The organism is Syntrophotaleaceae bacterium, from assembly GCA_041390365.1.
GTDB lineage: Bacteria > Desulfobacterota > Desulfuromonadia > Desulfuromonadales > Syntrophotaleaceae > JAWKQB01.
Genome location: JAWKQB010000002.1, coordinates 1 through 230686, shown reverse-complemented (window position 1 = coordinate 230686; position 230686 = coordinate 1). Strand labels below are relative to the sequence as shown.

Below are 230686 nucleotides of genomic sequence, written 5' to 3'. Positions count from 1 at the left end.
TGGGATTGAAGGTGCCTCCCAGAATGCCGGTCTTCATGGCCGCTCCGTGCCGTCGTCGCTACTGCCGGATCTGGCCGTCGCCAAGGACGACGAACTTGCGGGTGGTCAGATCCTCCAGCCCCATGGGACCGAAGGAGTGCAGTTTGGTGGTGGAGATGCCGATCTCCGCGCCCAGGCCGAACTGCTGCCCGTCGGAAAAGCGGGAGGAGGCGTTGACCATGACCACGCTGGAATTGACCTCGCGCAGAAAGCGCTGCGAATTGGGGTAGTCCTGGGTGATGATGACCTCGGTGTGCAGCGAGCCGTAGCGGCGGATGTGCTCGATCGCCTGGTCCAGATCGTCCACCACCCGCACCGCCAGGATCAGATCGAGATATTCGGCCTCCCAGTCCTCGTCGGTAGCCGGTTTGACTTCCGGAGCGAATTCGCGGGTCACCGAGCAGCCGCGCAGCTCGACCCCCTTCGCCTTGAGGGAGGCGGCGATGAACGGCACGAAGGTCTCGGCGATATCCTTGTGGATGAGCAGCGTTTCCATGGCGTTGCAGACCCCCGGGCGCTGCACCTTGGCGTTGATGCAGATTCTTTCGGCCATTTCGTAGTCGGCGCTGGCGTCGACGAAGGTGTGACAGACCCCCTTGTAATGCTTGATCACCGGGATGCGTGAGTTTTCGCTGACAAAGCGGATCAGCCCTTCGCCGCCGCGGGGGATGATCAGATCGATGTAATCTTCGAGCTTGAGCAGTTCGGTGATCGCTTCCCGGTCGGTGGTCGGCACCACCTGCAGGGAGCCGGAGGGCAGGCCGAGGGCCAGCAGCTCCTTTTTCAGAACGGCGCCGATGGCAAGATTGGAGTTGATCGCTTCGGAACCGCCACGCAGGATGACCGCATTGCCGCTTTTCAGGCAGAGGGCGGCGGCATCGGCGGTGACGTTGGGGCGCGATTCGTAGACGATACCGATCACTCCCAGGGGAATGCGCATGCGCCCGACCTGAATGCCGCTGGGCCGCCGCCACATGCCGGTGATTTCGCCAACCGGATCAGGCAGTTCCGCCACCTCCCGCAGCCCGCCAGCCATGGCCCTAATGCGCTCCTCGTTCAGCACCAGCCGGTCGATCATCGCCACAGACAGCCCTTTTTCCCGGGCGCGCTGCAGGTCCTTTTCGTTGGCCTCGATCAGGGCGGGCACTGCCGTCTCCAGACCGGCGGCCATGCGCCGCAGCATGTCGTTCTTCACGTTTGAAGAAAGGTTGGCCAGAATCCGGGTGGCGTCCTTGGCTTCCCGGGCCAGAGTCACGACCTGATCGCGAATGCTCATCGTCTTCTCCTTGCAACTTGATCGCCGGTCAGGGATCGGTCCGGCGTTATTGCGTCAGCACCAGGTTGTCCCGGTGCACGACTTCGTCTCCATATTTATAGCCCAGGACCTGTTCGATTTCAGAGGACTTGCGCCCGATGATCAGTGCCAGTTCCTGCCGCGAATAGCCGATGACCCCCCTGGCCAGCTCATGTCCCTCGAGATCGCAGATGCGCACTGCATCCCCCCGGTCGAAGGGCCCCTCGATCCTGGCCACCCCCCTCGGCAGCAGGCTCTTCCCCTTTTCTAGCAGAGCCCGCCGCGCCCCGTCGTCGACATACAGCACCCCGCGGGTCTTTTTGGTGAAGGCGATCCAGTGCTTGCGAGCCTTAAGCCGGTCGGGAACGGCGCGGAACCAGGTGCCGACCTCCTCCCCAGCCAATATCCTGGGCAGCACGCCGGGAAGCCGGCCGTTGACGATCACCGTGCCGACGCCATAGAGGGTCGCTCTCTTGGCAGCCTCGATCTTGGTGGACATGCCTCCGGTCCCGACATCTGACCCGGCTCCTCCGGCCATCGCTTCGATTTCGGAGGTGATCTGCTCGACCAGCGGAATCAGCCGGGCTGCGGAATTCTTTTTGGGATTGCTGTCAAACAGGCCGTCGACATCGGACAGGATGACCAGCAGGTCGGCTTCGGCCAGGCTGGTGACCAGCGCCGAGAGATTGTCGTTGTCGCCGAAACGGATCTCGTCCACCACAACGGTATCATTTTCGTTGATGATGGGGGTAACGCCGTATTCGAGCAGGGTCATCAGGGTATTGCGGGCGTTCAGGAACCGGCGCCGGTTGGCCAGATCGTCGCGGGTCAGCAGAATCTGAGCGACCACGCGGTTGTGCTCCCGAAAAGCGTCCTTGTAATAGCGCATCAGCCTGCTTTGCCCTATGGCCGCAGCCGCCTGCTTGAGGGGAATTGTCGGCGGCCGACCCACAATGCCAAGATCCCCCTTGCCGGTGGCAACGGCCCCGCTGGTGACCAGCAGCACTTCGTAGCCCTGCCTGACCAGCTCGCAGATATCGGTGGAGATACCTTTGATAACGGACTCGTCGACGCCGTTACCGCCGAAAATAACCCCGCTGCCGACCTTGACCACCACCCGCCTGATTTGAGAGACAAGCTCTTTGCGCATGACCCGGATCCGAACTTGGGAATAACTATCTGTAATTTCAAAAAAAAACCGGCCAGATTGTACCTTTGGCCCCAACAGCTGTCAAGCAGGACCGGCGACCGAGACCGATCAGTCGGGTCAGTCCGGTCGCCGCCAGAGTTTTTTCATTTTACCGGGATATTTACATCCACGCCGGGCTCGTCCTTGCGCCGCAACCGTTCCAGCTCCCCCCCGACGGTGGCGACCAGATCGCCGATCCCTTCACCTGTCACCGCGGAAATTGCCAGGGTGCGGTAGCCCCGCTGTTCGAAGATCCTGCGAACCTCCGGAATGCCGTCCCGCACCTCGGTGATGTCGGCCTTGCTCAGCACCACCAGTTGGGGTTTTTCCAGCAGCCGGGGATTGAACTTCTCCAGCTCCTGGTTGATGGCGTCGAACTGCTCCACCGCGGCCAGCGGCTGCAGATCGGACAGATCCACCAGATGCAGGAACAGATCGGTCCGTTCGACGTGGCGCAGGAAGCGGGTGCCGAGGCCGTGACCTTCGCTGGCCCCTTCAATCAGCCCGGGGATGTCGGCCATGACGAAACTCTGGAAACTGCCGTAGCGCACCACCCCCAGGTTCGGAACCAGGGTGGTGAAGGGATAGTCGGCGATTTTGGGACGGGCCGCGGACACTGCCGCGATCAGCGTCGACTTGCCGGCGTTGGGCATGCCGACCAGGCCGACGTCGGCCAGCAGCTTCAGCTCCAGGCGCAGCCAGCGTTCGTCGCCGGGCAGACCGGGCTGCACATGCCGGGGAGCACGATTGGTGCTTGTGGCGAAGCGGGCGTTGCCCCGCCCCCCCAGGCCGCCTTTGGCCGCGACGAACCGCTCGTCACGTTCCTTCAGATCAGCCAGCAGCTCTCCGCTCTCTCCGTCATAGACCAGCACCCCGGGCGGAACCCGGATCTCCAGGTCCTGGCCGTTTTTCCCGTGGCGGTTCTTGCCCATGCCGTGAACACCGCGCTCGGCCTTGTAATGAACCTTGTAGCGCAGGTCGAGGAGCGTCCCCAGGCCTTCGTCCACACGGAAAACGACATCTCCACCATTGCCGCCGTCGCCGCCGTCCGGGCCGCCTTTGGGAATGAATTTTTCCCTGCGGAAAGACAGGCATCCGCGGCCGCCATCTCCGGCCTTGACGTGAATTTTGACTTCGTCGATGAATTGCATGACTGCTTTTCCATAGGCCCCATGAGACCCATGGGTCCCATAGAACTTATAACCAACAATCCCACGAAAAAAGCCCGACGTTCCTCACCGGACCTCGGGCTTTTTCCTTAACCGATACAGGGCTGCATCAGGCGGCGAAGACGCTGACCTTTTTCTTGTCCTTGCCCTTGCGTTCGAATTTCACCACCCCGTCGATCAAAGCATACAGCGTGTAGTCCTTGCCGCAGCCGACGTTGGAGCCGGGGTGGATGGTGGTGCCGCGCTGGCGGACCAGGATCGATCCTGCCGTCACCTGCTGGCCGCCGAAGCGCTTGACGCCGAGGCGTTTACCCGCGCTGTCGCGGCCGTTCTTTGAACTGCCACCGGCTTTCTTGTGAGCCATGAGAAAACCTCCTTTTTAACCAGTTTCCGATTCGGGAAGGAATCCTTCCGGACAGAAAGCCTTTTAGGCCTCGATGCCTGTAATCTTCAGGCGAGTGATGGGCTGACGGTGTCCGTAAGTCTTGCGATAGCCTTTGCGCCGCTTGGCGTGGAACACCAGAACCTTTTTGTCCTTGGTCTGCTGTTCGATCCGCGCCGTGACTTTCGCTCCAGGCAATAGAGGTGTTCCGATTTTTACCTCTTCTCCGCCGACCATGAGGACTTCGTTCAGCTCAACAGTGTCGCCCACTGCGCCTTCGATTTTCTCGACCTTCAACAGGTCGCCTTCGGAAACTTTGTATTGTTTCCCTCCGGTCTTGATCACCGCGTACATCCGCATTCACCTCACTCTCGAAAAAATTCTTTTTGACGAACGGGCACTATAGTCCTGCCCCCGGCCCCTGTCAAGGGAAAAGTACCGGCTTGAAGCTTCTTGTAATCGTAATCAAAATACCGTCAATGCCGATTACGATTACGACAACGATTACCGTTCCGCTGCCGCTTCACTGACAACGAGTGAGGCCGGTTCAGCTCCCCACGATATCGAACTGCTCGATATGATAGTCGAACCGGGCGGTGATGGCGATCTGCTTGTCGAAGCGGGTCTCCAGGTCGTCGATTTCACACCGCTCCTCGTCGCAGATGGTGGAAGCGATGTCGGGATGCACCAGCAGCGTCACCTGTTTGCCGGCCAGGACAGCGATTTCCCGGCGAAGCTGCCGGAAAATTTCGTAAACCATTGTGGCACGGCTTTTCACATACCCCTTGCCCTCACAGTAGGGACACGGTTCGCAGAGGGTACGGGTCAGGTTTTCACGTACCCGCTTCCGGGTCATCTCGACAAGGCCGAGTTCGGAAATCTTGAGGATGTTGGTCTTGGCCCGGTCATTCTTCAGGGCCTCCTCGAAGGCCGAGTGCACCTTCTCCCGATGAGCCTCTTTTTCCATATCGATGAAATCGATGATGATCAGCCCGCCGAGATTGCGCAGCCGGAGCTGAAAGGCAACCTCCTTGACCGCCTCGAGATTGGTTTTGAGGATGGTATCCTCCAGGTTGTGCTTGCCGACAAAGCGCCCGGTATTGACGTCGATGGCCGTAAGAGCTTCGGTCTGCTCGATAATAATGTAGCCCCCGCTCTTCAGCCAGACCTTGCGTCCGAGAGCCCTGGCGATCTCCACCTCCAGGCCGAAAGCGTCGAATACCGGCTCCGGATCCTGGTACAGCTCCAGGGTAAAATTGAGATTCGGCATGAAGGTTTCGATGAACCGGAGAATTTTGTCGTGCTCCCGCTTGCTGTCCACCACGATACGGCGCACATCCTCGGTCAGAATGTCGCGCAGCACCTTGCTGATCACGTCGAGATCGGAATAGATCAGGCAAGGAGCCGGATTCCGGCGCTTCAAAGCGCAGATCTCCTGCCATAGGCCGGAAAGAAATTCCATATCGGCCTGCAGGTCATCCTCGCTCTTCCCCTCGGCGGCGGTGCGTACGATGAAGCCCGATCCGTCGGGCTTGATCTTTTCGATCAGGGCCCGCAACCGTTCCTTTTCCCCTTCGTTTTCGATCCGCCGGGAGATGCCCACATGGTCGACGGTCGGCATGTAGACCAGATGCCGGCCCGGCAGGGAGATATGGGAGGTAATGCGGGCCCCTTTGGTGCCGATCGGCTCCTTGGCCACCTGCACCAGAATTTCCTGCCCTTCCTGCAGCAGGTCCTCGATGGGCGGCAGGGCGGGAGGTCCCGACTCCTCACCCTCGCCGAGATTCTCGCTTTCCCCCTCGTCGATATAGCGGGCCAGGGCCTTCATCTCGTCGAGTACATCGGCCACATATAAAAATGTCGCCTTTTCCAGTCCGATATCGACAAAAGCCGCCTGCATCCCGGGCAGGACGCGGATCACCCGACCCTTGTAGATATTGCCGACGACACCTCTTTCCCGCACCCGCTCGATGTAGAGTTCGGCGATATGACCGTTCTCCAGCAAGGCGACCCGGGTTTCATGCGAGGTCGTATTGATGACCAGTTCCTTGGACATAGGATCTCCATGGAAAATGTAATTATATATCCAATATATGTAGTCGATTATCGGGGTCGAGGTCGGCATCGGGGTCGGAGTCGGTATCGAAAAAGCTTTTATCGATCCCGATACCGCTACCGATAGCGATCCCGAATAAATTTAGGAGCCAAGCGGATAACCAGATAATAATGGATAATCTCAAAAGCGCCAGAGGAGAGAATTCTCTGTCGGCTCCTTATCAGGCCTCTTCTGACTCGCCCAGCCGCACATCCACCTTGGACAACTTCAGCTCTGTCGAAAGACCCTGCCCGGGGGGAAGGCCGAGCAGGTGAGCCGCCAACAGAACCGGATTGCCTCCCGTGACGACCATTTCCAACACCTTGTCGGTCAGCCGCAGATCCGATACCCCCGCCCGCAGGTCCACAGTCTCTTCACGGCCTTTTTTATGTCTTGCAACCGGTACCCGATCCGCTTTGAGGAAGCCCTCGATACGCTCCTTAAGATCGGCGGGAAAATTTTTCTCCAGGTTCAGTCGATACACCGTTTCCCGGATACAAACGGAGGGCGATGGTGTTTTCCACGGAATCTGCTCGGCAGCCAGGACAGCAAAACCTTCCGGCAGTTCCGCATTGAGCGAGGTCGCCAGGGCCTCGACCGATACGTCATGAGACAGCTTGAGATCGATGATCTCCGCCTCGCTCTCCATGCCCGTGGGAAGAGCATCCGGAAAACTGATCTGCGGGGCCGGATGGAAGCCGGCTGAAAACCGGACAGGAATTTTGGCCCGCCGGACCGCCCGATGAAACAGGGTCATGAATTCCAGATGTCCGACGAAGCGGGCCCTCCCGGCTTTTCTCACCCTCAGGCGCACCTTGCAGGGCGTCTCCTCGTCGCTTTTCCTGCCGTCCCTGCCCGGCATATGCTCGACGGAGGTACCCTCCACGGCGAGACGGATCCGCACCTGATCGAAATCACAGGCGCCGCAGCTGCAGCAGGATCCGTCGCGACAATCCGCAGTATATTCGCCACTGCGGGCGCGATGTCGTTCGCCCAGCAGAAATTCGCGGGACAATCTGGCATCGACAGGGTCCCAGGGCAGAATTTCGTCTTCCCTGCGTTCCCGCAGATACCAGGCGGGATCGAGGCCGCAATCGGCAAAAGCCTGCTGCCAGAGATCGAAACGGAAATGGTCGCGCCAGCCGTCGAAACGGCAGCCGAGCTCCACCGCCCGCTCCAGCACCCGGCCCAGCCGCCGGTCGCCGCGGGCGAAGACCCCTTCCATGAAGGACAGTTGGGCCTCATGCCACTTCAGGCGCAGCTTGCGCGTGCGGAGACCCCGGCGAAGAAAATCCTGGCGGGCGAGAGTTTCCTCTATGCCGATCTGCCGCTCCCACTGAAAGGGCGTGTGCGGCTTGGGCACCAGGGTCGAAACTGCGACATTCACGTCGGCACCGCCCGCTGTCCCCTTGCCGACCCGCTTCACCCGGGCGGCCAGATCGACGATGGCTTCCAGATCGGCGTCCGTCTCCGTCGGCAGTCCGATCATGAAATAGAGCTTGATAAGACGCCAGCCGAGCGCAAAGGCGTGCCGCGCCGACTCCAGCAGATCCTCCTCGGCGATGCCCTTGTTGATCAGCAGGCGGAGACGCTCGCTGCCCGCTTCCGGAGCGAGGGTGAAACCGGTCTTGCGGACTTTTCTGATCTCCTCCATCAGTGCGGGAGTGAGGGAGCCGACCCGGAGGCTGGGCAGGGAAACCGCCACCCGGTCCTCCTGATAGCGCTCCATCAGTTTCTGCAGGAGCGGCTGAATGCAGCTGTAATCTCCGGTGGACAGGGAGAGCAGGGACACCTCTTCATAGCCGGATCGGGCCAGAGATTCCTCGATGATCCCGGCAATCCTGTCCGGATTCCGTTCCCTCAGCGGGCGGCAGATGAAACCGGCCTGACAGAATCGGCATCCCCGGGTGCAGCCCCGGGCGATCTCCACCGCCACCCGGTTGTGCACCGTATTCATAAAAGGGACGATGGGACTGGTCGGACTGGCGGCGGCATCCAGGTCGGGCACCACCCTCCGGACCACCCGGCCGGAACCCTCGCCTCGAAAGCGGATAGCGGCAATTGTGCCGTCGGCGTTCCAGCAAAACTCGTAAAGGGACGGAACGTAGATCCCCTCAATGGCTGCAAGACGTTTCAGCAGAACCGTTTTCGGTTCACCGGCTTCCCTGGAGGCACGCACCGCTGCGCAGAGTTCAACGATGACTTCCTCCCCATCTCCTATCACCGCGCAATCCATGAAATCGGCCAAAGGCTCGGGATTGAAGGCGCAAGGGCCGCCTACCACGATCAGAGGAGCCCTGTCGTCGCGGTCCTCCCGCCGCAGGGGGATGCCGGCCAGAGTCAGCATGCCGAGTATATTGCTGTAAGAAAGCTCATACTGCAGGGTGAAACCGACAATGTCGAACTCCCCAAGGGGGCGTTCCGACTCCAGGGAGGCCAGGGGCAGACTCCGGTTTTTCAACTGCTCGGCCATGTCCGGCCAGGGCGCATAAACCCGTTCCGCCGCCACCCAGTCGAGTCGATTGAGGATCTGGTAAAGCACGGGAAGGCCGATATGACTCATGCCCACTTCATAAACATCGGGGAAAGCGAGGGCACAGGTGACGGCAACGGCGGTGAGATCTTTATGAATGCTGCCGAGCTCGCCCCCAAGATAGCGGGAAGGCCGGCTGACTGAACCAAGCAGGTTGTCGCGACTCATCTTGTTTATTAATCAACTTTCGCAGTTCGCAGCTTTTCGCTTTGACTGTCAAGGGCGCCCGGTGCGGCAGCGCAACTTTGTAGCCATAAAATTCCAAAAACAGAGATTTTAGCACATCTATCTGGCATCCAACAATCTTTTACAGGTTGTTCCACCCAACCCGCTCTCTACGGCTGACACCTGGAGAGCCTTTATGGTAGCATGGTTTGCCTCCAAATACGATGACCCGGCTTTTTTCTCTGGAAAGGATTTCAGGAAATGTCCCAACCGAGTAGCCCCGAAGCGGACCTCCATATCCATACCATCGCTTCAGGACATGCCTACAGCACCATCAACGAAATTGCCCAGGAAGCCGCCCGGCGCCGGCTGCGACTGGTCGGCATCACCGATCACGGTCCGGCCCTGCCGGGCGGTCCGCATCTCTATCACTTTCAGGCGCTGCGCTTTGTCCCCCCTACCATCGGCGGTGTGCGGATTCTTTGCGGAGTCGAAGCCAACATTCTCGACGGCGGCCGCCTCGACCTCGAGGACGGTCAGCTTGCGATGCTCGACCTGGTGCTGGCCGGATTTCATCCTGGCTGCGGATACAGCGGAAACGGTGCCGCCGAAAACACCCGGACCCTGCTATCCGTGATGGAAAAACCCCAGGTGCATATCATCTGTCACCCCGGCAATCCTTCCTATCCCGTTGATTACCGGGCCGTCGCGCGCCATGCTGCCGCCACCGGCACCGCCCTCGAAATCAACAACTCGAGTTTCGCCGTCAGCCGGGCAGGCAGCTTTGAGAACTGCAGGATTCTGGCCCGCCACTGCGCGGAATTCGGCACATTGGTCGCCTTGGGCAGCGACGCGCATATAGCCCAGGGGGTCGGCGAACTGGACCAGGCGCTGGCCGAATCACGCCGGGCCGGAATCCAGGATGGGCAGATCGTCAACCTGAGCCTGGAATCGACCCTGGCCTTTCTCGGCCTGCAATCCTGACCGCCGATGCTGAACAGGAGCTTTTGATGGAAAATGCGACCCTTCCACCCGACAGCCGGGAAAGCAATTGGGCAACCCTGTGCCACATCAGCGGCCTGGCCGGGTACTTCATCCCTTTCGGCAATGTTCTTGCCCCATTGGCGATCTGGCTGTTTCTTAAAGAGCGCTATCCCCTGGTAGATCGCCATGGCAAGGAATCATTGAATTTTCAGATCAGCATCAGTATCTATGCCCTGGCCGCATCCGCCCTCATTTTCATTATCGTCGGCCTTCCGATCCTGCTCCTGCTGGCGGTCTTCAATTTCGTCATGATTCTGATCGGCGCAGTCAAATGCAGAAACGGGGAGGACTACCGCTATCCCCTCAATCTGCGACTGCTGAAATAAACCGGCCCTGATCTGAATTTCGAATTCGGCAGGCCCCCCATACCGGAGATTGATGACGGCCCCGAAAAAAACCGTCTGGCAAGGCTCCTATCGGGTTTTACCCCGTTAATCCCCTTGCCTGACCGTGTTTCGTTATGCTAAACATTTGGAAATATTTGGCGACGCCGGGAAGCGGTCCGACTCGCAATGACTTCGAGCAGTCAGCCTTCCAAGTTCCAGGATCGGAGAAACCTCATGGAAATCCGCATAGAACCCCTAACCCAGAGCCAACAGCCCTCCCAAGACGAATCCCAGCTGGTTTTCGGCCATCACTTTACCGATCGCATGTTCCTGATGGAGTACGACGCCGGGACAGGCTGGCACTCGGCACGCATCAAGCCTTACGGACCGTTTGTATTAGACCCGGCTGCCCTGGTTTTCCATTACGCCCAGGAGATTTTCGAGGGCTTGAAAGCCTTCCGCCGCCAGGACGGGTCGATAGCCCTGTTCCGTCCCCGGGACAATGTCGCGCGCTTCAACCGCAGCGCCCGTCGCCTGTGCATGCCGGAAGTGGACGAAGTATTCTTTCTGCAGGCCATCAAGCAGCTGATTCGCCTCGAGGCTGACTGGGTTCCCCACAGCCCCGGAACCAGCCTCTACATCCGCCCCACCATGATTGCCACTCAGCCGGTCCTGGGGGTGAAACCGAGCGATCAGTACTATTGCTACATCATTCTTTCGCCGGTGGGTCCCTACTACAAGGGCGGGTTCAAACCGGTGCGCATCCTGATCAGTGATGAATATGTCCGTTCGGCTCCCGGCGGAACCGGTGAAGCCAAGACCGGGGGAAACTACGCTGCCAGCCTTCTGGCGGCCAGGGAGGCGGCCGCGAAAGGCTTCGACCAGGTTCTCTGGCTCGATGCCGTAAACCGCAAGTATGTGGAAGAAGTCGGCAGTATGAACATCTGCTTCGTCTATGATGGAAAATTAGTCACATCCCCATTAAAAGGCACCATTCTCGACGGCATTACCCGTCGCTCCATCCTGGTACTTGCCCGGGAAATGGGCGTCGAGGTCGAAGAACGGGCACTGAGTGTCGAGGAAATTCTCGACGGGGTGGAAAACGGACGGCTCAGTGAAGCCTTCGGCACCGGCACCGCAGCAGTAGTCAGCCCGGTGGGACAATTCAGCTACCGCAATCGCACCGTCATCCTGAACGACGGCCAACCGGGACCGCTGACACTGCGGCTTTACGACGTTCTCACCGGAATCCAGTACGGCAGACTTCCCGATACCCACGGCTGGATCGATCCGATCTAAAGCTGGTTTCCGGCTCAATAAAGGACAGCGCCCCCGTCAGAAACGGGGGTGCTGTTCGCCGCAAGACTCCCCGGCCGCCTATTTCAAAGGCAGCTGTGCTTCCGAATTAGGCATATTCCTTCGCCTGAAAAATCCAACCTGCTGAAAATTCGACGTTTTTATTCTGGCACAGGGCTTGCTTTGCCTATTTTTTCTATACTGCTGTCCTTCGCACCGGCAGCCAAACAACCCATCCCCACGGAGGTAGAGAAAAATGAACCGCAAGTCCTTACTGTCCCCCGCGCCCGCTTTACTCGGGCTGCTCCTGGCCCCGTCCCTGGGCCTGGCTGCCGAAGGGGCCAATCCGGGCGATACCGCCTGGCTGCTCATTTCATCGGCCCTGGTCCTCGTCATGCTCCCCGGATTGGCTCTTTTCTATGCCGGCATGGTCCGCGCCAAAAATGTGCTGTCCACCACGATGCATACTTTTGCGGCCATGGCGATTATCGGCGTGCAGTGGGTGGTTGTCGGCTACACCATGGCTTTTGGAGGCGCCGGCCCCTTCATCGGCAGCCTGAAACACCTGCTTCTCAATGGCATCACCCCCGATTCCCTGACCGGAACGATTCCAACATATGTCTTCATCATGTTCCAGGGCATGTTTGCCATCATCACTCCGGCATTGATTTCCGGCGCCGTGGCGGCCCGTATGAAATTCAGTACCTACTGCGTCTTCATCCTGCTCTGGGGCCTTCTGGTCTACAACCCTCTGGCGCACTGGGTCTGGGGGGAAGGCGGATGGTTGCTGGAGATGGGAGCTCTGGATTTTGCCGGCGGCACGGTCGTTCATCTCTCCTCCGGGGTATCCGCCCTGGTACTGGCGATTTTTCTGGGGAAACGTATCGGCTTTCCGCATGAGAGAATGGCTCCCCACAATCTGCCCATGACTCTGCTCGGAGCCGGCCTGCTCTGGTTCGGCTGGTTCGGTTTCAACGCGGGCAGCGCTCTTTCCGCCGGAGGCAGTGCCGCCCTGGCCTTCACCACCACTCAGACCGCTGCCGCTGCGGCAGCCCTCTCCTGGATGCTTCTGGAATGGCGGCTTGCCGGAAAGCCGAGTGCCCTCGGCGTCGCCTCCGGCATCGTTGCCGGCCTGGTCACAATCACCCCCGCGGCCGGCTTCGTCACTCCCGCCTGGGCCCTGGTCATGGGACTGATGGGCGGTGCGGTCTGCTACGGAGGCGTCATGCTCAAGCACAAGTTCGGTTATGACGACTCTCTGGACGTGTTCGGCATCCATGGCCTCGGCGGAGCCTTTGGCGCCGTGGCCATCGGCGTATTTGCGTCTGTAGGAGTCAGCGGACTGATTGCCGGCAATCCCGGTCAGGTCTGGATTCAATTGGTAGGCATCGGAGCCGCCGGTGCTTATGCCGTGGTTGTTACGGTTATTCTGGTTCTGATCCTTAAGGCGACCATGGGCCTGCGGGTGTCCCGTGAAGAAGAGGTCACCGGCCTCGATCAAACGGCTCATTCGGAAACCGGTTACAACTTCTGACCCTCCCCCCTCGGCCCGGCGTCTTCAGGGCGCCGGGCCTCCTCAGTGTAAGTTCTCTACACGAACTAGAGCTAAAAATTCTTTTTTTCCTCCATTGCAAGCCTCCCTTGAAACCTTATAAAAGGCTTATACACAACCAGATCATTCGGCAAACTATTGTTTTTACTAGGAAGTTTTATTAGCAGTCGGTGCTTCAAATCAAATTCATAAATCTGGCACTTTCTTTGCTAAAGAGTATTGCTCAAAATCGTTTCAAGCAGAAGCAACTCTGCACAATCTGTATCTCGGAGGTAATCGCTCATGTGTCGCATTGGCGCCATAAAAAGTCTGAATTATGTGCACCCGAGCAAAGCCCTGCAGCTGATGAATTCTCAGCAGAAGGGGCACGACAACTCGGGCTTCGCCATGGTCATGCAGGATCTCGGCGGAATCTTCGCCGGGTACAAGGATAAGCCGACCATCTCCCTGGCCTGCACCGATGAGGGTCTCGCCATTACCGAGGCCATTCTTGAAGAAATCGGCTTCAAGCAGGTTTTCGAGTGGGTTCCGGCCACCACCTGGAAACCGGGCATGGACATCCAGAAGATGCCCAACTATGTATTTCGAACCTTCGATTACCCCGACTTCTGCAAGGATCTCGCGAAACGGGAGAAAGAAGACTTGCTCACCAATACCCGGCTCAGACTGCGGGCGGCCATGGAGCAGGACCAGACCGGCTTCGTCTACTCTTTCTGGCCCGACGTCCTTACCCTCAAGGAAATCGGCGATCCCCGGGATATCGGCACCTTTTTCGGACTTTGGGAGCCTGATGAGGACTTTACCGCCAAAAACATCACCGCCCAATGCCGTCAGAACACCAACTACGCCATTGTCCGCTATGCGGCCCATCCCTTCTTCCTGCAGGGCTACGTGACTCTGACCAACGGCGAGAACACCTTCTACCAGAAGAACAAGGAGTTCCAGGCCAGCCTGCACCCCGGCTACATCGGCTTTGAATCAGACTCCCAATGCTTCCTCTACACCATGCACTACATGCACCGCCAGCTGGGATGGCCGCTTTCCTACTACAAGCACATCATTACGCCGCTCCCCTTCGAAGACGTGGTCAAGCGCGAGGACAAGGACGTGCTGCTCTCCATCCGCCAGTCCCTGGCACACCTGGAGATCAACGGTCCCAACACCATTATCGGCACCCTGCCCGACTTCACCATGTGGGTCGTGTGCGATGCTAAGAAGCTGCGCCCGGTCGTGGTGGGCCATACTCAGGATACCGTGGTCTTTTCTTCCGAAGTGTGCGGTATCAATGAGATTCTGCCGGAGCGGAACTGGGAAAACGACATTTATCCCAACGAGCGCGAAATTGTCGTTGTAGACAACAATCTGGAGGTCCAGAGATGGAAACAATAAAAATAAACGACCTCGCCTGTAACGATCTGCCCTGGAAGATCGAGTACCATCCGGAGCGCTGCACCCTGTGCGGCTCCTGCATCGCGGCCTGCACCTTCGAAGCCATCGGCCCGAAAATGGAGCGCCGGCGGATCACATACACGGAAAGCGAGACCCCGGAACCGAAAACCCGCTTTTCGGCCCAGCCGGTCATCGCCCAGCGGCCGGTGATCAAGAATTTCTGCCGCGGCTGCGGCGTCTGTGAACGGGTCTGTCCCAACAGCGCCATCAGCGCTCACCGCAATCCCGACTCCCGGTTCAACGTGGTATATCAGGCTGCCACCGCTTCCGGGCCGAAGCGCGGCGGACGCAACAACCTGGAAGTCCAGGCCCGGACTCTCGACACCATTCGCGTCGGCCGTATTTCCCAGATGACTGACCCGAGCCTCGATGCCCAGCGTCACACCTTCGACTGCCTGGCCCCCCTGGGACGCATTCTGCCGGCTACGGCCCTGCCTCTGCAACAGACCGCGGAGGGCAAGCTGGTACAGGCTGGCCAGACCCCGCCGGTCCGCTGGATCTACCCGGTCATCATCGGCGATATGTCGATCGGGGCCCTCTCCTGGCGGATGTGGGAAGCGGTCTCCATGGCGGTTGCCTACTTGAATGAGGAATGCGGCCTGCCGGTGCGTATGTGCTCCGGCGAGGGCGGCATGCCGGTGCGGCTGCTGAAGAGCAAATATCTCAAGTACATGATCCTGCAGATCGCTTCCGGCCACTTCGGCTGGAACCGTATCATCAAGGCGATGCCGCACATGGTCGAAGACCCCGCCGGCGTTCTGATCAAGATCGGCCAGGGCGCCAAGCCCGGCGACGGCGGTCTGCTGATGGCGGCCAAGGTGGCTTCGCACATCCAGGCGATCCGCGGCGTGCCCCGCACCGACCTGCTGTCGCCGCCCAACCATCAGGGTCTCTACTCCATCGAGGAGAGCGTGCAGAAGATGTTCCTCTCCTTCAACGCGGCCTTCAAGTTCCGCGTACCGGTGGCCATCAAGGTTGCCGCCAGCGCCACCAGCGTTTCGGTGTTCAACAACCTGGTGCGCGACCCCTACAACATTGTCGGCGGCTTCTTCGTCGACGGCATCGACGGCGGTACCGGCGCGGCCCACGACATCTCCCTCGACCACACCGGCCATCCGGTGGTCAGCAAGCTGCGCGACTGCTACCTGGCCGCGGTGGCCCAGGGGCGCCAGGGCCAGATCCCCCTGTGGGCGGCCGGCGGTCTCGGCAAGACCGGCAACCTGGCGGCCGATGCCTTCAAGATGTTCTGCCTCGGCGCCAACGGCGTCTTCACAGGCAAGCTGATCCTGCAGCTTGCCGGCTGCCTCGGCAACGATCACGGTCGTTGCAACGCCTGCAATACCGGGCTCTGTCCGGCCGGCATCACTACTCAGGAGCCGGTGCTGGTCAAGCGGCTCAATCCCGAGCGGGTGGCGGAGAACATCGTCAACTACTTCCTGGCCATGGATCAGGAACTGCGCAAGCTCATGGCCCCCATCGGTAACTCCTCCCTGCCCATCGGCCGTTCCGACTGTCTGGTCTCCACCAACAAGTCCGTGGCCGATCGTCTGCAGGTTCAGTACGTCTGTTAAGGAGGTTTCAGGTAATGGCAGCCTATATCAAAGGTTTTGACGATAACAACAAGCGTATCTCCACTCAGCAGCTGCTGCAGAAGATCTACGCCGCCCTGGATGCGGGGGAAACCGAGTTTGAGGTGCTAGCCTCCGGGCATCATGACATCGGCGGACCGCTCTGGACCGCGGACGGAAAACCCTTGAAGTTCAGGGTCAAGAACCCGGGCCAGCGGGTCGGCTCCTTCGGCCTGGAAGGGACCGAGATCATCATCGAAGGTTCCGCTCCCGCTGACGTCGGCTGGCTCAACGCCGGCGCGACCCTGATTCTCCATGGGGACGGCGGCGACACCACCGCTCACTGCGCTGCCAGCGGCAAGATCTATGTCGCCGGCCGGGGCGGCACCCGCACCGGCTCACTGATGAAGCACGACCCTTCCTATGAACCGCCGGAACTGTGGATCCTGAAAAGCACCGGTTCCTTCTCCTTCGAGTTCATGGGGGGCGGCATCGGCGTGGTTTGCGGCGTGGACAGCGAGCACCTGGAATCTGTACTCGGCGATCGCGGCTGCGTCGGCATGGTCGGCGGTTTGATCTATGTTCGCGGCCCGGTGACGGGGCTGTCAAGCGATGTGTGGATGCTCGAATTGGATGAAGGGGACCGGGAGTTCCTGTACGCCAACATCCCGGTATTTCTCGACAGGATCGAAAAACCGCACCTGCTTGAGCAACTGACCGATTTTTCCCAATGGAAGAAGATCACCGCCAAGACCTATCAGGAACGCCAGGCTGTGGAGCGGATCACCCTGCGCGAATTTCGTCTTGGCAAATGGGTGGAAGGGGGCATCTTCGGGGATGTGGTCACCGACGACTACGACCAGGTATGCGGCTTTGTCAACACAGGCGACGGCCGCTTGAAAATCCCGCACTGGCTGAACAAGGCCTATGCGGCGCCCTGTCAGGCATCCTGCCCGACAGGCATTCCGACCCAGGATCGCATCCGCCTGATGCGTGAGGGGAAAATCCAGGAGTCTCTGGAACTGGTCCTGAACTTTTCGCCCTTTCCTGCCAGCGTCTGCGGTCAGGTCTGTCCCAACCTCTGCATGGACGCCTGCAGCCGTCGTTACCTGGATCATCCGGTGGCCATGAAGGAACTCGGCCGACTCTCCCAGGATGCCGCAGCCCCTGCCCTGCAGCCGGCCACCGGCAAGAAGGTTGCCGTCATTGGCGGCGGCCCTGCCGGCCTTTCCGCCGCCTGGCAATTGGCTTTGCAGGGGCATAGCGTAACCATTTACGAAGCGGATGATGAGGTAGGCGGCAAGTTGCGTCAGGTCATTCCGATGGACCGACTGCCGCGGGAAGTGCTGAATGCTGAAATCGACCGCATCAAAAAAGTGGGAGTGAACATCCTCACAGGACGCAAGATCGACCGCGAGGCCTTCGATGCCGTCCGCGCCGACAACGATGCCGTAATCATCGCCAGCGGCGCCCACAACCCGGTGGTCATCCCCTTCCCCGGCCACGAACGATTGGTGAGGGGACTGGACTTCCTCAAGGAGATCAACGCCGGCAGGCAGCCCAAGGTCGGACGGCGGGTAGTGGTCATCGGCGCCGGCAATGCCGGCATGGACGTGGCCCTGGGTGCCTATGCCATGGGTGCCCGCCAGGTAACAGCCATCGACGTGCAGCGTCCGGCCGCCTACAAGAAGGAGATCGATCACTTCGAAAGCCTCGGCGGCCGGATTGAATGGCCGGTCTTCACCGAGCGCATTTCCGAAGAGGGACTGCACACCAAGGACGGTCGGCTGATCGAGGCCGACATGGTCATCATCTCCATCGGTGAACGTCCCGACCTCTCCTACGTACCGCGGGAACTGCTCTCCGAGCGGGGCATGATGGACGTCGACGACTGCTGGCAGGCGAAAAAGGCGCCGGGCGTCTTTGCCCTGGGCGATACCATCAAGCCAGGTCTTCTGACCCACGCCATCGGCAGCGGCCGGGAGGTGGCCGAGTACATCAACGACTATCTTAACGGCCTGGAACTGGTGGCCAGGAAGAAACCGGAGATGATCCCCCAGTGGAAACTCCACAAAGAGTCCTTCCAGGCCCGCAACCGGGGCAAGTTCAAGGTGACCAACGCCTGCGAGGAGGCTGGGCGCTGCATCAGCTGCGGCACCTGCCGCGACTGTTCCCTCTGCCTGGAAACCTGCCCGGAAGGGGCCATCATCCGCAAAGAAAAACTGGATGGCTCCTACGAGTATGTTTCCGACGAGCAGTACTGCATCGGCTGCGGGCTTTGCGCCGGCATCTGCCCCTGCGGGGTCTGGGCGATGGAGAAGGTTATCGTCTGAAAAAAGACGGGTGGTTATGGTTATGCAAGAGGCGGAACCTCCCTGGTTCCGCCTCTTTTTTTAGTTCCATAATCCCTACGAGAAGAGATCGCCTACTCCTCCTCGGCAACATCCAGGTCCCCCTGGCTAACATACTGCATGACCATAAGGAGGCCCCCCCAGGGGAGGGTGAAAAGTCCGCCGAGGACCAACACGAGAAAACCGGCGTTGGCAATCAACCCTCCGACCAGCAATACAGCCACCCAACCCCCAAGGTCCCCCTTGAAGGCGGCAACATTCCATTTGGCCGCCGTAATCGGGGAAACATTGCGATCGGCTATTGCAAAGAACCCTGGCGTGGCGAAAAACAGCAGCGCCAGTCCCGCAACCCAACCGAGGACGGGAAGCATCCCGAGAATAATTTCGGCCACGAAAACACCTATGCCGTAGACAAGGGCTGAACCAAAACAGTCCCAGGCCGAAAAAATATCCGCGATAGCCGGCCTTTCCCGGCGCACCACCTTGCGCAGTGCCCGAAAATAACCGGCGAAAAACCCTGCATTCACCACCGGAATCCAGGCCACCAGCACAAAAACCAGCGTGACCAGGACCAGATCTGCCAAATTGACCTTCCAAAGGTCGGTCGTGTCCTTGAATAACTGGTCGAAGCCTTTTCTGTTCGCATCAAACCGAAAATCCTCGAGGGTGTTGCCGTGAGCCCCCGCCTGGTTACCCATCTGCTCTTCCATTGCGTTCCTCCCTGCTGCAAAGAAAGTATGTTGCCTCCTATGCCTGTCTCATGGCCGAAAGACGTTTCCCGGTTCACTTACCCGGCAAAATAACTCTCACCTTTTTCTCCTGACCGGCCCATCTCAAACCTGCCCCTGCCCGTTCTCTCGGAATCAGCGTAGCGGGAACGACATTAATAGAATATTGCACATTAGGGATAACTCAAGCGAAGATTCGCTCTTTTATCTTCAATGCTTTGCCAAAGTTTTCCTGCCCGAAAAAATTTTTAAAAAAAAGACTTGCATTTTGTATTCGCACCTGCTAACGTTCGACGTGACTAAGCAAGTTGTGCGGGTTTCTTGTTGCCGGTAATTGACAGGGCGTCAATCAGTAACGAAACACACAATCTTCTTTGGCTGTGTGTTTTTCCTTTTTTGAGCACGAGAATTTGCACAACAACAGAAAAAGTTCCCGCTGGGAACCATGGAGAAGAAAATGGCAGAAGGTACAGTAAAGTGGTTTAACGACGCAAAAGGTTTTGGTTTTATTGAGCAGGATAACGGCCCGGACGTTTTCGTGCACTTTTCGGCAATCCAGGGCGACGGCTTCAAATCTCTCGCCGAAGGGGACCGTGTCTCCTTTGAGGTGACCCAGGGTCAGAAGGGTCCTCAGTCGGCTAACGTGCGCAAGATCTGATTTGGTCTGGCAGCACCCATATCGACAAAAAAACCCTGCGGTTCGCCCGCAGGGTTTTTTTTACTGGAGCTTTCCCCGAAACCTTTTCAACAGACGGTCATAAGCCCGGGATGATCTCCCGTCAGGCAGCGCCCGCCCTCGGCCGTGACGACAAAAGTATTTTCTGTCCCAACCATACCGACTCCCGCAATCCCTTTCTTCGGCTCTACAGCAAACACCATCCCCTCCTGCAAAGGCTCATCGAAACCCTTGGCTATAACCGGCTGCTCATCGACCTGCAATCCGATCCCATGCCCGAGAAAGCGGGATTGCCGACTGCCGAAGCCCATGAAATTTTGAAGAAATTCCGGGCTGAGACGGTCCATGACGGTCTGGTAAACCTGGGCGGGAACAGCCCCAGGAACCAGCATTTCGGCAACCCGATTTTGAATGGCCACGCACTGTTCATGAACAGCCTTCATATCTGCTCCCGGTGCTGCGCCGAAAACGTAAGTCATCGTTTTATCGGTGTGATAGCCCTCCACCCCACAGGCGAAATCGACAAAAACCAGATCGCCTTTGGTTAATTTCCGCCGGTGGCTCCCGATCGTCGGAACCGCCGGGTACATGCCGTACCCGCCACCGGGACCGTCGAAACTGGTTGGGTAGAGGGAGCTTTCTCCGAAACAGAAGAGACCCATCCCCATATCACTCTGAAACATGCTGAAGCGGGCCACCCCCTGATGGCCTTCGGCCACCAGAACCGGATAGACCTTACTGGCCAGATCCGCTTCACTCATCCCCTCCCTCAGAAGCTCCGGGACCAGGTTTTCCAATACATGGCGGTGAATCTGCCCCGCCTGTTCAATCCGCGCCAGCTCATAAGAGCTTTTAACCGCACGAACCGCGGCAACATGGGGATCGGCGGGCATGATTTCACTGGCGGGAAAGTATTTCCTGAAACGCTGCAGGTGAGCGAGCGGCACGATTTCGGTTTCGATGTGGATTTTTTGGGGGGGGCACCCCAGTCTTTCGGCGACATCGCGAAAACTGCTCATCGGTTCGATTCCCGGCAGCAGGGACTCGTCGCGAGCTCTTTCCATATCGCGACGGACAAAGTAGACACTCTCCCTGTCCCGTGGAATCAACAGCACCCCATCCTGCATGGTGCCTGAAAAATAGTACTGGTTTATCCGGCCGAACAGGACTGTCACCTCCCATTCGGGAGCAGCACGGTCCATCCGCTGTCGAAATCGGGACATGCGCGAGGTCAGTTCTGACAGAGGTACCCGTTGGACCATAATCTTCTCCTTGACTCCATAGCGGCAGAAAAAAATTGCACAAGTTTAAACGATCCGGCTTCGGTATCCAAGAAATAATTTTTATCGATTTTGAAAATTTTCCTTTTAATCAAAAAAAAATTCTTGTATATTCCGTCTGTTTTTGGTTGGAGGGTTTTCAAACTGTTTCAACACATCAATTGGGAGGAAAAAATGAGGAAGGTTTTGCTCGTAGTCGGTTTGTTAGCAGTACTTATTGGGGCGATCGCCTGTTCCAAGCAGGAAGAACCCGTCGCTCCGGCCAGCGAATCCGCGGCTACCGAAGCTGAATCGACCATGCAGGACGCAGGCGAGGCGATGACCGACGCCGGCCAGGCTATGGTGGAAGAAGGCCAGGCCATGGTGGAAGAAGGCCAAGCCGTGGTCGAGGAAGCCGCCGCAGAAGGTGCAGCAGTGGTTGAGGAAACCGCCGAAGCCGTGGAAAGCACTGAAGTCGCCAAGTAATTTTTCTTGGAAAATCTGTATCCCCAAAAGCCTGCAGCATGATGCTGCAGGCTTTTTTTGTTGGCGCTCCTTCCCATAGCCGATGAAAGTCAAAAACAAGGTCCTGGGGGCCTGATGCCTGCAGGACCTTGTTTTTTTCGTGAATCGAGCCCTTACAACGATCCATCCAGAGAATCCTGTTGTCACCGCATGGCGCTGATCATCTGCTCATTCATACGGTGCATCATGTTGATCTCCCTGATCAGCCTGACACTGGCGACCGTCGCCTCGACAATCGTCAGATTCTGTATGGTTTTCTGGTTCATGTTGTTCTGAATCAGGGTGCTGAATCCTTCATTCAGGACCAGCATGCCCTTTGCTCCGGAAAGGGCGTCTGCACCGAGCTCTCTGGAAACAACCAGTTGGTCTGCCGAGGGTCCCGCCACCTGCTCCATTCCCGGTGCCGTGGCTTCCTCATAAGAGCTGTAGCTGAAGACGCCGTTTTCGCTGGTGCCATTCCGCAGGGTCTTTGTCAGGCGCGCAACATCCGGGATCTGCAGGGAATTGGTGACTTTCAGAATCCCGTCTATGTTGATCACCTTGGTAATGCCCAGAGAAATGAGACCATGATCGCGCGTTACAAATCCCCCCCGCATGCTATCGAGATGATCTCGATCGACTACCGGCGCGTCCTGGAATTCAATCATTGCCGCGAATGAGGGATTCGTGGTCAGGAAGAGGGTGGCCAAAACCAGGGTCAATCTGGCCAAGGTTTTTTTTGCCGGTAAGCTCATTTTTCCTGTTCCTCCCGGGGAAAAACGATCTGCCCGGTGACGCCCCCATTGACGTCACCAGGCAGTGTGGCTTTCTGAATTACGGATTGATCAGATTGGCCTGAACACTGATGGACTGCTGAGTTTGGGACATCAGACCGGTATTCTGGCTGTTGGCGAAAATTCCGCTGGCGGTGAATCCGCATCCGTAAGCGAAGCTGTTGTCTCCCGTTGTGATTTCAATTTTGCTTTCTCCCCCGGGAGGGCCATTGGGGGGAACCGAGCTTACACTGTCATTCACGGGGACTGCATTGAAAAACTCCTCGAGCGCGATGGTATTTCCGCTCACTTCCCCGTTGAGCACGCTGGCGGCTACCTTGACGTCGATATCGCCGATGGTGATGCTGGCGTCGGTATTGGCCACGTTTTCGATATCGTCGATAACCAGGGAGCCGTCATTGGCCGCCTGCTTGCCCAGCTGAATGTCGTTACCGATCGGACCGTTGAGATTGTCCTCGATTACAGCAGACTGGTTGGCAGCCACGTTGTTGCCGTTGGCGGTATCATCCACGGCAATGGACTGGTCATTGGCGGCCTGTTTGGCCAACTGGGTGTCGTTGCCGATCGGACCGTTGAGATTGTCCTCGATGATAGCGGAATTGTCCACCGCAACATCATTGCTGTTCAGGTTATCCTGCAGAGCGGCGGAATTGTTGTCGACCAGGTTGGAGTCTTCAATCGTTTCGGACCAACCTTTTTGGGCGACGCCGGCAGTCAAAAGGGCGATAGCGAGCGGTAAAGCCAATAAGGTCCATCTTTTCATTGTTTGCCTCCTGGATTGTTAGAGCATTGGGTTGAATGAACTTACTTTGACTAAATTGCCCGGGCCCCGGACTCAGGGTCCTGCGTATCCCGCACCCGGCATCAGATAGGTGACGTTAGCCAGTTCATTGGGCCGCACGGCAACTCCCATGGGTATCTTTCCTCTGACTTTCCATTCATCGATACGGTTGAATTTTCCTCCCGCAACAACCGTGTCGTTGCGGATGATGAACACCAGACCGTTCCACATCTTTTCAAATTCATCCCGTGGCATTACCTTGATTCCCGAAGCAGGATCTCCGACCAGCACCCGTTTGTCGGTGACACCCTTGACCACCACAAAATGCCGGTATCCCTGAAGGTTGATCAGCACGATGGCAGGAACCCCGGCGGCGGCCAGTTTGTCGAGACCGACATAGTACCCGTCCGCCCGAAATTTTCTTGCCTCCAGGTAGTTCTTCATATCGAGAAGAGAAAAGCCTTCCCGACGGATTTTTTCCTGGTCGCCTTTTTCATACATCCAGGAAAATACGTCCTGCTCGGAAACTTCGGTTCCATAGTGGTAGGTCAGCAGGGTCGCCAATGCCGCGGAACCGCAACTGTAATCGTATTGCTGACGAACGGTGGTTTCGAACAGGGCTTCCTTGCGGCTGGTGACCTGGACATTGATTCCGCCACCCGAAAGGCCCGGAATCACCACCAAGCCCGCTGCCGCCTTGCCGGCAGGGAAAACCTGCAGGATCAGGACAAACAGCGCCATCAAGGAAACTTTTGAAATCCCATTCATAAGGTCACCTTCGATCCACGACTCAGTGCATATCTACGTTCACGATCAGATCGCTCTGGATGATCACCTGGTTGCCCGAATTCTGGATGACAGTGGCAAAGCCGTTCATGTTGGAAAAGGCATCACTGCCAATCAGGTTCATGCCGGTGGAATTGCTTTCCAGAGCATTGCCATCCATGTTCGCATTCATGCCTACTTCATTGAGCTGCATATAGATTTTGTCGATCTCCATTGCCTGGCCGCCCGATTCCAGAACCAGCTCATCCTCCGAAGCCGCCTGGCCCAACTCGAGAAATGCCGTAATGAACTGCGGCGAATCATCCTGAGCCAGACCGTTGGGCGGCACCAGCAGGAAACCGAACATTGCCGCAGCCAGTAGAGATATCTTGGTGTGTCTCATGTTCCTGCCTCCTCATGTGAGGTTGCATTGGACGTCAGCCTGTACGCCGGGAAAGGCCGGCGACGGCACTGCACCGCCGCCGGGAAACATCTTTTTTACTGAGCAGCCTGGTTAATCAGGTTCGCCTGCACACTGATGGATTGCTGGGTCTGGGACATCAGCCCCGTATTCTGGGAATTGGTGAAAATTCCGTTGGCACTGAAGTTGTCCCCATGAGCGAAGCAGTTGTCTCCGGTTTTGACTTCCACTTTGCCGCCATACAGACCGTAGCCGGTCCCGATGTAATTGAAGGCCACGCTTCCGCTGAGCACGCTGGCGGCAACCTTGACGTCGATATCGCCGATGGTGAGACTGCTGTCGAAGTTGCCGACGTCGGTAATATCGTCCACTACAACGGAATTATCGTTTGCAGCCTGCTTGGCCACCTGGATATCGTTGCCGATGGGGCCGTTGAGGTTGTCTTCGATAATCGCTGAGTTGCCGAATGCGACATTATTGTCGTTGAGGCTGTCGTCAACGGCAACAGATTGGTCGTTGGCCGCCTGCTTGGCGACCTGGGTGTCGTTGCCGATGGGGCCGTTGAGGTTGTCCTCGATGATGGCCGAGTTCACTGCGGCAACGTCGTTGTAATTGAGATTGTCCTGGACGGCCAAAGACATGTTGTCGGCCACGTTGGAGTCCTCGATTGCCGAACCTTGGGCGGGGATGCCCAAAGCCAGCAGCGCGATAGCCAATGGTAATCCTAAAACTCTCCATCTCTTCATGTACTGCCTCCTTTGTCTTGGTGACGAGTTCAATTGCCAATCGTTGTGATAGCTGGAAAGACACCCGGCATACGGACTTCTCTAAGGGCAAGGAGCGTACCATTCGATGCACTATGACCGTAAATTATTGTTTCCAAACAATAATTTAGCAAAAAGAGGCACTTCCGGGGAAAGCTGGAAAGGGGCCGGATTGTAAAGTAAATGAAACAGGTCTCATACCGGAGGCCGGCGAAGTAGAGAGCGGGACAGCCTGTTTAACAGGGCATGCCCACCACTCCCAGCCAGGCCGGCACCTGTAACGGATATGTTACATCCCGCCAAGATATTCACGCTGCAATGGGTCGATTCGCCTGCCTAAAAATGGAGTGCCAGGGTTGACATCGAATATTTTCATTATAGGATATACATCATGACAAAATCTTAATTGCTGCAATCATTTTGGTTTGATCAGATGGACGGCCAGGAGATTCCTCTTTTCGACATCATGTCCCTCTGCCAGTTCTCCTGCCAGACAATCACTGTGCTGACCAGTACTCCTGTGACAGCCTCGACAGCGAGAGCCCCTGCTGTCCGGGATCACTCATATTGGGGAAATGCCTGAGATTGGATTATCAACTGAGGGAGACAGACAATGTTGACCCGAAAGCTGCTTGTCCTGCAACTCGATGCGGACTCGCTTGCCCCGTTGTCAGGAGTTATTGAAGAGGGCTGGGAAATCGTTCAGGCAAGGGGTATCGATCAGGCAAGAGAATTGAAATCCGCCAACGAGGATTGCGTAGTAGGCATTCTGGCCATCAACCGTTTCAGTGATGATCTACTGGAAGATATTGAAAAGATTTTTTCGGCATGCCGAAACATGGAATGGATTGCCCTCCTGCCCGCCGATTGCATGTCCCGGTTTCTGTTGTGCAAATTTGTCGCTCATAATTTCTACGATTATCATACCCTTCCACCGGATCTGCCCCGTCTGCTGGTCACCCTCGGACGCGCTTACGGCAAGGGCAGATTGAAGGACAAGCTTCGAAACAACCCTCCATCCGGCTTCGATTACCAGATGATCGGCAACAGCCCGGTCATGCGTGAGCTTTTTTCCGATCTTGCAAAAATCCGGCACGCAGAAAGCCCTGTTCTGATCCGAGGGGAAAGCGGTACGGGCAAGGAATTGGCGGCGAGGGCGATACATCGTCATTCCGCACGTCACAAGGGCCCCTTCATCGCCGTGAATTGCGGCGCCCTGCCTATCCATCTCATCCAATCCGAACTATTCGGGCATGAAAAAGGCGCTTTCACCGGCGCCAATCAACGCAAGATCGGGCATTTTGAGGCGGCCGGCGGCGGCACAATCCTTCTCGACGAAATCGGCGATCTGCCGCTCAATCTGCAAGTGAACCTGTTGCGCTTTCTTCAGGAGAAAACCATCGAAAGGATCGGTTCGACCCGGAGCATTCCCTTGGATGTCCGCGTTATTGCCGCTACCCATGTGAATCTTGAAAAGGCTGTGAAAGAGGGGACCTTTCGCGAGGACCTCTATTACCGTCTGAATGTGCTGCACCTGAAAATGCCCCCCCTTCGGGAACGCGAGGGGGATATCGAATTACTGGCCATTACCTTTTTCGAGAAGTTTTCCCGCGAGCAGATCTCCAAAGCCAAAGGTTTCAGCAAACAGGCCATGCTGACCATGCGAACCCACGACTGGCAGGGTAATGTGAGGGAGTTGATCAACAGGGTACAACGGGCGGTCATAATGACCGAAAACACCCTTATCACCCCTGCCGACCTTGGGCTGGAGAAGAGGACTGCCACAAGAAGCAGGATTTCTTTGGACGACGCGCGGGACAAAGCCGAAATGGAAACCATCCAGCGCTGTCTGAAAATGAACGGAAACAACGTGTCCCAAACTGCGCGGCATCTCGGAGTGTCGCGAGTCACTCTTTATCGCCTGATGAACAAATTCAATATCGTATGAAGATCCTTCTCTTTCGAACTGGAACTCCGGGCCGGAAGGGGCAAGCCCCCGGTTCCCGGAATCCCCTTTCCAACAGGCTGCTTTTGACTGCTAAAGGAGGGTTATATGCGGACTTTGGCCCTGATCTTTTCTCTTGCACTGCTTCTGCTTTACCCGAACCTCTGTCTGAGTCTTGAGGAACCGTCGTCAAAAGATGTGCCCGCCAGGAAACTGCTGTCCCTGATGGTAGGCGAAGGCCGAGCGCTTCTGGAGACAGACGGAAAAATTGAGGGTTTTCGTTACTTCGAACTGACCGGGCCGGCCCGCCTTGTCCTCGATATTCAGAAGGTGGTCCCGGAGCTGGAAAAAGCGTCCTATCCTGCAACGGACGGATTCAAAATTTTGCGGGTGGGACACGATCATGGGACAACCAGAGTCGTGCTCGAAGCCGAGCACTCCAACCTGCCTTCCTATTCCATAAAACAGAGGGATCGCACCATAGAAGTCACATGGCAAAAACAGCTTCCCGCTCCGATTTCCGAAAAAACCTCTTCCACCATCAGTGGCCGGGGCCCCGGGGAGTCCGAATTGTCAGGGCAGACGCCTACCCCGGAAGAGATGACCCGAATGCGGCAATTCCTGGAGGCGGAAAGGGAGCAACTCGCACGGCTGCAGCAGCAGTTTGCGGAGGAGCAGTCCAGATACATGGCCTATCGGGACAAGTTGGAAAAGACCATGAATGAACAACAGCAGCGGATCGAAGCCATGCAGGTGAAACTGGGAATGGCAAAACCATCGACACAGCCCGCCCAACCCGTCACGCCCGCCACCACGACCCGGGTCGCAAGCACTGCGGGCCCTGCAACGCCGGCCCAGCCCGTCGGCCGCCCGCCGGAAAAGCAACCGGAGGAGGAAAAATATCAGGAGATCGAGGCCATATTCGAACGCCAGGGCGTGCTGACCCCGAAGGGGAAATGGGTTCTGGAGCCCTCCCTGCAATACTCCTACTCCTCTTCCACTCGGGTGGCCCTGCTTGGATATACGATCATTCCCGCCATCACCATCGGCCTGATCGACGTCAGAAGCGTCAACCGGAACGCCTTCGTCGGCGCCCTGACCACGCGCTACGGCCTGACCAACCGGATGGAACTGGAGCTGAAAATCCCCTATGTGTACCGCGATGAGTCCAGTTCGAGAGACTCCCAGAACACGGATGATACTCCCGAGTCCTTCGATTCGGACGGCAACGACCTCGGCGATATCGAATTCGGCCTGCGTTACCAGTTCAACATGCCACAGGGGAACGGCCCGATTTTCATCGGCGGCATCCGCGTCAAATCGGATAGCGGCACGGATCCTTTCGAGGTGGATATCGACCCCGACTCCAACCTGCCTTCCGAACTGCCCACCGGTTCAGGCTTCTGGGGCATTCAGCCGAGTCTGACGGCGATTTTCCCATCCGATCCTGCCGTCTTTTTCGGCTCAGTCAGCTACATGTACTATTTCGATCGAAACGATATCGATAGCGACAAATGGGGCTTCAGCGATGTGGAACCGGGCGACACCATCGGCTTCAACTTTGGGGTAGGATACGGAATTAACGAAAAAGCCTCTTTCAGCCTCGGCTATGAACACAACATCATCCTGAAATCCAAGTTTGACGATGATGAACCGCCTGGGGCGATTACCACCCACGTCGGCAGCCTGCTTCTGGGGGGATCCTACCGCTTGAGCAACAACAGCAACCTGAACCTCTCGCTTTCCGGAGGTTTGACCGAAGAGGCGCCTGATGTGCAATTGACCCTGCGGGTGCCGATGACCTTCTGACGGCATTTTAACGGAAACCGGGTTGCGCCCCAACGACTGGTTCAGTATACTGAAATTGTAGATTCCGTCGTTCCCCGTTGCCGGCAAACCACCGGCCCGGAGGTGTTAGCGGCGGAATCGGCACCCCCGCAACCACATTCCTGGGACCCGTTGTTCGGTACCGGGAATGTGCGAAACCGATGGAGAAAGTCGTTCCGGAGGTATCGGGGGAAAAGAGCCTGGTCCGTGCTTGATCTTCCGTTTAATGCGGGAGATATTAGCAAGGGGATCGGGCTCTTTTGCTTTTCCAGTCAAACAATCCGTTCTGTGTTCGTTTCGCTGGCACAACCCGGCCTCCCCAATAAGAAAACCCTGCCGGCAACAGGGGCTTCTTTCTTCTCCTTCATTGAAAAAAAGTTGACCAGCCCTCAATGAAGTTAAATCAGGTGCCGATATGAATGAGGGAAACATGTTACATTTTAATGCAGGGCTGGGACTCGACATGACGTTGAAAGGTTTGTAATGACCCAGGTTTTGATACTCGCCGACAATTCCAAAACGCGCCTTGCCCTTGAAAGCGCATTGAAAACCATTGGCATGCGGTTCGAAACGGTAAATTCCGTTCTGGAGATGCGGCGGAGGCTGCAGATCAAGGCGTTCAGCGGAACGATTCTGGATGTCCTGAAAGCCGTAAGAGCCACCCCTTCAGAAAAGGCAATCCTTCAGGAAATTTCCGATTTCTATCCGACCTTGAGACTTCGCTGGGATTCCTCGGGACAATGTTTTCGGGGCCTGCTGCTCGGCCATTCCCTGGATCGGGAAGACCCCTTGGGTCATTTTTTGGAACAATTTTGCCTCCCCAATCCGGGAAGGACTTTTCGGGAAAGCAAACGGATCACAGCACATTTTTGCGCCCTGTTAAGTCCTGACGAAAATTTTTTCGATGATCGGACAGAAAAAACCGTGACCCGCGACATCTCCCTGGGAGGCTGTTTTTTGTTTTCGGTTGGAAACTGGAATATGACCGAAAGAGCCTGGGTTCGGTTTATCCATTTTTCGGAACCTTCCCCCTACCAGGTTCAAATTCAGAACGTCATACCCTGGGGCAGCCGGGACTCCTTTCCCGGCATAGGGGTCAAGTTCATCGACCTCAACTCCTCCCAATTGAATGAACTTTGCAGAAAACTAAATCTCCCTTAGATGTTTCTCTGCCTTGACAATCGCATGTCGGCGGCTGGCGACACAAGCAAGTTGAGCGGTTAGCAGCCTATCATCAAAGCGAACCGAAAAAAACCCTGTCTCCTGTCGTCGGCAGGAGACGAAAAAAGAGCGCATTCCGGATCTTCTTTCAATAACGCCTTCCAATTATCCGTTTTTTCACGGTTTTCCAGCTTGGCACAAAGGTTGCCATCCTATCTTTAGCGACAGCCATTTGGGCAAATCATAAACCCTTACCAGAACGGAGGAAAACCATGAAAAGGATCCTGACCAACCTTTGTCTGCTGGCCGCTGTATTGTTTTCCGTCACCGCCTTTGCCGGTGAAGAAAGTGCCCCTTCGACTTTCCAAACCCTTGATGTCGATCAGGATGGATACATTTCCGGTCAGGAAGCGGCAAGCTCAGAATCCCTTAACCAGGAATTCAAGAAAGTCGACGCCAACCAGGACGGCAAACTGGACGAAGCCGAATTTGCCGCCTTCGAACCGACAGAAAAACAGAACTGAAATCTCCAGGCCCCCGGTGACCATCCGGGGGTTTTTCTCTCTTCAGAGACCCTCGCTTCATGCCATGCCCCACCTGAATATCCCCGATCACGTCCTCGATTCACTCATCAATTCAATAATTTTGGTGCGCTCTTCTCGATAATGAGAATGCATCTGGAGAAAACCCGGGCCGACAATTGAAAGATTGCTTCTATGAGCTATGCTTAACACGCAAGTCATAAGGACAAATTAATCCTAAGCCTCGTCTTGTATTGTCGGAAGGAGACATCTCAATCATGATTCGAAGCATCTTGTCGACCGTGGCCGGTCAGCCTTGGCTTCGCAAAGCGATTGTGAGCACACCGGGAATACGTGACATTGCATGGCAATTTGTTGCGGGGGAAGACCTGGATGCGGGGGTCGCGGCGGTCAAGCAGCTTAATGCCAATGCCATGAAGGGAACGTTGAATTTTATAGGAACCCATATTCGGGAGAAAGCCGAAGCGATCTCAGCAGCAGAGGCCAATATCGCTGCCCTGGAGCGCATGGGACAGGAGGGCCTGGACTGCAACCTTTCGGTCAAGCTCACCCAGATCGGTCTTGACATTGACGAATCCATGTGCCGCCATCTGCTGCGACGGATTCTCGACAGCGCCGAGAAGTTGGGAAATTTTGTCTGCATCGACATGGAGGAATCCCCCTATGTCGAAAAAACCCTCGCTATTTTCGAGGACATGCTGCAACTCTATGGCCCGGCAACGGTCGGCATTGTTCTCCAGTCCTATCTGCGCCAACGCCGAGGAGATCTCCGCCGCCTGCTCGATGCCGGTGCCAGCATCAGACTTGTGAAAGGCGGATATTGGGAAACCTCCGAGATCGTATATCGCCGGAAATCTCAAGTTGAACAAGTCTTTCGGGAGGATCTGGAGCTGCTTTTGACCCGCGGATGGCGACCGGCCATTGCCACCCACGATGCCGGTTTTCTCTTTTACTCGCAAAAGCTTTCCGCCGAAGCGGGAATTGCCCCGGATTCCTTTGAATTGCAGCTGCTCTATGGTGTTCGGACTGATCTGCAGAAACGCCTGATTCAGGAGGGATTCAATGTCCGCTGTTACGTGCCGTATGGCGGCAATTGGTATGCTTACACCCTGGGCTGCATTCGCAGGATACCGGAAGGAATTTTGCGCCGGATAAATGAATCCTGTCGCCGGGTGCCGTTTTAAAACCGCTGCGGACGGAGGACATGACGATGATCCAGGATGACCTGTTGATGACATCTGACGCGGATCGATGGCGGCAAGTTCTGCCGCCGGAGTGCTGCGTCATGGGAAGCCTTGAATATGTCCGGGTTATTGAACAACAAAGCGGTTTCCCCGCCCGACTGTTCGTCTGGAAAAGCGAGCATTCAACCATCGCCTACCCTTTTTTCCTTAGGCCGGTCAACACCCTGCCTTTCGCCGCAGGAGCCAATGAGCCTCGTTGGGATATCTTCACGCCCGAGTATACCGGACCCCTGATTGTTAAAAAGGGAGGCTTGAGTGAATCGGACCGGAAGAGCTTTGTCGAGCGGTTCGAACGGTATTGCGGCCGCAACAACATTGTGGCCGAATTCGCCCACATGACCCCCTGGCATGGCAACGAAGACCTGCTCGATCCGGCGTATACGGTACTGAATCGGGAAATCGTTTATATCGACCTGACCATGGGTGAAAGCGCTCTCTGGTCGAAATCGCTGACTTCTGATACGCGACGCATGACCCGGCAGGCGGAAAAGGCAGGGGTTCGGGTGCGCCGTGCAGAATCCATCGAGGATGTAAAAGCCTTTCAAAAACTTCATGCCTCTACAATGGACCGCCGAAAAGCCCTGGAGTGCTATAGGTTGCCGCTAAAATATTTCACCACGATATTTGAATCCATGCCGAACAACGCTTTTCTGGTCCTGGCGGAATTCGAAAACCATCTTGTGGCCGGCGGCCTTTTCTTTCATGGCGGCGACGACGTCTATTGGCACCTTTCGGCAGCGGATATGGATTATTCACGGGTTCGTCCTGTCAATCAATACCTGTGGTCTACCATCCTGTGGGCGGCCAGGACCGGGAAGCGTCGAATGCTTCTTGGCGGCGGCTACAAGGAGGATGACGGCATTTTCCGCTTCAAAGCCGGATTTTCCCCGCTGCGGGTCATGTTTTCCGTCCACAAAAGGATTCATGACGAGACGGCCTACAAAAAACTTGCTACTGCCTGGTCGCTGTACTACGGCGTGCCCCTGGGCAAGGCACAGTTCTTTCCTGCCTACCGCTCACCGGTTGAAAAAAATGAAACGGCCAACTACTCGGCAGCTAGCGGCTAGCCGCGAACTACGATCAGGAAAACTTCGCGTTGCCCCAGGTAGTGCCCCGGCAGGGCGACTTTCGGATATCTGTCGATTTGCACCGTCCTCTCAGCAATTTCTGTCACCCTCCCCTGTGTGATGGCGCATAAAGGGTGCTGTCCTATTGTCCAATCGCCTGAAATTCCTGGGCAAATGACCAAACAGTTTCATATTGGCAAGCGAATCGTCGATTTTTCCGGCCGGACGGGGGCACCTCGCTTCCAAAGTAAGAACTGGCGCCCAAACCGGCATTCCTTATGCAAAAGCAGAACAGGTCTGGCATCCTGGTTACTGACAACTCTTTATCTGGTTTATCAGGGAGGAGATTTGCAGGTAAAAGGCCTCCGGAAAAACCTCCCACGAATCTGGGCCTTTGCCAGCGGCAAAGGCGGGGTGGGCAAGTCCGTGATTACGGCGAATCTGGCCGTCGCTTTGGCCGAGCTGGGAGAAAAGTGCGTCATCCTGGATGCCGACCTGGGGGGTGCCAACCAGCATACCCTCTTCGGCATGCCTAACCCCAAGGTTTCCCTGGCCGACCTCTTTTCCCGTAAAGTCCCTTCCCTTGAGAAACTTCTCCTTCCCACCCCCGTCCCCAACCTGTGGCTGATCAGCGGCGGGCAGGCCCAACTCGATATGGCCAACCCCAAGCATGCCCTGAAAGAGAAAATTATCCGCCAACTCGGAACCCTGAAAACCCACCATGTTCTGATGGACCTCGGAGCCGGTTCGGCATTCAATGTTCTCGATTTTTTTCTCGCCGCAGAAAAACCCGTTCTGGTCGTCATGCCGGTTTTTACTGCCGTTGAAAATGCCTACCATTTTTTCAAGGCTGCTTATTTTCGAGGATTGAAAAACGCCATTAAAAGGGCCGGTGCCGCCAGGATAGTGGATCAGGCCATGGAAGAGAAGATCGTGCGAGGCATCCGCTCTCCCAGGGATCTGCTGACACGGGTCAGCGAACTGGATCCTGCGGCAGGCGCGGCCATCGAGCGGGACATCAAATCGCTTGCACCGGGGTTGATCGTCAATCAGGTTCAACGCAAGGAAGATTTGGAACTGGGGACGAAAATGTCTCTTGCCTACCGCCACTTTTTCGGTCTCCAGGCGGCCTTTCTCGGCGACATCCAGTACGACGACCGGGTTCGGGACGCCATTCGCTTGAAACGCCCGGTGATCGAAGCGTTTCCCGAGAGCGCCTTTTCCAGATCCATCAGGAAAATCGCCAGGGCCCAAATCGAAAAAAGGGAGGTCGACGATGCTGAACGCTGAAAATCATGGGAGGGACTGCGCTCTGTTGGGAATCGAAGCCGGTTTGAGCCTGCGGGAGGTCGAGCTGGCCTGGCAGAATATCCAGCAATTGTATGCGGAAGATTCTCTTGCGACTTACGGATTGCTCGACAGTGCCATGCGGCAGGAAAGGCTGGGAGAACTGAAAACGGCTTACGATAGAATTATCCAGCGACTGGCACGGTCGACACCGGGACCCCCCGTTACGGCTGGCGACAAACAGGAAGTCCGTCTGCCGCCACTCACCGAGCTGTCCCGGTCGGATTCGATTGGGCAGTCGCTGCGCCAGCTTCGGGAAAGATCAGGGCTCACCCTGAGGGACATTGCAGAGCGGACCAAAATCAGTTCCATGCGACTGGATCAGATCGAACAGGACATGTACGAACGCCTGCCGGAAGCAGTCTACCTGCGGGGGTTCGTGCTCGAATACGCCAAAATTCTGGGCTTTTGCCAGCCGCAGGAAGTGGCTCATATCTATCTGTCCCGCTGTATGAAAAAAGCAGAACCCCCACTCTGACCCGGCAAATCCCTCAGGCACTTTTTTCCTTGGCCTGCTCTGCGTTTGTGATCCCTTCGAAACTGGAAAAGTCGGGGTTTTCGCTGCGCCGGATAACACTGAAGGACCCGTCGGTTTCCATGACCACCGCCTCTACCTCGGCCAGGGAGGCAAATCCTGCGGAGCGGACTGCCGCCCGAATTTCATCCCTGGTGACCCGCGCATTCCGCATGGACTTGATCAGATATTCCCCGGCGAAAAAGAGCAGGGAGGGCTCACCGGTCACCAGCCTCCGAAACCAGCCGATCCGCACACTCGACCAGGTAATGACATACTGCAGACCCACCAGCAGGGCAAGGGCCAGCGCTCCCTGGGCCAGTGCCACGTCCTTGCTGAGCAGGATGGTGGCAAGGGTCGAACCGAAGGCGACGGTGACCACGAAATCGAAGGCGTTCATTTTCGATAGTGTTCGCTTGCCGGTCACGCGCAGAAAAAAAATCAGACTTGCATAAGCAAGGACTCCGATCGCCATTGTCCGCAGCAGTACCGACCAGCTGTCGAAAAACAGGTGTTCCATGATCCTCCCCGATCCCCCTCTTCGGGCATTTTTCGCATGAAAGTAAAAAGCGGTTGTGTCTACCTCTTCTGATCAGGTTAACTTCTTTACAGACAGATGCAGCTGCGAAGGGGAAAACAGAAAAAGAAACCGTGCCCGCCGACAATCGGGTTCCTCAACCCGGCCCGGCAATTCCAGTCTGCAATTGTGTTCAGAGTTGACAATTTAATGAGGCTGAACGAGTATACTAAAGTCTTTCATGCAATTTACCGGAGGGAACGATATGCATCGATTCGTTGGACTGCTGCTCCTGGCAAGCTTGTGCCTTGCCGGAACATCCTTTGCTCAGGAAAAAGTACGCTTTGCTCCATTGCCCATGGAAAATCGCGAGACCGTGGTCAAACAGTTCCGGCCTCTGACCGATTTTCTGCAGGAGCGCCTCGGCATCACCATCGAATACGTTTATGCCGACAGTTACAACGATCTCCTGAAAAAATTCCGCAACGGCGAAATCGATCTGGCCTACCAGGGGCCCCTGCCCTATGTCCGGCTCCGGGCCAACTATCCCCAGGCGGAACCCCTGGTCCATTTCAAGGAAGCTTCCGGCCAGGCCACCTATACCTGCTCCCTGGTAGCCTTCGCCGATTCCCGGCCCGACTTGAAGGGACTGGCGGGAGAAAGGGTCGCACTGACCCAGTCCCTTTCCACCTGCGGCTACCTGTCGACCAACGGTCTGCTCCGTCGCTACGGCAGCAGCCTGGAACAGAACCGCTACCGATACCTGGGAACACACGACGCTGTTGCCTTGGGAGTGGTCCGGGGCGAGTTCGACCTGGGAGGCCTGAAAACGGCCATTGCACGAAAGTACGCCCACATGGGGCTGTCGATGCTGACCGAAACGGCCCCTTTGCCGGGATTCGCCCTGGTAGCCAACAAGGCCACTCTCAAACCCGAGCTTCAAACCCGCATCCGGCAAGCTATCGTCGAACTGGCGCCTCAGGGGGATGATAAAAAAATGCTGGAAAGCTGGGGCGACAACATCCGCTACGGCGCCGTTCCGGCAGAGGATTCCCACTACGATGCGGTCCGCCAACTACTGGGAGGGGTGGAAATCCCCGACAAAGGCAATTTCTAGATGGGAGCTTTGCTCAAACGGCTGCTCGCCCGCTACGGGCTGGTTGCCTGCATGCTGGGGCTCACCCTCGGCGGCGGCCTGTTTCTGCACAGAACCTTGCTGCAGAAACTGGGCAGCCACTTCTCCGAGCACCAGAACACCCTGGATACGGCCTACCGCGCCAGTCTGCAGATGTACGCGCTGGCGATCGAAAATTTCTTTGTCAGCACCATCGATCAACCTGATGTTCTGCAGCTCCTCGATGCTGCCTCCTCCGACCGTCAGGAGCAGGACCTGACCCGGGGACGTCTCTATCGACGGCTTTTCCAGGCTCATCAGGCCATCAGGGAAGGGATCCCGCTTCAGCTGCAGTTCTATCTGCCGGACGGTACCAGTCTACTCCGTTTTCAGAAACCGGACCGCTATGGAGATCGGCAACTCTATTTTCAGCGCCTGGTTCTCAAAGCTGCCGAGGAAAAACACCTGGTGCAGGGCTTTGAAACGGGCAAGGTCCGCTCCGGTTTCCGCTACGTTTATCCGCTGTTTTATGAGGAACGCCTGGTCGGCTGCGTCGGCGCCAGTGTGACGGCCAAGGGAATTCGGGACGCCCTGGCCGAACTCGATTCCTCCCGCGAATACGCCTTCCTGCTCAATCGCAACCTGATAGCCCCCAACGTCTTTCCCGAACAGCAATGGCTTTACAGCCCAACCGACCTCCATCCTGACTACCTGCTCGAGGACGCCAACAGCATCCTGCCGGACAGTCCGCCGCGGCTTTCGGGGGAGGCTGCGTCCATCAACCGGCTGTTGCGGCAGGACCGGGAGGTACAGGCCGCCATGAGCCAGGGGCTGGCTCTGACCACCCATGCCAGTAGTGACGGCGCCCCCTACATTGTCTCTCTCCTGCCGATTCTCGACACCCGCGGCATTCCGGCCGGTTACCTGGCCTCCTACGCCCCCGATCCGATTTACGGCACCATCGTTCAGGAATTCCATATCTACCTGGCCAGCATGGTGCTGGTGGCGGCGGTCATCACCCTGCTCATGCTCGGATTGAAGAACCGGGCCGTTGCCCTGTCGCTGCAGCAGCGCAACCTGCGGGCCATGAACGATGCCCTGGCCGAAGGGGTATACGTCACCGATGGCAACGGAACCATCGAGCACGTCAATCCGGCAGCCTGCAAAACGCTCGGCTATGCGGAACAGGCACTGCTCGGGCAATCGGCCCACGACCTTTTCCACTCCCACAGCGACAACAGATTCCTGCCCAAGGAGGAATGTCCTTTCTATCTCGCGGCCAAAGAGGGCCGTAACTACGACGGCGAAGAGAGCTTCCTCCACCAATCCGGTTCCATACTGACGGTCAAGGTCGCCAGCCGCCCCCTCTGGAGCGAGGGGGAACTTCACGGCGCGGTCACCGCCTTCCACGACATCAGCGAGCGCAAACGGATGGAGGACGCTCTGCGGGAAAACGAGCAGATCCAGCGCACTCTCATCGAAAGCCTGCCCGTGCCTCTGGTCATCATCGACGCTCAGACCCGCGCGATCGAGGGGGCCAATCCCGCCGCCGTACAACTGATCGGCAGCACACAGGACCAAATCATCGGCCACCGCTGTCATCGCTTTCTTTGCCCCTCCGAGGAGAGCTGCTGCCCGATCCTCGATCTTCACCAAAACGTGGACAACTCGGAAAAGCTTTTGCTCCGGTTTGACGGCACCCAAATCCCTATTTTGAAGACCGTCAAACAGATCGTCATTCAGGGACGGGTCAAACTTCTGGAATGCATGATGGATATCCGCAGTCGACTGGAAGCGGAAGAGGCTCTGCGGGAAGCCAACCGCCAGCTGCAGGCGGCCACGGCCAAAGCCGAGCAACTGGCCGAGGAGGCGGAAACGGCCAATCGGGCCAAAAGCACCTTTCTGGCCAACATGAGCCACGAGATCCGCACCCCCCTGAACGCCATTCTCGGCTATTCCCAATTGCTGCAGCAGGACAAGATGCTGCATCCCGGCCACCGGGAACAGATTCAGACCATCAATCGTAGCGGCGATCACCTGCTGGAACTGATCAACGATATTCTGGAGATGTCCCGAATCGAAGCGGGACACGTGAGCTTGCAGACCGCACCCCTTGATCTTCGGCAGCTGCTCGCCGACATCGCTTCCATGTTCAAGCTTTCCTGTCAAAAGAAGGCTTTGCAGTTTGAACTGAAAATGGACGAGAGTCTGCCCAGATGCCTCGCCGCCGATCGGGCCAAACTCCGCCAGGTCCTGATCAATCTGCTTTCCAATGCCGTCAAGTTCACGACGGAAGGCGGTATCGATCTGCAGGTTGGCGGTTCGAGAACGGACAACGTCAGCTGGCACATTGTCATCGACATCAGGGATACCGGCCATGGCATCGATCCTTCCGAGCTGAACCGACTGTTCGGCGCTTTCGAGCAGACCAGGAGCGGCCGGGCTTCCGGCGAGGGGACGGGACTGGGCCTGTCGATCAGCCGTGCCTATGCGGAAAGGATGGGGGGCGAACTGCGGCTGATGGAAAGCGGCACCGGCAGAGGCAGTTGGTTTCAATTTACCTTTCAAGCGGACGAGTGCGCCGGAGAGGAACTGCAGCGGGCACCGAATGCCGGACTCGGCCGGGTGATGGCCATTGCCCCCGAACACCGGCCGGTACGGACCCTGGTTGTCGAAGACGATCCTGTCAGCCGCGTTATGCTTGAGCAGAGCCTGGCGGTAGTCGGCTTCGAGGTAAAATCGGTTTCCAGCGGAGAGGAAGCCCTGGGAATTTTTCCTGACCTGCAACCGGACGCCGTGCTGCTGGACATTCACCTGCCCGGCCTGGACGGATATGAGACCGCCCGCCGTTTGCGGGCCCTGCGGGGGGGCGACAAGACAAGCCTCCTCATGCTCACCGCCGGCGGCCTGGCCTACAAGGATCCGGCCGGAATAGCGATAGAGGCAGGAGCGGATGCCTTTTTGGCCAAACCTTTCAAACTCCAGGACCTTTACGGCTTGCTGAAGGACTTGTGCGGTCTAGGCTACATCTACGCCTCAGACGATTGCTCCCCGAAGACCAGCGTCGACCCGGAACTTTCGCGGCTGCAGGATTTGCCGGTCCCTCTCCGGGAGGCGCTTAAACAGGCTGTGGAAGAGGGGGACATGCTTCACTTCGCGGAGCTGATCAGGGATGTGGGGGAGCAGAACCATTCCCTGCAGATACACCTGGCTCAACTGGCCGATCGCTACGAATACGAAAAGCTGCTCGACCTGCTGGGCTAGGAGCCTGCCGGAAGCAGGATGTTCTCCGGCCCGATAAAATGCGAGGATAGACATGCAATCTCCCCATATCATGATCGTGGACGACACCCCGGAGAACCTGCATCTGCTGACCAATCTGCTGCGCAAAGCTGAATTTCGGGTCAGCGCCTTCCCCCAGGGGGCGATGGCCCTGAGAGCCGCCGGCCAGCGGCCACCCGACCTGATCCTGATGGACATCTGTATGCCGGGTATGGACGGCTATGAGCTCTGCTCCCGCTTCAAGGCCGACACAAGCCTGCGCGAAATCCCCATCATCTTCATCAGCGCCCTCGACGACAGCATCGACAAGACCCGGGCGTTTCAGGCCGGCGGAGTCGATTACATCACCAAACCGTTTCAGATCGAGGAGGTTCAGGCCCGGGTCAACACTCACCTGCTTCTGCGCCGGGCCCAGCAGCGGTTGAAGGATGCCAATCTGTCCCTCGAACAGCAGGTCGCCGACCAGTTGCAGGAGATCAACCGCTCCCAGCTGGCCATGATCTTCGCCCTTGCCAAGCTGTCCCACATGCGCGACGACGACACCGGGCTGCATCTGGAACGGGTCCAGGGATTGTGCCGGCTGCTGGCCCGGGCGCTGGCAAAGCGGCCGGGGTTCGAGGACATCATTTCCGACGACTTCATCACCATCATCTACCACGCCAGCCCGCTGCACGATGTAGGAAAAGTCGGGATCGCCGACAGCATCCTGCTCAAACAGGACAGGTTGACCGCCGAGGAATTTGCAATCATGAAGACCCATACAGTCCTCGGGGCAGCAACTCTGGAAACGGTCTTTGCCGAATATCCCGGCAACGCCTTTCTTAGAGTGGGCATCGACATCGCCAAATATCATCATGAACGCTGGGACGGCAGCGGCTATCCCTGCGGGCTCAAGGGGGAGGACATTCCCCTGAGCGCCCGCATCATGGCCCTGGTGGATGTCTACGAAGCACTGCGGGCCAGACGCCCCTACAAGGAACCCCTTCCCCATACCGAAGCGAAACGGATCATCCTCGAAAGCTGCGGAACCAGCTTCGATCCGGAAGTGGTTGAGGCTTTCTGCACCGTCGACCAGGAGTTTGAAAACCTTTATCTGAACACCTGACCAGAAGAAAAAGATCACCCGCCGCGTCATTCCTCGCGCCGCCACACTCACAACTGCCCGCCATTGCATTCTCACGCCTGTTTGCCCTAATCTAGAAGATTGAATCAGCGGCCGATTCGGCCCTTTATCCCCTGTCTCCCCGTTTTCAGAATGGCCCTTTAAGATGGACAAGAAAGAAAACATCCTCATCCGCGGCGCCCGGCAGAACAACCTGAAAAACCTCGACCTCGATCTGCCCCTGGGCGAGTTGATCGTCGTCACCGGGGTCAGCGGCTCCGGCAAATCCTCCCTGGCCTTCGACACCATCTATGCTGAAGGGCAGCGCCGCTACGTGGAAACCTTTTCCCCTTACGCGCGGCAGTTTCTCGACCGCATGGACAAACCCCAGGTTGACCGCATCGAGGGGATCCCTCCCGCCATTGCCATCGACCAGACCAACCCGGTACGCACCTCGCGCTCTACCGTGGGGACGATGACGGAGCTCAACGACCACCTCAAGCTCCTCTTCGCCCGGGCGGCCCGGCTCTACTGCGGGGGGTGCGGCCGGGAGGTCAGGCGCGACACCCCTGACGGCATCTTCGGACAGCTTCTGAGCCGGGCGGTCGGCGAACCCCGGGCGCTGATCACCTTTCCCGTCGCCGTGCCGCATAACTTCTCGGTTCAGGAGGTAAAGGACCTGCTGGCCGGCCAAGGCTACACCCGCATCCATGCGGAGCACCGATCAAATCTCGAAGTGATCCAAGATCGCGTCCGTCTCGCCGCCGACAAGCGGGACCGCATCGTCGAGAGCCTGGAAGCGGGACTTAAGGCGGGGCACGGGCGGGTCGATGTGCGTGCGGTCGCGGAGGACGGCACGGTTGGCGAGCCGTGGCGCTTCTCCGCCGACCTGCACTGCCCCGACTGCGACCTCCACTATGCCGATCCGGTACCGAACCTCTTCTCCTTCAACTCCCCTATCGGCGCCTGCGAAACCTGCCGCGGCTTCGGCCAGGTCATCGGCGTCGATTACGGCCTGGTGATACCGGACGAAGGGAAAACCCTGGCGGAAGGGGCGATCAAACCGTGGCAGACCGAAAGTTATCGCGAGTGCCAGGACGACCTGCTGCGCTTCGCGAAAAAACGGGGTGTTCCGGTGGACGTCCCCTGGCGAAAGCTGACCCAGGAACAGCGCCGCTGGGTGATCGAGGGGGAAGGGAGCTGGGAGGACGGACTCTGGTACGGCGCACAGCGCTTCTTCGGCTGGCTGGAGACGAAGAGCTACAAAATGCACATCCGCGTCCTCCTCTCCCGCTACCGGGCCTACAACCCCTGCCCGGCTTGCGAAGGAGCGCGCCTCAAACCAGAAGCCCTCCTCTGGCGGATCGGGACAGGCTCCGAGGGGACTGGCTCCGAAAGGTGCCCCTCCCCTGGCTTGCTCACCATCCACGACGTCATGCTGCTCCCCATCGACCGCTGCCTGGAGTTCTTCGATCGCCTGCAGCTGCCGAAACCGCTGGACGAGGCCACCGACCTGCTGCTCGGCGAGATCCGCTCCCGCCTGCGCTACCTGACGGAGGTCGGTCTCGGCTATCTCACCCTGGACCGCCAGTCCCGCACTCTGTCCGGCGGCGAGGTGCAGCGGATCAATCTGACCACCGCCCTCGGCACCAGCCTGGTCGGCACCCTCTTCGTCCTCGACGAGCCGAGCATTGGCCTGCATCCGCGGGACATGGAACGGGTGGCCGGAGTTTTACAGAGGCTGCGGGATGCGGGCAATTCGCTGCTGGTGGTCGAACACGACCCCCAGATCATGCTCGCCGCCGACCGCATCCTCGACATCGGTCCCGGACCGGGGACACGGGGAGGTGAAATTGTCTTTTTCGGCACTCCCGCCGAGCTGCGCCAATCCCGGACCTCCGAAACCGCGCACTACCTGACCGGCCGCAAAAGGGTCCTTGCCCGGCCCCTCTCCGCGGCGCCGGAACCGGCCGCTCCCCACCTGGAGATACGCGGCGCGGCCGCCCACAACCTGAAGGGGATCGACGTCCGCCTGCCCCTCAACCGGCTGGTGGTCCTCACCGGCGTCAGCGGCTCGGGCAAATCGACCCTGGTGAAACAGGTCCTCTATCCCGGCCTGTGCAAAATCAAGGGGAAACCGGTGGAAACACCCGGCACATTCAGGGAGATTCTCGGCCATGAGCATTTCGCCGATGTCGTTCTGGTGGATCAGACCCCCATCGGCCGCACCACCCGGTCCAATCCCGCCAGTTACGTCGGGGCCTTCGACGCCATCCGCAAGCTGTTTGCCGCCGAACCCCTGGCGAAGGACCGGGGCTATACCCTCGGCACCTTCAGCTTCAACTCGGGAACCGGGCGCTGCCCCTCCTGCGGCGGCAACGGCTTCGAGCACGTGGAGATGCAGTTTCTCTCCGACGTCTACCTGCGCTGTGCGGAGTGCGACGGCCGGCGCTACCGGTCGGAGATCCTCGAGGTGAAACGCCATCCGCCCGGCGGCGGTCCCGCCCGCTCCATCGCCGAGGTGCTGGAGCTGACCGTGGCCGAGGCCGCGGCTTTCTTCGCCCATGCCCCGGAAGTCCTGCGCGGGCTCGAGCCGCTGATGGCGGTGGGTCTGGACTATCTCAAGCTCGGCCAGCCGGTCCCTACCCTGTCCGGTGGCGAGGCCCAGCGGCTCAAGCTGGCCGGGCATTTGGCCAAAAAACCGCTCCCGGGTGCGGAAAGGCGGTCTCGAGGCCGGAAAGACGGTCCAGGGTCCCGGAAAGCGGTCCCGGGTCCCGGGTCCCGAGTCCAAGGTCATAAAAATCCCACAACCTTGTTCCTGTTCGATGAGCCGACGACGGGGCTGCATTTCTCCGACATCGCCCGGCTCCTCGAAGCTTTCCGCATGCTGCTGGCCGACGGACATTCGCTGCTGGTGATCGAGCACAACCTGGACGTGATCGGGGCGGCCGACTGGATCGTCGACCTGGGTCCGGAAGGGGGGGAGGCAGGCGGGGAAGTGGTCTGCACCGGCACTCCCGCCGAGATCGTGGAGAATCCGCACAGCCATACTGGCACGGCCCTGAAGATTTACCGTCAGGCTCTGCAAAACGAATCGGCAGCCTTGGTTCCCGTTCCCAATCCCGCGCCGCCCGACGCGATTCCCGCGCCAGAAGCGATCCGCATCGTCCATGCCCGCGAGCACAACCTGCGCAATATCGATCTCGCCATCCCCCGCGGGCGGTTCACCGTCATTACCGGGATCAGCGGCAGCGGCAAAAGTACGGTAGCCTTCGACATCCTCTTCGCCGAAGGGCAGCGCCGCTACCTGGAATCGCTTAACGCCTACGCCCGCCAGTTCGTGCAGCCCGCCTCCCGCCCCGACGTGGATGCGGTTTACGGCATCCCGCCCACCGTGGCCATCGAACAGCGTACCAGCCGTGGCGGCCGCAAGAGCACCGTGGCGACCATGACCGAAATCTACCATTTCCTGCGCCTGCTCTTCGTCAAGCTCGGCACCCCGTACTGCCCCGAATGCGACATCCCCATCGAGCCGCAGACCCCGGAGATGATCCTGGCCCGGACTTTTCAGGAATTTCAGGGAACGCCGATCGTCATCCTCGCCCCCCTGGTCACCGCCCGCAAGGGATACTACACCGACCTCGCCAAATGGGCGGCCGGCAAGGGATTTCCCCATCTGCTGGTGGACGGTCAGTTCCTCCCCACCGACGACTGGCCCCGTCTCGACCGCTTTCGGGAACATGACATCGCGCTGCCTGTAGGGGAATTGACCGTGACGCCCGAGGCCGAAACCGAACTGCGGGAATTGCTGTCCCGCGCCCTGGACTACGGCAAGGGAATGGTACAGATTCTCCCTGCCGCCACGGAAGCCGATGCGCCGGTGAAAAAAAGTTTCCGACGCCCTACGAAAGGTGCCTTCAAGGAAAAGGCTTTGGGCCGGTCCGCGGCGATCTTCTCCACCCGGCGCTCCTGTCCGGGCTGCGGCCGCAGCTTCGAAGAGCCCGATCCGCGCCTCTTCTCCTTCAATTCCCGTCACGGCTGGTGCGACCACTGCTACGGCACGGGACTGGTTCTGCCCGGTTTCGATGAGGCGCAATCCGGAGAAGAGATCTGGTGGAACGAATGGTGGGAGGGCGCCGAGCAGACCTGCCCGAGTTGTAGCGGTCAGAGGTTGCGGCCGGAAGCTCTGGCCGTCCGTTTCCAGGGGCGTTCCATCGCCGATCTCACCGCCTGGCCGGTGTCGGTCGCCGAGGAGTTCTTCCAGCAGCTTCCGCTCGAGGGCCGCGGTGCCGAAATCGCCCGCGACATCCTCGCCGAACTGCGGGGCCGGCTCGAGTTTCTGCGTGAGGTCGGCCTCTCCTACCTGACTCTCGACCGGGCGGCGCCGACTCTTTCCGGGGGAGAGGCCCAGCGGATCCGCCTCGCCTCCCAGCTCGGCTCCAATCTGCGCGGCGTCTGCTACATCCTCGACGAACCGACCATCGGACTCCATCCGCGGGACAACCGGATGCTGCTCGATACCCTGAAGAAGCTGGAGGGAAAGGGGAATACTGTCGTGGTGGTCGAACACGACGAGGAGACGATCCGCCGCGCCGAGCACGTGGTGGATCTGGGCCCCGGCGCCGGGGTCAACGGCGGCCGGGTGGTGGCGGCCGGCTCCGTCGAGGACATCATGAACCATCCGGAATCGCTGACCGGCCGTTATCTCGCCCGCCCCCTGCAACATCCCCTGGAAGGGAGCCGGCCTAAGCCGCCCGGCCCGGATGCCCCCCGCCTGGCAATCATCGGCGCCAGCCTGCACAACCTCAAGGATCTGAGCGTCTCGATCCCTGTCGAGCGGCTGGTCTGCGTCACCGGCGTCTCCGGCAGCGGCAAGAGCACTCTCGTCCGCTCGGTGCTTCACGAAAATCTGCGGTTGCTTCTTGCATCCGCCCGAACGAAAGGAGGGGAGGACAACCCGCCCCTGCGCGGCTGTTCCGCTATTCAGGGTTGGGAGCGGATCGGCCGGGTCCTGGAAGTCGATCAGACCCCGATCGGCAAAACCCCCCGCTCCTGCCCCGCCACTTATGTCGGTTTCTGGGATGACATCCGGCGCCTCTTTGCCGGTACCGCCGAAGCACGGATGCGCGGCTACGGGCCGAGCCGGTTTTCCTTCAACGTGAAGGAAGGGCGCTGCCCCGAGTGCGAGGGGCAGGGGCTGAAAAAGATCGAGATGAGTTTTCTTCCCGACGTCAAGGTCGTCTGCGAGACCTGCGGCGGTGCCCGCTTCACCCCCGAAACCCTGACAGTGCATTACAAAGGGAAAAACGTCGGCGAGGTGCTTTCCCTCAGTGTGGACGAGGCCGTAAATCACTTTGCCGCCCATCCGAAGATTCACCACGCCCTGCAACTGCTGCAGGACGTCGGGCTCGGCTATCTGACCCTGGGGCAACCGAGCCCCACCCTGTCCGGCGGGGAGGCCCAGCGGATCAAACTCGTCACCGAACTGGCAAAAACCGGCAAGGCATCGAAGGCCGCACCGGGGCGCTCTGTCCGAGGGCCCCAATCGACCCTCTATCTGCTCGACGAGCCCACCATCGGTCTGCACATGGCCGACGTGGAAAAGCTCATCCGCGTTCTGCACCGTCTGCGCAATGCCGGAAATACGGTGGTGGTCATCGAGCACAACCTCGACATCATCGCAGAAGCCGACTGGGTGATCGATCTGGGACCGGAGGGGGGGGATGGCGGCGGCCAGGTGGTGGCCCAGGGGACCCCCGAAGACCTGGCCCGGCAGGGGGAGTTATCCCACACCGCCCGCATTCTCCGGGAGTTTCTGGCGGAGACAGGGAGAGGAAGCTGAAGACTGACAACCAGACTTCTAATTTTGTGAACTGTTGAAATTCATTTTCCGCCGTTTAAAATCCTGTGAGAAACATCTCACCTTGAGCAAGCTCCCGAAATACACCCGATCTCAGAAAAGGACCAGGCCATGGAACTTCCTGAGGGTTGGACAGGGCGGAAAAGGTTTTTCATTGGGACAGGAAGCTTCGGTCTGCTGGCTTTTCTCATGATGTTTCTGGCCCTGGCCTGTGAAGTTGCCCACGCGGCGGATGACAGGTATGCATGGGAACGGGGCGCAATCCGTCTGGGTGGCGTTTACGCGGGCTTTGAGAGTGATCTCGGATTGCGGATAGGGAACCGCAAGGGGGTAAAACTCAACGGCGAAGATCTGCTCGGCCTGGAGGAAAGCCAGTTCGATTTTCAAGCCGACGCTTATCTTCGCCTGGGTCGGCAACTGCGCCATCGGCTGGATTTTACCTATGTGCGGCATCATCGGGAATCCGATGAACGCCTGAACCGGGAGATCTCGGTCGGTGGATTTGTCATCCTCCCGGAAAACCGGGTGAAAACCGAGTTGGACCTCGAGCTTTATCGCCTCCTTTACAGCTACTCCCTGATCCAGGACGATAGGGTCAGTCTGGGAACCGGCCTGGGAACCTATGTGGTGCCGGTTCGATATGGATTTGAAATTGGCAGTAGATCGGGGAACGGACCGGAAATTGACGACGTCATCGTACCCTTTCCTGCCCTCTTTGTGCGAACCGAATTTCAAATCACTCCAAAATTCAACTTTTTTTCGAATATTGCCGCCATGTATCTGGAATTCTCCGGTTATGAGGGGACCCTGATCGATTTCCGGATAGGATTGGAATACGATCTCTTTAAGAATCTGGGTATCGGCCTCGCCTATGAAAGCCTCAACGTCTCGGTGGATACGGATGAAGAAGGAGAATTCCTGGAAATCGATTTTCCCGGCGACCTCGATTTCAACCGCCAGGGGATCCTGCTCTTCGCAAAGGTGTCTTTCTGACTACGGTCCCTGTTTTCGATTAACCCCTTTTTACGCTCCGGCAGTCACTGATCTCCGACGTTCAACTCGATCAGCCGAGGCGTGAGCTTTCCGTCCTGCACCTGAATCAAAGCCACGCTGACCGGCAGCTTGAATCTTCGGGGGCCGGCACTGCCGGGATTGAGCAGCAGAACACCATCTCTCCAACTGATGTCTGGACGGTGGGAATGCCCGCTGATGACTGAGGCGAAACCCCCGGCGGCAGGATCAAGATCCAGATCGTTGAGGTCGTGAAGGACGTAGATCGAGGTTTTTGCACATTCAAAGGCTTCAAACCATGGGAGATTCCGGGCCCATTCCCCGTGATCGGTGTTCCCCCGCACGGCCACCACCGGCGCGAGGCTTCGCAGACATTCCAGAACCTGGGGTTTGCCGACATCCCCGGCATGCACGATCAGATCGGCCTCTTTCAAGGATTCCAGAGCTTCCGGACGAAGCAGGCCGTGAGTATCCGATATGACGCCGATGATAAATTTATCCATGTCTCCTGCTCCAAGGGGGTTACCGGGTATTCAATCGATTTTTCGACCGCAATTCCAGCACTCGGCGAAATGTCCTTCGACTTCCACCCCGCAGTGCGGGCAGATAACGATCTCGTGAGACTCCGGATGATCCTTTTCAGCTTCTTCAATAATCCTTATTGCCGGTTGAAAGTCCTCATCCGCCACCCATAACTGCGGCCAGGCTTCAATGGGAGGAATCTCGCCGACAGCGGCACTCAGATACTGATTGGTAATTCTGGATTCGATGCCGTGAATCCTCAGTATATTCTTCATGTTTTCAACCAGGGCGAGAATCTGGCTGCTGAAAACTCTTTGCATGAAATCACCCCCTTGCTTGGCATTGCTTACTGATCGGCTGTTGATTTTCCTTTGCTGTGGAATATTCTTAACCATACATTTCTTTATTCGGCAATGGCAAGGAGGGGGTTTATGAAAGGGAAGCAATTGTTTTTTTTCCTATCGGTCCTGCTGCTTTTCGTGGTGCAGCACAGGGCTTTTGCAGGGGACGGCCGATCGGTAGGCCTTTTTGGGGGACGGGCCTGTTATGACACTCTCAGGGAAACCCTGTCGCCCAGCGAGTATGCCGATTCCTATGTTTCCGCCCTGATTGTAAACAAGGAGATCAAAGACATTGGACGTCATTTACGTCTCGAGGGCGAAGGGCAGGTGGTGAAACATTGGGGACTGCAGGATCATTTCGAATTCAATGCTTTGATTGGCCTGCGTTGGCTGACCTTTCCCTGGGACCGTTATCTGGATACCAGTTTTGCCATTGGCGAGGGCCTCTCCTATGCCACTGACGATCCGGAAATCGAGGTGGAAAAACATGATCGTACCTCACGTCTGCTCAACTACCTGATGTTCGAACTGGCATTGCAGGTGCCGCAGCAGACCGAGTGGACGCTGTTTGCCCGAATTCATCACCGCTCGGGCGTATTCGGGCTCTTCGATGGTATGTCCGGCGGCTCCAATGTGGTCGGTGCAGGGGTTAGGTATACCTTTTGAGCATCCATGAATGCCTTTGAATCCAAATAGAGGGAGACTCTTCGGGGGAATTTTGCCATGCAGAATTTCCCTTTTTCCTATCATGATGGTATTTTCCGGTAGAAGCCAGCCGGACCTGGGGATCCCAGATTCATGCCCATGTCGGACAGTCTTCTGGAATCTCACTTTCCGAAAGGTTTTCTTTCTTGGCAACTTTATCGGCCATCGACCTGATTGCCTCCCTCAGCCCCCGCTCCCGGCGCTGGGTTTTTTTATCCACCCTGTTCGGAGGCATAGCCGGATTCTGTATCATCCTGCAGGCCTGGCTCGTGGCTTCCGTTATCCATCAGGCCGTTATCCGGGGGATCCAGCGGGAAGCCATGCTTCCGTTTTTTGCGGCCTTGCTGTGCGTCATCATCCTTCGCTCCGTGCTGGTGTGGGGACGGGAGCTGTGCAGCCAGCGGGCTTCGACCCTGATGAGACAGACGGTCCGTCAGCATCTTTTACAACAGCTGAACCAGCTGGGACCAACCGCCGTCCGCAAAAAACAGGTGGCACCGCTGGTCTGTACCCTTCTGGAAAGGGTTGAGGCCCTGCACGGCTATGTTGCCCATTATCAGCCTCAAATCAAACTGGCTCTGCTGGTTCCGCTGATGATCGTTCTGGTCGTTTTTTCCATCAGCTGGATGGTGGGCCTGACCTTCGCCCTGACCGCACCCCTCATCCCCCTGTTCATGGTCATGATCGGGCGGGGTGCCGACAAACTCAGTCAAAAAAATTTCCAGCAGCTTTCCCGGATGAGCGCCCATTTCCTCGATACCCTGCAGGGATTGCCCACCCTGAAACTGTTCGGGAGATCCGCCGGGGAGGCCGATCGAATCGGCTCAACGTCCGAAAATTACCGCAAGGGCACCATGGCGGTCCTGCGGGTCGCCTTTCTTTCATCGGCAGCACTGGAATTCTTCACGTCCATGGCGATTGCCCTGACGGCGGTTTTTTTGGGCATGACTTTTCTGCAGCATCTCGATTTCGGTTTTTACGGGCGAGGTCTGACCCTGCAGACCGGACTGTTTGTACTGCTGCTGGCACCGGAGTTCTATCAGCCTCTGCGGGAACTGGGCGTTCATTACCATGCCCGTGCTGAAGCCTTGGGTGCCGCCGAGGAGATTCGTCATATCCTGGCCCAGGCAAAACCCCTTGACGAAAAGGGAAGACAGGCCGACCTCCGTCCGGGCTCCATCGACCTCGAACTCCAACAGGTATCCTTCACCTACGAGCAGGGACGGCCCGCGCTGAACAATCTCTGCCTGTCCGTGAAACCGGGCGAATGGATTGCCGTGGTGGGTGCCAGCGGGTCCGGGAAAAGCACCCTGCTCCAGCTGCTGCTGCAATTCCTGCCCCTGCAGGAGGGGCAGATCCTGATCAACGGCAAGGAACTGAGCGACTGGTCACCTTCCGGCTGGAGGGAGCTGGTCGCCTGGGTGCCTCAACGGCCAACCCTGTTTTTCGGCAGCATAAGAGAGAATATCTCTATGGGGAACCCGCACCTGGATGAGCATCAGATCGAGAATGCGGCAAAGGCGGCCCGAGTCATCGACTTTTCCGCCGATTTTCCTCTCGGCCTCGATACTCCCGTCGGAGAGCAGGGAAAACTTCTTTCCGGGGGACAGGCACGGCGGTTGGCCCTGGCCCGCGCCTTTGCCAAAAAAGCGCCCCTCCTGCTGCTGGATGAACCGACCGCAGGCCTGGACGTCCGCAATGAGCGGCTGGTGATGGAGAGCCTGCGGGAACTGGCAGAGGGCAGAACCGTTATCATGCTGACCCATCGCCTGGACACGGCCCGCGCTGCCGACCGGATTGTGGTCATGGCCGAGGGAGCCATCGTCGAAGACGGTGACCATGGCTCCTTGCTGGCCCGTGACGGCATCTACGCGGGGTTGGTCCACAGCGGCATCGGGGTGCTGCCATGAAGGTTCTGTTGCCCTTCCTCCAGCTGTTGCGGCCACATCGCCAGTGGGCCCTCCTGGCACTTGTTTCCGGTGTTCTGACCCTGTTGGCCAGTGTCGGCCTGCTTGCCGTTTCCGGCTGGTTTCTCAGCGGTGCCGCAATTGCAGGGGCGGGTCTCATAGCGGCGCAGAGTTTCAATATGCTGCTCCCCAGCGCCGGCATTCGCAGCTGTGCCGTGATTCGCACCGCCGGCCGCTATGCCGAGCGGATCATCGCCCATGAAACCACCTTGCGACTGCTCTCCTCCCTGCGGGTCTGGTTGTACCGACGAATCGAGCCCCAGGCGCCGGCCAGTCTCTTCCGATTCCGTAGCGGCGACCTGCTGGGCCGAATTGTCGCCGATATCGATGCCCTTGACGGGCTCTTCATCCGGGTGCTCGCCCCGTCCCTTGTCGCAGGCTGTACCGTCGTTCTGGTCTGCGCATTGCTGTGGTGGATCGCCCCGCAAGCGGCCATTCTGTTCCTGGTGTCCATGCTCGCCGGCGGCGTGGCGGTTCCCCTGCTGGCCCAACGCCTGGGGCATCTGGTGGGTTGCCGGATTCAGCGGCAGGCCGCCCTGTTTCGGGCCAATCTGCTTGAAGATCTGCAGGGGATTGCCGATCTGCTCATCTACGGGGCTCACAACCGCCATGTTCTGCTGCGTTTGGATGAAAGCTCCAAGCTGCTCAAGCTGCAGGAAAAAATGGCGGTAATCAGCGGTTTCGGCAGTGCCATGCTGACACTGCTGGCCGGTATCGCCACAGTCGGAGCACTCTATGTCGCCATCCCGCTTGCCCAGGGGGGACATTTTAGCGGCCCCCTCCTGGCAGCGATCACCTTTGGAGTTCTGGCCGCCTTCGAGGCCGTGATGCCTCTGCCGTCAGCCTGGCAGACCTTTGGCAAAATCCGTTCGGCAGCAGGGCGCGTTCTCGCGGTCACCGCAGTGCCCACCGACATTACCTTTATCGAAAACGGCGCCCCCGACCCCTGCAACACGGATATCGAATTCCACGATGTCAGCTTCCGTTATCCGTTGGACAACCGGGAAAACGCCGTCGATCGGATCGAGCTGCGCTTGCCGCAGCAGGCCACCCTGGCTCTGGTCGGCCCCTCTGGCTGTGGCAAAACCACATTGGCACACCTGCTGACCCGTTTCTGGGATCCCAGGCAAGGAATTATCACCATCGGGGGTACCGATCTGCGCCGGTTCAGTGAACCGCAGCTGCGCGGCCTGATCACCCTTATTTCACAGGAAACCCACATTTTCAATACAACTTTACGTGAGAATATGCTGGTCGCGGCTCCGGGGGCAACCGACAGCCGGTTGATGCAGGCACTGGAACAGGCCCGGCTGGCTGACTTCGTCAGCAGTCTGCCCCAGGGTCTGGATACCTGGGCCGGGGAAGGAGGATCGCAGCTGTCCGGCGGGGAGGCGAGGCGACTGGCCCTGGCCCGTGCCCTGCTCAAGGATGCCCCGATCTGGATTCTTGACGAACCGACCGAAGGGCTCGACAACGAAACCCGCCTGCAGTTCAATACCACCCTTTTCGCCAGTCTCAGGGGCAAAACCGTCCTGCTGATCACCCACCATGAGGAGATACTGGATCAGATGGATCAGGTCTGCTACATGGAAAAAGGCCGCATTGTCGCCACCGGTCGCCACCCCGTACTGCTTGCCACCTGCGAGCCGTACCGGCATCTTGTTGGCAAACCCTTCAGAAAATAAGGTCTCAGGCTGCCGCTTCTCTCTGAAATCAGGCTTTTTCGGGGGGGGGGATTACGGGCCTGGGCGGGTCAAGGGCGGACTTGACCCCTTTCGGCAGGACGGCAGGAATATATCGAGTAGTACTGATACCAGTATTTCCCTTTACAACATTGCCTTTCGAAGCGGAAGTTGTTCGCCTTCAACATTGTTTCCCAGTTTTCTTTTGATGGGATGGAGTTCAACCCCTGAAAAAAGTACCGCCGTATAATCTGATATTCGGAGAGTTGAAAAAAACCGGCTTGAAAATCGGCTTCAATTGCAGCGAAAACCTTTTTGTTATCCAGAATCGAGGTTTCCCGATCGTAGGCCATATCTGCATAGCCGTGCAGGCGCATACTCAGACCGAACCCTGCCTCATCCAGATCCTTATTCCGATATCTTTTGAGCAGCCATTGCCGGTGCTGCCCATTTTCCGGAATCCCCTCCAGCATGAGACACTGGCGGGTGACAAAACAGCCTCGGGGGGACAGTGCCGAGCTTATCAGGCCGAGCAGACTGGAATAGTCGGCGAAGGGGACAACGTTGCCGAAAATTCCGTCACCAAGAATAAAATCGGCAGGTTCGGGGAGGACGTTCTTCAGGTCGTTCCAGTCCCCTTGAATTATATGCTCCCTGGCGGCCAGGGAAGGTGACAGCCAGTCCCGGTAAGTGGATATGGCCGAGCCGCTATGGTCTATGCAAATCAGCTGGATGCAATGTCTTGCCGCTAAATTTCTCAGTTCCGGAGTCATCCCCAGGACGACGCCGATACGGCTGTTCTCTGGCAGACATCGCGAATATGCCTCGACTTCTTCAAGGTCCGGAGAGCCGGCAGCATAGCGTTTCCTGCCGGCCGCATCGCAGATTCGCGAGTTGACAATTTCGGTGCTCCACTCGCTGCTTGTCATCCTGTTTTTACCTCGGTGCCCCGCATTCCCTTGAATACGTCGACACTTTCAACGGGCTGTTTTCATTGGGAAGATGCTGCGCATATCATGCCTGCGAATGGAAAACCGGTCAAGGATACGAATTCCCAACAGACTCGAACGCGCCATGGCCGGCCTTTCAAGCTCGATCGATTCGAGTGGCTTCCCTGCAGAAAGCCGCCAGGAGCTTCCAGGTGTAATCGAAGTCGCTGAGGCGGCAGGTGCTGAATGGCGAGTGGATGTAGCGGCAGGGTACGGAGACGATGCCGGTGAATATGCCGGCTCGTGACTGGTGAATGACCCCGGCATCGGTGCTGCCATAGCAGGGGGTTTTGATCTGGTACGGAATGCTCTCGCGCACGGCTGTATCTTCCAGCGCCTTCACTAGCCGCCTCGGGGCGATGAAGCTGTTGTCGGCGACAGTGATGACCGGTCCCTTCCCCTGCCCGGAGGGTTGCCGCTGCGGCGGGACTCCGGGGATATCGGCTGCGGTTGTCCCCTCCACAACGATCGCCAGATCCGGTTCGGCCTGGTAAGCGGCCGTACGAGCTCCCATCATACCCCGCTCCTCTGCCACCACGAAGGCAGCGACGACGGTCGCCTCGATTTCCGCTCCCTGCAGGGCCTGTAGCGTCCTGATGATCGCTGCGCAGCCCGCCCGATCGTCGAGTGCCTTGCCCGCCACCGTCTCCCGGCCGATTCGGCGGAAAGGATAATGCGCGAGGATCGGATCGCCTATGGACACCCCTGCCGCAACGACCTCCTGCCGCGTCGTTGCGCCGATGTCGAGAAACATCTCCTCCATAGGGATAACCTTGTCCATATCGAACGGCCTCAGAATGTGCGGCGGCTGCGTGCCAACCACCCCCTCGATACGCCGTCCGTCGGCGGTTACAATCGTCAGCAGATGACTTGGAAGCAACCGCTGATCCCAGCTGCCTACGGGAACGATGCGGATGAAGCCCTGCTCGTCAATGTGCTGCACCAGAAAACCGATCTCATCCATGTGCGCATCCAGCATCAGTCTGAAACCGGAAAGACCTCGTCGTATGGCAATCAGATTTCCCAGAGTGTCAACCCGAAGCTCGTCGACCATAGGCTCGACGATCTTGGCAATTGTTTCGCGCACCGCCTCTTCGAAACCGGTCACCCCGGGCAGGTTGCAGAGCTTCTCCAGCAACTCATACGAATTCATGGCTTTTCCTGGCAGAGGGCAGGGATCGCCCTGGTTACTGCAACAATTTGCCAACGGCAGCGAGATAGATGACGAACGCCTCCTCCGGATCCAGGCCCAGAAGACTGTTCAGTTCCTCGTCGTTAAAAGCCGCCACGGCACACACCCCGGCACCGATGGCTTCCGCCGCAAGATAGAGGTTCTGGCAGACATGACCGGCATCGAGGTGCAGGTAGCGGTAGCCCCGTTCAGAATAGCGCCATGTCATCCGGTAAGGCACGGCCACCCACAAAAAGGTTACCCCACAATCGGCAATGAATCGCTGATCATAACAGGCAGCGGTAAAGCGTTCGGCAAAATCGGGCAGAGTGGAGACGAGCTCCAGTCGATGCCCGATCGCCAGATAGCGATACACCCCCGGCTCGAGGTCCTCCACCCGGTTGACCAGCAGAACCGTTTCAAAGGCATGGCGGGCGCCGGCGGAAGGCACGGTTCGCAAGGTCATGTAATCGGCATAGACTTTCTTGACCCCCTGTGTGCACCACAGCAGATAGGACAGCTCCAGCAGTGACAGTGGCACATCCGCGTAATCCCGATGGCTGACCCTCCGGGTGATCACCTCCAGCATGTCAACCGGCTTCACGACCAGTCCGGCCGGGGCAGGAAGATCGATATTAGCACGATCTTCCTGCCCCGGCCAGGTCAGGGGTGGCTGCGGCAAATTCCTTTGCTGATCGCTCGGACTCATATACTTGTGTTTGGTCTGCTCCATAAATTCCCTGCCGCTTTTTCTGCTCAAGAGCACCTCCTGGAAATGTCCCGGACCTGTAGAAAGTCACCCAGCCGGCTTGGCATTCATCTTAATTATAAATTCTGCAGGGTTAAAAGCAAAAAACGGGGGGTTACTGGCCGTTAGCCGGGCGGTGGTTTCGCAGCGCGGCCACGGCTCTGATGACATTGGAATCTTTTACAGACTTGACGGGATCTCAAGGGCAGGGCTAGATTGGCGCCATCGCCACCGCCCAACGCGGGCAGAAAGGGAGGAATGATTTTTGGAAGAATGGTCGCCGCAAAAAAAATGGAACCCTTTCAACAGCTATAAGCTCCTGGCGCAGGTCTATCGCTGGCGCCATATCGCCCGTGGGATGCCTGTACCCCAACCAGCCCTGGTCACTATCGACCCTGTCAATCGTTGCAACCTCAGGTGCAGTTGGTGCAACGCCGGGTATGTGCTGGAGGAGAACAACAAAATGATGAGCAGGGATACCCTGATGGCATTAGCTGATTTCCTGCCGTCATGGCACGGCTCTCCAGCGTGGGCTGCAGGGGTAGAGGCCATCTGTATTGCCGGTGGAGGGGAGCCTCTGTTGCATCCCGATATCGGCACCTTCATCGATCGTGTGGTGGCCGGTGGCATCGAAGTGGGGGTTGTAACCAACGGCACCAGCATGGAGTGCCTGCTGGAGCCTTTATCCAAATGCACCTGGGTCGGCGTGTCGGTAGACGCCGGGACCGCCGCCACCTACCAGAGACTCAAAAAGGTCGACTGCTTCGAGAAGGTAGTGCGCAACATAGAGCAATTGGCCTCTTTTGCTGCGGCTCACAGCTGCCGCCTGGCAAAGGTTGGCGGCCGGGCGGAGATTTCCTACAAATACCTTCTGACCCCCGAGAATATCGATGAAATAGTCCCTGCAGCCCGGCTTGCCAAGGAGTTGGGATGTGCGAATTTCCATTTGCGCCCGGTGGGGATTGCCTGGGACAAGTTATCCTCATCTTCGCCACCCCTTTTTCGTCACGAGGACATCCGTCGTCTGGAAGCAGCCATGGATCGCATCCGTTCCCTGGAAGACGAAACCTTCGGCGTCTATGGCATTTTCCACAAATTCGGCAGCGACCTCAATCCCTGTAACAGTTTCAACCTTTGTCATGCGATTTTTATGACCTGCGTTATCATGCCGCCGCGAGATGACATGAGAGAACAGTTTCGATTAGGCCTCTGCTGTGACCGGCGCGGAGATTGACGGCTGGAGGCCCCCGGCGTGGGAGTGTCGGTGAGGGAAATCGCAGATTTCTGGGGAAGTGATCGCCACTGGAAAATTCACGAGGCTATCGACCTGAACGACTGTCCTCGGTGTACCTGCCAGCCGCACAACCAGATTATGGAAAACGTGATTTTGAAAGACAGCATGACTTACAGGTTCATCTGACAAGGCATTTACATGAGACTCATCCTCATTGCCGCCGGACTGATCGACATGAGCGGCCATCACTACATGGAAGCCCGCGCGTTTAAGGAAACGGCCACCCAAAATGGCCAGGAGTGCACAATCCTGGCTCATCGGGAGATCAAGGACACGATTCGCGATGAACTGGGAGCCCTTCCTCTCTTCCAGCTCACACCCTACCAGCGACTTTTTCACAAATGGTGGCTGGGACAGTTTCTGGATTTCAGAGTCTATGGGCAAATGATGTGCAGAGAGTTGTTGAACCTGAATCCTGGGATGGTTTCTGCTTCCGACGTCCTGGTTTCCACCCTCACCAAGGCACGCGACATGCAGGGTCTGGCGTTATGGCTGTCTCGGATCCCTCGAGAAAAACGTCCTTTTGTGGCCATTAACTTCATGATCGACGACATTTCAAAACCTGGAAGCAAAACAGGCGAGTGGCGATTCAGGTTAAAACCGGCGCTGCTGTACCGCGTCGCCTTTTCCCGCCTTCGCCAGGAACTGGGCAACAACCGGCTCCTGTTGTCTGCCGGCAGCACCACCTTCGCCCAGGCCATGACCCGCATCCTTGGCCACCCGGTTCTCTCTTTTCCCATCCCCGTTCAACACGATCTTCCCACCCGCCGAATAGACAACACCTCCGCCGGCAAACCGCCCTTGATCGTTTTTTTGGGGCATATGCGGAAGGAAAAAGGAGCCGATCTGATAGGCTCGGTGATCGCCAGGGTTCTGGAACAATCTCCCGATTGTCGATTTTTGTTACAGGCCAACCCGGAAGGTTGGGAACATCGCTGGCGCCAGGAAATCGGGCCGATCGGCGCGGCGCGTGTGGACATCCATAGGGGTGAAATGACCCAGGATGAATACCAGGATGCCATGAACAGAGCGGATCTCGTGCTGCTCCCCTACAATCCAGCCGGGTACGCCTTGCAGACATCCGGGATATTCTCCGAAGCAATGGCCATGGAAAGGATAAGTGTTATCCCGGAAGGAACCTGGATGGCCGATATGTCGCGTAAATATGGAGGTGGCGCGGTCATCTTCCCGAGGTTTGAAGAGACCGCGATGGCCGCGGCCGTTTGCAGGGCGCTGCAGGGCCTGCCGGATCTGACCAGGGATATGGGAACCATCAGCAGCAGGTGGCGGGAGAGCATGGGGATGAAAACTTTTCTGCAGCGTATTCTCGATGCAGCCCGCCCATCGGATGCCGCATCCAAGGCTGCTTTGCAGATCAATTCTTGAGTGCTATAAAGCAAACGGATTGATCGATTTGTCAGTGTTATTTGACGACTTCAATTTTTACGTTGATTATACCCGATAATTTATTGTCAATACTACTGAATGCTGATTTTGAAAGATCAATAATTCGATCTTCATTGAAAGGACCACGGTCATTTATTTTCACAATCACACTTTTACCGTTATTTAAGTTCGTTACCTTAACATTTGAACCAAATGGTAACTTTTTATGAGCTGCAGTTTTTAAACTGTGCTTATAAAGTTCTCCACTGGCAGTTTTTTTATGGTGGATTTTGTCAGAGTAGAAAGAAGCCTTGCCGGATTCTGTGTATCCGATATAGCTTTCACGGCCATCAGTTAAAAATGGACTACCAATAGATAAAGCAAAGAAAAATAGAAACGCTGATAACTTTCTCAATGTGAGTCCCATTTTGCTGTTGTCTCCCCCCATCTTCCCCAGGGGTGTTGAATCAAGCCGAGGATGTGAGTCTTCGCAATGGAGTGAAGATATCAGCCAGCAGGAATTAATGCAATACTCCCAATACAACCAGGCAAAACGTCCTTGAAAAGTTCCCTCTTTTTACCAGCCCTGTTTACACCTAAACAGATCGCAACCGCATGCGGTATCAAAAAAAAGGGCTGCGGAACCTACCGCAGCCCAAGTCTCGCATCTACCACTGTTTAGAGGCCGCGCAGGGCGACCTCGTCCACATATTGTCGCGCGGTTTCGGCCAGGAGGCCGAGTTCCTCGGCGCTGCAGGGAGGGATCTCCCTTGCCGATTGGGCCAGGGAGTGCTGGGGGACGAATTGCTGAAGGACCCAGCGGTGGGCGCCGCGAATCATTTCGCCGAGGTCCCGGATTTCCGGTTGGCCCACCAGCGTAGGCACGCAGGTAGTACGGAATTCGTAGTCCACCGGGCTGTCGAGGAGCAGGCGCACGCTCTTGGCCAGCCTGGCGATGTCCACCTTTCCCGGATGAAGTTCTTGGTAACGGGCCGGCGAGGTTTTCAGGTCTATGGCCACGAAATCGACCAGCCCCTCCCAGATCGCTTCCTTCAGGACCTTCGGCTCCAGGCCATTGGTGTCGAGCTTGACCAGCAGGCCCAGGGCTTTAATCTGGCTGAGCAAAGGAAGCAGGCCCTTGTCGATGGTCGGCTCGCCTCCGGACACCACCACTCCGTCGATGAAGGTTCTCCGTCGCGCCAGATCCTCCACCAGCGCCGGAACTGGATAATCATCCAGTTCGTCCGGCGTCAATACAAGGGAAGGATTGTGGCAGTAAGGGCAGGTCAGATTGCAGCCGCCGTAGAAAACCAGGGAGGCGATCCGGCCGGGGAAATCGAGCAGGCTGGTTCCCTGGAATCCCTTGATACCCATGGAAAATCAGTCCTTGAGTCCACGCTGGTTGATGTTGAATTCGCAGCGCTCCTTGAACTCCTCCTTCTTACCCTTGTTCCACTGCTGCACCGGACGGAAAAAGCCGCATACACGGGAATAGACTTCAGTCTTGCCATTGCATTTGGTCGCCATGAACAGTCTCCTTGTTTAGGCCGCGTTTTCGTCCTGATGATGAGGGCAGGAAAAATGCTCCCCGGCGATGTAGCCATGCACCGGACAGATGGTAAACGTCGGGCTGATGGTAAAGTACGGCAGATGGAAATTTTCGGCGATGCGCTGCACCAGCAGCCGCGCGCTGCGCCAGTCGTCGAGCCGCTCGCCGAGGAAGCCGTGGAAAACGGTGCCGCCGGTATAAAGGGTCTGCAGGGCATCCTGATGGCTGAGGGCCTCGAAGATGTCGTCGGTGGAGCCGACGGGCAACTGGGTCGAGTTGGTGTAAAAGGCGTTTTCCGTGCCGCTGGTGATAATCTCGGGATACCTCTTACGGTCGCGGTCGGCGAGGCGGAAGCTGGTCCCTTCGGCCGGGGTGGCCTCCAGGTTGTAGAGGTGGCCCGTCTCCTCCTGGAAGGCTTCGAGCTGCAGCCGCATGAAATTGAGGGTTTCCACCGCCAGGGACTTGCCCTCCTCGGTGTCGATACCGACTCCGATCAGGTTCTGGCAGGCTTCGTTCATGCCGATCAGACCGATGGTGGAAAAATGGTTGGCCCAGAACTCGCCCATGCGCTCGCGAATGCCGGCGAGGTAAAAACGGCTGTAGGGGTAAAGCCCCTCCTCGGTGAGCCGCTCGAGCTGCTTGCGCTTGATCTCCAAGGATTCGTAGGCCATGCGCATCAATTCGGAAATGCGATTGAAGAAGCCGGTCCTGTCCTCGGCCAGATGGGCCGCCCGGGGCAGATTGAGGGTCACCACGCCGATGGAACCGGTCAGGGGATTGGAGCCGAACAGCCCGCCGCCGCGCCGGCGCAGTTCCCGGTTGTCGAGCCGCAGGCGGCAGCACATGGAGCGGGCATCCTCGGGGTCCATGTCCGAATTGATGAAATTGCTGAAGTAGGGGATGCCGTATTTGGCGGTCATTTCCCAGATCGGCTGGAAGCGCAGGCTGTCCCAGTCGAAGCCGTGGGTAATGTTGTAGGTCGGTATCGGGAAGGAGAAGATCCGCCCTGAATGGTCGCCGGCCATCATCACTTCGCAGAAGGCGCGGTTGAAGAGGTCCATCTCCGGCTGGAAATCGCCGTAGCACTCCTCCTTCAATTCGCCGCCGACGATCACCGCCTCGTCGGCCATGTTGCGGGGTGGCATCATGTCGAGGGTGATGTTGGTGAAGGGGGTCTGGAAACCGACCCTCGTCGGCACGTTCATGTTGAAGATGAATTCCTGCACCGACTGTTTGACCTCCCTGTAGGTCAGCTTGTCGTAGCGGATAAAAGGCGCCAGCAGGGTATCGAAGTTGGCGAAGGCCTGAGCCCCGGCTGCCTCCCCCTGCAATGTGTAGAAAAAGTTCACCACCTGGCCGAGGGCGGTGCGGAAATGCCGCGGAGGACCGCTTTCGATCTTGCCGTAGGCGCCGGTGAAACCTTTGAGGAGCAAATCCTTGAGGTCCCAGCCACAGCAGTAGACGGCCAGGGTGCCGAGATCATGGATATGAAAATCTCCGTCCCGATGAGCATCGGCGATGGGGGAAGGATAGATCTTGTTGAGCCAGTAATTGCTGGTGATGTTGGCGGCGATGTGGTTGTTGAGACCCTGGAGGGAGTACCCCATATTGGCGTTTTCATTGACCCGCCAGTCCTCCTGGGTCAGATAGGAATCGATCGCCTCGATGGACTGATGGATAAACTCCTTGGTCTGGCGGAGGGCCTGATGCTGCTGCCGGTAAAGGATGTAGGCCTTGGCGGTTTTGGCGTGACCCTTTTCAATCAGGATCTTTTCGACCAGGTCCTGGACGTTTTCCACAGTCGGCACGCGGCCGTCCTTGTAGATAACCTCCAGAATTCCGACCACCTCCCGGGCAATCAGGACCGCCTTCTCCATGTCGGTGCCCTGGACTGCGCGCACTGCCTTCTTGATGGCGCTGGCGATCTTGGCCTCTTCGAAGGGGACCAGTCGGCCATCCCGCTTGCGGATGAACTGCAGCATCTGCTTCCTCCCAAAATAAAATAGTCCCGTTCAGGAGCCTGTCGACTTGGTGAATGACCGGATCTCGAGAAACGGCTTGGTTCAAATGATTACAGAGAAGGACGACCGGCGACTCCAGCGGGGGAACGCATCGCCGGCGACTTACGCACTGTAACACAGCTCCAATCAGAGTCAAGGCAAAATCCACTACATATAGACAAAAAATATGATCACCTACACAACATCTTGTGCACAGAAACTGAACAGCCTGTGAGTTGACAGTGGACGAAGCCCTCAAAGGCACGAGAATGGTTAGGAACCTGCCGTATGCAGGGGATCGATCTTGGCTTCTCGCCGGGGGACAGAAGAGAGGAACAGGGAAGGATTAAGTGGAAATCAGGCTTTCATCAGAAGGATGGACGCCACGGTGAGCCCGATTCCGGCCAGGCGCAGGAAGGAGGTCCGCTCCCGGTAGATGATGAGTGAAAGAAGGATGGCAATGACAAAGTGCATGCTGGTCAAGGGCGCGATGATCGCCAGAGGGCCCACGGCCAGAGCTTCGAGCAGGGCATAGTAGCCGATGAAATTCGTAATACCCATGGCCAGTCCGATCCAGAGGGCGGGCCCGGTCCGCTCTCCCGGCTTGTCCGGCAGCAGCTGTTTGCGGGCAAGGATGGAGAACAGGGCGCCGAAGGAGTAGGAAACCGCCATGAAGCCGAATTTGTCCACATACATCGCGGCGAACTTGCTGGAGATGGAAGCGGCTGCTCCGGCCAATATCGCCAGGATGGCCAGGAAAAAACCTCGTCGGTAGTTCCCTGCCCTCTCGCCGCCATCCTCCCACTTGCCGGCGAAGAGCAGAAGCACTGCCAGGGCGAGGATCACGCCGATGCTTTGGGTGGTGCTCAGCCGCTCCCCGAAATAGAGGAGAGAAAAGATCACGACCAGCACCGTACTGAGCCGGGTCAGGGTATAGGCGACACTGGCAGGCAATTCCTTCAACGCCTCGATCGAGGCGAGGGAACTGCCGAGAAAACCGACGCTGTTGACGAGACCCACGATCAACAGGGGACCCGGCTGAAGAAACACGGCTCCCTCTGCGAAATAGGCGATCCAGCTGAAAAGAGCCACCGATCCCATGAAGGACAGGGTCGTCATCGCCGCGTTGCAGCCGGCTTCGGCGGCAACTTTGTAGAGAAACCGCTGTCCGCCGAGCAGAACCAGGGAAGCGAGAGTCAGCAGATACCAGGAAGACATGAGGTCGCTATCGATGTGCAGGATGGAAGGCAGTGCTCGCGCAGCGCTGCGGAAAGCAAAAGGCCATTTAAAGCATTCGCCGCAGAGCACACAGAGGACACAGAGAAATTCTTTGAATACCAAGACGTTTCTCTGTAATCTCTGTGTGCTCTAGTGAGCGCAGCGAACGTGTGGTGAAAAGCTTGTGAATAAGGCCTGGCTTTTACGCTTTTGGCTTCTACTTGAAAAATCCCGCCAGGGCCTTGAGGGCGCTGTCCGGCAGCAGACCGGGCTGGCGGCGGTTGAGCTGGGCCAGGGCGGCGACCACGAAATAGCCGTGGCTGGCGTAGAGCTTGTGCAGACTGCGTTCGGTGATCGGCAGCCAATGAACAGCCAGGGCATCGCTGCCGGCTTCGAGCTCCAGCTTGCCGGCGGTCTCCTTGTCCAGATGGAGGTGCTTGGCCGTCGTCTCGATCCAGGCATGATCGGTGGTGCGGGGATCATCGACAAAACCCTGGTAGACCAGCTGCGCCTGGGACAGGTCGAGGGTGACTCCGGTTTCCTCGGCCAATTCCCTTGCCAAGGTCCGGGATACGTCCTCCCCCTTGTCCACCATGCCGCCGGGGATGGCCCACTGCCCGTTGTCCCGACGCTGGACGGCGAGCATTTCAAGGTCGCCGAATTTGGGGTGAAGCCGGGTAATGATCGGGTCGGCGGCAAAGTTCGGCCCCCACTTGCCGAGCAGACCCCTGCCGGCCATTCCGCATCTGCCGCGGGGATTGAGGGGACGCCCCTGTCCATCAAATTGCAGGGTCCCTTCGAAGGACTCGGCCGGAAAGCTTTCAACCTTGGACACGTCCTCCGGATCGGCCCAGCCGCCCGGTTTTTGGGTGCAGTCGTTGTCGAGCACCGTCCGTGCGACATAGTAAGGGGGATTGTAGTCGGAATAGGGGACCGACCAAGGTAAAAGTTCGTCGGCCACCTGGGCCCTGCGCGGATAACCATCGGGCCACTCGTAACGGGCACGATAGGCATCGATGCGAATCTCCAGATCACCCTGGAGCCATTCCTTGTCCAGCTTGGTGGGAGCCGTCGTAAAAAGGCTCCAACCCTTGTTGCCGTCGGTTTTTTCCATCAATAAAATCTCCCTGGGATGAGTCGCGGCTTCTTGGGGTCAACTCAGCCGATGGCTTTTCTGATTCTGTCCCGATCCTCTTCCGAGGGGGACCAGACAAACTCGTTCTGATAACCTTCTTCGGTGATTTTGTCGCTGTAGCGGATGGATTCGATCAGCTTGACTTCGTCGACAAAACCCTTTTCGTCAAAATAAACGAATTGCCCGAAGGCATCCTGCACCTCTCCTCCATCGACCAGCGCACCAGCCACCTTGAGGCATTGCCCGGAAAATTCCGGCATGGCGGCCTGGCGATCGACGGCCTGGTCAAAACGCCCCTTGTCCAGGGGAAGAAGTTGACCGTCTTCGGCAAAAATGAACAGACGAACTTCCAGTTCCATGTTTCTTTCTCCAGTTTCCCGTATTGCAATCGATCCGTTTTCCCGGTCAGGGGAGTACATGCTTGGCCTTGCAGGACGGGCAGCGCACCGCTTTCCCAGAAAGTCTTGCAGGGTAGGCGAGCTTGAAATTGCAGGACAGACAGCGGCCGAAGTTGACGCCGGGCCTTGCAGGATCCGCTGGCAGAGCAAGAATACCGGGCTCTTCTTCCTTGGGCTCATCAGTAGCGGAAGGGGCTTGCGACGGCTCTTCATCCTGCCCCGCCGGTTCTTGTTCCATGGGTGTTTCGCTGGCCAACGGACCGGCGAAAGACTCTGCCGGTGTTCTTTCCGCTATGGGCTCCTCCCGGGGGGAGTCTTCGACCACGGCCTCTCCCGGAAAGGTCTCTTCCCCGAAAGGCTCTTCCTCTTCATATGTATCTCCAGCCGCTTCTTCCAGCGCGGGTTCTTCTGCAGCAGGCTCTCCAAAGGTGAAGTCATCGGGATCCGAATTTTCCTCGGCGAAGGGCTGGCGGGCAGGCTCCTCAGATTCGGGCGTGGCTCCGTACGGTTCCTCCTCGGCAAATTCGGTTTCGCTGCTTTCCAGGTCATCCGTATCGGAGGGGGATCCTGCCATTGAAACAGTACCCCATTCCGTCTGCTCAGGCCCCTTTCCAAAAGGGTCCCGGGAATCCTCTTCTTCCGCAGAGGCTTGGCTCTCTATTTCATCAGCCTCTTCCTCATCCTCAAAGGTAAAGGAATCCTCCGCGAAGGCGTCGAAGGGGGATTCTTCGCCTTCATCGGCCGTCTCCAGATGTTCGAAACTGTCCGCCGAAAACGAAAAACTCTCCTCTGACTCAACGGGACCGCCTTCCATTTCGGCTGCTGCCGGTTCCGCGGCTAAGGCGGCGACTGCCGGGACAATCGATTCGACCAGCGGTTTTTTCATGCCCCGGACATCCTCGCGGGTCCGGTCGAGGCGATCGTTCAGCCGTGCGACTTCCTTGTTGAGTCGGGATATCCTCGCAAAGACCCGCCAGAAGAGCAGCAGGATCAGCAGGAGGACGCCTGCCTGGATCAGACGGAAGTCGACATTCTGTATTATTTGCATAATTTCCTGTACGTTCATCTCCCCCTCCTTGCTGAAGGCTTACCGGTTCCCTGAACCGCCTCCCAACTGGTGACTGTTCGAAAAGACCGAGACTGCTATTTCTGCAAAACGGAATGTTTACTCTTTTTCGGCGACGATAATATACACCGGATCATACGCTTCGAACATCTTATAATCGGTAAACGGCCTGGTGCGGGCGATATTGACACTGGTGACTTCCACCTGGTAGCCGGAGTTTTCGAAAAACTCCGTGGCGGATGTCAGGGTGTCGAGGGTGATGGCATTGATAACCACTCGCCCACCCGCAGGCAGACGTCCGTCCACCGCCTCGAGAATGCTCCACAGATGACCTCCGGAACCGCCCACGAAAACCCGGTCGGGATCAGGGAGATCCTGCAGACAGGCCGGGGCCTCCCCTGTTACCAGGCCGACGTTACGCGCATTGAACTTGCGGAAGTTCCGCTTGATGAAATCGAGACACTGGGGGTTGCGCTCAACGGCGAAAATCCGCCCGTTGGGCAGTAGCCGGTCGGCCTCAATGCTGACCGACCCGGACCCGGCACCAATATCCCAGAGAACCATGTCGTGCCGCAGACGCAGTTTGGCCAGGGTTATCACCCGGACTTCCTCCCGGGTGATCAGTTTTTTCACGGCGGAAAATTCCTCATCGGGGATGCCGAGGGTGGGAATATACTCTTCCCCGGCGGCATCGTATTCCTTGATGAACACCAGCACGTTCAGCGGCGCGGCGGTGATGCCCGTCAATCCGCGCACATCCGTGGAAACGATGCGCTCCTTGTCGGTGCCGAGATTTTCACACAGGTAGGCGGCATAGCCCTCCCGCCCCCGTCGAACAAGTTCTCCCGCGATGGCCGCCGGGGTATTGACCGCATCGGTCAGAATCGCGGTCTTGTCGTTGGCCACGATCTGGTCAACGGCACCGGCCACCCCCCGTCCTTCCGCGGAAACGAACACAGCATTGTCCCAGGGCTCCTTGAGCCGGGCAAAGGCATACTGCACGGAACTGACGTTCGGCACGAATTCGAGTTCATCCGAAGAAAAGTTGCGCAGCAGCAGGCGGCCGATGCCGAAAAACAGGGGATCCCCGGAAGCCAGAACTACCGCCTGCCGATGGGTGTTTTTCAGACGATCGACAACCTCGGCGAGGTTGTTGCCGATCGTCACCTTTTCTCCGGCAAAATCGGGGAACAACTCCAAATGCCGCGGGCTGCCGAACAGAACTTCGCTCGAACGCACCACCTCCAGGGCCCGGCGGCTGAAACCCTCCTCCCCCTGCACCCCGGCTCCAACGACGAAAACCTTTTTCATTGCTCGCCCTTACCTCTTCTTTCGCACACCCAGAGTCGCCGGAAGTCCTCGGACTCAGACCTGAATCTAGCCGTTCACCAATTGAACCGTTGCCCCTCCATCCTGCCGATAGTCGACGATGTTGAGACAGCCGAAATTCTGTTCCAACCGAAACAGGGCGGACAGGGGAGCCGCCAGGGCCTCGAGCAGCACGATCCGATTGATGCCGCCGTGGCCGACCACGACAACTTCCTCCCCCCGGTGGCGCTCCACCAGTTCCTGCAAGGCCGGAGCGACCCTGCCGCGCACGTCGATCAGATTCTCCCCGCCCGGCACCCGATAATGAACGATATCCTTCAGCCGCGCCTGCCATTCTTCCGGGTAGCGCCGCTTCAGTTCGTCCCAGGCCTTGCCCTGCCAATGCCCGATGTCCAGCTCGCGCAAAGCCCGCAGAGCAACCGGAACCAGACCGTGAGGTTTAGAGATGATACGGGCCCCATCCAGACAGCGGGAGAGATCGCTGCTGTAGACGGCGGCAATCGGCTTGTCTTCGAGACGCTTTTGCAGGGCCCCGAACTGAGCCAGCCCCAGGGAGGTCAGCCGCACGTCGGATTGGCCGTTGTAGCGTTTCTCCTCCGACCCTTCGACCTGTCCGTGCCTCACCAGGTAGATGCGGGTCGTCTCTCTGGAAAAAGAAGTCATGAATCGTCCGGAAAGCTTAGCGGAATATGGGCCTGAGCGGCAGAACCATCATTTGACAATGGGGTGAAAGCCGGGAAAACTCCTCCCCCTAACCCTCCTGGAAACTCTCCAGCTCCACGTCCCCCAACGCCATCTGAATCCGCTGCCAGATCTCCTCCCGCCCTTCCCTGGAGACGGCGGAGAAGAGGGTAAAGGCGTCCCCAGACAGCCCCGTCGCCTCCAGAATCGGACGGATCTGTCTGGCTCGCTGGGTACGGGGGACTTTGTCTATTTTGGTGATGACCGGAATTGTCGGAACCTGAAACTCTTCCAGCCAATCGAGCAGCTGAAGCTCCTCCTGACGGGGTTCCCTGCGGATATCGAACAAAAGTACCAGGGCCTTGAGCGTTTTACGGCCCTGGAGATAGGTTCGAACCATGGGCCCCCACTCTTTTTTCAAGGCCAAAGGAACTTTTGCAAATCCGAAACCCGGCAGGTCGACCAGAAACAGCCGGTCATTGATGACAAAGAAATTGAGCAGTTGGGTCCGGCCTGGGGTGGAGGATGTTCTCACCAGACCCCGTCGATTGACAAGGACATTGATCAGCGAACTCTTTCCCACATTGCTTCTGCCGGCAAAGGCGACTTCAGGCAAGCCCTCTTCAGGGTAATTGCCGGGCTTGGTGGCGCTTTTGACAAAGGCTGCCTGCTTGATGATCAAAAAAAATCTCCTCCGGGGCCATTCCATCCCCGATCCAGGATGAATACTATCTCGACAGCCGTCCCGCTTGCGGCGTCTGATACGATATATCAGACCGGGACCAAATGCAACGAATTCAAGCCGTTGTAACCCCATAGAGATTCATGAAAACCCTGTCAGGCGCGATGCCGGGGATGACAGCGATCCTCGCAGGTTTTATCGACCCGGGGCAGGAACCGCCGCATGCGGGCAAAACCGCGGTAGCCGATCCTGGAGATCTGACGAACTCCCGGCAAGCCAAGCAGGCAGGCAAGATCACCGTAAATACTCACCGGCAATCCCGACCACAGTGCGCGAAACGCATCCACTCCCCGGTAGATTTCCCCGGAAGCATCCATGGCGTGCATTTCCTTCATGAACTCCTCCAGGGTAAGGCCGTAGTCCTCGGGAGCGAAATCGGGATCGTCTATATCGATGAAATTCAGCTTGTCTTCCGCGCCCATTTGTCGATAATGCTCGATTTCCCGGGAACAAACGGGGCAGCCGCCGTCGTAGAACACCTTCAGGGGAAAAACGACTTTTTTCCTCATGATTTCGACCCTCTCTTTTCCGTTTGGTTTCTTTTTATTCTACTTCATCCGACCTTCCCTGCCTGCAAAATCCTCGAAATCTCTCCGGTAATGTTCGGCGGAGTGGCCCGGAGAAACCGGAATCTGGTATTCTTTTTACAGAATCATGGCAAAGGCAGTCCGAAAGGAGGTTGCGCATGTTTGAACGAATCGATGTACAGGATGCGATAAAACGCTCGATCCAGACGGAGAAAAACGCGATGAATTTCTATCGTCTGGCTGCCCGGCACATGAACAGTGAAAATTCCCGCCGCCTGTTCGAGCTGCTGGCCGAAGAGGAAAAGGAACATGCGCGGCAGTTCTACGACCTCTACAAAGGGGGGGACCTGCCGGATTTTGAAACCTATATCAACACTACCAGCAAAATAGAAGAGGAGTGGCTGTCCTTCCAGAAAAATACCCTGCTCGCCGACCTTCGGGTGCAGAAAGCCATGGAGATGGCCATGGCCAGAGAACAGAAACTGGAAAAACAGCTGCACGACCTGGCTCAGAACATCAAAGACCCCGAGGTGAGAAAAGTTTTTGAAATGAACGCCAGATCGACCAATCACCATTACCAGCTGATCGAGTCGGAATACGCCCATATAATGGGCATGGTCCATGAGACCGACATCGACATCTACGTGCGGGAGTAGTCGCCTTGGGCATGAAAAATCATGAGAGAAAATCCGAGGGTAAGCTTCAGAAAGTGGTAAAATTGGATCAAGGGCAGCGAAAACGAAACCATGAAATGCCGGCATGACGCGGTCTAATGCCAGAAGCCTTGTCTTCCCATCCGCGGTTGCCGATCGGAGGACGTGACCAAATTCAGGTCTGTAAAGGAGCTGATGGCGGAAGCGCCGGAAGAGAGGCCACCGACCGGATTGGCAAAAAGCTGATCGTGGTCATGCCGGCATCTTTATTGCGACCGTCCGTGTTGTTGACCCTCCTTTTTCTCCATGCGGTAATAGCGATGGACCGGCTCGACCTCCCCCGCCCGGATGGCCTGACGCAGTCTTTCCACCAGCCTTTCAAGTTCCTCCACCTGTTGTTCCGACAAAGCCAGCTTCGGCATGCTGGAGCCGGGTTGCACGTAGTCGGGATCCCGAACATAGGCAAGAAAATAGTCCGTGCGCAGTTTCTCCGCGGTCAGCAGCAGATCGGGAGCCAGGGGAAAAGCCTGCACCGCTTTCACGGCCGGACCGGCATCGCCGAAGGTATGGCAGGCCGTACAGGATTTCAGGGTCGGACTGGAGGTCAGTTCGTCCCGCCAGGACTGAGGAACGGGGGTGGGAACATAGGCCAGGGGGTCCTGCCGGTAAACCCGCGCGTGGCATTCGTAGCAGTTGTAGGACTGCCAGGGTTCGAGACGGAAGCGTCCGGCGGGAGACTTCAGCCAGGAGAGCTGCTGCAGGTAGTCCGCGATCACCTTGACCTCTTCCGGCTGCAGATGGGGAACCGCATTGGGGGAGGTGTAATCCAGCATCATCAGGTTTTTCATGGCGGGCCTCATCCGGTAAGGCGCCGACAGATAATTGCCGAGCCAGTCGGGTTCATATTTCGCCCGCCTCCAGGTGAGGCTGGGAGCGTGATCGGCACCGAAGCCTTCGATCGCATGACAGCTCCGGCAGCGGGCCGCCTTGACCAGTTGCCGGCCGGCCATCAGTCGATCCTCGACGGCCGTGAGGGAGGTGCCTCCTTGTCCCGCAGCTTTTCCTTCCACGCCCGTTCGGGCCGGCGCTTCCTCTCCAGGCCCTTCCGCCGCGCGCTTTTGCCGTTTTTCGACACAGCTCCGGTAATCCTCACAAGCCGCGACAGCGGTCACATCGGCGTCTCCGGCAAAGCCGGCCTCCACCACCAGGCTGCGCAGCTGAAAATCGACCAGCATCCAGCTCTTTTCCGGAATGTCTGCAAAGAGCTGCCGCCCCCCCAGGACATCGATAAAGTTCTGGCAGTCACGACCCGTGGCGGGATCGCTGTAAGCCAGGGTCACCCAGGCCACCTGATCCCCCTCCATGATCTTTTTCTCCAGAAAAAGAACCTGATTCGTGTATCGGATTCCTGGTCGTTCCTCAGCAACGAGCGCCCAAACGGACAGGGGCACGATAAGCAGCAGCAGTAAATTGGCCAGGCGTTTCATGGCTCCTCCGGTTTAGGCGATGCCGCGAGCGGTGTTTTCGGCCAGGAAATGGGCCGAAGTTAATACCTTATAAAGGTAGCATAACCCGCACTGATCACAATCGGACGACCCTTACCAGGTCAGGCTTGTCGTTAATTTTCGATTGCCCCGCACCCTGCCTTCCACTATATTCGCAACAAATCTCGAACAGCCAAAGGAAATGTCCATGTCGACTCCTGCCTCCCCGGCCATTGTCTCCATCTCTGCCAAAAGCGGTACCGGAAAAACCACCCTGCTGGTCAAGCTGATCGGCGAATTAAAAAAAAGGGGCTACCGCGTGGGGGCGATCAAGCACGATGCTCACCAGTTCAGCATCGACAGGGAAGGCAAGGATTCCTGGCGTTTCACCCAGGCCGGTGCCGACACCATGCTGGTTACCTCCAAGGAAAAAATGGCCATGGTCAAGATCAATCCCGGAGGCGAGGAGCCGCCGGTGATGGACTCGATCAGACATTATTTCGGGGATGTGGACATCGTTCTGACGGAGGGATTCAAGAAAAACGATCTGCCGAAAATCGAGGTCCACCGCAAGGCTCGCGGCGAACGGCTGCTCTACCGGGACGAAATCTATGATCCGAACCTGATCGCGGTTGCCTCGGACGAGCCTCTGGATATCGACGTTCCGGTCTTTAATATCAACGATGCCCAGGGGATCTGCGATTTCATCGTGGCCCGGTTTCTGGGGTGATTCACCCCCCCAGGCTTTCAGCCCTGACGATGAGGGCGTCGGCAATGGCGGCGGGATCGGCCGGGGTGGGGTCCAGGTCGATGATGGTGGCCGGATCCCGCTTGGAGATGCCATACAGGTAGGTTTTGTCGTAATACTCAAGGATGGTCTGGGCGGCCTGACGGTAATCCCCCTCCTCGATGGCTTGCAGCACCCGCGCCGCATTTTCGCCGCCGAGTCTCTTGCCGATGTTGCCTACCGCCGCAGCGAGGCGGGCCCTGGGCTCCCGGCCGTATTCCCGGCACAGTCTTTCGACCCGGATTTCCCTGGGGACATGAATCCTTATCACGGTGGCGCCTCGCATCTGCCGGAACAGCAGCTCGTTGACCAGAACCCGCCCGATGCGTCTGCTTTCGTCCTCCACCCAGATTGTCCGGCTGGGATCGAAGGTTCTCAGGACCGCGAAAACCTCGTTTTCGACCTGTTCCGACGAAGGCTGCTCTCCGTTACCGACCGCCCCGAACGCCGAGCCGCGGTGCTGGGCCAGTCCCTCCAGATCGAGCACCTGTTCCCCCCTATCCCCGAGCCGCTTCAGGATTTCCGTTTTACCACTGCCGGTCATGCCACCCACAACCAGCAGCCGCAACGGTTGGGCGAAAGTTGCTATGACCAGCCGGCGGAAGGCCTTGTATCCGCCTTTGAGCACGCCCACCCGGAAGCCGGCCTTATCCAGCAACCAGGCCAGCGATTCGCTGCGCATGCCGCCGCGCCAGCAATGCAGGAGAATATTCTCGTTGGAAGCAACGGCCCGGGCAAGAAGAACGTACTCGGCAAGGCGCGGCCCGACGATCTCCAGCCCACGCAAGATGGCCGCCTGCCGGCCGCTTTCCTTGTAAAGAATGCCGATCTCGTGCCGCTCTTCGTTGGAAAACAGGGGCAGGTTGCAGGCTCCGGGAATGTGTGCCTGGCAGAACTCACCCGGTGTGCGGACGTCGAAAACGGGACTTTCCGCGGCCTGCTGCAGGAATTCTTCGGGATTCAAAAACCTGGGAAACATCGATACAGATACCATTCGGCAGGATGGGCAATATTTCGGACAGGGGAAAAGAGTTACACCTTTTCCGGGTTTTCTTCAATAAGAATACCGGATATGGATTGAATCTTTCAGATTTCCTCCGGCTCGGCGAAACCGAGCACCCCGTGGGCCTTGAGGAGATGCCCCACTTGCCGCCAGCCGATGCCGAGCAGGGCAGCGGCGGCCGCATCGACGGCCACCGGGTCGAACCCGGCCACCAGCTTGTCCACCGGAGGATCGCAGGTGGGGCCCCCCAGATGATATTCGGCCAGGCCGACGCTGGCGTCGATAAAGGCCAGATCGGGCTTGCGATAGCAATTCAGTTCAAAAACCGAGGTCTGCATCTGATGGTGAAAGGCGGATTTTTTCCAATGTCCCCCCTTCTGGTAATAGGCAGGAGGAGCGACCCCGATCATGTTTTTCATGCTGCCGGTGATCACCGCCAGGCTGTGGGCCTTGAGGACCGCGGCGGACAGGACGAAACTTTCCATGACCAGGCGGGGCATTTGGAAAACGGGAAAAACCGAGCAGCCGGGATCTTCCAGCTCGATCAGGTCCGCTTCGTTCAGATCGACGAGTTTGACCCCCTCTTTCTCGGCGAGGCGATCGTATCGGTGTAGACGGAACATTTCGCTGGTGGTGAGATGCCGGGCGCCGGTCCCTTCGGCAATGACGATCTCTGCACTGCTCCAGGTGCGGCAAGCCTTGACCAGGGCAGCGCAGGCCTCAACCGGCAGGGTCACGGGAGGAGGATCCCCGTTAACCAGGTTGGGTTTGATCAGGATGCGCGATTGGCGCGCCAGGACAGCGGGTGCACCGATCGATTCGAGCAGTTTGGGGACGGTCTTTTCAAAGGAGCGATAGTTTTCGATCCCGCAGGGCTTTGGCAACGTAAATGACCTCCTTCAGACAAACGCCTTCTATCGAATAGGGGAAAACGCTTCCCATGTCAATCTCCCAAAGAGACGGAATGGGCCCGCGGGGATACAAAAAAGGCACCCCGATGGATGCCTTTTCGATCGCAGGATGCCGTCTTTGTCAAGACGAGAGCCGGACCTCGTCCCCATCATTCAGCAGTGTATTCATCCGGGCGCTTTGGTGATTGACGGAAATCTCCCTGACATCATCGGGATCGATCCCCAGGATTTCACTGACCTCTTTGGGGGTCGCTCCCTCCGGAACATCCCAGGGCTGTTTCCCTTTTTGATATCTTTCAAACTTGCCGTTGCATTCGACGTTGATTCTCATGACCAGCCTCCTTTCAGTCCTTCAATTTTACCACCGGGAGGCTTTTCCGCGACAGGGTGGCTATTGGAACAGCGGCAGAAATTTGCCGTAGCCTTCCCGCTCCAGGTCGTGTTTCGGCACGAACCGCAGCGCTGCCGAGTTCATGCAGTACCGGAGCCCGGTGGGGGGCGGGCCGTCCTCGAAGACATGTCCGAGATGGGAATCGGCATGCTTGCTGCGAACCTCGGTCCGCACGCTGAACCAGCTCCGGTCCTCCCGCTCGACGATATTCCCGGGGACGAGCGGCCGGGTGAAGCTCGGCCATCCGGTTCCCGATTCGAACTTGTCGATGGAGCTGAACAAGGGTTCCCCGGAAACGATATCCACATAGATTCCCGGCTCATGGTTGTTCCAATAGGCATTGTCGAAGGGTTTTTCGGTGCCGTCCTCCTGCGTGACTTTATATTGCAGAGGTGTCAACCTGCGGCGCAATTCGGCATCGTCGGGAATCGCGTAACGGACATCCTTCACATCCTCTCGGCTCATCTGCTTTTCCTTTCTTTCAATCGGCTGATCATCCTGCCGACCGCCCCAGGTTCTGTCCAGAAACTGATCCCGGCCGGATCGATAACGGTAGAATTTGTAGCGGATGGCGTTTTTTTTGTAGTAATCCTGGTGATAGTCCTCGGCCAAATAGAAGGCGCCCAGCGGCAGAATGTCGGTGACGATCGGCTTATCGAAACGCCGGGATTCCTCCAGCCGCTGTTTGGACGCTTCGGCCTGACGCCTCTGCTCTTCGCCGGCGTAAAAGATCACGCTTCGATACTGTTCTCCCCGATCGACGAACTGACCTCCACTGTCGGTGGGATCCACATGCCGCCAGAACCAGTCCAGAAGTTGACCGTAGGTGATGGTGTCCGGATCATAGGTCACCCGGACCGCCTCGACATGCCCGGTGCCCCCGGCCGAAACCTGCTCATAGGTGGGATCGTCCAATCCACCGCCCGTATAGCCGGAAATTACATCGATCACGCCGGGGAGTTTTTCGAAATCGGCCTCCGTGCACCAGAAGCAGCCTCCGGCAAAAACCGCCGTTTTCGTCTCGTCCGTATTCTGCGGCTTCGCCTCCTCGCTGCTGCTTTGACTGCAGCCGAACAGAACAGATGAAACAAGGAAAATGGCAAACAGTATGCTTTTCATGCAGACCTCCACTGTTTCTATTTCCTCCTATCATACCCTTTGACATGGAAATCATGAAAGCCCCGGCATGAAGATTCATCGACGGATGCTATAATGAACGGCAGTCGAATTTCTCAGGAAAGGTTCTACGAAGATGCCACTCACCTCACCGAAACTGGACGTGGTTTACCGTTTCTTCAGCGGTACCGGTTTTTCCTATGACCGGGTGGTCAATATCTGGACCTGCGGGGCAGACCTCTACTGGAAATCCCGCATCCTCGCCCTGATTCCGGCCCATGCCCGGCGGATTGCGGACCAGGCCAGCGGAACGGGAATTCTGACCCTGAAAATAGCCCGCGCCTTTCCCGAGGCTCAGGTCACCGGTGTGGAATTGCGTGAGGAGTACCTGGACTTTGCCCGGCAAAAGGTTCAAAAGGAGGGGATCGAAAACGTGGAATTTCGGCTCGGGCGGGCTGAAGATGTGGTTTTGGAGGAGCCGCTGGACTGCATGACCTCCTCCTACCTGGCCAAGTATGCCGACCTCGAAAACCTGCTGGTCAATGCCTTGCAAATGCTGAAGCCGGGCGGCATCGTTCTGCTGCACGACTTCACCTATCCGACGAACCCTCTATTCATCAAACTCTGGAAAACCTGGTTTCGTCTGATGCAGGCCCTGGGCGGCCGACTTTTTCCCGAATGGCGCACGGTTTTCCACGAACTTCCCGACTTCCTGCAGCAGACCCGCTGGGTCGAGGATACGCGGATCCTGCTGCTGAAATTGGGGTTTAACGACATCGCCGTCCGGCCCCTGACCTTCGGCACCGCGGCGATCATCTCGGCGCGAAAACCGTCGACGGATCCTTCCTGATCCGGATTATCCTCTGCACTGCCCTGCCATGGAGATCGACCGGTCGAACATGCCGATCAGGTCGAGGGGCGCCCGACGCACCAGATCCATCAGTTGCGGTTCGCCGCGCACATCGTCCAGTTCGGCCGCCGCGGCCCGCAACCGCCGCTCCCGCTCCCTTTTCATCAAGCCGATAGCCTGAGACAGGAAGGGCCGAATCTCGAGGATGGACAGGGGTTTTTCCCGCCGAAGGGCCTGTTCGATCACCTGCCCGCTGTCCGGAACGAAATACAGCAGCGCGGGAGCCAGATCGGTCAACGCCTCCATCGACACATCCCGCCGGTCGAAGGATCGCTCCATCTCATGCAGATCGTCCGCCAACTGGTAGGCTTCGCCGACTTTCATGCCGTAGCCCCGCCACGGCCCCAGGGAGGAGGCATCGACCCCTGCGGCAACCGCACCCAGCTCAGAGGCCGCCGCGAACAGAACCCCCGTTTTCAGAGATATGATGAGCTCATAATCCGCCTGCCGGCTGTTGATGGCCGACAGCAGGGCTCGCTTGTCAAGCGGCTCCTGCCAGGCTCCGAGGGCAAGCCGGGCGATGGTCCGGGAGCCGATCCCGCAGTCGAGGCTGCCCATCCCGCTCAGCAGAAAGATCGCTGAAGAAAAAAGCACATCTCCCAGTAGAACCGCCCGGCGTGGTCCGTCCAGAGTCCAGAGGGCGGGGAGGCTTCGTCGGGTGCGATGACCATCGATGTAATCGTCATGGATGAGAGTGGCGGTCTGAATCAGCTCCACGGCCACCGCCCGGGGCAGGGCTTTTTCGAGCGAGGCGCCGAGGGTCCTGGCGACCAGACAGAGAAGAAGGCCGCGAATCTTCTTTCCGCCGTTCAATCCCTGCAGCCAGTCGTGAGGACCGGGAACACCGGTATCCAGAAGTTGCACCAGTTCCCGGGAGAAGGCCTTGTCGAGGGCAGGTCTTACATTTTTGGCGAAATCATGGAATGAGTCGAACATCGGACGGCTCCTGTCCCGGGGATCTGAAGAAAATTGCGGTCGAAGGTCCCGCAGGGCCGGTCATTGCATGAGCCTTTCCAGCAGCAGACCCGCTCCCAGCAGTATCACACCGATACTGATGCATTTCAGCAGAACTTCGAAACGCTGCATCAGGGATTGATCCTTTTCGTCCCGTTCGGGCTGCCGTTTCAGAACCTTGTAGGGACGGGAAACCTTGATTTCGATCAGGCTGAAAAGAGCCATGGCAGCCGCCAGCAGAATGGCGGACAGGGATATCCGGTTGGTCTGCATGACGAATCCGGCCAGCACCGGCAAGGCTCCCCAGGAGAAGGCGAACCAGCCATCGGTATGGAAACGGCCCTTGAACAGTTCGAGGTTATAGGCGAAAACGAAGAAACCTTCCAGCAGGGCGATGCTCCATAACAGGGGGACGTGGCGCACCATATAGTAGCCGGCGATACCGTAGGCTGCCGCCAGGGAGATCAGGGCCATGGACCAGAGCTGGCTGCGGGTAAACACGGTGCCCCAGGGTTTGATTCCCCGGCTGCCCAAAGCATCCAGGGCATGGGCCGCGATTCCCAGGCCGAACAGGTAGACCAGCACGATGGCCAGCAGCCGACCGTAGTGCAGATCGGCGGCCAGCAAGGAACCGATGACCGCAAAGGACAGCACCATGCCGGTATAGGGCAGGAAGAGCAATCCGACGAATGTGCGGAACCTGAGCGGCCCCCACTGGGGTACGAACCATTCAGCCCCTCGGGAAGGGCCGCCCCCGGTACTTGAACTGTCCATAGAACCCGTCTCCCTGTCGCCGCCTTCAGTTTCGTGCCACCGCGGTGATGCTCCCCTGCATGCCGTTCGACTCCTGGAGCGGTTTTTCCCCATAAAATCTCCAGACGCCCTCATCGGTCAGCAGAAGAGGTATCTGCACGGTCTCCCCCGCGGGCAGGACGACGCTTCGAATAAAATCACCGCGGGGATTTTTTACGGTCAGATAATGGGTCTTGCTCTCCGTATTGTAAACCTGGAGCAGAAGGCGGTCTCCATGCAGTGCCTGGATCATCGAGGGAGTAAAGCGGGCATCGTCAAGTTGGACCCGGATCACCCGCTCCTCCCCCAAGGGCAGGGTGTAGGCCACTTCTTTTTCCGAGCAGGCCGGCAACAACAGCAAAAGCGACAGCAATGCAAATTTTACCATGTCCCCATTTCCTTGCCGGGCAAACTGTTTGTTCAAATGTAACCGGTTGGAAATTCATTTCAACTCATGGCATCCTGAATGGAAGGCAGGCCATTGACTGTCCGATTAATTCTGGAAAACTTTAACCGGACCTCGAGAATTGAAAAAGCCGGCGGGAAGTTTTCACCTTTCCGATGGTATGATCACCGATGACTCTCCTTCTGAGAGAAACCTGGAGGACTCCATATGAATTTACAGCCAACGGTCAAAAGTCTGCGTAGACCCGGAACGCTCGGAAGCCGTCTCCTCCTCATGGGCTGGATGATGCTTGCGTCGGCCTGCGCTTCTGTGCCCGTCACCGAGCGGCAACAGCTCAACCTGGTGCCGGAAAGCACAATGGTCAGCGCCAGCCAGGATCAGTACCAGGAATTTCTCCAAAACCACGAGGTAATCCGCAATACCCCCGAAAGTGAAATGGTCAAACGGGTCGGACAGAACATCAGGCAGGCGGTGGAGGAATTCATGGCCCGCAGGGGCGAATCGGGAGAACTGGCCGGCTACAATTGGGAATTCAATCTGATCGCCAGCGAGGAGGTCAATGCCTTCGCCATGCCGGGGGGGAAAGTGGCCATCTTCAGCGGAATTTTGCCGATCGCCCAAAACGAGGCGGGGTTGGCGACCATCATGGGCCACGAGGTTGCCCATGTCATCGCCCGCCACGGCAGCGAGCGGATGAGCCAGCAGCTGATAACCCAGATGGGGGGCCAGGCCCTCTCCGCTCTGCTGGCCACCCAGCCCCAGACGGCCCAGACCTTGTGGATGCAGGTCTTCGGGGTGGGCGCCCAGGTGGGGGTCATGCTGCCCTACAGTCGATTGCAGGAAAGCGAAGCGGATTATCTCGGCCTGATTTTCATGGCCATGGCCGGCTACGATCCTCGTGCCGCTGTCGATGTCTGGCAGCGCATGGCGCAACTGGGCGGTGCCGGGGTTCCCGAATTTCTCAGCACTCACCCCGCCGATCAGACCCGGATCCGGGAGATTCAGGAAAAACTGCCCGAGGCGCTGCAGTATTATCAGCCCTGACCCTAGAGGCCGCTCCACCAAAACCCTGATATTTATTTGGCATTACGGTCCTTTAGCGATTCATCGCCCCTGCCGAAACCGAGCCTGATGCCTTGTCACCATTTAAAAAGAGGGGGAACCTGCATGCCTGAACTCCTTTGGAAAATAGACGACCCCTTTGCCAGGCTTTCGGAACTGATCAGCTTTACCGGCGAACTCTGGGAGCGGCCCCTGCGCCGGGATGTGCGCTCCCTGGGTCTGCTGCTCGGCGTCGTGCTCCGTGAACAGGCCGGAGAAGCCCTTTATGATCTGGAGGAGGACCTGCGCCTGAATTCCATCGCTCACCGGCGGGAGCTGGAGGGGCGTGAGACGGAAATCCGGGACCTGCAGGACGATCCCCTGCAGCGCAAGGCGATGGAACTGGTCCGCGGCCTCTCCCTGCCCGAATCCCGCCAGATCGTCAAGGCCTTTTCAACCTTCTTCGATCTGGTCAACCTCGCCGAAACCCAGCACCGCAAACGCCGCCTGAGGGCGGTCCGGATGACAGCCGGAGCGGAGGACAAGCCGGGATCCCTGAGAGGCACCCTGAGGCGTATGCGGGAGGCGGGATGCGGACTCGAAGAAGCATTGTCCCGGCTGCAGAAAGTCGAGGTCATCCCGGTTTTCACGGCCCATCCCACCGAAGTGGCCCGCCGGGTCACCCGCACCAAGCGGCAGCGTATCGCCGCCTCGCTCGAGGAGCTGAACCGCTGCCTTTTGACGGAGGCTGAGGGGATGGCCCAGCAAGAGTCGATATTGACGGAAATTACCGCCCTGTGGCAGACGGAAGAGGTTCGGCGGCAGAGCCCCACCGTGGAGAATGAGATCGAGCAGGGGCTGGACCATTACTCCCCCTTTCTTATTCCGGCCCTCACCGGATTTTATCTGGATCTTGCCGCGGCTTTTGCCGAAATCTTCGGCTGCGACCTTCCGGCCGGCCGGCTGCCCACGGTGATCCGCTTCGGTTCCTGGATCGGCGGCGACCGTGACGGCAACCCTGCCGTTACCACTTTTTCGACCCGCACCGCGCTGACCCAGGCCCGGGAAATCATTCTCGACAGCTATCTTGAAGATGTAAAGCTGCTCAAGGAGCTCCTCACCCCGTCCGGCTGCCGATTCAATCCCTCTGCGAATTTTCTCCGTGCCCTGCATCGGTATCTGGAGGACATGCCGGAAGCGGCCTCACGGGCTGTTCTGGCACCGGAGTGCGAGTTCTACCGGCAGTTTCTGGTGATGGTCCGCCATCGGCTGGAGTTGAGCCGGTCCGATTCCCGCCACCCGCAGGCCTACCCCGATGCCGATGCCTTTATTGCCGACCTGAGTCTGATCCGCGACAGTCTCCTGCAACACAAGGGGGAGCGACTGGCGAAGAGATACCTGGACTCCATCCTGCGCAAGGCCGCGACCTTCGGTTTTCACCTGCATGTCCTGGATATCCGTCAGCACGCCATGATTCATCGCCGGGCCCTGACCGAACCTGATCAAAGGGCCCAAGTGTTGGGCACATTGCAGGGGATCGCCGAACTGAAACGGGAATTTCCGCCGGAATCGATCACCCGTTATGTGATCAGCGGCAGCGGATCCGTCGAAAATCTCCGAGACTGGCTGCAATTGACCCGGGAGGCCGGCCTGCAACCCGCAGCCAGACCGGCATCCGGGGACCCCGGCCTGATGCCGGTGCCCCTGTTCGAGTCGATCGAGGACCTCCGCCATGCCCCGACCGTCTGCCGGGACCTCTGGAGCAGCGACTGGTACCGTCCGCTGCTCGATTCCTGGAATCGACATCAGGAAGTGATGCTCGGCTACTCCGATTCCAACAAGGACGGAGGCATGTTGACCAGTACCTGGGAAATCTACAAGTGCCAGCGCTCGCTCTACCGGACAGCCGAAGAACTCGGGGTCACCCTACGGCTGTTTCACGGTCGCGGCGGTACCGTCGGCCGCGGAGGAGGCCCGACCCATCGGGCGATTCTGAGTCAGCCGCCGGGAGCTTTTTCGGGAAGTCTCAAAATTACCGAACAAGGGGAGGTCATCAACTGGAAATATGCCGACCCTTCCCTGGCTCAGCGGAATCTGGAGCTGATGGTGGCGGCCGCTTTGGAAAGCCTGGATGGTTCGGACTCTGGAACATCCGCCTTCGATCCGGACTGGGAAGCGGCCCTGGAAGAGATGTCCGCCGCCGCTTTCGATTTTTATCGGCATCACATTGCCGAAAACCCTGATCTGGTGACCTATTTCGAACAGGCCACGCCGGTCCTGGAATTCGAACTGGCCAAGATCGGATCGCGGCCGGCCCGGAGAAAATCCTCGGGAACACTGAATGACCTTCGGGCGATCCCCTGGGTTTTCGGCTGGATGCAGAGCCGTCATGTCCTGCCCGGCTGGTTCGGTGTCGGCCATGCTCTGGAGGCTTTCTCCCGACGGGGTCCCGCATCCCGCAGGATTCTGACGGAAATGATGCAAGGCTGCCCCTTTTTCACCGACATGATCTACAATGTGGAACTTGCCCTGACCAAGGTCGACCTGCCCCTGGCCAGTCGTTATGCCGAGCTGGTGGAAAACGCGCAGATCCGGGAACGGATTTTCAAGCTCGTGGTCGTCGAGCACCGGCGCACGGTTCAGGCGGTTTTGGCCGCCACCGGCCAGACCCGGCTGATGCAACATGCGCCGAGCCTGGCCCGTTCCCTGCGACTGCGGACCCCTTACGTCGACCCGCTGAGCCTCATCCAGATCGAGCTGCTGCGCCGAAAACGGGCCGGAGAAGAAAGCGAGGAGCTCGATTACGTCCTGGCCGCCACCATTCACGGCATCTCCGCTGGTCTGCGCAATACGGGCTAGTGCGGCCTTGTGTTGACCTTTTCTCCCGCAATCGGTAAAGTCGCGGCAGACCCCCTTTTTCCGAAAGAGGACGCCGCCATGCCGATTCCACCTTTGCCCCTTCTCCTGGCAAACCTCTGTCCAGCTCCCGGCCCGGCTTCTGCAAAGGCAGACCGTCCGATCCGCATTCTCGCCTTCGGCGACAGCCTGGTGGCCGGCTTCGCCGTTCCGAGCAAGGCGGCTTTTCCGGTACGCCTTGAAAAGGCGTTGCGGGCGATGAATTTTCCTGTGGAGCTTGTCAATGCCGGGGTTCCCGGCGACACGACCCTGGGAGCCCGCGGCCGGTTGTCACAGGCGCTCGCGTGCCGGCCGGACCTGGTCATCGTCGAACTGGGGGCCAACGACAACCTGCAGGGATTCGACCCGGCCCTGACCGAAAGCAACCTGGACTGGATCATCAGCGAGATCATCCGGCAGGGCAGAGGGGTTCTGCTAGCCGGCATCCGGCCGCTGCGTGACCTGGGACCCAAGGACTCTATCGCTTTTGAAGGGCTCTTCAGAAGCCTGGCTGTAAAACACCGGATTCCCCTCTATCCCGATTTTCTGGAGGGTGTTGCCGGCTCTCCAGCACTCAACAAGGCCGACGGCATTCACCCCAATCCCAAGGGGATTGACGAAATAGTCCGACGTATCGCACCCCTCGTTGCCGAGACCCTGCGCCAGCTGCCGGAGCCCCTTGACAGAAGCTAACATCGCGATATCCTTAAACTATCGGAACACCGATTCCTATTGCTGTAACATGGAGGTCGCAAGATGAAAAAGCTGATTGTCTTTTTGAGTCTGTTCACCCTGGTTCTGGCCGGCTGTGCTCCCCAGATGGGGCGCAAGGAAACGGGCGGCGCCCTGCTCGGCGCCGGAACCGGAGCCCTGATAGGATCTCAGATCGGAGGCGGCCGTGGCACCCTGGTTGCGGTGGCTGTCGGCACCCTGGCCGGGGCCCTGATCGGTCAGGAAGTCGGCCGATCCCTCGATCGTGCGGATCGTCTGGCCATGCAGCAGAACGCCCAGTACGCCCTGGAATATACCCGGACCAACCAGTCCACCAGCTGGCGAAACCCGGACACGGGAAATTATGGTGCCATAACGCCGATCGAGACCTACCAGACAGGCGCCGGACAGTACTGCCGGGAGTACTACCAGACCGTAATCATCGGCGGGGCTGAACAGCAAGCCTTCGGAACGGCTTGTCGACAGCCGGACGGCTCTTGGAAGATCATTCGCTGACAACTTCGACATCCTGTCGTACTGCCGGTCGATTTTCTGTTTGTTGGCCAAACAAAACGGAGCCATACCCTTGCCTGAATCAAACCGGCCGCAGAAGATCGATCTTCAGGTCATGCGGAATGATGGCGAACTTGTCCTGACCCTTGGCGGACGGCTCGATATAGAAGGGACAGCCATCCTTTGGCCGGAAGCCGTCTCTCTGCTGACCCGGGAAAAACCGACCAAAGTCACCCTGGACCTCTCCCGGGTCAGCTACTGCGACGGCGCGGGAATCAGCCTGCTGCTGGAAATAAAGCGGCACATGCTGCCGCGCAAGGGGGAAGTCTGCGTCCAGGGACTGCAGCCTGAATTCCGGCGTTTGCTGGATCAGTTCGTCCCGGCTAATTTTCAGGAAATCGTCAGCGAGAGACCGCGCCCCGGAAGCCTGGCCACGGAGACCGGGCGGGCAGCAGTGCGCACCTGGACAGCCCTGGGCAATCTGATCGCTTTTGTCGGCGAACTGACCGTCGCGCTGCTCAAGACCGCACGCCGACCCGGCCAGGTTCGCTGGCGGGATGTCTGGTTGATTTTTGAAAAGGCCGGCGTGGATGCCCTTCCCATCGTCGCCCTGATCAGCTTCCTGGTGGGCCTCATCATGGCTTTTCAGGCAGCGATCCCGATGAAGCAGTTCGGCACCGAAATCTATGTGGCCAATATCATCGGACTGGCGATCCTGCGGGAACTGGGGCCGCTGATGACCTCCCTGCTTCTGGCCGGCCGCTCCGGCTCGGCCTTCGCCGCCGAACTGGGCACCATGAAGATCAACGAGGAGATCGATGCCCTGACCACCCTGGGCCTTGATCCCGTGCCTTTTCTGGTGATTCCCCGGGTGCTCGCGGCCCTTTTCGTCACCCCCCTGCTGACGCTCTTCGCCAACCTCCTGGGCCTGTTCGGGGGCTCCGTCGTGCTGCTTTCCCTGGGCTACCCCATGACGGCCTATATCCGCCAGCTGCAGACGGCAGTCGGCTGGACCGACTTGAACAGCGGGCTGTTCAAGTCCCTGGTATTCGGACTGATTGTCGCCACCATAGGCTGCCTCAACGGTCTGCGCACCGAATTCGGCCCCAGCGCCGTCGGCAATGCAGCCACCCGTGCCGTGGTCAGCGCCATCATTCTGATCGTCGTGACCGACGGAATCTTTTCGGTCCTATTTTATTACCTGGGGATCTGAACCCATGTCCTCCACTACCGACATTATCGAGGTCAGCGGGCTTACGGCAGGCTACGGCGCGGAACCCGTTCTGCAGGATGTGAACTTCAGCGTCCGCCGGGGGGAGATTTTCATCATTCTCGGGGGATCGGGATGCGGCAAAAGCACGCTGCTCAAACATATGATCGGCCTCTATACGCCCATTTCCGGCCGAGTCCGGATCGACGGGGACGACATTGTTGCCGCCGCGGGGCCGAGGCGCCTGGCGATCCTTCGTAAAATCGGCGTGATGTACCAGAATGGTGCCCTGTTCGGCTCCATGACGGTCATGGAAAACCTCTGCCTGCCGCTGGAGGAATTTACCGATCTGCCGGCCGAGGCCCGCACCCTGATCGCGGCCATGAACCTCAGCCTGGTGGGACTGGACAAATCCGGACATCTCCTTCCCGCAGAATTGAGCGGCGGCATGCGCAAGCGCGCGGCCATTGCCAGGGCCATGGTGCTGGGTCCGGAAATCATTTTTCTCGATGAACCGTCGGCAGGACTCGATCCTGTCATCTCCGCGGAAATGGACGAGCTCATTCTGCGACTGGCCGACAGTCTCGGCATCACCTTTGTCATCGTCAGCCATGAATTGTCCAGCATCTTCGCCATTGCCGACCGGGTCATCCTGCTCGACCGAAAGGTCAAGGGGATTCTGGCCGACGGTGCGCCGGAAGTTCTGGCCTCCAGCAGCGATCCGGCTGTCCGGCGGTTTTTCCATCCCCGCGACGCCGTCCCAGATCATTGAGAGGAATCAAAATATCGATGAGCGAAAGAGCCAACTATTTCAAGATCGGTCTGTTCATCCTGGTTGCCCTGACGATCGGGGTGATCGGTTTGATGGTCTTCGGCGCCGGGACCCTGTTTCAGCAGAAGTTTTATGCTGAAACCTATTTTGTGGAATCGGTCCAGGGACTGGACATCGGTTCTCCGGTTAAATTCAGAGGGGTGCAGATCGGCAGGGTGGAGGAAATTACCCTTGTGGGTACGGAATACGAGACGGAAAAACGGTATGTTCTGGTCCGCATCTCCCTCTTCAGCAAGGCCTTCGGTGCCATGTCCCAGGCAGCCGTCGAGGAACTGGTGAAAACAGAAGTGGAAAAAGGCCTGCGTATTCAGCTGGCTTTTCCGGGTGTCACCGGTACGGCCTACCTGGAGGCCGACTATTTCGTCGCCGAAAGAGCACCCTGGATGAGTATCGACTGGAAACCCGACTATGCCTATATCCCTTCCGCCCCCAGCACCATCACCCGGTATACCGAAGCCATCGACCGGATTCTCAAGACAATTGAACAGGTGGACATGGAAGCCCTGTTCACCGGTATCGAGAAGGCCCTGAGCGGGCTCAATGAGGCGACCGAACAGGTGCGCATTGGCGAAATCAGTGATCAGATGGTACTCTTGCTCAAGGAACTTCGTGCCACCAGCAGCCGTCTGGACCGGTTCATCTCCCGAGCCGAAGACCCGTTAGGCCGGTTTCTTCAGGAACTGCCGGAAACGGCACAAAGTCTCAACCGCCTGACCGAACAGCTCAATCAGCTGGCCCGGGAGCTGCCGACACAAATGGAACCCCTGGGGAAAACGGCGCGCCGACTGGACGGTTTGATCACATCCGAACAGCAGAATATCGAGGACATTCTGGAAAATTTCCGCCAGGCCTCGGAAAACCTGCGGGATCTGACCGAAAGCGCCCGGGAGTACCCCTCTCAGCTGATCCTCGGGGCTCCGCCGCCCCCAACGGAGCCATGACCATGACCCGTGTTTCCAAAAAACTTTTCTGCCTCCTTTTTTTCCTGACAATGCCCATTTTCTGCGGGTGCGTCCAACTGGAAAGACCTTATCCGGAAAAGACCAACTTTGTTCTTTCCACAGAAAGAAAAACCCCGCCGGGTGAATCTTCTGGGAATACGGTGCTGCTGGTCCGCAACTTCAACAATTCGGCGCGCATCAAAACGCGCAGTTTCGTCTATCGGGTGGGGGATCTGGAGTACCGGTCCGACTTCTATAACGAATTTTTCGGCTCCCCATCCGATCTTGTGACCGAGGAGACCACTCAATGGCTCAGGGAGTCCGGAATTTTCGGCCTCGTTACCGAAGACGCCGAACCGCAGCCCACGCACCTGCTGCGCGGCCGCATCGAGGCGCTCCATGGCGATTACCGTCCCGGCCAGCCGCCCGCAGCCGTTCTTGAATTGCAGTTGACACTCATAGACGACACGAGTTCAATTGCCCTTACGGTTCTCAATGAAACGTACCGCAGGAAAATCCCGGTCGGTGAACGCTCTCCAAAGGCGCTGGTGCAAGGATGGAACACCGCCTTGGAGGACATCCTGGCCGATTTCGAGCAGGATGCGCGCGAGGCCCTTGCGAAAGGAGCCCGTACCGGTCCCGATCAGACACATTCCGCGCCTTGAGCCATCTCTTCCTGCACCATCTCAGTCCCGCCCTGTTGTCTGACGGCGACCCGATGCAGATAACTTTTCAGGAACGCCTGCAGGCAGCTGCAAACAGCGTAAAATTGTAAGGAACGCGGCAAGAAAAACTGTCCGGCGACCGGAGGTAGAAGATGAAAGAGAGTCTTGACCAGGCCCAAAGGATTGCCCGATCCGATCCCCATCTGCAAGCCTTTGATATCCATATTACGGGCAACGAGCTCCGCCTGGCAAAAGGCGGAGAAAGCTTCGCCCGCCTGTTCCAGACAGAGAAGGAGGGATACTGGCGAATGGAGTATTTCCACAACCGGGAAAAATGGGAACACATCGATTTTGTCGGCACCCTTGAGGAATGCCTTGAATTTCTTTCGGGAAATCCCCATTATCTCTTCTGGGAAGGGTGAAAACCCGGGATTTATTCCGCCGTTCTTTTTGTGGACAGCGGTTTTTCCGGCCCCATCAAAACCCCAATCCAGCGGGTGTCCTCATGGCTGTCAAGGGCAATCTTGGCGGTCATGGTCAGTGGTACCGACAACAGCATGCCGACCGGACCCAGAAGCCAGCCCCATAGCAGCAGGGAGAGAAAGACCACAAGGGTCGAAAGCCCCAACTCCCGTCCCATAAAGCGGGGTTCGATCAGTCCTCCCAGAAGCAGGTTGACCGTCAGGAATCCGATCGCGACCATCACCGCCTTGAACAAACCGAACTGGATCAGGGCCAGCAGAACCGCCGGAATGGCCGCGATTATCGAACCGATGTTGGGCACATAGTTCAGCAGGAAGGCCAGCAGTCCCCAGAGAAACGGATAATCGATGCGGAGAGCGATCAGCAGAACCGCCACCAGCACTCCGGTGATCAGGCTTATGATGGTCTTGATCGCGACATAATGCTGAACATTATGGAGGAAATACTCGAACTTCTCCAAAGAGTTTTCACCCCCAAGGATGAGACGGAGCTTGGCCGGGAAACTGCTGGCTTCGAGGAGCATGAAGATAACCGTCAGCAGAACCAGCAGGCCGTTGGTCACCATGTTGCCCAAAGCGTTGAGCAGCATGCCGATCAGTTTCATGGCCGCTCCGGGGTCAAAAAACCTGATCAGTTCCGCAGAGGAAACCCGGATCCCCATCCTCTGCAGCAGTATCACGGCATCTCCCGTCTGCTCGCGAACCCTGGTTTCGTAATTGGGCAGGTTTCGCGTGAAATCACCTACCGAAGTTCCGATCAGGGTGGCCACCACCATCCCCAGCAGAAAAACCCCCAGGATGACGATCAGCAGGGCGAGCCAGGTCGGAAACCCCTTGCGCTGCAACCAGAACATCGGCGGAGCGCTGATGATGGCGATGAAACCGGCCAGCAGGACCGGCACCAGAATGACTTTGGCCGCGTTTAAACCGGCTGCCACCAGGACCAGCGCTGCCAGCGACATCAGGATGCGTGACGATCCCATTGACGTATTCTCCATGACCTGTTGCTCCGGGAATCTTCAGCCAAGAACTGTTGCAAAAGAAATTCGGAAACTGTCTATGCAAGGATCAATCCCTGTCGCCTTTGCAGGTATCGACCGTGATGAAACATTTGTTGCCGCTCCACCGTCAGCGAAGAAAACTGTTTTATGGGGTTTGTTAACAACTCACTGGCGGCGTCGATAGACTTCGTGGCGAAATGAAATCAAATCCCTTTGGGCGATCATTTCCCACTGATCAAAGGAAAAATCGGGAAACCAGGTATCTCCTTCGAAATCCCCATCGATCCATGAGATGTAGAGGAAATCCGCCAGGGGCAATGCAGCCCGGTAGATTTCGACTCCGCCGATAAGGAATATTTTTTTTTCGTAATGGTCCCCTTGCTGCAAAGCCGTTTCAAGATTACGGCAGACATCGACGCCGGGGAGGGAGCACAAGCGGCTGCTGACAACGATGTTGTGCCGGTTGGGAAGGGGTTGACCAATCGATTCAAATGTCCGCCGGCCCATGATGACTGACTGGCCTTCGGTCAGCTCCCTGAACAGCCGCAGCTCATCCGGAATATGCCAGGGAATGGCGCCCTTGTGCCCGATGACCCTCTTTGCGGTCATGGCGACGATGATAATTCGTTCAGGTCTGTGTTTCGATCGGCTCATTTTTATGGATCGAATTCCCGTGCGCAGACCCATGCGTCTGCCGGTGTGACTCCAGTCAGCGGACAGGATAGCATGACAGAACCCCGGCGTCAGCATTTTGCGGCGGGGTGGAATCACAGACATTTTTTTTACAATCATTTTACCTGCTTGTGACACCCTGAAGCGAACAAGGTGGTTTAATCGCGGCAGAAGAGGAATACGAGGTTCTTTTCCCAATTCAAACAGGAGTCGAACATGAACAGAATACTTCTCCCCTTTGTCGCCATTTTACTATTGTTTGCATCCGCCACTTTCGCCGCTCAGGCCCCTTTGGTTCAATGTGAAGCCCGGCTGGACCGACCTGTTCTGCTGGCCGGGTCATCCCAACGGGCAGTCATCAAAATCGCCTTGACAGCTCCGCAAACCCCTCGCACCGGGCATCGACCTCCAGTCAACCTGGCTCTGGTTCTGGACCGTTCGGGATCCATGGCCGGCACCAAAATCGAAAAAGCCCGTGAGGCGGCGATTGAGGCACTCCATCGCCTGGATCGCCGGGACCTGTTTTCACTCGTCACCTATGACCATGAAGTCGAAACCCTGGTTCCTTCGGCACCGGCCAATCATTCCGAAGCAATCGAGGCGCGCATCCGGGGAATCCTGCCCGGCGGGAACACGGCTCTGTTCGGAGCCGTCAGCCAGGGAGCTGCCGAGGTCCGTAAAAACGGAGAATTCCCCTTTGTCCACCGGGTGATCCTGCTGTCCGACGGCCTGGCCAACGTGGGGCCGAGTCGCCCCGACGATCTGGCCCGTCTTGGTGCGGCTCTGCTCAAGGAGAATATTTCAGTCACAACCATCGGGGTTGGCAACGATTTCAACGAAGATCTGATGACCCGCCTCGCCGAGCGGAGCGACGGCAATACTTATTTTGTCGAATCCAGCCTTGACCTTCCCCGTATTTTTGCGGCCGAACTGGGTGACGTTCTGAGTGTTGTCGCCCGCCGGGTCACTATCGAGATAAAATGCGCGGAAAATGTTCGGCCCCTGCGCATTATCGGGCGTGATGGCCGGATTCAGGACCGACAGGTGGAAATCCGCATGAATCAACTCTATGGTGGGCAGGAAAAGTACGCCCTGGTCGAGGTGCAAATCCCTTCAGGTCAGGACGGCAAGACTATCGAGTTGGGAGAAGTGAGCTGCCGTTACGAAAATGCCCTGACATCCTCTACGGAACGATCCGCGGCACTGGCCCAGGCCGTCTTCAGCAGCGAGAGGGAAAAGGTGCGCCAGGCGGTCAGCAGGGAGGTACAGGAAGCGGTGGTGGAGAACGAAATGGCCCTTGTCCGCGACAAGGCCCTCACGCTTTACAATGAAGGCCAGAAGGACCAGGCAGCCAGCATACTGCGTGAGAGCGGAAAAGCACTGCAGACTGAGAATGCCGAACTGGGCTTTGCCGATCTTGCCGACGAGGCGGGTCAACTGGAACAGGAGGCTGGCGAATTCGAGACCGATGCCCTTGATCAGGTTCGGAAAAAGGAGATCCGTTCAGAAAGCTACAAAGTGCGAAGTCAGCAGAAACCCTATAAATAACAACCACAATCTGCTAGATTAACAGCCAGCAACAGAGCGCGCTTTCAATTCATTGAGTAAAACCATTCGGAAAGGGCCATGTATCGAGTCCGCCTGATCATTGCCGCCTGGCTGTTGCTCCTCGTCCCGACTCTGCTGGTCGGAGGAATGGCCCTGCGCCTTCTGAAAAGGGAGCAGCAGCAACTGACAGCAGACACTCGCGCCGCTGCTCTGCAGCGAGCTCAAAGCACTGCCGAAACCCTGGACCTGGCTCTGGAAGAAGTCAGGAGGGGGCTTTTGAGCGGTCTGCGGCAACTTCCAGAGGATGATCTGGCCCAGCACCTTATCAACTGGAGGTACGACAACCCTCTGATCCGGAATGTTTTTATCTGGACACCGGAGGGTCTGATTCTGCCCGATCCGAAACATCCCGGCAACAGTGAGGAGGCCGGCTTCCTCTCCCGTTTCGATGCGCTGTTTCAGGGCCGCATTCCTTGGCAGGAACCCCCGGAGGAAGCAGGTTCTGTCGAGGATGGCGGCGGATCCGCTTTTTTGTCTCCTCGCATGGAACTGCGCAGGTTGGCCGATTACCCTCTCAGATCAGAAGGACTTTCGAAAGCTGAGCAGAAGCTTCAGACAGGCTGGCTTCCATGGTTTTGGGAGGACGGGCTGTATCTTCTCGGCTGGATGGAAATGCCGGCCGGCTCGGGGCGCCGGGTCGGCGTTGAGGTGGAAATCATGGCACTGCTTTCGCGGCTGCTGCCCACCCTGCCGAAGGCCGTTCCGGGAGAAGTCTGGACGCTGGTGGACGATCATGGCCGTATCGTACACCAAAGCGGCAACGGCCGTCTTCAGGCCGGCACCCTGCCCCTGGCCACACTTCCTGTTGGCTCCGGGCTGCCGCATTGGCAGCTCCGCATATTTTCGCCGGAAAAGGCCGGGGGAGGGGGCAAAACAGGGCTGCGGCTTCTCTCCTTCCTGCTGGTTGGGTCATTTGTCGCCTCCATCCTTTTTGGCGGTTCCCTCCTGCTCTGGCAGGCTTGGCGTCATATGCTCGATGCCCGGCGCAAAACATCCTTCGTGGCCAATGTCTCTCATGAATTAAAGACACCTCTGACCACTATTCGTCTTTATGCCGAGCTTCTTCTTGAAGGGAACATCAGCCAGCCAGACAGGCAGCAGCATTATCTGCAGGTCATTGTCGGCGAAAGCCAGCGCCTGACCCGCCTGGTCAACAATGTCCTCGATTTGGGTCGCCTGGATCAGGAGCGGAAAAAATACCGTTTGGAAATTTTTTGCCCGAAGGATCTGGTGGAGGATATTTTTTGCAGTCAGAAGATATGCCTGGAACAGGCAGGACTGCATCCTGTGTGCCTTATTACTGAACCGGTATCAAGGGTCAAGGCCGACCCGGATGCCATCCGGCAGGTCTTGCTGAACCTTTTTGACAATGTCACCAAATATGCCACACCAGGAGAACTTGTGGTTGAAATCAAAAGGGTAAACAATCATTGCCGAATAGCCGTCAAAGATCGGGGCCCGGGCATACCGCCCGGACACAGGGAAGCCATCTTCACCCCTTTTCATCGGATTGACGATTCTCTGACAGCAGCCTGTTCCGGCAGCGGACTTGGCCTAAGCATCAGTCGCCGTCTGTTGACGGGCATGGGGGGTGACCTGCGTTTTCGTCCGCGCAGGAACGGCGGTTCTTCTTTTGAAATTTTCCTGCCCCTTGATCCCGATGAGGGGATCGTTCAAATCGTTTGATGCCAATCCTGTTTTTCAGAGAGGAAAAAATGACGCCTTTACGTATCCTGGTGGCCGAAGACGATCCCCATATTCTCCAGGGACTGGTGGACCTGCTGAACAATGAGGGATACCAGGTGACGACTGCTGAAAACGGGAACAGAACCTTGCAACTGCTCGATGAGCAGACCTTTGATCTTCTGCTACTCGACGTGATGATGCCCGGGAAGAGCGGTTTTGATGTCTGTCGGGAGGTCCGGCGCAGAGGCTGTGCCCTGGCCATCATCATGTTGACCGCGAAAGGTGAGGAAATTGACAAAGTCGTGGGGCTGGAACTTGGAGCCGACGACTATGTCGTCAAACCTTTCGGGGTTCACGAACTACGAGCCCGAATTCACGCCGTATTGCGCCGTTCCGGAACCTCGAGATTTCAAAATCCAGATTCGTCGGTTCTGCCTGACGTGCTGCATATCGGTCAGGCCGTCGTCGACCGGAAACGTTACTCCTGCCAGCATTGCGGGCAATCCTACAAACTGACTGCCAGGGAAATGGCGCTCCTCGAAATTTTTTTCGAGCATCCCGACGAGGTTCTGAGCCGGGATATTCTCCTCAACCAGGCATGGGGAATCCATTACCAGGGAACCACAAGAACCCTCGACCAGCATGTCGCCCATCTGCGCAAGAAAATCGAACCTAATCCGGCCGTTCCCAGCGTTATCGTGACTGTCCATGGCGTCGGCTACCGATACGTATCTTCGGCATAGGGGCTTGACAAGTTGGAGCGAAACCAGCCGGTGGCAGCACCATTGCCGGCGCCATAACAGGGAGAACTGATGAAGGGAGAAACAGAAACCAGGGAAGGACTGAAAACCCGGCAAATCTCGTCAGGATTTTAATTTGCCATAGATCAGCGACCAGTGACGTAACCTGCGGGGCATATGACTGCCGACGGTTCCGGCAACGATGGAAAACCAAAGGAGTTCGACGCAGTAGTCGGGCCAGAAGTGAACGAGTGCGACCGGCAGCATGTGGGCCATGGCCAGCAGCCCGCGCCCCTCATGGGGCCAGTAGAGACTGTGGTGAAGTTCTGTGCCGATCAATGCCAGACCCGAAGCCACGACAAGCCAAGCATAGTGGTGCAGGTGAGGCATAGAGGCCTGAAAAACAGCTCCTCCCAGCAGAATCCCGGCAACCCCGATATGACAGGTGCGGAAAATAATGTCCAGCATCCTGGACCATGTCGACCGTCTGACCCTGCTTGTTTCAGCCTGCTTTTCCGTAGCCTTCTGCATCACCTTCCGGTACCCGATAAAAGCATGGCTCCGGCGCGACTCTTTCCGCCCCAGAATTCAAACGATTAAAAAGAGTGGAACCTTTGGCAAGGTCCCACCAAAAGATGTCGACGGACCGCCTTTCGGCGGTCCGTCGACGATGGAAATCAAGCGGATTTTTATTCGTCGCGCTCGTAGTCGACGATACGGGCCGCAACGGTCTTGATGCTCAGAAGATCGCTGTAGTTGATGTTGTTGCCAAGGTAGTTGCCGCCGTCGGTGCCGCAACCCAGGGTCAGTGAAGGGGGCAGCTTGTTGTAGATGAGACCGACGGAGCCGTGCACTGCGGGCTGGTTCAGCAGCAGACGGTTGGCGGGAATTTCCATGGCGAACTTGTCGAGAACCTTCTCATCCTGTGCATGAACGACGGCGGTGTGGCCGGCGCCGCCCCAGAGGAGCTGGCTCTTGGCAGCCGCGATCGCTTCATCGGTGCTGTTGTAGGCGATGTAGCCCAGAACCGGGGAGAGCTTCTCATGGCTGAACCAGTCTTCGGGGCCGATGGTGCTCAGGGGCACCAGCAGCAGTTTGGCGTCAGCGGGAATTTCGAAGCCGGCGAGCTTGGCGATCGCCTGGGGAGATTTGCCGACGATGGCCATGGCCGGAACGCCTCTTTCCTTGTCGAACATGACCTTCTCGAGCTTGTCCTTTTCCTCGGCATTGACCAGGTAGGCGCCTCTGTCCTTCAGCATCTGCACAGCTTTCTCGGCAGTGGCCTTGTCGTCGAAAATCATCGACTGGTCGGAAGAGCAGATGGTGCCGTTGTCGAAGGTCTTGGAAGCGATGACGTTATTGACCGCAACGCTGAGGTTGGCGGACTTGGATACGAAAACGGGGGTGTTGCCCGCGCCGACGCCGATGGCCGGATGGCCGGAGCTGTAGGCGGACTTGACCATGGCGTTGCCGCCGGTGGCCAGAATCAGGTTAACGCCCGGGTGTTTGAACAACAGGTTGGTCGCTTCGATGGAGGGGGTATCGATCCACTGAATGCAGTTTTTGGGAGCGCCGGCGGATACGGCGGCTTCAGCCATGATCCGAGCTGCCTCGAGGCTGCACTTCTGGGCGCGGGGATGGAAGGCGAAGATGATCACGTTGCGGGTCTTCATGGCGATCAAAGACTTGAACATGACAGTGGAAGTCGGGTTGGTGGTCGGAGTGGCGGCCGCCAGTACGCCGAAAGGCTCGGCAACGTACTTCACACCTTCTTCTTCCTTGATCACGCCGACGGATTTTTTGTCCTTGAAGTATTCATAGACAATGTGGGCGCCAAGATGGTTCTTGATGGCTTTGTGGTCGGCGCGGCCGATGCCGGTTTCCTCGACGGCCATTTCGGCAAGCTTCTGCTCTGCTTCGACGCTGGCCTTGTCCATAGCCGCGCAGATCTTGTCAACCTGCTCCTGAGTGAAGGTCTTGAATTCGTCGGCAGCCTTCTTAGCATTGGCTACCAATTGATCGATCATTGCCTGTGCCATAACCTGTTCCTCCTAGTTTTGTTGTAGGTCTTCGGTTGACCCGGTTGCCAGCAATGCTTATGAATATGAGAGCCCGCATCAAAAAAATAGAGACGATGGAGCATCACATGCTCACGGCGCATTACCGTAAGATGCAATCCCCTCCGACTCCTTTCCAAACGCGGGAGGCATCACGATTTCTCCTGACACCCAATGCCCGCCCTCCATAGCCTGTGCTTTAGGAAAGACGGGTCAGAGTCGAACACTTTTCTGTAACAGCGAAGGGCGAAAGGACCGTCCTTCGGCCGTTAGGAGAAAAAGAATCTAAGCAAATTAGCACAGCCACTTATATCAAAGAGGTTTCGGTCATGCAAGTAAATAATTATCCTGAAACAGCCGCGGAATACCGCTGAAAGCCGGGCCTCGACGCCTTTTAAACTGCTTTCAAACCAATCCCTCTGACCGCAAATCTCGAGCATAGCTGCGTGAAAAACCCGAAAAAAAAGCGCGCCGGTCAGGAGGGAAGAACCAGGCGCGCAAAACAACTTTCCTCAGGAAAGTTGTTGTCAACAATTCGGACGAAATTCTACCATTCAAATATTTTTTTTCAAGGGCTGCCACTATTTATTTTGAAAAATTTTATTTGAATTAATAAATTGATTGTTGCAAATTTCGAGTTATGCTTGGTGATAAAAATTGGGAGAAACTGTTTGATTTGCCTGCCCGAAAAGGACCGTGTCTTCCAATCCGCAAAGAAAGAAAAGGGCATGCCCGCAAAAGTTCATCAGGAAAATCGTGAAAAAGAAGCCATCAGGCGACACCTGCTTGCCAGCATGCTGCTCACTGCAAACATGGAGCAAACCAGAAGCACGCCAAGCGCCTGGGCCCATTTTTGGCAGGGGTTGTTCAGAAAGAACCGGATGCCGTAAATTTTTCGCCTGTTCCACCGCCACGGAACCAGGCATTCGTGACAAAAAAACCGGGGGATCTATCCCGGAATCAAGGCTTAGAGCAGGAACAAAGCCCCTCTATTTCTGGCCTTTCTTGAGATCGATCAGAATCTGCTTTGCAACAGCCTTCAAAGTTTCGAACACTCCCTCTCCAGTGAGAGCACAGGCCTTGAATTCAGGGACCTGATTCGGGTTGAGAAGATCCTGCAGTTCCTCGAGAGGTGTCAAATTAGGAAGGTCGCATTTGTTGTACTGGATGACGAAAGGCAGATTTTCAAGCTGGTACCCGTGCTCCTCAAGGTTTTCTTTCAGGTTTTCCATACTTTCGACGTTGGCGTCGAGCCGTTCCTCCTGGCAGTCGGCAACGAAAACAACGCCGTCCACTCCTTTGAGAATCAGCTTACGAGACGCATCGTAAAAGACCTGGCCCGGGACAGTGTAAAGGTGAAAACGGGTCTTAAATCCCCGGATATCGCCCAGAGCCAGAGGCAGGAAGTCGAAAAACAGGGTTCGCTCCGTTTCGGTGGCAAGAGAAATCATCTTTCCCCGGGCTTCCGGAGCCGTCCGCTGGTAAATAGTCTGCAGATTGGTCGTCTTGCCGCAAAGACCGGGGCCGTAGTACACAATTTTACAGTTGATTTCGCGCGAGGCGTAATTGATGAAGGCCATTCTCTGCTACCTCATCAGCGGAAAAGATTGTCTATGTCGTCGTCGGAGATCTCTGCGAAAGGACTCCTGGGACCGCCGCCTGCACCATTGCCGGCCGCCCTTTGCGACAAATCGTCAAAAACCTGTCCCAACTCATCGCTCGCCTTGCGCACCCTGAGACGAACAAGACCAAGGGAGCTGCGCTGATCGAAGATGACGACCAGGATCACGCGCCCGGCCACGATGGAAATATGGATATTGTCTTTTTCCCCCTCGTGGAAGAGGATTGAGAACTCCTTCTCCCCTATCAACTTGGCCAGGCCCCCTGTAGCAGCGATATTTCCCGCCGTCAAGGAGGCCAGACTCGTGGTGTCCAGGTGGTCCGTATCTCCAGTTGCAGCGATCAACTGCCCGTTGCGATCCACCAGAAAGACAGCTTTGGCATTAGACTCACGCAGCAACTTGTCACTGTGTGAGATAATCCGTTGATACTCCTCGTCATACATGACCAGAGAGGATTGCGAACCGAACATGCCTATGCTCCTGAAAAGGGTTTCCGCATCCCGATGACTTATAGCACTGACAATGTTGCCCGATCAAGGTTTTTCCCCCGGCAGACAAAGCCGGGTTTGTGCCGGAGGATACCGAAAAACCTGAAAGATACCAGGAATTAACAAATGGATGACTGTTTTGTCAAAAATTTGAAAAATGCAACCTTTCGGCTACCACCGCTCCGTTTGTCTCCCGCCACTCAATAGCGGGCGCTCATGCATAATTTCCCATGGAATCCTTGCCGGGACTTTCCCGCATCGGACTTCCAGGGAGGTAAAGCAAAAACCATTCCCTAATCGAAGGTTTTCCGCTTCTCATACAAAAAAGTCTCCCGACAGGAAACCCTGCCGGGAGACCGGTGTGCATGCTTATTTGCCGCCGCCGCAGTCCGGCGGCAAATCCGCCAGCTTGCGATAAAGATCGTATTTCCTCCGGGTTATGCGATTGGCCTCCTTCATCAAGGCTTCGGCTTCCTCCGGCTTGACCTTCTTCAACACACGGTAGCGGTTTTCGCCGTAGGCATATTCCTCGAAGGAGATGGTGGGTTCCTTACTGTCAATCTGCAAAGGATTCTTGCCTTCGGCGATTCGACGGGGGTCGTAGCGGAAAAGCGGCCAATGCCCGCTGTCCACTGCCCGCTTGCAGGTAGAGACCGCTTCGGCCATATTAATACCATGGGCGATACAATGGCTGTAAGCCAGGATGAGTGAGGGGCCGTCGTAGGACTCGGCTTCCAAAAAGGCCTTCACCACCTGGGCCGGATTGGACAGGGAAACCTGGGCGACATAGATGTTGCCGTAGGTCATGGAGATCATCGCCAGATCTTTTTTCGCCATGCGCTTGCCGCCGGCTGCGAACTGAGCGACAGCTCCGAGAGGGGTGGCCTTGCTGGCCTGGCCGCCGGTATTGGAATAGACCTCGGTGTCGAGGACCAGGGCATTGATATTGCGCCCGCTGGCCAGAACGTGATCCAGACCTCCGTAACCGATGTCATAAGCCCAGCCGTCTCCGCCGATCATCCAGACCGATTTTTCCACCAGGTAGTCGGCCAGTGACAGCAGCTGCTTGGCATCGGGACTGGAACAACCCTGGAGAATGTTCTTCAGCTTGCCGACCCTCTGCCGCTGGGCCTCTATGCCTTCCTGGGTCGACTGATCGCCGGCCTTGATTTCAGCCATCAGTTTTTTGGCTTCACCACAACCCTCTCCAGCACAACTGATCAATTTATCAACCAGTTCAAAGGCAAAGGTTTTGAATTTGTCGACGCAGAGACGAATCCCGTAGCTGAATTCTGCGGTGTCCTCGAACAGCGAATTGTTCCAGGAGGGGCCCAGGCCGTCCTGACGCGTGGTCCAGGGAGTGGTCGGCAGGTTGCCGCAATAGATGGACGAGCAGCCCGTAGCGTTGCCCATGACCAGCCGGTCCCCGAAAAGCTGGCTGAGCAGTTTGATAAAGGGCGTTTCCCCGCACCCGGCGCAGGCCCCGCTGAATTCAAACAGGGGCATCAGCAACTGACTGCCCTTGACGCTGTCCCGCTTGACCAGTTCAGGATCGATATCGGGCAGAGTCAGGAAAAAGTCCCAGTTCTCGGCTTCCTGCTCCCGCAGGGGAGGCTGAAACTCCATATTGATCGCTTTGTGCCCGGGATCTTCCTTGCTCTTGGCAGGGCAGTTGTACACGCAGGCGCCGCAGCCGGTACAATCCTCGGGAGCGACCTGCAGGGTGAACTTCAACTCCTCGAACCCCTTGCCCCGGGCATCGCAGGATTTGAAAGTCGCAGGTGCGCCGGCGAGTTTATCGGCGTCGTAGATTTTCATGCGGATCGTACTATGGGGACATACAAAGGAGCAGATGCCGCACTGGATGCAGAGCTCCTGGTCCCAGACGGGGATATTGACGGCGATATTGCGCTTCTCGTATTTAGCCGTCCCGGTCGGGAAAGTCCCGTCGGCGGGCATGGCCGAAACAGGCAGCGTGTCTCCAAGACCGGCAATAATCTTGGCGGTCACATTCCTGACGAATTCGGGCGCCTCGCCCTCCACCGCCTCCTTCATGCCGATACTGCTGTCGGCCTTTTCGGGCACCGCCACCTGGTGCACGTTGGCGAGGGCGGCATCCACCGCCTGGTTATTCATGGCGACGACCTTTTCACCCCGCTTCCCGTAGCTGTAGACAATGGCTTCCTTGATTTCGGCGACAGCCTTTTCAAGGGGGATAATGTTGGAAATGGCGAAGAAGGCTGTCTGCATGATGACGTTGATGCGATGCCCCAGGCCGATTTCGCTGCCGAGACGGATGCCGTCGATGACGAAAAACTTCAATTGTTTGTCGATGATGGCCTGCTGAACCTCCCGCGGCAGCCTTGCCCAGACTTCGTCCTTATCGTATGGGCTATTGAGGAGGAAGGTCGCGCCCTGCTTCGCCTTGCTCAGCATGTCGTACTTCTCCAGGAAGGAGAAGTTGTGGCAGGCGACGAAGTCGGCGGCATCGATCAGGTAGGGGGAGCGGATCTCCTTGCGTCCGAAACGCAGGTGGCTGACAGTGACCGTCCCGGCCTTTTTGGAATCGTAGACGAAATAGGCCTGTACCTTGTAGTCCGTGGTGTCGCCGATGATCTTGATCGAGTTCTTGTTGGCGCCGACTGTACCGTCGGATCCCAGGCCGAAGAACATGGCGGCATAACCTTCGCCGGGAACCTTGAAATTCGGGTCATAGGCAAGACTGGTCCCGGTCACGTCGTCGTTGATACCCAAAGTGAAATGATTTTTGGGCTTCGCCTGGCCGAGGTTGTCGAACACGGCCTTCACCAGGGAGGGGGTGAACTCCTTGGATCCGAGACCGTAGCGGCCGCCGACGATGGTCGGATAATCGGTCAGATCCGTCAGGCCGTCGCTCATGGCTTCGCCCACAGCGGTACGAACCGCCTGGTAAAGGGGCTCTCCCAGGGCGCCGGGCTCCTTGGTCCGATCGAGAACGGCGATCTTTTTAACCGTGGTCGGCAGGGCCTTGGCGAAAGCCTCCATCGGGAAGGGCAGGAAAAGCCGGATTTTGAGCAGGCCGATCTTCTCTCCCTGGCCGACCAGGTATTCCACCAGTTCGTGGGCGGTGTCTGTGCCGGAACCCATCATGACGATGACCCTTTCGGCATCGGGGGCTCCCACATAATCGACCAGCCGGTACTGGCGCCCGGTCAACTGGGCAAACTTGTCCATCTGCCCCTGTACGATGCCGGGAACGGCCAGATAGTAGCTGTTGACGGTTTCGCGACCCTGGAAATAGACGTCCGGGTTCTGGGAGGTGCCGCGCAGCTTGGGCCGCTCGGGAGAGAGTCCGCGCATCCGGTGAGCCTGAACCAGTTCGTCGTCGATCATGTGCCGCATGTCGTCGAAGCTCAGCTCCTCGACCTTCTGAATCTCATGGGACGTGCGGAAGCCATCGAAGAAATGCAGAAACGGAACCCGGGCATTGAGCGTCGAGGCCTGGGCGATCAGGGCAAAGTCCATGACTTCCTGGACGTTATTGGAGGCGAGAAACGCCCATCCGGTGGAGCGGCAGGACATCACGTCGGAATGATCGCCGAAAATGGACAGGGCCTGGCAGGCCAGGGCCCGCGCGGACACGTGAAAGACCGTCGGCGTCAGCTCTCCGGCAATCTTGAACATGCTGGGAATCATCAACAGCAGGCCCTGGGAAGCGGTAAAGGTGGTGGTCAGGGCCCCGGCCTGCAGAGCTCCGTGAACAGCGCCGGCGGCACCGCCTTCGGACTGCATCTCAACGACGTCGGGCACCGTGCCCCAGATGTTTTTCTCGCCGGCAGCGCTCTTGAGGTCGGAAATTTCGCCCATATTGGACGAGGGGGTAATGGGATAAATGGCAATGACCTCGTTGGTGGCATGAGCGACATGGGCCGCGGCGGTATTCCCGTCGATGCTAACCATTTTTCGCGACATGAAATGAATCCTCCTGTTTCTGCATTTATTATGTTGTTTTTACTAACTATTGTTTTCTGGGATTCAAACTAGCGGTTGACTTCTCCCTGCGGGCCGACGCCCGGTATGGCTACTTTTTCACTTGAAACCTCTGTTCTGTCCGGGACGGCAATCGCTAAGGCTGTCGCCCTTGCGTTTTCAGGGAGCCTTCGTTCTCCCTCTTCTTCCAGAGATCAACGGTTTTCCAAAAACCGGCCGGCTCGAAACTGTCCGACAAAAACCGCCCGTGTCATTGCTCTCAGCAGGAGATAAGTTCCACCATTAGGTCGGCTCGACAGTCTCCTGAGAAAAAAAGGCCGCAAACCGGTGCGGGCGCTCAGATTTCTCTTCGCCCCTCAACCGCCCGATTCACGGTGGCTTCATCGATATATTCGAGGTCGCTGCCCAACGGAATCCCGTAGGCCAGCCTTGTGGTCCGGATGCCCCGTGATCCGACAAGCTTCGCCAGGTAATAGGCCGTGGCCTCACCTTCAACGCTGAAGTTGGTTGCCAGCAGCACTTCCGTCACCGTACCGTTCTCCAGTCGGGACAGCAATTCCTCAATCTTCAGATCATCCGGCCCGATCCCGTCGAGAGGTGACAGCGCACCATGCAGCACATGGTACCGCCCCCTGAAGGAGCGGCTTCGCTCGATGGCCAGCAGATCCTGCGGCTCCTGGACGACGCATATGATCCGGTCGTCCCGGTTTGGGTCGGTACACAGCGGGCAGGGATCGGTTTCCGTAAAATGAAAGCAGATCGAGCAGAACCGGATGCGCGCTTTCAGCTCTTTGATTGCACCGGCCAGAGCCTCGGCTTCCGATTGCGGCTGGCGTAGAATGAACATGGCCAGCCGGGTAGCGGTTTTCCGCCCGATCCCCGGAAACTTGGCCAATTCAGCAACAAGTCGACTGAATGAAGGTGATAAATCTATCATGGGTGCTCAGGAAATTTCAACCATTTCCAAATGGTGTTCTACTTATTTTTGAAGAAAAAAAATTTTGCACCCTTCCTGAAACGGCTCGGGTGCAAAATACTCTTTTCCCGCGGATGTTTTTCACTTTCGGCCTGTTTGATCAGAGCAAACGTGCCGGCGGTTGGCCTGCCCTGAACAATATCAGAAAAGGCCGGGGATGTTCATTCCGCCCGTGATCTTGGCCATTTCTTCCTGCATCATCTCCTGGCTTTTCTTGACCGCCTGGTTGACCGCGGCCAGAATCAGATCCTGAAGCATTTCGATATCTTCGGGGTCCACCACACTCGGTTCGATCTTCAGCGAAAGCAGCTGCTGCTGACCGTTTACCGTGGCGGTCACCATGCCTCCCCCGGCAGAGGCCTCGACCTGGCGGTTCTGCAGCTCCTGCTGCATCCGCTCCATCTTCTGCTGCATGATCTGAGCTTGCTTCATGATGTTTCCAAGACCTTTTGCCATATTTTATCCTCCTACGGCGGCGAACACCGTTTGCCTGGGTTTTAAACTCATTCTCCTGCCTGCGAATCCGGATCCAGCGGTCTGATTTCAACGATCTCGCCGCCGAAAATTTCTCCAGCCGCCCGCACCATTGGATGGGACCGAGCCTCCTCTTCCAGCTTCTGACGACGAGCGGTTACACGGGACTGCCGCTCTTCGATCAGGGAGCGGGGAATGGACCCTTCCTGATCGCCGTTCACGGCAACGATCTTCAGGACCATCGGCTGATTGCAGAATTCCTTCGCCAATCCCTGCAAAACAGCCAGGGTTTCAGGATCCTTCATCTGCTCCAGATGAAAGGAACCGGCGGAAAAACCGATCTCCAGCTCCGGAGGTTCAAATCGGATCAGCCGGCCATGCTCGAGCATGGTTCCAATCCGGGGCCTGGCCTGCCGCACCTGCCTGACCAGCTCCTCCCATTGGCGGCGACCTCCTCCGCGCTTATCACCCTCGGAAGTTTCCGGTTGAATTTCGGAAACCGGCTCAGAACTTTTTTTTTTCGCCTCCGCCGGATCTTCCCGATCAGAAGGCATCCGCTCGGGAACAGTTGCCGATGACGGCAAAGAGTTTCCGGCTTGGCCCAGACGGCGCTCGAGATCCTCGATTTTACGCAGCAGGACCGACACGTCTTTGGCCGGCGGCAGATACGTCAATCGTACCAGAATCATCTCCAGCGTGAGCCGGGGAAATGAGGACACCGCCAGATCGGCTTCCGCCCGCATCAAAACGGTCATTATCCGCTGCAGGTCCTCTGCGCAGCAGCCCTCCGCCAGTCCCTGCAGCAGGCCAAGTTCGTCGGGAGTTACATCCAGCAGCTCTTCAGGTTGATCCAGCACCTTGAGCAACACCAGGGAGCGGAAAATGTCCACCAGTTCCTGACAGAACTGACGAAAGGAATGTCCGAGATCATCGACCCGGCGCACGGCATCGAGAACCCTCCGGCTGTCCCGGGCGAGGGTCCCCTCCACGGTATCGAAAAGCAACCGCCGATCAACCAGACCCAGCAGACCCTGGACCGCTTCATCCGTCACCTGACCTCCGCAGAAGGCGATGACCTGATCGAAGGTGGAGAGCGCATCGCGCATACTGCCTTCGCCCCTCCGGGCAACCAGTGACAGGGACCGGTCGGAAATGGCGATGTTTTCAGCAGTGGCGATTTCCCGCAGGCGCAGAGCCACGGAAGCCAGGGGGATCTTGCGGAAATCGAAGCGCTGGCAGCGGGACAGAATCGTGACCGGAATCTTGTGCGGCTCGGTGGTGGCGAAAATGAATTTGGCGTGCTCGGGCGGCTCTTCCAGGGTCTTCAACAGGGCGTTGAAGGCATTAATGGAAAGCATGTGAACTTCATCGATGATGAAGATCTTGAAACGGGAGCGCGAAGGCAGATAGCGGATGTTCTCACGCAGCTCGCGGATATCGTCGACACCGGTATTGGAGGCACCGTCGATCTCGAAAACATCCAGCCCCTGACCGGCGGCGATTTCTTGACAGGAGACGCAGCGGTTGCAGGGTTGCGGAGAGAGTCCTTCTTCGCAGTTGAGAGCTTTGGCAAAAATCCGAGCGGCCGAGGTCTTGCCGACCCCTCGCGCACCGGTGAAAAGAAAGGCGTGGTGAATGCGCCCGGAGTTCATCGCGTTGGTCAGCGTCTGGCTGACATGTTCCTGCCCAACCAGATCGCCGAAGCTCTGGGGCCGATACTTTCTAGCCAGAACCAGATACGACATCGATCTCGAAAAACTCCGCGATTGGCGAAAATGAGCGGTTCAGGGTCGGCGGGACATGCACTATTGCCGACACAAGTGACAGCCAGGCACCCCCGCCCGCGGCACACGGCTGACGCCGCTACCGCTGCTCCCTCCCGGGCCTGACGGGGTTTACGGCCGTCCGTTGCGCGGGACCCGGCTGTCACTTCTATCGGCAATCGACACCGGTCTGCGGCAATAAAAAGGGCGGAGTGGGAAGACATCAAGTCAGCGCTCGCTCCGCTTCGAATCCCTCCGGGACCCGTGCTGTTTAATTTAACTGGCGGAGAGGGAGGGATTCGCCTACTCTGTCGCCGACATCACGTCGGCTCCGGCGCAGGCCCCCCTCCGCTCGCTGACGCGGGCATCCCTGCCCGCTTTTCTGACATTCAGTCAGCGCTCGCTCCGCTTCGAATCCCTCCGGGACCCGTGCTGTTTAATTTAACTGGCGGAGAGGGAGGGATTCGAACCCTCGGTACCTTGCGGTACACACGATTTCCAGTCGTGCACCTTCGGCCTCTCGGTCACCTCTCCGCAGGTTGGGCAGAATACACCAAAGCCCTTTAGGTGTAAAGCGGTTTTTCGAAGTGGTTTTCAACCCGGAAAACTTGAAGGTTTTGTATCCGGGGCCCAATGGTTTTATTCTTTATAATTTTAGTGTATGATTTTAGGGTATAATGAGATATAGTTGTAACTGAGTTAGTCAAATTTTACCCTGGAAGTTTAGTGTCATTATGAAAAAATATTTCTCGTCTCTGTTGACAGATGATACCGCTTGCAATAAAGTACCAAACATGAGCGAACGAGCCAACTTTACCACCGAAGATTTCATCCTTCGCAAAGAGCTGGAATTTGACGAAGCCTGCAGGCGCCACGGCCTCAGCCAAACATCTCAAAGGCGTGCCGTATTGGCTGCTTTGTCTCGGCGAAAGGACCACCCCACGGCCGATCAGCTCTACGAGGAACTGCATATGGAGCTTAAGGGCCTTTCCCGAACAACCGTCTACCGGGTTCTTGACGCGCTGGTTGGCATAGGCCTTGTGCGCAGGGTTACGAGTCTTGAGGCCAAAGCCCGCTTCGATGCCGATACAAGCCGACATCATCATCTCATCTGTATCAACTGCGGATCGGTCAGTGACATCCACGACCCGGCCCTCAACATGCTCGCACTCCGCCCCGATCAGTCGGGAGATTTTCGCTTTCTCGACTATACGATCACTTTTACGGGGATTTGTTCTGACTGTCAGCAGGAATCCGAATCCGCCTGATGAATGCGGCTGGCACGGACAAGAGCGAACAAACCCCTGCTTCTGACCAGCCCCTTGTGATCTCGCGCGCATCGTTTTGAAAAATTTGAAGAATCGGTTACTATTAGAGGGTCGTATCCTCCGGATCTAATCCGGAATCGTTTTCTTTCGCCTTTCTGATTGAAAAAAGGAGGAATCCCATGGACAAGTATGTTTGTTTGATTTGCGGCTATGTTTACGATCCCGAACAAGGGGACCCGGAAAACGGTGTCGAGCCCGGCACCACCTTTGAAGACTTGCCGGAGGATTGGGTCTGCCCCATCTGCAGTGCTCCCAAGGATGATTTTGAAAAACAGGATTAACGGCTCATGGTCTACAGCCGCTGCGACCGGCCGGTCGGCGCGGCGGCTGGACCCACCCGCCCTCTTTTCTTCCCGGTTTTTTCCTCAAGATCCTTGACGATTAACGCTCACTCTTTCGGCGCCGCCTTTTGCCCATGCTGTCTGCCTGTTCGAGAGAACCGAAGGGGAAATTTATACTTGACAGTTTTTGTCGGAAATTGAAAGAATCAGTGAAATGGTTCACATGCCCGGCTGGTGCTTCCCTTCGGGAATCGTCAAAAATCTAAGAGGAACTTATTCAAATGAATCAGGAAAGCTTGAAACAGGAAATCCGCCGCTTGGCCAGTGAGCGCAACGCCTTGATTCTCGCTCACAATTATCAGAGGGACGAGATTCAGGAGATTGCCGACATCACCGGCGACTCCCTTGGTCTTTCCATGGAAGCCGCACGGACCGACAAGGACGTGATCGTCTTCTGCGGCGTGCATTTCATGGCGGAAAGCGCCGCCATCCTGGCGCCGGACAAAACGGTGCTGCTGCCCCGTCTCGATGCCGGGTGCCCGATGGCCGACATGATTACCGCCGAAGGCCTGCGGCAGATGAAGTTGGACCATCCGGCCGCCAGTGTGGTGACATACGTCAACAGCACCGCGGCTACCAAGGCGGAAACGGATATCTGCTGCACCAGCGCCAATGCCGTGCGGGTGGTAGGCTCCCTCGATTCACGGGAAATCATCTTTGCGCCGGATCGCAATCTCGGCAGCTATGTGGCTTCCTTTCTGCCGGATAAAACCTTCCACCTCTGGCAGGGGTTCTGCCCTACACATGAGAATCTCGAGGCCGACGAAGTCCGCCGGATCAAGGCGGAACATCCCGGAGCCCCCTTTGTCGCCCATCCTGAATGCAACCCGGAGGTGCTGGAACTGGCCGACCACATCTGCTCCACCAGCGGCATGTACGATTACGTGCGGACGCATTCAGCGAAAAAGATCATCATCGGCACCGAGATGGGAATTCTTTACCGTATGCGCAAGGAGAGTCCGGAAAAGGAATTCATTTTGGCCAGCCCCCGGTTGATCTGCCCCAACATGAAACTGATCTCCCTGGAGGATCTGAGGGACAGCCTCGCATCCATGGGCCCGGTCGTCACCGTCCCCACCGATATCCGGGAGCGGGCCAAAGTGGCCCTGGACCGCATGCTGGCGGTACCGAGGGACTGAGGCTCAGCGGTCATGGTCAACGAAGGGGAATTTGTCGCCCTGTTCCATTCCATCCACCGGGTCCTCAAGGCTGAAAAACTCCTCAAGCAGGAATCCTTGAAATTCCTGCTGATTCCCGCGCCTCGGGAACTGAGTTCCGCCTGCGGCCTGGCGATCCGCTTCGATGCGGAGAACAGGCCGCAGATCGAGGCGATCCTGGAACGGGAGAGTCTCCTTCCCGGAGAAATCTTCATCAAAACATCCGATGGCTACCGTCTTGTCAATCAAGCTTGAGCAACAATGAATCTCTGCCTCGTCAGCATTCATATCCAGCGATCGAACAAGGCGGTGGCCCTGGGCAACGCCATGCTCGCCTCGTCCCTGAAACGGCGATTTGGCAACCAGATCCGGGTCGACCTGCTCGATCTTTATCTTGACGATCCTGCCGGGGATTGCGTGGACAGGATTCTGCAACTGCAGCCCGAATGGGTCGGTCTGTCCCTGGCCGTCTGGAACCGGGGCATGGGGCTTGAAATCGCCGAAAAGCTGAAAACGCTGCGTCCGGAACTTGTGATCCTGGCAGGAGGCCCGGAAGCTACGGCCGACCGCCGGCAGCTTTCCGGCCTCCCTTGCATCGACCTGGTCTTCGCTGGCGAGGGTGAGGACCTTTTGGCCGAGGCTGTGGCCCGCTTTCTCGACGGGGCCGCGATCCCCTCCCTCCAGGAAGACCAGCCGCCGGCATCGATCAAAGACCTGTCGCTGCTACCCTCGCCCTGGCTGGACGGCACCCTGAAGCCCGCTGAACTCGACGGTCTTGTCTGGGAACTCAGCCGCGGTTGCCCTTTCAAATGCGATTTCTGTTTCGAGTCCCTGGGGACTGAAGGGATCCGCCGCTTCCCCCGGGAACGCCTGCAGAACGAACTGGCCCTGTTCGCCGCCTCCGGGGTCCGGCAGATTTTCGTCCTCGACCCGACCTTCAACTATCAGCAGGACGAAGCGAAACAGATTCTCCGCTTGATGACCGAAACGGCACCGGGGATTCAGTTCAACATCGAAATTCGCAGTGAGTTTATCGACCGCGAAATGGCGGAGATGTTCGCCGGGCTGAACTGCTCCCTGCAAATCGGACTTCAGAGCGCCGATCCGGCGGTGCTGGCTAGGATCAACCGCACTTTCAACCCCAAGGACTTCCAGCGCAAGATGCTGCTTCTGCACGAGGCCGGTGCAACCTACGGCTTCGACCTGATCTACGGGCTTCCGGGCGACTCGCTGTCCGGTTTTCTGGCCAGCCTCGATTTCGCCCTGAGCATGGCTCCAAACCATCTCGATATTTTCCCTTTGTCCGTTCTGCCCAGCACTCGTCTCGCGGAAACCGCCTCCGGCTTCGGCCTCGTTTACAAGCGCCAGCCCCCTTACCGGGTCCTGTCGACGCCGACCTTCGGTGCGGAGGACCTGGCAAGGGCGGCCGGGATCGCCGAGGCCTGCACCCTGTTCTACAGCCGAGGGGCAGCGGTCCCCTGGTTCGGCCTGCTGCTGGAAAACCTCGCCTGGAGTCCCGGGGTCTTCTTTTCCCGCCTGTCCGACTGGCTGCAGGCAAAGCAGGTCGACAGAACCGGTGTTTTACGGTTGCAGCAGGACTTCCTGCGCGACCTCTTCGAAGAACTGGAACACCCGGACCGAGGACGCATTGCCGTGGACATCGCCACCTGGTTCGGCTGTCAGGCCTCCCTTGCCGATCCCTCCTTGCCTTGTGAAAGCGAGGAGCCGAAAGCGGGGTATAATTGTCTCAATCCGCTCGCCCGGTTCGCCCGGTTCCGCACCGATCCCGGGGAACTGCGGAACCACCTGCATGGCGGAATCAGCGATTTCGAGGAACTCGCCTTCTTTATGGAGGAAGATCCCTGCGAGGCTGTGCTCTATCTGCACGAGGGAGAAGTCGACTGCTTCCGTTTGACCGAGGAGCAGGCCCGTTTTCTTAAAACCTTGCCGAAAAAAATGGAAGAGACATCGCCCTCGGAAGAACTGGCTGATTTTCTGCTGGAAGCCGAAACCAGGGGGATCGTACGAACGGGCGAATAGTTTCTTCTGCTTCAGTCCCTTGTATCCCCTTGGTCCTACATGATCCCAGGCGGAGGAAACCCCATGTCATTTCAGAACCAGGGCATTCTCATCACCGGCGGCGCCCGGGGAATCGGTTTGGCCGTTGCCCGCGCTTTTCTGGAAAAGGGCGCCAGGGTGGCGCTGATCGACTGCGATCGCGAGGCCGGAGAGGCCGCTAAACAGTTTCTTGCCGCCGGCGATCAGGCTCTGTTCATCCCGGCCGACATCTCCCGGGAGCAGGAGGTGAAGAAGGCTGTGGAGGAAACCCTTCTCCGTTTCGGCCGGGTCGACGTACTGGTCAACAACGCCGGCATCATGATCCGCAAACCCCTTGTGGAGCTGAATTTCGACGAATGGCAGCAGGTCCTCGGCACAAATCTGACCGGAGCCCTGCTCTGCACCCGAGAGTGCCTGGGAGAACTGCGCAAGAACCGTGGATCGGTGATCAATATCGCTTCAACTCGCGCCTTGATGTCCGAGCCCGACACCGAGAGCTACGCCGCCAGCAAAGGGGGCCTCGTCGCCCTCACCCATGCCCTGGCCGTCAGCCTCGGTCCCGATGTGCGGGTCAACTGCATCAGCCCGGGATGGATCGACGTCAGCGCCTGGCGCAGAAACGGCCGACAAGAAGACCTTTCCCCCGCCGATCACAGCCAGCACCCGGCCGGACGGGTCGGCAAGCCCGAAGACGTCGCCAGCCTGGTTCTCTTCCTGGCCGACCCGAGCAATGGCTTCCTCACCGGTCAGAACATCATTCTCGACGGCGGCATGACAAGGAAGATGATTTATGTTTGATGGTTGTTCGAAGGCGTGAGGGGTGAGGGGTGAGGGGTAAAGGCGCCGCTGAACCCTGCTGCCGTCGTTGCCCTCCCTTCGTTGTCGTTGTCGTAATCGTTATCGTAATCGTTTTCCTTGTCCTTGTCCTCCATCCCCCGCAGTTCTTTGCTCGTGCCTTATACATAAGTCGCCATACGTCTTTTCCAATTACGATTACGACAACGACAACCGTTCCGCTAACGCTCCACTGACAACGAGCAGAGACCCTTCGCCCTTCGCCCTCCGCCCTCCGCCCTCCGCCTTACTCCTCACTCCTCACTCCTCACTCCTCACCCCTCACCCCTCACCCCTCACGCAGTTGCCTACCCAAACGCACTAAATTAAAACCGTCATACCAACCTTGCAAGTCCGAAGGACAAGGTTATAGTGGTTCCACTGTTCGCACCATTAAAGCATTTTTATTTTAATTATAACTGCTCGAACTATAAGGTTAAAATTTAATTCTAATCCTGTATGAAAGGAGCACAAGAGATTGAAAGGACAGCCGAAATTCAATTTTGAGGGGATCAGGGAAATAGTGGTTCTGCGGGCCCTGCAGCTGGGGGATCTGCTCTGCGCCGTGCCGGCCTTCCGTTCACTGAGAAGTGCCTTTCCCGAAGCGAAAATCACTCTTGTCGGTCTCCCCTGGGCACTCGGTTTCGTGAAACGATTCCACCGCTACCTGGACGATTTCATCGAGTTTCCCGGCTTCCCGGGGTTGCCCGAGCGCACTCCGGACATCGCTCGCCTGCCAGGCTTCCTGCACCAGATACAATCCCGCCAGTTCGACCTGGCTCTGCAGATGCAGGGCTCGGGGGCTATAACCAATCCCCTGCTGGCCCTTTTTGGAGCATGGAGGAACGCCGGATTTTTTCTGCCTGGGGAGTTTTGTCCGGACGAAAATCTCTTTCTCCCCTATCCGGCCGATGAACCCGAAGTGCGCCGGCATCTGAAGCTGATGGCCCATCTGGGCGTTCCGAAGCTGGGCGAACACCTGGAATTTCCCCTGTACGAACAGGATCTGTCCGAAATAGTCGGCCTGGAATCCATGCACGGACCTCTCAAAACACCTTACGCCTGTGTTCATCCAGGGTCTCGGGCTCAGGCCCGTCGCTGGCCGGCTGAATATTTTGCCCGGGTCGCCGATGGCCTGGCAGAGCGGGGCCTGGGTGTATTCCTGACCGGTTCCGCCGAAGAGGCTCCTCTGACCAGGGCCGTTCAGTCCTTGATGCGGTGCCCGGCCGTGGACCTGGCCGGAAAGACGAGCCTGGGCGGCATTGGAGCTTTCCTGTCGGGCGCCCGCCTGCTGGTGAGCAATGATACGGGCCTGTCTCACCTGGCGGCCGCCCTGCGCATACCCAGCATTGTCCTGTTTTCCGCCTCCGATCCCAGGCGCTGGGCGCCGCTCGATGCCAAACTGCACCGGGCTGTTCCTTTTGCGTCAAAGGTCGGCCCCGACCAGATCCTGAACGAAGTGGAGTCGATACTGAATGAAGAACCGGTCCTTTTCTGACAAATGGAACAAAGTCCGACGCCTGCTGGTCATCCGCATGGACAACATCGGGGATATGGTCATGCTGGGCCCGGCCCTGCAAGCCATCCGCGAAAACCTGCCCGGCGCTGAAATCAGCATGCTGGCATCACCCTCCGGCAGCCAGGTCATGCCTCTGCTTCCATCGGTGGCGGAGACCATTGAGTGGAGGGCCTCCTGGCAGGATATTTCCAAGGATCCCACCGTCGATCCCGGGCGTGAGTGGTCGCTGGTCGAGAAACTGCGGGGCCGGCGCTTTGATGCGGCCATAATTTTTACCAGTTTTACCCAGTCACCCTATCCGCCCGCCTACGTCACCTATCTGGCCGGGATTCCGATCCGGCTGGGCCATTCCCGGGAATTCGGCGGCAGTCTCCTCAGCGACTGGTTCAAGCCGCCGGCCGACACCTGCCATCAGGTGGAACGCAATCTGTTTCTGCTCGAGCAGGCGGGATTCCGCGTTTCCTCCCGGGAAATGAAACTTAAGGTTTCTGCGGCCGACCAGGCCGTCGTCGACGCGCTGTTGTCCCGCTCCGGAGTGCCTTTCGACGAACCGTACATCCTGCTCGTACCGGGGGCCAGCTGCGCCTCACGCCGATACGATCCGCACCGTTTCGTCTCCGTGATTCGCAGTCTTTCGAAAAAGACCCGTCTGCCGATTGTCATCGCAGGCAGCAGCAAGGAATCTTCTCTCTTGATTCCGATCCTGCAGACTCCCGCCAAGCGGCATCCCGGCCGGGTGGTCTCCCTGCTCGGTCAGACTTCCGTGCCGCAATTTGCTGCAATGGTGAAACGGGCCGCCCTGGTGGTGGCCAACAATTCCTCGGCCCTGCATATGGCCGACGCACTCCGGCGACCCATGGTGATCCTGTATTCAGGCACCGAATTGATCAGCCAGTGGCGGCCCCGTTTCACTCCGGCTCAACTGCTCCGCAGGGAGACAAACTGCTCCCCCTGCTACAACTTTACCTGTCCTTTCGGCACGGAATGCCTGGATATCCCGGCGTCGGAAGTGGTCGATGCCTGTCTGAACCTGCTTGCAAAAACCGATCTGGACCGGCTGCCGACCGGCCCTACGGAAATCACGCTGCCGCAATCGGCCGGAAAGGGACTCCGGACAAGATGAAGAGCAACGGATTCAGCAAAATACTGACCTGGCATGTCCATGGAAGCTACCTGTTCTACCTGGCACAGGCCCCTCATCATTTCTACCTTCCGGTCAAGAAGGGGAGACCGGAAGGCTACGGTGGCAGGAGCGGAAGTTTTCCCTGGCCCGAGAACGTGCACGAGGTGCCGGCCGGGGACGTTCCTGATCTCGACCTCGACCTGATCCTTTTCCAATCGCACCGAAATTACCTGGAAGACCAGTATGAAATCCTCTCGCCGGCGCAACGGAAGCTGCCCAGGATCTACCTGGAGCACGACCCGCCCCGTCAGCATCCCACCGACACCCGCCATCCGGTGGACGATCCGGAGGTTCTGGTCGTCCATGTGACCCCCTTCAACGACCTGATGTGGGACAACGGTCTCTCGCCCACCCGGGTCATAGAACACGGGGTAATGGTTCCACCGGGGGTTTTCCATACAGGTGAGTTGGAGCGGGGCATCGTCGTGGTCAACAACCTGTCTGTCCGGGGACGTCGTTTGGGGCTGGATCTGTTTGAACGGGTACGCCAGTACATCCCCCTCGACCTGGTGGGGATGCAGTCCGGGCAACTTGGCGGACTGGGAAACCTGGATCACCATCAGTTACCGGCCCTGATGGCCCGGTACCGGTTCTTTTTCAATCCGATCAGGTACACGAGCATGGGTCTGGCGGTGTGTGAAGCGATGATGATCGGGCTGCCGATCATCGGTCTGGCCACCACGGAGATGGCCACCGCCATCGAAAATGGCACATCAGGATATGTGGATACCCGGCTGGACCGGTTGGTGGACGCCATGCGCGAACTGCTGCGCAATCCGGAGAAAGCCCTTCGGCTTGGAGAAGGGGCCCGTCGCCGGGCCCGGGACAGGTTCGGCATCCAGCGATTCATTTCCGATTGGGATGATACTTTCGCCTGTGTTACCGGAGCCAGGCCCAGAGACCTCATCGCGCACAAGTGACGCGCCTTTGCGTCTGACAACCATACAGGAGGTGGACCCCTATGCCCGCAAGCAGAAACACCCGTCGGCGGATTGCCATGATCAGTGATCACGCCTCCCCACTGGCCCCTGTGGGCAGTGTCGACAGCGGAGGGCAGAACATCTATGTCGCTCAGGTTGCCCGCCATCTGGTTCGTATGGGCTACGGGGTGGACGTTTTTACCCGCAGGGACGACAGCAACCTGCCCGATATTCTGCCCTGGGAAGACGGTGTGCGCATCATTCATGTACCAGCCGGTCCCGCCAGTTTCATCCCCAAGGAGCAGTTGCTGCCACACATGGAGGAGTTCACCCGCTACCTGCGAAAGTTCATGAAGCGCCAGGACAATCGGTACGATTTCATCCATGCCCATTTCTGGATGTCCGCCCTCGTCGCCGCCGATCTTAAAAAAGATCTCGGCATCCCCTATACCATCACCTTTCACGCCCTCGGCCGGGTCAGGCGACAGCATCAGGGGGAGGCGGACGGTTTTCCCGACGTGCGTTTCGAAATCGAGGAGCGCACCATTGCCGAAGCCGATGCCGTCATCGCCGAGTGCCCGCAGGACGCCCTCGACCTGCAGCTTCTATATGGAGCGGATGCCGCCAAACTGGCCATCATCCCCTGCGGTTTCGATCCGTCGGAACTCTGGCCCCTGAAACAGGCCTTCGCCAGAGAGTCCCTCGGCCTGCCGCACGATGAAAGGATCATCCTGCAACTGGGGCGGATGGTTCCGCGCAAGGGGGTTGACAATGCCGTGCAGGCCTTCGCCCGCCTGGTGCAGATGCATGGAGTCAAGGCCCGCATGGTGATCGTGGGCGGCGGCTCCGAAACACCCGATCCGAAAGTGACCCCGGAGATCGGCCGCCTCCAGGAGTTGGCCCGGGAGCTGGGGGTGCAGGAGCTGGTGACCTTCGCCGGCCGGCAGGGACGAAAAGCACTCAAATACTACTACAGCGCAGCGGATGTATTCGTCTCCACCCCGTGGTACGAGCCCTTCGGCATCACCCCCGTGGAATCCATGGCTTGCGGAACACCGGTGATCGGCTCCAATGTCGGCGGCATCAAATACACCATTCAGGACGGAAAAACCGGCTACCTGGTTCCTCCGCAGGAACCGGACATACTGGCCGTCCGTCTCGAGGAACTGTGCCGCTCTCCCTCCCTGCTGCGTCGCTTCGGCCGCCAGTCCATAAGGAGAGTCAACGAGTTTTTCACCTGGAAAAGCGTCGCCGAGTCCATCGCCAGTCTCTATGAAAAGGTTTTGACCAATACGGAAGAAGCTGGTTACACCAGGATTTCCCATGCTCTCAATACGTCACAGCGACTTCCCGCTCAATCCCTGTGGCGATCGCCCATATCGGCCCGGGAACTGGAAAACCGACCGCTGAAAGGATGATTTCTGACAAGGAGGAAGACCATGGAGTCGTTCAAAGGGAAGGTCATGCTGGTCACCGGCGGAGCACGCGGCCTGGGAGAAGCCATCTGCGCCAATCTTGCTGAAACCGGAGCGACAGTGATCGCGGCGGATATCCGTGCCGATCTGCTGCAGACGCTGGAAGCCGGGCAGCGCTCCCTGGGGAGGGACCTTTCCAGCCTGACTCTGGACATCTGCGACGAAAAGCAGGTTGAAAAAGCCCTCCGCGATCTGGTCGCCCGGCACGGCCGGCTCGACGTTCTCGTCAACAATGCCGGCACGGACAGAACTGCTTCGGTAGAGGAACTGGAAGTGGCGGACTGGGACAAGGTGATCGCCACCAATCTGCGCGCCCCGTTCCTGTTCTCCAAGTTCGCCTTTCCCATCATGCGGGAACAGGGGGGCGGCACCATCATCAACATTGCCTCCACGGCCGCCAAACGGGCATGGGCCAACGCGGCCGCTTATCACGCCAGCAAATGGGGGCTGCTGGGCTTCAGTCATTCCCTGCAGGTGGAGGGCAGGAAAAGCGGGATCAAGGTGACGGCGGTGGTCGCCGGAGGGATGCGAACCCCCTTTCTGCTCGATCGTTTTCCGGAAATAGACCTTAACAACCTTCAGGACCCCAAAAACGTGGCCGCAACAGTCCGTTTCGTCCTGACCCAACCAGCCGAGACGGTGGTACCCGAGATCATGGTGCTGCCGATGCTCGAGACGTCGTGGCCCTGATGAGCAGAAAAGCGATATTTCTCGACAAGGACGGCACACTGATCGAAAACGTGCCCTTCAACGTGGACGTAACCAAAGTTCGCCTGCTGGATGGTGTACCGCTGGGGCTGCAAGCCCTCCAGGAAGCCGGCTTCCAGTTGATCATCGTTACCAATCAGCCGGGAGTGGCCCTCGGCCATTTCCAGAAAAAGGACCTCTTCAGGATTCGGCACCACATGGCTTTTCTTTTCGAGCAGGCCGGTGTGACCCTGTCCGGCTTCTACTATTGCCCGCATCATCCGGACGCCAGGCTGCCGCAGTTTCGCATGGAATGTTCCTGCCGAAAACCGGGCCCGGGCCTGCTCTATATGGCCTCCATCGACAACCAGATCGAATTGGAGGAATCCTGGATGGTGGGGGACATACTGGACGACGTGGAGGCCGGCCGCCGGGCCGATTGCCTGACCGCCCTGATCGACAACGGCAACGAGACCGAATGGCAGGTCACCCCGCTGCGCAAGCCGCACGTTACCGCCCCGAATTTTTTGTCCGCCGTGGAAAAGATCCTGTCCTGGGGACCAGGCTGCCACGGTTTGCCGGGCGGGGAGGTCCGCGAGCGAATGTCTTCCATTGGAGAGCGACCTTCATGAACGGCAGCCTGCTGAATCTGATTGATGCCTTTCCCGGCATCCGGGTGCTGGTGGTGGGTGAAGCCCTGCTGGACAGTTATCTGTCCGGTCCCACCGAGCGCCTCTGCCGCGAGGCCCCCGTACCGGTCGTGACGGTGACCGGACGCCGGCATCAGCCGGGAGGCGCCGCCAATACGGCGGTCAATCTGCGTGCCCTCGGATCACGGGTCGATTTCCTGTCGGTCACCGGCGATGATGCCGAAGGCCGCCTGCTGCGCCGCGCTCTCGAGGACCAGGGCGTCTCCACCAAAATACTGCTGGCTGACGCAGAGCGAAGCACCTTGGCCAAGCAGAGAGTGCTGGCCGATGACCAGATGGTGGTCCGCTTCGACCAGGGCAGTATCCATCCCCTGTCGGCTCGAACGGAGGGTGAAATGATCCGCCGGCTGGAGGAAGTTTTTCTCGAGGTCGATGCCGTCCTGGTCTCCGATTACAATTACGGCCTGGTGACCCAGGGCATCATCCAGTCCCTGACCATGCTGCAGAAGCGCCAGCCCCGTATCATGGTCATTGACTCGAAACGGCTGGAGGCCTTCGCGGGACTGAATATGACGGCCGCCAAACCGAACTATTCGGAAGCCCTGAGGTTGCTCGGCCTGGACCGTGCGGCCCGGCAGAAAATCGGTGGTGAAGAGCGGGTCGCCCTGATCAGTCAGTGGGGGGGCCGACTGCTGAAACTGATCGGCGCCAGGATCGTCGCGGTCACCCTGGACCATGACGGAGCCCTGATTTTCGAAGGGGACGAGGTGCCCTACCGGACCTATGCCCGGCGAACCAGAAACTCCCGGGCAGCCGGAGCCGGTGATACCTTCGCCGCCGCACTGACCCTGAGTCTTGCCTCCGGAGCCCATACCGAAAACGCCGCCGAAATCGCCTCGGCTGCAGCCTCGGTGGTCGTCAGCAGGGAGGGTACCTCGATCTGCCACGCGGCCGAACTGCGCAATCATTTTACCGCCGGGGAAAAATTTTTTACCACCGTGTCCCAACTGGACCCCCAGCTGGCCGCCTACCGGCGCCAGAACCGCCGGATAGTTTTCACCAACGGCTGCTTTGACATTCTGCATCGCGGCCATATCGCCTATCTCAACCGGGCCAAGGCGAATGGAGACCTGCTGATCATCGGCTTGAATTCAGACGACAGCGTCAGCCGCCTCAAAGGCCCCAGCCGGCCGATCAATTCCCTTGAGGATCGGGCTCAGGTGCTGGCCGCTCTGAGCTGTATCGACCATATCGTCGCCTTTGACGAGGATACGGCCCATGACCTCATTCGGCACATCAGGCCCGACGTCTTTGTCAAGGGAGGGGATTACAGCCTGGAAACGCTCCCTGAGGCGCCTCTGGTTCAGGAACTGGGAGGCAAGGTCCTGATACTGCCTTACATGTTCGATCATTCCACCACCAATCTCATCGAGCGGATTCGCTGCCTCGACTCGCCGACGGCCAAGCAGACCATCAATTAGACAGGGAAGGAGCCCCCATGCCTCCGGCAAAGACATTAACGGCCCCCTCCTGGGCCACTGCCCGCAACATTCTCTGCATTCGGCTCGATTCTCTCGGAGACGTCCTGATGACGACCCCGGCTCTCAAGGCCCTCAAAGCCGGACGGCCCGAGCGCCGGATCACCCTGTTGACCTCCCCGGCCGGCGCCCGGGTTGCGACACTGATTCCGGAGATCCAGGACGTCATCATCTATTCCTCCCCCTGGATGAAAGCGACCGCGCCGAGAGCCGACAGCCGTTACGAGTTCGAGATGGTCGAGGTCCTGCGGGATCGTTTCGACGCCGTCGTAATCTTCACTGTTTTCAGTCAGAATCCCCTCCCGGCGGCCATGCTGGCCTACCTGGCCAACATTCCCCTGCGTTTGGCTCATTGCCGGGAAAACCCCTATCAGCTGCTGACCGACTGGGTGCGCGAAACCGATCTGGATGTGAACCGGGGTGTGCGTCATGAAGTGCGGCGTCAGCTCGATCTGGTTTCGGCCGTGAACTGCAGAACCGAGGACGAAACCCTGTCCCTGTCGGTTTCCTCCGGTGATCGGGAAAATTTGAGAGAAAAACTGGCGGACCGTCGACTCGACACAACCCTGCCTTGGCTGGTCATCCATCCGGGGGCCAGTGCCCCTTCAAGGCGTTACCGGCCGGAAGGGTTCGCCTCCGTGGTAAGCACCCTGCAATCCGTACACGGATTTCAAATCGTCCTGACCGGCAGCCGCGATGAAATTGAACTGGTGGAGTCGATCCGCAGGCAGGCCGGTGTTCCGGCCCTCTCCCTGGCCGGCTGCCTGTCCCTGCGGGAGCTGGCCGCCCTGATCGCCGAAAGCCCTCTGCTCATCTCGAACAACACCGGTCCGGCTCACATGGCGGCGGCCCTCGGCACCCCCGTGGTCGACCTGTATGCCCTGACCAATCCTCAGCATACCCCCTGGCAGGTTCCCCACCGGATTCTGAATGTCGACGTGCCTTGCCGCAACTGTTTCAAAAGCATCTGCCCTCACGGACATCAGGACTGCCTGAAAAAGGTCAGCCCGGAGGCGATCGTCACAGCCGCCCTGCAGCTGCTCGCAGACACCCCGCTCGAACTGCAATGTCAGGAGATCGGCAACCGATGACATCGCTGGATGTACTGATCCCCACTTACAACCGCCCGGAGGCGCTTGCCGTGACCCTCTCCGGCCTGGCTGGCCAGAGCTGGAAGGATTTTCGGATCGTGATCTCCGATCAGAGCCCGGATCTGGAGCTGGAACAGATCCGGATAACGGCCTCCATCATCCGGCTCCTGCGGGCTCAGGGACACACGGTAGACGTCCACAAGCATCTGCCGCGACGGGGCATGGCGGAACAGCGCCAGTTTCTGCTCGACCTGACGCACGCCCCCTATGCCCTGTTCCTCGACGATGACCTGATGCTGGAATCCTGGCAGATTGCCATGATGATCGATTCCATCCGCTCCTACGGCTGCGGTTTTGTCGGCAGTGCCCCCATCGGACTCAGTTTCCTGAATGATCTGCGCCCCCAGGAGCAGCAGATTGACTTCTGGGATGGGCCGGTCACACCGGAGACCGTTCTCCCCGACACTCCGGACTGGAACCGATACCGACTGCACAACGCCGCCAACCTGTTTCACCTGCAAAAACAGTTGGGAGCCGAGCCCGCCACTCCCCGGGCCTATAAAGTGGCCTGGGTCGGGGGCTGTGTTCTGTATGACACCGCCTGCCTGCAGGCGGTCGGCGGCTTCAACTTCTGGCGCGACATGCCCGAGACCCATTGCGGGGAGGACGTGCTGGCCCAGTTGCGGGTGATGGCCCGTTACGGCGGCTGTGGCCTGATGCCCTCCGGCGTCTATCACCAGGAGCTGCCCACCACCGTACCCGACCGCCAGATCGATGCTCCCCGGTTTCTCGACCCATTCCCTAAACCGCAGGACCCGGCCCCGTTGAGGATTCCGGGAGTGAAGAAAATCGCCGTCCTGAGATGCAATGGACTCGGCGATTTCCTGTTCGCCGTGCCCGCCCTTCATGCTTTGAAACGGGCCTACCCCGGCGCCGAACTGGTCCTGCTGGCCCGCCGCTGGCTGGTGGATTTCCTGCAGAATCGGCCGGGGCCGGTGGACCGGGTCCTGGAGGTGCCTCCCTGCCGGGGAGTCGGGGAAGCCGAAAATTATCAGGAGGATGCCCAGGAACTGGAAGCCTTTTTCCATCGGATGGAAGAGGAGCGGTTCGATCTGGCCCTGCAGATGCATGGAGGAGGTCTTTATTCAAACCCCTTCGTCCGCCGCCTCGGAGCCCGCCTGACCAGCGGCTGCCGCAGCCCGGAGGCCGCGCCCCTCGACCGGTGGGCTCACTACACCCTGTACCAGCCGGAAGTCCTGCGTTATCTGGAGGTGGCTGCCTTGGTCGGCGCCACAGGGACAGCCCTGCAGCCGACGATCTCCGTCACCGAGGCCGATCTGCAAGAGGCCCGGTCGGCACTCCCTGAGACTTCAGAACCGCTGGTGATCTTTCACCCCGGGGCCGGAGACCCCCGCAGGCGTTGGCCTCCCGAAAAATTCATCGTGACCGGCCGCGCCCTGGAGGATTTCGGCGCCCGGGTGGCGGTGGTCGGTATGGGAGCCGAGGAGGAGCGGCTGGCCGATGAAATCGTGAAGGGGCTGGACAAGAGAACCGTCGATCTGAGTGGAAGGCTTTCCCTCGGCGGCCTCGCCGGTCTGCTGTCCCGCGCCGACCTGCTGCTGGCCAACGATTCCGGGCCCCTTCATCTGGCCGCGGCAGTTGGTGCGCCGACCATCGGCATCTTCTGGTGCGGCAACCTGATCACAGCCGGCCCTCCGACCCGAACCTGGCATCGCCCGGTTATTTCCTGGCGGATGCACTGCCCGATCTGCGGTCAAGATTGCAGCAGATACAACTGCGGCCATAAGGCGTCTTTCGTGGCCGACGTAGACGCCCGGGACGTCACCGCCTCCGCGCTGGCGCTGCTCCAACTGCGACTTGACCTGCTGCGCCTTCCGCAGGACTAACCCTCCACGGCAGGTCTCGACTGACAACAACCCCTTTCAAAAAGGAGTGAACGATGAAAATGGATCTTCTTTCGAACATCAAAAAAAAGAATGTCGGTGAAAATGAACGAAAGTTATCGACTCTGGGAGGCGGTGCCATGCTCCTGATGGCTCTGGCCCGCCGTTCGAGCCGGAAACTCCCCATGGCCATCGGCGGAGGGTACCTGCTCTATCGCGGCTTATCCGGGAAATGCCCCCTGTCCCGGATGCTGAGCATGGGTCAGCAGGACCGGGAAACCGAGGGGATCGACGTGGAGCGGTCGGTCACCATTGCCAGGCCGGTGGAGGAGATTTACAGCTTCTGGCGCAATTTCGAAAACCTCCCCCGTTTCATGCAGCATCTGGAGAAGGTTGAGATCCTGAATGAAAAAACCTCCCGCTGGGTGGCCCGGGCCCCCCTCGGACAGCAGGTGGAATGGCGGGCCGAAATCACCGAGGAGCAACCCAATGAAAAGATCTCCTGGCGTTCTTTGCCCGATTCGGAAGTGAAGACCAGCGGTTCGGTCCTCTTCAAAACCGCACCGGCAGGCCGGGGAACGGAAATCCGGGTCTACCTGACCTTTCAGCCGCCCGGGGGCACCCTGGGCGCCGCCATCGCCCGACTGTTCGGGGAGCATCCGGACCGGCAGGTGCGGGAAGACCTGCGCCGCTTGAAGCAGATTCTCGAAACCGGCGAAACCGCCACGGTGACCGGTCAACCCTCAGGGCGTTCCTGGTGAGGAGGATAGGATCATGAAAGCCGTTTGCTGGCATGGTGTTCATGACGTGCGGGTCGAGGACGTCCCCGACCCGAAAATTCTTAATTCCCGTGATGCGATCATCAAGGTATCGTCAACCGCTATCTGCGGTTCCGACCTGCACCTCTACGACGGTTACATCCCCTCGATGATGCCGGGAGACATTCTCGGACACGAATTCATGGGAGAAGTGGTGGACGTGGGAGAGGAAGTGACCAATCTTCAGGTCGGGGACCGGGTTGTGATCCCATTTCCCATCGCCTGCGGGCGATGCTTCTTCTGCAAGAACGAGCTCTGGTCCCTTTGCGACAACTCCAACCCCAAGGCCGAACTGGCCGAGGCCCTCTTCGGCTATTCACCTTCGGGCATTTTCGGCTACTCCCACCTGATGGGCGGTTATGCCGGAGGTCAGGCGGAATACGTGCGGGTCCCCTTCGCGGATGTCGGCCCCTTCAAGGTTCCCCAGGAAATGAGGGACGAACAGGTGCTGTTCCTGACCGATATCCTCCCGACCGGGTACCAGGCGGCCGAGAACGGAAATATCCGGCCGGGCGACATCGTAGCCGTGTGGGGCTGCGGGCCAGTCGGACAGTTTGCGATCCAGAGCGCCCGTCTGTTGGGGGCGGAACGGGTTATCGCCATCGACCGGGTGCCGGAGAGGCTCCACCTGGCCAGGAAACACGGGCAGGCCGAAACCTTGACCGACGGCGAGGATCCGGGCGCCCTGGACATCGTTGAAAAACTGCGCGACATGACCGGAGGCCGCGGTCCGGATGTCTGTATCGATGCCGTCGGCATGGAAGCCTACGGGCATGGCCTTCTCGGCCTGTATGACCGGATCCTGCAGGCCGTGCGTTTGGAGACGGGCAGACCTCATGCCCTGCGCCAGGCGATTCAGGGCTGCCGCAAGGGCGGAACGGTATCGATCGCAGGGGTCTATGGGGGAGTGGTCGACAAAATGAATCTCGGCGCGGCCTTCAACAAAGGGCTGACCATGAAGATGGGCCAGACCCATGTGCATCGGTACATGCGGCCTCTGCTTGAAAAGATTCAGTCGGGGGCGATTGACCCCGCCTGCATCATCACCCATGAATTGAGCCTGGAGCAGGCTCCGCATGGCTACGAAATCTTCAAGACCAAGGCTGACGAGTGCATCAAAATCGTTCTCAAGCCTTGATCGGAGCCTGGCATCGAAATCGAAATCGGGATTCGACCCTGGGATTTATGAGAACCAAAGGGCGCTATCGACCCGATTTCGATTTCGATCGTGGCCTAACCTCCGTCGCCTCGGCGGACAAACTTGAAGAAGCGGCTCTCCTGGCCGCTGTTGAGCTTCTCCTGATAGAGGAACGCGAGCTTTTTCTCTTCGAACTTGTCGAAAAAGTCCTCCCAGGAGATCTGTTCAAGAGAATCCTTGCCGCTGTAACCCGGAAAATCGATTCTCAGCAGGCCCGGATCATCATTGTCCCCAGTCGTCTTCACCGAGGCCGGATGGCCGTCCCGCTGTTCAACCCATTTTCTGATGGTTTCATGATCGGTCGTACGCAGAGTTTCTCCTGCCATAGAGTCCTCCTTTCGTTTTCTTGCAGAGCGGTCACAATGGGCTTATTGGGCTGGCTCGATGACCCCGCAGGCCACTCGCGGCCCGGCGTTGCCTGCCGGCTGGCTGGTCAGATCGTCAGGCTGTGCATGGATGACGACCGCCTTGCCGACAATGGAATTTTCACCGTCCAGGGCGATGACCGGGTCCACCATCTCCAGGTGAGCCTTGCCCTCGGCATCCGCTTCCAGATTCCCCAGATCCCCCACGTGCCGCTTTTCGGGAGGATCGGTCGGCGCTCCATGCGGCGTCCCCGTCGGATTATAGTGATCACCTGCGGAGCTCGCGTCGGGCGCACTGCAATCCCCGAATTCATGGATATGGAAACCGTGCCTGCCCGGTTCCAACCCCGTCAGGTCGGCGGTGACCCGTATGCCCCCATCCCGGGACTCGAAGGTCACGGTCCCCGAAGCCTGGTTGCCCTTTGTCGGTTGCAATTGAGCAACAGCCTTTGTGACCTCCCCTTCTTTCTGCTGTCCCTCGACTTTTCTTTCGCATCCGACGGTAATAAGCAGCAGACAGAAAACAGGCAGGGCTATTCCCTGCAGGTAGCGCTTCATGATGCTTCTCCTTTCGTAAAAAAAATGCAGGCTTCCGGAAAACAAAACGTCCCGGCCCGCCCGCTCGGTGAAAAATATCTCATTTCACCTATATCGCTGATTTGCACCCTGTCAACCATCCTAAAACCTTCGCTCTCTCGATATGTCAGCAAGTCCTGCCGGGAGCCTCCGCCTTGTCGCGGCGCAATTTAAAAATCTTCCATTTGTTGTTTATTTCCGATCAGCTGCTAGCATTAGAAGAACAATATGATCACTCAAGAACCGACACCGCTAAAATTCCCAAGGAGGACCATCGATGCCTGAATTTTCCAATGCGTTTTCAGGACTCGCCGCCGACCGAAAGGTGACCCACCAGGAACTCGTACGCGCCATCCGTTTCATGATCGCCGCCGAATATGAGGCCGTCCAGCTCTACATGCAGTTGGCGGAATCAACCGACAACCGCCTTGCCCAGGAAGTATTGAAAGACATCGCCGAAGAGGAAATCGTCCATGCCGGCGAATTCCTGAGGCTGCTCAAAGAGCTGGCCCCGAGCGAACAGGCCTTCTACGCCGAGGGTGAGGAAGAGGTGGAGGAAATGATGGCCGAGCTTGCCGGGCAGGGGCAGACGACCAGTTTTACAGGAACCCCTGGGGAAGGGACGAAAGAACCCGCCGAAAGGTCGACCGGGGAAATTGCAGAAAAAAAAGGGGATGACCATACCCTGCCACAGGGTGTCGGGACTCTTTATGAACAGGAAGAATAGTTTTTAGGAGAATTTCCAGCTATTTTCGGAGGTCACTGTATGGATATTCTGGACAGAGATGCGTCCCCCCTGACCGGGGACGAATGGAAACGTGTCGATGAAGCGGTCATTGAAACGGCCCGGGCCAAACTGGTGGGACGCAGAATGATCGAGGTGCTCGGCCCCCTCGGGCCCGGTGTCTATTCCATGCCCTATGCAATCTTCAAGGGCCGGGAACCCTCCGGGATCAACATGGTAGGGGACGTGGGAGAACACGTCGTCGAGGCAACTCACCGGGAAACCATCAACATTCCAATTCTCTTCAAGGACTTCAAGATTTTCTGGCGGGATGTGGAAGCCGACCGTCACCTCGGCATCCCCCTCGATGTCAGTACGGCCGCCGTTGCCGCCGCCGATGTGGCCGACCAGGAAGACCGCCTCATCTTCAACGGCAACGACGAGATGCGACACCAGGGTCTGCTCAGCGCCGAAGGGCGCCTGATCGTCAGCATGGGCAATTGGGAGGAGAACGGCATGCCTCTGGCCGACACGGTCAAGGCGGTCAATGCCCTGACCGAAGCCGGTCAGTACGGCCCCTATACCATGGCCGTCAGCCCCTTTCTTTATGGCCAGATGATCCGCGTCTACGGCAATACCGGCATGCTGGAACTCGACCAGATCAAGGCCCTGCTGCGGGGCAAGGTCTATCCCTCCAGTGCCATCGGCGGCAGGAAGGCGGTGGTCCTCGCCACCGGCATGCAGAATCTCAACCTCGCCGTCGGCCAGGACCTGGTAACCGCCTATACGGCGGCGGAAAACATGAACCACACCTTCCGGGTTTTCGAGACCATCGCCCTGCTGATCCGCCGCGCCGAAGCCATCTGTACCATTGAATAAAGGATTAGACAGCCATCCCCCCGGGGGTACTTAGCTTATCCCCGGGGAATTCGCAGTTCATCTACCTCCCACACCCTTGCACCGATGAAGGTCTCCCATCCGGCTCGGCTGCAGCTGACAGCAGATGCTGTCAGTTCCCTTTTTCCACCAGGACCAGAATCAGGTCGGGCTGTTCGCCTGAAATATGAGATAAAAATAATTCTTCAATAGTCGCCTGAACATGGATCAGAAACCGGAAAAAACAGCCACGCTCGATTTAAAATTTTTATACTTATTTGTTTTTCATAAACTTTTTCCGTATTTACTGTAAAACTCTCTTCAAATCACCTGTTTTTAAAAAATCTTGCATCGGCAGGCCCGTTCTTGTATTTTTCCTTATTAGTAATTGATATTGATTCAGGTTTCACATTTAATTTTTTTGATCTTGCCATGTTTATATCTGAATTCCGAATTTTTCTTTGGACCCTTGAAGGACTGATGAAGGCATGGCTGTACCTTCGGCGCGGCATGCCGGCAGGTCTCTCCCTCCCGCAAATCCGCACCGCCTCTCAGCTCTCAGAAAAAGATCTGGATGGCACGGTTCGCGTGATCGATTCGATCGTTCGAATGATGCTTCCCCGGACGCGTCATGGCTGCTTTTATCGAACGCTGAGCCGCACCATCGTGCTCAGGAAACTGGGCGTGCCCGTCGCCGTCAATATCGGGCTGCGCAACCTGGATGGCACCTTGACTGTAAAGGGACACTGTTGGCTGTCACTCAACGGGATGCCTTTTCAGGAGCCGCCGGACACCACGGCGATGTATCCATTTTTTCTGGGCAAACTGGAAAACGGTTTGCTGTGCTGGGTCCAAAAGGGGAATGACAGGTCCAACCGTATTCGCCGCATACCGGCCCAGGATACCGCATCTTTTGTTAGAAGATGGTCTAAGAGGAGGGAGCATGCTGTCTCAAATGGAGACTGTTTTACAGCCGACGGATGATATTACATGGAGAAACGTGGACAAGGAAATCGTTGTCCTTAAACTTGGCACCGGCGAATATTTTACCTTCAATGATTTGGGTCGTGAAATTTGGCTTTATCTCACTGAAGGGTGCAGCATCTACGAAATAATCCAGAAAATTGTCGAGGATTATGAAGTAAATAAAGAGCAAGCCACGACCGATGTGAAAATTTTCACAGAAGGTCTATTACACAATGGTCTATTGACCACACTTAAATCCAAGGAGGATGTATGAAAAAATCTTATGTTGCGCCTGTTTTTTTCCGCCATGAACCATTGGATTCGGTAAGTGCTACTTACTACTATTACTACTATCACTAGTACCATTTTATGCACAGGGCACCGTTATATGTAACGGTGCCCTGTCTTAGTGTAAATATTTGCTCGATGAACACCCCTTCTTCGCTATTCGTCTTTTCTTCATGAAACAATTTCTGTTTATTGATACTCCGTTTGCTCTATCGGGCTCGCCTAGCTCCGTCTACGATGCCGTCGCGGAAATGTTTCAGCTCGCAGCTCCGTGCAACAGAGGGATCCCCATTCATTTGCACACCTGTTGTGTCGCGCCCGGAGCACCTCTTGATATGTTGCCGGGATGGCTGCAGCAAACGATCGCCGGTCTGTCCCCTTCTGCGCAAGCGGTTATGCTCCATGGTCCTGATGGGGATCGGGCGACGGTTGCCCTACAGCCCCAGGGACTCAGCTGCGCCTGGCTTTCGCCTCTCGCGGATGAGGTCCGGTTCGTCGCTCGAAAAAGCTGCAACCAGAAGGTTGGCCTTTCCGTCGCGGGGAGCCTTGTGTCGGTGCTCCGCGAAATTCTTTGCCGCCAGGGAATCCCGTTGCTGCATGCGGCAGCCCTGCGCTGTCCGGATGGGACCGGCATCCTGCTGCAAGCGGAGGGCGGCGGCGGCAAATCAACCACAGCGCTCTCTCTGGTCCGCCAGGGTGCCCGGCTGCTCGGAGACGATCTGGTCGCCCTGGTCGGCGAAGTCCGGGGAAAGTTGCAGATAAGCGGTTTTCCCGAACCGATGAATCTCACGGAGCAGACGTTGAATTTTTTTCCCGAACTGGCGGCGCTCGAGATAACGATACCGGATCCGGTGCTTAAGGCGCGCGTCAACCCGGCCGATATCTACGCCGAGGCATTCTGGCCCGGGCCGACTGCGCTGGATGTCAGCTTCTTCGTAAGGATTCATCCGCAAGGACCGGCGGTTGAGCCGCTGCCGCCGGCCACTGCCCTGGGACGCTTTTTCCAGTCCCATACCTTTTCCCGTGGACAGACACTGGCGCCGGCAGCCGCACAGCGCTTGATGGATCTGGCTGATCGTGTTCCGGCATATGTGCTGCACACCGGGAGTGATCCCGGCGCCCTCGGTGCCTGGTTGACACGGAACTGTGCTCGCCTGGCACAGCGCAACCAACCACTATCAAGCAAGAGGGTGGAATGACCATGCCTTCATTGCAGCCGGCCCGGCCCTCCGCACACTGCTCCACAGCGGACATCGAAATGATCACCTCACTGGTGGCGTGGCGCCAGCGATGCGACTGCAGCGAAGATCTTATCGAGGAACTGATCGGGGCGCTGGCCGACGTCCGCGAGCCCATCGCAATGGAGGCCGTAAGCCTGCTGAACCAGCGGGTACCCCTTGCGGCCATGCCGAAACGATGGGTTGATGAAGGCCCGCCGCCCAGGACAGCTGCTTCCATCCCTGACTGGATTCTCAACAGCTGTGCGGGCTGGGGGGAGACACACGACTTTCCGTCCCGCTGCGCCAGGGCCTATACCCAAATCGACAACGAGGCGGCACGGCAGCGCTTTTTACAGCGCATGGCCATGTTTCCCGGTGCACAGCGGCGCTTTGCCGGCACCCTAAAGGCCTCAGGACATTCGGCCGCAGCGCGCTCCTTCAGCCGACACGCCGTCCGACTGCGCAGGGAACAGTTCCCCATCCAGATCGGCCTCTCTCCGACGATGGCCTGTCAATTGCGCTGCGACTACTGCATTTCCGCCGGTAGTCCGGTCCAGCATCCGGAACCGGTCGAAACTTTTTTTCGCTTTCTGGATTGGGCCGTTGACGCCGGCGTAAAACGGATCGGACTTTCCGGAGGGGAACCAACGCTCTACTCCGGCTTTATCCCCCTGGTTGAGGGTATTGTACGGCGGAAAATGGATTGGTTTATGGCCACCAACGGCCTGATTCCGCCCAAAACGGTCGAGACCGTGATCAGCGGTCATCCTTTGGCGGTCACGATGCACCTGACTGATGAGGTGCTGGCGGATGCCCTGCGGCTGAAAACTTTCACCACCACGGCAAAGCAGTTGGTTGAGGCAGGGGTCAACGCCGTTTTACGCATCAACATTCTGCAGCCGAAGATGGAAATTGCCCGCTACCTCGATATCGCGGCGGCCACCGGCATGCGAGAGGTGCGGGCGGCGGTTCCGATGCCCAATGCCCTGCGGCACAACACCTACGTCCCCGCCGACCATTTCGGCGCCTTTGGGGAAGCCTTGCAACGCTTCGTCCTGGCGGGGCGTCAGCGGCGCCTGCAGACCATCCTGTCCAAGCCGTTCCCCTTGTGCTACATGGCCGAGGAGGTTGCTGCGACATTTCTCGCCAACGGCTCGATGGCGGCCAACTGTCCCGTACACCTGCTGGGATACTCGAACAACATCGTCGTGTCGCCCGATCTGACCTATATCCCCTGTCTGGGTCTCAACCGCCCCGATCCGATGCCGATCACATCCCGCAGATCGCCACGGGCTGCAGCCCGCCCCTTTATGGCTGACATCCGGCGGATGAGCGCGATTCCCCTGTTGCCGCGATGCACCGGCTGCCCGCTCTGGCAAGGTGGCCGCTGCATCGGAGGCTGTCTCAGCTACCGAGTCGGGACCGAAGGAGAAAAAAGCTCAGAATGATGCGCGAGGCGAGCAACTGCTTCCGCCTTGGTGCGGAGCAGATCGAAAACAGCACTGACTGGCACCGGGCGAATCGCCGCAATCTGCAGTTTTTGTGGCAATATGTCCGCCCCTATCGCCGGCGTCTGGCCCTGGCCGTTGCCGGGTCTCTGCCCCTGGCAGCTTTGGGTGGAATCATCCCCTGGGTTTTTCACCAGGCCACCCAGCGCGTAACCGAAGGCGCAGCCATGAGCATCCTGCTCGGTTGGATGCTGCTGGGGCTTTTCGCCCTTGGCTGCCGGAGCGGCTTCGAGATGATGAACCACTACCTGCTGACCCTCCTCCATGCGCAGCTCAGCAACGACATCCGCAACGACCTCTACGTCAGCCTGCAATGCAGCAGCCTCGAACTGCACACGGCCTCGCGCAGCGGCGAATTGGCCAGCCTGGTGAGCAACGACGCCCAGGCCGCCGCAGCCGGCGTGATCGAACTCTATGCCACCTGCTGGCTCAATCCTGTGCGTCTGCTCTGCCTTGTCGGCACCATGCTCTACTTCAACTGGGCGATGGCGCTGTTCGCTATTGCATCCATCCCGCTGATCAGCTGGAGCGTGACCCTGGCCGGGAAACGGGCGCGCAAGGCGGAGCGGCAGTATCTGGGTCGCCAGGGCCAGATTCTGGGATGGATGATCGAATCGTTGACCAACATACGCCAGGTCAAAGCTTTCGACCTGCAACAGAGCGGTTTCGATCGGTTCCGCACCTATGGCCAGGAGCTGCTGCAATTTCGCAAACAGGCCATATTGCTGAAAGCCCTCGTTTCACCAGCGGCCGAGATCATTAACGGTCTTGCCCTGATCGCCATGGTCGCCCTGGCTTACCACCAGCTGCAGCAGGGGCAGACGACACCGGGGGAGATCGTCGGCTGCCTCACCGCCGCAATGGGACTGAAAACGCCTCTCAAGGGCGTAGCTGCTTCCCTGGTCGAGTTGCAGCGTTCGGTGGCGGCGGTACAGCGTATCGACTGGCTCACGGCTCAACAGCAACCCGCAGCGGGGCAACTTCCTCTTTCCGGTCCGATCCGGGAAATAGCATTCGAGAATGTCAGCTTTTCCTACGATGGCCAGCGGGATGTGCTCCGGCAGGTTTCGTTTCAGGCGCGGCGCGGCGAGCGCATTGCCATTGTCGGCCCCAGCGGCGCCGGCAAAACGACGCTGCTCGACCTCCTGACCGGCTTCTATCCCTGCCGGCATGGCCGGATACTGGTCAACGGCATGGACCTGGCCAGCCTCGATGCCCAGTCCCTTGGCCGCCAGATCGGCATAGTTTCCCAGGAGCCGCTGCTGTTCGATGCCAGCATCGAGGACAATATCCGCCAAGGCTATCCGCAGGCGACGGCCGAACAGATAGACCGCGCCATTGCCCTGGCAGACTGCCGCTCAATTCTCCAGCGCCTGCCCCAGGGCAGTCAGACGCGCGTGGGAGAGCGGGGAAGCATTCTCTCCGGCGGAGAGAGAAAGCGTGTCGCTCTGGCCCGCGCATTGGTACGCCCCATTTCCTTGCTGATTCTCGACGAAGCCACCAGCGAACTGGATGCTGCCGCAGAGGCCTCTATTCTTGACGACATTGACCGGCTGGCCGCCGACCTGATCGTGTTCCACATCTCTCACCGGCCCACTGTATTGAATCACTGCGACCGCGCCCTCCTTCTCGACAAGGGCGGACTGCATGAATTGACGCCAAGCACCTGCCGTAAATGGATGCAGCACCGCAAGGAATCCCTGACGCCCATATGCCAGGGAGGCAGCGCCCGATGATCACTGCTTCGATTTCCGAACAACAGCAACGCTGGCTGCGGCAGCTTTTGTGGACCGAGGCCGAGGGTTGCGCCATTTTCCGCCGCGATCGTCAGAAAATCCTGTTCCGCTGCCGAGCCCCCGGCGCCAATGAGGATTGGTTCGGCAAGCTCTACCTCAATCCCGCCTGGCCGCAGCAGCTTCGAGATCGGTGCAGCTGCAGCGGCGGCAAACGGGAATTTCGGCAAGCCCAGAGGCTGCGGCAGCAAGGGGTGAGCATCCCGATGCCGGTTGCCGGTTTCGGCGATCAACGTTTCGGCAGAGGCCGCCGCTCTCTGTTTGTCGCCGAATGGTGCGAGGAGATGGTATCTCTGCGCACGCATGTGCTGCAGCATTACCACCACACCAAAAAGCACTGCCGATATGCTTTACAGGATCTGAGCCGGGCGCTTGGCTGCTACCTGGCCGACCTGCACGCCCGCAGTGTATTTCCCCGGGACCTCAACCCCGGCAACCTGCTGCTGCGCATCGGAGCCGATGCAGCGCCGGTCCTGATGCTGGTGGACTACGAACATATCGCTTTCGCACCCCGGCGCCGGCAGCGCTACATCCAGCTTGCCCTGTCGCAGTTGGGAGCATTCCTGCTGCCGATCGATGCCGAAGCCGTCATCTGGCTGTGCGAAGGCTATGCATCCTTTTCCGGATCGGTCGATACAGCCCTGTTGCGGCAGGTTCCTGCCCTGGCCCGGCGACGCCTGAGCCGCTGGCATGGACAGATCGACCAGCATTTTGACAAGATTGCCGCCGCCCTGCGCGCCCCCGGGGATTGAACACCTTTTTCTTCCGAGTATTTCATGACCACGACGACTGACTGGACCTGGCTGGAACTGGACCCGACACAGCCTAACTGGGCGAAAGCATCCGGAAAACACCGGCTGTTGCTGGTCGCCATCAATATGCCGGGCTACTACAGCCTGCCGGTACGCATCCTGGCCCTGCTGGGGCACCAGACAGAAGAGTTGCTCGACCGTTACGACTGCCGCTATGTCGAGATCGACAACACCCAGCCACTGGAGCCGCTGCTGCAGTGCATTCTGCAATGGCAGCCCGAACTTGTAGCATTTTCCATCAACATCTGGAATCGCGATCACTGCATCACGCTGGCGCGCCAATTGCGCCGGCACAATCCCGGAATCACGCTGCTCGGAGGTGGCCAGGAAGTCACTGGTTCCGTGTACTCCTTTTTCTCTGTCGCGCCGGAGTTCGACTATTTGATCGAAGGCGAGGGCGAACTGCCCTTCCTGCAGTTCCTTAGAGAATGGACTCCAGGTCAGAAGCTCCGGCAGCCGGAGGCGGTTTCAGGGCTGCGCTACCGGGCGACAGGGGAAGAGCGGTTCACTCGCCCCGCGGAAGTGGTCGCCAGTCTTGACGAAATTCCCTCGGCAATCCTTGCCGGTCTGGTGCCTACCACCCAGCGCAACCTCCTGGGTGTCATGCTCGAAGGATCACGCGGCTGCCCGTTCCGCTGCAGTTTCTGTTTCGAAGGGGCCAAACGCGACAGCGTCCGCACAGCCAGCATCCAGCGTCTGCGGGACGAGGTCGCATTTATGGTGGCTCGCGGCGCCAGATATTTTCACATCATGGATGCGATTCTCTGCAACAGCGACCCAACCCGGCTGCAAGGACTGCACGAGGTTTTTTATCAAGTGAAGCAGCAGATCCCGGGGTCGGTGACTTCAGTGGAGGTCTACGCCGACCGGGTAACAGATGAGATGGCGCAATACCTTTCCACATTTTCCATCATTGATCTCGGGCTGCAGTCGACAAATCCTGCTACCGCCCGGGCGATTCACCGTCCTTTTTCCCAGGAGAAATACCGGCAGGGCGTAGAGCGCCTTCGCCGAACCGGCTCCACCTTCAACATCTATCTGATCTGCGGTCTGCCCTACGAAACCTTTACCTCGTTCCTTCGAGGCATCCGCTTTGTTCTGGACGAGAAACCTACCCGCCTGTTCATCAATGAATTGTGCCTGCTCAACGGCACCGAACTGCGCCGCCGGGCGGACGAATACGGCTATCAATATGATCAACGACCGCCCTACCTGGTGAATGGGACCACCTGGATGCCCCCTTTTATCCTGACCATGGCCCAGGTGCTCGCAAAGGTGCTGGAACGGCATTACAATCTTTCCGCACGCTCGATCCATTCTACCGCACCCTGGCTTCCCAAATATCCTCGACATGAGGCGGGGCGCAAGCGCCTGTCCCTGCAGGAAGGCTGCAGCCACGGTTGTCCCGGTTGCGGAAACAACCTGGTAGAGCCGCAACAAAACCGCAATCTGGCCGCTGCCCTTCTGCAGGAGGCCGCTGATTGCGACGTCGATGTCCTGGCCGGAGACGGTGTCGCTCGGGGCCGGAGCCTGCTGCAGCTTGCCGGCCAACTGCAATTGTCCGCCACCGCCCGCAACCGCCTGATTGCGCCGCTTGATACCTTCGACGATCCGGCCTGGCTGGACCCGCTGGTGCATCGGGGTTTCTGGCACTTCAAAACATTTCTGACCCTGAACAGCGAGGATCTTTCGGCGGAACGGGTGCTGCTGGACAAGATCAGTTCCTTTGACCGATCCATCCAGCTGGCCGGATATGCCGCCATTCGTCCTCATCTCGAGGTGGTTCTCTACCCGGGAACAGCCTCGCCTCAGGCTTACCGTGCCATGGTTGCCGAGCTGGCCCGACGGAATGTGACGGTGGTAACCGTTCCGGAAGCGTTGCCGACAGCCGATGGCGCCTGGGAACAGGCCCTGTATGAATCCTTTTCAGATGCAATTACTCAGCGGCTCTGGCTCAAATTGCCGCCGCATGTGGCACGCAGGCTTGTGGACAGACTGAATCTGGACAACCCGGAGGAGATCTTGTCTCTGCTGGACGGCTTTAACCTGCTCAGTCACGCCGGGGCGATGCCTCCTTGCTTCTCTCCGGACACGGGCAGGCCGCTGAAAAACCGTTTGCCAGACCTGGGCGAAGGATTGTTTTCGGATTGTGACGTTGAGAGGCTGAAGTAACTCTTTCGATAATTTGCAAAAAGACGAGACCCCTATGGCCAACATCCTCATTACAAATGATTGCCCCCGAAGCTGCACTTTCTGTTTTGCCAAAAGCCGCCTTGGAAGCCAGACGGAGGGAGCTCCGGCCAAATTCATGTCCCGGGCGAACTTGCGCCAGGTCATGGATTTTCTCGAAGGCTCCGGTGAGATGAGCCTGCGCCTGCTGGGTGGCGAACCGACCCGCCATCCCGAGTTTACCGACATTGTGGGCGAGGCCCTGGAGCGGGGTTTCCATATCCATGTTTTTACCAACGCCATGATGCCGGCGGAAACGGCCGACTTTCTGTCAGACACCCCTGTGGATCAGGTGTCGTTTCTCTGCAATGTTTCCCCCCAATCCAATGACGCGGCCGAGGATAAGCAAAAGGTCGCTTACGCGCTCGAGCGGCTGGGGGCCAGGGCCCAGGTCGGCATCACCCTTACGGCTCCGGAATTCGAGTATGCTTTTTTGTTACCGCTCATCGAGCGCTACCGGCTAAAACGCCGCATCCGCATCGGAATCGCCCAGCCGATTGTGGGTGAGAACAATGCATTTTTGGCTCCCGCCGACTACCGCGAAGCGGGGCGGAACATTGTCGCCATGGCCGAAGACTGCATTCGCAACGACATCCTCATCGGCTTCGATTGCGGCATGACCCTTTGTATGTTTTCTCAGGAGGAATTGGGCAAACTCCTGCAATACACCGAGGGCTTTCGCAGCGTCTGTCAACCCATAATCGATATCGGACCGGATCTCGACATCTGGCACTGCTTCCCTCTCTCGGAAGTGCTCAACAGCAAACTTGAACGCTTTCGCAACCGGAATGAGGCCGTGCGCTTCTACCGTCAAAAGGTTGCCCGCTTCCGAACCTTCGGCTGCAAAGAGACCTGCCTGAGCTGCGCCTACCTGAAACGCGGGCAATGTTCGGGCGGTTGTCTGGCCCATGCCATAAACAGCCTGAACAAACTGCCGCCACGCGAGGCCCAATGAAAGCGTCCATGAAAGAGCCTGGTGCGGGATCATGCCGACAACGGGAACGGACGACCCCGGAACGGACCCTGGCCGATTGGCAGTTTCTGACTGCCTGGCTTCGAGGCGAGATCGATGCGCCCGCATTGTCGCACCGGCAGCAGGAATTACTCTTCTGCCACCATCTCTGCGGCCTGGCGCACCGGCCGGATGGTCACGGACCCGGCTGGGAGGCCGTCACGCGGCAAAAGAAAAACCAGACAATGTTCGCGCTTTGCGCACAGGCCCTGTTTGAAAAGATCGCCCATCGCTGCCGGAAACGGGGATTCTCGATACTGCCCGTCAAGGGGATCTCTCTGAGCCTGACCCTCTATGCCAGTGACCCGGGCCGGCGACAGCTGAGCGACATCGATCTGCTGGTATTGCCCGAGGACCTGCCCTCTCTGGCCACCGTATTGGAGGAGCTGGGCTACCGCCCGAAAAAAACGCAGATGCTCGAACCGGGGTATCAGAAACACAAGCGCAAGGCCGAATTCATCACCCAGGCCCCCGGTCTGCCGTCGATCGACGTTCATACGGCCTTTATCGTCAAGAAGCATATTGCTCGTCACAGCGGCATGCTGCTGCCGACAGTTTTTGCGCGTGCCCGGCAGATTCGGGGACAGCAGGGACAGCTGTTCGTTCTCGACCCGATCGACGAATGGATCTACCTGGCCTACCACTTCTGTCTGCATCATCGCTTTGCGGGACTAAAATGGTTGGACGATCTCCAACAGGCGCGGTTGCGGTTGCGGGAAGGGGACGTTTCTCTCTTGTTGCAGCGGGCACAGATAGCGGGGCTGACACCGATTCTGGCAGCGACGATGGACCTGCTCGGCATGGTGTATGGTTTGGGGCCACAACCGTGGCGTCAATTTCCACAACGGCCTCAGTCCCGCCTCACCCGCATCTGGCTGAAAGATGCTTTACTGCCCTCAAAACTGGTCAGGCGCGACCTGGAACATGGGCATGGAACATTTAGAGATCGACTTGCCGCCTCCTTCTGGGAGTTTCTGTTTATCGAAGGAACCCGCCAACGCCGCATGGCCCTGCTGAGATTGTTGTTTCCCGGAAAGGAGCTGCTCTCGACGATTATCGGTCAGCATTCCTGGCGGGCTTATTTGCTGTATGCGCCTTTGACAACTTGTACCGTGACGTTGATGACGAGCGCTTTTCTCCTGCTCAGTCTGTTTATTGTGATCAGATCTCCCGCCCTTGATGCGAATTGATGTATTAGTATGAATGTTTCAAAGGATCGCGCTGCTGATCAGGCGCGCAGAAACTGCACGATCGAGCCACCTCCCGAGCATCCCCGATCGCACTTCTTCCTCACCCCTCTCTGATCTTTTTGATTCCCTTCCCCTTTTTGTGCGAAAATGCCTTTTAATTGACGCTATGAGGTGCCGCATGCGGACAGCCTGTTTACAGATGTGTTCCGGCGAAAACGTGACTGCCAATCTCCGGATCGCGGCCGATCTCCTGGAAAAAGCGGCCGGACAAGGGGCAAAGCTGGCGGTTTTGCCGGAAAATTTCGCGCTGATGAGCCCAAATCCGGGGGCACGACAGAATTTGGCCGAGGAGGTCTCCTGCTCCACCGTCCTGCCCTTTCTGGCCGAAAGCGCCGCCCGATACGGGATGCATATCATCGGCGGTTCCCTTCTGCTCCAGGGCGATGGCGGCCGGTTGCGCAACGCCTGCCCGGTTTTCGGTCCTGACGGGGCCTGCCTCGCCTGCTACGACAAGATTCACCTCTTCGACGTCGACCTTCCCGGTGAAAGTCACCGGGAGTCGGAGACCATCGCTCCCGGATTACGTCCTGTCTCCGTGAATATCGCCGGCTGGACTCTGGGGTTCAGCATCTGCTACGACCTGCGCTTCCCCGAACTCTACCGCCACTACGCCCGCGAGGGCTGCCAGCTGCTCAGCGTCCCCGCCGCCTTCACCGTCCCCACCGGCCGGGCCCACTGGGAGATCCTGCTGCGCGCCCGGGCCATTGAAAACCAGGCCTATGTCCTGGCGGCGGCACAGGCCGGGAACCATCCGGGTGGCCGAAAAACCTGGGGGCACAGCATGATCGTTGATCCGTGGGGGGAGATACTGGCCTGCGTGGAAGAAGAAGAGGAAAAAATGGAAGGGAATGTGCTGATCGCCGAAATCGACCGGGACAGGGTCGAGCAGGTACGCCGGCAGTTACCGTCCCTGGCCCACCGTAGGCTGAACCCCTAGCTTTGTTCCCCGAATCCCTGAGCCCTTGAAATCCTGGAATTCCTTAACCCTTAACGCCGGCGCTGCTTCTGCCGCTCCTGCTGGAGCTGCTTGATATCGCCCTCAACCTCCCGCCGGCTGCGCTCATAGACAATCTCCCGCCCCATTACGCTCCCCGCATAGGCCCGGCCGCTGGGTGTCGGCAGCAACTGGCAGCGGATGCTGTCGGCTCCTGCTCCGAGCAGAACCTGAATTTTGTCGGCCTGTTTGCTCAGCACCAGCACCTCGATGGTCTGACCGCTCTCGGTGATCCGAACCTTGATTTTTTCGTCTTCCATGCAACCCCCCTTTCTTTGGTCCGCTCAAGTCTCCGAAAAGCATTCCGGGAATAAACCGGTAGAGTTCCCACCAAACTGCCGCAAAAACGCTTCAGCCTGATCCAGATTCAGAGGCCAGCTGAGCAGGTAACCCTGCGCCTCGTCACATCGCCTTTCCTTAAGATACAGGTATTGGCTGCTGGTTTCCACCCCTTCAGCGATGACTCCCAGATCCATCCCCTCGGCCATGGCGATGATGGCGTTGAGGACCGACTTTTCGCGGAATCCGGTATCGATTCCGCTGACAAAGGCGCGATCGATTTTCAGATAGTCGATGGCGAGGGCCTGCAGGCGGGTCAAGTTGGAATAGCCCTTGCCGAAATCGTCGATAGCGAGTTGCACCCCCATTTCGTTGAGAGCGGCTATCGTCTTGTCCGTCCCCCGATAATCCTCCATGAGCAGGTTTTCAGTGATTTCGATCTGCAGGATCGAAGGGTCGAGTCTGCTCTCAGCCAGGGCTGATCGAACCCGCGACAGGAAATCGGAATGGATGAATTCCCGGGGTGAAACGTTGACGGCGATGCGGGGCAGACCGATCCCCTGGTCGATCCACTTTCGAGCCTGACGGCAGGCGGTCCGCATTACCCAGTCTCCGATGACATGGATCAAGCCGCACTCTTCGGCGATCGGGATGAATTCCATCGGCGGCACCAGGCCGAGTTCGTGGTTTTCCCAGCGCAGCAAAACTTCTAGACCGCTCAGCTTTTGCGTCTGCAGGTCGAACTGCGGCTGGTAGGCCAGGAACATTTCATTGCGCTGCAGGGCACCGGAGAGCTGTGTCTCGAGGGTGAGCCGCTTCAGGGCCTCGGCGTTCATCGACTCCTGGAAAAACTGGTAACTCTTCGGCCCGTTGCGCTTGGCGAAATACATGGCCATGTCCGCGTTTTTCAGCAGGGTATCGGGATCTTCACCATCCGCCGGAAACAGGGCGATGCCGATGCTGGGCGTGATCATCACCTGGTGCGGCCCCAACTCGACCGGCTGGGAGAGGCAGCAGAAGATCCGGTGAGCCACCGAGGCGACGGTCCCGTCCGAATCGATATCGCTCAGCAGCACGGTGAATTCGTCCCCTCCCAGCCGGGCGGTCCTGCACTCTTCCTGGCAGCATCCGACGAGATCCGATTCCCTGACACAGCTGGTCAAACGTTGGGCCATGATTTCCAGCAGCCGGTCGCCGATGCTGTGTCCCAGGGTATCGTTGATGCGCTTGAAATCGTTGAGGTCGACGTAGAGCAGGGCGGCCTTGCGGTTTTTTCTCTTCGCCCCGCTCAGGGACCGGCGCAGGCAGTCCATGAACTGGGTGCGATTGGCCAGTCCGGTCAAGCTGTCGAAATAGGCAAGCTGATGCAGACGGCCCTGGATCTGGCGGTTGAGTTGCCACTTGCGCGTCAGGGCGTGGGTCAACTGCAGCACTTCGGCGATATCGAACGGTTTTTTCAAAATGACCAGGCTGTCGGTTTCGCCGAGCTTCTGCTGGATCTCGTCCCAGGAGTAATCGGCATAGGCCGTACAGAGCACCACCTGCAGGTCGGGGCTGACCTCCCACAGGCGGCTGATCGTCTCGATGCCGTCCCACCCCGGCGGCATGCGCCCATCCACATAGGCCAATGCATAGGGTCTCCCTTCGTCCCGGGCCTTTTCGACCAGTTCGAGGGCTTCCTTCCCCTGGGAGGCGAAGTCCAGGGCGTAGTCCGGGGGGACGAATACCAGATGGCTTTCGCCGAATAGAAGGTTTTCAAGATCTTCAAGCTGAATGTCGGCGGTCTTTTCTTTCAGCAGTATTTTTTTAAAATCCTCGTGGATCGACTGATTGTCGTCGACGATCAGGATGCGCGGCACCCGATCGAACTCACAGGCATTCATGTTCTCCCTCCAGAGTGATAAGGCAATTCAAGGGTAAAGGTGGCACCGGCGTGCAGTCCATCGCTGTAGACGTGAAGCCGCCCGCCCAGTTCCCGGGCAGCCAAGGCGCCGCTGTGCAGACCGAAACCGTGTCCGGTGTTGCGCGTGGTGAAACCGTGTTGGAAAATGCGGGTCAGGTTTTCCGATGGAATCCCGATCCCGTTGTCCCCGACCTGGAAACGCACGATCTCCGGTTCGGGATTGTCGACCCGCAGGATCAGGACTTTTTCCCCTTCCACCTCGCTGCAGGCCTGTTTTGCATTTTTGATCAGGTTGAGCAGAATCTGCAGGACCTTGTGCTTGTCCACAAGCATCGGCGGCAAAGGCCGATACTCCCGCCTCACGGTCACCCCGTGACGCTCCAGCGACCCGGCGTTGAGTTTGATCGCATCCTCCATAAGCTGGGCCGGATCGATGGTTTCGTCGACCCCGGACACCCGGCCGTAGCTCTGCTGCATGGCGACGATCTCCTTGATGTGATCGACCCGCTCCCGCAGTGATTCAGTTTCGCCGAGCAGTCCCTGGCGCTCCTCCTCGAGATTGGCAGCCAGGGAATCCAGATACGCCGGGATCTGAGACCCTCGTGGATCTTCTGTGAGAAAAGTCGCCAGTTGGCCAGCGTTCCTGTTCATCAGCTCCGCGACCTTGGTGACATTCCCGATCCTCGACTTCTGCAAACGACTGACCAGCAGGTTGCATGAGACATTGACACTGTTGAGGACATTGCCGACATTGTGCAGCACGCCGGTGGCCACCTCGGCCATACCCGCCACCCGGGATGCCTCCAGCAGCGAACTCTGGGTCGCAGCCAGTTCGGAAAGGGCCTTTTCCTTGGCGGAAACCTGGGTCTGCAGCTCCCGGGTCCTCTCCTCGACCCGCTGCTCCAGGGTCGCCTTGGACTCCAGCAGAGCCTGCTGTATGCCCTGACGGGCAATCGTCGCGCCCAGCATATCCGTGGCGGCGCGCAGGCTGTCCTCCTCGGCGTCGGTCCAGACCCGGGCGTGATGGCAATCATCCAGACCCAGAAAGCCCCACCATCTTTTCTCGACGAACACCGGAATGACGATCAGGGAGAGAATGTTTTGAGGCTCAAGAACGGCCCGGAGAGGCTCGCTCATCTGATCGACCGGACCGCTGATGATATGGTTACCGCCCAAAGTCGTCCGCCAGAAATCCAGACCGGGTTCGGTATAGGGCAGCATCTGCAGGTCCGGATTGGACAACTGGGGCTCGATACCATCCACGGTCCACTCAAAACGCTGGGACATGCACAGGCGGCCGGTTTCGTCATGAGAGTTTTCGAACAGATAGGCGCGGCTGGCATCGGCCGCGCGGCCCAACCGGGCCAGCACCTCGGTGATCGCTTCCTGCCACTGTTCGGACACCATGAATCGTTGAGCCGCAAAACGCACGCTCTCGAGAATCCGGTCGCGGCGCAGCAGGGAGTCGGTCATGCTGTTGACCGAGCCGGCCAGACTGCTCAGCTCGTCGCTGCCGGATATTTCCACCCGTACCGAAAGATCGCCCCCGGCAACCCGTTCCACGGCTTGGCGCAGACGCAGAATAGGGCGCACGAGCCGGGAGGCATAAGCCAACGAGATCAGCAGACTCAAGGCGACACAGCCGAGGGACAGCAGCAGGGTGTGCTGATACAGGGAGTGGACACTCTGGTCGTAGGCCTTGAGGGAGAGTCCAACGTGAATCCATCCCCACTGGATTCCGGAATAATCGAAGGGCTGGGCGTAGTGGAATACCCGCCGGTTGAGCAGGGGAACCTCGCTGATGTCGGCAGAGGTTTTCCGCTCCGCAGGATTCCAGTAAGGTTCGATTTTTTCCTCGACCTTCCAGCCGGCCTGATCGTTGATCAGGGCAAAGCCGTCGTTTTTCATCACCACCAGAAAGTCGATTTCCGGGTCACCGGCGAGCAGGGTCTGGCAGGCGTTGACGACGCCGGCAAAATCCTCGTTGATTGCCGCCCCCGCGGCCACGTCCCGCAGGGACACGGCAACGCTCTTGGCCTTGGATTCCAGGTTCTGCAGGTAAATTCTCTTTTCCCTCGGCAGCGTAGTCAGGACGAAGAACAGCAAAGTGATCAGAGCCACCAGCCAGGTCAGCAGGGCGATGCGCAGGGCGATTCCCAAGCGAAACGGTTTTTTAAGCTTCGAATTCATATTTCGATTGCCTTTTTCCTAAATCAGATATTGCCGCCCGGAAAAGCTTTTCCAGGAGAATTTTGCCTTGACACAGTCCTGTGCCGGAGCTTGCGCACCTCATCGAGGAAATGATCTTCAAAGGGAACCAGACGATTAAGCCTGAAAAGATGGAGAATCTGCTGTCCCGCTGGAGATCGATGCAGATCCGGCAAGACCTTGAGCATGGCGTCCTGAAAAACAGCGGAGGACCAGCCGGATCGCTTGACACAGAGCACTCCGTTGACAAGGGGCTGGGATGAGTTTATGACTTTCAGTCGATTCAGCTGAGGGTTGAGTTCGGCCATCAGTTCCAGTTTCGCGGAATCGATCACCACCGCATCCCTGCTCTGGAAAAACACCGGAAGAATGGCCCGCATCGGTTCCGTGTGCAATTCCACCCTGCCGAAAAAATCCGCCACCGTCCCCAGCTTCCGTTCCCGCAGCAGGGCCTGCAACCAATGATGACCAAGTTCGGCATTGGCAATCATGAAAAGGTTCAGGGATTTTCCTCGCAGGTCGGCCAGGCTATTCAGATCAGGATTGCCGGTCAGCAGCAGAAATCGCTTGGCCACCTGCTCCCGGTCGGCAGTCACGCAAACCGGCTTCAGCCAGCCGGGATTCTTCAGATCCAGATAATTCCAGGTTTCCAAAATGATCAGTTCCGGCCTTTCCTCGGCCTGCAGGGCGTCAAGTTCCCGGGCGCTCTTGAACAACACGACCTCGACCTCGACATCGTACCCTTCCGTCCGCCCGATAGTGCGGGCAAAGGTTTTGAAGGCGGCTTCCGCATCCCGGTGGTTGATGCCGAGAAAAGTGCTCTCGATAAAGCCGACCTTAAGCCTCGCCGGTCTCAGGGCCGGCCCGTCTTCTCCCAGGGCCGGCACACAAGCCGCCAGAAGCAGGATCATGCCGGCCAGACACCAAAGAAGCTTGTCCAGAGGGAAAAAGTGTCTCATTGTGCCGTCCTCGCCAGAACCTGCAAATCCGTCCGCCCGGAGATAAACCGCAGGGTTTCATCAAGCACGGAAATGGGATGCCTCTCCATCCGGCTACTCTGAAACATGTTCAGCACCTGGCGTCCGCCCGGGGTCTGGTGAAACGCGAGGATCGCCTCCTCGACACTCTTCCGGGACTTTCCCTGGAAACGGTGATTGAATACGAAAACCACCGGGATCAAGGGGGGAGAAACCTTCAGCACCTTCAGGTCCTGGCGCAACTGCGGGTTCATCTGGCAGGCCACTTCAAAGGCAGCGGTCGAGATCAGGGCCGCGTCGGCCTGCCGGAAAAAGACCTCCAATATCCCCTTCATCGGCTTTTCCGTCAGGACCAGATCCGCCGTCCGCCTTTTCCCCTTCGGCGCTCCCTCCTGCAGAACCGCTTCCAGCCATCCCTGGCCCAGGGACATCCCGGACCCTTCATGCACGATGACCCGCCGTCCCTGGAGGCCGGCGGCTTCTTCGATGCCGCTGCTCCTGTGCACAATCAGGGCGTAGCTGGTGGTGGGGCCATCGGCCCGAACGGGAAGAATGACGGAATCAGTCTTCAAACCAAGGGCCATTAATTCATCTGTCGGGATACAGACCCCATCCAGTTCTCCGCTGTCGAGCGATGATCTCATGATAGTCGGTTCGTCAAAAAGGAAGGCATCCACCATCTCCTTCATACCGCGCTCCCTGGCCAGGCTGGTCCCCCAGGCCTTGAAGGCGGCCGCAGCATCATTGCGCTTGACCTTTTCAAAAAGCCGGGCAGATACTCCGATGTGGAAATGGGGCCGGTCCACCGCTTCATCGGGGCACCTCTCCGCCAGGCTCAGTCCGGCAGCAAACAGCAGCAGCAATACGGCAAGAATCGTTCTCATTGAGGTACTTTCCCTTTTGACAACCGGGCGTGGGCTTCGATCAGTTCCAGGGTCGGTTGCAAAATGGCGGCCGGGTGCTCTTCGATTCTTTCACTGTTGAAGATCAGCAAAACCTGGCGGCCGGCCGCCGTTTGATGCAGGCTGCGGACCCCTTCCAGCAGGTCCTTCAGATAGGGCGGTTGGTAATCGGCCCGGAAGGCCATCATGGCCGGCACATAGGCCGGCGAGGTTTCGATGATTGACAACTGCTGCCCGAGTTGGGGATTGAGCTCGACCATGGTTTCAAAAGCGTTCCGCGTCACGATGCAGGCATCGGCCTGGCGGAAAAATACCGGGAGCAGGATCTTGGTGATCTGGGTCTCACGGGTGATGCGGCCGGCCAGGGAATCGAGGGACCCAAGGCCCTGCCTGAACAGAAGCGTATCGATCCACAGGGGGGCCAGGCAATTGCGCGCGTCCGTCGAGCATTTTATATGCCGCCCGGCAAGATCCTTGATGCTTTTCACCGGCCCGCTGCGGTGGACCACCAGCAGGTATTCTTCTGCCAGCTCTCCATCCATCCTGACCAGAAAAAGAGGCGCGAAATTTACCTTCCGGCGCAGGAAAGCGTATTCGACCGAGGACACGGACACGACATCCACCTCTTTTTTCTGCAGGGCAATTTGCATTTCCCTGGTATTTTTGAAAACCCGGACATCCGGCTCCACGGGGATGCCCCGATCGACAGCCACGGTGAGACCCCAGGCCCTGAGTCCCGCCCTGGCATCGGTTTCATTTACACCAGCCAACAGATCGGCGGAAAATCCGGTGCGAAAAGGACTAAGGGGTTGACCAGCAGCATCCACTGGAAGCAGAAAGGCTCCGAATAGTAGAAAAAGAGCCGCGGCACCGCTGCAGAATCGGCATCCGGTGAGTCCGGAGTTTCTGTTTTTTCCAGCTGATGGCATAAGACTCCGGCCCGAACGAATCACTGCTGCAAGGTTTTCATGACTTCGCTCCCGACGATGAGGTTCAGCCGGGACTGGAGAGCGACGTGATCGTAGAGGGCCTTGTAGTGCTGCGCGCTCATCAGCGCTTCCGTCAACTGGGCGCGGATGACCTTCTCTGTTTCCACCAGTCCGTGCTGGTAGGCCCGGGTATTGAGGTCCCGGTTCTCCACGGCGGCCGTCATGGCGTCAAGGGTCGCCTGGTGGGATTTTTCGGCGGCATTCAGGCCCAGAAAGGTATCCCTCACCTGCAGGCCGATGCCGTCCTTGAGCAGGAACCGCTCCTCTTTTATTTTGGCCAGCCGGGCTTTTTCTTCCGAGACCTTGTTTTGAGTCAAAAATCCGCTGAAGATCGGGATCTCCAGACCCAGTCCGACGCTCCACCCCTCCTGATTCTCATCGGTGGCCATCCCGCCGTCGTAATCATTCCACCACTTGTGCAGTTCGCCGGTGAATGCAATTTTGGGATAATGCCCGCTGCCGGCCGTGCGCAGGGCCCCCTCTACAGCTCCCAGTCCCGCCTCGATGGCGGCCCAGTCGGGGTTGAACCGAAAGGCCGTGCCGACCAGTTCGTCCAACCGGACCGAAACCGGCCTGAAGGGCAGATCTCCATCAGCCGGATCGACACTGGCAGTCCAGGGCAGCCCCATGGTATTCGCCAGGGCCGCCCGGGCCATCAGATCGTTCTTCTCCAGCAGCGCCACCATGGAGCGCAGCGTCTCGACCATTACTTTGTTGTCGAGATAGTCGGTTTTTTTGACCGTGCCCGAGCCCTCCCGGTACATCATTTCCGTCAATCCGAGCGTGGCCTCCATGCGGGCCAGTGTATCCCGACCCAGCTGATGGAGCTGCCCGGCCAGCACCGCTCCGTAATAGAGGCGCTTGACGCTGTCGACGATTTCGAGATCGGTCCTGCGGGACTCCTGCTTCATCATCTCCAGGTAACCCCGGGCCTGTTCCCGATAGCCCTTGCGCATGCCGCCGTCGTAGAGCAGCCATTGCGCTTCCAGGGATGCCACGAAGGATTCCTCGTCCATCAATTTGACATCCTGGTCAGGAACCTCGATGGTCTGCCCGGGAAAGGATGAGATGCTGCCTACAATATTGTTGGCGGGGTCGACGATGGCGATGCCGAGACCGGGAGGCAGGGGCAGACTCTGCTCCGGCACCGAAAAGGAGCGGCCGGGAAACAGGAAATTCGGGGCTTCATCCATCCGGTGGTAGCCCCCCTTGAGCCCGATCTGCGGCCAGTATCCGGCCAGAGCCTGCCGGTGCCGGGCCTCGGCCATCTCCACGGCATAGCGGGACGCCGGCCGGCGGCGGTTGTTTTCGAGAGCCGCCCGGATGCACTCCTCAAGGGACAGGGCTGGCGCCTTTCCGGCTTCTTGCAGCGGCAAGGAGAAAGCCGTTACGGGAATGGTTAAAAACATCATCAAAACAAAAGTCAATTTCCGGACACTCATTAGCCCTCCTCTGCCCTATTCCATTCGTAAGATAAGCAGTTTTTTATAAAATTCAGGTTTTTGTCCGATCCGTATCTGTCAAAATCTTGAAGAATAATTTTTGCCCTGTCTGGTACTCAATATCCGGTTTTTTTGTTTAAAAAATCCAGCGCAAGGACACTGCAAATTTCCTCCAGGTTTTGGATAGAAGGAAATTGACCAAGGAAATTTGCAAGGATTTTATAAATCCAGGCTTTGCATTTGTATTAAAAGCAAAAATGGAACCAATTTACGATATTTTTGGAATTAAATTGCAAAAGCCGGAAAAGGTGAGTGAATAGAGGGGGAAAGTGCCGAGGGTGTCGTTTAGGTGGGGATAAGGAATAAAGGTCGGATCCGGGATCATTCGGCAGCTGCCCGTGGCGAATGCGTATGTCCTTGGATACGGGTGATTCGGAAAGGCAAGAAGGGTTCTTCCTGCCCGGCCGCCGCCCCTGGTATTTCACCGCCGGCCGGCCGCCGGGTATCGGCGCGGATGCTGTCTGCTCCCGCTCCGAGCAGAGCCTGAATTCAATCGACCTGCTTGCTCTGAGCAGCGCCATCAAATGGCTTATGACAAGGCCACTTGAATGCCGTGGGATACCCCTCGTCCAGAGAGAGGAAGTCTCTGTTCGCCTTTATCAGGGGATCTGTTTACTCCAAAACGTTGCCGCTCATAATCGAAAAACCAGATGGGTTGTGCACGCTTGGCGGCGTCGGCAAATCCTGCCAGCCCGTCGCGATGGAACACGGGCCGCTGGCGGAGAGCGGAAGGAATCAGATCGATGGGGCCGAACGGGGCGAGAAAATCCTCCACCGTTTGCCGGGCGAGCCAGTCCAGGAACAATTTTTCATTCACAAAACCGGCTCCGACCTGTTGGACGCCGTATCCGGGCATTCTTTTAGCCGATTTGATGATCATGGATCGCAGCAGGGCGCCGTTTAAGAAAAAATTAAACACTTTGCCGGTCCTCCGGGCAGTTTGAAACGTATCTCCCAAAACCTGTTCATCAATGCCGCCGAAAGGAAGGACTGTGGAGCCATCATGTGCCGGCAGAACGGCGATTTCTCCTCCCGTATCGATCATGCCCCATCCGACAAGCGGGACACCCACAGAACGACCAAGGCATTCTTCCTGAACCCGTAAAACCTGAAAGACGGCCGCGGCGGCGAGGCAACCAAGTTTTGCCACCCGCGGTGCGGCAAAACTGGTGCCCCGGCCTGTTCCGAGGGGGGAATCGCCCCAGGCGACGACATCCGGATGATTGCGGTCATCTGCGGGCAAACCGGTCGAAGAGTATTTCGCCAGTTGCAAACCCTGGTCGTCTTCGGTCGCACCGACAACCATGGCGGAGCCTAGAGGCGCCCATCCGTTCAGGGTCGAAAGCCCCTCCAGCATCCCAGCATTGCCGGCAGCGACAACCACGAGATGGGTATTGGCAGCCGCGCTTAAAGCGATGAGCACCGGATTCAAGGGATTTTCCGGAAGCATCGGCCCGATGCTCAGGTTGAGAACCGGCATCCAGGCCGGCGGTGTGCTGCGGGGGATCATCGGATCAGAGAGAATAAGCCGGCTGTCGAGGGGCGAAGGATAACGACCTTCCGGCATCATTCCACCGACAAAACTATCATCCGGCAAAATCCCCCCCTTCTGCACGAACGCCTGCCACTCGAATAGTTGATGACCGGTCTCGGACCTCAGCGCATTGATTCCCCGCAACACCGGGAGATAGTCATCCACCTCAACGGTTTGGGGAAATGCATATCTGTAACGAGGAACCCTGGATAACGACTCTATTTTATTCCGTGAACCGCGTACGAAGAGGATAGGCAGAAAATCGAATACAACAGCGTCCGGGAAACTTTGCTCCACGTGGTTTCGGAAGGCCATCACCTCTCGGATCAGCGTCCGGTCGCCGGCGATTTTCTGTTGATCGAACCAGTCTTCATACAAGATCATCCAAAGGTCCGACGCCTGAGTCGGCTTGGAGATCGGGAGTGCATCCGTCAGATCAAGACGGCCATACCAATCCGGCACCCTTTTACCGAGACCCATGTTTACCCTCCTCTGCCCTTTCCCAGCCTCGCCGGGCGAACCCTTCAGCCAAGAGCCTGCGCTATCTGCCGAGCCACAGACGCATCGTTCAGATACCCGACAATCCCATGCCGGTTGTCGGTCTGATTGTCGACCCCGCCGTGATTTAGTATCGTCGGATCGGTCGGGAAATGGTTGTCGTCCAAGGGATTGAGGGCCACGATATCGCGGAGATCGTAGGCGTTGTACCACCCCCCCGCGCCACAGGAGTTCTGCAAAGGTGCGAGTCTGCTGCTGATCGCCTTGAGCCCCAGGGGGGACCCGACAGTGATGTACTTGACCAGGTTCAAACTCTGCAGGTTTTCCAGAATGATTTTGTAACCGACAACCGAGCCCAGGGAATGACCGATGACGATGGTCGGCTCCCCGGTCAGTTTCTCCTGCACGATCCGGTTGATGCCGCGGGTGACCGCCGGTTTGCTCAGATAGAGAAACACGTCCTTGAGAAACGTTTCGATGGTGAACTCCGAAGCCCCGGTCAGATGGCGGTCGATGACGCGGGCGATGGCCAGGACCCAGCCCCAGTTCTGGATGCCTTTCTCCTGGACGCCCCTTTCGTCCAGTTCGCCGACAACCTCTTCGTCCGGAATTTCCGCCCGGCTTTTCATCTCCCCCAGGGCCGATTGCATGAACTGTTCGAATTCACGGTCCTGCCCGGGACCTTTGGCGACGAGATCCGACGGCGAGGGGAGTCGGGCCTGTTCGGTAAAATAATCGAGTTTGTCCCCGTAAAAGGGGAAATCGACCTGTAACCCCTCGGGGAAAGGCGCCCCGGCGGCCTTGAAGCCCTTTTTCAGGGTATCAAGCCAGATCGATTTCAGGCTCTCGGGGTCCTTGCCTCCTTGCGCACGACCGTGAATCATGAGAATTCTCATAGCAGTTCTCCTCTCTCGATGGCTTGCAGGATCGGTATCGCCCCCTCGGGCGTGAACGTGGTCCAAAGGGCGTTGCACAGATGGGGAAGCGCTGCCTGCAGCACCGGATGCAGGGGGATTCCGCGGGGCCGCAGCAGGTTCCAGGTCTGAGTCAGCATGGGACAGAAGGGCACAACGGGATCAAGCTGCCAGCTCTTGCGGGCATGGCGCGTCGCCAGAGCTTTCACGTCGAACAGGTCGGTCTGCAGATCATGCAACATGTATTCATGCACACTGTTCACAGCATCAATATTTCCGGCTTGCAGAAAAGCGTAAGCGGCATACAGGCCAAGGGTGGGGTCGATCGCCTTTTCGACGCGGATTCGTCGACCCAGTTCCTCCGCCTCGGCCTCCGAGCGGACATGGAACCGGTTGTCTTCCACAGCTGTGGCGACCAGAGCCCGCAGTCGATCGATCTTGTCCTTGACTTGCCGGAACAGGTCCCAGCGCCAGTGATTCGCCGAGGGTACATAGTTGACATTCACCAGCCCACGCCCGTCAAAGGTTGCATGCCCGATATAGCCATCAAGGCCCGCCAGGATGGCGCACCGGCCATCTTCCGTCTGAAGGGCCACCGATACCGCCGGGCGCAAGTTCCCCAAGCGAATCAAAGCAGGGTTCTGGCCGCCATCGCCCGATTCGAGAAGGTCGACCCTGACATGGTTTGCTCCCCTCGCCGCCACCGCCCTGGCGATGCGTGCACCATGAACCAGAAAGCCGGCCTGAGTTTCGAAGTGCTCGACGGCTTCGCTCGGCATCCGCGAGGCCACCTTGGATTCCGTCGCCTGATCGAATTCCGTCATCATTTCATCCGCGCCGGCACCTTCCAGCTGCGAGCCGCCGGTCAAGGTCCGGTTCAGAATTGCAGCGGCGGCCCGGCCGGGACTTTCAGTGGAGCGCTCCTCGAGCCGCTCCGGTCCCTCGAACAGAAAGGGCTGTACCCGCCCGCGCACGCAGGCGATATAAACGTCGTCGTCGGAAGGGACATTGGCTTCGATGCACTGGGTGAGGTTGATATCGATATGTTCCAGGATGGCGTCGACTTTTTTCTGCAGATACTTTTCCAGGGCTCGGTTGGGAACCACATACAACTGTTCGGTGCCTACGTTCAGCTGCCGCACCATCGCGGGTTCCGGTTTTTTGAAGGCGGACAGGAGGGCGTACGTCAGAATACTGTGCCGCTTGCCGTCGATCTCCCCCTCATAGGCGGACAGTGCCTCGCTGGTGGCCTTGAAGACATCGATTTTCGATATTGTGCTGATTTCGGCGTAATTGGGAAAAGCGTCGATGCCGACGACTTTCGCCCCCACCCGGGAATCGGGGATCGATCGGCAGGCATCGGAGATGAAAACCACGTTGGGAATGCCCGAGTAGCGCGCCAGGTCCATGGCCCCGTCGAGGTTGATGGCGTCGGTGGTTTTCGTCGGCGCACCGCTCAGCAGCCACAGATCGGAACGGGCATGCCAGAAACCGTGTCCCGAGAAATAAACGACGAGAAGATGATAGCGAGGGGGCAGGGTAACAAACCTGGAGACCGCCTCCTCGATATGTGCGGCATGCACAGGCCCCGATTCATCGGTCAGGCATTCCACGTCATAGCCTTCATTTAGCAGCCATTCCGCCACCGCCCTCGCCCCCTTGGAGGCCGAAGTCAGCTTGGGCAGGTGACCGGTCTGATCCACGCCGATGACCACTGCCGCTCTCTTTGCCATGATTTCGACCCCCGCCGCTATCGGTTCATACAAGGACGACAACCAGAGGAACGATAATCGATAATTAACACCCTACGGTCATTAACTCAAGGCAATAATCTGGAGACGAGTCCTCTCCTGCAGGCGGCATTCCCCGGGCTGCAGGATGCGGGCGTCATTCACGGCAAGAGGCCCGAGGGATATCCCCCGGGCCTCTTCTTTTTACCCTTATTTAAGGACTTGGTATCAGGCGAGAGATTGCTCGAATACCATTTCCATCACCCCGCCAAGAGCTTCTCCATCATAGAAAGGCACGTTGACGACGGTCAGGGTGCCTTCGGATCCACCCTCCATCGTCAAATAGTGGATCTTGATCTTCCGGTCGGCGAAGTCCTGGTAAATCTTCTTCAGTTTCTCCATGGTTTCCGGCTTGTGACAGCCCGCCATGTTTCTGCCGACTCCCAGACCACCGATTTTCAACTCGTCAAAAAGCTCGTAGGCCCTTTTGTTGACATAGGTCACGTTGAATTCGGGGTCGGATACGATGACGGCGATGTTCAGATTGTCCCAGATCCTGTCGTTGACATTACACATGCTACTGCTCCTCTCCGGCGAATGTTGTTGATGCGCAACAGGTAACCGGCCAGGAGGGAGGGCAGGTTCCATATTGCAAAGGAATGTCCAGAATGGACTTTATCTTCTTCTCCAATGAAGACATTTGATCCAGATCAACTTCCGGCTTTTCAACGGGAAAGCCGTGCGGCCGGGGTATTTTAATCCTGCATGCCGGAGAAAATGCAAACAAAAAACCCCGCAGGCAAGGGCCAACGGGGCGAAATGACGATTATATTTTTCCAACTGGTCCAAAATGTAACTCGGGCTTTAGTCCCAAGCAGAAGCTAAGACAACTCCGATTAGAAGTGGTGCGAGTAAAAAATAGCGTTTTTTGTTTCCGTCACCCCCCGCGGCCTTGAAGGTTATACGATCCGTCCCGGTCCAGATTAAAATCTTTGCCAACCTGGCTCGGCAAATGGCATAATGCCTGCGTTTTTTCAGCAAGTTCCATGAATTACGCTTTTCAGGAGGCCCCTTTCGTTGGATCATTCCGTTCACAATAAAATTGTCTCTTTCATCTGGTCCATCGCCGACGACTGCCTGCGCGACGTCTATGTGCGCGGCAAGTACCGTGACGTCATCCTTCCCATGTTTGTCCTGAGGCGACTTGACTGCCTTCTGGAGACGACCAAGGATGCGGTGATGGAGGAAGTCAAGTTCCAGCGTGACGATGCCGGTTTCACCGATCTTGACCCTGAGGGGCTCCGTGAGGCTTCGGGCTTTGTTTTTTACAACACCTCTCCCTGGACCCTGAAAAAACTGGTCGATACCGCCGCCAACAACCGGCAAATATTAGAAGCCAACTTCAAGGCATATCTCGACGGTTTCAGCGACAACGTCAAGGAGATCGTGGACAAGTTCAAGCTCCGTGCCCAGGTCAGTCACCTGGCGGAGAAGGACGTGCTGCTGGAGGTGCTGGAGAAGTTCACCTCATCCTATATCAACCTCACCCCCAACGAGGTTCGTGACCCGGATGGCCGCAAGCTGCCGCCGCTGACCAACCTCGGCATGGGTTATGTCTTCGAGGAACTGATCCGCAAGTTCAACGAGGAGAATAACGAAGAGGCCGGGGAACATTTCACCCCGCGAGAGGTTATCGATCTGATGACCCACATCCTTTTCGAGCCGGTGAAAGATGCCTTGCCGCCGGTCATTACCGTGTATGACCCGGCCTGCGGATCGGGGGGAATGCTCACCGAAGCGCAGGACTTCATCACCGATCCCGAGGGGCTGATTCGAGCCAAGGCGGACGTCTACCTCTACGGCAAGGAGATCAACGACGAGACCTACGCCATCTGCAAGTCGGACATGATGATCAAGGGAAACAACCCGGCTAACATCCGCTGCGGTTCGACGTTGGCGACGGACGAGTTTTCAGGTCTGCGCTTCGACTTCATGCTCTCGAACCCCCCTTATGGCAAATCCTGGGCCGGTGATCAGAAGCACATTCTCGACGGCAAAACCGTTCTGGACCGCCGCTTCGAGGTGCCGCTGAAGGATTTTCGCGGCAAGCTGGAGACCGTCTCCGCCACGCCCCGCTCCTCCGACGGCCAGCTTCTCTTCCTGATGGAGATGGTCAACAAGATGAAGGACCTGGAAAAGGGACCGGCCGGTTCGCGCATCGCCTCGGTTCACAACGGCTCGTCCCTTTTCACGGGCGATGCCGGCGGCGGCGAGAGCAACATCCGCCGCTACATCATCGAGAACGATTATCTCGAAGCGATCATCCAGCTCCCCAACAACCTCTTCTACAATACCGGCATTACCACCTACATCTGGGTTCTCTCAAACAAGAAGGCGGAACAGCGGCGCGGCAAGGTGCAGCTCATCGATGCCAGCCAGATGTTCCGCAAGCTGCGCAAGAACCTGGGGGCCAAGAACTGCGAATTTTCCCCCGAGGACATCCGCGAGATTACCCGACTCTACCTTGAAATGCCGCAAGCCGAAGTCTCCAAGATCTTCGACAATAGCGACTTCGGCTACTACAAGGTCACTATCGAGCGTCCCAGCCGCAAGGCTGCCCAGTTCACCCCCGAGCGGATCGCCACCCTCCGTTTCGTCCCGGCCCTGCGCGAGGTGATGGAGTGGGCCTATGAGAAGTGGGGGGCCGAGGTTTACAGCCGGCTGGCGGACCATCGCAAGGCCATCGAGGCGCATCTGGAGAAGGAGGAGATCAACCTTTCGACCAGGCAGAGCAAGGCGCTTTTCGATCCGGCGACCTGGACCTATCAGAAAGCCCTGTTGGAGGTGGCCGAAGCGCTGATGGCGGAGGTTGGGCAGGAGCTGTTCATGGACTTCAACCTGTTTGTCGGGAAGGTTGACGCCGTCCTCAAGGCGAGCCAGGTCAAGCTTACCGCCGGCGAGCGCAACCAGCTTTTCAACGCGGTGAGCTGGTACGACGAGAAAGCTGAGCGGGTGGTCAAAAAGGTGCACAAGCTGAGCGGCAAGAAGCTGAATGAGCTGCTCGCCGAACTCGGATGTATGAAGGAACAGTTGGCCGATTACGGTTTCTGGCCGACCGGGACCAAGGGGGAGTATGTCGAGTACGAGAGCGAGTCGGACCTGCGCGACACTGAGAATGTGCCCCTCAAGGACGACATCCACGGCTATTTCCTGCGCGAGGTGCGCCCCCACGTGGACGAGGGCTGGATCAACATTGACCAGACCAAGATCGGGTATGAGATCAGCTTCAACAAGTACTTCTACCAGCACAAACCGCTCCGGTCGCTGGAGGAGGTGATGCGGGATATTCTGGCGCTGGAGGCGGAGACTGAAGGACTGCTCAAGAAGTTGGTGAGTTTCGGAGGTGGGCAGTGATGGCGTTTCCGCGTTATACCCGTTACAAAATCAGCGGGATCGATTGGGTCGGCGACATCCCAACTCACTGGGGAGTTGAAAGAGCCAAATGGTTGTTCAAAAAGATGGAGAGAAGTGTCAGGCTTGATGATGACGTCGTTACGGCTTTTCGAGATGGGACTGTGACCCTTAGAAGCAACAGGCGTACAGAGGGGTTTACTACAGCCCTTCAAGAGCATGGATATCAAGGTATCCGCAAGGGCGACTTGGTTATTCACGCCATGGATGCCTTTGCTGGCGCCATCGGGGTCTCTGATTCCGATGGGAAAGCTACACCTGTTTATGCAGCGTGTATCAATCGTGGTGAATACTATACGAACAATCATTATTACGCGTACTTGCTGCGCTACATGTCAAAAGCAGGATATATCGAATCCTTGGCAAAAGGGATTCGTGAGCGTTCAACTGATTTTAGATTCAATGATTTTGTTAAAGTGAGTCTTCCAATCCCACCTCGCGATGAACAAGACCGCATCGCCAACTTCCTCGACCAAAAGACCGCCGAGATCGACGAGGCCATTGCCAAGAAGCAGCGCCTGATCGAACTGCTCAAGGAGCAGAAAGCCATTCTGATCAATCAGGCCGTGACCAAGGGGCTGAATCCCGATGTGCCCATGCGCGATAGCGGTGTAGAGTGGATTGGGGAGGTGCCGGTGCATTGGGTGGTTAAGAAGAATCGCGAACTTTTTAGAGAGCGCAAAGAACCAGGGTCTGAGTCACTGCCCATATTGTCGGTTTCCCTTCACACCGGTGTGTCTGATTCTGAACAGGATGAAAGTGAAAATATTCGCTCGAAAGTAAGAATTGAAGACAAGACCTCTTATAGACGCGTCTATCCTGGTGATATTGCATTCAACATGATGCGGGCATGGCAGGGCGCTATTGGTGTTGTCAAAGTGGATGGCCAGGTCAGCCCTGCCTATATAATTGCCAATCCTTGTGGACAAGTTGATGGTGAGTATTTTGAATATCAGTACCGGACGGCATCATTTATTGGCCAAATGGATCGCTTTTCGAAAGGAATCACTGATTTCAGAAAAAGGCTTTATTGGGCAGAATTTAAGATTCTAAGCACAATAGTCCCGCCTATAAACGAACAAATAGAAATTGTTCAGAAAATTAGAGGGATCGCCTCGTGTACAGATAAGACGGTGGAGATTATTGCTCAAGAAATCGAGCGAATTAAAGAGTTCCGTTCAGTGATAATCTCCGATGCCGTCACAGGAAAAATCAAAATATAAGGGATAGCGCCCATGGTCACCCAAACCAACGAACAAGCACTGGAAGCCTGCATCGAGAAAGCCCTGACCGGGACATGCCGCGAACAGTTGAAGATCGAAGGTTTGAGTGTCGCCGAAGGCAACGAGCAGGATCGCGGCGGCCATCTTTACTGGCTGGGGGAGTCGAGTTCGTTCGATCGCGAGTTTGCCATTGATCGGCATTTCTTCTGGACCTTTCTCGAAACCACCCAGGCCGACGAGTTGGCCAAGATCCAGGATCGCCGCAACTGGCGCCGGCTGGTGCTGGAGCGGCTGAGCCGCAAGATCGAGAAAGAGGGTATTCTCAAAGTCCTCAAAGGGGGGCTGCGCATCGACGACGCCCATCTCACCCTCCTCTACAGCCGGCCCTACAACAATCTCAATCCCGACGTCTCCAAACGCTTCGAGCAGAATCTCTTTTCCGTCACGCGGCAGGTCCACTACTCCCAGGCCGATCCCCTCAAGTCCATCGACATGGTGATCTTCATCAACGGCATTGCCGTGGCCACCTTCGAGCTGAAGAATGCCTGGACCGGCCAGACCACCTACCACGCCATGAAGCAGTATCGGGAAGACCGCGACCCCAACGAGCCGCTGTTGGGCTTCGGGCGGTGCCTGGTCCACTTCGCCGTCGATACCGATGACGTCTACATGACTACCCGGCTGGAAGGGAAAAAGACGGTCTTTCTTCCCTTCAACAAGGGCTATAACCACGGCAAAGGGAACCCGCCGAATCCCGGTGGGCACAAGACCAACTACCTTTGGCACGAGATTCTCACCCGCCCGAGCCTGGCCAACATCATCGAGCACTTTGCCAAACTGGTGGGGGTGAAGGAAAGCGACCCCCTCAAAAAGAAGACATTGTATTTCCCCCGTTACCATCAACTGGAGGTCGTGCGCAACCTTTTGGCCGATGTCCGGCAGCGGGGGGTGGGGCAAACATACCTGATCCAGCACTCCGCCGGCTCGGGCAAGTCCAATTCCATCACCTGGACCGCCTATCAGTTGATCGAAGTTTACCCCGAAGCCGGCGACAAGCCGGTTTTCGATTCGGTGGTGGTGGTCACCGACCGCAAGGTGCTGGACAAGCAGCTCAAGAACAACATTAAACAGTTCTCTGAGGTGAAGAACATCGTCGCCCACGCCACCAACTCCCAGGATCTGAAGCTGGCGCTGGAGAGCGGCAAGAAAATCATCATCACCACTATCCAGAAGTTTCCTTTCATTGTGGATGGCATCACCGATCTCTCCGACAAGCGGTTTGCGGTCATTATCGACGAGGCCCACAGCTCCCAGAGCGGCTCGGCGGCCGATAACCTCAATCGGACCCTGGGGGCCGACGAGGACGAGGTGCAGGACGCGATCCTGGAAATCATGAAGAAGCGCAAGATGCGGGACAATGCCTCGTACTTCGCCTTCACCGCCACGCCCAAGAACGCCACCCTGGAGCGGTTCGGGGAGAAAACGGCGGACGGCGAGTTTGAGCCGTTTCACCTCTACTCCATGAAGCAGGCTATCGAAGAAGGTTTTATCCTGGACGTGGTGGCCAACTACACCACCTACAAGAGCTACTACGAAATCCAGAAATCGATCCGCGAAAATCCCCTGTTCAACAAAGCCAAGGCGCAAAAAAAGCTGCGGGCCTACGTGGAGGGACACAAAGAAACCATCGCCGTCAAAGCCGATATCATGGTCAGCCATTTTCTGGAACAGGTGGTGGGCCCGAAGAAGCTGAAAGGACAGGCCAAGGGGATGGTGGTGACCCGCAACATCGCAACGGCGATCCGTTACTACTTTGCCGTTCGCGACGCCCTCAAGGGGCAACCGTTCAAGGCCATGATCGCTTTTTCCGGCAAGAAGAAAGTCGACGGCATCGAGTACACTGAGGAAACCATCAACGGCTTTCCGACCAAGGATATCGAGGAGAAATTCGATTCCGATGAATATCGGCTGTTGGTGGTGGCCAACAAGTATCTGACCGGCTTCGATCAGCCCAAGCTGTCCACCATGTACGTGGACAAGAAGCTGCAATTCGTGCTGGCGGTGCAGGCCCTCTCACGGCTGAATCGTTGCTGCCATTCCCTTGGTAAACGCACCGAAGATGTGTTTATCCTCGACTTTTTCAATCCCACCAGCGACATCAAGAATGCTTTCGATCCCTTCTACACGGCAACTTCCCTCTCCAAAGCGACGGATGTGAATGTCCTCCATGACGTCAAAGAGAAGCTCGACGCCGTTGGCGTCTATGAATGGGAAGAAGTGGAAGCCTTTTGCACTCTCTATTTTTCCAATGCCGAGGCGGAGCAACTCAGCCCGATCATCGACACCTGTGCCGCCCGGTTCGATCATGAGTTGACACTGGAAGAAGACGACAAGGCCGACTTCAAGATCAAGGCCAAGCAGTTTGTGAAGATCTACGCGCAGCTCGCCTGTATCATGCCCTTCAACAATATCGAGTGGGAAAAACTCCACTGGTTCCTCAAGTTCCTGATCCCCAAGCTAAAAATCAAGGATAAGGACAAGGACACCCTCGATGAGCTACTGGAGAGTGTGGACCTTTCGACCTACGGCCTGGAGCGGGTCAAATTGAAGGAGAGCATCGGCCTGGACGAGAGCGCCTCCGAAATAGATCCCCAGAACCCGAATGCGCGCGGGGTTCATGGCGGTGACGAGCCGAAGGACCCGCTTGATGAAATCATCAAGGCTTTCAACGAGCGGTGGTTCGCTGGATGGGAAGCAACGCCGGAAGAGCAGCGGGTAAAGTTCATCAACATCGCCCGACATGTCTTCAAGAACCCCAATTATCAGACTCAGGTCGTCGACAACCAGGATGAGCAGAACAGCCGACTGGCCCTGGAAAAGCTGATCAGTCAGGCAGTCAGCCAGGAACGCAAGAGAGAACTCGACCTGTACAAGCGCTACGCGCAAGACCCGGAATTCAAGCGGGCTTTCGATGCGAGTATCATGAGGCTGCTGGCGAATGTGGACGTGTCAAAGGTTGTCCTAGAGAAGGTGAACGGCTAGCGTTAACCACTGTGGAAAAGAATAAATAAGGTTGACAAAAGTTTACACATGGACTATATGGTCGGGTATGGAAAAACAGTTGAATATCGAAAGACTCGAATCGGCCATGGCCGAGAGGGGCTTTAATCAATCTACCCTGGCCAAAAGCCTTGGTGTCTCCAGAACTATCGTCTCTGAATGGCTCAAGGGTTCAAAATTCCCCCGCCCGGACAAACTCCTGAAGTTGGGAATGACCTTGAGCCTGTCTTTTACCGACCTTGTAATCAAATCTTCCCAGCATGAACCGATTATCGCCTTCCGAAAAAAGGGTGGCCGCAAGACGAGGGATCACCATTTTGAACGTGCCAGGGATATGGGACATCTCCTGGAAGGTTTGGCCCCCCACCTGCCATTCAGTTCTCTGACGAATCCGCCCTCTTTGAAAAATGCACAGCTTGAGTATGGCTACATTCAAGAGGTTGCCAGAAACGTGAGGCAGGAAATCGGCGTGTCTGACGCCGAACCTATAGCGTTCGAAAATCTTGTAGAGTATTTCAAGAAATTCGATGCAGTGCTGATTCCCGCCCTCTGGGGCAGGAAGGAAAACCATGGGAACGCTCTCCATATCCACCTCCCAAAGTCTGGGACCACTTGGATATATTTAAATCTCGACAGCAACTTCCATGATTTCAATTTTTGGATGGCGCATGAACTGGGACATGTGCTGTCGCAGAAGTTTGAAGGTGACGAGGCGGAAGACTTTTCAGACGCCTTCGCTCAAGCGCTTTTGTTTCCGGAAAAATGTGCCAAAGGAGCTTACGAAGAAGTAAGATCCATCCCGAATGTTGGGAACAAGATAAAAAAAGTTTTAGAGTTTGCAGACCGGTACAATATATCGCCAATTACCGTCTTTGAGGCAATAAAGGCTTTTTCCGCTGAACATGACTTGCCAAAAATCGATCTTGGAAATGGCTTTTATGGGGCCACAACCAACTTTAACAAGGGTTACTTAAATGTCAGCGACACCCTCGGCGAAAGAAAAAAGCTGACGGCCAGGAGTTATATCGATCTAACCAAGGGCCTATTCAAAAGCCCATTTTTTGAAGCTCTTGAGAGGTTCCTTTCGGAACACAAAAAATCCCCTGGCTTTATCCAAAATCTTCTTCAAGTCGATTTTGTTGACGCGAAGGGCATTTACAAGGAACTAATATCGTAAATGTCCCGATCAAAAGCCTCTCTATCCAAAACCCCTCAAGCGAAGATTCTCGTAGACAGTAATGTCTATTTTCGTCTTGCGTTGAATTTTCACCCTCTCTTGTCGGTCTCTTTCGGCGACAAAAATTACACTTTGTACGTCATAGACGACTTTCAGGACGAATTCGATAACAACCCCAGATTGCAAAGAAAGTTTAATTGGGTTGATGAAGGCGAGTTCGTGGAAAATCGTCGCAGGAAAATTAAAATGGAAAAAGAGGCTAGGAAGGAAATTGACCTAGCCTTTGGTTTTATTTGGGAGCACAACATCGCAACAGAGCTTGGCGCCTCACCTGCAGATGTCAAGGCTATTGCTTATGGATACGTACTTGGCATCCCGGTTGTCACGGATGATAACGACATGCTGACGCTGGGAACTGAGTTCGGCGTGAAAATGATTCGCCTGATCGATCTGCTTCGGCTGATGCATGATTGCGGCCATGTAAATAAATCCCAAATCACTTCTCTGGTTCAACACCTTGAATATGACAACGATCTTCCCTATCCGAAATTTGCTGAAGAGTGTAATGACATAGGGATGTGATCCAAAGGGGGGGCGCCCGGCGACTGGAAGATGGCAGTTGTGGTCAGCCAGGTTGCTTTTCTGCCTTAAAGATCAGGCTAAAGCCTGACATGCGGAAGCTCTCCGGCCATTTCCAGAAGGCGCTTCGCATTCCCCTTGATCTTTTCCATCAGCTTCCGGGCAAACTCCATTTCCTCTTCGGGCCGGATATCACCCAATGGCAAACTCCCCATGCGATCCATTGCCGTCGTACAGAGATTTTTCAGATTGGTCGCCACCTGTCGCGGCGGCAGTTTGCTTGCATCGCAGAATTCCGCCAGGTCGTAAGGCATGACCCTTTCCGCAACAAACTCATCCCCGACCGCCAGGGCCAGATCCCGATCAAACTCATCCCCGTAGATGTCGATGTTCAACAGATCGTAGCTCGGCGCCAGGTCGATCCCCGCCTTACCGACAAAGAAGGAAAGGTTCTTTGCGTGCGCATCGCTGTTGCCTATAAGAAGCTGGAACAGAGTCCAGTTCAGCAGATCCCTGATGGCCAAGGCCGGGATGCGGCAGAGTCGTGCTGCGGCAAAGAGCTTCGGCAAGCTAGCCCCGGTCCTGATGCGAGCCCCTTCGCCTGCCTTGCCGAAAGGGCGCTCATATTTGTAGGTCGGCGGCAGATCGAGCATCTGGCAGCCATCGATCAGATGCAGTCTGTCCACCTTATCCCCGAGCCAGCGACGATCGAAACGCTGGACGACCAGCACCGGCTCCCCAAAACGCTGCAGAGAGACATTGGCGACTGGCAACTTGACCAGGTCCGCCAGCTTCATGCAGATGAACTCGTTGATCGTCATGTGCATATCCGGTCGCCTGCCGAACTTAAGAATATGCGTCGAAGCCAGATCTCCTTCACCGAACCCCATTGTGCCGTCGGGCCTGATCATGATCGGCAACTTGTCCTGGACGCCGGTGACCGACAGGCGTGGCTTGCCGTCCCATTGAGCGATGGAAATCCTTTGGCGCTGCGCAATCCGCTCCGTCAATTCCTCTGTGCCGACCTCGCGGAACCCTGTCGGCCGAGGCTCCCGGTCCAAACCGTCATATTGGAAGGTCAGCGCTCCGGTCGTCTCCGCACCGATCAATGCAATCAGGGCAAAGACATTGCTCTTCGAAATCTGATTGTCGATCGAAAGTTCTTCCAGCCACTTCCCTTCCGGGAGGAGGTTGGAAAGAAAACGCTTCACCTTCTCGGATTCGCACTCCCCGGGCTTCAGGTGTGGGGATACGGCATACCCCTGCCCGTCGAGCCATGACGAAGCATACTCCAGGCCGTAGCGATCGGTTTTGCCCTCAAGGGTTGCCAAACCGAGTGGTTCTCGATTCAGGAATACGGAAAGAGTCTCCTCCATTATTCCTCCCAGGGCTCGACTATGAGATGGATGCCAAGCATGCGGCAGACAGTCAGGATGCTGGAGAGTTTGACGTCGCCTCGGGCTGTCTCGATCTTGGTCAGGGTATCGACTGCGATTCCGCAAAAGGCCGCCGCTTCGTGCATACCGAGCCCTGATTGAGTACGCCGGGCCCGAACGAACTTCCCAAGTGTCTCGGCATCGAGAGCACCTTTCTGCACAGGCGCTGGAATCGGCTTGATGGTTTTAGGCATCCCGTCCTCCACAAAAATACTGTTTTGACCGTATATATAGCAGACGAAGTCCCTCGTCAAATAAAATACTGCTTCGGCAGTATAGAAATTGTAAAAGGCCCAAAAAATTAATAGATACTGCCTTAGTAGTATTTATAAAGAGGGGTCGCTGTATCGATCCGAATTTCAAAGCGTTCAACGGGAGTGAAGGCAAAAAAAGGCCCCCTGATCCATCAGGACAGGGGGCGTGGGGTCTCAAATTTGAACTTGCTTCGTCAAACCCCCGCAGCCTTGAACGTCTCGCTGACGATGGTCTTGGCCTGTTCCTGGATCTGCTTCAGATGGGCTTCCCCTTTGAAGGACTCCGCATAGATCTTGTAGATATCCTCGGTGCCGGAGGGACGGGCGGCGAACCAGCCGTTTTCGGTGGTGACCTTGAGCCCGCCGATGCCGGCGTTGTTTCCCGGAGCTCTGGTCAGTTTGGCCAGGATCGGCTCACCGCCCAGAGTCTCCGCGGTCACCTGGTCCGGCGAAAGCCGTCCGAGGACCTCCTTCTGAGCGGGGGTTGCCTCGGCGTCGATCCGGGCATAAACGGGCGCCCCGAATTTGCGGGTGAGTTCCTGGTAGTGCCGGGACGGATCGCGGCCTGTCACAGCGGTGATCTCGGCCGCCAGCAGGCTGAGGATAATCCCGTCCTTGTCCGTGGACCATACCGTACCGTCATGACGCAAAAAGGAGGCGCCGGCGCTTTCCTCTCCGCCGAACCCGTAGGAGCCGTCCACCAGGCCGTCGACGAACCATTTGAAGCCCACGGGGACCTCCCGCAAGGGACGTCCCAGATCGGCCGCCACCCGGTCGATCATCGAGGAGGAGACCAGGGTCTTGCCCACCGCCGCGTCCTTGCGCCAACCCTTGCGGTGCCGGAAAAGGTAGTCGATGGCGACGGCCAGGTAGTGATTGGGGTTCATCAGTCCGGCCGAGGGGGTGACGATGCCGTGCCGGTCGAAGTCCGGATCGTTGCCGAAGGCGATGTCGTAGCTGTCCTTGAGACTGATCAAGCCCGCCATGGCGCTGGCCGAGGAGCAGTCCATGCGGATCTTGCCGTCCTTGTCGACGCTCATGAAACTGAAGGTCGGATCGGGATGGCCGTTCATCACCGTGATATCGAGGCGGTACCTTTCGGCGATCGGTTTCCAGTAGCCGAGTCCGGAGCCTCCCAGGGCGTCGGCAGCGATGCGCAGACCGGCCTTCCGGATCGCCTCCATGTCGATGACGTTGGCCAGATCCTCGACGTAGGGTGTGACAAAGTCGTAAGTGGTCACGCATGCAGCGGTGATAGCCCGATCATAGGGCACCCGCTTGACACCCGCCAGTCCCCGGCGCAGATATTCGTTGGCCCGATCGGCGATATTCGAGGTGACATCGGTGTCGGCCGGGCCGCCGTTGGGGGGATTGTACTTGATGCCGCCGTTGTCCGGAGGGTTGTGGGACGGGGTGATGACGATTCCGTCGGCAGGCGACTCCTGCCGATCTTTGTTGCAGGTCAGGATGGCGTGGGAAATGACCGGTGTCGGCGTGTAGCCGAAATCCTTGTCGATGCGCACATCCACCCCGTTCGCCGCCAGCACCTCCAGCGCCGTGGCGCGGGCCGGCTCGGACAAGGCGTGGGTGTCCATTCCCAGAAAGAGGGGGCCGCTGATCCCGGCCTCCTTGCGGTAGTCGCAGATGGCCTGGATGATGGCAAGGATGTGGTCTTCGTTGAAGGTGCGGTTCGAGGCGCAGCCGCGATGGCCGGAGGTGCCGAAAGAGACCAGCTGGAGCGGATCGTCCGGATCGGGCCGTCGAAGATAATAATCGCTGATCAGCCTGGGGATATTGGCCAAAATCGATTTCGGTGCCGGTTTGCCTGCCAGGGGATGAAGCGCCATCCTGCCTCTCCTTTTGATTGTCATGCCCGGGGGACTCCGACGGGCATCCAGATGTTTTTCAAACGGGTTGGGATTTTCCCATCGCGCGCGACTCGAATTCTAACGACCGCAGGAATTCTGTCAAGTCATTGCCAATTGCCGACCGCCTGTAAACCGTTCCCGCCATCATCCGTCTGATTCGATGAAAAGCAACCGAATCGAAGCGGTTCATTTTAACAAATGACTTTTTCGTTGCCGTACCCCCAATCAGGAGAGCGTCATGACCTCTTACCTTCTCACTCATCTGCCCGCGAGTCTGCTGGTCATCGCCCTGTTCGCCACCGGCTTTGCCTTATCGCCCTCGCGATCTCAGGCTGAGGATTACACGGACATGGCCTACAGCCGGGAGGAACTCGCCCAGATGCTGGCCCCCATCGCCCTTTATCCCGATGCCCTGCTCTCCCAGGTGCTGATGGCGTCGACCTACCCCATCGAGGTCATCGAGGCGGATCGGTGGCTGAGGGCCAACCCTCACCTGCAGGGCGATGCCCTGGATGACGCCCTTATCGAGGAGAACTGGGACCCCAGCGTCAAGGCTCTTTGCCACTTCCCCTCCGTCCTCGCATCGATGAGCGAACAAATCGCCGAAACCACCGATCTCGGCAATGCCTTTCTGGGCCAGGAACAGGAGGTGATGGATACCGTCCAGGAACTCAGGGCCGCGGCCTATGAACGGGGCAACCTCTACTCCACCTCGGCCCAGCGGGTCATTGTCGAACGGGAAACCATCGTCATCCAGCCGACCTCTCCACGGGTCGTCTACGTTCCCTACTACGATCCCTGGACCATTTACGGGAGCTGGTGGTATCCGGCCTACCCGCCATGGTCCTGGGGCCCTCCGGGAGTGAGGATCGGCTTCGGCATCTCCTACTGGCCAGGTGTCTATTTCAGCTTCAGCTTCGGCTCCTGGACCCGCTTCGACTGGCACCGGCACCATATCCATATCGACGTGCATCACCGGCCCCGATACGTGCGACATGATCACTGGATCAGCAAATCCGGACCCTGGCGGCACGAAACAAAACACAGGCATGGTGTGGTCTATCGCCACCGGCCGACGGCTGAAAAATACGGTCAACAGCCAAGGCACTGGACGGCCCGTCGAAACGTCGCCGACCTGTCCAAAGACCGTCCTGCTCCTGGTGATCGGCGCGGAGAGAACCGGAATCATTTTGAACATCAGCGGTTTGAAAGGTCCCGATCGTCCCCGGATCGCCGGGACCGGCCGGATAACGTGCGGTCTCGAACAAGATTCGAGGTGCAGGACCGGCAACGGGACCACCGCGATCCCCGGCAGAACCGGAGACTGGAAGCAGTGCAAGATCTGAACAGAAGGACCGAGTCCGAAAAACAGCGATGGAACCGCAATATCCAGGTTCAGCGGGAGACAGACAGAAAGCGGGAGGCTCAATTCAACCGGGGCCGCCAGCTCGACAAGGAAAGGGACCGGTCGTCCAGACAGAGCAAAGATCAATTACTGAACCACTCCGACCAGAAAAGGCAGACGACCCATCGACTTCAGACTGCCCCTGAACGGCAGATCCGGGAACGCGAGATTCGGGATCTGCAGCAGAACAGACAGTTTAAAGCTGGCCAGGACCCGGCCGGAGTGATCAGGGCCGAAAAACATCGGCAATTGAATCGGGACCACCAGGTTCAGCGGGGCGATCACCCCAATCCGATGAGAGAAGTCGAAAAAGCTCGCGAGAGGTCGAGGATCGTGGAAACCGGGCAATGGCAGAATCGCTCCGAGAGACATCCGCAGGTGGGAAGCGAGGGCCGGCAAGGGCAGGCAGGCGGCAGGGACTTGTCCGGGAGGAACCGTGACAGCAGTCAGGGGCAGGAGCGCGGCCGGGACGGCCAGGATCGAAACCAACGTTTCACCGTCAGAGGAGGATAGGTCAAGCAGCCCGCCCCTGTGGGAAAATTCTTTGACCACAAGTCGCAAGGACGCCAGCGAACAGGGAAGCCCCTGTCCTGGCGTCTTTGTGTATTGGCGTTGAAAAATGGGCAAGGATTTTGCTTATGGTGCTCGGTAAAAGCGCTTTTTTATTTCTGCTGCAAACTTTTATATTTGCATGAATTTCATTACAGTTTTATTGTTGATGAACGGTTGATCGGCTCAGGTCACCGGCAATTTCCTGACAGGACCGCCATGGATAACGCCTGTGGATTTCGATAAAAATTCCTCTGAACCTGGTAAAGCGTCATACGCTAGCGCATTTTTACCGGCTTTTCTCTCCCTGATGTCCATTCCCGGCGGGATTCTTCTCTCTATTTGGACCAAAACCAACGTCGATCCAGGTATTCAGACCAGCCTGCTTCTGCTCATCGGCTCTTTCCAGTTGCTTCTCGTGACTTTCTGCATCCTCTGGGGCATGCGCAGACTGAGAACGAATCTGGCCCGCCCCCTTCGCCAGCAAGCCCTGATCCAAAAATTAATCAAGGACATTCCCGACCACATCAACCTCATAGACAGAGATTACAGGATCCATTTTTCGAACTGGGGACGGATTTATGACTACGTTCCTCAGGAAAAGCGGCGAAACCTGGCTCGATGTTACGAAGTTTTTTATCCCGGACAGGATGGCCCTTGTGAAACCTGCCATGTCCGGCAAGTCTTCGAGACGGGAAAACCGGTCACGCGGATCAAGGAAAACCCGCAGATCGGGTTCGTCGAAATCCAGGCCTTTCCGGTCTTTGATGAAAGCGGCCGGGTGGAACTGGTAGCGGAAAGAATTTCCGATGCAACAGCCCGCATCCGGGCCGAAAATGACCTCAGGGCCAGTGAGGAAAAACTCCGGGTCATCCTCCATTCCATCGGGGATCCGATCCGGGTGGTGAACCAGAACCTGGATGTCATCTGGGCCAACAATTCCGCCGAAAAAACCTTTGGCCGGGAGATTCTTGCCCGGAAATGCTGTTCCCTTTTTGAAAAGGCCATCAATCGGCAGCAGCCTTTCGACTGCCCCACGATGGCAGCCCTGAAAGACGGCAAGTCCCATGAACAGCTACTCGAAATCGAAGCAGTGGATGGAGAAGTGCATTTCTTCAAAACCGCCTCTCATGTCATAAGCTGGGATAAGGATCACCATCCGGCTGAGGTCCTCGAAGTCTTCTGGGACGTGACCAGGATCAAACGGGCCGAAAAAGCGTTGCGCAAAAGTGAAATGCTGTTCCGCACCGTGGTGGAGTCGAGCAAGGACGCCATGGTCGCCATCAATCCCCTCGGCCGCATCACCCTGTTCAATCCGGGAGCGGAGAAAATTTTCGGCCGCGGGCAGGCCGAGATGCTGAATGCACCCGTCGATCTTCTGCTGCCGGAGAGTCTGCGCGAAAACCATCAGGAACACATCGGTCAATTTTTCGCCGGCAACGGATCAGGCGAAGCGATGGGTAAAACCTTGGAATTGCAGGCCCTGCACAGCTCCGGCTACATCTTCCCCATCGAGCTCTCCCTCTCCTGGGGGAACCTGGGAAGGGAAAAATTTGTTCTGGCAGTGATCCGGGACATTACCGAGCGCAAGCTTTTCGAGGATCAACTGATCCATCAGGCAAGCCATGACGAACTCACTGGTCTTCCCAACCGAGCTCTGCTTCTTGAGCGTTTGAGTCAGGCCATGGCGGCAACAGCGAATAGCGGCAGCCATCTGGCGGTGGTGCTGCTTGACCTCGACAAGTTCAAGTCGGTTAACGACAGTCTGGGTCATGAGGCCGGCAATCTGCTTATTCGCGAGGTGGCCCTTCGGCTGGCGGCCATTGTCAGACAATGCGATACGGTCGGCCGTCTTTACGGAGATGAATTCGTCATTCTGCTGGAAAATTTTGCCGATTCCAAAGGAATTTCCAACCTGCTGCAAAAGCTTGAACAGGCTTTTGAAAAACCGTTCCTCATCGGCAACAACCAGCTCATGGTCACCTTCAGCCTCGGCATAACTGTATTTCCCGCCGATGGTGGAGAAAACCCCGAAGACCTGCTGAAAAAAGCCGATATGGCCATGTACAGCTGTAAGGAAACGGGAAAAAACAGCTTCAGCTTTTTTGCTTCTGCAATGGAAGAACGTTTGAGTCAACGTCTTCAATTGGAAAAGTGTCTGCAAAAAGCCGTGGCGGATAACGAATTTTTCCTTCACTATCAGCCGCGGGTGGATTCGGGTACAGGCCAAATCGCAGGTGTAGAGGCTCTGCTGCGCTGGACCCCGGACCCGGGCCCCGTTTCACCCAACCTTTTCGTTCCCATCCTTGAAGAAACCGGAAGGATCCTCGAGGTCGGCCGGTGGGTTTTGCACAAGGCCTGTCAGACAGCCCAAGCCTGGCAGGAAAAAGGGTTCACCCCGCTGCGGGTCTGGGTCAACGTTTCTGCCAGACAGTTTCTGGAGAAAGACTTTTTCGAAAAGGTCGAGAGGGTTCTTCTGGAAACGGGTTTGCGGGCCGAATGGCTCGGTTTGGAATTGACCGAGACCGTGCTGATGCAGGACGTGGAGGTGCATATCGACAAGCTGAAGCGGCTGAAACGGTTGGGATTGCTGATTTCCATCGACGATTTCGGTACGGGCTATTCCTCACTGAGCTACCTGAAGCGTTTTCCCATTGATGAAATTAAAATAGATCGAAGCTTTGTCAGCGGTCTGATGACCGATGAAAATGATACCGCCATTGTCCGCACGATCCTCGCCATGGCCAAAAGTCTCGGTTTGCGAACTGTTGCAGAAGGGGTCGAAACACGGAGCCAGGTTGAGCTGCTGCAGCGGCTTCAGTGCGAGGAGATGCAGGGCTACCTGTTCAGCAGGCCGCTGCCACCGGAAGAGCTGGAAAAGTTGCTGGCATCCGGACCTTTGGAAATAATGGGCCCTGACGGAAACAGCGCCGCCTGATTCAATCCATCAGGAACCGGATTCGGCCTGACGTTTCATCTGCAGGACGATGGATGCCAGACCGTTGGCCCGGGATGGCGAGAGATTGGTACTCAAACCGGTTTCCCGGATGAAATAGAGGTCTGCTGAGCAGATCTCCTCGGCAGGTCGGTCGTTCAGAACCCGGAGCAGCAGGGCGATCATTCCTTTGGTGATGAGGGTGTCGCTATCGGCCGAAAATCGGATTTTTCCATAGATGCCCTCGGCATGCAGCCAGACCCGGGACTGGCAACCGGGGATCAGGTTCTCTTCTGTCCTGAATCGGTCCTCGAGGGCATCCAGCTTTCTTCCCTGGTCGATCAAATATTCGTACTTATCAAACCATTCCCCGCATGCAGCCATTTCTACGATGATCCTGTCCTGCACTTCGTTGATCGTCATCCCAGTTCTCACTGTTCTTCCTTTAAAGTCGAAATCGATATCGGGATCGAAATCGGACTATTGCTCTTTCGATCAACCAAGCAGCTTGCGCGCCTTCTCCAGACCGAAGATCAGGCTGTTGATCTCCTCGCGGGTGTTGTACAGACCAAAACTGGCCCTCAGAGTCCCGCCGATGCCGTAGTGCCTCATCACCGGTTCGGCACAATGGGCTCCGGTCCTGACCGCGATGCCCATTTTGTCCAAAATCATGCCGACGTCGTACGGGTGGAGCCCTTTGAGGTTGAAGGAGACGGCGCCGCAGCGGCGACCCCCGTTGCCGTACAGGGTCAGGTCCGCAACCGCCTGCAACTGCCGGACAGCGTAATTCATCAGATCGGCTTCGTGATCTGCAATCGCCCCGATACCGATCTCCCGGATGAAGTCGATGGCCGCTGCCAGGCTGACGGCGCCCGCCACGTGCGGCGTCCCCGCCTCGAATTTCTGGGGAAGGGCGCCAAAGGTGGTTTCTTCCAGATCGACCCTTTCGATCATGCCGCCGCCATACTGCCAGGGCGGCAGTTGCTCCAGCCATCGGCGCTTGCCATAAAGAACTCCGATCCCGGTGGAGGCATACATCTTGTGACCGGAAAAAACGAAAAAGTCGCAGTCGAGCTCCTGCACGTCGACCGGCAGGTGCTGGACCGCCTGGGCCCCGTCGATCAGCACCGGAACCTGTTTCGCATGAGCCTGCGCGACGATCTCTCCGACCGGATTGATCTGTCCGAGGGCATTGGAGACATAAGTCAGGGCCAGCAGGCGGGTTCGGGGAGTAAGCATCGATTCCAGCTGGTCGAGGGCCAGGGTGCCGTCATCATTGAACGGGACCGCTTTGAGAACCGCCCCGCGGCGCTTGCAGAGATTCTGCCAGGGCACCAGGTTGGAATGGTGCTCCATCTCGGTCACCAGGATCTCGTCTTCTTTTCCAACAAACACCTCGCCGAAGGAAGCCGCCACCAGATTGATCGACTCGGTGGCTCCCCGGGTGAAAACGATTTCGGCCGGTTCGGCGGCATGGATGAACTGCCGGACATTTTCCCGCGCATCCTCGTAGACTCCGCTGGCCTGCTCGCTCAGGGTATGGACTCCCCGATGAATATTGCTGTTGCAGGAAAGATAGAATTCCAAAAGTTTGTCCAGCACCTGCCGGGGTTTCTGGGTGGTGGCGGCGTTGTCCAGGTAAACCAGAGGTTTCCCGCAGATATTCCTGGTCAGAATCGGGAAGCATTCTCTTATCTTTGGCAGATCCAGCATGTCTCTACTTTTTGCAGAAGTGAATCAGGGAGAACCAGCGGTTTTCATCCGTCAGGCAGTCCTTGACCTGCAGCCCGCCGATGGAGGCGAATTCCTCGATATCCTGCGGGCTGTATTTGTGAGAATTCTCGGTATGGATTGTTTCCTCCTCCTGGATCACAATCCCCTCTTGCAGATCGGGACAGGATATCCGCATCTCCCGGGTCGCCTTCAGGTGCATCTCGATGCGGCTTTGCGTCTGGTTGAAAAAGGCAAGATGCTCAAAACTGGAAGGCTCGAAGTCCGTTCCCACCAGCCGGTTGATCACGTTGAGAATATTGCGATTGAAGGCGGCCGTCACTCCCTGGCTGTCATTATAGGCTTTTTCCAGAATGTCCACCGGTTTGACCATATCGACCCCCAGCAGCAGCGCGTCTTCGGCCTGCATCACCCGGCCGAGATCTTCGAAAAACTGCCGATTCTGTTCCCAGGACAGATTGCCGAGGGTGCCCCCCAGAAAACAGAAAAGGCGATTTCGCCCGTTGGGAACATGATGCAGTTGACGGGTGAAATCGGCCACGATGCCGTGAATCCGGATGCCGGGGAATTTCCCCTGGAGGTCCTCGGCAGACTCCCTGATCGCCTCGCGGCTGACATCGACCGGGGTATAACGGACGGCATGCCAGCGGTGCGAAGGGATTTCCCCCAGCAGAATCGAGATCTTGGAACAGTCACCGCTGCCAATCTCGACAATGTTGCAGGCTTTGGATTCCGCCGCCAGAATAGGGGCAAACCGGCGGAGGAGTTTTTTTTCAGTTCGCGTCGGATAATACTCAGGAAGACGGGTAATCTCTTCGAACAGCTTGGAACCCACGGCATCATAGAGGAACAGGCTGCTGATCCGTTTCTGCGGGGCCTTCAGCCCGGCCAGAACGGTGTCGACCAGCTCCGCCCTGGGAATATCGGCAAGATAGTTGCGCAGGGTGAATTTTTCAGCGACCAGGTGAAAATCCATCACGGAACCCCCGTGGCAACAGGATTATTTTCGTCGGCGCTCCACTCGAACCATCCTCCGTCATAAACGCTGATGCGCGGCCAACCCATCAGCCAGGCGTTGAAAAAGGCCTCGCTCCCCCGCCAGCCCGTGCCGCAGTAATATGCATTGTACGTTTCCCGGGTGACTCCCACCTCCGCCCACAGATCGACAATTTCATGATACTCCCGGGTGGTATGGTCGAGATTGCGGTAATTTTCCATGTGGTAGGCGTCGCTGCCGCAATTGCCAAAAACCGCCCCCGGGATGCGGCCTTTCTTTTGGATATAGTTGTAGCCGCTGACCTTGCCGATGAATTCGTCCCAACTCCGCACGCTGACCAGGTTCTGTCCGGGCGTCTGCAGAATCTCTTTGGCCTGCGGCGTATCCACGATAAATTCGGTTCGGCCAGGGATCGGCGCGCCGAAATCGCTCACCGGCCTTCTGGGGGTGTCCTCGGTACTCAGCGGCAGTCCGGCATCGATCCACGACTGCAGCCCTCCGTTCAGAACCCGCACGTCCTTGACCCCGGCATACATCATGATCAGCGCACAGCGGATCGCACCCAGGTGCCCGGCGGCGCTGCCCGGAAAAGGATCGTTGTTGTCGGGGAACGAAAAACGTCCATAGAGGATCACCGTGGTGTCGTGGGCGATACCCAGGCCCTCCAGGGCCAGCTTCAGCTCTTCGGGGCTGCGCCGGTTCCAGTTGTCCGGTGATTCCAGCGTATTGGTATCCAGGTCCACCGCCCCCGGAATATGCCCTTTTTCGTAAGCCGCGCGATTCTGATAATGGGCGTGGCAGAGGACGAACCGGTCATTGTCATACTCCGGGGCCCGGCCGGTTTTCAGCAGACCGTCCAGCCAGGAGGCCGGAACCAGATGTCGATAGTTTGGAAGGCACTCCATCGGCAGGTCCCGGTCGGGCATCCATTCGTCCAGCAGGCCGGGGTAAAGGGCCACGTCGGGGTAACCGATTCGAGAAAACTGTCCGGCCACCTTTTCCATCTGCTCCCGATTGTCGCTGTAAACCACGATTGCATGTTCGGGCAGAATGTTCTTGGTCCGGATAATTTCAGGCCAATCGATATAGTCCAGCCATTTGACGGGCAGACTGCGGGCTCCACGGATATGACCGCCCCGCGCCTCGCCATTGAACCTCCAGCCGTTGTAGGCATCGACGGAGCGCACATCGACCAGCCTTATCCTATGGGTTCCCTGTGCTGCCAGCAGTTCTTCGGCTGTCAGTTTTTTCATGAAATATCCTCCGTAAAGCCGTTACCGGAAGTTTACTCAAGTATACAGGAATGTCCAAAATTCCTCCCAACGGCCCGTTCTTTGACTGTAATTATAAATTCTCAAAATACAACTCTTCGGTCTTGCCTGAGCCCTTTATCGATCCGCCTTGACACCTCGGAAGCGAGTGCTAGAGTGGTTTTCAAGCGGTTTGACCAACCCCCCGACCGAAACAGTTGGAGGTTCTTTTGGCCAATGGCTCAGGCTGCCGTTTCAGGGATCTGATTCCGGGTTGAGAGATATCGAGGACAGGTCTTCCTATGAAAAAGCCGGGATTCAGCAGCGGCCGGATTTCCTCGGTCCTCTTGTGGAGCCTTGGCATTCTCGCCGCTTTAGTCCTGATCGTCATTCTGGTCCCCAATCTTATCGACGACCACTTGGTGCGATACGGGGAACGAAAAATAAACGAAGCTGTGGACGGGTACGAAATCCGGATCGGAGATATCGATATTTTCCCCTTCGGTGCCGCTATCGTGGTCAATGACCTGGTGCTGCGTCAGGAGGCCCACCCCGAACCGCCCCTCGCAGTCTTCCCCCGCATCGTGACCAGCGTGCACTGGAGGGAACTGCTTTCCGGCCATCTCGTATCCGACGTGATTGTGGAAAAACCGCAACTTCACATCAACCTGCGGCAATTGCGGGCCGAAGCCGAGGATGAGACCCCGGTTCAGGAGCGGGGCTGGCAGGAGGCCGTCAAGAACGTCTATCCTCTGAAAATCAACCGAGTGGAGATCGTCAACGGCAGCCTGACCTACATCGACCAGGACCCTGACCGACCATTGGAATTGAACCGGATCAACCTGACCGCCGGAAACATCCGCAACATCCATTCTCCCGAGGAAACCTATCCCTCCCCTTTCCGCGTGGAAGCTGATATTTTCGGGAAGGGTCACGGTCTGATAGAGGGAAACGCCAATTTCCTGGCCGAGCCGCATCCAACAATGAAAGCCCGACTCCAAGTGAAGGAGATCCCTCTTGGGCAATTGCTCCCCGTAACCACCCGGGCCAACGTTCATTTGACGGGGGGAATCCTGGCCGGAGACGGACGGGTTGAATATTCGCCCCGGGTCAGGGAGGCTATCCTCGACAACCTAACCATCGACGGCCTCAAGGTCGATTACGTGCATGCTGCGACCACCGCTGAGGAAGAGAAACAGCGGGCGCAGAAAGCCAAGAAAGGCCTGGGGGAGGCCAAAGAGAGCGAATGGCGGTTAAAGGTGAACAACATGCGCCTGACCCGGGGCGCCTTGGGTTTCGTCAACAAAGCACAGACTCCTTCCTATCGGGTTTCCCTGGACGCCATCGACCTGCAGGTGAAAAACCTCTCCAATCGCTTCCGCGCCGGCGAGGCGGAGGTCCGCCTGGAGGGGCAGTTCATGCACAGCGGCGACACCTTCGTGCGAGCCGTTTTCCGGCCGATAAAGGAAGGCGCCGACCTCGACATGCTGGTGGCGATCACAGGCACCCGGATGACGGACATGAACGACCTGCTGCGGGCACACACGGGAATGGATGTCGTTGGAGGAATCTTTTCATACTATTCCGAAATCGAGGTCAGAGGCCGCCAGATCGACGGCTACGCCAAACCACTCTTCAGGGATGTCGACGTTTATGATCCTCGGCAGGAGCAGGAAGAAGGGCTGATCGACAAAATCAAGGAAGGACTTACCGAGGCTCTGGCCCAAATTTTGGAGAACCCCCAGGAGAGGGCAGCCACCCGTTTCGATCTATCGGGCACCGTTGAGAGCCCCGAGGCCAGCACATGGCAGATAGTGCTCGAGTTGATCCGAAACGGATTTTTTGAGGCAATCCTGCCGGGATTCGAAAACTGGGGTGAAAACGGACAAGGAAAAGAGGAATGAGTGTAAACAGAAACTCCGTTCCAAAAGAGGATCAGCAGGCTGCTCTGACCTGTTTTAGCCCCCGAGGGATTCGGGGGCTTTTGTCGTTAAAGCTCCTCATCCAGTTCTTCCCCCGCCTGTTCGATATCCTCACCTGCTCCCTGGAGAGTGTTGCAGGCCGACAGGGAAAAAATGGAAAACAGCAACAGCAGAAAGCCCAAAATTCTTTTCATGTTTTTCTCCTTTCTTTGCATTCGCCTATTAAACCCTTATCGTATAAGAAGAATTTTTCAACAGGCGTCTATGCGCGAGGTTGGAAGCAGTGGTTAAAAATTTTTTCACCGAACCTTGCCAATCTTTCACCTCAGCTTTCCTTTCGCCTTTTCTCCATGATACCAGTCATCCCGCTACGATAGCCTTTAAATGAAGATAAGCAATTGATTTCATTAGAAAAAAGACTCATTAACCAGCGTCCCCACAGCGTTGACAAATGCTGAAAGCTCGATAAGGTGGGAAGTAATAAGGACTTCTTTCGAGAGGAATCTTCGTATTGACAATTGAATGTTCGGCAGGAGGATACCCAAGAAGAACAAGGAGTGTATCCATGAAAAAAACGGTTATCGCAACAGCATTTTTATTCTTATCAAGCCTCTTCATGGTTCCTGCCGTCTTTGCGGCAGATCAGGAATCCGGCGCACAGGGTCAGGCGGCCCCGCAGCAGACCGGTCAGGAACAGTACCAGGGGCAGTTTCAACAGCAGAAGAGCAGCCTGATTCTGACCGATCATCTGATCGGGACTGAACTCAGGAATCAGAATGACGAGACCATAGGGGAGATTGAAAACGTCCTTGTTGATTTCAAAACCGGCCAGGTCGGATATGTCCTTGTTGCGGGCAGCGGAGTCATGGGGGTTGCCGAAGAGCAGTACATTGTCCCCTTCAGTGCCATGCGAGCTGAAGTGCCCGTCGATGAAGTGGGCGAGGGAACGCCTGCATTGCGCGAGATGGTCTATATCCTGACCACAGAGCAGGATCAACTCAAGCAGGTTGAAGGGGATATCGAAACCGCCCTGACCGACGAGCAGCTGACTGAAGTTGATGAATATTACGGCGTCAGCCCTTATTGGGAAGAAGAGGGTATGTTTGAAGAAGGCGTTGTGGAAGAGGACGGCGCGATTGAAGGAAACGGCGCGGTTGAAGAGAATGAAGTTATTGTCGAGTAAGACAGGGAACAGAAAGGGATCAAGCAAAGGCCCCCGGTTGTGGATACCGGGGGTTTTCTGCATGCCCTCAACGTGAAAGGCAGTCTTCAATAGCGTGTAGAAGGGCCTTGTTGCTGATCGGCTTGGTGAGATACGAGTCCATCCCCGCTGCCATACATTGCTCCTGAACCTCCCGGCGGGCATGGGCTGTCAGAGCAACGATACAGATGTGCGTCCTTCCCAAGTCCTTTTCCATCCTTCGAATGGTTCTGGTCGCCTCCAACCCGTCCATTTCCGGCATCTGCATATCCATCAGGATCAGATCGAAATCGGTTTGCTCCCAGCTGGCGATGGCTTCCCTTCCGGTTTTTGCCGAGTCAACCTTGTAGCTGCTCCTTTCCAGAATCAGCCTGATCATCTCCTGTACCGCCGGCTCATCCTCCACCAGCAAAATCCTGGCGTGCGGTTTAGCGGGCACCGGCTCAGGCGCCTCATGGACTGTTGCAGCAGCACCGGCTGTTTTCAACGGCAGGGCAAAGGAGAACCTGCTGCCTGCACCGGGCCGGCTTTCCACCCAGATTCGGCCATTCATCAACTCCACCAGCCCCTTGCTGATCGCCAGGCCGAGGCCGGTACCTCCATGCCGCCGGGTTCTGGACTCCTCCACCTGGGTAAAGCTCTCAAACAGCAATGCCTGCTTTTCCTCGGGAATGCCGGAACCGGTATCGATCACGGAAAAAACCAACCTCTCCTCTGCGGCACCGACCGTCACTTTGACTTCTCCGCGTTCGGTGAATTTGATTGCATTGCTGATCAGGTTGATCAGGACCTGACTGATGCGGTCGGCATCTCCGATCACCAACTCCGGCAATCCGGGCGGAATGTCGACCGCAAGCCCGAGTTGCTTTTGCCGAGCCGATTCCATGAACAGTTCGGCTGCCGATTGCACACAATCCCGCAGAGGAAAAGGCTGTTCGCGGATTTCCATTCGCCGGGCCTCGATGCGGGAAAAATCCAGAATATCCTCGATCAGCGCTCGCAGGCGATGGGCGGATTTTTCGGCCATTTCCAACAGATGGCTTTGCTCCGGGCTCTGATTCTGTTGCCGGAGAAACTCCAGAGCCGCCAGGAAAACGGTCATCGGCGTGCGGATTTCATGACTCAGGTTCGCCAGAAATTCACTTTTGGCCCGATTCGCCTCTTCGGCCACTTCCTGCGCTTGCTTCAGGTTTTTCTCCATCATTTTGCGTTCGGTGACATCGGCCACGAGACCGTAAATGCTGACAGGTTTTTCCTGCGTGTCCAGATGAACCTGCCCCTGAACCCAGATCCAGCGAATCTCGCCATCGGCTCTGCGAATGGGGCATTCGACTGTCCAGGGCAGGCTTTCAGAACAGGCTTGGCGAAACAGACGGTCGACCTTTTCTCTTTCCTCAGGGATGACGTGGCTCAGAAAAATATCGTAATTCCAATTCTGTAGAAGCGAAGGATATCCAAATATCTGGTCATGCAGTGCTGTTCGCCACGCTGTTCCCTGAACCAGATCGATCTCCCAGGCGCCGATTTTTGCGGCTTCGAGAGCCGTCTTCATACGGTTTTTCGTTCGTACCAGTTCCTGTTCGGCTGCTTGTTGGGCTGATTCGGCATGTTTCTGACCTGTGATATCGCGGACGACGGCGGCCAGTGTCGGAGGCGCCTCCCCCTCTCGGCGAATCATGCCTGCCGATACGTGGATCCAGACCACCTTCCCATCCTTGCGCAGATAACGCTTCTCGATTTCGTAGAAGGATGTCTCCTGAGCACAGAAGCGCCGCAGAGCCTCCAGATCGGCCTCCCGATCCGCCGGGTGGGTGAGTTCGACCATGTTCATCTGCAGGATCTCTTCGCCGGTGTAGCCGCTGATCTGGCAGAATTTCTCGTTGACCCGGAGAAATCGCCCATCGAGGTCCATCTCCACCATGCCCACGGCCGCATTGTCGAAAAATGCCCGCAGATGGCGCTCGCTCTCCCGCCTGAACAGTTCGGCGTTCTTGAGGTCGTGTATGTCGGTCGCCGTCCCGAACCATCCGAGAACCTGGCCATGCTCTTTTATCGGCAGGGCCCGGCTCAGGTACCAGCGATACATCCCGCCCTTTCTTCTCAGACGGTGCTCGACATGATATGTCTGCCCGGTTTCAACCGCCCTTTTCCAGATCGAGACGGTCTTATCCAGATCATCCGGATGCAGCGCCTCTTCCCATATCCAGGTTCCGTCGGGAAGCCGGTAGATACCCTCGAATTCCAGGTGCTGTCGATTGCAGTAAGTGACCTTTCCTTTCGCATCGGCGCTCCAGACAACCTGCGGAACCAGATCGGCTATCTCCCGGTTTTCGTCAGAAAAAGAATGATATTCCATTGGCACCCTCCATTTGAACAAAATGATTATATCTTTCTTATTCTGAAATTCAGCGGTTTATCGATAGAAAGTAAAAGGGCGAAGGGCAGGACGGCCGGTAAGATAAAATTTTTTTATATTGACCGTTTCCCAAAATATCATTACCGAGGCGATTTGGATCGGGAATCCAGCCGGTAACCACGAATGCAATTAATATAAGATCGACCCGAAAATTCGGGCGGAAGTGATAAGGTTTTTTTACTTTTCCCCGCGTTCGAGGTGCCCCATGGAATGGCTGATCGGACCCGACCTGCCCAGAATGTTTTCTATCGATACACCGCTGCTGGAAATTGTCCTACGCGGCAGCATCATGTACCTCGGCATATTCATACTGCTGCGCTTGATCCTGCGGCGCGAGGCCGGAATGCTATCGGTGCCGGATATCCTGATGGTGGTACTGCTCGCCGATGCGGCCCAGAACGGAATGGCGGACAATTATCAGTCGGTTGTCGACGGAATGCTGCTGGTCATGGTCATACTGGTCTGGAACTGGATTCTCGACCGCCTCGCATTCCATTTCCGCATAGTCGAATGGCTGGTACATCCGGGGCCGCTGATCCTTGTTGAAAATGGCAAACTGATTGGCGCCAATCTCCGCAAGGAGTTCATCTCTCAGGAAGAACTCTGGAGTCAACTGCGTGAGCAGGGTGTCGAGGACCTCAAGGAGATTAGAAAAGCCTTTCTGGAAGCAAATGGCCGTATTACCGTCATCCGTGCCGGGGCTAAAGGAGAAAACTGCAGCAGAGGGCGCCGGATGCAATGACTGAGTGGCTGTTAACGGCAAAACCCAACCGACAGTAGAGAAAAGGAGCGTCATGTCGCAGCAGAAACCGAAGCGGAAGGGGAGCCAGATTCATAAGCCGCCCAGAGGCTTCAAAAAAAAGTTTCTCTGGTTGGGGCCGGGCGTGGTCTGGCTGGCGGCCGGGGCGGGCGGCGCCGGTGAACTTCTGTTTCCGCCTCGGGTCGGCAGCCTTTACGGCTACCTTTTCCTTTGGGCCCTGATCCTGGCCGTGACCTTCAAATGGGTCATCAACCGGGAGATTGGGAGATACGCCGTCAATTCTGGAGGATCCCTGATCGACGGCTTTACCAGCCTGCCCGGACCCCGCAACTGGGCAATCTGGCTGATCATCATCCCGCAACTGGTGGTATCCGTTGCCGCCATTGCCGGCCTGGCCTCTGCCGCGGCCACTGCCGTTATCCTGTTTCTGCCGGGCAGCCTGCTTTTCTGGTCGGGGGTGATCCTCGGCTCCGTCGCCCTGTTCCTTCTGCTCGGCAAATATGCTCTTTTGGAGGACGTCGCCACGGTCCTGGCAATCATCCTGGCCATGGTAGGGATCACGGCCGCCCTTTGGGTCTTCCCCGACCCCGCCGATTTGGTCGAAGGGCTCCTGCCCCGACTGCCGAGTGATGTCGACTACCAGGAGATCGTGCCCTGGCTGAGCTTCATCATGGCCGGTGCGGCAGGCATGCTCTGGTACTCCTACTGGTTGCCGGCAAAAGGCTACGGCGCGGCCGGTCAGTTTAAAAAGACCGGTATCCTTCGCAAACAGGAGCAGTACACCGAGGAGGATGTCTCCCGCCTGCGGGGCTGGGTCAACGAGATGACCATCGACAATACCCTTGGAGTGCTCGGAGGAACCCTGATCGTGACCGCTTTTCTGATCCTCGGAGCCGAGGTGCTGCGGCCGGAGGGGGTCGTGCCGGAAGAGCGGCGGGTCGCCGAGGTGCTCGGCAAGCTGCTCGGCAATACCTGGGGCCGATGGGGATTCTGGTTCATGGTCATCGGCGTTCTGGTCGGTTTCTACAACACCACCCTCACCAACACCGACGGATGGTCCCGCCTGCTGGGCAACGGAACCCACATCCTGCTCAAATCCTTCGGCTTCAAGGAGAGTGCCTGGTTGAATGCTCAGGGATTACGGAAGATTTTCATCCTTTTTGTCGCCGGAGGAGCGTTCGGTCTCTTCGCCTGGGTGGGACGTCCGGTCATCCTGCTGCAGATTGCCGGAATCATCGAAGCGTTTCAGATACCGCTGCTCGGTTTCCTGGCGCTTTACATGAACCACGCCTTGATGCCGAAAGGCCTGCGCCCGACGATGACCATGACCGCGGTCGCCATCGTCTCGTCACTCTTTTACCTGTTTTTCGCCTGCTTCTTTGTACTTTCGAAATTGGGGGTGGTCGGAAACGGCGGAGCGCAAATTGACTCGTACGCTTCTTGAAAGCCGTCACAACAGCCCGCTCCCGTCCCTTGAGGATCAGCATGAAGCAGGACGACGATAAGCAAATCAGGCGCAAAGGAATTATAGAGACTGTGATGGCCGTCCTGGGTTTCCTCTGGATGGCTCTGCTGATCCTGGAGCTGGTTTACGGTCTGAATCCAGTGATGACCGGCGTTTTCAACGTCATCTGGGGCATATTCATCCTGGATTTCCTTGTGGAGCTCTTTCTGGCCAAGGACAAATTGGCCTATCTGAAAGCCAACCTGCTGGTGGCGGTGTCCCTGGCCATCCCGGCCATCCGGATTCTGCGAATTTTCCCCGCCCTTCGCCTGCTCCGCATGGCACCGGTCGTGCGCGGGATCAGGATGGCCCGTCTGTTGACATCCTTCAGCCGCTCCATGCGGGCCCTGAGCGCCACCATCCGGCGCCGGGGCTTTGCCTACGTGGCCATGATCACTGTCATTGCGGCCTTTTTGGGGGCAGCCGGGATGTATGCCTTCGAAACCGGCGAAGGGGTTAGAGACGGATTCACCTCCTACTGGGATGCGCTCTGGTGGACGGCAATGCTGCTGACCACCATCGGCTCCCAGTACTGGCCGGTCACTCCCGAAGGACGGATCCTGGCCCTGATCCTATCGATCTACGGAGTCAGCGTTCTGGGTTATATCGCCGCGGTGCTGGCCAGCTATTTTATCGGGCAGGACGCGGAAAAGTCCGTCCAGCCTGAGGATATCCGGCGGATTGAGGAGAGGATCGGAACTCTGCGGGAGGACATCCTGCAGATGCAGGTCCCGCGGGAAGAGAAAAAGATGCCCGGCCATACTGATGAAGGGTGAGACGATTGCCGGCTGTTTCTGCCTGCACTGCACGTCACGTCAAACACACACTACCTTACCATTTTCTGGATTTCAGCTTCCATGTCCTGCGTCACATCTGTGGAACGAGGGGGAAGGTCTCCTGTGCCTCGCTCTCCATTTCTCTCTATATCTTCAAGAAGCCGCTGCATCGCTTCTATTTCAAGTACCTGTGACTTGATGATGCCATCGGCCAATTCGCGGACGCGCGGATCGCTGATGTCCGCTTTCCGCGCATTGTTAATGGCAATGGAATGGTGGGGAATCATTGCTTTCATAAATCTGACGTCCCCGATCACGACTTGACTCCTGTTCATCCAGAGAAGGATGATGGCGGCCACTGCGGCCACAACCAAAACAAGGACTTTTGTACCTTTTCCTTTATACATGGACCACATGAAGCTCAGCATGACGATTGTCATGACGCAACCCATGACAAAAGAGGCGATCAGCCGGTTCACGCTGAACAATGCATGGTCAAAAGTGTAGACGAGCTGGTACATCAGGAAAAACATGATGAAGACCGAAACGGCAATCATGGCCGCGAAGCGCCCCCAGCTCATGCCCATCTTCTGCTTTTGGCTTTCCATCAAATTGCTCCTGTTCCCAAGTTTGAGTGGACGTTTCGATGATGATCAAAGAGCCCTCTATTCCGGTCCACCCGCTCGACGGCATCAGGGCTTTCGATCGCGCATATAGTCCAGGTAAGCGATGATGTCTTCCAGTTCTCTGTCGCTGATGATCTCTTCCGAAAATCCAGGCATCGCTCCAACCCCGACCCGCACCTGGGTGCGGATGGCCCAGTCCGGCAGCCATTTATTGTTCAGAGCAAACCCGATCCCCGCCTCGCCCCGGGGATGACAGGAATTGCAATGACTCATGAAAACCTGTTCGCCCCGCACCGCGTCGGAATCCTTCATCTCCATTGGGCCGTACAGGGGAACCCCGCGTCTTGCGCTGCCGCAACCGGTCATGAACAGCAGGAGCAGGATCAAAGACCGCGAACAGCACATATCACCCCTCCTTCCTGCGAATACGCCAGATCACGCCGGTTTCTGGAAATGGAGTCATGCCCTTGTCGGTCACCGTAAGGACGCCGAAGTCGACCAGGTAAAGCGCCCTTCCATCTGGATCAAAGCGGACCGCGACGGGCCGCTCGAGGCCTTCCGTGTCGCCCCAGGAGGCCGGGCCGCCCACCGGACCGGCATTGACGGCGAAATCGTGAACGACACCGGTTTCCACATCCACTTCGACCACCCGGAATCCGGTAGGCGCGAGAAGTTTGCCGGACATAGGGGTTATATCTCCGAACTGGGCCACAAAGGCTTTACCTTTCCTTCCGAAATCGGAATTGCGGGAAAAATCGAAGCCGTTGGCCGAAGAGTGAACGGCAAAGACCGCCGTCGGGGAAGGAGGAGTATTGGGATATTCCGCCAGCAGGGGACGGAGGGGATCTTTTGAAAAGGGGGAGAGGCGATTCCAGTCCTCGAGGGGTCGCCCTCCCTGAAAATCGGGCCAGCCGTACCAGAGGCCCGGCCGGACCTCCCACAGAAAGTCGCCGCTGCCGAACACAGGCCGGCTTCCGCGAACATCATAGCCGTTTTCGGTAGCGAAGAGCCGTCCGTCCGGGGAGAAGGCCAACCAGAAGGGGTTGCGGAAGCCCCAGGCGACCAGGTTAGGCTTTCCCCCTTCGGGGCGGACCCTCATGATGGCACCGCTGCAGGGGAATTCGCCCGGAATCACCTGGCCCTCCGTCGTCGGCGTGCCGTAGGGCACAAAGGCTCCCGTCACCAACTCCTCGGTGTCTTTATCGAGCATTTCCCCTTTCATGCCTTGCGGTTTTTTCGTGACGAAATTTTCCCCCCTCAGCACGATATCCTGACACGCCTTGTCGTGATAATCCGGAAAACGCCGGAGCCACCCCATCTCCCAATTGTCCAGTCCGACCACTCCCGAGTTGGTGGCCGTTCCCTGCAGGAAGTAAAGGTAGCCGTCAGGTCCGATGTTCGGTCCGTTGGTCTGATGGTCGCCGTGTCCGGGGAGCCCGTCGACCACCACAGAGATGCGGCCGTCATTTTCGATGCGCAGGATTTTTCCCCCGTCCGGATTTTTCTGTCCGTTGGCGGCGACATAAAAGGCTCCTTCGTGCCAGGACAGGCCCGTCCAGGGGACATTCCCCTCGTCCTGCGCGATGACGTCAAAGGATCCGTCGGGTTTCAGCCGAAGAAGCCGGGCCGGCCGAAACACTTCGCCATAGGAGTAACCCGCCTCGATGACGTAGGGAACGCCCTCGCCGTCAAAAGCGATCCCCGCGGGAAAGGTCAATCCCCTGGCGACGACCTCAATTTCGTATCCCTCCGGAAGCAGCACGTCGGACGTATCGACCTTTCTGGGCGGCGAAAATTCCGCCGCACCGCCGCCCTGATTCCCGGAGATCATGTAGCAACCCGCCAGAAGAAGGAAGATCAGCGGAAAACTGAGCCGCCGGAAACGGCCTCCCGATATCGCCCGTCCAGTCAACTTCATGGCAAACCTCCGGTCGTTTTTTAGAAGGTGCTTATTCTGCTCTATCTCTCCTCCTATCTTTCCTCCAGGCTTTGTCAAGCAGAAGCCGAAAGAAATTTTGTTCTAACACTTTGTTTTATTAGAAAAAAATCCCGCCGGGTAACGTTGACAGGCCTGCTACGCCCGCTAGCATAAATAAACCCTCATAAATTCGATGCAGGCAAACTCTCAAACAGGCAATAATGACCGGAGGTACCGACATGAGAGCAAGAGGCAGATTGCTAGCGCTTGTCCTGATCATGCTCGGCCATACCCTCCCCGCTTTGAGCCAAGATCAAATTTCGAAACTTTCGGTGTCTCTCGTGTCGGTTGCCGACGGGCTGACGCACCCCTTGATGCTGACCGAACCGCCTGACGATACGGGCCGCCTGTTCATCCTCGACCAGACCGGCCAGATCTGGATCGTCAAACCCGACGGAACCCGTATCAGGGAGCCGTTTCTGAATATTCAGGACCGTTTGGTCAAGCTCGACGAAGCGTATGACGAACGAGGTCTTCTCGGTTTGGCATTTCACCCGGACTTCGACCGGAACGGCCGTTTTTTCGTTTTCTACACCGCTCCTTTGCGTCAGGAGGCGATGGACAATTTCGATCATACCAATCACCTCTCCGAATTCCGGGTCAGCACCCAAAATCCGAATGTGGCTGATCCCGGGTCCGAAAAAGTGCTGTTGCGGATAGATCATCCGTACATGAACCACAATGGGGGCACGGTCGCTTTCGGACCGGATGGATATTTGTATCTTTCGCTGGGCGACGGCGGCCATCGGGACGATCAGGACAAACATCTGGTCCAGGGTCATGTCGAGGACTGGTACGAGGTGAATGCAGGCGGCAACGGCCAGGACATCGAGAACAATCTGTTTGGGAGCATCCTTCGCATCGACGTGAACAGTCAAACCAAGGAAAAACCCTATGCGATTCCCAAGGACAACCCCTTCAAGGGTGTGCCGGGAGTTCTGGAAGAGATCTATGCCTACGGCCTGCGGAACCCCTACCGCTTTTCCTTCGATATGGGGGGCCATAACGACCTGATCGTTGGGGACGCCGGGCAGAACATGTTCGAGGAGATATCGGTGGTGAAAAAGGGGGGCAACTACGGCTGGAATGTCTATGAGGGAAACCACTGTTTCAACGCGGGGTCACCGACGCAGCCCTTGCCGGAATGCCCGAAAACTGTCGGCATCGGCCATCCGAAGGAAGGCGACCCCTTGATCATGCCGGTTATCGAATTCAGGAACAGCAGTCATTTCAAGGAGCAAGGCCTGGGCCTCGTGGTCATTGGCGGATACGTGTACCGGGGCAAGGCGATGCAGGGTAATTTCGGTGGCAAGTATCTCTTCGGTGTTTGGAGCAGGGGCGAGGAGCATGCCTCTCAAGGGGGGCACAAGCACCTCCCCGGCCGCCTGTATGTGGCTGAACCGAAAACAGAGGGATCGTGGCCGTTTGAAGAGCTTCAAATTACCAATCGGCCGCAGGGCGATCTGGGCATGTTTCTGCTGAGTTTCGGTCAGGACCGGGATGGCGAGGTCTATGTTCTGACAGCGGACAGCAGGGGGCCGGCGGGGAATACGGGGAAAGTATTCAAACTCGTCGAAGCGGCGCAGTAAAGTTTACGTCAGAGATTTCCAGAAAACTATAAAAGGTGAAGGGAATATTCCGGGAATGAAGTGCATCGAGCCGCATATCCATACCTTCGTGCGTACCACCGACGATTACTACAACATGGCGGTGTCCGGGATCGTCGCCTGCGTCGAACCCTCCTTCTGGTCGGGCACCGATCGGACCTCCGTGGCGTCTTTCGAGGACTATTGGGAGCACATCATCAGCTTCGAAACGGAGCGCGCGAAAAAGAACGGTGTGAAGCATTACGCCATGCTCGGCCTCAATCCGAAGGAGGCGCGCAATTCCATCGCCGACCAGGTGGTGGACGCCATGGAAGCCTACCTCGACAGGGAGAGCGTGGTCGGGATCGGGGAGATCGGCTTCGATCTGATCACCGATCAGGAGGAGGCCGTCTTTCGGCGGCAGTTGCGCATCGGCAACGAGCGCAGAATGCCGATCGTCATCCACTCCCCTCATCAGAACAAGCGGAAAGGGATCGAGCGGATCATCGAGATTCTGGAAGAGGAGGGGGTGGACCAGGAGCGAATCGTCATCGATCACAACACGGAGGAAACCATCGAGCTGTCCCTCAAAACCCGGTGCTGGGTGGGGATGACGGTCTATTACGTCACCAAGCTCAGCGCGGAACGGGCGGTGAACATGATCACCCGCTTCGGGACCGACCGGATGATCGTCAACGGATCGGCGGACTGGGGCTATTCCGACCCCCTGGCGGTACCCAAGGTGGCGATGCTGATGCGCAACAGTGGGCTGTTTCCGGACAGCGAAATTCGTAAAGTCGTTTTCGGCAACCCCTGCAACTTTCTCAAGCATTCGCCCCGATTCGATCTGGGGGACGATTGATCGTGAGTCAGGTCAGGCAGCACAGTTTGTCGGCAGGGAAGAGAGCCATGAGCAGGTGGCCGGCTCAGGCCTGGCTGGAACTGGTGCGGCTGCCGAATCTGTTTACCGCCATGGCCGATGTTCTCGCCGGCTACCTGATCGCCGCGGGCAGCGGTTTTCGCCTGAGCCTCGTCGGTCCGCTATTGCTCTCCACCTCCTGCCTCTATGCGGCCGGGTGCGTTCTGAATGATGTCGTGGACAGAGACAAGGACGGCCATGAACGCCCGTCACGCCCGATCCCCTCGGGCAGGATTGGTGTCGGGCAGGCGGGTCTCCTCTGTGTGGCTCTCTTCGGTTTCGGGCTGGCCGCCGCCCTTTGGTCCGGCTGGCCGGCCTTGCTGGTCGGCCTGGCGCTTGGCGGTCTTATTATCGCTTATAATCTGTTTTACAAGGAGCAGGAGATCCTCGGCCCGGCCGCCATGGGAGCCTGCCGGGCGGTCAATCTAATCCTCGGCATGTCGCTTCTCTTTCCGGCCTTGGGATGGGAGCTGTTCCTGCCACTGTTGAGCTTCTGCTATGTCTTCCTCCTGACCCGGATCAGCCGCTATGAGGCCGGGGGCGATCCCGGGAGGTTGTTTCGCGCAACCCCCTTGGGAATCGTCCTGCTCTATCTGGCGCTCCTCGCGCTGGCGGCGCAGGGCTTGCTCAAGCTCGATGCTCTCTATTTCCTGTTCCTTCTCGGATTGTTGACCGGGCCGGCGCTGTTCCGGGCCCTGATCCGGCCCCGGCCCCCGCAGTTGAAGGCCGCGGTCAAAATGCTCATCCTGGGAATTCCCATCCTCGATGCGTTTTATGTCGCGGGTATTCAGGGATGGCCGTACAGTATCTCGGTGCTGCTTCTTCTCCTGCCTGCGGTCGGGCTGTCCCGTATGCTCTATGTGACGTGAATGAAGCCAGGCCACCGCTTCACTCATTATTCGCGTGTCGATATGTCCTTTTTCGACGCCCCATCCGATCTCCTTGAGCAGGGTGATGCTCAGCTCTCCGCCCAGGTGCTCCCGGAATTCCCGCAGCCCCTGCAGCAGCAGAAGCCGACCCCGCCCATCCCGCTGTTCGAGGACCGGATGCCAGAGGGAAAAACCGAGGCGCCGGAGCAGGCCGGCGATTCGGCTGTCGTCAGGGTCGGCCAGGTGTCCGGCGAGGACCGAGTAGCGGGCGTCGAGGGCGATACCGATGGCCACCGCTTCGCCGTGCCGCAAATCGTGGCCGCTCAGCACCTCCAGTTTATGAGCCGACCAATGGCCGAAGTCGAGGGGCCGGGCATTGCCGTTTTCGAAGGGATCGCCGCCCTCAACGATATGCTGCAGATGCAAAAGGGCGCAGTTGCGGATCAGGCGGTGCAGCGCCCCGGTTTCGAAGCGGGCGAGGACGGTGGCATTGTTTTGGATCCACTCGTAAAACCGGCGATCCCGGATAAGGGCGACTTTGACGGCTTCGGAAAGACCTGCCCGTTTCTCCCGGTCGGGGAGCGTGTCCAGGAAAGAGCCGTCGATGATCACCCCCCAGGGCGGTTGGAAGGAGCCGACCAGGTTTTTGACCCCACAGAAGTTCCTTCCTGTCTTCACGCCGATGCCCGCATCGTTCTGGGCCAGCACCGTGGTCGGCACCCGGACATGCCGGATCCCGCGATGAAAGGTCGCGGCGGCGAAACCGACCAGGTCGAGGACCGAGCCGCCACCGATGGTCAGAACATAGGAATGCCGGTCCAGGCAAAGCTCCAGAAACTGCTGGTAGAGCTTGTCGATCATCCTGGGGCTGTTCTTGATCGCCTCGCCTCCCGGAACGATCTGAATGGGTCCCGTCAGTTGGAGATCCTGGCCGCATTTCTGAAAATAATCCTGAATGCGCTGCAGGACAGCAGGATCTGCATCGACAACTCCCTTGTCGATATAGACGGCGATACGCCTCCTGCCCGGCTTTGCATCCCGGAGCAGAATTTGCGCCAGGGTTCTGTTGCAGGATTTGAAGATATCCCGGGTGAAAACGACCGGGTATTCGACGTTGAGGGTAAATTTCTGAACGACGGATTCTTGGCATCGCCCGGGAATTCCCTCAACCGGCCGATTGCTGAAAGCAGTTTGATCCAAGGCCAGACTCCCTTCACCGAATTGGTTTTTACCAAGAATAGCATAGCGATTGGCGGCTCAATCGACCTGCGGAAAACCCTGAAAACCTTTCACCACAAAGCACACAGAGGACCACAGAGAACAGCGAAACCGGGAAAAATCCTTCGGATCGAACGCAGATCAAGGCGGATTTACGCAGATAAGGCCGAAACCCGAGAATCTTTTATCCGTCGTTATCCGCAGTTATCTGCGTTCAAAAAAGGTTTAAGAGGTTTTTACTTCCCTTGTGCCCTTTGTGTGCTCTGTGGTCAATGCTTTTGACTTGTCCATCGAAAGGTCAACCAATGCCTTCCAAGCCCCGCATCACCTACTGCACCAATATCCATGCCGCCGAGAGCTGGGCGGAAACCTTCTCCTCGCTGCGACAGTATGTGCCGGTCATCAAAGCCGCCGTCTCCCCCGATGATTCCTTCCCGATCGGCCTGCGGCTTTCCGCGCGGGCCGCTTGGGAGATGACGATCTGCGACCGCGCCTTTTTCCGTCAATGGCTGGACGAGAAGGATTGCACCATCCCAACCCTCAACGGGTTTCCTTTCGGCGCCTTCCACGGCAGCAGAATCAAGGAGAGCGTTTACCTTCCGGACTGGACCAGTCGGGACAGAGCCGCCTACACCCTGCGCCTGGCGGAACTTCTGCGGGAGTGGCTGCCGACCGGCATGACCGGCTCCATCTCCACGGTTCCCCTCGGTTTCAGGACCCTGGCCGACGCAGCCGATCCCGAAATCCGGAAGAACCTGGAGACAGTCTTGACCTTCCTCGATAAGATCAATGAAAAGACGGGAAAGAAAATTCTGCTGGCTCTCGAGCCGGAACCCGGCTGCCTGCTGGAAACGGCTGACGACGTCTGCCGGTTCTTCGACTCCCTGGAGATCTCCTCCCTGTTGCAGCCTTATCTGGGTGTCTGCTTCGACTGCTGCCATCATGCGGTGACATTCGAAAACCTTGTGCAGGCCCTGGCCGTACTAGAGAGCCGGCAGATTTCCATAGTCAAGCTCCAGATTACCTCCGCAATCCGCTTGAAAGGGGTATCCCCGGCTCAGCTCGCCCTGCTGGACGAACCCTGCTATCTGCATCAGGTTTTCGTGCGGGACCACCAGGGTCGCGTTACCCGCTTCTCCGATATCCCGCAGGCCCTGTCTCAAAAGACACCCGAACCGGAAGAGGAATGGCGCTGCCATTTCCACGTGCCGATTCACCGCGCGACAGTCGGTCCCTTCGAAACCACCCAGGATGATCTGCTTGAACTGCTGCCATCGATTTCTCAAGACAGCCTGCTGGAAGTGGAGACCTACACCTGGAGGATACTGCCCGAGGACCGTCGCGGAGACAGCCCGGCCGAGTCGGTCATCCGTGAAATTCAGTGGCTGCAGGAGCGGTTTCATGCATAGGACCGTCGTTTTCAACGTGGTCGGATTGACCCCCTCCCTGCTCGGAACCCCGGCCACCCCGAACCTCAATTCCCTGCTCCGATCAAGCGTTCCCGTCCGGCCTGTGACTCCCGCCGTCACCTGCTCGGTCCAGGCCAGCTATCTGACCGGAAAAATGCCTGCGGAACACGGCATCGTGGGGAACGGGTGGTACTTCCGGGAACAGGGGGAGGTGCACTTCTGGCGGCAGTCCAACAAGCTGGTGCAGGGGGAAAAGATCTGGCACAAGGCCCGACGCCGGTCATCCGCTTTCACCGTATGCAACACCTTCTGGTGGTATGCCATGAACAGCGACGTCGACTGGACCCTGACCCCGCGCCCCCTCTACTGTGCGGACGGGCGCAAGATCCCTGACTGCTACACCGTGCCGCTCGAGCTGCGGGACCGCTTCAATCGGGACTTCGGACGCTTCCCCCTGTTCCGCTTCTGGGGGCCGGCGACCTCCATCGCCTCCAGCGAGTGGATCGGCAAGGCGGCCATGGCCATGGAGATGGAGTTTCAACCATCGCTGCAACTGGTCTACCTCCCTCATCTCGATTACGGCCTGCAGCGGGTCGGCCCCGACGGCAACGTGGCCGGAGATCTTCAGCAGATCGACGCCCTCTGCGGCACCCTGCTCGCCTTCTTTCGCAATCGGGGTTGCCGGATCCTGGTTCTCTCCGAATACGGCATCACATCGGTAAATCGGGTCGTCCACCCCAACCGGATTCTCAGGAAAGCCGGGCTTCTGTCGCTGAAGACCGATCTCGGCAAGGAATACCTGGACCCTTGCACAAGCCGGGCTTTCGCCGTTGCCGATCATCAGCTGGCCCATATCTACGTGCGGCAACCGAAAGAGGTCATGGCGGTGAAGGAGATCTTTTCCTCCATCCCCGGAGTGGAGGTGATGGGAAAAGAGGAAAAAAAGGAGATCGGGCTCGACCATGAAAGGGCGGGGGAAATCGTCCTCCTCGCCCAGGCTGACAGATGGTTCAGCTACTACTGGTGGCTGGACGATTCAAAAGCTCCGGATTACGCCCGCACGGTCAACATCCACGTTAAGCCGGGTTACGACCCCTGCGAGCTGTTCATCGATTCCCGCATCCCCTTCCCCGGGCTGAAAATCGCCTGTTTCCAGGCGAAAAAAGCCCTCGGCTTCCGCTCCCCACTGAATATCGTTCCCCTCGATGCCTCCCTGGTCAAAGGCTCGCACGGGAGGATGCCCGAGAACTCCTCTGGAGGACCCCTGCTCATGACCAGCGATCCCAGGTTGCTCGACAGCGACTCCCTGCAGGCCACCGAAGTTCACAACCTGCTTCTCAGGCACCTTTTCGAGGATTGACGGGTGTACAAAGCTCCGATTTTCTCCGAATCACCTAATGTGAAAGAAGCTTTGCACAGCAGCGTTCCGTCCTCACCTGGCTCCCCTATTTCTGAGAGAGACCAGAATATCGTTGGTGCTGGTGGCCCAGAAGTCGAAGATCTCCTGCATGGTGTCTTGCGGAGAAGTTTCCGACGCAGGCCCCCCTTTGCGGTCTTTTATGGCCGCAAGGCGCTCCCCCGTGGAAGAATCGAGCAGCTCCATCTCCATGGAGGCAACGCTTACAGGGACTTCAATGTCCGGTTGTTCTCCCTTGGGGGCCAGCCTGGGCCTGTCACTATGGCGACTGGGATCGGAAACCATGCCCACTGTGTCCTTTGGAATCGCTTCGGTTAGCGCCGTGCGCAGACGCAGCACACCTTGCCCCGGCTGGTCAGCAATCACGAAGGACTGACCTAATTCGGAAACCAATGCCTCATGAAAGGATTCAGCGAGGTATCGAAGGTCGGCTTTGGCCAAACGCTCATCATCCCCCACCATGAGAATTATCGGATCCACCATGATCCGGTCGTAACCCGAAAGATCAAGATCGGGTTTGGCATACCCTTCCGCGCCTCTGGCTTTTTTCACTGCTTTGAACCCGGAATAATCGCCGAGAAATTCGGAGTAGCGAAAGTCTTCTTGAGGCGGGGAACAGGCACCAAGCAAAACGGCGACCAGGAGTGTCGGCAGAATGTGTTTAAAAGCCGATTTTTTCATCGGGCACCTCATCGAAAAGGGAAGTTTTTTCTCAAAAATATCAGGCATGGACAAAGAGGCAAGTCGGCCACAAAAAGCAAAATTTTTCGATCGACACAAGCCTGACTATGACACTCATACCCTGAAAATGACCGCCAGAAGGCCGAGGATCCCCAGAATCGAGACCAGTCCGCCGATGATGGTGGCCATTGAAGGAGGCACCGGAATCCCCGCCGCCCGCAGGCTCTGCATTTCGTGCCGGTGCTGCAGCGAGGCGAGAAGGACCGCCACAATCCCGATGACGATCATCAGTCCCCCGAAGACCCTCGCCCCGATCCGATCCTGCCCCGGGCTCCCGACGCCCATGATCTGGAAAAACTTGTAGATGGTAAAACCGAAGGAGATCAGCGACAGCCCTGTCCGGATCCAGGCCATCATGGTGCGCTCGTGGGACAGCCTGGTGCGATCCACCGACAGCATGTTGCTGTCCAGGTTCTTCGGCTCCACTTCTGACCCAAAGAAGGAATGGAGCCTGTTCGATAGAGATGATCGATGGTTTTTGGGGGAAGGATCCTGCATTCTTTCGGTCATTTCGTTTCGAACATCTCCTTTCCTGAACGATCGTAAAGAAACCCGTATACATCATCAAATACGCCTTTTTGTCCTCGGATGAACAAGGAGACAATTAACAGGTTTTATCACCATGTCAATTTTAAGAACAGCACTCCTCAGTATCAAACATTGCATTGCAGCAAAAATCTCTATAACTAATCCTTTTTGATCAGATCGCGCGCTCTGCTCATGAAACCGGTCGAACATTGCCATTCAAAGCCTGCCTTGACAGGATCAATTCCAATGCTAAACATCCCTATAAATATAATTTTCAAAAACTTTAATTAACGTTTCCGTCGAACTGTTCGAGAACGACAAAGATGAGCACACCGGCTTATGGCGCTGGGTGATGGCCGGGGTAAATGGGACTTTTCGCCTGGGCGCATGTTCTCCGGCCCAGATAAGGCGATCCAACAGACAACCCGAACGCAGGGAGGAGGAAACAATGGCCCTCAAGGAGTATAAGCCCGGGAAAGCATTCAACGGCGTTATCGGCCGCACCTTCGACGTCTCGCAGCCGGCTTGGCCCGAACCGCGACGGGCCAGGGATGGGGCGCCGAACGTCCTGTTCATCGTGTTCGACGATATCGGCTTCGGGCAACTCGGCTGCTACGGCAGCCCCATCGCTACGCCCCACATCGACTCCCTGGCCGCGGGCGGCCTGCGCTACGCCAACATGCACACGACGGCGCTCTGTTCGCCCACCCGCTCCTGCATCATCACCGGCCGCAATCACCACTCCAACGCCATGGCCTGCATCACCGAGGGCTCGACGGGTTACCCTGGAGCGAACGCCAACATCCCCTTCGAGAACGGCTTCCTGTCCGAGATGCTGCTCCAGAACGGCTACAACACCTACGCCCTCGGCAAATGGCACCTCACCCCGGCCGACCAGATCTCGGCGGCAGGACCCTACGATCGCTGGCCGCTCGGCCGCGGGTTCGAACGCTTCTACGGATTCCTGGGAGGCGAGACACACCAGTACTACCCGGATCTGGTGGCGGACAATCACCAGGTCGAGCAGCCACGCTCGCCCGAGGAGGGCTACCACCTCACCGAGGACCTGGTGGACAAGGCCGTGAGCTTCATCGCCGACGCCAAGCAGGTCGCCCCGAACAAGCCTTTCTTCCTGTACTTCTGCACCGGAGCGATGCACGCCCCGTTTCACGTGCCGAAGGAGTGGTCCGACAAATACCGGGGGGCTTTCGACGACGGCTGGGAGGCTTACCGGGAAAAAACTTTCCAGCGGCAGAAGGAGCTGGGCATCGTGCCTCCCGATACCGAGCTCTCCCGTCACGATCCGGACGTGAAGCCCTGGAACGAGTGCTCGGCCGATGAGAAGAAGCTCTACGCCCGCTTCATGGAGGTCTTCGCCGGCTTCCTCACCCACACCGATCACCATATCGGCAGACTGCTCGACTTCCTCAAATCGATCGGCGAATTCGACAACACCCTGATCATGCTGATTTCCGACAACGGGGCCAGCTCCGAGGGGGGACCGACAGGCTCGGTCAACGAAAGCCTCTTCTTCAACAATGTTCCCGAGTCCCTCGAGGAGAACCTAAGGCTTATCGACAAGATCGGCGACCCGGAAACGTTCAGCCACTATCCCTGGGGCTGGGCCTGGGCCGGCGACACGCCCTTCCGCCGCTGGAAACGGGAAACCTACCGCGGCGGGGTCAGCGACCCGTTTATCGTGCATTGGCCAAAAGGAATTGAAGCCAGGGGCGAGGTCCGCATGCAGTACGCCCACGCCATCGACATGGTGCCCACGGTGCTCGATGCGCTGGGCATCGAGTCCCCGGCCAACATCAGGGGCGTGACCCAGTCGCCGATCCAGGGGCACAGCTTCGCCCACACCTTCGACGATGCCACCGCCTCCTCCAAGCACCGCACGCAGTATTTCGAGATGCTGGGCCACCGCTCCATCTATCACGACGGGTGGCGCGCCGTCTGTCCCTGGCCCGGTCCGTCCTTCACCGAGGCCGGCATCTTCGGGCAGCCGATCCCCTTCGAAAAGCTGACCGAGCTCGATGCCCACGGCTGGGAACTCTATCATGTCGAGAAGGACTGGGCCGAGAACCGCAACGTGGCGGAGGAGAGCCGCGCCAAGCTGATCGAGATGATCGGGACCTGGTATGTGGAGGCAGGCAAGTACAACGTGCTCCCGGTGGACGGCCGCGGCGTGGAGCGCTTCATGGAGCAACGACCCCAGATCGCCCGGGAACGCACCAGCTACACCTTTTATCCCCGCACTCAGGAGGTGCCCTCCAACGCCGGTCCGCAGATCCTCAACCGGACCCACTCCATCACGGTCCAGGTGGAGATCCCGGAAGGTGGAGCCGAGGGGGTGCTCGTCTCGATGGGAGGCATCGACGGCGGGTTTTCGTTCTTCGTCCAGGACGGCCGGCTCCATTACGTGCAGAACTATGTGGCCCGCGACTTCCTGCAAGTGGCCTCCAGCGAGCCGATCACTCCGGGAGGGCACGCGCTCCGCTTCGAGTTCGAGGCCACGGGCCCGCCCGACATTGCCAAGGGCAAGGGCGCCCCGGGACGCGCCCAGCTCTACATCGACGGGAAGCTCGTGGGTCAGACCGATTTCGCGGTCACGACGCCGCTCTCCTTTGGCGTCACCTCCGGCCTCAAGGTCGGCGCCGATCTCGGCGCCCCGGTCACGCCGGCCTACCAGCCGCCCTTCGAGTTTACCGGCACCATCCACTCAGTGACCTTCGATCTGAGCGGCGAACTCATCAAGGACAAGGAGGCCGAGGCGCGTAAAATCATGGCGGTCCAGTAACGCGATCCGCCTCGACTCGAATGCGCAATGGCCTCTCCATAGGCATCCTGCTCGGCATCAATCTCTTCCTGATCGGCCTGACGATGGTCGAAGCAGGTTCGACCACGCGTCAGATAGCGAAAGCCTGATCGGGAAGGGAGCCGAAAGTCGTCTACAATCTTCCCATTAGACAATATCTGGAGATGGAGAAGAGGTTACCACGATGACTAAGGCCTATTATTTCATCAGTGATCTCCACATCGGAGGTGATGAGGCCCTCGGCGTCTGCGACTATGAACAGGAACTGATCGCTTTTCTGGAAGATCTCGCAGGGCGGCGGGAAAACGCCGAGTTGTTGCTCATCGGCGATATTTTCGGCCTCTGGGAATTCACCGATATCCAAGGACCTGAGAAACTGAACGCGGTCATGGATCAGTTTCCAGGCATCTTCAGCGCGCTGCAAAAGGCCGGAGAGACGATCAGGGTCACCATGCTGCCGGGCAACCACGATTACGAAATCGCCTGCTACCCTGAATTTGTCGACTTGCTTAAATCCTTGAACATTTGCTTGGAGCAGTCACCGGCCATCACCAGGAAGCTTGGACAGCACGGAATCTGGATCGAGCACGGTAATCAGCAGGACGCATACAACCGCATGCGCGACTTCGGAAACCCCCACGCTCAGCCAGTCGGGTATTTCATCACCAGCAGCATTGTCAGCTCGGCCGGGAAACATTCGAAATTCGGTCGGTATAACTGGCTCAAGGATATTCAGTCGGTCTACCCTTCAGAGCAAATTCCCCACTGGATCATGTCCAACTATTTCTATAATGAAATGAGTCCGTTACTGCGCTGGCTGATTTTGCCCTTTCTGCTTTTTTCAGGACTCGAGATCTTCGTTCTCGGGGGCGCGGCTCTGGAATGGTTTGACCTGACCGATACCAATATTTTTCTCAACAACAGGATTCTGAGTGGTCTCGGCGTTCTCGGCAACCTCGTGCAGATCATTTTCATCATCAATACATTCCTCTTTCTCTGCCTGCTCGCATTGGCTGTGCCGCTGTACCTCGTCTGGCGGGATTTCAGGAAAGCACTGAAGCGGTTCCGCATCATAGTCGATCCATCCGAACTGAGCAGCGAGAAGGAACAACAATATCTCGATGCCGCCCTCCGGGTCTTTGAGCAAAACCCCGAAACGGCCGTGTATGTGTATGGGCCTACCCAGTCTCCATCGCTGCGCAGAGTTGGCCGCCGGGCCGTGATCAACACCGGGACATGGCTCAAAAAGTTCGATGCCGTTTCAACCCGCCTTAAATTTCTGCCGAAAGTATACGTTCCATCTTACTGCTTGAACTATTTCAGAATGAGCGAAGCTGAGGGTCGCGTTGTCATCGAATACAGTCGGATCGATAAGCAGCCGCCAAAGGATTTAAGCCTTCTTCAGCGTTTGCTGATCTATGGCAAGCGTCGCAAAACCGAGGAGGATATTCCAAGCCGGACAGTCCTTGATGTTGCATGATGACAGATAAAACCCCGGAATTTAGCAGCATGGTTGACCTTATCTGATAGGAATGAACTGCAGATAGGGGGTTTGGAGCTCGTCGCGGAAGAAGCGGTAGAGTTCGATGGGACTGCGGCTGCTCACCGCGTTCAGAATGACGAATCGGAGGTTCGGCGGAGTCGTTGTTGGCGCAATCCTCCTCAGAGCTGCTCCTCAGGGAGTATTCTCAGGACTGTCGCTGCACAGCGTCTCAAGAACCTCGTTTCCGGGTCCTTGAGGTACTGCTTTGCAGGCTTTCCCTTCTCCATGGCCTGCCAGACAATCTTCCCTCTTGCGTGCGCATCGAATGCAAGGAGATAGCTGTTCCCGGGCAAGGCTGCTTCGTCGATGCGGGGATGATGGTCCAGAAGGGCGATGACCCGATCCCGACCCTTGATGTGCAAATCGTCCAGGAGCACCCGGACCCGAATCCCACGCTGCGCGGCCTTGATCACCGCATCCGCCAGGAGTCGGCCTGTGGTGTCTCCCTCCCAGATGAAATACTGCACGTCGAGCGTTCGTTCGGCGAGTCCCGCGAGACCGTTGCGCATGTTGAATGCGGACCCGGGTTCATCCAGAAGGATGAACCCGGACGTTCCTCCGTTCCTCCGGATCTGATCCTCAAAGAAGCGCCCCACAAAGGTCGTTTCCGGTGTCAGCTCATGCTGGGGAGAAGCATCCCTTCGGACGTTGTCAGTCGGAGGAATCAACGTCATACACACGATGCTCCCTCGGTTGCTAATCCATTCCCAGTTTGAGGTTGATCTTTTCTTCCGGGCTCAGATCGGTGCCATCTCCGAAATCGAAGCGAACCTTCTCAATTCTCCCGGTAAACCAGAAAGGCCGCTTGTGCTCGTAGGCTTTACTGACCGGCGTCAGGGTATCCACACCCACGTCAAGGGTTTCGACACCGAAGCGGCCGCGCACCTGCTTCTCGATCCGGCCTGTGCCGACCTGCTTTCCGTCAATGAAGAGCGTCACACTGGCCGAGCCGCCCGGTATCTTGGTTTCGTTGACGAAGTGGCATTTGAGCTCCACCTTCCCCGCAGGCACGTTCCCATTGGAGACCACTTCGTATCGCTCCATATCGAACCAGTTGTAATGGTAGACCAGCTTGCCATCCATAATATAGAAGGACCAGCCGGCGGTATCACCACCCAAACAGACCAGCACACCCTCGGCTCCCTCCTGGGGGACCTCGGCATCAACCGTAATGGTGTGGGTGATATTGTGGGTTTTGGGCGCACTGCCTTCGGGCAGGCGGATCATGCCTGGATAGAAGGTCACCGAATCGCGGCCGTAGAAATAGCTGGGCCGCAGGGACACGTCGGCTCGCTCGGCGAAGCGGTCATCCAGCGGGAGCACGTTGTACTTCGCGGCCTCGGCAAAGAAAAGATCCTGCAATTCGCGCAGTTTCTCGGGATATTGTCCGGCCAGATCGACGGACTGACTGAAGTCTTCCGCGACATGATAGAGCTCCCATCTGTCGTCGGCAAAATCCCATGAGCCAAAGTTGATCCAGGGCAGGCGCCCATGGCGGCAGGATGCCATCCAGCCATCGTGATAGAGAGCGCGGTTGCCAAACATCTCGAAGTACTGGGTGGTATGCCTGCCAGCCGCCTGGGCATTGTCGAAGGAATAGGCCATGCTGACCCCTTCGATCGGCTTTTGGGGCACACCGTTTACCATACCGGGCTCGACAATGCCGATCACCTCCAACAGGGTGGGGGCGATGTCGATGACATGATGGAATTGGGAACGCACCTGCCCTTTTTCCTGAATCTGCCTGGGCCAGGAGACCAGCAGGCCGTTGCGGGTGCCGCCGAAATGGGAAGCGATCTGCTTGGTCCACTGAAAGGGGACGTCACCGGCCCAGGCCCAGCCGACGGGATAGTGGGGGGAGGTGCCGGGCAGACCGATGTCGTCGATGCGCTGCAGAACCTGATCGATGGTCGGGGAAAACCCGTTCAGGCTCATGAACTCATTGATTGTGCCGGTGAGTGTGCCCTCGGCGCTGCTGCCGTTGTCGCCGATGATATAGATGACCAGTGTGTTCTCAAGCTCCCCCATCCCTTCGATCGCTTCCACCAGGCGACCGACCTGGTAATCGGTGTGTTGCAGGAAATCGGCATAGTTCTCGGCAAAGCGGGCGAAAAGTTTCTTTTCGTCATCGCTGGACTCGTCCCAGGCAGGTATCTCGGCCGGGCGTTCAGTCAACTTTGTGCCTGCCGGGATCACGCCCATTTCGAGCTGTCTTTGGTGCACGATTTTGCGGTATTCATCCCAGCCCATATCGAATTTTCCGGCATGGCGGCCGCGCCAGTCCAGCGGGGGTTGGTGCGGGGCATGGGCGGAACCGGTCGAGAAGTACGCAAAGAAGGGACGGTCGGGGGCAATGGCCTTCTGGCGGCGCATCCAGTCGATGCAGTCGTTGGCCAGGTCGATATCCAGGTGGTAGCCTTCCTCGATGGAAAAGGGCACGGGCACAGCACGCGTGCCCCGGTACAGCGCCGGCAGGAACTGGTCGGTTTCGCCGCCGATGAATCCGTAAAAATAGTCGAATCCCTGATTGGTCGGCCAATTATCGAAGGGGCCCGCCTCACTGACCTGGTTGTCGGGAATGTTGTGATTCTTTCCCCACCAGCCGGTGGCATAGCCGTTCTGGCTGAGCAGCTCGGCTATGGTGGCGCAGCTTTTGGGAATGATGCCATCATAGCCGGGGAAACCGGTGGCCAATTCGCCGATAGTTCCGCTGTGGGCGCTGTGGTGATTGCGTCCGGTCAGCAGCGCAGCCCGGGTCGGAGAGCATAGTGCAGTGGTGTGAAATTGGTTATAGCGCAGCCCATCTTTCGCCAGGCGATCGGCCGTCGACATTTCGATCAAGCCCCCGAAGGCACTCGGCCAGCCAAAGCCGACATCATCCAGGATCACCAGCAGAATATTGGGGGCGCCATCCGGCGCCTTCAGGGGCTTGGGAAAGTCGGCGATGGAGTCTTTATGGGTCAGGCCGATCTTTCCATTCGGGTAGCGATACTCAGGGCGGGGGTAAACATTGTTCCCGACTTTTTGGGGAAATTTTTCACTCATGGCTCTATGGCTCCTTATTTAGGGGATAGTGCATCAGTCCGTTTTCATGGTGTCTCTCCTTGAGCTAGCTCGATTCGGCCCGAAAGATGGTCTTCCAGTCCCGCTTCATGTCCACGACGAGCCAGCCGCGCCTGGGGGCCTCCTGGAGGGCTTCGACAAGTTTGCCGGTGCTCTTCGTCTTCGCGTCATAGGCATATTCGCGTTCGCTGTCGGTATGGTGGACGATGAGGCCGAGACTGGGGCGGGGGTTATTGATCGTGGTGTACTGGAGCATCGCGTGGTCGCCGTCACTGTTCCCGCAACATATTGTCGGTCGCCGGCAGATGTACTGATGGATGCCGGGCGGCTTGCCCTCCCTGTCGTTGACGATGAGATACTCCATGGTTTTAGTCAGAACCGGCCCGCTGTCGCGCAGCTCGAAGGTCGTCCTCGCCGTCGAGCCGACGACCCGCTCCGGCGGGATGCCGTACACGCGCTCGACCCAGACGCGCATGAAGTCCGCGCCTCCACCGGAAACGATGAAGTTTTTGAAGCCGTTTGCCTGCAGAAGGCGCAGGAGCTCCTGCATGGGCTGGTAGGTGAGTTCGTGATAGGGCCGGCCGAATCGCGGATGCCTGGCCGACCTGAGCCATGCCTCCACGGCGTCGCGAAACGCGTCGGTCGTCATTCCTGCATGGGTGAGCGCCAAAACCCGCATCAGACCATCGAAGTGGTCCCCTTCCAGGAGTTTCGCAAAGTCGCCGGCCAGGGCGGCCTGCACCATGGGATCCGAAACGAGGGCAGGCTCGGCTGGGATGCGCCGGTTCAGTTCGTCGAGGGCGAAGGCCGCCTGGAAGGGCATGGGATTTTCCGGCCAGAGCGTGCCGTCGTTGTCGTGCACGGCGATACGTTCCGGCATTGGCAGAAAATCGGGCGACCCTTCCTTTGTCACCTCGGCGAGGAACGCGTGGATCCCTTGTTTGGCGGGGCTATCGTTCCAGGATGGTAACGGATCAGCAGCGATGGAGTTCATGGAGCTTCCTCTGTGCGACACCATAATCCCCTACTTGGTAGTGGCATCGAGGGCGAAGCCCTCCGGATAAGTTTCACGTAGGCGAGCGTAAACCGCCTGTGCCCTTTCAACTGTGGCGGCATCCGGATCCAACAGGACGTTGATCGCGATCAAGGTCATGCGGCTGCTCCTTTCCTGATAGTTCACAGTTAAGGCATCGAAGTGCAAGATCCTGATCCCTTTCGGTCATTTCATCATCCCTTCCTGCGGTGTTCAATGGTATCTCCCGTCAAGATCTGACTGTTCGACGCACGACCCGATTCACAGGTCCGCGGACGATGAGATAGGGAACAAGAGCCAAAGCGGTCGATATAAGCAGCGCCTCGACAGGGAAGAACCGGGGCAGGACGATGTACTGGTACACAAGGTCGAGGATCACGGCCAGGATGAAGATCTTGCCGACCGATTTCCACCCCTCCCGCAGCATCTCCCGCCGGTGCCCCGGGCTGGTGAAAAGAGCATAAAAATAGGGGGCTTTTCCGGACTTGGCATCTTTGTAGCCGTCCCGTATGGCGAACAGGATCGCCATGATCGGCTGGAGGATAAAGCGGAAGGTCAATGGCCCGTGAAATCGGCCGACCAGGTCCTCAAGCATGCGTGTCAGATGATCCTCCATTTCCTACCCCTTCCTGTCTCCGGCCGTCGGCTCTGCAGCGGCCTCCCCGGTTCCTTTTTGTTCCCTGGCCTTGCCGTTTCCCTGCCAGGGCCAGTGCCCCTCGATCTCCACGCTCAGCGACCAGCCGAGAAAAGTCCGGACGACAACCAGAGCTCCCAGGACCGCCATGTTCACAAGTGTGGGCTCGACCACCACGGTTCGGATGATATCTGCGGCCACCAGAAGTTCGAGCCCGAGCAGCAGCGCCTTGCCTATCCGGAAACGATAGCGCCAGTAGTCCTGGCGCACCTGCCTGTCCGGATGGGCAAGCCACTGCACGGTCCCGATCAGAATGACCGACATCATGATGATCACGGCGAGAACCTCGACCCCCATTGCTCCGAACTCGATCCAGCGATCAAGGGTCTCCACTTTGCCACCTCCATTAAAAACATGGCTGGCTGAATGAGCAGGGCTGACAGATGCGTTTCCCTAGAAGTCACTTATCAGAAATTTTGGGATTAACCAGAAAAAAAGAACATGCGTTGCCGGAGGCTAGAAGGGAGCCAGTCTTAAGAAAAAACTTATTTGACAACTTCAAATCCTGGCTTATTTAGTTATTTATAATAAATCATCGCGAGCTCAGAGAAGTCATGGGAGGGTCGATGCGCTTTCTGTCGGGTTTACTGTTGGCCCTGTTCCTCCTTTTGATCAACCGCCAACCCGCCTGGGCCCAGGAGGCAGAGGACATTAAGGCGGCAGAGGACTTGACCAATCCCATCGCCGAAGTCAATGTCCTGACCTTCCTGTTCGACCAGAACTGGAACTTCGGTCCCGAAGAGGACGGGTCCGTGGGGACCGTGACCTTCATACCGCGATTCTCCTTCAGGCTCGGCGAGAACTGGTATCTGAAAACCCGAACCATTCTGCCCTTCGTCTGGCAGAACGACCTGCCGGTGAAGGGCGTTGACGATACCGGTCTGAGCGACATGAGGACCGCCCAGTATCTGTCACCGGCGCGGCTGACACAAGGGGGCTGGATCTGGGGCGCGGGCCCGGTCTGGCTTTTTCCCACCGCGTCAAAAGACGTCCTCGGGCTGGACCAATGGGCCGTCGGACCCTCGGCCGGGGCCTTCAGATACGCCGGACCCTGGATCTACGGCATGCTGGTCGATCATTTCTGGTCCTTCGCCGGCCCGGACGACCGGGAGGTCAACCTGACCATTCTCCAGCCCCAGATCACCTTTGTCGCACCGACCCTGACATCCTTCACCCTGTCAACCGACGCCACCTACGATTGGGAGTCCGAGCAGTGGCTCGTACCCCTCAACTTCCGGGTCAGCCAACTGATGAAGATTGGCGGCGTACCGCTCCAGTTCGGGGTCGGAGCCCGCTACTGGCTCGACTCCCCCGACTTCGGTCCCGAGGGCTGGGGTCTGCGGGCACAGTTCTCCGTAATGCTGCCCTGAGGGAAACCCAATTGAGCGGAACCAGGCCTCCGGCCTTTGCAAAATGGGACAGAACCATGAACGGCACCAGGGACACCTCCCTTTTTCTTTTCCAGGGGGGTCCATTCTACAAACTTCTGCGGCGAGCGAGGCTGATCGACCTGGACCATGACGAAACTTGGCGGGCGGCAGCTCTTTCCGTGCTCATCACCTGGCTCCCCCTGGTTGTGCTGACCCTCACCCAGGGGCTGCTGATGGGCGATGCGGTCCAGGTTCCCTTCTTGCTCGCCATCAAGGCTCATGCCCGCCTGCTTGTCGCGATACCGCTCCTGATTCTTGCCGAGCCAATCGTCAACAGACGCTGGTCCATGGCGGCCAATCACTTCGTGCGCTCCAATATGGTGCCGCAGAACGAAATCCCCCGCTTCATGGTCGCCGTTGGAAAAGCCGGCCGCATGCGGGATTCCCGACTGGTGGAGCTCCTGCTCCTCCTCGTATCCCTGGCCGGAACCTTGGTGGGTCCGGTTTTCGATCTGCCCGCCTCCGTTTCCAACTGGCAGTTGGGGAAGGATGGAAACCTGACCCTGGCGGGATGGTGGAACGTTGTGGTCAACCTGACACTGTTCCATTTTTTACTCCTCCGCTGGATCTGGCGCCTGCTCATCTGGACCCTCTTTCTCTGGAACGTTTCCCGGCTTAAACTGCGCCTGTACCCCGTGCACGCGGATTACGCAGGCGGTCTGGGTTTTCTCGGGCTGGAGCAGGCAACGCTGAAAACTATCGTCTTTGCCATGGGGTGCGTGCTTTCAGGCAGCTTTGCTCAACGCATGATTTTTTATGAGGGCGTCCAACATGCCGAGTTATTTGCCGTGGCCGTGCTCTATGTCCTGCTCTGTCTTGCAGTCGTGTTCGGACCCCTCCTCCTGTTCAGCCCGGCGCTCTTTGCCGTTAAATACACCGAGATGCACGCCTACAGCCTCATGACATTGGAGTACAACCGGCACTTCGCCGACAAGTGGGTAGAGGGCCAGGCTTATGAATCACCCGAGATTCTGGGGACGGTTGATATTCAAACCCTCGCGGCGCTGGACACCACGCTCGAGATCATCCGCAAAATGCACCCCTTTCCCTTCACGCTGCGGCAGATGCTCTCTCTGGTTATCGTCGCTCTCGTACCCATGCTTCCCCTGGTGTTGATCGAGATCCCTGTCGAGGAGTTGCTGGAGATGCTCTTCAAGGCTTTATTCTAGGAGGAGGGCTTGCGATGAAGCGGTTGAGAATCGTAGTGCCGCTTGCAATGGCCTTTCTCACCATGGGGCTCCCGTCGGCCCTGGCAGTGCAGGGTGGGTTCGAGATATCCGGTGAACCGGGTGAAGCAAGTCAGCAGGAAGCCTCGATCCCCCTGAATGCCGTTCCCGACCAGCGGCTGGAAGAACGGATCAATGCGGTGCTTGGCGTCATTCCGGACTTTCGGGACATCCGGGCCGAGTCGCGTTCGGGAGTCGTCAGGCTCACCGGTCGGGCCGACAGGATCGTCGACTCCCAGGCTGCCGAGCGTCTGGTCTCGCGTTTCGAAGGGGTCGTCTACGTGGTGGACGAAATCCTCATAGAGCCCCGTTTCGACATTCGGTTCGAGCCCGTTCTGCGCAAACTCGAGAGCGGGATGGCATGGTTACAGCGACTGCTTCCGCTCCTCATATTGGCCACCGCCATTGTGGTCGTTTTCTGGGGGGTGGGCAGTGCCATCGCCCGCTGGGAATGGCTGTATTCCCGCATGAGCAGCAACCGGCTCAGGCAGATTTTCCTGCGCCGGGTCATGTCGCGCCTGATGATCTTCGCGGGCATCATCCTCGCCCTCTACATTTTGGGACTGACCGCCCTTGTGGGCGCCATTGTCGGCGCAGCAGGCCTTATCGGTCTCGCGCTCGGTTTCGCCTTTCGCGACATCGCTGAAAATTATCTTGCTGGGTTTCTGCTCTCCTCGCGCAGCCTCTTTTCCGTCGGCGATCGCGTGGACATCTGTCAGAACGAGGGCAAGCTGGTGAGAATGGGCATGCGCGAACTTATCCTCATGACCTACGAGGGCAACCACGTGCGCATCCCCAACGCCGAGGTCTTTCGAAGCGTGACCGTCAACTACTCCAGGAACCCGGAAAGGGAATGCAACTTCAGCGTGGGCGTCGACACCGGGGAGGACCTCGACCACGTCCGTGAGGTGGGCTGCGGAGCGCTGGCCGCCATGACGGGCGTTCTGCACGACCCGGAACCTTTCATGCGCGTCGAGGATTTCGGCGAGTATGCCATGCTCGTGCGCTTTCACCTGTGGGTGGACCAGCGCAACTACAGCTTTCGGAAGGTGCGCAGCGAGGCCAAGCGGATCCTGAAGATGGCCCTGGACGAGGCGGGCATCAGGATGCCTTCGCCGCAGCGGGAAGTCAGAATCGCGCCCGAGGGCAAGCCGGGCGATCCGGAGAAGCGGCCTCGGAGATCAGCAACCGAGGCCGCGAGACAGGTGGATGTGAGCCCCGAAAAGCACATCAACCGCCAGATCGACGAGGAGATCCTACGGTCGTTTCACGGGAGCCGCAGGTAGAGCTCTTTTTAACTTAATGCATGCCACCTCCTCCAGCCTCCTGCAACGTCCTCAGGACGGCATCCAGGTTGAAGGACGCCGGTTTCTGGCGGGGCGGGAATTCCTTGAAATTCTCTATCTGTTTCGCCACCACCGCCTGCATGGCATAGATGGTGTAGGCGTGCGTGATGTACCAGTCGAAATAGGTATTGGAATTTTCGTCCGCCCGCTCGAAGGGGTCCCGCCGCAGATGAAAGAGCTTGGGCGCCCGTAAATTCACGAAGGGCTCGAGCCAGCACATCAGTGTCTTCGCCCTCTGCTCCATCAGCACGACTTTCCAGTCCTCCATGCGGATCGCCAGGATGTCGCCGTCGTCACTGATATAGAAGAAGGATTTGCGGGGACTTTCCTCAACCTCCCCGCTCAGGTAGGGCAGCATGTTCTGGCCGTCGATGTGCACCTTGAAGGTTTTTTCCCCAGCCTTGTGTCCGTTGAGAAGCTTTTCCTTGACGTCCGGTTCCCCCACGGCGGCCAGAAGGGTCGGCAGCCAGTCCTGATGGGAGACGATGCCGTTGAGGACCGTCCCCGGCTTGAAGCGACTCGGCCAGCGCACGAAGGCCGGCACCCGCCACGCCCCCTCCCAGTTGGTGTTCTTTTCGCTGCGAAATGGCGTGATGGCCCCATCCGGCCAGGTGTTGTAGTGAGGGCCGTTGTCGGTGGAGTACATGACGATGGTGTCGTCGGCGATGCCGAGCTGGTCGAGCTTGTCGAGCATCTGCCCGATATGTTCGTCATGGGCGACCATGACGTCGTTGTAGGCGCCCTGCCCGCTCTTGCCCTTGTGCTTGTCGGCCCGATGGGTCCGGAAGTGCATCGCGGTCGTGTTGTACCAGAGGAAAAACGGTTTGCCGTCCTTGTGGGCCTCCTCCATGAAACGGAGCGCTTGCTCGGTGACCTCGTCGTCGATGGTCTCCATCCGCTTTCTGGTCAGGGGGCCGGTGTCCTCGACGGTCTGCCCCCCCTTGCCATCGGCCTTGCTGTGGAGCACCCCCCGGGGGCCGAAGCGCTTCCTGAACTCCGGGTCCTGGGGATAATCGGGGTCTTCGGGTTCTTCCTCCGCGTTCAGGTGGTAGAGGTTGCCGTAGAATTCGTCGAAGCCGTGCATGGTGGGCAGAAACTCGTCCCTGTCCCCCAGATGGTTTTTGCCGAACTGACCCGTGGCGTATTCGAGAGGCTTGAGCAGTTCGGCGATGGTCGGGTCTTCCTTCTGCAGACCCACGTCGGCGCCGGGCATCCCCACCTTGGTCAGGCCGGTGCGGATCGGATTCTGCCCTGTGATGAAGGCCGCCCGGCCCGCCGTGCAGCTCTGCTGGCCATAGTAATCGGTGAAGGCGACCCCCTCGTTGGCCACCCGATCGATGTTCGGTGTCCGGTAGCCCATCTGACCCCGGTTGTTGTAGCTGATGTTCCACCAACCGATATCATCGCCCCAGAGAATCAGGATGTTCGGTTTCTTGTCCGCCATCGTTTATCTCCTTTCCGGTTTCTGGTGGTCTGGTTTTCCACCCTTTGGCCCACTGCGGGCAAGGGTCATGATCCGCTCGGCCGGCTGCCCTGTCCGCAGCAGCTCGGCCATCTGTTTCATCGGCTTTTCCGTATGGGCAAAGAATGCCTTGAGCCCTTCGCAGAGCCAGTTCAGGCCCGGCTCTCCCTCCGACGTGACCAGAACGCGGTTTTTCGGGCACTCTCCGTAACAGGTAAAGAGATAGGCGCATTTTCGACAGTCGCCGGGCAGATCGGAGGATTTGGCCGCCCCGAACCGCCCTTGGGCTTCGGAGGAGACCAGTCGGGCGAGATGGGTCTGGCCGATGTTTCCCAGCAGATACGCCGGCTCCACGTAATGATCGCAGGAGTAGACGTCACCGTTGTGCTCCAGAGCCACCCCTTCGCCGCAGGTCGGCCCCAGAGTGCAGAGGGTCGAGCGCCCCCACAGGTAGGAGGCGAGTACGCCGTCGAAGAACTGCACGAACATGCGCCCCACGTCCCGTCGAATCCATTCGTCGAAGATGTCGATCAGAAACTTCCCATACTGCCGAGGCTGCACCGATCGCTCGGAAATCTCCGTCCCGGCCTGGTCCCCGGTGTCGTTGACCCGCTCCACGATGGGGATGAACTGGAGGTAGGGGGCTTTCAGTTCATCCCGGAAAAACCGGTACACGTCCAGCGGGTGCCGGCTATTGACGGCATTGACCGTGCAGAGAACATTGAACTCGACCTTGTGCCTCTGCATCAGCCGGACTGACCGGACCACCTGGTCGAAAACCGGTCTCCCCGCCCGATCGCGGCGAAAGGCATCGTGACAGAAACGGGGTCCGTCGAGGCTAAGTCCCACCAGAAACCGGTTTTGGTGTAAAAATCTGCACCACTCCTCATCCAGCAGCACGCCGTTGGTCTGCAGGGTGTTTTCGATGCTCATTCCGGGCTTGAGATACTTCTTCTCCACCTGCACGGCGCGGCGAAAGAAATCGAGCCCCATCAGGGTCGGCTCCCCCCCCTGCCAGGCAATCGTCACCCGGGGCACCCGGTGCGCTTCGAGGGTCTGGCGAATGTACCGCTCCATGGTTTCATCGGACATGCGAAAGTCGCTGCCAGGGTAGAGGCGGTCCTTTTTGAGGAAAAAACAGTAGGCACAGCTCAGGTTGCAACGGGAGCCCGTGGGTTTGGCCATGACGTGAAAAGCGGAGCGGGTTTGAAAAACCGTCATTTTCCCTCCGGAACAGGGCATTGTGCGGGGCGGGGTCGACACCGAACGTCTGAAAGATTGGAAAGGGCTTATACTCAGATATCAGGATTTTGGGGATTAACCAGAAGAAAAATGAAGGCGAAGCAAAAGCTACCGAAGTTAACAGGAAAATCCGTTTTTAGGTATTGCGCAACCTGGTTCCTCTCACAGAATGTCCTCGGCATCAAAAGCCATGGCATGGCAAAGTTCCTCAAGCTCTGCCTGCCATTCGCTTCTGGACTGGACATACTCCTCCCCGCCCGGCGTTCCTTCCTCGCTCAGCGCGCCTCGGGATTGCACAGCCCTGAGAACTTCAGAATAGTGACCGTGCCAGAGGGAAACCGTATCAGTCGAAAAACCGTTGCCTCCTGCAGCCTGGCGCCCAATGAAATCCTCGCTCAACTGACGCAGAAGTTCCCGGCAGGCTGTTTCCAGCTGGCAGACTTCCAGTTCTATCTCCTGATAAGCGGTCAGTGGCAGGGTTCGCAGAAGGCTGACGGTGTCGAGGAGAATGGCGAGAGTCCAGGGAAGCGCGTAATGCCGGCCGTGGAAGCGGAAGAAGTGCAGAACCGGGTAGAAATGATCGGACTCGAGGATGTCGGCGACTCCGGCTGCCAGTTCCCGCAGGTGGGGACCGGTCTCGCCGAGGCTGGACTTGGAGAGCAGACCGACGACCAGAAAGGCCGATTTGCCGGACAGCCCGGTTTTCTGATGAACGAGGGAAGAAAAAGCGTTCCGCCGCAACAGGGCACTGAAAACCGACAGGAAATAGGTGATGGTGAGGGTGAAAAAGGAGAAACCCAGGGCCGCCTCGGCGACCGTCAACAGCCGGACCAGGCCGCTTTGCGGCGCGATATCGCCAAGACCCAGGGTGGTCAGGCAAAAGCCGCTGTAGTAGACCGCCGTTAGAAAGTCTGTGGAGGTGGCACCTTTGCCGGCTTGAAGCGTCGCCCCGAGGCAGGGCCAGAAGATCAGGGCAAAACCGAACAGGAGCAGGAGAGCCCAGGTCGCGGCGAGGACAATCACCAGTGCCGGACCGACAAAGGTCAGCGCCGTGCCTCTGGAAGATCCGAGGGGTTGGGACAGGATCTTGACGGCCCTCCAGAACCAGCGGGTCATAAGGGGAGACAAAAGACCCGATCCTTTGCGGGCGTATAGAACCGTCAGAAAAATATCGACGATGGAAACCAGGATCATCAGGGTTCCCGCAAGGAGCGCCGGCCAGATCATTTAAGCCCCATCTCCTCTCCTTTTCTGCTGCCTCTTTCAGGCCCTACCCTTCCCCGTCTGGAATCGATGTCTGCTTGTCACCGCGCCTCTTCCAAAAGAGCCAGAACCCGGGAAGGATGAACAGAGCGACCGGGATACCGAAGAGCCAACCCTGGACGCCGGCGACATAAACGGCACTGAGCAACGGAATTCCAAAAAGCAGAACGTTGGCAGTTGAGCGGGAAGGCAGGGACCGCGGCCGGAGGAAGCAGCGAAAAAGGGCCGGTCCGGTAAAGAGCAGGAGCAGCAACAGGAAGGGCAGCGCGTCGAATTTCAGAAAATGGACCGCAACCAGACCGAAAAGAGCCAGGTACAGAACCGCCGCCCCCACAGTAATCCAACGGCCTGAGAATGAAGGTTCTTCCCGCGCCTCCTGTTGCTCAAGGAAGGCCAGGAGAAAAACATAGCCGAAGGTGAGCAGGGGCAGCAGCATGACCATGTTGGCCCCGGAGACCACCGGCGCCATGCCGAGAAACAGAAACTCGGCCCGGAAAAGCCCCATGGCCGCGGGGCCGAGTATTGTCCCCGATTTGAAAAACAGGTAGTAGGCGGCCATATGGCCTGTAACGACCACTGCCCCTAAAAGGGCGACGCCTCCGGCCATCGAGGCAGCGCCCAGTCCGGAGCCGAACAGAGCCAGGCAGAGCAGCACCCCCTGCCGAAATGGCAAAGGTCCGGGTTCCTGGCGGCCGTCCTGCATCGCCTGCAGCTCGTTCAGGATACTGCCGGCGGCAGTGAGGCAGCCGGCCGAGAGAAGCAGCGGCGCGATCAGGCTCAAGCGAAAATCGCTGCCGGCGATGATCAGATATCCGGCGAGCACATCGGCCATGGCGGTCAGGAGATGGGATAATCGCACCGATTGAAACCAGTCCCATATCCGCTGGGTGTCCCATCCGCTCTTGAATGCGGTCTTCGGTACAATGTCGATACTTTTGATTTTCATGACTTATCCTGTCCTGAAGGTGCTCATAAAACCATGAGGTCTAATCCAGCGGCGGCAGCCGGGGATCGAACAGATCGAGGTAGTTGAGCAGCGCGATCTGCATGTTGTAACCCCCGTCATCGGGCTGCGACATGGTGCTGACCAGCGGCTGCTGGGTGTTCCAGTCCACCGCTTCTCCGGTCGGCATGAAGCCGATGCCGGTCACGCTGACGTACCACTGGAGTCGGGCGAAGGCGAGATCGTCCATGCCGAGCCAGTGTTCGGCCATGCTCATGTAGGACCCCATCCAGGGCCAGGAGGGCATCGGCACCGTGGATTCCCGCTGCCCACCGGGATTGAACTCGCTGGTATAGTAGAAGGTGTCGCCGACGTAGCGCGAAATGCCCATGCCGAAGTCCACCTCCGGCTCGAACTGGCCCAGCGCATCCTCGTCGAGGGGAAGCTGGTAGGGCGGGGTCAGCTCATCGAGTATTTTCAACCGGTGGGACTGGACCATGGGATCGTCGACCGCCATCAGGCCGAACACCCAGATCAGGTTGGTGGCACCGTCGACGCGGGTTGGATTCGGCTCGCATGTACCCGAATCGGTGGCCGCCGGAGCCAGAATGCCGCGGATGAAATACTGCTCGGCCGGATCCCACATGCCGCCGCAGGGCTCCGAATCGACCGGATCCAGCAGGTTGTCCCGAATGGTCCGGGCGTCCTCCAGCCAGCGCTGGGCCCGCTCGCTCTGCCCCATCTGCTCGGCCAGCAGCCGCGCGGCATTGAGTCCCGAGGCGTAGGTGACCTGGGTGTAGGTGGCATACTCGAAATCCTCTTCCCACACCGAGTAGCCGGGCGGTCCGAAGCCGAACTCTTCCTGACCTGCGGGTGCGACGTTATCCGATACCCACTCGGCCGAATCGATCACGTCCGGATAAGATGCGGTTCAGGAACTGCTGTCTGGTCTGTCTTCCTGGTTGAGCAGCCGCCAGTGATGATAGCCCCGATCAGGAACTGGCCCACCGAATCCGCTCGGGCTGGATGAAATCGATCCGGCTCGTCCCGCTGCCAGTAGCTGTAGTTGGTGTACCAGGTGCCGTTGGGAAAGTTGGTGATGAAGGTCTTGCCCCCAAAGTCGGCCCGGACCGGTTTCCTGCACCCCGGCCATCCAGAACCGGTACTTTTCCGCCTCCGCGTAATGTATACCCAGCCGCCGTCAGGGACAGGGCGGAGATGCTACGTCGCGGGGCCAGACCAGTAGTAGTTGTAGGCCGAGGTTGGTGGATGCGGCAAACGAACTCGGGCTGTTGGGAATGACGCAGCAGAATCAGGTTGCGGGTGTAGGCCCGGTCGACGCCGGGATCGCCCGTATCTGACGATGGAGCGGCGGGCCAGCCACTGCCGCCACGCCTCCGGCTGTCTGATCGAACCAGGACTGCGGGTTGCCGCTACTCACTGCGCCACGGCCATGGCATCGTTGAAGTTCGATTGGACGGAGTAGTAGAAGTGACTTCGGCACTCTCCCCGGCAGGGATCTCTGCCGATCGGATAATCGCCATGGAAGCGTCATCGGCATTGACTTCGAGTTGTTCTGGAGAGTCCCCTGGCTTTCAAACTGGCCCAGCAGGTCGGACCCCTGGCCCATCGTCTGCCCCTCGGCCGGCTGCCCGGCCCCGTGGCTGGTTACGGAACCGAAGGTCCCCAGAACCAGATAGGTGCCGTTGGTCGCGCTCAGGTCCGCGATCCAGGCGTTCACATCGGAATGCCAGGTGGCATTGACCTGCTGACCGGAGTCCCCGGCCGGGTTCAGGTCGGCCATCTCCATCAGATCGATGGTCCGTGTCGTGCCGGTCACATTCTCCAACCGGTAGCGCGCCAGCAGAATCGGCTGGTTCGGCACCATGGCATACTCCTTGGAGATCGCCACCGGCAGTGCTTCCTCGCCGTAGTTCAGGTAATCCACGTGCATGAGACCGTCTTCCGTGAAATAGAGGTCCGAATCGAAGCTGTGCACGTCGGTATAGGCCTGGCCGGTACTTTCGTCGCGAAAATAGGCGGTGGCGCCGTCGATCTGGTTGACCGGCCAATCCTGCTTGTAATGCAGCGCAGCCAGCCGCGGGCCGAACTCCGTGTCGTCGTCCGGGGCCAGGACCGAGGAATGGTGGATGCCCACCAGATCCGTCCAGTTGTTCATCATCAGGCTGCGGGTGGAGGTCATGGAGGGATTGGTTTCGTCCAGCACCTGCAGATGATCGATGAGCACCTCCCCCGTGTCGTTGCCTGACTGGAATTCCAGGGCGATCCGGTGCTCGCCGGCGGAAAGCTGCAGGGATTCGTCCAGGGTCAACCACTGCACCCCGGGACCCGCATCGGTGAATCCGAACTGATTGCGGAAACGGGTGGTTCCCGGCACTTTATTGCCGTCGAGCAATAGAGTCCTCACAGCGGGGGACCCCGACCCATTCAGGAAGCGGAAGCGCAGGGTCTAGTAATCCTGCCGGGGAACGGAGATGACGAACTCGATGGAGTCGCCCGCCTGACCGAACTGCGCGACGTAACCGTTTCCGGTGAAGCCGGGGTAGCGGTCTTCGACCCCCACGCCGTTGAGCGTCCCTGCCTCGGCTTCATAGGTGGATGGAGGCCCTGGAGTCTGCGAAAAGCTGTCCGGAATGCCGATGAACAGCACAAGCAGGGAGGCGAACAGAAAAATCAACGATGAATTCCGGGGTTCATTTAATCCTTTCATGAGTGTGCTCCTTCCTGCCGTCGAAACTCCGGCCTTTCAAGCCGGGGATCGAACAAGCCTAGGTTTTAACCCTGCCGCGAGGAATTTGTCCCGGAGGGCTGCCGCTCAAAAACAAGCATGTTCCAGTATTCCAGCCGGGGAACGGTCAGTTCGACGTACGCCCCCCGATCGTCCTCTCCCCGACCGAACTCAAGCGGGATCGGCACCATGTCCCCGAAGTCCGGAGTCGCCATCCAGACCTTGCCGATTTCTTCCGCTTCCGGCGGGTAGTACCTCAGACCGATCCCCTGCTGAAAAGTCGGTGTGGTTGCCTCGTTGCGCCAAAGTTCGTCATTGACGCCGATGAGGTTGACCAGGTGCAGGATGTCGCATTCATCCCGCTGCCGTTGGATGGTAAACAGACGGCCCCCTTCGGCAGGCTCCAGCGCCTGTCCGGTTGTGGTTTCGAGGACATCCTCCGCATCCCCTTTCAACTGCAGTGCGGGATCGAACAGGAGATTTTCGTAGGCGGTGATGAAATCGTACTGGCGCTCGAGGGCCCGGCGCAGGGCGGAGGTCAGGCTTTTGGACCGGTTGGGATAAAATTCGTGGGCCAGGCTCTGAATATTGTCCCCCAACTGGATATGGGTCGCCCCGCTGCCGAACATCACGGCGTTCTCCAGCCGCACCGAACGCTCGTCGAACTGCCCCAACTGCAGGTGGTCGATATTGACAGCGCCGATGTTGTCGGCATCGAAGGCGAGACGCACCTCGTGCGGTCCCGGGCCGGTCACCGCCTGCGCCCAGGCATCGGTTCCCCAGGTGCTCCACTGGTCCCGGGCACCAAATTCAAGCCGGCCGATAAAGCGCCCGTCCAGATAGAGGTTGCGGGTGGCGACGGAGCCGGTGGCGTTGGCAAAGCGGATGACATAGGTGACGTTGGCGTCCTCTTCCGGGCCGTCAACGGTCCAGGTCAGGGAATCACCCGGCTCGTTGAGACCCACCACAAACCCGGTCCCTGTATAGCCCTGATGATCGGCAGCCACCTCGCCCCCCGCCAGCTGATCCGCGTTCTCGGCCTCGAAAATCGGCCCGATCTGCTCGTTGTAATTGGAATAGGCGGCCAGCACCAATGCCCGGTTTCCGCCCCTGTTGCGCAGGTACTCGATATAGTTGAGCAGGTCGTCGTAGGTGTTTGTTGAGAACCAGATTTCACTGTAGAGGAAATCGCAGCTCTGGTTCCTGGCGATGTCCGGGGCTGCCCATCCGTCCACCTTGCCGTCCACGATGTTGAAGGTGCAGACGCTGTTTTCCAGGTCATTCTCGACCAAAGCTTCCTTGACGCTGTCGAGAAAAACAGCGAAGGCGTTGGGCAGATCGACAGGCCGGCCGTCCCCGCCGAACACCTCATAGCGCGGGCCGAACTGATCGATATGGACCCCATCGAACCCGCCCAGGTTGACGGCCTCCACATACTGAGGAATGAGCCAGTTTTCCCAGCCGGGATCGGCCGGGTTGAAGAGGAACATGAAGGGTCCGTCCGGTCCGAATTCCACGCTGAGCTGATTGTCCGCTGACGGGCTGTCGAAAACCCCCCACTTAGGGGAGATCGGCCACAATTCCGCATAGTCTTCCCGGGCGGCGTAGGCCATGACATAAGCCATGGCGAGGGCGTTGTAATCGTGGGCGGTCTGGACGAGATCGCGGATGACCGACCAGTTGTTGCGCCGTCCAAAAAGATCGATCCAGGTATCGGCGATATTTCCGTTTTCCTTCTTGATCAGATTTTCATGGCGCCAGAACCAGTCGTAGAACTGAAACATGTTCAGGTGGTACTCCCTGGCCAGCAGGGGGATGCTGTCCCTGAGAAGATCCCGGCTTTCCAGGGAAAATTCCGCAATATAGCCGTAGCGGGGGTATCGGACGGCGGTGGAGCTCACATCGAACCCGGTGCTCACCGCCTCCTCTTGCCCCCAGGAGATGGTCGCCAGATAGCCGGTAAAATCCGCGTCGGGGGCGGTCAAGGTAAAGGTTTCCGTTGCCGTTTCCCCGGGACCAAGGTTGACCTGTCGCTCCTGCTGCAGCACTTCGCTGTCAAGATGTCTGACCTGCAGGCGAAGGGGACCGGAGAAAAAGACATCCATATCGTCGTTGCGGACGGTCGCGATCAGTTCCACCTGATCGCCGGGGTTGTAGCGGGCTTTGTCCGGGTGGAAGCCGATGACCGTCAGTTGACCTGGGGCAGACTGACCCCCTGCCTCTCCGCCCCAAATCATCAGGGGGACGAGAACAAGGAGTAGAAGCCATTTAAACCAAGTACTTTTGAGCGCCATGGTGGCCTCTCCTAAACCCTCCCCCGGTAAAGGGGGAGGGAGAGTTGACCTCTTCTGGTCAATTATTGGCCGGAGCCATCGTCAACAGTCGCGCCGCTGCCGCTGCCCTCGATCGGATCTCCATTGGCATCGACAAATTCCATGCTGCTGCCGGCGCTGCCGGATCCGGCTGCCGATCCGTTATCAACAATCGCCGCGCTGCCGCTGCCCTCGACCTGGCCGGTGGAACCGTTTTCGACGGCAGCAGCACTGCCGCTGCCTTCGATCGGTGCTGCCGAACCGTTGTCGACGGGAGCACCGGGCTGCATGCCGTTATCAACCCCGGGGGCCCCTTCGATCACGATCGTCCGGCCGGTCAGTCCTTCGACATCGAAGGTCAACTGAGTGCCATTGAACGTGCCGGCATCGGAGTCGGCAATGATGTCCCTCGGAGTTCCCTGGAGAGCAGCCGATCCCTGCACAAACTGCCCCAGGTCGATCGTTACGCTGGCCGGATCACGGCTGTAGTTGGCCGCCGTCACGGCATATCCGCCATTATCAGGCAGTCTCATCACCAGGGCGAAAATGGCCTGGCTTTGAAGGGCCGGCACAGCGAGCACTTCGGCATCCGAGATGTCGTACCGTTTGCGGGCCTGGATGATATCCCTCACCTGGCTGGCGAAGGACTCGGGATCTTCCAGTTGTTGCGGGATGGGACCGTAGAGGTTCTGCGCCTCGGGCAGGCCGAAGGCGCTGGTGCTCGCTTCGCTGGTCCCCATCAGGTCCACGGCGCCGCGGTTGAGCCAGCGCATGTCCCCCTCATCGATCCGCGCGGTGACCAGATCGCGGTCCACCGGCAGGGCCCCGACCAGATCCCACTGGGAAACACCGAAGACCCCTGGCTGCATGGCGTTGACCACCGCCAGCATGACGTGAGCCTGCTTGATTGTATCCACCTGCTCGGGGCTGGCTTCATAGGGATTGATCCCGAGAGCCGGACCGATAAAGCCGGCATAGGTGGTGGCGAGGCCGTTCTGGGCCGGCCGGTAGAGGGCGTTATAGGGTGCTGCGGGGGGAGCGGTCGCCTGCTGCATCTGGCTCAGGATCCGGTCCGCCAGCTCTGTGCCGCCGAGGGTCTCATCGCCGTACTGGACCTGCTCCTGCGAGCGCAGGTTGATCAGCTGGTAGGCAATTTCATCGTGGTTCTGCAGTTCATGAATCAGCCGGCTGTGATCGATGTCGGCATCGAGAAGGGAACGATGGGCCACCCGCAGGATGCGAGCGTCGCCCGTGATCAGGGGGTGAACCGTCTGGGCGCGGGTAAAGAAGTCGTATCCGACGTCAGGCCCGTTCTCCATGAACACTTTGTAGTCGGAGGCCGGCACGTTGAGCTCCACCCAGGTCCAGCCGCCGAGCTTGCGGTGCATGAAGGCCAGATCGTCGGTGCCGTTGATCGCCAGCGGAGTGGCGTAGATGCTGATCAGCGGAGAATCCGCCTGCGGCTCCAGGCCGAGAAACGGCACGGCATCGAGCCGGTTGATGATGGTCCCGTAATCCTCCACGTGCCGGATAATGTCGGCAGCCTGGATATAGCGGGCATTGTAGGTGGGATCCATCCAGTTCAAAGCCGGCTGCTCCGGCTTGAACATGAAAGCGTAGAGCCAGCGGCGGACCTGGCCGTCGACGCCCAGGATCGGTCCGGTGGCGCACCAGCCGCTCCAGTCCCTGGTCGCCTCCCGGCCGAGCAGAACATCGAAACGACCGGGGACCAGACCGTTATCGATAAAGGGCTCGATCTCGTCGTTGAGCATGACGTGGAAGCCCCAATCTTCTTGCGGCATCGGCAGCATATCCCACATCTCTTCAGGGACTTCGATCATATTGAACAGGCCGGGATAATCGGCATAGTTCATCTGGGCCAGGCGGAAATCGTATCCCGCCCCCAGATGCAGGGGGATGATGTCGCCGGCGATGATGGCGTCGAAATCTCTGGTCGTCTCCACCAGTTGGCGGACATCTTCGGCGTCACCCAGGAGCGGTTCGGGAATCAGGGAGATGCGGTCGAAACCGCCGTCCACCGAATACTGAAGATCGGTCCCGACCACGGAGCCGGCCTGCTGGAAGGCTGTGGGGTGCATCAGATTGAAACCGATTTCGGACAAGGCCTGCCAAAGCTCCTCGTCGGCGAGGGTCTCGAACACGTTCTGACCTTCGGGGGTCAACAGCGAGCGGGGATAGAGGGTCAGAATTTCGGAGGCTTCCTCGGTCATCAGCTCAGGCTCGGGCTGCATGTAGGGGCCGTTCCACTGAGCGGCGTCTCCGACCACTTGCCGGGCATAGGTTCCAGACTGGAACAGCATGGCATGGGGGAGGTAGAGGTTGGCAAGCTGCTCGACTTCTTCAGGGGACGAGGGAGTGGTGCCCTCGATCATCTGCTCCGGCGCGGGAACCGGCGGGATGTTGGTGGGGAATCCGGCGTAAGGAGCTTGTGGGTCGGATATCTCCGGAACCGGTCCCGCAATCCGGCCGGGTGCCGGAGTTTCGGCGACTTCTGCCTGCATATCACCGGTGTCCTGCTGCATTGCACCGGTGTCAGTCGGCATTTCTGCAGCATCGGTCTGCATCTGCCCGGCATCCGTCTGCATCTGCCCTTCGGATTGGGCGCCGACTAAGGTGGGTGTCAGAAAGCCTGCCAGAAACAGCAGGCAACTGAAAAGGACAGCTCTGGGAAACATCTGCATCATCAGCAGATCTTTCGAGACTTTTCTGTAATTTGCAAACATGGGAAGTATCTCCTTTCTCGAATCTTTTTTTTCGGGGCGTTTTTTCATGAATCTCCTTTCTTCGATTTAAATGGTTAGTACTATCCAACCTATCCCTCCCCATGACAAAGTCAACATGGGAAGGAGAAATAATATTATTTATTAGATACTTACACTATTTTTCTAATAACTTACTTGAACTATAATTGAAAAGATTAAACGAGAAATTACTTATAAGAATGCTCCCCTGTTCCGAGGAAATGGCAGATATATTGAAGAAGAGAGGGAATTGGTGCAGGTAAGGGAAGAGCCGAGACCAGGAAAGGGTAGCAAGAGCCCATATAAAAGAAATTCCCCTGATCCCGAGGACCGAATCGATGTCCGGAACAGAGCATTTTTCATTGGAAAAATTTGTCTTATGAGAAGCGGGAGATTGCTTCCAATAAAAATTCTCCTGCAGTTCAACCCAATCTGTGCAAAATTTTTCCCTATATAGAAAAAAAATCCCGCCCTGGGGGCGGGACAGGAAGCGGCAGAATTCTTCTCAGAACAGGTGTTATTGCGACTGGGGCTGCTGCTGGGCCGGCTGTTGGCTTTGCTGATCCTGCTGCTGCCCCGACGGGGGCGATTGCTGGTCCTGCTGTTGAAATTCAGGAGCGATTCCGTAGTGAGTCTGGATCTCCTGCTCCAGGGGCTGCTGGCCCAAAAGTTGCTCCTCCTGCTCCGTGACCATCGGTGAATTGTCAAAGGTCTGCTTGTCGATCTGCGCCGTTAAGGGCTGACCTTCCTGCCCTTTCTGAACCAGCTCGACGGGAATCGGATGCATCTGGTCCTGCTCACCCTGGACGATCAGATATTCAACCGTGCCGTCCGCGGCCACAAAGGCTTTCTCGATCGTTCCCAGGCTTTCATTGTTCTGGTCAACGATGTCCTGTCCCAACAGGTTTCTCACTTCCTCAGTGCTCATCTGAGCGATCGATTGTTGCTGCTCCTGAGGCTCCTTGGTCACCACTTCCACCTGGGGCTCGCCCTGCCGCTCGACCTGCACCTGGGCTTGTTCCTGCTCTTCGACGTAAACCTGAGGCTGTCCCTGCTCGGTGACCTGGACTTCAGGTTTGCCTTCCTGGACAGCAACTTCAGGCTCCTGCTGCCGCACCTGCACTTCGGGCTCGGGCTGCTCCACGGCAACCTGCGGCTCCTGCTGCTGCACTTCGACCTGCGGCTGACGCTGCTGAACGGTGACCTCCGGCTTTGGCTGTTCTACCTCAACCTGGATCTCCGGCGGCTGCTGCTCCACCGTTACTTGAGGCGGTTGTTGGCCGACCCGGACTTCCGGTTCCTGCTGTTGGACCCGAACTTCGGGGTCCGGTTGATCTACCATGACTTCCGGAGCGGGCTGCTGAACGATGATCTGTCCGCTTTCATCCTGGGCCTGTCGCTCCTGCTGAGCGACCTGACCTTGCTGCTCCGGCTGTTGCTGTTGCTGCTGACCCTGTTGTGACTGAGCGGCAAGCTGCTGTTCCTGGGCTTCGGAAATAATCAGGGCATCCGCCCCCTGTTCGATTTCCGTCCAGGGGATTTCAGCCGTCTCTCCGCCCATTCCGAAAAACCCCCCTCGTTCAATAATCACGGCCTCGATCTGCTGATTGGGGCCTGTAATGACATCTTGCACGGTACCGATCTGTTCCCCTTGCTCGTTCTGAACCTGCATGCCTTGGATCTGTTCCGGATTCTGAGCTGCGGCCGGCAAACCGAGGAATAAAACCAGGATTGCCGCGGCCAATGCCGAGAATGTCGATGAAATCTTCATCATTCTTCTCCTTTATTGGGTTGTCGAATCATGGGATTGTTCTGCCGGAGCAAATTGCATGTAAACGTGGCGGGAGCATTTAAGCCATATCTTCACGTTAACATCCTATTGAACCCTGTCAACGCAGGAACCGAAGCGGATTTGGAAAAAATCTCTTATATAATGAGGAGTTGCGGGATTTGCTGAATCCTGTCCGGTCCCTTGGTCTGAACCCACCGGGTTTCGGGAAAAAGAAATCCCGACTTTCCTCCTGAGAAGTCGGGGTCATCAAAGATCGGTACGGCATTGCAAGCGCTCCGGCATCTGCTATAGCAGCGAGCCCTGGGTGATCTCGCAATCGTGATAGTCCCACTCATACTCTTTACCCGCCCTGGTCTTCACCAGGAAATGGTCCTCACTGCACTTTTCCACCCTGGCTTCTTCCGCAGTGTACGAGTCGCGCACATAAATTTCCTTGCCCGACGCCATCAGCTCACAAATGTCCCTGTAGCCTTCCCTGTCCATGATCTCCTCCTTTCTCTTTTATTTTGAATACAATTTTAGCGCATACCATTCCTGGCACCAGCTCAGGATCGGCCGTGCTTCAATCATGAAGATAAGCGATCCGGATTCCTCCGTACAGGTTGACACCGGGACCGGGCTCGAAGTAGCGGCCGCCGCTTGCGTTGATGCGCACGTTGCTGCTGTAGGATTCGTCCAGCAGGTTTTCCGCCCCTAAAAAAGGTGATATCCGCCAGCGCCCGAAATTTTTGGTCACACCCGTGCGCAGGTTCACCAGGACGAACCTCTCGCTCTTCACTGTATTTTCATCGTCAGCGTAGGATTCGCCGACCCACAAGGATTCGAGGGCGGCGTAAAACCCGGATGGGTGTTCATAAACGATTTCCCCAAAAACCTGGTGTTTGGGCAGGCCCGGGACCTGGTTCCCGTTCAGGTCGAGGCCGTTCTTCTCGTAGCTATCGAATTCGGCATCCAGATAGGTATAGGCCAGATTAATCTCGAACCCTTCGGTGATGTCCCGCTTCAAGCCAAGTTCCAAACCGTTGCGGCGGGACTCGCCGGCGTTGCGATAGAACACGCGGTCGGTCGGGTCGCGAAAGGCGATCAGTTCGTCCTCGAGTCGGATATGGAACAGGGCCAGGCTGCAGGTGAAGGGCCCATCCCCCAGCCCTTTCAGGCCGATTTCGTAACTGATGGCCTTCTGCGGCTCGATGTCCGGGTTGATCCCTCCGCCCCCTTGCGGGCGGTTGACCACTTCAGTGGCGGTGGGGGTTTCGAAGGACTGGGCGATGCTGGTATAGAGCTGCCAATCGGGCCGCGGCAGCCAGGTGACCCCGATCCGTCCGGTTGTCTGATGAAAGTCCCGGGTTCCGCTGTCATCCCCGTCCGCCCGGAGATGGTCATCGATATCGAAATTGACCGAATCGAATCGCCCCCCCGCCACCAGCGACCATTTTTTGGAGAGGCGGATCTCATCCTGCAGGTAAACACCCAGGCTGGTCACCTCCTCTTTCTGGTCCAGAAGCAGGGTTTCTCCCGGCGCTCCACCCTGGTTGTCGAAGTTGCGGCGATCGTCGATCTGCCGCTGCAGATCGGCGCCGATAAACCATCGATGGGACAGCCCCAGCAGCTCAAGGGTCCTGTCGTATTTGATCCCCGCGCCGAAGAATTCCCGGTCAAGATCGATAAAGCGGAAGGGGATGGCGCTGTCCAGCCGCCGCGCTCCGTAGTAGGCCAGCGCCTCCAGGTTCTGGTTCAGAGTCATGGCCCGGCGGTAAACCAGGCCGACACGCTGCTGCGAGACCTCCTCGCCGGTATCGAAACGAAGGCTGAGGGGTGCGGCCTGCCTCGGATCATCCTCCGCCTGCTGCCGGTCCAGACCGCCGGGGTCCTGCAGTTTGGGAGAGTCCAGGAGACTGACGGAAAAGGTGGCGTCGGAAACATCGTCCAGGTCGACCCGAACCTGCCGAACATCTTTCCAGCTTTCCGCTTCGCTGTGGTCGCGAAAGCCATCGATCTGCAGGCGGGAGAGGGTCAAAAACCGCTGGTCCGGTCAGCCTGGCCGCCCGCCTGCAAAACGGTTTTCACCAGGCCGAAGTCCCCGGTCACGATCGCGGCTTCCAGGCTGGGTTCGGGGGAACCCTCCCGGGTCAGCAGGTTGATGACACCCCCGGAGGAATTGCCGTAAAGCGCGGCAATCGGTCCCCGCAGCACTTCGATGCGCTCGATCGCCTCCGGGTCGATGTCGTCGATCTGGCTCTGGCCGTCGGGGAGGGTGTAGGGCAGACCGTCCACGAGGATCTGGATGCCGCGGATGCCGAAGGCCGAACGGGCACCGAAACCGCGGATTGAAACCCGCAGATCCTGGGCGAAATTAAGACGGTTGCTCACCTGCACCCCCGGAACCCGACTCAGGGGATCAAACAGGGTCAGCAGGGGTTTTCCCGGCACGACCTCCTCCATCTCCACCACGGACACCGCCGAAGGAACCCCTTCGATGGCGGAAGGGATGCGAGGGGCGGACACGATGATCGGGGCGAGCTGCAATGGGCTGCTCGCCGGATTGCTTGAGGATGGCATGGTTGCTTCGGCGAATAGGAGTCGGGGAAAAACAAGGAAACAGACAAAAAAGGCTGAAAACCGGATTCGGGGAATCGGAAAAATTTGGCGGAACTGGGGCATCGATCTTCTGGACCTTTCGCCGGATGACAAATCAAGACATCGGATATCGAGGGCAGGGCCGCCCTTCAGAGGAAAAAACCCTTTAAAGGGTTACCATAATGAGAAGACCTTGCAAACGCTTTGCAAAACTAGCAACGGTTAGAATTGGCCTGCGCCGGTTGCAACTTCTCGTCTTCCTGCTTTATTTTTTAGGACATTCTCACGAAACCCAGAGCCAGGAAAGGAGACAACCGATGCCTGTTCCGAAATCGACCTCCAGGGTTGAAAGCCATACCGATCCCGAAATCAACGAACAGATTCGGCGTCAAACGGAAATGAATGTGGAACTCTATTCCAAGGGTGGGCCGGAAGCGATCGACATGCGGCTCGAGCAGCTCGATCGGGAATGGGACATCGAACGGGCCCTGGAAACCAACGCCGCTACCTTCAGCCTCCTCGGCCTGGGCCTGGGAACCTTCGTGAACCGCAAATGGTTCGCCCTGCCCACGGTCGTGGCCGGATTTCTCCTGCAGCACGGCATCCAGGGATGGTGCCCACCCGTATCGGTCTTCCGGCGGATGGGCGTACGCACCCCCTGGGAGATCGACTATGAACGGTACCTGCTGAAAGCGCGAAAGGGCGACCTGGAGAAGCAGCATTAATTGTCCCGACGCGTTTTTCGTTGTTGCGGTTGATCTGCGGAGCCGGGTCGATAACCTGCATGTGCAGTCGATCAGACGACAAGTGCATTTTTTGGCCCGGCCGAATTGCGATTTCCGACAACGATTCCAGTCAGCTTCATTCAAAACGGACTGCCCCCTTGATAACATCCTCCTTGCTGCTAACCTTTAAATAAGAGAAATCTTTTTAAAATCAGCAACTTAATGAACTCGAAGACCGACCTGCAGTCTGTCGCCAAAGGAGTGCGGGGTGCAGGCACAAAAAAAGCCGGGCCAAGAGATTTTACTTTTCATGGCCTTCTTCATAGGGAGCTCGATCGGTTACGGCGGTCCCGCAGCCCCGTTTACTTTTTCTACAGCACTGAACCGGCCGGCCAACCGTATTGGCGGCGGTTCTTAAGAGAGGTCTTGTGGACTACACCTTTCTAGGCCAACGCGAAGACGGATCAAGGCTTTTTCTGTCTCCGTCTCAGCGAGCCGGACATCTGGCCACGTTTGGTCTGTCCCAATCGGGAAAAACCGAATTGCTGCGCCATATTGCCTCACAGGATATTCTCGCCGGTCACCCGGTGGTTGTCTTTGATCCCGCCTGTGATTCCCGAATATTCAGCAGCATCTATGAGGCGGCGGACCAAGCCCACCGCCTTGAGGATCTGGTTCTTCTCGCGCCCAACATGCCGGAATATTCCATTTCCATCGACCCTATGGACAAAAATCTGTTCTCGTCCCACCAGATTGCCAAGAATCTGCTCAGCCTTTGGGGACGAGGCTGGGACAACAGCGCTACCGCCTTTGTCCACAGAACGTTTCGATTGGCGGTGGCGGGCGCCCGGGTATTCAACACACGGGACGATGGCGGCCGACAGCACATCCTCGATATTCTGGAGCGCATGGGAACCCCGGACGAAATGCGCGATCTTCTTGGCTCCTGGTTTCGCAAATCCGCAGCGGTCTTCAAACCCGGGGGTGGGAACCTTCCTCTTGAGCGCCTTCGAGCCGGCAAGAATATTATCCTTGTGGTCCTGCCGGATTCCCATGGAGACATGACCACTGGACGTGTGTTTCTGAGCATGCTTCTGGAATGCTTGAAAAGCTTGAGCATCCGCCTGAAAATTCCGATGGCCATCCACCTGGATGAAGCGCATTTCTTTGCCAACCTGCTGGCGGTGACAGAGATGCTGGAGGGGGAAAATCCGCCCCCGGCCTGGATCAGCGCCCATTTTGAGGATCCGGATCAGATTTATCAGGATATCAAGCCTTGCTATGCCGACACCCTTTTGACAAATATGGGAACCAAAGCGATATTCCGCAGCTCGGCACCTTCGACCGTCCACCTGGCCCGGACACTGTTTGGCCAGGAATTGCACGAACAGGACCTGACCTCGGCCCTTGCGACCCAGGCTCCCGGGCAATTCTATCTCCATGACGGAACCCAGTGGCAATCGGAAGTGCCGATTGAAACGGGGCAAACAGTCGGGTTGCCGTTTGCGGTGCAATTCGGATTAAAAAGGCTGGTCGGCCTGGGGAAAGGTCTCCGGTTCTGGAAACCTGTGAACTGCCGTTCCAGCCTAAACCTTGCTGCAATGGAATATAATCTGGAGAAAAGAAAAGCCGTCTGTGCATAACATGTCCCCAGAAATTCAATGAGTTATGCGCAAATTTCTTCCCCCCAAAAAGAGGAGAAAAAAATGGCAAAGGCATCCGGAGGCGGCAGTCCGATCGGCGTGGCCAAGTACCTCAAGGGAATCGATTGTCCCGCCGGCCGAAAGGATCTTATAGAACACGCCCGAAAGAACCATGCGGCAAAAGCCGTACTTGAAAAACTGGAGCAGATGCCCGACGAGGAATACGAGTCCATGGCCGATGTCATGAAGGGCTATGGGAAGGAGCACTAGTGCCCGCATTGGGCAATAGCATTTACCATTCAGAGGCAGGTGGTTCATTTCATTTGCCACCTGCCTCTTATCGCTGAAAGATGTGCCCTCCCCCCTCTTTATATTTCCTGGAACAAACGGGTTACAAAGGCCTCTTTATATCCTGTTCTCGAAAGGAGTGCTGCGATGAAAAACCTCCCAAACCTGATCGGCTTACTGGTCCTGTCCGCCTTTCTGTCCGCCTGCGCTGCGGACCTCAAGCCCGCACCCTCTGCGACAACAGTCCCCCGACTGGAAGAAGCCGCGCGCTCTTCCGTCGGCGGCGTCAAAATGATCGCTCAGGCCGACGAGTGGCCCGGACCGGTCGATGTCAAGGAGGTGGTCACCCCCGTTCGGGTGGTGGTCGAGAACAACAGTGGTCAGCCCTTGCGGATCGCCTATACGGAATTCGCGCTGGTCGCCCCTGACGGCAGGCGATTTTCCGCACTGCCCCCCTTTCAGATCGAGGGCGAGGTCTCGCAAACAGCGACCGCCGTGGTTGATCCGATATTCGGTTACAGGGGGTTCGAAATCGCCCCCGGCTACGGCCCCTACTATCCGGGGATAGGAACCTATCGGGAGCCTTTTTATTACGACCCCTACTATTACGGCACCTACCGCCCCTACTGGGTCCAGATCGATCTGCCCACCGAGGAGATGATTCAACGCGCCCTACCCGAGGGAGTGCTCAACAGCGGCGGAAGGATCGATGGCTACCTCTATTTCGAAGATGACAGCGACGACGTCGGCAGCGTCACCTTCCGCGCGGATCTGGTCAATGCCAGGAAGGGCACCAGTTTCGGAGAGATCAGGATTCCCTTTATTGTCGAATAGACCAAGGGGAGTCGCATGGTGGCGATACGAACCCGGCCTACATACAAAAACGGCAGGTGGCAACGCTCGCGTTTGTCACCTGCCGTGGAAAAAAGGATTTTTCCAGGTTGTTATCCAAATCCAAATCGGGATCGGGATCGAAATCGGCCTTTGGCTTTAAATTTTTGCTTTGGTGCCAGATTTCAATAGTCCCCTCTTTTCTTAAACCCGGCTTCAGTCTCCAGCCTTGCTCGCCGGATCGACATCCTTGACGGTTCCCTGAACCTTACTTTCAGCCGGTTCCGTCTCGAGTAAAGGACCTTTGACAAACCGAAGGGCGGCAATCTCCCCCTGTCGCGCATAGTCCAAAGCTTCACCGAGGATTCGGGCCGCCTCCTGCGGAGCATGGAAACCCATGGAGTTTTCCGAAGCGATATAGTCGATGCGCCACTGGGCTTTTCGCTGCAGCTCCAGAGATGGCCGCAACTGCTCCTCCGTAACCCCCGCCTTCTTCGCCGCTGAGATGGCATCCAACTGGCTCATCAGTGCATCGCCCGCCCGCTGCAGCAGCTTGAAATTGCGGTCCTGAATGGTATCGGCACGCTGTTTCAATTCCTCCTCGGAGAAATGATGACAGGTCTGACAGGCTCGGTTGACATTCAGCAGAGGGCTGCGCACCCAGTGGTCGGAAATCTTGGTGGCACCAACCCGCATGTAGGGCATGTGGCAGTCGGCACAGGTCACGCCGCTACGCGCATGAATCCCCTGGCTCCACAGTTCGTACTCGGGATGCTGCGCTTTCAGAAGCCCGGCGCCGGATTCGGCGTGCTTGAAATCGTAGAAGCGTTCACCGTCCTCGAAGTTCGTTTCATTCCAGAACATCTCGAGGTTTTCCATCTTCAACCCGTTGCCCCAGGGGAAGGTCAGCGGCATCTTGCTGCCGCAATAGTATTCCACGTGGCATTGGCCACAGACAAATCCGCGCAGCTCGTTGCGGCTGGCGTCCTTGTTGGGATCGTATTTCTCCTTTCGGCTGCCGGCGCGCCACCGCTCGATGGACGGCAGATGCGGCACGGGGGCATCCCCTTCGGCCAAAGCCTGAATCCCGCGGATAAACCCGGGGCGGGTCACCCGAATCTGCATGGTCTTCGGGGAATGGCAGTCCACGCAGGAGACCGGATGAGCATGCCCCATGTCATGCAGCATCTGATTGGCCTCCTGGTAACTCATGCCAAAGGACTTTTCGAACCCTTTATCGGCATCGCCGTCGCCCAGCTTCCGGTACAGGGGCATCACCGACGCATGGCAGTGCAGGCACGACCCCGATTGGGGTTTGGTGAGACGCAAGGTGGTTTCCTGATCCTGCAGCATGTAGGCATGGCCGCGCCGGTCCCGATAGTCGAGGGAAAAAGCATAGCCCTGGTACATCCGCTTCAGCCAGGGGTCTCGCTCGATCTTGGCTTCCGGCAGGGCTTCAGAGCCGCCGTGGCCGCCAAAACGGGTCCGGGTCGCCTCGGCCGTGCGTAAATACAGGTCGTACTGCTTGGGCCAGTTGATGCCCCATACGGCAGGATCGGTGGTGTCTTTGTTCACCTCCACCAGTCTCACGTAAGGTTTCAACGCTTCTGTCTTTCGCTCGAAGATATTCATGAGCAGGGCGACAACCAGGGCGGAGGCGATGGCCGCCAGAACAGCGACACCGATAACGACGGCTTTGAACTTTTTCCTGTCTTTTTTCGATTCCATATCAAGGCTCCTTCCGGATTCCCGTGGTCATGACTCTTCCGGCAGCAGTGCACCGCCGAGCCCCACCGTCTCGCCATGCCCGACATCCCCATGGCACTTGACGCACTGCACGGCATCCTCGTCGGTGGTGGAACCTGGAACCATTTCCGAGACAAGGTCCCCGTGGCATCTCAGACAGTTTTCCTGAAGAATATGGCTGTTGCCTTCCTTTATCATGATGGGCTCGTGAAAGTCCTGAAATGTGAATCCCTTGGAGTGATGGTACCCGTTTGAGGCCTTTGCCAGGTATTTTTCGAAAAAACCGACGGGAAGGTGGCAATCCACGCAGGTCGCCACTCCGTGATGACTGCCCTTTTGCCAAGAGTCATATTGAGGGTTCATGATGTGGCAGTTCGCGCAGGCTGCCGGGTCGGTGCTGAAGTAGGAAATGCCTTCCGCATACATGAACGTGTAGGCACCCAGGCCCGCCAGGGTGCCGAGCAAGAGAGCCGCCACCACTACCCACCAATGCAATCGGGTCTTGAAAACAGTCATCCTCTAGCCTGTCATAGGATCCGTTTTTTTCCCGGACGAAGACCTTCTTTCGTCGAATGACGAATTTTTTAACCAGAATACCCGATTGTTGAATCATTTCAACAGTTATGCCTCAACCTTCCGCGTGTGCCCCCGGGAGTCACGACCCGAGTCGCAACCCTCTCCTGCCCTCTCCGCTTGTGGCGATCATGTCCCCGATTCCACCAGGCCTGCTTATCTTTGATAAATTTAAGCAAGAAGCACTCGACAAAACATGGACTGATCGGTCTTGCCGATGGCCACGGGAGGATGTATGACGAAACCGGAAAAGGACAATATTTTTCGCATTCTTGAACAGCCGGGCCCCTTTGCGACAGGGGAGTCCGCAGCAAGGTACGGCCCCTTCTCCGCAGACAGCCGCCGCTTTGCCAGGCAACTGTCCGCAGCCCATTTGAGCACCCGCTACCGGATGGTTCGCGAGCAGGTTTTCAAGTTTCTGCAGATTTCTTCCTTTGCCGAAATCGATCAACTGCTCGGCGACGAAACCAGACGCAATGAGGTCAAACACCGCGCCTACGGCTTGCTCGCCAACATGTTCGGGATCAGCGGTGACGAGCAAGCCTGCATCACCACCATAAAAAGTTATTTTCATACGGCCGACGGGGTGATCCGCTACCTCAGGAATACCGTCCTGGAACCTTATGCATCTTTTCTGGAGATGAACAACAACCTCTATACGGTGAACAACCCGATCGACCTGCTGTTACTCATCTTCGATGATCGCTATCATAAGTGCGTTTCGAAGCCAAGCGCAAATTAGTCCTGATGAGCCTGGCTGCAGCGATTGCGCAACGGGAACGGGAAACCGGCGTCGAAGAAAAATTCAATCGGTTTCTGGATTTTCTCGAGAAGAATGTCTGGAGTCAGGACACCAAGATCGGCGAACTGGAACCGGTCTTTTTGCTCAGCCGGCATGATCGGGAGGATTTTTCCTGCAAGGAGGTGGAAGTGATCTCCTGGCAGGAGGGGACAGACCTGCAGCTGGAACAGGGGCTGAAGCGAACCCTGATCAAACGCCGCTGGTTTAATGCCCAGGGGCGCAGGGTACCGGTTTACGCCATGGTGCGCCAGAAATCCTCTGCGGCGAAGGTTTTGAAACTGCTTAGAAAGAATCAGGAAAATCCCGACATCGCGGTCGATGATGAACTGGGCCTGATGGCGGTTCTCGACCAACTGGCGGATGTCCGTTTATTCCAGAACCACCTGGC

The 230686-nt window shown here is 57.8% G+C and carries 198 protein-coding genes, 1 tRNA gene, 1 other RNA gene, 1 pseudogene and 1 riboswitch (1 of these 202 cut by a window edge); of the genes and pseudogenes, 99 read left to right on the top strand and 102 right to left on the bottom strand.

The window, feature by feature from the left end; genetic code table 11:
• The 8 genes from nadD to R2940_08345 form a co-directional block, all read right to left on the bottom strand.
• Window positions 1-37 carry the start of a nicotinate-nucleotide adenylyltransferase gene (gene nadD / locus R2940_08380; protein ID MEZ4599791.1) on the bottom strand. Its footprint begins 638 nt before the window's first position, so 37 of the gene's 675 nt are visible here — the first part of the coding sequence; it begins with the start codon at window positions 35-37; the stop codon falls past the left edge of the window.
• Between the two features lie 21 nt (window positions 38-58).
• Entirely contained in the window at window positions 59-1315 is a 1257-nt protein-coding gene (locus tag R2940_08375) for a glutamate-5-semialdehyde dehydrogenase (protein ID MEZ4599790.1), read from the bottom strand.
• A gap of 46 nt (window positions 1316-1361) precedes the next feature.
• Window positions 1362-2483: a glutamate 5-kinase gene (proB, locus tag R2940_08370; protein ID MEZ4599789.1), complete on the bottom strand. Its 1122-nt coding sequence runs from the start codon at window positions 2481-2483 to the stop codon at window positions 1362-1364.
• 143 nt (window positions 2484-2626) lie between these two features.
• On the bottom strand, window positions 2627-3673 hold the full coding sequence (obgE, locus tag R2940_08365; protein MEZ4599788.1) for a GTPase ObgE: 1047 nt from the start codon (window positions 3671-3673) through the stop codon (window positions 2627-2629).
• A gap of 127 nt (window positions 3674-3800) precedes the next feature.
• On the bottom strand, window positions 3801-4055 hold the full coding sequence (gene rpmA / locus R2940_08360; protein ID MEZ4599787.1) for a 50S ribosomal protein L27: 255 nt from the start codon (window positions 4053-4055) through the stop codon (window positions 3801-3803).
• Window positions 4056-4118: 63 nt separating this feature from the next.
• Window positions 4119-4427 (bottom strand): 50S ribosomal protein L21, encoded by a 309-nt coding sequence (rplU, locus tag R2940_08355; protein ID MEZ4599786.1) that lies wholly within the window; start codon window positions 4425-4427, stop codon window positions 4119-4121.
• 193 nt (window positions 4428-4620) lie between these two features.
• A complete protein-coding gene (locus R2940_08350; GenBank protein ID MEZ4599785.1) occupies window positions 4621-6129 on the bottom strand; it encodes an Rne/Rng family ribonuclease in 1509 nt (502 codons plus the stop codon).
• Window positions 6130-6349: 220 nt separating this feature from the next.
• Window positions 6350-8869: a TIGR03960 family B12-binding radical SAM protein gene (locus tag R2940_08345; protein MEZ4599784.1), complete on the bottom strand. Its 2520-nt coding sequence runs from the start codon at window positions 8867-8869 to the stop codon at window positions 6350-6352.
• A 258-nt stretch (window positions 8870-9127) separates the two neighbouring features.
• On the opposite strand from R2940_08345, the gene R2940_08340 reads away from it, so the two are divergent.
• The 7 genes from R2940_08340 (at window position 9128) to R2940_08310 (ending at window position 18434) form a co-directional block, all read left to right on the top strand.
• Window positions 9128-9850: a phosphatase gene (locus R2940_08340; protein ID MEZ4599783.1), complete on the top strand. Its 723-nt coding sequence runs from the start codon at window positions 9128-9130 to the stop codon at window positions 9848-9850.
• Between the two features lie 26 nt (window positions 9851-9876).
• Window positions 9877-10236, top strand: coding sequence for a DUF4870 domain-containing protein (locus tag R2940_08335; protein MEZ4599782.1), 360 nt, complete (start codon window positions 9877-9879; stop codon window positions 10234-10236).
• Window positions 10237-10470: 234 nt separating this feature from the next.
• Window positions 10471-11535, top strand: a complete 1065-nt coding sequence (locus R2940_08330; protein ID MEZ4599781.1) for a branched-chain amino acid aminotransferase — start codon at window positions 10471-10473, stop codon at window positions 11533-11535.
• Between the two features lie 253 nt (window positions 11536-11788).
• On the top strand, window positions 11789-13066 hold the full coding sequence (locus R2940_08325; GenBank protein MEZ4599780.1) for an ammonium transporter: 1278 nt from the start codon (window positions 11789-11791) through the stop codon (window positions 13064-13066).
• 300 nt (window positions 13067-13366) lie between these two features.
• On the top strand, window positions 13367-14473 hold the full coding sequence (locus R2940_08320; protein MEZ4599779.1) for a glutamine amidotransferase family protein: 1107 nt from the start codon (window positions 13367-13369) through the stop codon (window positions 14471-14473).
• Entirely contained in the window at window positions 14461-16104 is a 1644-nt protein-coding gene (locus R2940_08315) for a glutamate synthase-related protein (protein ID MEZ4599778.1), read from the top strand. Before R2940_08320 ends, R2940_08315 begins: the two co-directional genes overlap by 13 nt.
• Before the next feature lie 14 nt (window positions 16105-16118).
• A complete protein-coding gene (locus R2940_08310; protein ID MEZ4599777.1) occupies window positions 16119-18434 on the top strand; it encodes an FAD-dependent oxidoreductase in 2316 nt (771 codons plus the stop codon).
• Window positions 18435-18526: 92 nt separating this feature from the next.
• Here the strand turns inward: R2940_08310 and R2940_08305 are convergent, their stop codons facing one another.
• Window positions 18527-19162: a hypothetical protein gene (locus tag R2940_08305; GenBank protein ID MEZ4599776.1), complete on the bottom strand. Its 636-nt coding sequence runs from the start codon at window positions 19160-19162 to the stop codon at window positions 18527-18529.
• 475 nt (window positions 19163-19637) lie between these two features.
• Between R2940_08305 and R2940_08300 the strand changes: the two genes are divergently transcribed.
• Window positions 19638-19838: a cold-shock protein gene (locus R2940_08300; GenBank protein ID MEZ4599775.1), complete on the top strand. Its 201-nt coding sequence runs from the start codon at window positions 19638-19640 to the stop codon at window positions 19836-19838.
• 86 nt (window positions 19839-19924) lie between these two features.
• Here the strand turns inward: R2940_08300 and R2940_08295 are convergent, their stop codons facing one another.
• On the bottom strand, window positions 19925-21118 hold the full coding sequence (locus R2940_08295; protein ID MEZ4599774.1) for a Xaa-Pro peptidase family protein: 1194 nt from the start codon (window positions 21116-21118) through the stop codon (window positions 19925-19927).
• A gap of 90 nt (window positions 21119-21208) precedes the next feature.
• On the opposite strand from R2940_08295, the gene R2940_08290 reads away from it, so the two are divergent.
• The gene (locus R2940_08290; protein MEZ4599773.1) at window positions 21209-21601 is read left to right on the top strand and encodes a hypothetical protein; all 393 of its coding nucleotides are present in this window, start codon (window positions 21209-21211) and stop codon (window positions 21599-21601) included.
• 182 nt (window positions 21602-21783) lie between these two features.
• On the opposite strand, the gene R2940_08285 is transcribed toward R2940_08290, so the two are convergent.
• The 5 genes from R2940_08285 to R2940_08265 all read right to left on the bottom strand — a co-directional run bounded on the left by R2940_08285 (window position 21784) and on the right by R2940_08265 (window position 25126).
• Complete coding sequence (locus tag R2940_08285) at window positions 21784-22374, bottom strand: hypothetical protein (GenBank protein MEZ4599772.1); 591 nt, start codon at window positions 22372-22374, stop codon at window positions 21784-21786.
• Window positions 22375-22453: 79 nt separating this feature from the next.
• Window positions 22454-23176, bottom strand: coding sequence for a hypothetical protein (locus R2940_08280; protein MEZ4599771.1), 723 nt, complete (start codon window positions 23174-23176; stop codon window positions 22454-22456).
• 72 nt (window positions 23177-23248) lie between these two features.
• On the bottom strand, window positions 23249-23962 hold the full coding sequence (locus R2940_08275; protein ID MEZ4599770.1) for a C39 family peptidase: 714 nt from the start codon (window positions 23960-23962) through the stop codon (window positions 23249-23251).
• A 22-nt stretch (window positions 23963-23984) separates the two neighbouring features.
• Window positions 23985-24362 carry a hypothetical protein gene (locus R2940_08270; protein MEZ4599769.1) on the bottom strand — a complete coding sequence of 126 codons (378 nt, stop codon included), beginning with the start codon at window positions 24360-24362 and terminating at the stop codon, window positions 23985-23987.
• Between the two features lie 95 nt (window positions 24363-24457).
• Window positions 24458-25126, bottom strand: a complete 669-nt coding sequence (locus tag R2940_08265; GenBank protein ID MEZ4599768.1) for a hypothetical protein — start codon at window positions 25124-25126, stop codon at window positions 24458-24460.
• 631 nt (window positions 25127-25757) lie between these two features.
• On the opposite strand from R2940_08265, the gene R2940_08260 reads away from it, so the two are divergent.
• The 8 genes from R2940_08260 to R2940_08225 all read left to right on the top strand — a co-directional run bounded on the left by R2940_08260 (window position 25758) and on the right by R2940_08225 (window position 34755).
• Window positions 25758-27092 (top strand): sigma-54 dependent transcriptional regulator, encoded by a 1335-nt coding sequence (locus R2940_08260; protein ID MEZ4599767.1) that lies wholly within the window; start codon window positions 25758-25760, stop codon window positions 27090-27092.
• A gap of 105 nt (window positions 27093-27197) precedes the next feature.
• Entirely contained in the window at window positions 27198-28898 is a 1701-nt protein-coding gene (locus R2940_08255) for a transporter (protein MEZ4599766.1), read from the top strand.
• A 501-nt stretch (window positions 28899-29399) separates the two neighbouring features.
• Complete coding sequence (locus R2940_08250; protein MEZ4599765.1) at window positions 29400-30077, top strand: PilZ domain-containing protein; 678 nt, start codon at window positions 29400-29402, stop codon at window positions 30075-30077.
• 272 nt (window positions 30078-30349) lie between these two features.
• On the top strand, window positions 30350-30601 hold the full coding sequence (locus R2940_08245) for a hypothetical protein (protein ID MEZ4599764.1): 252 nt from the start codon (window positions 30350-30352) through the stop codon (window positions 30599-30601).
• A gap of 275 nt (window positions 30602-30876) precedes the next feature.
• A complete protein-coding gene (locus tag R2940_08240; protein MEZ4599763.1) occupies window positions 30877-31803 on the top strand; it encodes a proline dehydrogenase family protein in 927 nt (308 codons plus the stop codon).
• A 47-nt stretch (window positions 31804-31850) separates the two neighbouring features.
• Window positions 31851-32930, top strand: coding sequence for a GNAT family N-acetyltransferase (locus R2940_08235; GenBank protein MEZ4599762.1), 1080 nt, complete (start codon window positions 31851-31853; stop codon window positions 32928-32930).
• A 348-nt stretch (window positions 32931-33278) separates the two neighbouring features.
• Window positions 33279-34220 (top strand): P-loop NTPase, encoded by a 942-nt coding sequence (locus tag R2940_08230; GenBank protein MEZ4599761.1) that lies wholly within the window; start codon window positions 33279-33281, stop codon window positions 34218-34220.
• Window positions 34207-34755 carry a helix-turn-helix domain-containing protein gene (locus tag R2940_08225; GenBank protein ID MEZ4599760.1) on the top strand — a complete coding sequence of 183 codons (549 nt, stop codon included), beginning with the start codon at window positions 34207-34209 and terminating at the stop codon, window positions 34753-34755. Before R2940_08230 ends, R2940_08225 begins: the two co-directional genes overlap by 14 nt.
• 13 nt (window positions 34756-34768) lie before the next feature.
• Here the strand turns inward: R2940_08225 and R2940_08220 are convergent, their stop codons facing one another.
• On the bottom strand, window positions 34769-35311 hold the full coding sequence (locus R2940_08220) for a DUF421 domain-containing protein (GenBank protein MEZ4599759.1): 543 nt from the start codon (window positions 35309-35311) through the stop codon (window positions 34769-34771).
• Window positions 35312-35573: 262 nt separating this feature from the next.
• Between R2940_08220 and R2940_08215 the strand changes: the two genes are divergently transcribed.
• The 5 genes from R2940_08215 (at window position 35574) to R2940_08195 (ending at window position 47659) form a co-directional block, all read left to right on the top strand.
• Window positions 35574-36425, top strand: a complete 852-nt coding sequence (locus tag R2940_08215; GenBank protein ID MEZ4599758.1) for a PhnD/SsuA/transferrin family substrate-binding protein — start codon at window positions 35574-35576, stop codon at window positions 36423-36425.
• On the top strand, window positions 36426-39686 hold the full coding sequence (locus tag R2940_08210; GenBank protein MEZ4599757.1) for a PAS domain S-box protein: 3261 nt from the start codon (window positions 36426-36428) through the stop codon (window positions 39684-39686). It abuts the gene before it with no gap.
• A gap of 52 nt (window positions 39687-39738) precedes the next feature.
• Window positions 39739-40809 carry a response regulator gene (locus tag R2940_08205; GenBank protein MEZ4599756.1) on the top strand — a complete coding sequence of 357 codons (1071 nt, stop codon included), beginning with the start codon at window positions 39739-39741 and terminating at the stop codon, window positions 40807-40809.
• Window positions 40810-40972: 163 nt separating this feature from the next.
• Window positions 40973-46648, top strand: coding sequence for an excinuclease ABC subunit UvrA (gene uvrA / locus R2940_08200; protein MEZ4599755.1), 5676 nt, complete (start codon window positions 40973-40975; stop codon window positions 46646-46648).
• Between the two features lie 129 nt (window positions 46649-46777).
• Window positions 46778-47659, top strand: coding sequence for a hypothetical protein (locus R2940_08195; protein MEZ4599754.1), 882 nt, complete (start codon window positions 46778-46780; stop codon window positions 47657-47659).
• A gap of 44 nt (window positions 47660-47703) precedes the next feature.
• Here the strand turns inward: R2940_08195 and R2940_08190 are convergent, their stop codons facing one another.
• Window positions 47704-48180 carry a metallophosphoesterase family protein gene (locus R2940_08190; GenBank protein MEZ4599753.1) on the bottom strand — a complete coding sequence of 159 codons (477 nt, stop codon included), beginning with the start codon at window positions 48178-48180 and terminating at the stop codon, window positions 47704-47706.
• A 30-nt stretch (window positions 48181-48210) separates the two neighbouring features.
• Entirely contained in the window at window positions 48211-48519 is a 309-nt protein-coding gene (locus tag R2940_08185; GenBank protein ID MEZ4599752.1) for a DUF2007 domain-containing protein, read from the bottom strand.
• A 111-nt stretch (window positions 48520-48630) separates the two neighbouring features.
• On the opposite strand from R2940_08185, the gene R2940_08180 reads away from it, so the two are divergent.
• The 3 genes from R2940_08180 (at window position 48631) to cydC (ending at window position 52897) form a co-directional block, all read left to right on the top strand.
• Entirely contained in the window at window positions 48631-49206 is a 576-nt protein-coding gene (locus R2940_08180; GenBank protein ID MEZ4599751.1) for a hypothetical protein, read from the top strand.
• A gap of 185 nt (window positions 49207-49391) precedes the next feature.
• On the top strand, window positions 49392-51155 hold the full coding sequence (gene cydD / locus R2940_08175) for a thiol reductant ABC exporter subunit CydD (protein MEZ4599750.1): 1764 nt from the start codon (window positions 49392-49394) through the stop codon (window positions 51153-51155).
• On the top strand, window positions 51152-52897 hold the full coding sequence (cydC, locus tag R2940_08170; GenBank protein MEZ4599749.1) for a thiol reductant ABC exporter subunit CydC: 1746 nt from the start codon (window positions 51152-51154) through the stop codon (window positions 52895-52897). The genes cydD and cydC overlap by 4 nt, the downstream gene beginning before the upstream one ends.
• 68 nt (window positions 52898-52965) lie before the next feature.
• On the opposite strand, the gene R2940_08165 is transcribed toward cydC, so the two are convergent.
• The 3 genes from R2940_08165 to R2940_08155 form a co-directional block, all read right to left on the bottom strand.
• Window positions 52966-53823 (bottom strand): class I SAM-dependent methyltransferase, encoded by an 858-nt coding sequence (locus R2940_08165; GenBank protein MEZ4599748.1) that lies wholly within the window; start codon window positions 53821-53823, stop codon window positions 52966-52968.
• A 157-nt stretch (window positions 53824-53980) separates the two neighbouring features.
• Window positions 53981-55036, bottom strand: coding sequence for a M20/M25/M40 family metallo-hydrolase (locus R2940_08160; protein MEZ4599747.1), 1056 nt, complete (start codon window positions 55034-55036; stop codon window positions 53981-53983).
• A gap of 34 nt (window positions 55037-55070) precedes the next feature.
• Window positions 55071-55814 (bottom strand): SagB/ThcOx family dehydrogenase, encoded by a 744-nt coding sequence (locus tag R2940_08155; protein ID MEZ4599746.1) that lies wholly within the window; start codon window positions 55812-55814, stop codon window positions 55071-55073.
• A 253-nt stretch (window positions 55815-56067) separates the two neighbouring features.
• On the opposite strand from R2940_08155, the gene R2940_08150 reads away from it, so the two are divergent.
• Together R2940_08150 and R2940_08145 are read left to right on the top strand one after the other, a co-directional pair.
• The gene (locus tag R2940_08150) at window positions 56068-57036 is read left to right on the top strand and encodes a radical SAM protein (GenBank protein ID MEZ4599745.1); all 969 of its coding nucleotides are present in this window, start codon (window positions 56068-56070) and stop codon (window positions 57034-57036) included.
• Between the two features lie 198 nt (window positions 57037-57234).
• Window positions 57235-58482 carry a glycosyltransferase gene (locus R2940_08145; GenBank protein MEZ4599744.1) on the top strand — a complete coding sequence of 416 codons (1248 nt, stop codon included), beginning with the start codon at window positions 57235-57237 and terminating at the stop codon, window positions 58480-58482.
• A gap of 37 nt (window positions 58483-58519) precedes the next feature.
• Here R2940_08145 and R2940_08140 read toward each other — a convergent pair whose 3' ends face one another.
• The 11 genes and pseudogenes from R2940_08140 to R2940_08090 form a co-directional block, all read right to left on the bottom strand.
• Window positions 58520-58909 (bottom strand): septal ring lytic transglycosylase RlpA family protein, encoded by a 390-nt coding sequence (locus tag R2940_08140; GenBank protein ID MEZ4599743.1) that lies wholly within the window; start codon window positions 58907-58909, stop codon window positions 58520-58522.
• Window positions 58910-59160: 251 nt separating this feature from the next.
• A complete protein-coding gene (locus R2940_08135; GenBank protein MEZ4599742.1) occupies window positions 59161-59856 on the bottom strand; it encodes an anaerobic ribonucleoside-triphosphate reductase activating protein in 696 nt (231 codons plus the stop codon).
• A 6-nt stretch (window positions 59857-59862) separates the two neighbouring features.
• Window positions 59863-62013: pseudogene (locus R2940_08130) on the bottom strand (ribonucleoside triphosphate reductase).
• A 375-nt stretch (window positions 62014-62388) separates the two neighbouring features.
• The gene (locus R2940_08125) at window positions 62389-63372 is read right to left on the bottom strand and encodes an EamA family transporter (GenBank protein ID MEZ4599741.1); all 984 of its coding nucleotides are present in this window, start codon (window positions 63370-63372) and stop codon (window positions 62389-62391) included.
• Window positions 63373-63466: 94 nt separating this feature from the next.
• Window positions 63467-64363, bottom strand: a complete 897-nt coding sequence (locus R2940_08120; GenBank protein MEZ4599740.1) for an NUDIX domain-containing protein — start codon at window positions 64361-64363, stop codon at window positions 63467-63469.
• Window positions 64364-64407: 44 nt separating this feature from the next.
• Window positions 64408-64743, bottom strand: coding sequence for a hypothetical protein (locus R2940_08115; GenBank protein ID MEZ4599739.1), 336 nt, complete (start codon window positions 64741-64743; stop codon window positions 64408-64410).
• A 46-nt stretch (window positions 64744-64789) separates the two neighbouring features.
• Window positions 64790-65848 (bottom strand): hypothetical protein, encoded by a 1059-nt coding sequence (locus R2940_08110; GenBank protein MEZ4599738.1) that lies wholly within the window; start codon window positions 65846-65848, stop codon window positions 64790-64792.
• A 99-nt stretch (window positions 65849-65947) separates the two neighbouring features.
• Complete coding sequence (gene cbiE, locus R2940_08105) at window positions 65948-67159, bottom strand: precorrin-6y C5,15-methyltransferase (decarboxylating) subunit CbiE (GenBank protein ID MEZ4599737.1); 1212 nt, start codon at window positions 67157-67159, stop codon at window positions 65948-65950.
• A gap of 66 nt (window positions 67160-67225) precedes the next feature.
• Window positions 67226-67840 (bottom strand): alpha-ribazole phosphatase, encoded by a 615-nt coding sequence (gene cobC / locus R2940_08100; protein ID MEZ4599736.1) that lies wholly within the window; start codon window positions 67838-67840, stop codon window positions 67226-67228.
• A gap of 88 nt (window positions 67841-67928) precedes the next feature.
• Entirely contained in the window at window positions 67929-68540 is a 612-nt protein-coding gene (gene yihA / locus R2940_08095; GenBank protein MEZ4599735.1) for a ribosome biogenesis GTP-binding protein YihA/YsxC, read from the bottom strand.
• 155 nt (window positions 68541-68695) lie between these two features.
• Entirely contained in the window at window positions 68696-69109 is a 414-nt protein-coding gene (locus R2940_08090) for a DUF393 domain-containing protein (protein ID MEZ4599734.1), read from the bottom strand.
• Between the two features lie 176 nt (window positions 69110-69285).
• Here R2940_08090 and R2940_08085 point away from each other — a divergent pair, with 176 nt between their 5' ends.
• Window positions 69286-69783 (top strand): ferritin family protein, encoded by a 498-nt coding sequence (locus tag R2940_08085; protein MEZ4599733.1) that lies wholly within the window; start codon window positions 69286-69288, stop codon window positions 69781-69783.
• A 263-nt stretch (window positions 69784-70046) separates the two neighbouring features.
• On the opposite strand, the gene R2940_08080 is transcribed toward R2940_08085, so the two are convergent.
• Window positions 70047-71267, bottom strand: coding sequence for a cytochrome c (locus R2940_08080; protein ID MEZ4599732.1), 1221 nt, complete (start codon window positions 71265-71267; stop codon window positions 70047-70049).
• Window positions 71268-71472: 205 nt separating this feature from the next.
• On the opposite strand from R2940_08080, the gene mobB reads away from it, so the two are divergent.
• Window positions 71473-71994: a molybdopterin-guanine dinucleotide biosynthesis protein B gene (gene mobB, locus R2940_08075; GenBank protein ID MEZ4599731.1), complete on the top strand. Its 522-nt coding sequence runs from the start codon at window positions 71473-71475 to the stop codon at window positions 71992-71994.
• Window position 71995: 1 nt separating this feature from the next.
• On the opposite strand, the gene mnmH is transcribed toward mobB, so the two are convergent.
• The 4 genes from mnmH to msrB form a co-directional block, all read right to left on the bottom strand.
• Window positions 71996-73030 carry a tRNA 2-selenouridine(34) synthase MnmH gene (gene mnmH, locus R2940_08070; GenBank protein MEZ4599730.1) on the bottom strand — a complete coding sequence of 345 codons (1035 nt, stop codon included), beginning with the start codon at window positions 73028-73030 and terminating at the stop codon, window positions 71996-71998.
• A gap of 107 nt (window positions 73031-73137) precedes the next feature.
• The gene (locus tag R2940_08065; protein MEZ4599729.1) at window positions 73138-73938 is read right to left on the bottom strand and encodes a DUF362 domain-containing protein; all 801 of its coding nucleotides are present in this window, start codon (window positions 73936-73938) and stop codon (window positions 73138-73140) included.
• 148 nt (window positions 73939-74086) lie between these two features.
• Complete coding sequence (locus R2940_08060; GenBank protein MEZ4599728.1) at window positions 74087-74296, bottom strand: hypothetical protein; 210 nt, start codon at window positions 74294-74296, stop codon at window positions 74087-74089.
• A gap of 60 nt (window positions 74297-74356) precedes the next feature.
• Complete coding sequence (gene msrB / locus R2940_08055) at window positions 74357-75475, bottom strand: peptide-methionine (R)-S-oxide reductase MsrB (protein MEZ4599727.1); 1119 nt, start codon at window positions 75473-75475, stop codon at window positions 74357-74359.
• Window positions 75476-75608: 133 nt separating this feature from the next.
• On the opposite strand from msrB, the gene R2940_08050 reads away from it, so the two are divergent.
• The gene (locus R2940_08050; GenBank protein ID MEZ4599726.1) at window positions 75609-76322 is read left to right on the top strand and encodes a class I SAM-dependent methyltransferase; all 714 of its coding nucleotides are present in this window, start codon (window positions 75609-75611) and stop codon (window positions 76320-76322) included.
• Window positions 76323-76328: 6 nt separating this feature from the next.
• Here the strand turns inward: R2940_08050 and R2940_08045 are convergent, their stop codons facing one another.
• From R2940_08045 to R2940_08035, 3 genes are read right to left on the bottom strand one after another with little or no spacing between them, the layout of a single operon-like run.
• Window positions 76329-77318 carry a polyprenyl synthetase family protein gene (locus R2940_08045; protein MEZ4599725.1) on the bottom strand — a complete coding sequence of 330 codons (990 nt, stop codon included), beginning with the start codon at window positions 77316-77318 and terminating at the stop codon, window positions 76329-76331.
• 60 nt (window positions 77319-77378) lie between these two features.
• Complete coding sequence (locus R2940_08040; protein MEZ4599724.1) at window positions 77379-78110, bottom strand: hypothetical protein; 732 nt, start codon at window positions 78108-78110, stop codon at window positions 77379-77381.
• Between the two features lie 25 nt (window positions 78111-78135).
• Complete coding sequence (locus tag R2940_08035) at window positions 78136-78516, bottom strand: hypothetical protein (GenBank protein MEZ4599723.1); 381 nt, start codon at window positions 78514-78516, stop codon at window positions 78136-78138.
• 225 nt (window positions 78517-78741) lie between these two features.
• Here R2940_08035 and R2940_08030 point away from each other — a divergent pair, with 225 nt between their 5' ends.
• From R2940_08030 to R2940_07990, 9 genes are all read left to right on the top strand, one after another.
• Entirely contained in the window at window positions 78742-79578 is an 837-nt protein-coding gene (locus R2940_08030) for a M48 family metallopeptidase (GenBank protein MEZ4599722.1), read from the top strand.
• A 123-nt stretch (window positions 79579-79701) separates the two neighbouring features.
• Window positions 79702-82434, top strand: a complete 2733-nt coding sequence (locus R2940_08025) for a phosphoenolpyruvate carboxylase (protein MEZ4599721.1) — start codon at window positions 79702-79704, stop codon at window positions 82432-82434.
• A gap of 78 nt (window positions 82435-82512) precedes the next feature.
• Window positions 82513-83163, top strand: a complete 651-nt coding sequence (locus R2940_08020) for an arylesterase (GenBank protein MEZ4599720.1) — start codon at window positions 82513-82515, stop codon at window positions 83161-83163.
• Window positions 83164-83226: 63 nt separating this feature from the next.
• The gene (locus R2940_08015; protein ID MEZ4599719.1) at window positions 83227-83697 is read left to right on the top strand and encodes an RT0821/Lpp0805 family surface protein; all 471 of its coding nucleotides are present in this window, start codon (window positions 83227-83229) and stop codon (window positions 83695-83697) included.
• A 70-nt stretch (window positions 83698-83767) separates the two neighbouring features.
• Window positions 83768-84907 carry an MlaE family lipid ABC transporter permease subunit gene (locus tag R2940_08010; GenBank protein ID MEZ4599718.1) on the top strand — a complete coding sequence of 380 codons (1140 nt, stop codon included), beginning with the start codon at window positions 83768-83770 and terminating at the stop codon, window positions 84905-84907.
• Between the two features lie 4 nt (window positions 84908-84911).
• On the top strand, window positions 84912-85676 hold the full coding sequence (locus R2940_08005; protein MEZ4599717.1) for an ATP-binding cassette domain-containing protein: 765 nt from the start codon (window positions 84912-84914) through the stop codon (window positions 85674-85676).
• A gap of 17 nt (window positions 85677-85693) precedes the next feature.
• Window positions 85694-86677: an MlaD family protein gene (locus R2940_08000; GenBank protein ID MEZ4599716.1), complete on the top strand. Its 984-nt coding sequence runs from the start codon at window positions 85694-85696 to the stop codon at window positions 86675-86677.
• Between the two features lie 2 nt (window positions 86678-86679).
• Window positions 86680-87342, top strand: coding sequence for a hypothetical protein (locus tag R2940_07995; protein ID MEZ4599715.1), 663 nt, complete (start codon window positions 86680-86682; stop codon window positions 87340-87342).
• Between the two features lie 152 nt (window positions 87343-87494).
• Entirely contained in the window at window positions 87495-87764 is a 270-nt protein-coding gene (locus tag R2940_07990; protein MEZ4599714.1) for a hypothetical protein, read from the top strand.
• A gap of 11 nt (window positions 87765-87775) precedes the next feature.
• Here the strand turns inward: R2940_07990 and R2940_07985 are convergent, their stop codons facing one another.
• Window positions 87776-88822: an AI-2E family transporter gene (locus R2940_07985; GenBank protein ID MEZ4599713.1), complete on the bottom strand. Its 1047-nt coding sequence runs from the start codon at window positions 88820-88822 to the stop codon at window positions 87776-87778.
• A gap of 168 nt (window positions 88823-88990) precedes the next feature.
• Window positions 88991-89617, bottom strand: coding sequence for a dihydrofolate reductase (locus R2940_07980; GenBank protein ID MEZ4599712.1), 627 nt, complete (start codon window positions 89615-89617; stop codon window positions 88991-88993).
• A 96-nt stretch (window positions 89618-89713) separates the two neighbouring features.
• On the opposite strand from R2940_07980, the gene R2940_07975 reads away from it, so the two are divergent.
• From R2940_07975 to R2940_07965, 3 genes are all read left to right on the top strand, one after another.
• A complete protein-coding gene (locus tag R2940_07975; protein ID MEZ4599711.1) occupies window positions 89714-91045 on the top strand; it encodes a VWA domain-containing protein in 1332 nt (443 codons plus the stop codon).
• Between the two features lie 78 nt (window positions 91046-91123).
• A complete protein-coding gene (locus R2940_07970; GenBank protein ID MEZ4599710.1) occupies window positions 91124-92791 on the top strand; it encodes a HAMP domain-containing sensor histidine kinase in 1668 nt (555 codons plus the stop codon).
• A 29-nt stretch (window positions 92792-92820) separates the two neighbouring features.
• Entirely contained in the window at window positions 92821-93534 is a 714-nt protein-coding gene (locus tag R2940_07965; GenBank protein ID MEZ4599709.1) for a response regulator transcription factor, read from the top strand.
• Window positions 93535-93654: 120 nt separating this feature from the next.
• On the opposite strand, the gene R2940_07960 is transcribed toward R2940_07965, so the two are convergent.
• Together R2940_07960 and R2940_07955 are read right to left on the bottom strand one after the other, a co-directional pair.
• On the bottom strand, window positions 93655-93999 hold the full coding sequence (locus R2940_07960; protein ID MEZ4599708.1) for a hypothetical protein: 345 nt from the start codon (window positions 93997-93999) through the stop codon (window positions 93655-93657).
• Between the two features lie 221 nt (window positions 94000-94220).
• Window positions 94221-95570: an aldehyde dehydrogenase family protein gene (locus R2940_07955; protein MEZ4599707.1), complete on the bottom strand. Its 1350-nt coding sequence runs from the start codon at window positions 95568-95570 to the stop codon at window positions 94221-94223.
• Between the two features lie 131 nt (window positions 95571-95701).
• Window positions 95702-95819, bottom strand: a riboswitch (molybdenum cofactor riboswitch).
• Between the two features lie 440 nt (window positions 95820-96259).
• Here R2940_07955 and R2940_07950 point away from each other — a divergent pair.
• Window positions 96260-96478 (top strand): hypothetical protein, encoded by a 219-nt coding sequence (locus R2940_07950; GenBank protein MEZ4599706.1) that lies wholly within the window; start codon window positions 96260-96262, stop codon window positions 96476-96478.
• Between the two features lie 99 nt (window positions 96479-96577).
• Here R2940_07950 and R2940_07945 read toward each other — a convergent pair whose 3' ends face one another.
• From R2940_07945 to R2940_07910, 8 genes are all read right to left on the bottom strand, one after another.
• Window positions 96578-97168: an ADP-ribosylation factor-like protein gene (locus R2940_07945; GenBank protein MEZ4599705.1), complete on the bottom strand. Its 591-nt coding sequence runs from the start codon at window positions 97166-97168 to the stop codon at window positions 96578-96580.
• A 14-nt stretch (window positions 97169-97182) separates the two neighbouring features.
• Window positions 97183-97680, bottom strand: coding sequence for a roadblock/LC7 domain-containing protein (locus R2940_07940; GenBank protein MEZ4599704.1), 498 nt, complete (start codon window positions 97678-97680; stop codon window positions 97183-97185).
• 387 nt (window positions 97681-98067) lie between these two features.
• Window positions 98068-101649 carry a pyruvate:ferredoxin (flavodoxin) oxidoreductase gene (nifJ, locus tag R2940_07935; protein ID MEZ4599703.1) on the bottom strand — a complete coding sequence of 1194 codons (3582 nt, stop codon included), beginning with the start codon at window positions 101647-101649 and terminating at the stop codon, window positions 98068-98070.
• A 355-nt stretch (window positions 101650-102004) separates the two neighbouring features.
• Window positions 102005-102604: a recombination mediator RecR gene (gene recR, locus R2940_07930; protein MEZ4599702.1), complete on the bottom strand. Its 600-nt coding sequence runs from the start codon at window positions 102602-102604 to the stop codon at window positions 102005-102007.
• A gap of 180 nt (window positions 102605-102784) precedes the next feature.
• On the bottom strand, window positions 102785-103099 hold the full coding sequence (locus tag R2940_07925) for a YbaB/EbfC family nucleoid-associated protein (GenBank protein MEZ4599701.1): 315 nt from the start codon (window positions 103097-103099) through the stop codon (window positions 102785-102787).
• 47 nt (window positions 103100-103146) lie between these two features.
• Window positions 103147-104862: a DNA polymerase III subunit gamma/tau gene (gene dnaX / locus R2940_07920; GenBank protein ID MEZ4599700.1), complete on the bottom strand. Its 1716-nt coding sequence runs from the start codon at window positions 104860-104862 to the stop codon at window positions 103147-103149.
• A 95-nt stretch (window positions 104863-104957) separates the two neighbouring features.
• Window positions 104958-105037: signal recognition particle sRNA small type (gene ffs / locus R2940_07915), an RNA gene on the bottom strand.
• A gap of 289 nt (window positions 105038-105326) precedes the next feature.
• A tRNA-Ser gene (locus R2940_07910) sits at window positions 105327-105414 on the bottom strand.
• A gap of 260 nt (window positions 105415-105674) precedes the next feature.
• Between R2940_07910 and R2940_07905 the strand changes: the two genes are divergently transcribed.
• The 6 genes from R2940_07905 to R2940_07880 all read left to right on the top strand — a co-directional run bounded on the left by R2940_07905 (window position 105675) and on the right by R2940_07880 (window position 110562).
• Window positions 105675-106148: a Fur family transcriptional regulator gene (locus R2940_07905; GenBank protein ID MEZ4599699.1), complete on the top strand. Its 474-nt coding sequence runs from the start codon at window positions 105675-105677 to the stop codon at window positions 106146-106148.
• 179 nt (window positions 106149-106327) lie between these two features.
• The gene (locus tag R2940_07900; GenBank protein MEZ4599698.1) at window positions 106328-106489 is read left to right on the top strand and encodes a rubredoxin; all 162 of its coding nucleotides are present in this window, start codon (window positions 106328-106330) and stop codon (window positions 106487-106489) included.
• Window positions 106490-106770: 281 nt separating this feature from the next.
• Window positions 106771-107688: a quinolinate synthase NadA gene (gene nadA / locus R2940_07895; GenBank protein MEZ4599697.1), complete on the top strand. Its 918-nt coding sequence runs from the start codon at window positions 106771-106773 to the stop codon at window positions 107686-107688.
• Between the two features lie 12 nt (window positions 107689-107700).
• Window positions 107701-107961: a DUF3343 domain-containing protein gene (locus R2940_07890; GenBank protein ID MEZ4599696.1), complete on the top strand. Its 261-nt coding sequence runs from the start codon at window positions 107701-107703 to the stop codon at window positions 107959-107961.
• A 6-nt stretch (window positions 107962-107967) separates the two neighbouring features.
• Window positions 107968-109746: a DUF4080 domain-containing protein gene (locus R2940_07885; GenBank protein MEZ4599695.1), complete on the top strand. Its 1779-nt coding sequence runs from the start codon at window positions 107968-107970 to the stop codon at window positions 109744-109746.
• 63 nt (window positions 109747-109809) lie between these two features.
• On the top strand, window positions 109810-110562 hold the full coding sequence (locus R2940_07880) for an SDR family oxidoreductase (protein MEZ4599694.1): 753 nt from the start codon (window positions 109810-109812) through the stop codon (window positions 110560-110562).
• On the opposite strand, the gene R2940_07875 is transcribed toward R2940_07880, so the two are convergent.
• Window positions 110553-110696 (bottom strand): hypothetical protein, encoded by a 144-nt coding sequence (locus R2940_07875; GenBank protein MEZ4599693.1) that lies wholly within the window; start codon window positions 110694-110696, stop codon window positions 110553-110555. The genes R2940_07880 and R2940_07875 overlap by 10 nt on opposite strands.
• Window positions 110697-111076: 380 nt before the next feature.
• On the opposite strand from R2940_07875, the gene R2940_07870 reads away from it, so the two are divergent.
• Genes R2940_07870 through R2940_07820 form a run of 11 tightly spaced genes read left to right on the top strand, consistent with a single transcriptional unit; the run spans window position 111077 to window position 123521 of the window.
• Window positions 111077-112096, top strand: coding sequence for a glycosyltransferase family 9 protein (locus R2940_07870; protein ID MEZ4599692.1), 1020 nt, complete (start codon window positions 111077-111079; stop codon window positions 112094-112096).
• The gene (locus tag R2940_07865) at window positions 112074-113240 is read left to right on the top strand and encodes a glycosyltransferase family 9 protein (protein MEZ4599691.1); all 1167 of its coding nucleotides are present in this window, start codon (window positions 112074-112076) and stop codon (window positions 113238-113240) included. Before R2940_07870 ends, R2940_07865 begins: the two co-directional genes overlap by 23 nt.
• Window positions 113237-114220: a glycosyltransferase family 4 protein gene (locus R2940_07860; GenBank protein ID MEZ4599690.1), complete on the top strand. Its 984-nt coding sequence runs from the start codon at window positions 113237-113239 to the stop codon at window positions 114218-114220. Before R2940_07865 ends, R2940_07860 begins: the two co-directional genes overlap by 4 nt.
• Before the next feature lie 41 nt (window positions 114221-114261).
• A complete protein-coding gene (locus R2940_07855) occupies window positions 114262-115638 on the top strand; it encodes a glycosyltransferase family 1 protein (protein ID MEZ4599689.1) in 1377 nt (458 codons plus the stop codon).
• A 21-nt stretch (window positions 115639-115659) separates the two neighbouring features.
• Window positions 115660-116385, top strand: a complete 726-nt coding sequence (locus tag R2940_07850; protein MEZ4599688.1) for an SDR family oxidoreductase — start codon at window positions 115660-115662, stop codon at window positions 116383-116385.
• The gene (locus R2940_07845; protein ID MEZ4599687.1) at window positions 116385-117014 is read left to right on the top strand and encodes an HAD family hydrolase; all 630 of its coding nucleotides are present in this window, start codon (window positions 116385-116387) and stop codon (window positions 117012-117014) included. The genes R2940_07850 and R2940_07845 overlap by 1 nt, the downstream gene beginning before the upstream one ends.
• Window positions 117011-118513, top strand: a complete 1503-nt coding sequence (gene rfaE2 / locus R2940_07840; protein MEZ4599686.1) for a D-glycero-beta-D-manno-heptose 1-phosphate adenylyltransferase — start codon at window positions 117011-117013, stop codon at window positions 118511-118513. Before R2940_07845 ends, rfaE2 begins: the two co-directional genes overlap by 4 nt.
• A 17-nt stretch (window positions 118514-118530) precedes the next feature.
• On the top strand, window positions 118531-119661 hold the full coding sequence (gene waaF / locus R2940_07835) for a lipopolysaccharide heptosyltransferase II (GenBank protein ID MEZ4599685.1): 1131 nt from the start codon (window positions 118531-118533) through the stop codon (window positions 119659-119661).
• Window positions 119658-121568 carry a glycosyltransferase family 9 protein gene (locus R2940_07830; protein MEZ4599684.1) on the top strand — a complete coding sequence of 637 codons (1911 nt, stop codon included), beginning with the start codon at window positions 119658-119660 and terminating at the stop codon, window positions 121566-121568. The genes waaF and R2940_07830 overlap by 4 nt, the downstream gene beginning before the upstream one ends.
• Before the next feature lie 53 nt (window positions 121569-121621).
• Window positions 121622-122326 (top strand): SRPBCC family protein, encoded by a 705-nt coding sequence (locus R2940_07825; GenBank protein MEZ4599683.1) that lies wholly within the window; start codon window positions 121622-121624, stop codon window positions 122324-122326.
• Between the two features lie 13 nt (window positions 122327-122339).
• The gene (locus R2940_07820; GenBank protein MEZ4599682.1) at window positions 122340-123521 is read left to right on the top strand and encodes a zinc-dependent alcohol dehydrogenase; all 1182 of its coding nucleotides are present in this window, start codon (window positions 122340-122342) and stop codon (window positions 123519-123521) included.
• 95 nt (window positions 123522-123616) lie between these two features.
• Here R2940_07820 and R2940_07815 read toward each other — a convergent pair whose 3' ends face one another.
• On the bottom strand, window positions 123617-123907 hold the full coding sequence (locus R2940_07815; protein MEZ4599681.1) for a hypothetical protein: 291 nt from the start codon (window positions 123905-123907) through the stop codon (window positions 123617-123619).
• Between the two features lie 42 nt (window positions 123908-123949).
• The gene (locus R2940_07810; GenBank protein ID MEZ4599680.1) at window positions 123950-124504 is read right to left on the bottom strand and encodes a superoxide dismutase family protein; all 555 of its coding nucleotides are present in this window, start codon (window positions 124502-124504) and stop codon (window positions 123950-123952) included.
• Window positions 124505-124799: 295 nt separating this feature from the next.
• Here R2940_07810 and R2940_07805 point away from each other — a divergent pair, with 295 nt between their 5' ends.
• The 12 genes from R2940_07805 to R2940_07750 all read left to right on the top strand — a co-directional run bounded on the left by R2940_07805 (window position 124800) and on the right by R2940_07750 (window position 138137).
• Window positions 124800-125249, top strand: coding sequence for a ferritin family protein (locus R2940_07805; protein MEZ4599679.1), 450 nt, complete (start codon window positions 124800-124802; stop codon window positions 125247-125249).
• Between the two features lie 39 nt (window positions 125250-125288).
• Entirely contained in the window at window positions 125289-126125 is an 837-nt protein-coding gene (locus R2940_07800; protein MEZ4599678.1) for a family 1 encapsulin nanocompartment shell protein, read from the top strand.
• Between the two features lie 363 nt (window positions 126126-126488).
• Window positions 126489-127106: a lasso peptide biosynthesis protein gene (locus R2940_07795; GenBank protein ID MEZ4599677.1), complete on the top strand. Its 618-nt coding sequence runs from the start codon at window positions 126489-126491 to the stop codon at window positions 127104-127106.
• 16 nt (window positions 127107-127122) lie between these two features.
• On the top strand, window positions 127123-127362 hold the full coding sequence (locus R2940_07790; protein ID MEZ4599676.1) for a PqqD family protein: 240 nt from the start codon (window positions 127123-127125) through the stop codon (window positions 127360-127362).
• Between the two features lie 349 nt (window positions 127363-127711).
• Window positions 127712-128575, top strand: coding sequence for a hypothetical protein (locus R2940_07785; GenBank protein MEZ4599675.1), 864 nt, complete (start codon window positions 127712-127714; stop codon window positions 128573-128575).
• The gene (locus R2940_07780; GenBank protein MEZ4599674.1) at window positions 128572-130044 is read left to right on the top strand and encodes a radical SAM protein; all 1473 of its coding nucleotides are present in this window, start codon (window positions 128572-128574) and stop codon (window positions 130042-130044) included. Before R2940_07785 ends, R2940_07780 begins: the two co-directional genes overlap by 4 nt.
• Window positions 130041-131840, top strand: a complete 1800-nt coding sequence (locus R2940_07775) for an ABC transporter ATP-binding protein (GenBank protein ID MEZ4599673.1) — start codon at window positions 130041-130043, stop codon at window positions 131838-131840. The genes R2940_07780 and R2940_07775 overlap by 4 nt, the downstream gene beginning before the upstream one ends.
• Window positions 131837-132649, top strand: coding sequence for a lipopolysaccharide kinase InaA family protein (locus R2940_07770; GenBank protein MEZ4599672.1), 813 nt, complete (start codon window positions 131837-131839; stop codon window positions 132647-132649). The genes R2940_07775 and R2940_07770 overlap by 4 nt, the downstream gene beginning before the upstream one ends.
• Before the next feature lie 24 nt (window positions 132650-132673).
• Window positions 132674-134881, top strand: coding sequence for a radical SAM protein (locus R2940_07765; protein MEZ4599671.1), 2208 nt, complete (start codon window positions 132674-132676; stop codon window positions 134879-134881).
• Window positions 134882-134915: 34 nt separating this feature from the next.
• Window positions 134916-135893, top strand: coding sequence for a radical SAM protein (locus R2940_07760; GenBank protein ID MEZ4599670.1), 978 nt, complete (start codon window positions 134916-134918; stop codon window positions 135891-135893).
• A gap of 8 nt (window positions 135894-135901) precedes the next feature.
• Complete coding sequence (locus R2940_07755) at window positions 135902-137140, top strand: nucleotidyltransferase family protein (protein MEZ4599669.1); 1239 nt, start codon at window positions 135902-135904, stop codon at window positions 137138-137140.
• Between the two features lie 178 nt (window positions 137141-137318).
• On the top strand, window positions 137319-138137 hold the full coding sequence (locus R2940_07750) for a carbon-nitrogen hydrolase family protein (protein ID MEZ4599668.1): 819 nt from the start codon (window positions 137319-137321) through the stop codon (window positions 138135-138137).
• A gap of 50 nt (window positions 138138-138187) precedes the next feature.
• On the opposite strand, the gene R2940_07745 is transcribed toward R2940_07750, so the two are convergent.
• The 11 genes from R2940_07745 to R2940_07695 all read right to left on the bottom strand — a co-directional run bounded on the left by R2940_07745 (window position 138188) and on the right by R2940_07695 (window position 152206).
• Complete coding sequence (locus R2940_07745) at window positions 138188-138454, bottom strand: hypothetical protein (protein MEZ4599667.1); 267 nt, start codon at window positions 138452-138454, stop codon at window positions 138188-138190.
• Window positions 138455-138478: 24 nt separating this feature from the next.
• A complete protein-coding gene (locus R2940_07740; GenBank protein MEZ4599666.1) occupies window positions 138479-140356 on the bottom strand; it encodes an EAL domain-containing protein in 1878 nt (625 codons plus the stop codon).
• On the bottom strand, window positions 140353-142566 hold the full coding sequence (locus R2940_07735; GenBank protein ID MEZ4599665.1) for a HAMP domain-containing protein: 2214 nt from the start codon (window positions 142564-142566) through the stop codon (window positions 140353-140355). The genes R2940_07740 and R2940_07735 overlap by 4 nt, the downstream gene beginning before the upstream one ends.
• 23 nt (window positions 142567-142589) lie before the next feature.
• Entirely contained in the window at window positions 142590-143543 is a 954-nt protein-coding gene (locus tag R2940_07730; GenBank protein ID MEZ4599664.1) for a PhnD/SsuA/transferrin family substrate-binding protein, read from the bottom strand.
• Complete coding sequence (locus R2940_07725; GenBank protein ID MEZ4599663.1) at window positions 143540-144445, bottom strand: PhnD/SsuA/transferrin family substrate-binding protein; 906 nt, start codon at window positions 144443-144445, stop codon at window positions 143540-143542. The genes R2940_07730 and R2940_07725 overlap by 4 nt, the downstream gene beginning before the upstream one ends.
• Window positions 144442-145392, bottom strand: a complete 951-nt coding sequence (locus R2940_07720; protein ID MEZ4599662.1) for a PhnD/SsuA/transferrin family substrate-binding protein — start codon at window positions 145390-145392, stop codon at window positions 144442-144444. Before R2940_07720 ends, R2940_07725 begins: the two co-directional genes overlap by 4 nt.
• Window positions 145393-145412: 20 nt before the next feature.
• Complete coding sequence (locus R2940_07715; GenBank protein ID MEZ4599661.1) at window positions 145413-146894, bottom strand: TolC family protein; 1482 nt, start codon at window positions 146892-146894, stop codon at window positions 145413-145415.
• Window positions 146895-147483: 589 nt separating this feature from the next.
• Window positions 147484-148968 (bottom strand): S8 family serine peptidase, encoded by a 1485-nt coding sequence (locus R2940_07710; protein ID MEZ4599660.1) that lies wholly within the window; start codon window positions 148966-148968, stop codon window positions 147484-147486.
• Between the two features lie 44 nt (window positions 148969-149012).
• The gene (locus R2940_07705; GenBank protein ID MEZ4599659.1) at window positions 149013-149882 is read right to left on the bottom strand and encodes a hypothetical protein; all 870 of its coding nucleotides are present in this window, start codon (window positions 149880-149882) and stop codon (window positions 149013-149015) included.
• Window positions 149879-151633, bottom strand: a complete 1755-nt coding sequence (locus R2940_07700) for a caspase family protein (GenBank protein MEZ4599658.1) — start codon at window positions 151631-151633, stop codon at window positions 149879-149881. Before R2940_07700 ends, R2940_07705 begins: the two co-directional genes overlap by 4 nt.
• Window positions 151634-151858: 225 nt before the next feature.
• Window positions 151859-152206 (bottom strand): hypothetical protein, encoded by a 348-nt coding sequence (locus R2940_07695; GenBank protein MEZ4599657.1) that lies wholly within the window; start codon window positions 152204-152206, stop codon window positions 151859-151861.
• Between the two features lie 501 nt (window positions 152207-152707).
• On the opposite strand from R2940_07695, the gene R2940_07690 reads away from it, so the two are divergent.
• The 5 genes from R2940_07690 to R2940_07670 all read left to right on the top strand — a co-directional run bounded on the left by R2940_07690 (window position 152708) and on the right by R2940_07670 (window position 161143).
• Window positions 152708-155044, top strand: a complete 2337-nt coding sequence (locus R2940_07690; GenBank protein MEZ4599656.1) for a class I SAM-dependent DNA methyltransferase — start codon at window positions 152708-152710, stop codon at window positions 155042-155044.
• On the top strand, window positions 155044-156324 hold the full coding sequence (locus R2940_07685; GenBank protein ID MEZ4599655.1) for a restriction endonuclease subunit S: 1281 nt from the start codon (window positions 155044-155046) through the stop codon (window positions 156322-156324). Before R2940_07690 ends, R2940_07685 begins: the two co-directional genes overlap by 1 nt.
• A 12-nt stretch (window positions 156325-156336) precedes the next feature.
• Window positions 156337-159366 carry a DEAD/DEAH box helicase family protein gene (locus tag R2940_07680; GenBank protein MEZ4599654.1) on the top strand — a complete coding sequence of 1010 codons (3030 nt, stop codon included), beginning with the start codon at window positions 156337-156339 and terminating at the stop codon, window positions 159364-159366.
• A 79-nt stretch (window positions 159367-159445) separates the two neighbouring features.
• Window positions 159446-160561: a helix-turn-helix transcriptional regulator gene (locus R2940_07675; GenBank protein ID MEZ4599653.1), complete on the top strand. Its 1116-nt coding sequence runs from the start codon at window positions 159446-159448 to the stop codon at window positions 160559-160561.
• A complete protein-coding gene (locus R2940_07670) occupies window positions 160562-161143 on the top strand; it encodes a hypothetical protein (protein ID MEZ4599652.1) in 582 nt (193 codons plus the stop codon).
• Window positions 161144-161220: 77 nt separating this feature from the next.
• Here R2940_07670 and R2940_07665 read toward each other — a convergent pair whose 3' ends face one another.
• The 3 genes from R2940_07665 to pgm form a co-directional block, all read right to left on the bottom strand.
• Window positions 161221-162516: a HipA domain-containing protein gene (locus R2940_07665; protein ID MEZ4599651.1), complete on the bottom strand. Its 1296-nt coding sequence runs from the start codon at window positions 162514-162516 to the stop codon at window positions 161221-161223.
• A complete protein-coding gene (locus R2940_07660; protein ID MEZ4599650.1) occupies window positions 162516-162770 on the bottom strand; it encodes a helix-turn-helix transcriptional regulator in 255 nt (84 codons plus the stop codon). Before R2940_07660 ends, R2940_07665 begins: the two co-directional genes overlap by 1 nt.
• A gap of 254 nt (window positions 162771-163024) precedes the next feature.
• The gene (gene pgm / locus R2940_07655) at window positions 163025-164677 is read right to left on the bottom strand and encodes a phosphoglucomutase (alpha-D-glucose-1,6-bisphosphate-dependent) (GenBank protein ID MEZ4599649.1); all 1653 of its coding nucleotides are present in this window, start codon (window positions 164675-164677) and stop codon (window positions 163025-163027) included.
• A 259-nt stretch (window positions 164678-164936) separates the two neighbouring features.
• On the opposite strand from pgm, the gene R2940_07650 reads away from it, so the two are divergent.
• Both R2940_07650 and R2940_07645 read left to right on the top strand, forming a co-directional pair.
• Window positions 164937-166616, top strand: a complete 1680-nt coding sequence (locus R2940_07650) for a DUF3300 domain-containing protein (protein ID MEZ4599648.1) — start codon at window positions 164937-164939, stop codon at window positions 166614-166616.
• A gap of 346 nt (window positions 166617-166962) precedes the next feature.
• Window positions 166963-169590: an EAL domain-containing protein gene (locus tag R2940_07645; GenBank protein MEZ4599647.1), complete on the top strand. Its 2628-nt coding sequence runs from the start codon at window positions 166963-166965 to the stop codon at window positions 169588-169590.
• A gap of 9 nt (window positions 169591-169599) precedes the next feature.
• Here the strand turns inward: R2940_07645 and R2940_07640 are convergent, their stop codons facing one another.
• From R2940_07640 to R2940_07625, 4 genes are all read right to left on the bottom strand, one after another.
• The gene (locus R2940_07640; protein ID MEZ4599646.1) at window positions 169600-170010 is read right to left on the bottom strand and encodes a SufE family protein; all 411 of its coding nucleotides are present in this window, start codon (window positions 170008-170010) and stop codon (window positions 169600-169602) included.
• A 72-nt stretch (window positions 170011-170082) separates the two neighbouring features.
• Window positions 170083-171300, bottom strand: coding sequence for a cysteine desulfurase (locus R2940_07635; protein MEZ4599645.1), 1218 nt, complete (start codon window positions 171298-171300; stop codon window positions 170083-170085).
• A 4-nt stretch (window positions 171301-171304) separates the two neighbouring features.
• Window positions 171305-172294 carry an L-histidine N(alpha)-methyltransferase gene (gene egtD, locus R2940_07630; GenBank protein MEZ4599644.1) on the bottom strand — a complete coding sequence of 330 codons (990 nt, stop codon included), beginning with the start codon at window positions 172292-172294 and terminating at the stop codon, window positions 171305-171307.
• Entirely contained in the window at window positions 172294-173568 is a 1275-nt protein-coding gene (locus R2940_07625; GenBank protein ID MEZ4599643.1) for a rhodanese-like domain-containing protein, read from the bottom strand. The genes egtD and R2940_07625 overlap by 1 nt, the downstream gene beginning before the upstream one ends.
• Window positions 173569-173867: 299 nt before the next feature.
• Between R2940_07625 and R2940_07620 the strand changes: the two genes are divergently transcribed.
• On the top strand, window positions 173868-175469 hold the full coding sequence (locus R2940_07620; protein ID MEZ4599642.1) for a DUF748 domain-containing protein: 1602 nt from the start codon (window positions 173868-173870) through the stop codon (window positions 175467-175469).
• 86 nt (window positions 175470-175555) lie between these two features.
• Here the strand turns inward: R2940_07620 and R2940_07615 are convergent, their stop codons facing one another.
• The gene (locus R2940_07615; protein MEZ4599641.1) at window positions 175556-175681 is read right to left on the bottom strand and encodes an entericidin EcnAB; all 126 of its coding nucleotides are present in this window, start codon (window positions 175679-175681) and stop codon (window positions 175556-175558) included.
• Between the two features lie 317 nt (window positions 175682-175998).
• Between R2940_07615 and R2940_07610 the strand changes: the two genes are divergently transcribed.
• Window positions 175999-176670 carry a PRC-barrel domain-containing protein gene (locus R2940_07610; GenBank protein ID MEZ4599640.1) on the top strand — a complete coding sequence of 224 codons (672 nt, stop codon included), beginning with the start codon at window positions 175999-176001 and terminating at the stop codon, window positions 176668-176670.
• A 67-nt stretch (window positions 176671-176737) separates the two neighbouring features.
• Here the strand turns inward: R2940_07610 and R2940_07605 are convergent, their stop codons facing one another.
• Window positions 176738-179044, bottom strand: a complete 2307-nt coding sequence (locus tag R2940_07605) for a PAS domain S-box protein (protein MEZ4599639.1) — start codon at window positions 179042-179044, stop codon at window positions 176738-176740.
• A 265-nt stretch (window positions 179045-179309) separates the two neighbouring features.
• Between R2940_07605 and R2940_07600 the strand changes: the two genes are divergently transcribed.
• From R2940_07600 to R2940_07590, 3 genes are all read left to right on the top strand, one after another.
• The gene (locus tag R2940_07600) at window positions 179310-179846 is read left to right on the top strand and encodes a DUF421 domain-containing protein (protein MEZ4599638.1); all 537 of its coding nucleotides are present in this window, start codon (window positions 179310-179312) and stop codon (window positions 179844-179846) included.
• A 52-nt stretch (window positions 179847-179898) separates the two neighbouring features.
• On the top strand, window positions 179899-181308 hold the full coding sequence (locus tag R2940_07595; GenBank protein MEZ4599637.1) for an Nramp family divalent metal transporter: 1410 nt from the start codon (window positions 179899-179901) through the stop codon (window positions 181306-181308).
• A 95-nt stretch (window positions 181309-181403) separates the two neighbouring features.
• Window positions 181404-182144 (top strand): ion transporter, encoded by a 741-nt coding sequence (locus R2940_07590; GenBank protein ID MEZ4599636.1) that lies wholly within the window; start codon window positions 181404-181406, stop codon window positions 182142-182144.
• Window positions 182145-182194: 50 nt separating this feature from the next.
• Here the strand turns inward: R2940_07590 and R2940_07585 are convergent, their stop codons facing one another.
• The 3 genes from R2940_07585 to R2940_07575 all read right to left on the bottom strand — a co-directional run bounded on the left by R2940_07585 (window position 182195) and on the right by R2940_07575 (window position 184688).
• A complete protein-coding gene (locus tag R2940_07585; GenBank protein ID MEZ4599635.1) occupies window positions 182195-182752 on the bottom strand; it encodes a DUF305 domain-containing protein in 558 nt (185 codons plus the stop codon).
• A gap of 84 nt (window positions 182753-182836) precedes the next feature.
• Window positions 182837-183175: a cytochrome c gene (locus R2940_07580; GenBank protein ID MEZ4599634.1), complete on the bottom strand. Its 339-nt coding sequence runs from the start codon at window positions 183173-183175 to the stop codon at window positions 182837-182839.
• A gap of 1 nt (window position 183176) precedes the next feature.
• Window positions 183177-184688 (bottom strand): hypothetical protein, encoded by a 1512-nt coding sequence (locus R2940_07575; GenBank protein MEZ4599633.1) that lies wholly within the window; start codon window positions 184686-184688, stop codon window positions 183177-183179.
• 239 nt (window positions 184689-184927) lie between these two features.
• Here R2940_07575 and R2940_07570 point away from each other — a divergent pair, with 239 nt between their 5' ends.
• Both R2940_07570 and R2940_07565 read left to right on the top strand, forming a co-directional pair.
• On the top strand, window positions 184928-186337 hold the full coding sequence (locus R2940_07570; protein ID MEZ4599632.1) for a PQQ-dependent sugar dehydrogenase: 1410 nt from the start codon (window positions 184928-184930) through the stop codon (window positions 186335-186337).
• A gap of 55 nt (window positions 186338-186392) precedes the next feature.
• Window positions 186393-187196, top strand: a complete 804-nt coding sequence (locus R2940_07565; protein MEZ4599631.1) for a TatD family hydrolase — start codon at window positions 186393-186395, stop codon at window positions 187194-187196.
• Between the two features lie 482 nt (window positions 187197-187678).
• Here R2940_07565 and R2940_07560 read toward each other — a convergent pair whose 3' ends face one another.
• Window positions 187679-189322, bottom strand: a complete 1644-nt coding sequence (locus tag R2940_07560; GenBank protein ID MEZ4599630.1) for a 3-dehydroquinate synthase — start codon at window positions 189320-189322, stop codon at window positions 187679-187681.
• A 323-nt stretch (window positions 189323-189645) separates the two neighbouring features.
• On the opposite strand from R2940_07560, the gene eboE reads away from it, so the two are divergent.
• Window positions 189646-190749: a metabolite traffic protein EboE gene (eboE, locus tag R2940_07555; GenBank protein MEZ4599629.1), complete on the top strand. Its 1104-nt coding sequence runs from the start codon at window positions 189646-189648 to the stop codon at window positions 190747-190749.
• On the top strand, window positions 190742-192109 hold the full coding sequence (locus R2940_07550) for an alkaline phosphatase family protein (GenBank protein ID MEZ4599628.1): 1368 nt from the start codon (window positions 190742-190744) through the stop codon (window positions 192107-192109). Before eboE ends, R2940_07550 begins: the two co-directional genes overlap by 8 nt.
• 72 nt (window positions 192110-192181) lie before the next feature.
• Here the strand turns inward: R2940_07550 and R2940_07545 are convergent, their stop codons facing one another.
• Together R2940_07545 and R2940_07540 are read right to left on the bottom strand one after the other, a co-directional pair.
• The gene (locus R2940_07545; protein MEZ4599627.1) at window positions 192182-192847 is read right to left on the bottom strand and encodes a DUF3313 domain-containing protein; all 666 of its coding nucleotides are present in this window, start codon (window positions 192845-192847) and stop codon (window positions 192182-192184) included.
• A 114-nt stretch (window positions 192848-192961) separates the two neighbouring features.
• Window positions 192962-193417 (bottom strand): DUF202 domain-containing protein, encoded by a 456-nt coding sequence (locus R2940_07540; protein ID MEZ4599626.1) that lies wholly within the window; start codon window positions 193415-193417, stop codon window positions 192962-192964.
• Between the two features lie 466 nt (window positions 193418-193883).
• Here R2940_07540 and R2940_07535 point away from each other — a divergent pair, with 466 nt between their 5' ends.
• Complete coding sequence (locus R2940_07535; GenBank protein ID MEZ4599625.1) at window positions 193884-196235, top strand: arylsulfatase; 2352 nt, start codon at window positions 193884-193886, stop codon at window positions 196233-196235.
• Window positions 196236-196437: 202 nt separating this feature from the next.
• Window positions 196438-197733, top strand: a complete 1296-nt coding sequence (locus R2940_07530; GenBank protein ID MEZ4599624.1) for a metallophosphoesterase — start codon at window positions 196438-196440, stop codon at window positions 197731-197733.
• A gap of 182 nt (window positions 197734-197915) precedes the next feature.
• Here R2940_07530 and R2940_07525 read toward each other — a convergent pair whose 3' ends face one another.
• From R2940_07525 to R2940_07500, 6 genes are all read right to left on the bottom strand, one after another.
• Window positions 197916-198470: a hypothetical protein gene (locus R2940_07525; GenBank protein MEZ4599623.1), complete on the bottom strand. Its 555-nt coding sequence runs from the start codon at window positions 198468-198470 to the stop codon at window positions 197916-197918.
• A gap of 22 nt (window positions 198471-198492) precedes the next feature.
• Window positions 198493-200841, bottom strand: a complete 2349-nt coding sequence (locus tag R2940_07520) for an arylsulfatase (GenBank protein ID MEZ4599622.1) — start codon at window positions 200839-200841, stop codon at window positions 198493-198495.
• A gap of 64 nt (window positions 200842-200905) precedes the next feature.
• Window positions 200906-201853, bottom strand: a complete 948-nt coding sequence (locus R2940_07515; protein ID MEZ4599621.1) for an HAD family hydrolase — start codon at window positions 201851-201853, stop codon at window positions 200906-200908.
• 30 nt (window positions 201854-201883) lie between these two features.
• Entirely contained in the window at window positions 201884-202012 is a 129-nt protein-coding gene (locus tag R2940_07510) for a hypothetical protein (GenBank protein MEZ4599620.1), read from the bottom strand.
• Between the two features lie 109 nt (window positions 202013-202121).
• Window positions 202122-202508, bottom strand: a complete 387-nt coding sequence (locus R2940_07505) for a hypothetical protein (protein MEZ4599619.1) — start codon at window positions 202506-202508, stop codon at window positions 202122-202124.
• Window positions 202509-202511: 3 nt separating this feature from the next.
• Window positions 202512-202919, bottom strand: a complete 408-nt coding sequence (locus R2940_07500) for a DUF1622 domain-containing protein (protein MEZ4599618.1) — start codon at window positions 202917-202919, stop codon at window positions 202512-202514.
• Window positions 202920-203152: 233 nt separating this feature from the next.
• Between R2940_07500 and R2940_07495 the strand changes: the two genes are divergently transcribed.
• The 3 genes from R2940_07495 to R2940_07485 are packed head-to-tail and all read left to right on the top strand — an operon-like array spanning window position 203153 to window position 206528.
• Window positions 203153-203956, top strand: coding sequence for a hypothetical protein (locus tag R2940_07495; GenBank protein MEZ4599617.1), 804 nt, complete (start codon window positions 203153-203155; stop codon window positions 203954-203956).
• An 11-nt stretch (window positions 203957-203967) separates the two neighbouring features.
• Complete coding sequence (locus R2940_07490; GenBank protein MEZ4599616.1) at window positions 203968-205185, top strand: hypothetical protein; 1218 nt, start codon at window positions 203968-203970, stop codon at window positions 205183-205185.
• A gap of 14 nt (window positions 205186-205199) precedes the next feature.
• Complete coding sequence (locus R2940_07485; GenBank protein MEZ4599615.1) at window positions 205200-206528, top strand: mechanosensitive ion channel family protein; 1329 nt, start codon at window positions 205200-205202, stop codon at window positions 206526-206528.
• A gap of 13 nt (window positions 206529-206541) precedes the next feature.
• Here the strand turns inward: R2940_07485 and R2940_07480 are convergent, their stop codons facing one another.
• The 13 genes from R2940_07480 to R2940_07420 all read right to left on the bottom strand — a co-directional run bounded on the left by R2940_07480 (window position 206542) and on the right by R2940_07420 (window position 223672).
• The gene (locus tag R2940_07480; GenBank protein MEZ4599614.1) at window positions 206542-208032 is read right to left on the bottom strand and encodes an arylsulfatase; all 1491 of its coding nucleotides are present in this window, start codon (window positions 208030-208032) and stop codon (window positions 206542-206544) included.
• 3 nt (window positions 208033-208035) lie between these two features.
• Window positions 208036-209271: an anaerobic sulfatase maturase gene (locus R2940_07475; protein ID MEZ4599613.1), complete on the bottom strand. Its 1236-nt coding sequence runs from the start codon at window positions 209269-209271 to the stop codon at window positions 208036-208038.
• Between the two features lie 183 nt (window positions 209272-209454).
• The gene (locus tag R2940_07470) at window positions 209455-210519 is read right to left on the bottom strand and encodes an ion channel (GenBank protein MEZ4599612.1); all 1065 of its coding nucleotides are present in this window, start codon (window positions 210517-210519) and stop codon (window positions 209455-209457) included.
• A 43-nt stretch (window positions 210520-210562) separates the two neighbouring features.
• Window positions 210563-211501, bottom strand: a complete 939-nt coding sequence (locus tag R2940_07465) for a hypothetical protein (protein MEZ4599611.1) — start codon at window positions 211499-211501, stop codon at window positions 210563-210565.
• A 40-nt stretch (window positions 211502-211541) separates the two neighbouring features.
• Window positions 211542-212327 (bottom strand): hypothetical protein, encoded by a 786-nt coding sequence (locus R2940_07460; protein MEZ4599610.1) that lies wholly within the window; start codon window positions 212325-212327, stop codon window positions 211542-211544.
• A gap of 483 nt (window positions 212328-212810) precedes the next feature.
• Window positions 212811-213926 (bottom strand): hypothetical protein, encoded by a 1116-nt coding sequence (locus tag R2940_07455; protein ID MEZ4599609.1) that lies wholly within the window; start codon window positions 213924-213926, stop codon window positions 212811-212813.
• Window positions 213927-213968: 42 nt separating this feature from the next.
• Window positions 213969-214229 carry a hypothetical protein gene (locus R2940_07450; protein MEZ4599608.1) on the bottom strand — a complete coding sequence of 87 codons (261 nt, stop codon included), beginning with the start codon at window positions 214227-214229 and terminating at the stop codon, window positions 213969-213971.
• 65 nt (window positions 214230-214294) lie between these two features.
• Entirely contained in the window at window positions 214295-216541 is a 2247-nt protein-coding gene (locus tag R2940_07445; protein ID MEZ4599607.1) for a glycoside hydrolase family 66 protein, read from the bottom strand.
• Window positions 216542-216603: 62 nt separating this feature from the next.
• On the bottom strand, window positions 216604-219303 hold the full coding sequence (locus R2940_07440; GenBank protein ID MEZ4599606.1) for a hypothetical protein: 2700 nt from the start codon (window positions 219301-219303) through the stop codon (window positions 216604-216606).
• 535 nt (window positions 219304-219838) lie between these two features.
• Window positions 219839-221095, bottom strand: a complete 1257-nt coding sequence (locus R2940_07435) for a PRC-barrel domain-containing protein (protein MEZ4599605.1) — start codon at window positions 221093-221095, stop codon at window positions 219839-219841.
• Between the two features lie 303 nt (window positions 221096-221398).
• Window positions 221399-221596 carry a hypothetical protein gene (locus tag R2940_07430; GenBank protein MEZ4599604.1) on the bottom strand — a complete coding sequence of 66 codons (198 nt, stop codon included), beginning with the start codon at window positions 221594-221596 and terminating at the stop codon, window positions 221399-221401.
• A 79-nt stretch (window positions 221597-221675) separates the two neighbouring features.
• Window positions 221676-223130 carry a TonB-dependent receptor gene (locus tag R2940_07425; protein ID MEZ4599603.1) on the bottom strand — a complete coding sequence of 485 codons (1455 nt, stop codon included), beginning with the start codon at window positions 223128-223130 and terminating at the stop codon, window positions 221676-221678.
• Window positions 223127-223672: a TonB-dependent receptor plug domain-containing protein gene (locus R2940_07420; protein MEZ4599602.1), complete on the bottom strand. Its 546-nt coding sequence runs from the start codon at window positions 223670-223672 to the stop codon at window positions 223127-223129. Before R2940_07420 ends, R2940_07425 begins: the two co-directional genes overlap by 4 nt.
• A 335-nt stretch (window positions 223673-224007) precedes the next feature.
• Here R2940_07420 and R2940_07415 point away from each other — a divergent pair, with 335 nt between their 5' ends.
• From R2940_07415 to R2940_07400, 4 genes are all read left to right on the top strand, one after another.
• Window positions 224008-224415 carry a hypothetical protein gene (locus R2940_07415; GenBank protein ID MEZ4599601.1) on the top strand — a complete coding sequence of 136 codons (408 nt, stop codon included), beginning with the start codon at window positions 224008-224010 and terminating at the stop codon, window positions 224413-224415.
• Window positions 224416-224843: 428 nt separating this feature from the next.
• Window positions 224844-226058 (top strand): hypothetical protein, encoded by a 1215-nt coding sequence (locus tag R2940_07410; GenBank protein ID MEZ4599600.1) that lies wholly within the window; start codon window positions 224844-224846, stop codon window positions 226056-226058.
• Window positions 226059-226121: 63 nt separating this feature from the next.
• Entirely contained in the window at window positions 226122-226328 is a 207-nt protein-coding gene (locus R2940_07405; GenBank protein MEZ4599599.1) for a DUF2795 domain-containing protein, read from the top strand.
• Window positions 226329-226493: 165 nt separating this feature from the next.
• Window positions 226494-227180, top strand: coding sequence for a hypothetical protein (locus tag R2940_07400; protein MEZ4599598.1), 687 nt, complete (start codon window positions 226494-226496; stop codon window positions 227178-227180).
• A 213-nt stretch (window positions 227181-227393) separates the two neighbouring features.
• On the opposite strand, the gene R2940_07395 is transcribed toward R2940_07400, so the two are convergent.
• Together R2940_07395 and nrfH are read right to left on the bottom strand one after the other, a co-directional pair.
• Window positions 227394-228905, bottom strand: coding sequence for an ammonia-forming cytochrome c nitrite reductase subunit c552 (locus tag R2940_07395; GenBank protein ID MEZ4599597.1), 1512 nt, complete (start codon window positions 228903-228905; stop codon window positions 227394-227396).
• A 27-nt stretch (window positions 228906-228932) separates the two neighbouring features.
• Window positions 228933-229439, bottom strand: a complete 507-nt coding sequence (gene nrfH / locus R2940_07390; GenBank protein MEZ4599596.1) for a cytochrome c nitrite reductase small subunit — start codon at window positions 229437-229439, stop codon at window positions 228933-228935.
• 292 nt (window positions 229440-229731) lie between these two features.
• Here nrfH and R2940_07385 point away from each other — a divergent pair, with 292 nt between their 5' ends.
• Together R2940_07385 and R2940_07380 are read left to right on the top strand one after the other, a co-directional pair.
• Window positions 229732-230238, top strand: a complete 507-nt coding sequence (locus R2940_07385; protein MEZ4599595.1) for a hypothetical protein — start codon at window positions 229732-229734, stop codon at window positions 230236-230238.
• A gap of 5 nt (window positions 230239-230243) precedes the next feature.
• Window positions 230244-230686: hypothetical protein (locus tag R2940_07380; GenBank protein MEZ4599594.1), on the top strand; the 443-nt coding region annotated here is incomplete at its 3' end.

Bases quoted from the DNA above. Each gene is read 5' to 3' on its own strand.
- R2940_07650 (MEZ4599648.1), top strand. From the start codon at position 164,937: ATGACCTCTTACCTTCTCACTCATCTGCCCGCGAGTCTGCTGGTCATC.
- R2940_08320 (MEZ4599779.1), top strand. From the start codon at position 13,367: ATGTGTCGCATTGGCGCCATAAAAAGTCTGAATTATGTGCACCCGAGC.
- R2940_07965 (MEZ4599709.1), top strand. From the start codon at position 92,821: ATGACGCCTTTACGTATCCTGGTGGCCGAAGACGATCCCCATATTCTC.
- R2940_07810 (MEZ4599680.1), bottom strand. From the start codon at position 124,504: ATGAAGCGCTACCTGCAGGGAATAGCCCTGCCTGTTTTCTGTCTGCTG.
- R2940_08045 (MEZ4599725.1), bottom strand. From the start codon at position 77,318: ATGTTCGACTCATTCCATGATTTCGCCAAAAATGTAAGACCTGCCCTC.
- R2940_08120 (MEZ4599740.1), bottom strand. From the start codon at position 64,363: ATGGAAAAAACCGACGGCAACAAGGGTTGGAGCCTTTTTACGACGGCT.
- R2940_07470 (MEZ4599612.1), bottom strand. From the start codon at position 210,519: ATGATCTGGCCGGCGCTCCTTGCGGGAACCCTGATGATCCTGGTTTCC.
- R2940_08240 (MEZ4599763.1), top strand. From the start codon at position 30,877: ATGATTCGAAGCATCTTGTCGACCGTGGCCGGTCAGCCTTGGCTTCGC.
- eboE (MEZ4599629.1), top strand. From the start codon at position 189,646: ATGCCTTCCAAGCCCCGCATCACCTACTGCACCAATATCCATGCCGCC.
- R2940_08085 (MEZ4599733.1), top strand. From the start codon at position 69,286: ATGTTTGAACGAATCGATGTACAGGATGCGATAAAACGCTCGATCCAG.
- R2940_07940 (MEZ4599704.1), bottom strand. From the start codon at position 97,680: ATGTTCGGTTCGCAATCCTCTCTGGTCATGTATGACGAGGAGTATCAA.
- R2940_07400 (MEZ4599598.1), top strand. From the start codon at position 226,494: ATGAAAAACCTCCCAAACCTGATCGGCTTACTGGTCCTGTCCGCCTTT.
- R2940_08160 (MEZ4599747.1), bottom strand. From the start codon at position 55,036: ATGAATTCGTATGAGTTGCTGGAGAAGCTCTGCAACCTGCCCGGGGTG.
- R2940_08280 (MEZ4599771.1), bottom strand. From the start codon at position 23,176: ATGAAAAGATGGACCTTATTGGCTTTACCGCTCGCTATCGCCCTTTTG.
- mobB (MEZ4599731.1), top strand. From the start codon at position 71,473: ATGTCGACTCCTGCCTCCCCGGCCATTGTCTCCATCTCTGCCAAAAGC.
- R2940_08190 (MEZ4599753.1), bottom strand. From the start codon at position 48,180: ATGGATAAATTTATCATCGGCGTCATATCGGATACTCACGGCCTGCTT.
- R2940_07635 (MEZ4599645.1), bottom strand. From the start codon at position 171,300: ATGCTGGATCTGCCAAAGATAAGAGAATGCTTCCCGATTCTGACCAGG.
- mnmH (MEZ4599730.1), bottom strand. From the start codon at position 73,030: ATGTTTCCCAGGTTTTTGAATCCCGAAGAATTCCTGCAGCAGGCCGCG.
- dnaX (MEZ4599700.1), bottom strand. From the start codon at position 104,862: ATGTCGTATCTGGTTCTGGCTAGAAAGTATCGGCCCCAGAGCTTCGGC.
- rfaE2 (MEZ4599686.1), top strand. From the start codon at position 117,011: ATGAACGGCAGCCTGCTGAATCTGATTGATGCCTTTCCCGGCATCCGG.
- R2940_08260 (MEZ4599767.1), top strand. From the start codon at position 25,758: ATGTTGACCCGAAAGCTGCTTGTCCTGCAACTCGATGCGGACTCGCTT.
- R2940_08145 (MEZ4599744.1), top strand. From the start codon at position 57,235: ATGAGACTCATCCTCATTGCCGCCGGACTGATCGACATGAGCGGCCAT.
- R2940_07755 (MEZ4599669.1), top strand. From the start codon at position 135,902: ATGAAAGAGCCTGGTGCGGGATCATGCCGACAACGGGAACGGACGACC.
- R2940_07535 (MEZ4599625.1), top strand. From the start codon at position 193,884: ATGGCCCTCAAGGAGTATAAGCCCGGGAAAGCATTCAACGGCGTTATC.
- R2940_07725 (MEZ4599663.1), bottom strand. From the start codon at position 144,445: ATGAGAACGATTCTTGCCGTATTGCTGCTGCTGTTTGCTGCCGGACTG.
- R2940_07850 (MEZ4599688.1), top strand. From the start codon at position 115,660: ATGGAGTCGTTCAAAGGGAAGGTCATGCTGGTCACCGGCGGAGCACGC.
- R2940_07485 (MEZ4599615.1), top strand. From the start codon at position 205,200: ATGAAGCGGTTGAGAATCGTAGTGCCGCTTGCAATGGCCTTTCTCACC.
- R2940_08165 (MEZ4599748.1), bottom strand. From the start codon at position 53,823: ATGACAAGCAGCGAGTGGAGCACCGAAATTGTCAACTCGCGAATCTGC.
- R2940_07550 (MEZ4599628.1), top strand. From the start codon at position 190,742: ATGCATAGGACCGTCGTTTTCAACGTGGTCGGATTGACCCCCTCCCTG.
- uvrA (MEZ4599755.1), top strand. From the start codon at position 40,973: ATGGACAAGAAAGAAAACATCCTCATCCGCGGCGCCCGGCAGAACAAC.
- R2940_07575 (MEZ4599633.1), bottom strand. From the start codon at position 184,688: ATGAAGTTGACTGGACGGGCGATATCGGGAGGCCGTTTCCGGCGGCTC.
- R2940_07590 (MEZ4599636.1), top strand. From the start codon at position 181,404: ATGGCCGTCCTGGGTTTCCTCTGGATGGCTCTGCTGATCCTGGAGCTG.
- R2940_07570 (MEZ4599632.1), top strand. From the start codon at position 184,928: ATGAGAGCAAGAGGCAGATTGCTAGCGCTTGTCCTGATCATGCTCGGC.
- R2940_07815 (MEZ4599681.1), bottom strand. From the start codon at position 123,907: ATGGCAGGAGAAACTCTGCGTACGACCGATCATGAAACCATCAGAAAA.
- R2940_07745 (MEZ4599667.1), bottom strand. From the start codon at position 138,454: ATGGAAGACGAAAAAATCAAGGTTCGGATCACCGAGAGCGGTCAGACC.
- R2940_08050 (MEZ4599726.1), top strand. From the start codon at position 75,609: ATGCCACTCACCTCACCGAAACTGGACGTGGTTTACCGTTTCTTCAGC.
- R2940_07875 (MEZ4599693.1), bottom strand. From the start codon at position 110,696: ATGGAGGACAAGGACAAGGAAAACGATTACGATAACGATTACGACAAC.
- R2940_07600 (MEZ4599638.1), top strand. From the start codon at position 179,310: ATGGAATGGCTGATCGGACCCGACCTGCCCAGAATGTTTTCTATCGAT.
- R2940_07780 (MEZ4599674.1), top strand. From the start codon at position 128,572: ATGACCATGCCTTCATTGCAGCCGGCCCGGCCCTCCGCACACTGCTCC.
- R2940_07805 (MEZ4599679.1), top strand. From the start codon at position 124,800: ATGCCTGAATTTTCCAATGCGTTTTCAGGACTCGCCGCCGACCGAAAG.
- R2940_07685 (MEZ4599655.1), top strand. From the start codon at position 155,044: ATGGCGTTTCCGCGTTATACCCGTTACAAAATCAGCGGGATCGATTGG.
- R2940_07970 (MEZ4599710.1), top strand. From the start codon at position 91,124: ATGTATCGAGTCCGCCTGATCATTGCCGCCTGGCTGTTGCTCCTCGTC.
- R2940_08335 (MEZ4599782.1), top strand. From the start codon at position 9,877: ATGGAAAATGCGACCCTTCCACCCGACAGCCGGGAAAGCAATTGGGCA.
- R2940_07820 (MEZ4599682.1), top strand. From the start codon at position 122,340: ATGAAAGCCGTTTGCTGGCATGGTGTTCATGACGTGCGGGTCGAGGAC.
- R2940_07865 (MEZ4599691.1), top strand. From the start codon at position 112,074: ATGAAGAACCGGTCCTTTTCTGACAAATGGAACAAAGTCCGACGCCTG.
- R2940_07465 (MEZ4599611.1), bottom strand. From the start codon at position 211,501: ATGAAAATCAAAAGTATCGACATTGTACCGAAGACCGCATTCAAGAGC.
- cbiE (MEZ4599737.1), bottom strand. From the start codon at position 67,159: ATGAAAAAGGTTTTCGTCGTTGGAGCCGGGGTGCAGGGGGAGGAGGGT.
- proB (MEZ4599789.1), bottom strand. From the start codon at position 2,483: ATGCGCAAAGAGCTTGTCTCTCAAATCAGGCGGGTGGTGGTCAAGGTC.
- R2940_07615 (MEZ4599641.1), bottom strand. From the start codon at position 175,681: ATGAAAAGAATTTTGGGCTTTCTGCTGTTGCTGTTTTCCATTTTTTCC.
- rplU (MEZ4599786.1), bottom strand. From the start codon at position 4,427: ATGTACGCGGTGATCAAGACCGGAGGGAAACAATACAAAGTTTCCGAA.
- R2940_07740 (MEZ4599666.1), bottom strand. From the start codon at position 140,356: ATGAATGCCTGTGAGTTCGATCGGGTGCCGCGCATCCTGATCGTCGAC.
- R2940_07710 (MEZ4599660.1), bottom strand. From the start codon at position 148,968: ATGGGTCTCGGTAAAAGGGTGCCGGATTGGTATGGCCGTCTTGATCTG.
- R2940_07505 (MEZ4599619.1), bottom strand. From the start codon at position 202,508: ATGGAGGATCATCTGACACGCATGCTTGAGGACCTGGTCGGCCGATTT.
- R2940_08220 (MEZ4599759.1), bottom strand. From the start codon at position 35,311: ATGGAACACCTGTTTTTCGACAGCTGGTCGGTACTGCTGCGGACAATG.
- R2940_08005 (MEZ4599717.1), top strand. From the start codon at position 84,912: ATGTCCTCCACTACCGACATTATCGAGGTCAGCGGGCTTACGGCAGGC.
- R2940_07440 (MEZ4599606.1), bottom strand. From the start codon at position 219,303: ATGTTTGCAAATTACAGAAAAGTCTCGAAAGATCTGCTGATGATGCAG.
- R2940_07700 (MEZ4599658.1), bottom strand. From the start codon at position 151,633: ATGGCAAAGAGAGCGGCAGTGGTCATCGGCGTGGATCAGACCGGTCAC.
- R2940_08325 (MEZ4599780.1), top strand. From the start codon at position 11,789: ATGAACCGCAAGTCCTTACTGTCCCCCGCGCCCGCTTTACTCGGGCTG.
- R2940_08135 (MEZ4599742.1), bottom strand. From the start codon at position 59,856: ATGGGTATCAAGGGATTCCAGGGAACCAGCCTGCTCGATTTCCCCGGC.
- R2940_07945 (MEZ4599705.1), bottom strand. From the start codon at position 97,168: ATGGCCTTCATCAATTACGCCTCGCGCGAAATCAACTGTAAAATTGTG.
- R2940_07885 (MEZ4599695.1), top strand. From the start codon at position 107,968: ATGAATCTCTGCCTCGTCAGCATTCATATCCAGCGATCGAACAAGGCG.
- nrfH (MEZ4599596.1), bottom strand. From the start codon at position 229,439: ATGACTGTTTTCAAGACCCGATTGCATTGGTGGGTAGTGGTGGCGGCT.
- R2940_07955 (MEZ4599707.1), bottom strand. From the start codon at position 95,570: ATGGCACAGGCAATGATCGATCAATTGGTAGCCAATGCTAAGAAGGCT.
- R2940_07860 (MEZ4599690.1), top strand. From the start codon at position 113,237: ATGAAGAGCAACGGATTCAGCAAAATACTGACCTGGCATGTCCATGGA.
- R2940_08235 (MEZ4599762.1), top strand. From the start codon at position 31,851: ATGACATCTGACGCGGATCGATGGCGGCAAGTTCTGCCGCCGGAGTGC.
- R2940_07595 (MEZ4599637.1), top strand. From the start codon at position 179,899: ATGTCGCAGCAGAAACCGAAGCGGAAGGGGAGCCAGATTCATAAGCCG.
- R2940_07705 (MEZ4599659.1), bottom strand. From the start codon at position 149,882: ATGAGAATTCTCATGATTCACGGTCGTGCGCAAGGAGGCAAGGACCCC.
- R2940_08205 (MEZ4599756.1), top strand. From the start codon at position 39,739: ATGCAATCTCCCCATATCATGATCGTGGACGACACCCCGGAGAACCTG.
- R2940_08315 (MEZ4599778.1), top strand. From the start codon at position 14,461: ATGGAAACAATAAAAATAAACGACCTCGCCTGTAACGATCTGCCCTGG.
- R2940_07565 (MEZ4599631.1), top strand. From the start codon at position 186,393: ATGAAGTGCATCGAGCCGCATATCCATACCTTCGTGCGTACCACCGAC.
- R2940_07480 (MEZ4599614.1), bottom strand. From the start codon at position 208,032: ATGGCGGACAAGAAACCGAACATCCTGATTCTCTGGGGCGATGATATC.
- R2940_07540 (MEZ4599626.1), bottom strand. From the start codon at position 193,417: ATGACCGAAAGAATGCAGGATCCTTCCCCCAAAAACCATCGATCATCT.
- R2940_07765 (MEZ4599671.1), top strand. From the start codon at position 132,674: ATGACCACGACGACTGACTGGACCTGGCTGGAACTGGACCCGACACAG.
- egtD (MEZ4599644.1), bottom strand. From the start codon at position 172,294: ATGGATTTTCACCTGGTCGCTGAAAAATTCACCCTGCGCAACTATCTT.
- R2940_07660 (MEZ4599650.1), bottom strand. From the start codon at position 162,770: ATGCCTAAAACCATCAAGCCGATTCCAGCGCCTGTGCAGAAAGGTGCT.
- R2940_07735 (MEZ4599665.1), bottom strand. From the start codon at position 142,566: ATGAATTCGAAGCTTAAAAAACCGTTTCGCTTGGGAATCGCCCTGCGC.
- R2940_08270 (MEZ4599769.1), bottom strand. From the start codon at position 24,362: ATGAGACACACCAAGATATCTCTACTGGCTGCGGCAATGTTCGGTTTC.
- R2940_08275 (MEZ4599770.1), bottom strand. From the start codon at position 23,962: ATGAATGGGATTTCAAAAGTTTCCTTGATGGCGCTGTTTGTCCTGATC.
- R2940_07450 (MEZ4599608.1), bottom strand. From the start codon at position 214,229: ATGAAAGGATTAAATGAACCCCGGAATTCATCGTTGATTTTTCTGTTC.
- R2940_08330 (MEZ4599781.1), top strand. From the start codon at position 10,471: ATGGAAATCCGCATAGAACCCCTAACCCAGAGCCAACAGCCCTCCCAA.
- R2940_07830 (MEZ4599684.1), top strand. From the start codon at position 119,658: ATGACATCGCTGGATGTACTGATCCCCACTTACAACCGCCCGGAGGCG.
- obgE (MEZ4599788.1), bottom strand. From the start codon at position 3,673: ATGCAATTCATCGACGAAGTCAAAATTCACGTCAAGGCCGGAGATGGC.
- R2940_07495 (MEZ4599617.1), top strand. From the start codon at position 203,153: ATGCGCTTTCTGTCGGGTTTACTGTTGGCCCTGTTCCTCCTTTTGATC.
- R2940_08375 (MEZ4599790.1), bottom strand. From the start codon at position 1,315: ATGAGCATTCGCGATCAGGTCGTGACTCTGGCCCGGGAAGCCAAGGAC.
- R2940_07985 (MEZ4599713.1), bottom strand. From the start codon at position 88,822: ATGGAGAATACGTCAATGGGATCGTCACGCATCCTGATGTCGCTGGCA.
- R2940_07395 (MEZ4599597.1), bottom strand. From the start codon at position 228,905: ATGGAATCGAAAAAAGACAGGAAAAAGTTCAAAGCCGTCGTTATCGGT.
- R2940_07645 (MEZ4599647.1), top strand. From the start codon at position 166,963: ATGTCCATTCCCGGCGGGATTCTTCTCTCTATTTGGACCAAAACCAAC.
- R2940_08180 (MEZ4599751.1), top strand. From the start codon at position 48,631: ATGAAAGGGAAGCAATTGTTTTTTTTCCTATCGGTCCTGCTGCTTTTC.
- R2940_08265 (MEZ4599768.1), bottom strand. From the start codon at position 25,126: ATGAAGAGATGGAGAGTTTTAGGATTACCATTGGCTATCGCGCTGCTG.
- R2940_07905 (MEZ4599699.1), top strand. From the start codon at position 105,675: ATGAGCGAACGAGCCAACTTTACCACCGAAGATTTCATCCTTCGCAAA.
- R2940_07665 (MEZ4599651.1), bottom strand. From the start codon at position 162,516: ATGGAGGAGACTCTTTCCGTATTCCTGAATCGAGAACCACTCGGTTTG.
- R2940_07900 (MEZ4599698.1), top strand. From the start codon at position 106,328: ATGGACAAGTATGTTTGTTTGATTTGCGGCTATGTTTACGATCCCGAA.
- R2940_08300 (MEZ4599775.1), top strand. From the start codon at position 19,638: ATGGCAGAAGGTACAGTAAAGTGGTTTAACGACGCAAAAGGTTTTGGT.
- R2940_07545 (MEZ4599627.1), bottom strand. From the start codon at position 192,847: ATGAAAAAATCGGCTTTTAAACACATTCTGCCGACACTCCTGGTCGCC.
- recR (MEZ4599702.1), bottom strand. From the start codon at position 102,604: ATGATAGATTTATCACCTTCATTCAGTCGACTTGTTGCTGAATTGGCC.
- waaF (MEZ4599685.1), top strand. From the start codon at position 118,531: ATGCCTCCGGCAAAGACATTAACGGCCCCCTCCTGGGCCACTGCCCGC.
- R2940_08015 (MEZ4599719.1), top strand. From the start codon at position 83,227: ATGAAAAAGCTGATTGTCTTTTTGAGTCTGTTCACCCTGGTTCTGGCC.
- R2940_07415 (MEZ4599601.1), top strand. From the start codon at position 224,008: ATGCCTGTTCCGAAATCGACCTCCAGGGTTGAAAGCCATACCGATCCC.
- R2940_07775 (MEZ4599673.1), top strand. From the start codon at position 130,041: ATGATGCGCGAGGCGAGCAACTGCTTCCGCCTTGGTGCGGAGCAGATC.
- R2940_07715 (MEZ4599661.1), bottom strand. From the start codon at position 146,894: ATGAGTGTCCGGAAATTGACTTTTGTTTTGATGATGTTTTTAACCATT.
- R2940_07925 (MEZ4599701.1), bottom strand. From the start codon at position 103,099: ATGGCAAAAGGTCTTGGAAACATCATGAAGCAAGCTCAGATCATGCAG.
- R2940_08025 (MEZ4599721.1), top strand. From the start codon at position 79,702: ATGCCTGAACTCCTTTGGAAAATAGACGACCCCTTTGCCAGGCTTTCG.
- R2940_08115 (MEZ4599739.1), bottom strand. From the start codon at position 64,743: ATGGAACTGGAAGTTCGTCTGTTCATTTTTGCCGAAGACGGTCAACTT.
- R2940_07750 (MEZ4599668.1), top strand. From the start codon at position 137,319: ATGCGGACAGCCTGTTTACAGATGTGTTCCGGCGAAAACGTGACTGCC.
- R2940_08310 (MEZ4599777.1), top strand. From the start codon at position 16,119: ATGGCAGCCTATATCAAAGGTTTTGACGATAACAACAAGCGTATCTCC.
- R2940_08250 (MEZ4599765.1), top strand. From the start codon at position 29,400: ATGACCCAGGTTTTGATACTCGCCGACAATTCCAAAACGCGCCTTGCC.
- R2940_07990 (MEZ4599714.1), top strand. From the start codon at position 87,495: ATGAAAGAGAGTCTTGACCAGGCCCAAAGGATTGCCCGATCCGATCCC.
- R2940_07585 (MEZ4599635.1), bottom strand. From the start codon at position 182,752: ATGGAAAGCCAAAAGCAGAAGATGGGCATGAGCTGGGGGCGCTTCGCG.
- R2940_08245 (MEZ4599764.1), top strand. From the start codon at position 30,350: ATGAAAAGGATCCTGACCAACCTTTGTCTGCTGGCCGCTGTATTGTTT.
- R2940_08295 (MEZ4599774.1), bottom strand. From the start codon at position 21,118: ATGGTCCAACGGGTACCTCTGTCAGAACTGACCTCGCGCATGTCCCGA.
- nifJ (MEZ4599703.1), bottom strand. From the start codon at position 101,649: ATGTCGCGAAAAATGGTTAGCATCGACGGGAATACCGCCGCGGCCCAT.
- nadA (MEZ4599697.1), top strand. From the start codon at position 106,771: ATGAATCAGGAAAGCTTGAAACAGGAAATCCGCCGCTTGGCCAGTGAG.
- R2940_07980 (MEZ4599712.1), bottom strand. From the start codon at position 89,617: ATGATTGTAAAAAAAATGTCTGTGATTCCACCCCGCCGCAAAATGCTG.
- R2940_08340 (MEZ4599783.1), top strand. From the start codon at position 9,128: ATGTCCCAACCGAGTAGCCCCGAAGCGGACCTCCATATCCATACCATC.
- R2940_07800 (MEZ4599678.1), top strand. From the start codon at position 125,289: ATGGATATTCTGGACAGAGATGCGTCCCCCCTGACCGGGGACGAATGG.
- R2940_08080 (MEZ4599732.1), bottom strand. From the start codon at position 71,267: ATGAAACGCCTGGCCAATTTACTGCTGCTGCTTATCGTGCCCCTGTCC.
- R2940_07975 (MEZ4599711.1), top strand. From the start codon at position 89,714: ATGAACAGAATACTTCTCCCCTTTGTCGCCATTTTACTATTGTTTGCA.
- R2940_08225 (MEZ4599760.1), top strand. From the start codon at position 34,207: ATGCTGAACGCTGAAAATCATGGGAGGGACTGCGCTCTGTTGGGAATC.
- R2940_07825 (MEZ4599683.1), top strand. From the start codon at position 121,622: ATGAAAATGGATCTTCTTTCGAACATCAAAAAAAAGAATGTCGGTGAA.
- R2940_07880 (MEZ4599694.1), top strand. From the start codon at position 109,810: ATGTCATTTCAGAACCAGGGCATTCTCATCACCGGCGGCGCCCGGGGA.
- R2940_08345 (MEZ4599784.1), bottom strand. From the start codon at position 8,869: ATGAGTCGCGACAACCTGCTTGGTTCAGTCAGCCGGCCTTCCCGCTAT.
- R2940_08255 (MEZ4599766.1), top strand. From the start codon at position 27,198: ATGCGGACTTTGGCCCTGATCTTTTCTCTTGCACTGCTTCTGCTTTAC.
- R2940_07770 (MEZ4599672.1), top strand. From the start codon at position 131,837: ATGATCACTGCTTCGATTTCCGAACAACAGCAACGCTGGCTGCGGCAG.
- R2940_07510 (MEZ4599620.1), bottom strand. From the start codon at position 202,012: ATGACCTTGATCGCGATCAACGTCCTGTTGGATCCGGATGCCGCCACA.
- R2940_08020 (MEZ4599720.1), top strand. From the start codon at position 82,513: ATGCCGATTCCACCTTTGCCCCTTCTCCTGGCAAACCTCTGTCCAGCT.
- R2940_07625 (MEZ4599643.1), bottom strand. From the start codon at position 173,568: ATGAAAAAACTGACAGCCGAAGAACTGCTGGCAGCACAGGGAACCCAT.
- R2940_08110 (MEZ4599738.1), bottom strand. From the start codon at position 65,848: ATGAACGTACAGGAAATTATGCAAATAATACAGAATGTCGACTTCCGT.
- R2940_08030 (MEZ4599722.1), top strand. From the start codon at position 78,742: ATGAATTTACAGCCAACGGTCAAAAGTCTGCGTAGACCCGGAACGCTC.
- R2940_07640 (MEZ4599646.1), bottom strand. From the start codon at position 170,010: ATGACGATCAACGAAGTGCAGGACAGGATCATCGTAGAAATGGCTGCA.
- R2940_08350 (MEZ4599785.1), bottom strand. From the start codon at position 6,129: ATGTCCAAGGAACTGGTCATCAATACGACCTCGCATGAAACCCGGGTC.
- R2940_07695 (MEZ4599657.1), bottom strand. From the start codon at position 152,206: ATGTGTAATGTCAACGACAGGATCTGGGACAATCTGAACATCGCCGTC.
- R2940_08040 (MEZ4599724.1), bottom strand. From the start codon at position 78,110: ATGGACAGTTCAAGTACCGGGGGCGGCCCTTCCCGAGGGGCTGAATGG.
- R2940_07515 (MEZ4599621.1), bottom strand. From the start codon at position 201,853: ATGAACTCCATCGCTGCTGATCCGTTACCATCCTGGAACGATAGCCCC.
- R2940_07720 (MEZ4599662.1), bottom strand. From the start codon at position 145,392: ATGCCATCAGCTGGAAAAAACAGAAACTCCGGACTCACCGGATGCCGA.
- R2940_08210 (MEZ4599757.1), top strand. From the start codon at position 36,426: ATGGGAGCTTTGCTCAAACGGCTGCTCGCCCGCTACGGGCTGGTTGCC.
- R2940_07520 (MEZ4599622.1), bottom strand. From the start codon at position 200,841: ATGAGTGAAAAATTTCCCCAAAAAGTCGGGAACAATGTTTACCCCCGC.
- R2940_07605 (MEZ4599639.1), bottom strand. From the start codon at position 179,044: ATGGAATATCATTCTTTTTCTGACGAAAACCGGGAGATAGCCGATCTG.
- R2940_07785 (MEZ4599675.1), top strand. From the start codon at position 127,712: ATGTTGCCGGGATGGCTGCAGCAAACGATCGCCGGTCTGTCCCCTTCT.
- R2940_07960 (MEZ4599708.1), bottom strand. From the start codon at position 93,999: ATGCTGGACATTATTTTCCGCACCTGTCATATCGGGGTTGCCGGGATT.
- msrB (MEZ4599727.1), bottom strand. From the start codon at position 75,475: ATGAAAAGCATACTGTTTGCCATTTTCCTTGTTTCATCTGTTCTGTTC.
- R2940_07620 (MEZ4599642.1), top strand. From the start codon at position 173,868: ATGAAAAAGCCGGGATTCAGCAGCGGCCGGATTTCCTCGGTCCTCTTG.
- R2940_07475 (MEZ4599613.1), bottom strand. From the start codon at position 209,271: ATGACGGTTTTTCAAACCCGCTCCGCTTTTCACGTCATGGCCAAACCC.
- R2940_07525 (MEZ4599623.1), bottom strand. From the start codon at position 198,470: ATGACGTTGATTCCTCCGACTGACAACGTCCGAAGGGATGCTTCTCCC.
- R2940_07430 (MEZ4599604.1), bottom strand. From the start codon at position 221,596: ATGGACAGGGAAGGCTACAGGGACATTTGTGAGCTGATGGCGTCGGGC.
- R2940_07385 (MEZ4599595.1), top strand. From the start codon at position 229,732: ATGACGAAACCGGAAAAGGACAATATTTTTCGCATTCTTGAACAGCCG.
- R2940_07730 (MEZ4599664.1), bottom strand. From the start codon at position 143,543: ATGAGACACTTTTTCCCTCTGGACAAGCTTCTTTGGTGTCTGGCCGGC.
- R2940_08090 (MEZ4599734.1), bottom strand. From the start codon at position 69,109: ATGAGGAAAAAAGTCGTTTTTCCCCTGAAGGTGTTCTACGACGGCGGC.
- pgm (MEZ4599649.1), bottom strand. From the start codon at position 164,677: ATGGCGCTTCATCCCCTGGCAGGCAAACCGGCACCGAAATCGATTTTG.
- R2940_08035 (MEZ4599723.1), bottom strand. From the start codon at position 78,516: ATGGTAAAATTTGCATTGCTGTCGCTTTTGCTGTTGTTGCCGGCCTGC.
- R2940_07420 (MEZ4599602.1), bottom strand. From the start codon at position 223,672: ATGCCATCCTCAAGCAATCCGGCGAGCAGCCCATTGCAGCTCGCCCCG.
- R2940_08000 (MEZ4599716.1), top strand. From the start codon at position 85,694: ATGAGCGAAAGAGCCAACTATTTCAAGATCGGTCTGTTCATCCTGGTT.
- R2940_07670 (MEZ4599652.1), top strand. From the start codon at position 160,562: ATGTCCCGATCAAAAGCCTCTCTATCCAAAACCCCTCAAGCGAAGATT.
- R2940_07445 (MEZ4599607.1), bottom strand. From the start codon at position 216,541: ATGGCGCTCAAAAGTACTTGGTTTAAATGGCTTCTACTCCTTGTTCTC.
- R2940_07435 (MEZ4599605.1), bottom strand. From the start codon at position 221,095: ATGATGAAGATTTCATCGACATTCTCGGCATTGGCCGCGGCAATCCTG.
- R2940_07405 (MEZ4599599.1), top strand. From the start codon at position 226,122: ATGGCAAAGGCATCCGGAGGCGGCAGTCCGATCGGCGTGGCCAAGTAC.
- R2940_07995 (MEZ4599715.1), top strand. From the start codon at position 86,680: ATGACCCGTGTTTCCAAAAAACTTTTCTGCCTCCTTTTTTTCCTGACA.
- R2940_08215 (MEZ4599758.1), top strand. From the start codon at position 35,574: ATGCATCGATTCGTTGGACTGCTGCTCCTGGCAAGCTTGTGCCTTGCC.
- R2940_08060 (MEZ4599728.1), bottom strand. From the start codon at position 74,296: ATGAGAATCAACGTCGAATGCAACGGCAAGTTTGAAAGATATCAAAAA.
- rpmA (MEZ4599787.1), bottom strand. From the start codon at position 4,055: ATGGCTCACAAGAAAGCCGGTGGCAGTTCAAAGAACGGCCGCGACAGC.
- R2940_07855 (MEZ4599689.1), top strand. From the start codon at position 114,262: ATGCCCGCAAGCAGAAACACCCGTCGGCGGATTGCCATGATCAGTGAT.
- R2940_08305 (MEZ4599776.1), bottom strand. From the start codon at position 19,162: ATGGAAGAGCAGATGGGTAACCAGGCGGGGGCTCACGGCAACACCCTC.
- R2940_08195 (MEZ4599754.1), top strand. From the start codon at position 46,778: ATGGAACTTCCTGAGGGTTGGACAGGGCGGAAAAGGTTTTTCATTGGG.
- R2940_08285 (MEZ4599772.1), bottom strand. From the start codon at position 22,374: ATGAGCTTACCGGCAAAAAAAACCTTGGCCAGATTGACCCTGGTTTTG.
- R2940_07845 (MEZ4599687.1), top strand. From the start codon at position 116,385: ATGAGCAGAAAAGCGATATTTCTCGACAAGGACGGCACACTGATCGAA.
- R2940_07580 (MEZ4599634.1), bottom strand. From the start codon at position 183,175: ATGTGCTGTTCGCGGTCTTTGATCCTGCTCCTGCTGTTCATGACCGGT.
- cobC (MEZ4599736.1), bottom strand. From the start codon at position 67,840: ATGACTTCTTTTTCCAGAGAGACGACCCGCATCTACCTGGTGAGGCAC.
- cydC (MEZ4599749.1), top strand. From the start codon at position 51,152: ATGAAGGTTCTGTTGCCCTTCCTCCAGCTGTTGCGGCCACATCGCCAG.
- R2940_08140 (MEZ4599743.1), bottom strand. From the start codon at position 58,909: ATGGGACTCACATTGAGAAAGTTATCAGCGTTTCTATTTTTCTTTGCT.
- R2940_07530 (MEZ4599624.1), top strand. From the start codon at position 196,438: ATGACTAAGGCCTATTATTTCATCAGTGATCTCCACATCGGAGGTGAT.
- R2940_07760 (MEZ4599670.1), top strand. From the start codon at position 134,916: ATGGCCAACATCCTCATTACAAATGATTGCCCCCGAAGCTGCACTTTC.
- R2940_08185 (MEZ4599752.1), bottom strand. From the start codon at position 48,519: ATGCAAAGAGTTTTCAGCAGCCAGATTCTCGCCCTGGTTGAAAACATG.
- R2940_07680 (MEZ4599654.1), top strand. From the start codon at position 156,337: ATGGTCACCCAAACCAACGAACAAGCACTGGAAGCCTGCATCGAGAAA.
- R2940_07890 (MEZ4599696.1), top strand. From the start codon at position 107,701: ATGGTCAACGAAGGGGAATTTGTCGCCCTGTTCCATTCCATCCACCGG.